Raw genomic sequence first — 216,037 nt, 5'->3', positions numbered from 1 at the left:
CACTATCGGCGAAGGTGAGTTGATGGCTCATGATGTCCCTCTGGGATGCGCTCCGGATGAATATGATGATCTCATATCAGGAACTTGTTCGCACCTTCCTTATATGGGCGATTAAATAGTTTTTTAACTAATGTAATTACTTTAGTAACTAAAAATAGATCTATATTATAAATACAAATTCGGCAAGAACCATAACCAAAAATAAAACACCGATCCAGAATTCAGAAATTTCAATTTTTAAAAGTTTGGAGTTCAATATTATGAGCAGTAACGAGCGCATACTTAGCCCCTTTACGTTACCCAATGGTACCGAGCTGAAAAACCGTCTGTTTATGGCGCCGATGACGACCTGTACCGGTTTTTATGATGGCTCAGTCACTGATGAAGTCGTTGAATATTACCGTGCCCGGGCCGGGAGTATCGGTACGATTGTGGTGGAGTGTGCTTTTATTGATGACCTTGGTCCGGCCTTCCCGGGTGCTTTGGGGATCGATAAAGACGACAAAATTGAAGGGCTGGCGCGTATTGCCGACGCTATCCACTCCCGGGGCTCGAAAGCGCTGCTGCAGATCTATCACGGCGGCCGCATGGTGGACCCGAAACTGATCGGTGGCCGTACTACCGTTGCCCCCAGCGCCCTGGCCGCCCCCCGTGATGGCGCCGCCACCCCGCGTGCGTTAACCGGTGATGAAGTGACCGGTATGGTCAACAAATTCGGTGAAGCGGTACGTCGCGCGATTCAGGCCGGGTTTGACGGTGTCGAACTGCACGGCGCCAATACCTATCTGATCCAGCAGTTCTTCTCCCCGAACTCTAACCAGCGTGATGACGAATGGGGCGGCAGCCGCGAAAACCGCGCCCGCTTCCCGCTGGCGGTGCTGGATATCACCCATAAAGTGGTGCACCAGTACGCAGACGACGCGTTTATCGTGGGCTATCGTTTCTCGCCGGAAGAGCTGGAAGTCCCGGGTATCCGCTTTGACGACACCCTGTACCTGCTGGAGAAACTGGCTGAGCACGGGCTGGATTACCTGCACTTCTCGCTGGGTGCTGCGTTGCGTCCGTCAATCAATGACACCCAGGACCCGACACCGCTTATCAAAAAATATGTCGCACAGCGCTCCGAAAATCTGGCGCAGATCCCGGTGATGGGGGTAGGCGGTATTGTTAATGAAGCCGATATCGACCAGGCCATGGATAACGGTTACGACCTGATTGCCGTGGGCCGCGCCTGCATCGCCTACCCGGACTGGACCGATCGTATTGCCCGCGGCGAGCATCTGGAGCTGTCTATCGACAGTACCCAGCGCGAGGCGCTAAATATTCCGGTTCCGCTGTGGCACTCCTTCCTGGTGGAAGCGATGATCCGCGACATGAGCATGACCGAGTCAAAATTCAAACCCGGTGTGTTCCAGGAAACGGTACAGGATGACAGCCATGAACTGGTGATCAACGTCAGCCTGGAAACCGACCATATTGCCGATATCGAACTGGCCGCCGGCGGCAGCGACGAGGTGGAATTTGTCACCAGTTTTGAAGAGATTCGTTCACGCATTCTCGACGCTAACACACCGCACGTTGATGCGATTTCCGGCGCCACCAGCCAGAGTGAAGCGGTGAAAAAAGCCGTTTCCAAAGCTATCTCTAAATCCGGCAAAGCGCTGGCGGCGGAATCCGGTGTGGTGGAAACCGGCCCGCGCCACGTCGACGTGGTGGTTATCGGTAGCGGCGGGGCGGGTCTGGCGGCCGCAATCCAGGCCCACGATGAAGGCGCCAGTGTGCTGGTGGTTGAAAAAATGCCGACCATTGGCGGTAACACCGTGAAAGCCTCTGCGGGGATGAACGCCGCGGAAACCCGCTTCCAGCGCGTGAAAGGCATCCAGGACAGCAAAGCACTGTTCTATGCGGAAACCCTGAAAGGCGGGAAAAACAAAAACAACCCGGCGCTGCTGCACCGCTTCGTGGAAAATGCCCCTCAGGCCATCGAATGGCTGGCGGATCGCGGCATTATGCTCAATGACATCACCACCACTGGCGGGATGAGCATTGACCGTACCCACCGTCCCCGTGACGGATCGGCTGTCGGCGGCTACCTGATCAGCGGCCTGGTGCGCAATATCAATAAACGTGAAATTGACGTAATGCTGGACACCTCCGTGACTGCGATCCTGACCGACAACGGCGCGGTAAGCGGTGTGCAACTGGTGAACGACGAAAACGAAACCATCACCGTGCTGACCCACAGCGTGATTGTCGCCACCGGCGGTTTCAGCGCCAACAGCGCCATGGTGGTGAAATATCGTCCGGACCTGGCGGGCTTCGTGACCACTAACCACAAAGGGGCCACCGGTAGCGGCATCAAATTGCTGCAAGATATCGGCGCAGGCACTGTGGATATGGGCGAAATCCAGATTCACCCGACCGTGGAGCAGAGCACCTCTTATCTGATTTCTGAGTCTATCCGTGGCGGCGGCGGTATCCTGGTTAACCAGCAGGGTGCGCGCTTCTTTAACGAGCTGGAAACCCGGGATAAAGTCTCTGCAGCGATCATCGCGCTGCCGGAACATTACGCCTACATTCTGTTTGATGAGCATGTCCGGGCCAAAAACAAAGCCGCCGACGAGTATATTGCCCGTGGCCTGGTGACCAGCGCCAGCACCCCGCGGGAACTGGCGGAGAAACTGGGAATGGACCAGCACCAGTTGCTGGCGACCCTGGAACGCTATAATGGCTTTGTGGATGCCCAGCAGGATAGCGACTTTGGCCGTACCACGGCGCTGCGTAACCCGATCAATGCCGGGCCGTTCCACGCGATCCGTATCGCCCCGGGGGTACACCACACCATGGGTGGCATCACCATTAACCCGGATACCGAAGTGCTCAATACTGACCAGCAGGTTATCCCGGGGGCCTATGCCGCGGGTGAAGTGGCCGGGGGTGTCCACGGGGGTAACCGCATCGGCGGGAATGCGGTGGCCGATATTATTATCTTTGGTACCCTGGCGGGACATAAGGCTGCCAGCCGGGCGAAATCCAACGCATAATCGTCAATGCCCCGGCAAATGCCGGGGCATTTTTTTATCAGGAGAACGCAATGGCCAGTGCTGACGGTGTGTATAACTATTCTGCGGTGTTGATGGGCTCCCCCATTCAGTTACGGCTTTTTGAACACAACGAGGCACTGGCCGGTGCGGTCTTCCGGCTGATTAAACAGTATGAGAACCGGTTTACGGTAAACCGCGAGCCTTCTGAAGTGATGGCGGTGAACCGGGCGGCGGGGCAGCATCCGGTGGCGGTCAGCCCGCCGGTATATCAACTGATCCGCTGCGCGAAGGCGGCCAGCCTGCTGCCGGGCAGCGCGTTTAACCTGGCCATCGGCCCGCTGGTGAAGCGCTGGAAGATTGGTTTTCACGGTGACGCGGTCCCCCCGGCTGATGAGATTCGCCAGTTACTAACCCTGACCCGCCCTGAACGGGTGATCCTCGATGACGCCGCCAGCACGGTATTTCTGGCTGATGCCGGGATGGAGATCGATCTCGGGGCCATTGCCAAGGGCTATATTGCCGATCGGGTGCGGGATTATTTACGCCGTGAGGGGGTCACCGCCGGGTTAATTAACCTTGGGGGAAACGTGCATACGCTCGGGGCCCCGGATGGCGGCTGGACCGTTGGCCTGAAAAAGCCGTTTGCCGGGCGGGATGCGCTGATCGGCACCCTGACCGTGGCGGACAAGTCGGTGGTGACATCCGGTATTTATGAGCGCTATTTCGAGCAGGACGGCCACTGTTACCACCATATTCTCGATCCCCGCAGCGGCTACCCGCTGGATAACGAATTGCTGAGCGTGACGATTATTTCCCGGGACTCGCTGGACGGCGATATCTGGACCACGCTGCTGTACGGGATGGGGGTCACCGCAGGCTGTGCGGCACTGCGCCAGCGGGAGGATATTGAGGCTATCTTCGTCACCCGCCACCATGAGGTTATCTGCTCATCCCGGCGGCAGTTTCAGTTTACCTTGCTGGATGACCAGTACCGGATTACTGACAATATTGCTTAAGCAGCCCGACCTGGTCTGCCTGTAAACGGTAATGGTACACCGGCCGTCCGGTGGCGCCGTAATGGATGGTGGTGAACAGAATATTAATCTGCGCCAGCCAGATGAGGTATTTACGGCAGGATACCCGGGATATCGCCACCGCGTTGGCTAAATCATCGGTGGAGAACTCTTTTTCCGGGTGGCCATCAATCCACTGGCAAATGGTGCGCAGGGTCTGCTGGGTGAGCCCTTTGGGCAGGCGACGGGTGTCGGCGACGTCCGGCGGCCCGCTGTGGATAAGGTTGTCGACATCGGCCTGTTCATAATAGGAGTGGGCCTCCATCTGGTTATAGCGGTTGCGCCAGTTGCTCAGGGCTTCTTCAAAGCGCGGGAACTGGAACGGTTTGATTAGGTAATCCACCACCCCGTAATGCAGTGAGGTCTGGATAGTCGCCCGATCCGACGCCGAAGAGATCATAATCACGTCAATCGGGCGCCCGGTGGCGCGGATCACCGGCAGCAGATCCAGCCCGCTCTCCTGCTGCATATAGACATCCAGTAAGACCAGGTCGATATCGTGGCTGGCGTCCTGAACAAAAGCGGTGGCCTGAGCAAGGGTAGACGCCACCCCGCAGCAGTTAAAGCCCGGAACCCGCGCCACATAGCAGCGGTTCAGCTCTGCCACCATGGCATCATCGTCGACAATTAATACGTTGATCATGTGTCCTTCCTCTCACTGTCCCAGGGAATATGTACAAAAAACTGGGTGAAAACACCCGGCTCAGATTCAACACTGATGCTGCCACCCAGCCCTTCCACCTGCTGGCGGGCCAGAAATAGCCCCACGCCGCGGTTTTCCCCTTTGGTGGAGATACCTTTAGAAAAAATAGTCTGAATAATCTCTGGCGCGATGCCCGGGCCGTCATCGCTCACCTCGCAGGTGAGCCAGCCATCCTGATAATGTAACAGCAGGCCTATTTCGCCACCGGCCTGTTGCTGCATGGCATCCAGGGCATTCTCAATTAAGTTCCCCAGCGCGGTGATCAGCACCGTGACCTGCTGCTGGTTTGGATTATCCGGCACCATGCAATCTTCGGCGAGGGTGAGTATATGGCCCGCCTCTTCAGTGCGGTTAATTTTCCCCAGCAGGAACCCGGCAATCACCGGTGATTTCACCTTGTGCTGGATTGCCCCGATATCGGTCTGATAATTATGGGCGGTCTGGATAACGTACTCTTCCAGTTTGTCATAGCTGCGCATATGCAACAGGCCGAGGATGACATGGAGCTTGTTCATAAACTCATGGGAGTGCGCCCGCAGTGCATCAACATAATTGACCATACCGTCGAGGCGCTGCATCAGCAGGCTGATCTCGGTTTTATCGCGGAAGGTACAAATCGCCCCAATCAGCACCCCTTTACTGCGTACCGGCACGGTATTGCTGAGCAGTAAATGGCGATTACAGGCTATTTCGCGATCCTGCACCGGCTGGCCGCTGCGCAGTACTTCCCGCAGGCTGGCCAGCAGCGGGGCGTGGGGGGCCGCACTGTCGTCTTCGTCCCGGTCAGTGACTTCACCCGGCACCAGTAAAATCAGCCGGGCGGCCTGGTTCATCATGGTAATGCGCCCGTGGGCATCCACGGCGATCACCCCCTCTTTTAGGGAGTGAAGCATCGCCTGGCGCTGCTCGAACAGGCTGGAAATTTCATAGGGCTCAAGGCCGAACAGAATGCGCTTTAGCGCCCGCACCAGCACCCAGATCCCAAAGGTCGCCACCAGGATACTGAACAGCAGCGTCCAGACCATGCCCCAGCGGCTCTGGTTAATATGCTGGTCAACAATACTCAGCGGGATACCCACCGCCACGATACCGATCTGCTGGCGCTGGGCGTTATACACCGGGGTGTAGATACGCAGGGCGAGGCCGAGCACCCCGTGGTTGATGGCGACATTCTCTTTGCCCAGCAGCGCCGGGTTAATGTCATCACCAATGTACTGCTTGCCAATCATGGCCTGATTGGGGTGTGAATAGCGCTGTTTGTGCATATTGGTCACCACCACAAACAACAAGTGGTTACGGGCAGTGACTTCGCTGACCAGCGGCTGGATAGCGTTATCGGCATCCGGTGGGTGCTGTAGCCCGTTGATCACTTCCGGGGTGGTGGCCAGGGTGCGGGCAATGGCACGGGCGGTCTCTTTCAGGCCATCCCGGGAGGCATTGCCAATCTGGATAAAGTACAGGGTATAGACCAGCGCCAGCACGGTGATAATGACACTGGACACCATCAGGGTGACGGCGGTGCTGAGCTTCATGGGGTGTTTTTCACCCCCCGGGCGTTGTGGTATGGCGCGCATCGACACCCCTGAAATGGATAACAAAGTGGGTGATTATTACCGATGGCGCGCCAATGTTAAAGCAATCTGCACATTTGTTCCGGCCACGTCATTTCGGGGGATGGCCGAAAACCGCCCGGTGAAGCGTGACGTTACTCGCAGGCGGCGCCAGGGAAAATCGCTATAGTGGACAGATAAACCGCACTAAGGAGATGGGTATGAGCATTGGGCAGAACGCATTTGCCAGGGAAAGATGTAATGCCAGTACGGCGCAAATTGATCGCCTGTCCACCCAGGATCTGGTGAATGCCATCCACCAGAACGATCTGTCGCTGGCGGCGGCGATTGACGCCTGCCTGCCGGATATCACGCGGCTGATTGATAACGCCACGGCGGCCCTGAGCCGCGGTGGCCGGGTGGTACTGGTGGGGGCCGGGGCCTCTGGCCGCCAGGCGATACACACTGCGCGGGACCATGCGCCGGAAGCGCATCATCCCGTGGTTGGTTTGATTGCCGGTGGCCAGCAGGCCATGCTCCATGAGGGGAGCCAGGCCGCCCAGGATTATGATGGCGGGATGCGCGCGTTACAGGCCATCGGTTTTAACGCCCAGGATCTGCTGGTGGCCCTGACGGTGAACGGTAAAACGCCCTGGGTATGGGGGGCGCTGCGTCACGCCGGTGCCCTGGGGGCAACCGTGGCGGTGATCACCCGGGAAAAGGGCAGCGAAGCCGCGCAACTGGCGGACATTCTGGTCGCCCCACAGACCGGGGCCGAAGTGGTTGCCGGCTTCCGGGATCCCCGCGCCAGCCTGGCACAGCAGCAGATCCTCAATATGCTCAGCACTGGGCTGGCAATCCGCGCTGGCCGGGTATTCGGCAATATGCGGGTGGATCTGGATGCCCGTGACACTCACTCCCTTGAGCGCCAGATTGCCGTGGTGATGGCGGCGGGCGAGTGTTCGCGCGCGGTGGCCAGGGACGCGCTGGCCAGCTGTAATAACCAGTGCAAGACCGCGATTTTGATGGTGCTCAGCGGGCTGGATGCCTGGAGTGCCCACGGGTTGCTGGACCAGCATAAAGGCCACCTGCGGATGGCATTGCAGGAAGCGCCAAAACGCTAATCCCCACCGGGAGGGCCGCCTCCCGGTTTTCCTCTGCTAGCTGTCTCTGCGCAATATCTGACGTCCATGTGCGTACCTTTCACCACAACAAATAGTCAAAAAAATTGACCGTTTGAGACGAATTGTTTCGCTATTACCAGGAAAATTTCAGTTTTAGAATGCCCCTCATTGGTCAGGCATCTGACAACATCCCAATTCATAAGGTAGAGGTGGCGTATGGCCAGCGTATTAGTATTGAAATCCAGTATTCTTGGTGGTGCTTCTCAGTCAAATATGTTGATTGATTTTTTGGCTGAACAGTGGAAGCAGGGGCATCCTCAGGATACGCTTACTGTCCGCGACCTGGCGCAGGAGCCCTTACCGGTGCTGGATGGTGAAGTGGTGGGGGCCTTTGGCGATATCGCTACGCTGAGCGCCCATCAGAAAGAGATCCGCGCCTATTCTGATGCGCTGATCGCGGAGCTGAAATCCCATGACACCATCGTGATTGCGGCCCCGATGTATAACTTCAATATCTCTACCCAGCTGAAAAACTATTTTGACCTGATTGCCCGCGCCGGTGAGACATTCCGCTACACCTCTGCAGGCCCGGAAGGGCTGGTCACCGGTAAGAAAGCGATTGTGATCAGCAGCCGCGGCGGCCTGCATGCCGGCGGCGCCAGCGACATTGTTACCCCGTACCTGAAGGTGTTCCTTGGGTTTATTGGCATCACTGACGTGGAGTTTGTGCTGGCAGAAGGGATGGCGATGAGTGACCACGCCAGCGGCGAGCTGGAGAATGCCAAAGCGGCGCTGTCGACCCTCGCCGGGACCCAGGCCGCCAGAAAACTGGCAGAAGCGCCTGCGGTGGCCCCCGCTCAGGATGAGCAACCGCAGGGCTTTTTACAGAAACTGCTCGGCAAGCTGTTTGGCTAACCGGCGGCGATTGCCTGACCTGGCCGGTCAGGCAACGGCCATTTCCATCATCACCGGATGGAAACGGCGTTTAAAGTAAATCAGCCCGTGGCCTTCTTCGCTGAGCACGATGTTTTTGATTTCCACCAGATACACCAGGTGAGTACCAATGGTCTGGACCTGGCTAATGTCCCCTTCCAGGCTGGCCAGCGATCCCGCCAGTACCGGCTGCCCCTGAGGGCCGGTGCGCCATTGTTCCCCTTTAAAGCGCTCTTCCATCGCCATACCGGTCATCCCGGCAAAGTGGCGCGCCATCAGCTCCTGCTCATGGTTTAGCACGTTAACGCACAGCCTACCGTTCCCCTGGAATACCGGGTTCATGGCGCTATTGGCGTTGATACACACCATCAGTGAGGGCGGGGTATCCGTGACAGAACATACCGCCGTGGCGGTGATCCCACACTGGCCCGCAGCCCCGCGGGTGGTGACAATATTCACCGCCGCCGACAGGCTGGCCATCGCATCGCGAAAGCGCAGGCGCTGCTCGTTCTCTTGTTGCATGGCAACCTCCGTTATTTCAGCAGTTTATCTAACACGTTAATATCTGCGTTGTTATGCAGATGCGCAACCGTCCAGCCGTGCTGGTCATATTCAGACAGGCAGCGATCAACCATCGCCATCATTTTGTCCATGTTGCCGGAGTTCTGCGCCTGGCGCAGGCATTGCAGGCGGATCTCATCCTGGCTGCCGGAATAGTTGATTTCATACAGCTCATGGCGGCCGCCAAACTCACTGCCGATGGCATCCCACATCAGTTTCAGGATCTTGATCCGTTCTACGTGATCCATCCCGTTGGAGCCGCGGACATATTTCGCCAGGTAGCGGTCGATCTCCGGGTTGTTCAGATCGCGGGCGCTGGACGGCAGATAGATAAGGCCGCTGGTGACGTTACGTTCAATGATATTTTTGATCTTGGCGTAAGCCATCGGCGCCATGACGCGGTAGGTTTGCAGCGCCGCGTGATCCGGCAGCCAGGCGCCGTTGATCCACGGGGTGGCCTCGGAGCACATTGAATCGCTCAGGGCCCAGAACATATTGCGCCAGGCCACCACTTCCCCCAGATCCGCCTGTACGCCACGGAACTCCAGAGTGCCGGTACATTCCAGCGAGCGCTTCAGCAGGGCGCAGATAAAGTCCAGTTTGACTGCCAGACGCACACAGGCCTGCAGGGGATACATGCGGGCAAATCCCCCCTCCATGGTCCAGCGGCGGCAGCGATCAAAATCACGGTAGATCAGCACGTTTTCCCAGGGGATCAGCACATGATCCATTACCAGGATCGCATCGTTCTCGTCAAAGCGGCTGGAGAGCGGGTAATCATAAGGGGAGCCGGTGGCCCCGGAGACCAGCTCGTAGGAGGCCCGGGAGATCAGTTTGACCCCTTCGGCATCCATGGGTGCCACGAACATCAGCGCGAAGTCCGGGTTTTCCCCCATTACCTGGGCCGAGCCAAAACCTATCATGTTGTAGTGGGTGAGGGCGGAGTTGGTGGCCACCACTTTGGCGCCGCTGACGATGATCCCGGCGTCGGTCTCTTTTTCCAGCTTGATATAGACGTCTTTGACTTCGTCCGCGGGTTTATGACGGTCAATAGGTGGGTTAACAATGGCGTGGTTAAAGTACAGGCCGGTTTCCTGAATCCGGGTGTACCAGTGGCGGGCGTTCTGCTCAAACTGGCCGTAAAATGCCGGGTTCGCGCCCAGGGCGCAACCGAAGGCGGCTTTATAGTCCGGGGTGCGGCCCATCCAGCCGTAGCTCAGGCGGGACCATTCGGCAATGGCATCGCGCTGCTGGCGCAGATCGTCGGCGCTTTTCGCCACCCGGAAAAACTTATGGGTATAACCGCCGCTGCCGGTATCGGTGTTCCAGCATAATTTATCCTGCATTTCCGGCAGGTGCAGAGCGTCATACAGCTGCCCAACGGAGGCCGCCGCGTTGCGAAAGGCCGGGTGGGTGGTGACATCTTTCACTCGCTCACCGTAGATATAAATCTCGCGGCCATCCTGTAAGCTCTTCAGGTACTCTTCACCGGTCAGCGGGCGTTTGGCGTCAGCGCGGAAATCTTCGGGTTTCATAGGGACCTCATTATTCATATTCGGATTTGGAACACCGCGGCAACCCGCCTGCGATGTGAAATGTTAATTTTGTGTTTTCTTTTTGTTGTTCAATTGAAGCGCTCAACGGTGATTTGCGGAAGAGACTTTTGGGTCAACGGCGGGTACTTTTCCCCGGCCCAGGGGGCCGGGATGGGAAACTGCGATCGGGATCAACTTCGCCCGGGGGACGCGGGATCAGCGGCAGCGAAACTGCGACGGCGAGCAACCCGCCAGGCGGTTAAAAAAGCGGGCGAAATAGGCGGGATCTTTAAACCCCAGTTGCTAGGCGATGTCGTTCACCGCACAGTCGGAAAACAGCAATAACCGCTTCGCTTCCCGGAGCTGGCGATCGAAGATCAGCTTTTTCGGCGACCGGTTAGCAAAACGCCGGCAGATGTCCGTGAGCCGGGACTCGGTAATGTGCAGTTCCCGGGCATAGTCCGGCACGCTCCAGTGGCATGAAAAGTGCTGGTCCACCATCAGGTTAAAGCGCTGAAACAGTTTCAGTTCACCGCGCATGCCGCTGGCGGCCTGATCGTCTAGCCGCACATTACGCAACAGCAGGGTAAACACCCCCTGGGCCAGCAGTTTCAGGGTATTTTCCCGGCCGGGGAAGTTCCCCTGCGATTCGCGCTCAATCAGCCGCCAGTAATGCTCCAGAGCGTGTAACTCTTCCGGACAGTGGGCGAGGGAAAAGCAAATCCCCGGCAGGCCGAACGCTTCCCGGGTGCCGGGGTAGAGTACCTCCAGCAGGGGCCAGATCAGATCCTCATGCACTGTCAGCACGTGGCCGTCGCTGTCGGACTCAGTAAAAAATGCATGGGGCACCGACGGCGGGGTTAACACAAACAGCGGCGCCTCCACCGAATAGTGGTGGTCATCCAGCTGGAGCTCGATTTGCCCGGTATTCAGAAAGTGCATCTGGAAGAAGCTGTCGTGGCGGTGAGGGCGCATATCGCGGCCAAAAAACGCCGCCATGCGCGAGAAGGACTGGTAGTGAACATCATCGCTGCCGAGGCTTTCATCGTACTCTTTGCGGATATCAATATTGGCTATCGGGCTGTCGGTCATGGTGGCTCCTGGCATGGTGCTGCCCGGGGGAAAACCGGGCAGCGGGGTGGTTCTCACGGCGCGTGTGTTTTAGGGGGTGGCTCTGGGGCGCGATGACGGCATCGGGATCAGCCACACCACAATGGCGCCGAGCACCAGCAACCCGGCCATCAGGTACAGGCCGCTGTTAAAACTGCCGGTAAGATCTTTTAGCCAGCCAACAAACAGCGGGCTCATGGCCGAGCCAATATTACCGGTGGCGTTAATCACCGCAATCGCGATGGCCCGTGCCCGCAGGCTGATGGACTGGTCCGGGGTGGTCCAGAAGATAGCCATAGCGCTGAACGAACCGGTGGAGGCCATGATAATCCCCAGCATCTGCACCAGGCCGTGGTGGCTTAGGGTGGTCAGCACCCAGCCCGCGGCGGCAAACAGAAACGGCAGGGCGGTATGGTGCTTACGCTCCTGATAACGATCGGAGTGGCGGCTCCACCAGATCATCCCGGCAATGGTACAGATCTGCGGGATAGCCGCCAGCAGGCCAATGGTGATATTGCTGCTGTCCGCGTTAAAGCTTTTCAGGATTTGCGGGGTCCAGATGCTGACGGCGCTGAGGGTGTTGGTCAGGCAGAAGTAGGCCAGGGTATACAGCAGCACGATGGGGGTAAAAATCTCGCGCCACAGGGTTCTTTTTTGCAGGGCGCTATGGCTGATGGCCCCTTCCGGCTGCACCAGCGATAACTGATCCTGTTGCATCATCGCTTTCAGGCACTGCTTGTCTTCACGGGTCAGCCAGCGGGCGTTATCTGGTGAATCCACCAGATAAAACCAGACGATGACCCCGAGGATAACCGACGGAAACCCCTCCAGTAGGAACAGCCACTGCCAGCCGTGCAGGTTGAGCACCCCGTCCAGAGAGAGGATATAGCCGGACACAATCGACCCGAGGGCGGTGGTGACCGGCATGGCTATCATAAACAGCGCATTGGCCCGGGCGCGGAAATAGGCCGGGAACCAGTAAGTCAAATACAGCAAAATTCCCGGCAGGAAACCGGCTTCGGTGATCCCCACCAGCATCCGTAACACGTACAGGCTGGTGGGCCCGGTGGCGAACATGGTGGCGGTGGAGGCCAGCCCCCACAGCACCATAATCGTGGCTATCCAGCGCCGGGCGCCGACGATCCCCAGCATGATATTGCTGGGGATACCAAACATCACATAGGTGGCGTAAAACAGGGTGGTCGCCATACCAAACATGGTGGCGCTCAGCCCTAAATCTTGCCCCATGGTCAGCCCGGCAAAGCCGATGTTAATACGGTCAAGGAATGAGAAAATAAACAGCACGAACAAAAACACAACCAGACGGCGAAACAGCTTATTGATCACTGATTGTTGTTGAGCCGTCAGCGTCGGGTGCTGACGGGCCGGGTTTTGTGTACCCGGTACCGCAGGTGAGGTATCGCTCATGGTTTTCTTCCTGTACGCGTATCAGTAAACGCCGGGGTGTGTGCCGGTGGCGGGCTGGGTGTGTTTAAAACTGGCGGCCAGGGCTTCGGCACTGCGGGCCAGCAGCGTGGTATCCACCCCCACCGCCACAAACAGCGCCCCCAGTTCCAGATAACGGGCCGCCGCCGCCGGATCGGCCATTAAGATCCCCGGCGCTTTACCGGCCGCGCGGATCTGGACAATCGCCTGCTCAATGGCGGCTTTGACGTCCGGATGGTGCGGATTACCGGCGTAACCCATGTCGGCACTGAGATCTGCCGGGCCGATAAATACCCCGTCCACCCCCTCGACATCCAGGATACTGGCCAGATTACTGACCGCTTCCCGGGTTTCTATCTGTACCAGCACGCACATTTCGTCGTTGGCCTGTTGCAGGTAACCCGGAATACGGTTCCAGCGTGATGCCCGGGCCAGGGCGCTACCCACCCCGCGAATCCCCGCTGGCGGGTAACGGGTTGCCAGTACCGCCTGGCGCGCCTGTTCGGCGTTTTGCACCATCGGCACCAGCAGAGTCTGGGTGCCAATATCCAGCAGTTGTTTGATCTGCACCGCATCGTTCCAGGCGGGGCGCACCACGGGGTGGCTGGGGTACGGGGCAATAGCCTGGAGCTGGTGCAGCACGCTCTGGACATCGTTCGGGGCATGTTCGCCATCGATCAGCAGCCAGTCAAACCCGGCACCGGCCAGCAGTTCCGCGCTGTAGCCGCTACATAGCCCCAGCCACAGGCCGATTTGCGGCTGTTGTGCTTTCAGGGCAGCTTTAAAATGGTTGGTTAATGTCATTGCAGGTCTCCTAGACAAAGCGGCAACTGATGGAACCCATGTCGCCGTAGTCAACGTGGAAGGTGTCCCCTTTACTGGCCGGCACCGGGCGGGTAAAGGAGCCGCCGAGAATGATCTGCCCGGCTTCTAACTGGACGTCATAAGCGGAGAGTTTATTGGCCAGCCAGGCCACGCCGTTGGCCGGGTGGTTGAGCACCCCGGCGGCAACGCCGGTCTCTTCGATAACCCCGTTGCGGTACAGCAGGGCAGAGATCCAGCGCAGATCCAGCGCATCGGGGCGGATCGGCCGGCCACCGAGGATCACCCCGGCATTGGCGGCGTTATCGGAAATGGTGTCGAACACTTTACGGGGCTTGCCGCTGAGCGGATCAATATTCGGGCAGCGGGCGTCGATCAGTTCAAGGGCCGGGATCACATAGTCAGTGGCGTTATAGACATCAAACAGGGTGCAGTTCGGCCCGCGCAGTGGTTTAGCCAGTACAAAGGCCAGTTCCACTTCAATACGCGGCACGATAAACCGGTCAGTGGGGATATCGCTGCCATCGTGGAAGAACATATCGTCCAGCAGGGCGCCGTAGTCCGGCTCAGTAATTTGCGAGCTGAGCTGCATCGCCCGGGACGTCAGGCCGATTTTGTGCCCTTTTAGCACCCGCCCTTCGGCAATTTTCAATGCGACCCATTCACGCTGTACAGCGTAGGCATCTTCAATGGTTATCTCCGGGTACTGCCGGGAGATCTGCGGGATCTGTTCGCGGGTTTGTTCTGCCCGGTGCAGGCTCTGCGCGATCAGGGTATGGGTCTCTTTAGCTAACATACGACATTCCTGTAGCCAGTCAGTGGCGGATTAACGTCTGCTTTGTGCCGCTCTCCTGCCGATTCCAGGCGTAGCGGCACCCGCCCCGGCAGTAAACTGCCGGGAAAATAGAGTAAATACTATTAAAAGGTGGTGAAATTACGTGAATAGCGCATGAACGTTGTTTTGCTTGTAGTTCAGCGTGGGGTGTAACTCCTCAAGGGTAAATGACAGGGCCAGATAGCGGCTGTCCATCAGGGCGGCGAAGTGTTCCTTGATCAAGGCGAACAGCATTTCACTGACCTGCTGGCGGCTTTCGAGGCTGCGTCCGGCACCAATTTTCAGGGTCATATGCACAAAAGCATAATCCTGCTCGCCGTCGGCCATTTGCCAGGTATCCAGCCAGATGGCCCGGCTGCGGATCCCCCCCAGCGGGAAGACGCCGGTTGCGGCCAGGGCACTGTTCACTTTGGCAAACAGCGCCGGCAGTTCTGCCTGCTGGCGGATATTTTCAGTACATTCAGCGTAAAAATGCGGCATAGCAGCTCCTCAGGCGCTTTCGGCTAAGGGGAAAACGGCGTTCACCTGGCCGGTGCCGGAGCTGGGGAACAGGTCAGTAATAAACTCCACCTTGCCCTGGTACTGGTCCCAGCCCATCAGCCCGAGCAGCATCACGGTGTCGTGCATATTGCCTTCGCCGTAGCAGTAATCGGCGTATTCCGGCAGCATGCGGCAGAACTCGGCGAATTTACCCTCCCGCCACAGCTTGACCACCCGGTAGTCCATCTGTTCGTCAAATTCCCGGGTCCAGGCGTTCATGCCTTGCTCCGCCCGCTGATCGTCAATAAAGCGGTGGGAGAGTGAGCCGCTGGCCAGCACCGCCACGGTGCCATCATATTTTTCGATGGCCCGGCGTACTGCTTCACCCATCCGGCGGCTGTCGGCAAAATCATGGACTGTGCAGAAGGCGGAAATCGACACCACTTTGAAGTGGCGGTCGCTGTTCATGTAGCGCATCGGCACCAGGGTGCCGTATTCCAGGGTCAGGGTTGAGATGGCGTGGGCCTGGGCGCGAACCCCTTCATGGCGCGCTTCTTGCGCAATCAGGTTACCCAGCACCGGGTTGCCGTCATAGTCGTAGGCCATATCGCGAATAAAGTGCGGCAGTTCGTGGCTGGTATACACCCCCTGGAAGTGGTCGTTACAGTTGATGTGGTAGGCGCTGTTGACCAGCCAGTGGGTATCAAACACCACAATGGTATCGACCCCCAGCTCGCGGCAGCGGCGGCTTATCTCTTTATGGCCATCAATGGCCGCCTGGCGGCAACCGTGGTGTTTCCCCGGCAGTTCCGACAAGTACATCGACGGCACGTGGGTGACTTTGGCGGCTAAGGCTAATTTTCCCATCGTATTTCCCTACTGTAATGACAACGTGGCTGTGTAGACGTGCCGCAATAGTGGCGGCACGTGCCTGTGGGGTCAGACGCCCCATTTCGGGATCGGGTGATCCCCCATGGAGATACAGACGTTTTTCATCTCCGCGAATACCTCGAAACTGTATTCCCCACCTTCGCGGCCGGTACCTGAGGCTTTCACCCCGCCAAACGGCTGGCGTAGATCGCGGACGTTCTGGGTGTTGACAAACACCATGCCCGCTTCGATACCCCGGGCGAGGCGCAGCACTTTGCTGATATCCTGGGTCCAGATATACGAGGCGAGGCCGTATTCCACGTCGTTCGCCAGGCGCAGGCCTTCAGCTTCATCTTTAAACGGCAGCAGGCAGGCCACCGGGCCAAAGATCTCTTCCTGGGCCACGCGCATCCGGTTGTCGACATCCGCCAGAACGGTGGGGCGCAGGAAGTTGCCGCCTTTCAGGTGGGCCGGGAGATCGGTGGGTTTATCCGGTCCGCCCGCCAGCAGGGTGGCGCCTTCTTCAATGCCGAGGCGGATATAGCCAGAGACTTTTTCCCAGTGCTGTTGGCTGATCAGCGCCCCCACCTGGGTGCCAGGATCGGTCGGGTCGCCAACCCGCAGGCGGTTAGCGCGCTCGGCAAAACGGCGCACGAACTCCGGGTAAATGCTCTGCTGGATAAAAATACGTGAACCGGCGGTGCAGCGTTCGCCGTTAATCGAGAAGATGGTAAACAGGGCGGCATCCAGCGCCCGCTCAATATCGGCGTCTTCGAAGACCAGTACCGGGGATTTCCCCCCCAGTTCCATCGAGTACTTTTTCAGCCCGGCGCTTTGCATAATGCGCCGTCCGGTGGCGGTGCCGCCGGTAAAGGAGACCGCGCGGATATCCTGGTGGCGCACCAGGGCATCACCGGCGGTGGCGCCATAGCCCTGCACCACGTTAAGCACCCCGGCCGGAATGCCCGCTTCCAGGGCCAGTTCCCCCAGGCGATCGGCGCTCAGCGGGGAGAGCTCAGACATTTTCAGTACCGCGGTATTCCCCAGGGCCAGGCAGGGGGCCACTTTCCAGGTGGCGGTCATAAACGGCACGTTCCACGGGGAGACCAGCGCACAGACACCCACCGGCTGCACCAGGGTGTAGTTGAGCATTTTGTCATCCACCGGGTAGGTTTTGCCGTTCATCTGCTGGCACACTTCCGCGAAAAACTCGAAGTTGTGTGAGGCCCGCGGGATCAGGACATTTTTGGTCTGATGAATAGGCAGGCCGGTATCGGCGGTTTCCATGGCGGCGATATCCGGCACGTTTTCGTCGATCAACTCACCGAGTTTGCGCATCAGCCGGGCGCGTTCTTTCATCGGCAGGTTGGCCCATTTCGGGAAGGCCTCTTTTGCCGCGGCCACTGCCTGATTAATTTCCGCCTCGCCGCCGGAGGCCACTTCCGCCAGCACCTCGCCGGTGGCGGGGTTGGTGGTCTGGAAGTAGTCGCTGCTGCGAACGTTTTTGCCGTTGATCCAGTGGTTGATGGTTTTCATTTCAGGCTCTCCTCGTAATACTGTTCGCTGATAATGTGGTTTACCAGGCGGCCAACGCCTTCCACTTCCACCACGACTTCATCCCCGGGGACCACATCGGACAGCCCTTTTGGCGTGCCGGTGGCGATCATGTCGCCGGGCTGGAGCGTCATAAACGCACTCAGGTATTCGATCAGAAACGGGATGTTAAACACCATATCGGCGGTGGTGCCTTGCTGGCGCAGTTCTCCATTGACGAAGGTGCGCAGCGCCAGATTATGGGGATCCGGGATAGCGGCTTTATCGACTATCCACGGGCCGATGGGGGTCAGCGTGTCGCGGCTCTTAACCCGTAAATTGGGCCGGTAGTAGTTTTCGAGATAGTCGCGAATGGCGTAATCGTTGCAGACCGTGTAACCGGCCACATACTCCATGGCTTCGGCCTGGCTGACCCGGCGGGCGGCTTTGCCGATCACCACCACCAGCTCGGCTTCGTAATGCATGTACTCGACATTATCCGGGCGCACGGACACCTGGCGGTGGCCGGTCAGGCTATTGGGCGCTTTGATAAAAATCAGCGGTGCTTCCGGGGCTTTAAATTCCAGCTCGGTAGCGTGGTCCGCATAATTGAGGCCGAGGGCAAAAATGGTACCGCTGGCGGGGGGCAGCCAGGTGACCTGATCGGCAGGCAGTTGGGTGCCGTCGGCCAGCAGGATACGATCCTGGTTATCGACAGTAACGGCCAGATCCTGGCCCTGGTAGCGAATACGAGCCTGTTTCATGCGCTTTCTCCTTCAGCCTGCAGGGTGTTTTCCAGTGCCGGGAAGCCCGCGGCCAGAATGCGTACCTGATCCCCCGGATGCAGGGTGACCCGCTGGTGTGGGGTGCCAAGTAAGATCACATCCCCAGGCTGGAGGGTGGCGAAGTCGCTCAGGGCGCTGAGGATCTGGCCTGCGTCGCGCGCCAGATCGGCGGTGTTCCAGGCATCTGCCTGGCGGCCGTTAATCTCGGTAATGATGGTCAGGTTGTGGATGTCCGCCTCGCGGACCAGCGGGCCCAGTGGGCAGAAGCCGTCACGGCATTTCGCCTGGATAGCCGGGCGGTAGAAGCTGGTTTCCGGCAGGCTCAGCTCATTCGCCAGCGCATACCCGGCAATGTACCCGGCGGCATCTTGTGGGCGGACCTTGCGGGCGATTTTGCCGATCACCAGCGCCACAGTGCCGCCGCTTTGCACCTGCTCACCGGCCGGGTAGCCGATGGTGTCGCCGCTGGCTGCGACGGTGTTACGCGGTTTGATAAACCAGACCGGGGTGCGCGGCGGGGTTTTATACGGGGCGTCCTGAAATGCCTGAGCCCAGGCATCCAGTTGGCTTTGATGGTTTAACGCAATGGCAAAAACGGTGTCTTTCATGACCACTCCTTATAGCCTGAATCACTGAGTGCGATGATTCATTAATATATTAATGATCTCTGTTTTAAGCTTCCGTTTTCTTTCTGGCAACTTGAAGTGAAGAATTTGTGATGCAATTAACAATAAATTCACATTTAGGGGTTAACTTACTTTGAAATCAATAAATTAATAATTTAATTTTTTCATGTTATTGTTTGCCATGAGTTTTTATTGTCGCTGACAATAGGTGTTTATAAAATTATTCACTTATTAATGAATTTGCTTTTTGGCCCCGAAAGGTGTTGTTATGATCGGCCGGTGTTTGTGAGGAGGTAACCTGAATGCATGAGTCCGTAACCATTGCGCTGTTGCAGGCCCGCGAGACGGCGATGGGGTACTTTCGCCCAATCGTGAAGCGCCATCATCTGACTGAACAACAGTGGCGTATTGTGCGGGTACTGGCTGAGCACCCCTCAATGGATTTTCACGAGCTGGCTTTTCAGACCTGTATCCTGCGGCCCAGCCTCACCGGGATCTTGACCCGTATGGAGCGTGATGGCCTGGTGCTGCGTTTGAAGCCGGTTAACGATCAGCGCAAACTGTATGTCTCGCTCACCCCCCAGGGGGAGGGGTTATACCAGCGGGCACAGATTGAGGTGGAAGAGGTGTACCGGCAGTTAGAGGCGGAATTTACCCCCGAGAAGCTGAGCCAGCTAACGGGCCTGCTGGAAGAGTTTATTGCCATGGGCAAACGCCATCAGGGCCGTGATGATATGGCCGGGTAACCGCGCCACGGCTGGCGGCAGGGGCGGTATCTGTTGAGTATCTGTTTAGTATTTGATAGTTACGCTTCGGCGCTACCGCATGCACTTTCTTCTTTGACACTTTCAGTGGCCAGGCGTCTTGTATTTCCGGGGATGGGGGAATAACCCTGAAAAATGCCAGGAAAAATCCTGAACTGCGGGTTTATCGCATCCGGGACAAGATTGTAAAGATGCAGTGGAATATGCTGGCCCCCGCTGGTGCAAATACCTGAAGGGTTCAGGTATCACTGAAGACACCGGATTGATCCTGTTGTTAAGAAGAGAAACACTCATGAAAGCTACTAAACGCCTTGTCTGCGTGGCCACGGTTGCCACGATGTTGTTCACCGGGAATGCCTTTGCTGTGACATTGCAGGACCTGTCCAGCGCAGCCAGCTCCCTGGCGAGCAGCAACACCACTGCCACATCCGCTCAGGGCGGCAGCGCACTTTCTTCTCTGACCAGCCTGCTGGCTGGGGGTAGCAATACGCTGAGCTCCAGCACTATCAGTAACGCGACAGGTATCCTGGGCTACTGCGCCAAACAGAAACTGGTTTCTGCTACCGGTGCCGACAGCATTAAAGATCAGCTGATGAGCAAACTGGGCCTCGGCAGCACCGCATCCACCACAACAGCGACTCAGGATCAGCAAACCGATTACCAACAGGGTCTGCAGGGTCTGCTGGATGCCGCCAACGGTAAACAGATTAACCTGACCACCCTGGGTAATACCGATCTGGGCAAAAAAGTGAAAACCAAAGCCTGTGATCTGGTCCTGAAACAGGGTGCTAAATTCCTCTCTTGAGGTCCCGCGGTATAGTGTTATCACGCCGCGAGTGCGTACCGGCCGGCCACTGGGCCGGCTTTTATGCCGCGCTGGATTATTTCCCCCCGCTCTTTTTTTGCGCTTCACGACGTTCTCCTGGCCTGATAACGCCCTGCTCAGCCACTCCTGAGTGCGATAAATCACCGCTCTGACTCTGCCATGCTAATTTTACGCTGTTTTCCGGTACTTACCGGGGGAGCATGCGGCTACGCTGCACTTTCCGCTTTGTAAGAATCAATCCTTTATCAACCTTTTCTGAATACCGATCGCGTAATTTGACACTAAAATTGCAGCGTTATGACATCCTGATTACAGTAGACGGCAAATTTTAATATCACTCTGGCGCCCAAAGGGGTTTCTGTGTCTGAGCTGTTCTCCATTGTGTTGTTTCTGGCATCGGCGGGATTGTATGCGCTGAAAGCCGGGCGTAATACCTGGTGGTTTATTGCTACCCTGGCCGTACTCGGCTTTTTTATCATTCTGAATATCACGCTCCTTGCCAGTAATTACTTTACCGGCGAGGGGATTAACGACGCGGTGCTCTACACCCTGACCAATAGCCTGACCGGGGCGGGCATGGGGAAATATGTGCTGCCCGGGGTCGGGATTGGTCTGGCGCTGGTGGCTATCTTTGGCATTCTTGGCTGGGTGTTGCGCCGCCGCCGGCACCACCCCCATCATTTTGGTTATAGCCTGCTGGCGCTGGCACTGGGCCTGGCATCGGTGGATGCCAGCCCGGCGTTCACTCAGTTGACGGAACTGGTCAAATCCCAGAGCCGTCCCGGCGATCCCGATTTCGGGGTCTATTACAAAGTGCCCGGCAAACAGATAGCCAACCCCAAATACAATCTGGTTTATATCTATGGCGAGAGCCTGGAGCGCACCTATTTTGATGATGCGGCCTTTCCGGGGCTAACCCCGGAACTGGGGGCGCTCAAGCGCCAGTCGCTGGATTTTAGCCACACCGGCCAGTTACCGGGGACCGATTACACCATTGCCGGGATGGTGGCATCCCAGTGCGGGATACCGCTGTTTGCCCCGTTTGAGGGCAATGCATCGTCGTCGGTTTCCAGCTTCTTTCCGCAGAATCTGTGCCTCGGGGATATCCTGAAAAACTCCGGTTACCAAAACTATTTTATCCAGGGGGCGAATCTGCGGTTTGCCGGGAAAGATGTCTTCCTGAAGTCCCACGGTTTTGACCACTTGTATGGTTCCCAGGAGCTGAAAGGGGCACTGGCTGATCCCCACTATATGAACGACTGGGGGCTGTATGACGATACGGTGCTGGATCAGGTGTGGCAGACTTATCAGGAACTCTCCCGCTCCGGGCAGCGCTTCTCGCTGTTTACGCTGACGGTGGATACCCACCACCCGGACGGTTTTGTTTCCCGGACCTGTACCCGCAATCGTTACGAGGTGGGGGGCAAAGAGAACCCGTCGTTCAGTGCGGTAACTTGTAGCCAGCAGCATATCGCCGCGCTGATCAACAAAATTAAAGCATCCCCCTGGTTTAAAGACACCATTATTGTGGTCTCTTCCGACCATTTGGCGATGAATAACACCGCGTGGAAGCAGCTTAATCAGCACGATCGCAATAACCTGTTCTTTGTGATCCGCGGGGATGATCCCCGGCAAGAGGTGATCGCCACCAGGCGTAACTCGATGGATAACGGCGCCACGGTGCTGGATATGCTGGGTGGGGACAACTTCCTTGGCCTGGGGCGCAGTACCCTGTCTGGTGAGTCGCTCTCCACGGTGTTTCTTAACCTGAAAGAGAAGGTTCTGGCCTGGAAGCCGGATATTATCCGGTTATGGAAATTCCCCACCAAAATCGACAAGTTCACCGTCGATACCGAGAAAAAAACCATTAACTTTTCCGGCTCGACCTTCCAGCTGCCGCTGTTACTGCGGGTGTCTGATAACCACATCGAGCCGCTGCCGGAAAGCGAATATTCCGCACCGTTGCGCTATCAGCTGGCGGGGTTTGCCCCCCGGGATGACTTTATCTGGATCGATCGTTGCTACAAAATGGCCCGGATCTGGCAACCGGCGCTGGCGCTGTCGACCGACTGGTGTGTCAGCCAGGGGCAATTAGCCGGTGAGCAAAACGTGCAGCGGGTGGACAAAACCACCTGGCACGGCAAAGCGAAAATACGCAACGATCGGGTCGATATGGCGCGCTTTGAGCAGAATGTTGCGGCGCTGAAAGTGGGGGATAACGACATTCGCTACCAGGCGGATCATTTTATCTTTAATGTCCCCGGGGCCCCTCAGGGGGTGAAAGCGTTTAGCGGGATTTCCCGTACTGAAGAGTGGGGCCGCTGGTCTAATGCCCGCCTGGGCGATGCGGTCACCATTGAGTATAACGACCCGCTACCGGCACAGTTTGAACTGGTGATTACCGCCAAAGCCTTTGGCCAGAACGTCGGCAAACCGATCCCGGTGAAAGTGGGCGATAGCGAACAGGCGCTGATCCTCGGGGAAAATGTGTCCACCACCCGGCTGCGCTTTTCGAACCCGACCGGCAGCGACACGCTGACCATCACCCCGCCGCTGCCGCAGTCAACCAATCTGGGGAATATTCTTGGCCACGCGCCCCGGAAACTGGGGATTGGCATGGTCGATATCCAGATAGTCCCGGTGAGTGGCTGATGACCCGACCCGCCGCCAGGCAAATAAAAACCCGCCGGTGAGCGGGTTTTTATTTGCGCATTATACTGCAAAACACCCAGGCGGAATTAGCTCACCCGGTCCCGGTAACTTTCCCAGTCGAAGGTCAGCAGCAGGCTATGGCCGAGGCGCATTCTGTCCACCACCCGCTCACCCAACTGGCGGGCCAGGCCCGGTGCATCCAGGTTGGTGAGCATACCGGTCGGGCGGCGTGATGAAGAGCGGCGATCAACAATCTGGTTGATGATGACCTTTTCATAGCGGGAGTCCAGCTGCACGCCGATCTCGTCGATAACCAGCAAATCCACGGTGCTGAGATCGTCCAGCAGGTGCTCTTCGGTTTTCTGGCTATCGCTGCTGAAGGTCTGTTTCATGGCGGACATAATATCGGCCACCGTGATGATCAGTACCGTTTTATTGCGGATCAGCAATTCATTGCAGATCGCGGCCGCCAGGTGGTTTTTACCGGTCCCCGGGTTGCCGAAGAAGATAAAACTGTCCATGTTTTTGCCAAAATTCATGGCGTACTGCCAGGCCGCCTCTTTGATATGCTGCTGGGCCGGTGTGCTGGCGTGGTAGTTATCAAATGAGCAGTTGCGGTGCAGCTCGCGAATGCCGGAGCGGCCAAAGGCGCGTTCCATTTTCTTGGCCTGGTTTTCACGGGCGACAGCAATCGCACGCTGTTCCCCCTGTGCTTTCTGCCAGGCCATCAGCTCTTCACTGGTTTTGAATGCCGGTTCGATCCCGGCGGGCATCATCTTTTTCAGGCGGGCAAAGAGATTCTGAGTGTCTTTCATTTCGTCCCCCGGAAACCCGGTAAGGTAACAGAGTAATCCACCGCTGAAATATCATTCATATCCTGGCGGGGTTTGCCGCCATTGGCTGCACGGTTAATCTGAATGCTGCGGGCCAGTTTTTGCTGCCACTGGACGTGGTGGAAAAATTTACCTTCGGCCTGCCAGTAAGCGACAAAAGAGGCCAGCTCTTGCGCGGTGACCGGCTGGCTGAGGGCGATACCCCACAGGGCCGCCATCCGCAGAAAGTCAGCGTCTGGCTGCCAGCCGGGATACATGGCGAATTTCCCGAAAGGCACCGGCACCATGGCTGGCGTGGCGGAGTCTTCCGCAAACAGGGTGTTATCCAGGGCCACATCTGTCAGAACCTGGCTGGCCTTTTCTTCACAGGCCAGCAGGGCGGCCAGACGCTCAGCGGTAATGGCGTAAAAGGCAGGACCGTTATTTTCAAATACCGCCAGCGTACCGTTTTCGGTATTGGCCAGGGCAGCGATGGGGTCCTGGCGAAACGCATCAATACCCATTACATCGGAAGTCAGGATTCTGGAAGACATAACACATTCTCACTACAGCATACGGAACTGTGCCGGTGAAATCCGGACAGTGAAACTCGCCATAGCATAGCATAACCGGGTACGTCTCAGGAGAGGGGGATGGCGGCAGATGTGACTGCCGCCAGACTGATCAGGCGGTGATAATCGTTAGCGTTACGTCGATATTGCCACGGGTGGCATTGGAGTAAGGGCAGACGATGTGCGCGGCATCGACCAGTTTTTTCGCTTCAGCGCTGTCCATGCCCGGCAGATGAATCTTCAGCTCAGCTTCAATGCCAAAACCGGTTGGCAGTGGGCCAATACCCACTTCACCTTCAATAAAGGCGTCTTTCGGGATGGCGATTTTGTCACGACCGGCAACAAACTTCATGGCGCCGAGAAAACAGGCTGAGTATCCGGCGGCGAACAGTTGTTCCGGGTTGGTTACCTCGCCACCTGCACCGCCCATCTCTTTTGGCACGCCGAGTTTGACATCCAGCACGCCGTCCGAGGAGACGGCCCGGCCATCACGACCGCCAGTGGCTTTAGCTTTAGCACGATATACGACTTTTTCTAATGACATGGTGAACTCCTCAGTATTGTTGTTTGCTATACAGTAGTGCGCTATTTATTTTTCGGTAAAAAAACGGACAGCCGCACTGTCAGTTTTGGTTCAGATGACCACGTAATTGCTCCAGCCGGGTTTTGAGATCCAGTATAGAAGACCCATCACAACCCGAGGCACAAAACACCTGTTCAGGTATTTTTTCCGCCAGCGACCGCAGCGCTTTGCCCTGTTCCGTCAGGGTGATGGCGACCTGGCGCTCATCCCGGCGTGAACGCTGGCGGGTGAGCAGACCGCCGTTTCCCAGGCGCTTAAGTAGCGGGGTCAGGGTCGCAGAGTCGAGAAACAGCTGCTCGCCAATGTCGGAAACGGTCAGATCGTCTTTTTCCCATAACACCAGCATCACCAGATACTGTGGGTAGGTCAGATTTAGTGGCGCCAGCAATTGACGGTACAGCTTGTTAAGCGCCAGGTGTGTGGAATAGAGCGCAAAACAGAGCTGGTTATCGAGCTGAAGCAATGACATGACGAATACCTGAGTAATGTTAATATGGTGAATTTATATCGCGCGCAATTTAATTGCAAGTTAAATTTATATACATTTTATTCACACTCGCGGGCGTTTACGGTAAAGCCATAGCCCGGGCAGGGATAACCCCACGGACAGTGCACCAACAATAAATGATGCTTTCAGAAAATTGCTCACCAGGGCGGTCATCAGCGGTTCACTGTAGCCAAAGTGGCTGAGCTTCAGGGCGGCAATCATCGCCATATAAGCAGAGATACCGGGGAACATCGGAATAACTGCCGCCACGGTAAATACCTTGGGGTGGGCCAGATACCAGCGGGACCATGTAATGCCGATACAGCCGATCAAAATAGCGGCTAAAAATGAGCTCCATTTAATGTCCATGCCCGCGTAGAGCATCAGAAAACGCGATCCGTGGCCAATGGCCCCCAGCAAGCCGCACCAGGGCAGGGCGCGCATTGGCACGTTAAATACCATCGCAAAACCGATAGCAGGGACGGCGGCCAGCGCCATATCTTCCAGCAGATTGAGTAACAGCATCATTATGCCCATCCGTGCAGCCCCCATAATGACATTGCCATGATCACCCCAATACAGGTGGCCAGGGTCAGCAGACTGGCCATTGCCCAGCGGGCCAGGCCGGTATTGATATGGCCCTTAAACATATCGGCCACGGCATTGATCAGCGGAAAGCCCGGTACCAGCAGTAAAACACTGGCCGCCATCGCGGTAGGGGAGGTGTTAGCCAGCGGGCCCCACAGCAGAAGCAGGCCGGAGACGGAGGTCGCCACAAACGCCGTCAGGCAAAAGTTAATTTGTGGGTGCATATGGCGCTGGGTCAGAACCTGGCGCAGATACATGGCAAGGCTACTGGCGATAAAAGTCACCAGTGCGCCGTCCCACCCGCCGTTGTTTAGTTTGCAAAAGCAGGCGCAAGAGAGCCCAACCATCAATACCGTGAGCCAGCGCGGATAGCGCAGGGGTTTGATATGGGCAAAGCGTTTGGCCACCTGGTGGGCATCCAGCAGGCGGTGCTCCGCCAGAATCACGATGTGCTGCACTTCGGTGACCACGTGCATGTTGATGCCGCGATCGCTGTTTTTCCGGGTGGTGGTCAGGCAATGGCCATCTTTGATAGTGGTCAGCACAACGGCATTCGCCGAGATCGAACTGTCAACGGCGTCCATGCCCAGTGCCAGACCAAGCCGGGTGGACAACTCTTCAACCAGGGCGCTTTCGGCGCCATGTTGCAGCAAAAACAGCGCGCACTGAATAGCCAGGCGGGTGGCATCCCGCTGGGGGGAGGTGGCGGTATCCGTCATAGGCGCAATTACCTTGTGGCGACTAAACCATAATGAATGTATGGATATCTTTGTAACATACCTTATAGCGGTGGCGGAGTTGGCCAGGATCAATATTTGGTGGTTTATTCAGCGGTTGCGAAATATCTTCCGCATGTTCATATACTTAATGATGAAATATTATGCTGACTATTATTACAAATTGAAATCATTTTATTGACAAAATGTTGCCATAATGTTGATTCAAACAAAATATTAACATTCACTTCTTGTCGATGTTAATCAGGGGTGGTATCGCCCTCCCGACAAGTGACCCCTTGTTTCTTGCCTGGCTGACGTGCCCGAAGAACGCGACGCAGTTCGCGATGACCGTAAGGACATTCCCATGACATTCTCACCGCTTACCTGGACGCCCGTGCAGCGCCATACGGCTATTGCCAGTTTTTCTGCCTGGACGCTGGATGCTTTTGATTTTTTCATTCTGGTTTTTGTACTCAGTGATTTGGCCACCAATTTTTCGACCTCGGTATCTGAGGTATCGCTGGCCATTATGTTAACCCTGGCGGTACGCCCCATCGGGGCGCTGATTTTTGGCCGTCTGGCGGAGCGCTTTGGCCGCAAGCCGATCCTGATGACCAATATCGCCATGTTCTCTGTTTTCGAGCTACTTTCCGCCTGGTCGCCAACCTTTGGCGCGTTCCTGCTATTTCGGGTGATCTACGGGGTCGCCATGGGCGGGATCTGGGGGGTTGCCTCTTCGCTGGCCATGGAAACTATTCCCGATCGCTCCCGGGGGCTGATGTCCGGTATTTTCCAGGCCGGTTACCCCTGTGGGTATCTGCTGGCGTCCATTGTATTTGGCCTGCTGTATAGCAGCGTGGGCTGGCGCGGCATGTTCTTGATTGGCGCACTGCCGGTACTGCTGCTGCCCTATATTTATTTTAAAGTGCCGGAGTCCCCGGTATGGCTGGCGGCCCGCTCCCGCCAGGAGAGCACGGCGTTGTTGCCGGTACTGCGTAGCCACTGGAAGCTGTGTCTCTATCTGGTGGTGGTGATGGCCTGCTTTAACTTCTTCAGCCACGGTACCCAGGACTTGTACCCAACTTTCCTCAAGGTGCAGCATGGCTTTGATCCCCATACCGTAAGCCTGATTGCCATTGGCTACAATATTGCCGCCATGATCGGCGGGGTCTTGTTTGGATCGTTGTCGGAACATATTGGCCGTAAAAAAGCGATGATGATCGCCGCGTTCCTGGCGCTGCCGGTGCTGCCGCTGTGGGCGTTCTCTAGCGGGTCATTCACTATCGGCCTCGGAGCGTTTCTGATGCAGTTTATGGTGCAGGGCGCCTGGGGGGTGGTACCGACCTGGCTCAACGAGCTGGTGCCATCCAATGCTCGCGCTGTGCTACCCGGTTTTGTTTACCAGTTGGGGAACTTGATTGCGTCGGTGAATGCCACCCTACAGGCGCGTATTGCGGAAACCCATAACGGAAATTATGGTTTCGCAATGGCGTGTGTTGCCGGGGTTGTGGCGGTGCTGATTTGCGTGTTTGTGGCCTTTGGTCGTGAGACCCGGGGAATGGTCATTTCCGGGAAGAGCGAAGCACCGGGGACCCAGGCCGGTTCACAGCACTCTTATCGTTGACAGACATCCACCCATTTAGCCGCGGTAAGTTCGGCAAGACGCTCAGGAGAGATACGAACGGCGCTATGGACAGCGCCAGCGGCGGGTACCACCTCCGGGAAGTCACGTAGCGAAATATCACAATACACCGGCAGGGGATTTTCCAGCCCAAAAGGGCAGACACCCGTCGCCGGATGGCCCGTCCAGATCAACACCTCATCACTGCTCAGCATCCGCGCTCTGGCCTTGAAGGTCTGCTTCAGTTTTTCATTGTCCAGGCGTACATCCCCCCGGGCAACAATCAAAATGACGTCATTCTCAACTTTCAGGGAGAGGGTCTTGGCAATTTGCCCCGGGGCGACGTGCAGGGCTTCGGCTGCCCCGGAAAGTGTCGCGGCGGGTTGTTTCAGTTCGATGATGTCAATATCGGGGGCATTGTCGGCAAAATATTGCCGTACGGACTGCAGACTCATGCTTTTACTAATCTCTTGATGAACGCTGCGCTAATCTGGCACAAGGCGACGTGCGCTGTAAACCACCAGGCAGGAGATACTGCTTAAAAAACGCAATTCCCGGATTGTTCCGGTGGTTATTTCAGGGTGCAGTCGCCGCAGCGTTGCACATCGGGCAGGCGATAGCGCTGGCAGCAGGTGCGGCGAACGAACAGCCCATCCCTGACCAGCATCGTGCGAAACAGGGGGTTGTCAGCGCCCGAAAGCAGGCTTTTTTCATTGAAACAGCTGTGGCGCAATTCGCTGACCAGCGCATCACCCAACAGCGGTTTTAGCTCTCCGAGGAACCATCCCACCAGATAGCCGGTATTACTCCAGATAAGTTTACCGTTGATGTCGCCGCTGGCATCCAGCGTATCAATCACCGGTTTCACTGTGGTGATCCACAGGGTTCCCAGGCGCTCACGGGGGCCAAGAAGGGTGAGTTGCGGGTCTTCTTTTGCCGCAATCCAGAAGCTGGCGGCGCGGCCGGTTTCATGGAACCCGGTTGCGATACCCGACAGCGAGATATCCAGCCCCCGGCGCTGGGTGAGTAATGCCATCATCAGTGGCGGGATCAACAGGCCAATAAACCACTGTGCCCAGAGTGATTTCAGCGGCTTATGTTCCCGCTGCACGCCGGGGTGGTTGCGATAGATATGGTCGCCATAACTGGCTAGCAGGGAGTAGAGCCGGGTGGGGGCGCGCCATTCGGCAAAGGTGAGTTGCTGTTCTGCTGGGCGGCCACCAAGGTTGATAAACTCATTAAAATAGGGGCGGTGCTGCTCAAAGCTCTGGTACAGCGTGCTGGCAACATCCGCTGGGGCGACGGTGAGCGGCCCGGACCATGCGGTGCCTGGCAGAGTGGGGGCAGAAGAAGATGCTGTACGCAGTGCCATTGCCGTCGTTACCGTAATAGTAATGAGAATGATTGTTAATGTTATCCGCGATAGCGGGGATGTACAAGATGTTTTCCTGGAAATGAAATGTCTCACCGATGGTGACAATTGATAATTGCTATCATACAATAATGAGAATGATTATCATTTGATGGTTGGGGAGGTCGTTATGCTACTGCAACGATTGGGAAGTGGTTGGGGAATCATTGTACCTGGGGTACTGGCGGCCGTATTGGCCCTGTGTGGGCTGAATGCGGCGCAGTGGCGGGTGGTGCTGGTACTGGGGATGCTGAGCACCACAGTGATGCTATTTAATCGTCATTTGCGCCACTACATGTTGTTGCCGTCGTGCCTGACTTTTGCGGGCGGCATTATGATGGTACTGACCATTATTGGCGGTAAAGCCGGGATCTGACGCAGATAACAGGGATGTTAGCGTGCTGTTTTAGCGATGATGTTTTCGGGCAATAACAGTAATGAACAGGGAAGAAAACCAATCGGGATATCACAGGGAGAATATTTTGGGGAGGAACTCTCACAGAGAGTGGTGCGAAGAGAGGGACTTGAACCCTCACGCCCGTTAAGGCACTAACACCTGAAGCTAGCGCGTCTACCAATTCCGCCACCTTCGCACAGTTTTTGATATCGTCTTTCGCATTGGTGCGAAGAGAGGGACTTGAACCCTCACGTCCGTTAAGACACTAACACCTGAAGCTAGCGCGTCTACCAATTCCGCCACCTTCGCGCAGTGCGAACGATATCTTGCGTGGTTTTTGGTGCGAAGAGAGGGACTTGAACCCTCACGTCCGTTAAGACACTAACACCTGAAGCTAGCGCGTCTACCAATTCCGCCACCTTCGCGTACCATTAATTCTCAGAGAGAATCATTACCACGGAGGCGCATTCTAGAGCTTTTCTGGCAGGCGTCAACAGTTAATTTCATGCCGCTTTTCTGAGTGCTGCAAAAAGCGGCATTTTTCCCCCGGAACTTAGCGTTTGCTGTTACGGGCCATCACGGAGCGGTAGACCTTGAAACGGCCGGTTTGAGCGATAACTTCATGATTGCCGAACGTTTCATCCAGAATATTTGGGTAAGGCAGGAAGGCATTCGCCACAATACGCAGTTCACCGCCAATATTGAGATGGCGAATGGCGCCGCGGATCAGGGTTTGGGCAGCATCCAGACTGGTTTGCAGGCCATCATGGAACGGCGGGTTGGAGATAATCATATCGAAACGGCCGCTAATGCCGGAATAGACATTGCTGGCGACCACCTCGCCTTCGATACCATTGGCGGCGAGTGTCGCTTTGCTGGCCTCAACCGCGGGGGCGGAAACATCGCTCAGGGTCAGGCGTACTTTCGGGGAGTGGCTGGCCAGGCTAACGGCCAGCACGCCGGTGCCGCAGCCGACATCCAGCACTTTGCCTTTGGTATGGGCGCTGAGGGTGGATAGCAGCAGTTGGCTGCCGACATCCAGCCCATCGCGGCTAAAGACCCCGGGTAAGGTTTTGATGGTCAGACCGTTGGTGTGGTACTCGCCCCACCAGGCGTCGGCGTCGAATGCCGGCTGTTTTTCCAGCTTGCCGTAATACAGGCCACAGCGGCGGGCGCTATCCACTTTGTTCAGCGGGGCAAATTCAGCCAGCATCTGTTCGGCACTGCGGACCCCGCTACGGTTCTCCCCCACGACGAAAATATCGCTGCCAACCGGTAATAAAGACAGCAGGTTCATCAACTGGAAATGGGCTTCAGGTTTGTTCTTCGGCCAGTAGTAGATCAGTGTGTCGCTGTCGCCAACGGCCGCGGCATCAGCGGTGAGCCCGAAGTAGGCCGCATCACCCATGATGGCAGACAGGTTCTGCCAGTGGTGGTACTGCTGAGTACAGGCACGATTTTGTGCTGAGGTGAAACGCGCAGGCAGGTCATCCTGCAAATCTCCGGCAAACAGAACGCGGCTTTGCTCGAAATCATCACTGTGGCGCAGCAAGACTTCACTTGCCGGGGTATAAGCAGACATTCATTACTCCTTTTTTCGGTAAGCGGCGATTATATACCGAAGCACCGCGCGTAGCACCTGGACGGTGATGGTCTGCACATAGCGCCAGCGCGGCGGATTTGGTATATTTACCGGCCTTCGGATCAATACAGGTTTCGCTATGACTTCCCGACGCGACTGGCAATTACAGCACCTGGGCATTACCCAATGGGCGCTGCGTCGCCCTACGGCGTTGCAGGGGGACATTGCGGTGGCCTTATCCGGGCAAACCCGGCTGGTGATTGTGGCCAGTGAGCCACCGGTGCTGGACGATCCCCTGGTTCAGGATGTGATCCGTAGCCTGGGACTGGCGGGTGATCAGGTGCAATTACTGACACCGGATCAACTGGCGATGTTACCGGCAGGCAGCCGCTGTAATAGCTGGCGGATAGCTATTGACCAGCCGTTGTCCCTGGCAGGGGCGCAACTGGACTCCCCGGCACTGGATGAACTTCAACAAAGTGGTGCGGCGCGCAGAGCGCTGTGGCAGCAGATTTGTAAATATGAACTCGATTTCTACCCTCAGCGCGGATGACCTGGCCACAGCACTGGCTATTGAACGGCGCAGCCACGCGTTTCCCTGGAGTGAAAAAACGTTACTCAGTAATCAGGGGGAGCGTTACCTGAATTTGCGGATTGATGCTGACGGTGTCATGGCCGGTTTTGCCATTACCCAGATCGTGCTGGATGAAGCTACGCTATTTAATATTGCCGTGGATCCTGCCTATCAGCGCCGTGGCCTGGGGCGGGCGCTCCTGACTGAGCTTATCAGCCAACTGGAACAGCGCGACGTGCTGACCCTGTGGCTGGAAGTGCGCGCGTCAAATGCCGGGGCTATCGCCCTGTATGAGAGCCTGGGATTTAACGAGGCGACGATACGCCGTAATTATTACCCTACAGCCGAAGGACGGGAGGACGCCATTATTATGGCGCTTCCGCTGGGGTAACAGAGATTAATGCCACACGTAGATAGGACATCGCGGGGCCGACAAGCACAAGGTGAAGTAATGAAGTGGGACTGGGTACTTTTTGACGCGGACGAAACCTTATTCACGTTTGATGCGTTCAGCGGCCTGCAGCGCATGTTCAATGACTACAGTGTGACATTTACCAATGACGACTATCAGGCTTACCAGGCGGTCAATAAACCCCTGTGGGTGGATTATCAGAATGGCGCGATCAGCGCATCTCAACTGCAATTACGCCGTTTTGAAAGCTGGGCCGAGCGCCTGAACGTCGCCCCCGGGGATCTGAACAGTGCTTTTCTGAATGCTATGGCGGAAATTTGCACCCCGTTACCCGGTGCGGTGTCGTTGCTTAATGCTCTGAAGGGGCAGGCGAAGCTTGGCATTATTACCAACGGATTCACGGCGCTACAGCAAATTCGCCTTACCCGCACCGGATTACGGGATATGTTTGATCTGCTGGTTATCTCAGAGCAGGTCGGGGTGGCAAAACCAGATCGCAAAATCTTTGATTACGCCCTGGAACAGATGGGTAATCCGCCCCGTGATCGGGTGCTGATGGTCGGCGATACCGCAGAATCTGACATTCTGGGGGGCATCAATGCCGGGCTGGCTACTTGCTGGCTTAACGCCCACGGGCGGGCGCTACCGGACGGTATCACCCCGACCTGGCAGGTCGCCACCCTGGCGGAGCTGGAGCAATTACTGTGTAAACAATAATTGGTTTGCCCCTTGCCGACGGGTAGAATGCCCGGGTCATTTTTCAGGCGCGTTGTTACCGCCGGTACGTGACCCCGGGCTTATGATTAGGCGCCCTGTGTGTTGCCAGATGGCGCATCTGCTATTTGGCGAGCCGCCGTTTTTTACTTTTATGATGCGTGGACCATCACCGCGCCAGAACAAGAAGATTGAATTATGACTTTGTCTCCTTATTTGCAGGAGGTGGCGAAACGCCGCACTTTTGCGATTATTTCTCACCCCGATGCCGGTAAAACCACCATCACTGAAAAGGTGCTGTTATTCGGACAGGCTATTCAGACCGCGGGCACAGTAAAAGGCCGGGGCTCCAGCCAGCATGCGAAATCTGACTGGATGGAAATGGAAAAGCAGCGCGGTATCTCGATTACCACCTCGGTGATGCAGTTTCCGTATCATGATTGCCTGGTTAACCTGCTGGACACCCCGGGGCACGAAGACTTCTCGGAAGATACCTACCGTACATTGACCGCCGTGGACTGCTGCCTGATGGTGATTGATGCGGCGAAAGGGGTCGAAGATCGTACCCGTAAGCTGATGGAAGTTACCCGTCTGCGCGACACGCCGATCCTGACGTTTATGAACAAGCTGGACCGTGATATCCGTGATCCGATGGAACTGCTGGATGAAGTGGAAAACGAGCTGAAAATCGGCTGCGCCCCGATCACCTGGCCGATTGGCTGCGGCAAGCTGTTCAAGGGGGTGTATCACCTCTATAAAGACGAAACCTACCTCTACCAGACCGGTAAAGGGCACACCATCCAGGAAGTCCGTATCGTAAAAGGGCTGGACAACCCGGAGCTGGAGAGCGCTGTCGGTGAGGATCTGGCCCAACAGTTGCGCGACGAGCTGGAGCTGGTAAAAGGCGCGTCTAATGAATTTGATGAAGAGCTGTTCCTGAGTGGCGACATTACCCCGGTATTCTTTGGTACCGCACTGGGTAACTTTGGCGTCGATCATATGCTGGATGGGTTGGTCTCCTGGGCTCCGGCCCCGATGCCGCGTAAAACCGACACCCGTGAGGTGACCGCCAGCGAAGAGAAATTTACCGGCTTCGTGTTTAAAATTCAGGCCAATATGGACCCGAAACACCGTGACCGCGTGGCGTTTATGCGTGTGGTGTCCGGGATGTATGAAAAGGGCATGAAACTGCGCCAGGTGCGCACCGGTAAAGATGTGGTGATTTCTGATGCGCTCACCTTTATGGCCGGTGACCGCTCCCACGTGGAAGAGGCATTCCCGGGGGATATTATCGGGTTACATAACCACGGTACGATCCAGATCGGTGATACCTTCACCCAGGGTGAAATGATGAAATTCACCGGGATCCCGAACTTCGCCCCGGAACTGTTCCGCCGTATCCGCCTGAAAGATCCGCTCAAACAGAAACAACTTCTCAAAGGGCTGGTGCAGCTGTCTGAAGAGGGCGCGGTCCAGGTATTCCGTCCGATTGCTAACAATGATCTGATTGTTGGTGCGGTCGGGGTGCTGCAGTTTGACGTGGTGGTTGCGCGTCTGAAGAGTGAGTACAATGTGGAAGCGATTTACGAATCGGTGAATGTCTCCACCGCCCGCTGGGTAGAGTGTACGGACGTGAAGAAACTCGAAGAGTTTAAGCGTAAAAACGAACTTCATCTGGCCCTGGATGGCGGTGATAACCTCAGTTATATCGCGCCAACCATGGTGAACCTGAACCTCACCCAGGAACGCTACCCGGATATCTCCTTCCGTAAAACCCGCGAGCATTAATCCCTGCTCAGGCATGGCGTTCCGCCATGCCTGCTTCCCCCTTTTCGTTATCTCTTCCGGCAACAGAAAGTTCTTAAAGCGCTGTCTTTTGGCCTTTTTTTAACCATTAATTCGGCGAAAGTCCCGGTTGTGAACTACATTTTATCCTGTGCTAACCAAAAAGACGTTTGATGGAAAGGCGGGCGCATATCCCGTCTCCGTTAAACGTTTCGGACCTGGCTCAAATAATGAGCAAACCACAGGAATAATTGATAATGATGACTAAAATGAAAAAATCACTGTTGGCTGTCACTCTGGGCGCTGTACTGGTTAGCGGCGCTGCCCTGGCGGATGATTCTCTGGGAAGCCAGGCGCAAGCTGCGGCAACCAGCGCCGGGCAGAAAATCGACAGTTCAGTGAACCATGTCGGTAATTTTATGGATGACAGCACCATCACGGCGAAAGTGAAGGCGGCGCTGATTGACGATGATGCGATCAAAAGTAGCGATATCTCGGTAAAAACCAGTAAAAAAGTGGTGACGCTGAGCGGGTTCGTCAATAGTCAGGAACAGGCAGAGAAAGCCGTCACGGTGGCGAAAGGGGTCCCCGGGGTGGTCTCGGTCAGCGATAAACTGCACGTTAAAGATGCTGCGGGTAAACAGCAGTCGATTAGCGGCTACGCAGGTGACACGGCCACCACCAGTGAAATTAAAGCTAAATTTCTCGCAGACAGCGAAATCCCGTCACGGAATGTGAAGGTGACCACATCGAACGGGGTTGTGCACTTGTCTGGTACCGTAAAAAGCCAGGCTCAGGCCGCCAAAGCAGAACAAATTGCTAAAGCGGTTGAGGGTGTGAAGAGCGTAAAAAACGATATCAGTGTTAAGTAGTTCCCCCAGTCTCCCGCTGGCCGGAACCTGAATGCGCGAGGGTGGTGAGTACTTTCACCAGCACGTGATAAACGGGGCCAGGGGGAAACCTGCTGCCTGACAGCGGTTGTAACTGTCTTACAACATGGTAAAGGAGCGTCTTATGTTTCGATGGGGCATTATCTTTCTTGTTATTGCATTAATTGCCGCAGCACTGGGTTTTGGTGGCCTTGCAGGCACCGCAGCGTGGGCCGCAAAAATTGTCTTTATCGTCGGTATTATTTTGTTTTTGTTCAGCCTGTTTACCGGGCGCCGACGTCCATGACCAGGCTTAGGGCCGGGTAATCTTCGCCGGGGGATATTTCCCCCGCAGGTTACATCCTCTGACAACAAAGACCGGGAAAGAGACGCCGAAAGGTGCTTTTCCGGTTTTCTTCTTTGCGTTACCGATCTATAACAAGATGACGACATAAAAACAGGGATAACGCAGTGGGGCAGCGCATACCAATAACGCTTGGCAATATTATGCCACTGGCGATAAAACCATTCAGGCCCGGAAAGCTGGCGTTAGTCTGTGAAGGCGGCGGGCAGCGGGGGATCTTTACAGCCGGGGTGCTGGATGAATTTATGCGCGCCCGGTTCAACCCGTTCGACAGCTACTACGGTACGTCTGCCGGGGCCCAAAACCTTTCGGCGTTTGTGTGCCATCAACCGGGCTATGCCCATACGGTTATCACCCATTACACCACCCAACGGGAATTTTTTAACCCGGTGCGCTTTGTCCGGGGAGGTAACTTAATCGATCTCGACTGGCTGGTGGACAGCACATCGCACAAAATGCCGCTGGCGATGGAGAGCGCCGCCCGATTGTTTGATAAAGGTAAGCGCTTCTATATCTGTACCTGCCGCAGCGATAACTACGCGGCGAGTTACTTTTCCCCCGAGAACGGCAACTGGCTGGATTTGATCCGCGCCACCAGCGCCATCCCTGGTTTTTACCGTAACGGTGTGCCGATGAATGGCACTGTCTGGCAGGATGGCGGGATCAGTGACGCGGTGCCGGTCCAGGAGGCGGTCCGTCAGGGGGCGCAAACCCTGGTGGTGATCCGCACGGTTCCTTCGCAAATGTACTATACCCCGCAGTGGTTTAAACGCATGGAGCGCTGGCTGGGGGATAGCAGCGTACAACCACTGATTAATCTGGTGCAGCACCATTCCAGCTGCTATTCAGCGATGCAGCAATTTATTGAAAACCCGCCGGACAACGTGAGAATTTTTGAAATCTATCCGCCAAAACCACTGCTCAGTATGGCACTGGGCAGCGGCCAGCCTGCGCTGCGCGCGGATTACAAAACCGGCCGTTTATGTGGTCGCTACTTTCTGGCCACCGTGGGCTCGCTGCTGGCGGAACAACCACCGCTGCTGCGTTACCATCCGAAAGTGAGGCCGGCGGCCGCGGCACCGGCAGTGATCATGCCCCAGTGCGACCTGCCGGCAGCCAATGAGCCTGCCGATATGATAGCCATGGACCAGCGCCACGCCAACGATGGTACGTTCTCCAAAGAGGACACGGCGTGAGCCTGCATTTTGTCGACACCCACTGCCATTTTGATTTCCCGCCTTTTGCCCACCATGAGGCCGAAAGCCTGGCGCTGGCCGCTGCCGCCGGTGTCAGGCATATCATTGTGCCAGCCATCAGTGCCGCCCGTTTCCCGGCCGTGCTGGATTTAGCGCATCGCTTTAACGGCCTTTATGGGGCATTGGGGTTACATCCGCTCTGGGTGGCGGAACATCGTGATGAGCATCTGACACAGCTTGAGCAGCAACTGGCCCGCCGCGACCCGGCGATTGTGGCCATAGGTGAGATTGGGCTGGACTTGTATATGGATACGCCACAATTTACCCGCCAGGAAGCGTTGCTTGATAGCCAGTTGCAGCTGGCGAAACACTATGATTTACCGGTGATCCTGCATTCGCGCCGCACCCACGATAAGCTGGCCATGCACCTGCGTCGCCATCATCTGGCGCGTACCGGTGTGGTGCACGGTTTTGCCGGCAGTTACCAGCAGGCGAAACAATTTGTCGATCTTGGGTATAAGATTGGTGTTGGGGGCACCATTACCTATCCCCGGGCCACAAAGAGTCGCGACGTTATCGCCCGGCTACCGGTGGATGCGTTGTTACTGGAGACCGATGCCCCGGATATGCCCCTCAATGGCTGGCAAGGGCAACCTAACCGGCCGGAGCGGGTGGCTGAGGTCTTTTGGATATTGTGTTCATTACGGCCAGAGGCACCACCGGTTCTGGCGGAACATATTCTGCAAAATAGCATGCGGTTATTTATGCTGCCTGAGGCATAAACGCCAGCTGCGCTTCTTTTCTGATAACGTTTTTTTTGCTGGATAATACATTGCGATGCGGTCATCATTTTCGCTGGGGAATAACCGTATTGGTTATTTTTAGCGGAAAGGCGGTGCCAGATAAATAGCGCCAGGCTATTATTTGTCTGCTGAAAATATATTATAGAAATAGGCTGGTTCAATCAGCTAAACAAGATAACAATAGACTATTAAATATACCCACCTGCGATGGTGTTGGGAAATACGCCGCAGATATCCCGGCCATAAATGATGCCAGACCAACGCTGTCCGCCATTTCCAGTGATAACTTAATGAGACTTAAGAAAGGATCACTGCCTATCATTGATTCCCCTCGACATTATTAACTCCTCATCACGGTTAAATTAATATTACTTCACTTTTTAACGCGTCGGTGTCTCGTTATGGTCTCGTCATCACCGAACGGGAACGAGTGCTATGAACGCTTCATTAATAAGAATGACAGTAATAACCAGTTTTTTGTTTATCGCTAGTAGTGGAAGTTCGCTCGCAAATATGACGGTTTATCCTATGAGTAGCGTTATTGATAATAGCGAGCAAGAGGCGACAACGTTACAGGTATTATCTAAATCTGAACATACCCAATACGTGCGTACGGTAGTGAAGCGTATCTCTCGGCCCGCTACCGCGTTTGAATCTGAACAAGATCCCCAGGGCGACCCGGGAATAATTGTCTCCCCCGAGAAGTTTATCTTACCCGCCGGTGTCACCCGAACGGTACGTTTAATTAGCCTGCGTTCGCCGGAAAAAGAAGAAGCCTGGCGGGTTTATTTTGAGGCGGTGCCTTCACTGGATGAACCTGAACCGGACAGCAAGCTGGAAAAAACTAAAGTAAATGTGAACCTCATATGGGGGGTATTAGTGCGCCTGATGCCAGGGGTTCAACAGCCGGAAATTGTCCGCTCTGTAGATGGAAAGGAATTAATAAATAAAGGCAATTTGCGTTATGGCGTACTGCGTGTTGCGCAGTGCACCGGCGCCAGCGATAGCAGCTGTCGCTGGCAAAACGTGGACAAGAGTGTTTATCCCGGCGAAGCGTTAGCGCTGCCTGCCGGGGTGTCATCCGGTGCGGTAAAAATCGAATACCGCATTGGCAAATCGGCGCCGGCAACAACAATATTGGCCGCCGGTGCTTCTTCATCAGGTAAGTAATCAAAAAAGGATATTTTCATGAAAATGAATTACAAAGCAGCGGCAGTAGCCCTGGCATCACTATTCTCTGTTTCTGCTTTTGCTGTGCAAAAGGATATTACCGTTGTTGCCGACATCGATCCGACCATTGAGCTGTTACAGGCCGATGGTTCTGCACTGCCGCAGAGCCTGCGTATGTCTTACCTGCCAGGGGTTGGTCTGCTGAATGAAAAAGTCAGCACCAAGATCTACACCAATGACGCAACGCAGAAAGTGCAGGTTCGCCTGTTGTCTGAGCCGCAGCTGCTGGCGGTAACCAATCCTTCTGCGGCAGCAATCCCACTGAAGGTAACCTATAACGGCAGCGAGCTGAGCACTGCAGTGATTGATCTGCAGCCGGCCACGCTGTTCCCGAATGGCCGTATTGATAACGGCTCCATTCCGATGGATCTGGTTATTGGGCAAAAAACACCGGGTGTGGTCGCCACTGCCGGTTCTTACCAGGGGGTGGTTAGCGTCATCCTTAACACCGCCGCAGTCAGCGCAAATCTGTAATTGATGTATGAGCTTTTCAGGGGCGCTTTGGCGCCCCTGTTTTAAGTATGGACTTCTGTGTAAAAGGAGGTTTGCTTTGTGCATCAAGGCGTATTTGTTCATTACCCCAATACTGCTTGTGGCTCCCTCAGTCCTTGCCGCTGAAAATAGCGCGCCGCTCAAAGTCCCCCCTGGTTTTGAATCATTAATCGACGGTCAGGAAGAGCAGCTCGAGGTTAAACTTGCCGGGCGCGAGCTGGGGCTATTTTCCCTGGTCGTGAAACCAGAAACGATCAGCTTTAATCAACCTGAGCTGATATTTAACGCCCTGAATGGCGCCCAACTAGCGCCGGAGGAGCAACAACAGCTGAAGCGGGCACTCAGCAGCCCGATGGACCGCAATGGACAATATGCCTGTAATGGCAACGAGGTTACCGGTTGCGGTTTTATTGCTACTGATAATGTCGCCGCGATTCTGGATGAATCCCAGGGGGCCGTACTGCTTTTTATTAACCCTGGCTGGCTGGGGAAAAATACCCCGGACGATCGCTATAACACGCTGACCAGCGAAGCCGTTAATGCGTTTGTTCACCGGCAGACGATAAACGTCAGTGGTGATAAATACAGTAAAAATATGAGCGTTAGTGGCGCGGGAGCGTTGGGCCTGGGGGAGAATCGTTATTTAGGCGGGGATTGGGCGCTGACGCTGACGGAGATGGATAAAAAACGCAGCCATATGTTTTGGTTTGATAACCTCTATGCGCGTCAGGATCTTGGCCACCGTTATTACCTGCAGGCGGGGCGAATGGATCAGCGTAATCTCTCTGGCCCGTTGGGGGGAAGCTTTGGGTTTTCATTACTGCCGCTTGACCGCTTTAATGGCGTTCGCGTGGGGACCACCAGCGCCTATATCAACAATGCGGTAAGCCAGGACGCAACGCCATTAATGGTCCAGACTAACCGCAATGCGAGAGTGGATATCTATCGTGGTTCGCAACTCCTGAGCAGCCAGTATTTTGCTGCGGGGATTAACGCGGTTAACACCAGTACCTTTCCGCCGGGCAGTTACGGCCTTGAGCTCAGGGTATTTGAAAATGGCGTACTGCAACGTACTGAGCAGCAACCCTTTACCAAAAGCAGTGGGGGGTTTGGCAATGGGCTGCAGTGGTTTTTACAGGCCGGTAGTCGGGACACCGCTAACGCGAGCGCGCCAGGCCTGCAAAGTAAGACTGTTGCGGCAGCCGGTGCCCAGATATCGCCGTTACGGGATATCCAACTGACGGCCGGGAGCGCGCTATCTAATAAAAATATTTATCACGAAGTGCGGCTTGATGCGCAAAAGGCACTGAGCTTTGGTGTACTTAGCAGCGCGGTCAGCGGCTACATGGGTAATGATGGCTCCCGCGGTGATATTCAGCAACTGACGTTTACCGATGGTTTTATGCTGAGTATGTATCGGTACAATACCGGTGGTTCTGTATGCAGTAAAACGGACAGTCGGACAGAAAATAGTGCCGGGTGTTACACCTCATTAAATGCCACTCTCTCCGTGCCTTTCTCTGGCTTAACCACCACGCTGGGTTATACCGAAACCAAAAACAAAGGGCGGACATACTGGGCTTATGATCCCGTTGACCCGCTCAACCCGGTACAGCGCTACAATGCGCCGGGCCGAACATCGCGGGCCTGGCAGCTTGGCGCGAATAAATCCTTTAACTGGCAGCGGATGAATATTAATAGCCGCGCCGGGCTGTATCGTAACGACTATGGCTATCAGAAGGATGACGGTATTTTTCTTGGGATATCGTTATCCCGGGCTTCCCAGCCGCCATCACCGTCAGGCCGGGACAGCTTCAGTAGTGCGGCGGTGGATTACCGCAGCAGCAAGCAAAATAGCGCCCTGGCAACCTATAACCTCAACCATACCATGATGTGGCAGCAGGGGCTGTATCGCGAACTGGGGCTTAATTTCTCTGGTGATAAAGACAATAACTACAGTGGAGGTATCAGTGGCCGAGTGAATGGCCGCTATGGTGATCTTAACGCCACGCTCAGCGATAGCTACAGCAAGGTTCAGGGCAACCGCAGTAGTGTGACAGCGGGCTATTCTTCGGCATTTGCGGTTTCCCGGTACGGTGCATTTATTGGCGGTGGCGGCGGTGGCGAGCCAGCAGCGGCGGTGGCTGTCAGAGTCTCTCCCAGCGAAGAAAACGGTAAAACGGCGGCAGCAGAGGTACATGGCAATAGCTACCGGCCGGTTACGCTTGGCTTTGGTGATGCGGCGCTGATGGTGGTGGAAGGCTACCAGTATGGTCAAGTGGATGTCCGGGATGCGAACGTCAATACCCGACGCAGCAGCATTGCGAATGTTTCCCACGGCGGAGGAATGAAACCGTACTTCCTGACCCCGGGGCATCTGGTAATGCGTGATGTGGGCAGCTCGGTGACCTGGATTTACCTTGGCCGGGCGCTGGGGCCGGGTGGGCAGCCGCTGGCTAATGCGCAGGTGCTAAACCAGCCATTACCGGCGCTGGGGAGCGATGGGCGTTTCACCCTTCAGGCCAATCATAAAGTCGAGGCGCTGTGGCTGATGGTGGATGGGCAGTTAATGCGTTGTCCGCTGAGCGTGAAACGTACCCGGGATGTGATCAAAATCGTCGGTGATGTGCAGTGTAGCGCTGCCGGGGTCGAGGGGCTGCCGCAGTCTCTGAAAATGACGCCGCGGGTGATGAAGCTGCTGGCGCTGGCAAAACGCTGATGAATTACTGATACCCCTCATCGTTTTTTGCCCCAATACGGCACCGTTTGTTCGGTGCCGTGTTTTTTCTGAAGGGGCAGGTATATCAACTAAAATCATCCTGTAAGGCCATTTTGCCTTCCCGAAACCGGGGGGGCGTTTGCCGTTCTGGCGATGATTTTGTTATTTAAATCACATATAATGTCTGTATTGATGCAATTTCACAGTCTTTTTGTGAATAGAATCACGATGTGGCCCGGACGGGCGATGTTAAAATTCTAACATCACAATGCGTGATATGCGGTGCCACGGACATTGGCGCAAGAGCGAAACGCTACTTATCTTCATGGAGCCAGGAACCGCTCCAACGTATTGAGTCATTTACCGGGCTCTTATTTCTTTTGTTGGAGAATGTTATGACTGATTTAACTGCCAGTAGTCTGCGCGCCCTGAAACTGATGGACCTGACTACCCTTAACGATGACGATACCGATGAGAAAGTCATCGCCCTGTGCCACCAGGCGAAAACACCAGTAGGCACCCCCGCTGCCATTTGTATTTACCCGCGCTTTATCCCGATTGCCCGCAAAACCCTGAATGCTCAGGGGACGCCGGATGTACATATCGCCACGGTAACCAACTTCCCGCACGGTAATGACGATATTGATATTGCGCTGGCCGAAACCCGCGCCGCCATTGCTTACGGTGCCGATGAAGTTGACGTGGTATTCCCGTACCGCGCCCTGATGGCGGGTAACGAACAGGTTGGTTTTGAGCTGGTGAAAGCCTGTAAAGCGGCCTGCGCGGCGGCAAATGTGCTGCTGAAAGTGATTATCGAAACCGGCGAACTGAAACAAGAAGCGCTGATCCGTAAAGCCTCTGAAATTGCCATTAACGCCGGTGCGGACTTCATTAAAACCTCCACCGGTAAAGTGCCGGTCAATGCCACCCCGGAAAGCGCCCGCATTATGATGGAAGTGATCCGCGACATGGGCGTACAGAAAACCGTTGGTTTTAAACCGGCGGGTGGGGTGCGTAGCGCCGAAGATGCCGCAGAATTTCTCGCCATTGCTGACGGGCTGTTCGGCGCGGACTGGGCTGACTCTCGCCACTTCCGCTTTGGGGCATCCAGCCTGCTGGCCAGCCTGCTGAAAGCGCTGGGCCACGGCGACGGCAAGAGCGCCAGCAGTTACTAAGTTCTCAGCGGCGGATTCCCGCCGCTAACTACCCGATACGTTCAGGGGGTTGTTTTGTTTCTCGCACAAGAAATTATCCGCAAAAAGCGCGACGGCTTACCATTAAGTGATGACGAAATCCGTTTTTTTATCAACGGTATCCGTGATAACACCGTTTCTGAAGGGCAAATTGCCGCGCTGGCAATGACCATTTTCTTCCACGATATGACCATGGCTGAACGGGTCTCCCTGACGATGGCGATGCGTGATTCCGGCACCGTGCTCGACTGGAAGAATTTACAGCTTAATGGCCCGGTGGTGGATAAACATTCCACCGGCGGCGTGGGTGATGTGACCTCGTTGATGCTTGGGCCAATGGTGGCCGCCTGCGGTGGCTATATTCCCATGATCTCTGGCCGCGGCCTTGGCCATACTGGCGGCACTCTGGACAAGCTGGAGGCTATCCCCGGGTTTGATATCTTTCCGGACGACGCCCGTTTCCGCGAGATTATTCAGGATGTTGGGGTGGCGATTATCGGCCAGACTAACTCTTTGGCGCCGGCGGACAAACGTTTTTACGCGACCCGCGACATCACGGCCACCGTGGATTCTATCCCGCTTATCACCGCGTCTATCCTGGCTAAAAAACTGGCGGAAGGGCTGGATGCGCTGGTAATGGATGTCAAAGTGGGGAGTGGTGCCTTTATGCCCACTTTTGATCTATCTGCCCAACTGGCCGAGGCGATTGTTGGCGTGGCTAACGGCGCCGGGGTGCGCACCACGGCGTTACTGACCGATATGAACCAGGTACTGGCCTCCAGCGCCGGTAATGCCCTGGAAGTGCGTGAGGCGGTGCGTTTCCTGACCGGTGACTATCGCAACCCGCGCCTGCTGGACGTGACCATGGCCCTCAGCGCCGAGATGCTGATCTCCGGCAAACTGGCGACCGATGACCAGGACGCCCGGGCGAAGCTGCAGGCGGTGCTGGATAACGGCAAAGCCGCCGAGGTCTTTGGCCGCATGGTGGCAGCCCAGCAGGGCCCGGCTGATTTTGTTGAGCATTATCAGCGCTATCTGCCTGAAGCGACCATGAGCAAGGCGGTATATGCCGACAGCGAAGGCTATGTCAGCACCATGGATACCCGGTCGCTGGGGATGGCGGTGGTTGGCATGGGCGGCGGGCGTCGCCAGGCATCGGACAGTATTGACTACAGTGTCGGGCTGGACGAGATGGCGCGCCTTGGGGATCGGGTTGACCACCAGCACCCGCTGGCAATCATCCATGCCAGCAGCGAAGAGAGCTGGCAGCAGGCGGCCCGGGCAGTTAAAGCGGCAATAAAAGTGAACGATATCGCCCCGGATAGCCAGCCGGTTATCTATCGCAGAATCAGCCAGTAAGTGGCATACTGATCTGATCACTTTTTTACACGCAGCAGCGTGTTAACAGCGCAACCAAAAGGTACGGAGAAACGATGAAACGTGCATTTATTATGGTGCTGGACTCTTTCGGGATCGGTGCGGCAGAAGATGCCGACCGCTTTGGTGATGTCGGTTCAGATACCCTGGGCCACATTGCACAAGCCTGTGCTAACGGTGAAGCCAACCATGGTCGCCAGGGGCCACTGCATTTGCCGAATCTGACCGCGCTGGGGCTGGCGAAAGCCCACGAAGGCGTAACCGGGGAAATCCCTGATGGGATGGACGGCGAGGCAGACATCATCGGCGCCTATGGCTGGGCCCATGAGCTCTCCTCCGGGAAAGACACCCCATCAGGCCACTGGGAAATTGCCGGCGTGCCGGTCCTGTTCGACTGGGGCTATTTTACCAAAACCGAAAACAGCTTCCCGCAAGAACTGCTGGATACGCTGGTCAAGCGCGCCAACCTGCCGGGTTATCTGGGCAACTGCCACTCGTCTGGTACGGTTATCCTCGACCAGTTAGGCGAGGAACATATGAAAACCGGCAAACCGATTTTCTACACGTCAGCGGACTCGGTGTTCCAGATTGCCTGCCATGAAGAAACTTTCGGGCTGGATCGACTGTATGCATTATGTGAGATTGCCCGGGAAGAGCTGACCAATGGCGGCTATAACATCGGCCGCGTGATTGCCCGTCCGTTCGTTGGCGATAAAGCCGGGCACTTCGAGCGTACCGGTAACCGCCATGACTTGGCGGTAGAGCCACCGGCGCCCACTGTGTTGAAAAAACTGGTGGACGAAAAAGGCGGCCAGGTAGTCTCCGTCGGGAAGATTGCCGATATCTACGCCAACGTTGGGATCACCAAAAAGGTGAAAGCCACCGGGCTGGATGCGCTGTTTGATGCCACCATCAATGAAATGAAACAGGCGGGTGATGACACCATTGTGTTCACCAACTTTGTGGATTTTGACTCCTCCTGGGGCCACCGCCGCGATGTTTCTGGCTACGCCGCCGGACTGGAGTTGTTCGATCGCCGTCTGCCGGAGCTGATGGCGCTGCTGAAAGAGGACGACCTGCTGATCCTCACCGCGGATCACGGTTGTGATCCGACCTGGCAGGGCACCGATCACACCCGGGAACACATTCCGGTATTGATCTACGGGCCGAAAGTGAAACCAGGCTCTCTGGGGCACCGGGAGACCTTCGCGGACATTGGCCAGACCCTGGCACGCTATTTCGGCGTATCCGACATGGAATATGGCACCAACATGCTGTAACGGCAGCGGGCGGCCATCGCTGCCCGTTTAACTGACAAAATAAGGAATAACAATCATGGCTACGCCACACATTAATGCGGAAATGGGCGACTTCGCTGACGTAGTGCTGATGCCGGGCGACCCGCTGCGCGCGAAACATATTGCCGAGACCTTCCTGGACGATGTCCGTGAAGTTAACAATGTGCGCGGTATGCTGGGTTTCACCGGTACTTATAAAGGCCGTAAAATTTCGGTGATGGGCCACGGGATGGGTATCCCGTCCTGCTCAATCTATACCAAAGAGCTGATCACTGACTTCGGGGTGAAAAAAATCATCCGCGTTGGGTCCTGCGGTGCGGTACGCCCGGACGTCAAACTGCGTGATGTGGTGATTGGTATGGGGGCCTGTACGGACTCGAAAGTAAACCGTCTGCGTTTTAAAGATCACGACTTTGCCGCCATTGCGGATTTCGACATGGTGCGTAATGCGGTAGATGCCGCGAAAGCGCTGGGGGTTGATGCCCGGGTGGGGAATATTTTCTCCGCGGATCTGTTCTATACCCCGGACCCGCAAATGTTCGATGTGATGGAAAAATACGGCATCCTCGGTATCGAGATGGAAGCCGCCGGTATTTATGGCGTGGCGGCAGAATTCGGCGCGAAAGCGCTGACCATTTGCACCGTGTCGGACCATATCCGCACCCACGAACAAACCACGGCGGAAGAGCGCCAGACCACCTTTAACGACATGATTAAGATTGCCCTGGAGTCCGTCCTGCTGGGCGATAAAGAATAATCCGGACAGTCGAATATCGCGGCGGGTGAGTATCATGCTCACCCGCCGTTTTTTTAACGTACTGCGCGGGCTATCCAGCCCGCCAGTTCACCTAATTCTGCCGTCTGGTCCGGGAAGCGGGCAATCAGCGCCAGGCACTGCTGCTCCAGGGTGTTACTGCGATACTCCACCCCGGGCAATTGCTCTGCCAGTGCTTCCAGCGGCGCCGGGTTGAGGCTGTCACTGAACACCTGCGCCCGGGTGATTCGCCCTTTTTCAACGTCGACATGTAATTCAACGCCACCCCAGCTAAAACGTTCATCGAGGGTATGACTGAACGCCGGGGCCTGGCCAAAATTCCATTCCCAACTGCTCTGGCGGGCGAAGGTGTCGCTAAACCCCGGCAGATCCGGGGTGTTATCCGGTGAGATGACTTCCGGGGCCACCTGTTCGCCGTAATGGCGGAAAAACGCCGTGCTGATGGCGTCAGAAATCTGCTGGTGGGTGATCCCCGGTAGCAGTTCTGTCAGGTTGGCCACCCGGCTGCGCACGGAGGTTATCCCCTTGGCCTGGAGTTTTTTCTGATCCGGATTGAGGTAGTTTGCCAACCGGCTGAGGTCGGCATCCAGCAACAGGGTGCCGTGGTGAAAACCGCGATCTTTGGTTTCCCGGTAGGCGGAGCCAGAAACCTTACGCGGCCCCTGGGGCGTACTGACCACCAGATCGTTGCGCCCGGAAGCCGAGGCCGGGATCCCCAGAGAGGCCAGCGCATCCAGCACAATTGCCGTGGAGATGCTTTTGTTGTAATCCGGCTTGCCGGACATAAACGTAAAGCAGGTATTGCCCAGATCGTGGAATACCGCGCCGCCGCCGCTGCTGCGCCGGGCAAGGCGCACGTGGTCCTGCTCCATGCGCCGGGTATTACACTCCTTCCACGGGTTTTGGGCCCGGCCAATCACCACCGTATCGGCATTGCGCCACAGAAACAGGACATGCTGGGTGGCGGGCATCTGGCGGAAAATACACTCTTCAACGGCGAGGTTGAACCAGGGATCGTGGGAATCAGACAGCAACAGGCGTAGTGAACTCATCGGCGATATCCATTCGTGAATCAGGCCGCCAGTTTACCATGCCTGCCGCCGGCCAGTGGGTTAGCGGGTGCGCTTGTGGTCGTCCTCGCTCCCGCCCTCGTTGTCGTCATCCTCGGGGATCGGTTTACTGGCGGTTAGCAGGAACGGTGATTGCTGCCAGCGGGTGCGTCTGCCCCCCAGCAGGGTACGGGCCAGCACAATACCGATAGCCAGCGCCAGCAGCATCATCAGGCGCAGAATATTGGTGGTGTTATCCACCTGGCGCGCCTCGGTGGGCAGGGTGTGGGTATCCAGCGTCAGCCGCAGGTAACCGACCGGGCCGCTTTTCACTTCGATGGGCTGTACAATTTGCTGGTTAAAATAGCTGCCGACTTTTTTGCCATCCAGCGCCAGCCGGTCACGTACGCTGACGTCCTCACCGCTATGGGCTATCTGGTTGCCTTCGTCATCATAGACTGCGGCATCGAGGACCCGGCTGTTATGGGTCAGCCCCTGAAGGATGCGGGCGATGGCTTTTTCATCCGGATTATTGCCTTTCATCAGCGGCGTTAATCGCAGGCTTACCTGGCCTGCCAGGGTGCGGGCCAGCTCCTCAAATTGCCGATCGCGCGTTTTCTGGTGCGCCTGGCTAAACCAGGAGGCACCCTGCATCAGGGCCACCAGCAGCGCCAGACAAATCAGCACAATTGCCGCGCGGTGTAACCGAAATTTGAGTTTTGCCCGAACCATATCTCACCTGAGTTAAAAATTGTCGCTTTCATGTTGCCAGAAGCGCACAGGACAGGGTAGCCTCATGCGTTGTTTTGTACCGGCCTGATTTACTTCCTACAGGAGTTGTAATGCCTAATAGCCTGACCTGGTGCGACCTGCCAAATGATGTTTCCCTCTGGCCAGGGTTGCCGCTTTCACTGAGTGGTGATGAAGTGATGCCACTGGATTATCGCGCCGGGCGTACCGGCTGGCTGCTGTATGGCCGGGCGCTGGATAAAGCACGTTTGACGGCGTATCAGCGCAAACTGGGGGCGGCGATGGTTATCGTCAGCGCCTGGTGTGTCGGTGACTATCAGGTAGTACGTCTGGCGGGTTCTTTGACGCCGCGGGCCACCAAACTGGCGCACAGCGCCGGGCTGGATGTCGCCCCGCTGGGCAATATCCCTTACCTGCGTGCCCCGGGCCTGCTGGTGATGGATATGGACTCCACCGCGATTCAGATCGAATGCATTGATGAAATTGCGAAGCTGGCCGGTACCGGCGAGATGGTGGCCGGGGTCACGGAGCGCGCCATGCGCGGCGAACTGGACTTCACCGCCAGCCTGCGCCAGCGGGTGGGCACCCTTGAAGGGGCCGATGCCGATATTTTACGCCAGGTGCGTGACGGCTTGCCGCTGATGCCTGGCCTGACTGAGCTGGTGGAAAAACTGCTCGCCATGGAGTGGAAAGTGGCGATTGCCTCCGGTGGATTTACCTTCTTTGCGGAGTACCTGCGGGACACTCTGCACCTCACCGAGGTGGTGGCCAATACGCTGGAAATTCGCGATGGCCGCCTGACCGGCCAGGTGATCGGGCCGATTGTCGACGGTGGTTACAAAGAAATGACCCTGCAACGGCTCGCAGAGAAGTATGATATCCCGGCAGAGCAGACGGTCGCCATTGGCGACGGGGCGAATGATCTGCCGATGATCCTCCGCGCGGCGCTGGGGATTGCCTACCACGCGAAGCCGAAAGTAAACCAGAAAGCCGGGGTGAGCATCCACAATGCTGACCTGATGGGGGTGCTGTGCATCCTGTCCGGTAGTCTTAATCAGGAATAATTAACGAGGTAACCGGTGGCGAAAGCTCCAAAACGCGCGTTTGTTTGTAATGAGTGTGGTGCGGATTATCCCCGCTGGCAGGGGCAGTGCAGCGCTTGCCAGGCGTGGAATACCATCACCGAAGTACGCCTGGCGGCCAGCCCCCAGGCGGCGCGTAATGAACGGCTTTCGGGCTATGCGGGCAGTGCCGGGGTCAGTAAGGTCCAGCGGCTGTCTGAGATTAGCCTTGAGGAATTGCCGCGTTTCTCCACCGGATTTAAAGAGTTTGATCGGGTGCTGGGGGGCGGGGTGGTCCCGGGGAGTGCCATTCTGATTGGCGGTAACCCAGGGGCCGGGAAGTCCACGCTGTTACTGCAAACCCTGTGCCGCCTGGCGGAACAGATGAAAACCCTGTACGTCACCGGGGAAGAGTCACTCCAGCAGGTGGCGATGCGCGCCCACCGCCTGGGGCTGCCCACCGGCAATCTGAATATGCTGTCGGAAACCAGTATCGAGCAGATTTGCCTGATTGCCGAGCAAGAACAGCCGAAGCTGATGGTGATTGACTCCATCCAGGTGATGCATATGGCGGATATCCAGTCCTCGCCGGGCAGTGTGGCCCAGGTGCGTGAAACTGCCGCCTATTTGACCCGCTTTGCCAAAACCCGCGGGGTGGCTATTGTCATGGTCGGCCACGTGACCAAAGACGGTTCTCTGGCGGGGCCGAAGGTGCTTGAGCACTGCATCGACTGTTCTGTATTGCTGGATGGTGATGCGGACTCCCGCTTTCGCACCCTGCGCAGCCATAAAAACCGCTTCGGGGCGGTGAATGAGCTGGGGGTGTTTGCCATGACCGAACAGGGGCTGCGCGAAGTGAGCAACCCATCGGCTATTTTCCTCAGCCGGGGCGATGAAGTTACCTCAGGCAGCTCGGTTATGGTGGTCTGGGAAGGGACCCGCCCGCTGCTGGTGGAGATCCAGGCCCTGGTAGACCACTCGATGATGTCTAACCCGCGCCGGGTGGCCGTTGGCCTTGAGCAAAACCGGCTGGCTATTCTGCTGGCGGTGCTGCACCGTCACGGTGGATTACAGATGGCGGACCAGGATGTGTTTGTTAACGTGGTTGGCGGTGTCAAAGTGACAGAAACCAGTGCCGACCTGGCCTTACTGTTAGCGATGGTTTCCAGCCTGCGCGACCGGCCACTGCCGAACGATCTGGTGGTCTTTGGCGAGGTCGGGCTGGCCGGGGAAATCCGCCCGGTACCCAGCGGCCAGGAGCGGATTTCTGAAGCCGCTAAGCACGGTTTTCGCCGCGCGATTGTGCCGGCGGCCAATGTGCCGAAAAAAGCACCCGAAGGTATGCAAATATTTGGTGTTAAAAAGCTTTCTGATGCACTGGCAGTGTTTGACGATTTATAATCACTCCCTTCATACTTCACAGGCGGCAGGGCCAGACCCCGTCCGGTAACGCGCTATCTCGTGAGCCAGATAGCTCGCCGGGCCGAAGCCAGCCCTGCTGCCGTGATCGCAGAATTATCCCCCTGGGCCTGATGGGCCGTGGAATCCCGATTAATTGCCGGAGGCAGTACATGTCATCGTTCGACTACCTGAAAAACGCCATTCGCCGTAAAGGATGCACCTTACAGCAGGTGGCGGATGCCAGCGGGATGACAAAGGGCTATCTTAGCCAACTGCTCAACGCCAAAATCAAAAGCCCCAGCGCCCAAAAGCTGGAGGCACTACACCGTTTCCTTGAGCTGGAGTTCCCGCGCCGCCAGAAAAATGTCGGGGTGGTGTTTGGTAAGTTTTATCCACTGCATACCGGCCACGTCTACCTTATCCAGCGCGCCTGCAGCCAGGTCGATGAATTGCATATTATTATGGGCTATGACGAAAGCCGCGATCGGGCGTTGTTTGAAGACAGCGCCATGTCCCAGCAGCCCACCATCAGCGACCGGTTACGCTGGCTATTACAAACCTTTAAGTATCAGAAAAATATCCATATCCACGCCTTCAATGAAGAAGGGATGGAGCCATACCCCCACGGCTGGGATGTCTGGAGCCGGGGCATTAAAGGGTTTATGGAAGAGAAGGGCATCTACCCCAATCGGATTTACACCAGCGAAGAGAGTGATGCCCGGCAATACCCGGAACATCTTGGGGTTGAGGCGACGCTTATTGACCCCCGGCGCACGTTTATGGCCATCAGCGGCGCCCAAATCCGCGAAAACCCGTTCCGCTACTGGGAGTATATCCCCACCGAGGTGAAACCGTTTTTTGTCCGTACCGTCGCCATTCTGGGGGGCGAGAAGAGCGGCAAGTCTACCCTGGTGAATAAACTGGCCAATATCTTTAACACCACCAGCGCCTGGGAGTACGGCCAGGATTATATTTTCTCCCACCTCGGGGGCGATCAGATGGCGCTGCAATATTCCGACTATGACAAAATCGCCCTCGGCCAGGCTCAGTATATTGATTTTTCAGTGAAATATGCCAATAAGGTGGTATTTGTCGATACTGACTTTGTCTCTATTCAGGCGCGTTGTAAAAAGCATCAGGGGCGCGAACACCCCTTTGTGCAGGCGCTGATTGATGAATACCGTTTTGATTTGGTTATCTTGCTGGGGGCTATCCCGGAAGATACCGCCGCAGAGCCCGCCACCGGCGCAAGTGCCGCCAGCAGCCGTACACCCTACCTGAACTTGCTGGAGGGGCTATTACAGGCCAACCAGATGCCCTACGTGTGGGTGGATGAACCCAATCACGACCGCCGCTTCCTGCGCAGTGTTGAGCTGGTGAAGCAGATGATGGGCGAGCAGGGCTAACACGGGTGTTCTCCGGCCCGGATCGCTGGGCTGGTGGTTTTTTCTGGCGTGGTGAAATATCCCCTCCCGGGCGGGAGGGGACAGGGGATTAACGCGCGGTCATGCGTTTGTACTTGATACGCTTCGGCTCCAGCGCGTCGGCGCCGAGGGTGCGTTTCTTGTACTCTTCGTATTCGGTAAAGTTACCTTCGAAGAACTCCACCTTACCTTCGTCCTGATAATCCAGGATATGGGTGGCGATACGGTCGAGGAACCAGCGGTCATGGGAAATCACCATGGCACAGCCCGGGAACTCCAGCAGGGCGTTTTCCAGCGCGCGCAGGGTTTCCACGTCCAGGTCGTTGGTCGGTTCATCGAGCAGTAACATGTTACCGCCCACCTGCAACAGCTTGGCGAGGTGCAAACGGCCGCGTTCACCGCCGGACAGTTCACCTACTCGTTTGCCCTGATCGGTGCCTTTGAAGTTAAAGCGGCCCACGTAGGCGCGGCTCGGCAGCTCAAAGTTGCCGATCTTCATGATGTCCAGCCCGCCAGACACTTCTTCCCAGACGGTTTTCTTGTCATCCATGGCGTCACGGAACTGGTCAACAGAGGCCAGTTTTACCGTTTCACCAAGGTTGATCGCCCCGGAATCCGGCTGCTCGGCGCCGGTTATCAGGCGGAACAGGGTGGATTTACCGGCACCGTTCGGCCCGATTATCCCGACAATCGCCCCTTTCGGGATAGAGAAGGACAAATCGTCGAACAGGACGCGATCGCCGTAAGATTTGCTGAGGTTTTCCACCTCCAGCACCTTGTCGCCGAGGCGCGGTCCAGGCGGGATAAACAACTCGCTGGTTTCGTTACGTTTCTGGTAATCGACGTTATTGAGCTCTTCAAAGCGCGCCAGGCGGGCTTTGCCCTTAGACTGACGGCCTTTAGCGCCCTGGCGCACCCACTCCAGCTCTTTCTCAATGGATTTACGGCGTGCCGCTTCCTGAGAGGCTTCCTGGGCCAGGCGCTGATCTTTCTGCTCCAGCCAGGAGGAGTAGTTGCCTTCCCACGGAATACCTTCGCCGCGGTCCAGTTCGAGGATCCAGCCCGCCACGTTGTCGAGGAAGTAACGGTCGTGGGTGATAGCCACCACGGTGCCTTCAAAGTCGTGCAGGAAGCGTTCCAGCCAGGCCACGGATTCTGCATCCAGGTGGTTAGTTGGTTCGTCCAGCAGCAGCATGTCTGGTTTTTCCAGTAGCAGGCGGCACAGCGCGACGCGGCGGCGCTCACCCCCGGACAGGGTGTCGATTTTGGCATCCCACTCCGGCAAGCGCAGCGCGTCGGCGGCGCGCTCAAGCTGGTTATTCAGGTTATGGCCGTCGTGGGCCTGGATTATCTCTTCCAGCTTGCCCTGTTCGGCGGCCAGTTTGTCGAAATCGGCATCCGGGTCCGCATAGAGCGCGTAGACTTCATCCAGACGCTTGAGCGCGTCCACCACTTCGGCTACGGCTTCTTCGATGGATTCGCGGACGGTATGGTCTTTATTAAGCTGAGGCTCCTGGGGCAGGTAGCCAATTTTGATACCAGGCTGCGGGCGCGCTTCCCCTTCGATGTCTTTATCGATACCCGCCATGATGCGCAGCAGGGTAGACTTACCGGCACCGTTCAGGCCCAGTACGCCAATTTTTGCCCCTGGGAAAAAGCTTAAAGAGATATCTTTCAGAATATGTCGCTTCGGCGGTACAACCTTGCCGACGCGATGCATGGTATAAACGAATTGAGCCACGTTGCGACTTCGCCTCTTTATATCGTGATATGAGATGATTATTTTACCAGGCGAAGTGTAGCCGTTTTCCTGCCTGAATCCCAGCCAACGCCAACCAAAGCGTTAATGACCCGGTGAAATCGCAAAATTATGCGCAGGACATGGCGCCTGATGGCCAGTGCAGTTAGCATAAAATAAGTTTTGATGACGGTGGCATGAAGCCGCGGAGTGATCAATTGAATCGAGGAGTAGTTGTGGGGAAAGCCAAACAGATTATGTGGCGCGCGCTGGCCGCCGGGGTGTGCGTATTAACGCTCAATCAAGTGGCGAATGCGGACTCTCTGGACGAGCAACGCAGCCGCTATGCGCAGGTTAAACAGGCATGGGATAACCGCCAGATGGATGTGGTGCAGCAATTGATGCCCACCCTGCGTGACTACCCGCTATACCCTTACCTGGAATATCGCCAGCTAACGGATGACCTGTCTAACGAAACCACCATTGCGGTGGCGCAGTTTATTCAAAAGAACCCGACACTCCCGCTGGCCCGCTCGCTGAAATCCCGGTTTGTTAATGAGCTGGCGCGCCGTCAGGACTGGAATGGTGTGCTGGCGTTCAGCCCGGAACCGCCACCGTCCACCGAAGCCAAATGTAATTACTATTATGCCAAATGGAGCACCGGCCAGGCCCAGGACGCCTGGCAAGGGGCGAGGGGCTTATGGCAGTCCGGTAAAAATATGCCTGCGGCCTGTGAATCCCTGTTTGCCAGTTGGCGAACCTCCGGCAATCAGCAGCCGGAGGAGTACTTGTCCCGTATTCGCCTGGCGATGAAGCAGGGGAATAGCACGCTGGTCTCCCGTCTGGCCAGCGATATGCCGCCGGGCTATCAGTCACTTTCTATCCCGCTGGTGTCACTGGCGAATAACCCCAATTCGGTGATGACCTTTGCCCGTTCGGTGCCGGCAACGGACTTCTCCCGGGATGCGGTGATCGTGGCGTTTGCCAGCGTGGCGCGCCAGGACGTGGAAAACGCCCGCCTGATGCTGCCGTCACTCATTCAGGCCCAGCAATTTACCGACCAGCAGGCGCAGGCCCTTCATGAAGTGGTGGCCTGGCGGCTGATGGGCACCGATGCCACCAGCGAGCAAGCGGCCTGGCGTGATGACGTGGTCATGCGCTCTGATGATGCCTCGCTGATTGAACGGCGGATCCGTATGGCGCTGGGTGTTGGCGACCGCACCGGGCTGAATACCTGGATTGCCCGCCTGCCGATGGAAGATAAACAGAAAGATGAATGGCAGTATTGGCAGGGGGATTTGCTGCTGGAGCAGGGGCGCGATGACGAAGGTAAGGCTATCCTCCACGCGCTGATGAAAAAGCGCGGTTTCTACCCGATGGCCGCCGCGCAAAAGCTGGGTGAAGATTATAACTTGTATATCAACAAGCCGCCGGAAGTGAACCCGGCGCTGGTGCAGGGGCCGGAGATGGCCCGCATCCGTGAGCTGATGTACTGGAATATGGACAATACCGCCCGGGGCGAGTGGTCCAGTTATATTGCCAGCCGCAGTAAAGACGAACAGGGGGCGCTGGCCAGTTATGCGCTGGATCGCGGCTGGTGGGATTTAAGCGTCCAGGCGACTATCGCCGGTAAGCTGTGGGATAACCTGCGCGAACGCTTCCCGCTGGCGTATAAAAACCTGTTTGATCGCTATACCAGCGGCAAAGCGGTGTCTGTCAGCTATGCGATGGCGATCGCCCGTCAGGAGAGCGCCTGGAACCCGAAAATTGGCTCTCCGGTGGGGGCCAGCGGGCTGATGCAGTTGATGCCGGCTACCGCCCAGCATACCGCGCAGATGTTCAGTATCCCCGGCTACAGTAACCGGGCGCAGCTGCTGGACCCGGAAATGAACATTAATCTGGGGACCAGTTATTTGCAGTACGTGATTGATCAGTTTGGTAATAACCGTATCTTTGCCTCGGCGGCGTACAACGCCGGGCCGGGCCGGGTGCGTACCTGGCTTGGGAACAGCGCCGGGCGTATTGACGCGGTGGCGTTTGTGGAGAGTATTCCGTTCTCGGAAACCCGCGGTTATGTGAAGAACGTGCTGGCGTATGATGCCTATTACCGCTACTTCCTCGGCGGTAAGCCGCAGCTGATGACCGATGCGGAGTGGCAGCGCCGTTATTGATTTGCCGGTGAGTATGTTATGCTGCTGTACTTGTTGAATAGTACGGTGGCATAACATGACTCAACCCTCTCCTTATTCCGCAGAACAGGCCGAACAGAGTCACCAGGAATGGTTGCGCTTTGTGGATCTGTTACAGCAGTCGTTTACTGATCAGCAGCATTTGCCATTCCTGACCCTGATGCTCACCCCTGACGAGCGCACTGCGCTGGGCACCCGGGTGCGGATTATTGAAGAGTTGCTGCGCGGTGAGATGAGCCAGCGGGAGCTGAAAAGCGAGCTGGGTGCCGGTATTGCGACCATCACGCGCGGCTCTAATAGCCTGAAATCGGCACCGCCGGATTTGCGGGCCTGGCTTGAGAAGGTATTAGCCGAGCATCAGCGGTAAAGGACGTTGTGGAAAGGGCAGAGGGCCAGCACCACTGCCTGGTAATAGACGCTGCCGCGGGTCAGTGCGCCAGCGGTGAAAACGCCAATCGCCCCTTCTTTACGGCCAATCTGTTCGATGCCGGTCAGCGCTGACATCACGGGCCCAAGGGGCTGCCCGGCGGTGACTTGCGCGAGGATTTTTTCCGGCAGGGGCATTGTGGCAGAGCGGGCCTCTCCACGCTGGTGCGCGTCTTCAATCACCACCCAGCTGTAGGTACTTCCCTGATCGATACCCGCTTCAATAGCCACCCAGAAATCTGCCTCTGGCCTGGCCTGGCGGGCATTGACCACCCGCTGTCGCGCCCCGCTCAGGGTTTGCGCATCGCCCATTGGTTGCTCCGGTACACCGCTCTCGACGTCCACCGCATCAATATGGCAGGATCCCTCTCCGAAGATAGCTTCAAAAGCCTGCAGAATCGCCTGAATTTTCGCCGGGTTTTTGGTGGCAGGAACAACGTGGTGCATAATCAGTGAACTCACTTATTTGATGTCAGGGCAGGATAGCGGATAACAACATGCTACAAGTATATCTCGTTCGTCACGGTGAAACACAGTGGAATGCGCAGCGCCGCATTCAGGGGCAGTCGGACAGCCCGCTCACAGAGATGGGGGAGCGTCAGGCCATGCAGGTCGGCGCCAGAGTGTGTGGCTACGGTATCACGCATGTGATAGCCAGTGATCTCGGGCGCACCCGGCGGACAGCGGAAATTATCGCCCAGTCCTGTGGCTGCGACGTGATCCTCGATAGCCGTTTACGTGAGCTGAATATGGGGGTGCTGGAGCAGCGCAACCTGGACACCTTAACGGCAGAAGAAGAACAGTGGCGGCGCCAGCTGGTTAACGGTAATCCGGAAGGGCGTATCCCGCAGGGGGAATCAATGCAGGAGGTCAGCCAGCGGATGCACGCGGCGTTGAATGCCTGTCGGGAGCTTCCGCCGGGGAGTGTGCCGCTGCTGGTGAGCCACGGTATGGCGCTGGGTTGCCTGGTAAGTACCATTTTAGGGCTCCCCGCCTGGGCGGAGCGGCGTTTGCGGTTGCGTAACTGTTCAATTTCCCGGGTGGACTACCAACAGAGCGCGTGGCTGGCAAATGGCTGGATAGTGGAGACGGCCGGGGACATTTCGCATCTCGATGCCCCGGCGTTGGATGAACTCCAGCGCTAGCGTTTCACTGGCACCAGGTATTCGCAGCGGATGATCCGCTGGTGGTCGAGGACATTCGCTTCGGATGCCGGGAAGAAGCGCTCAATATCCAGCCCTTTGCGGCGGGTTAAATTGAGTGTCGGCATACAGGTCCCGTAAATCAGCAGAATGAACTCCTGCAGATGGTCCGCGGGGCCGTTATAAGTGAACTGCACATAGTCCCCGCCTTCCAGCAGGATCGGCTGGGCGTGCGGTATATGGCCACTGGCCATTTCCGGCGCCAGAGCGGTGGTGTAAAACACTTCCTGCTCGTCGTCTTTTTCCAGACTGGGCCGCGGTTCGTGCAGACCGTAGAGCACCGGCGGCAACGATGGCGCATTGGCCAGGAACTGGGTCCAGAACTGGATGCGCATCTCGTTACGGAAGTGGCTTATCTGTTCCAGTGAGCAACTATAATTTTGGGTAACCCCCAGCAGATGCATGGCGGGCAGGGTGACAAATTGCCCTTCTGGCGGGGTAAAGTCGTCCAGCCTGATGGGCGGGCGAATACCAAAAGAGCACCAGTCCGGGCTGCGGCGGTAAAGCGCAGGGGTCTGGGCAAATTGCTTTTTAAATGCCCTGGTGAACGTTTGTTGGGAGTCAAAACGATATTGTAGGGCAATATCCAGAATAGGGCGGGCAGTAAGGCGTAATGCGACTGCGGATTTGGACAATCGACGTGCGCGAATATAAGCGCCGATGGCCTGTCCAGTGACATCTTTAAACATGCGCTGCAGGTGCCATTTGGAGTAACCTGCCTTTGCCGCTACATTATCGAGTGACAGCGGCTGATCCAGATGGCCCTCGAGCCAGACAAGTAGATCGCGAATAATTCCAGCTTGATCCATATAATATCCCCATCCTGCTAACTCAGGCCTATAACCAGATGCGGATCATAGCATTTTTTGCTGAAACCGGTTTGAGAGTTTTTTTTAACAACATGTGCGATTCAAAAGCTGTAGTTCTATTTAATAATCAATAGTGTGATACTGAACAGAATTTAATGAAATCCCGTGTAATAATCGCTTAAATAATGAGCGCTGGTAATAATATGAAACAAAAAACGTTATGGTTGTCTGCGGCTTTTTTACTGTTAAGTCAGTCAGTTAGTGCTGAGCAGATCGGATCTGTCGATACGGTTTTCAAAATGATTGGGCCGGATCATAAAATTGTGGTTGAAGCGTTTGATGACCCCGATATTAAAAATGTGACCTGCTACCTGAGCCGGGCAAAAACCGGCGGGATTAAAGGGGGTTTAGGGCTGGCGGAAGATACCGCTGACGCGGCAATTTCTTGTCAGCAGGTGGGGCCGGTTGAACTGAGCGATAAAATTAAAGCCGGTAAAGAGCAGGGCGAAGTTGTCTTTCAGAAACGCATTTCTATGGTCTTTAAGACCCTTCAGGTGGTGCGTTTCTATGATGCCAAACGTAATGCGCTGACCTATCTGGCCTATTCTGACAAAGTGGTTGATGGCTCGCCGAAGAATGCCCTCAGCGCCGTGCCGATTATGCCGTGGAAAGAGTAAGTTTATTACGCAAATAAAAAAGGCCGGGTTATCCGGCCTTTTTATCTATTCACTCACCCTGACGGTGGCGTTATTCCTGCAAATCACCGCAGAAACGGTATCCTTCACCGTGAATGGTCGCGATAATTTCCGGGGTGTCCGGCGTAGACTCGAAATGTTTACGGATACGACGGATCGTAACGTCTACAGTACGGTCATGAGGTTTCAGCTCACGTCCGGTCATCTTTTTCAGCAACTCTGCACGGGACTGAATTTTGCCCGGGTTTTCGCAGAAGTGCAGCATGGCACGGAATTCACTGCGCGGCAGTTTATACTGTTCGCCATTAGGGCTAATCAGAGAACGGCTGTTGATATCCAGTTCCCACCCGTTGAATTTATAGCTTTCAACGGAGCGACGCTCTTCACCTGTGGTGCCCAGATTCATGGTGCGTGACAGCAGGTTACGGGCGCGGATAGTCAGTTCGCGCGGGTTAAACGGTTTAGTGATGTAATCATCTGCCCCGATTTCAAGACCCAGAACCTTATCTACTTCGTTATCGCGGCCGGTCAGGAACATCAGCGCCACGTTAGCTTGCTCGCGCAGCTCGCGGGCCAGCAGCAGTCCATTTTTACCCGGCAGGTTGATATCCATGATAACCAGGTTGATATCGTTATCAGAAAGGATCTGATGCATTTCGGCGCCGTCAGTCGCTTCAAAAACATCATAGCCTTCTGCTTCGAAAATACTCTTCAACGTGTTGCGTGTTACCAACTCGTCTTCAACAATAAGAATGTGAGGGGTCTGCATGTTTGCTACCTAAAATTGCCAACTTAATCGAAACAGGAAGTACAGAAGTCCCTGACCTGCCTGATGCATGCTGTAAATTAACATGCGCGGCCTAACATATGACTAAAGTACGTAATTGCGTTCTTGATGCACTTTCCATCAACGTCAACAACATCATTAGCTTGGTCGTGGGTACCGTTCCCTTTAGACCCGACGGTGTCAAAAACGGCTAATATCTTAACCATTTTAACAGCAACATAACAGGCTGAGTCGGTTCTGACGCCCAATAAAACTATGCTTCGTTGACATATATCAATTTCAATTGTAGCACGTTAACAGTTTGATGAAATCATCGTAGCGCATTGCTAGCGTTCGTCACATTTTTTTAATCAATAGGGTATAAATAGTGGCAAAATAGAAAATCAAATTCAACGATTAGCTATCGCTACCCGTACTTTATTTTATCCATGATAAACAATCATATATAGTAAAAATCATTATGTGGTGCTATTGCGTTTATTATGGTCACTGCTAAGACAATTTCAGCTGTTATGGTAGTAGAACAGCGGCTGTTTTGTTGCCGTAAAGTAAATTTATGGCGCGAATTATATCGCCGAATTGTCATGAGCTATCTGTTTCAGAGGATTTAATAAGAGATGCGTTTTTCCATTATCCTGGTGGAGCCTGCCAGAGCTGAAAATATTGGGGCGGCGGCCCGGGCGATGAAAACTATGGGATTTAACGACTTACGCATAGTGAACAGTGAGGCGCACTTACAGCCTCAGGCGCGCTGGGTGGCCCACGGCTCCGGGGATATTCTCGACCGGGTGGCGGTATTTCCCACCCTGGAAGCAGCGCTGGCGGATATTGATTTTACGATTGCGACGACCGCCCGCAGCCGGGGGCGCTTTCACTACTACGCCACTGCCGCAGAGCTGGTGCCGCTGCTGGAAGAGAAACGGCAGTGGGTTGGGGGCGCGGCGCTGGTGTTTGGCCGTGAGGATTCCGGGCTGACCAACGACGAGCTGGCGCTGGCGGATGTCCTCACCGGTGTCCCTATGGTAGCGGATTATCCGTCAATGAACCTGGGCCAGGCGGTGATGGTGTATTGCTATCAGCTCTCGGCGCTGATGCAGGGGGATGCCCCCCAGGAGCCCGCGGCGGATGTGCAACAACTGCAGGCATTACGCCGCCGGGTGGATAACTTACTGACGGCGCTGGCGATAACCGATGACCATAAGCTGAGCGACTGGCTGCAACAGCGGCTGGGGGTTTTAGGCCAGCGCGACACGGTCATGTTGCACCGATTGCTGCACGATATTGAAAAAAAGCTGACCGAATAAAATGCCGCCTGGGTGCCTATCGTTGTCAAGTTGTGGCATGAATAAGCGGATTTTTCGGTGTTTTAAGCTAAATCCAGACCGCCAGGCCGAATTAGCAAAAAATTTGAATTTGTGGCCAAAATCAAATTTTCGTTGACTTAACGCGGCAGATACTTTAACCAATATAGTCAATTGTTATTAAGAGCACACAACATCCATGATCCGTATCGGCCTGATGACCACCATCATTACAACCACCACCATTACCACAGGTAACGGGGCGGGCTGACGCGTACAGGAAACACAGAAAAAGCCCGCACCTGAAGAGTGCGGGCTTTTTTTTTAGGCACAAGTTTGAGGGGATTCACCATGAGAGTGTTGAAGTTCGGCGGTACGTCAGTGGCAAATGCAGAGCGGTTTCTCTCTGTTGCCGACATTCTGGAAAGCAATGCCAGACAAGGACAGGTTGCCACCGTGCTCTCTGCCCCGGCTAAAATTACTAACCACCTGGTGGCGATGATCGAAAAAACCATCAGCGGCCAGGATGCCTTACCTAACCTGGATGATGCCGAGCGCATTTTTGCCGATTTACTGGCCGGCCTGGCGCAGGCCCAGCCTGGCTTCCCGCTGGCGAAAATGAAAGCGGTAGTGGAGCAAGAATTTGCCCAGATAAAGCATATCCTCCACGGGATCAGCCTGTTAGGGCAGTGCCCGGACAGCATCAATGCCACGCTGATCTGCCGGGGTGAAAAGCTCTCCATCGCGATAATGGCCGCGTTATTGCAGGCGCGCGGCCACCATGTCACGGTGATCGACCCGGTCGAGAAACTGCTGGCGGTGGGTCACTATCTTGAGTCTACGGTGGATATTCCCGAATCCACCCGCCGTATTCAGGCCAGCCAGATCCCGGCAGACCACATGATCCTGATGGCCGGCTTCACTGCCGGTAATGACAAAGGGGAACTGGTGGTGCTGGGGCGTAATGGCTCTGACTATTCGGCGGCGGTGCTGGCCGCTTGTCTGCGCGCCGACTGTTGCGAAATATGGACCGATGTTGACGGCGTTTATACCTGTGATCCGCGCCAGGTGCCGGATGCCAGGCTGCTGAAATCGATGTCGTATCAGGAGGCCATGGAGCTGTCCTACTTCGGCGCTAAAGTGCTCCACCCCCGGACCATCTCCCCCATTGCCCAGTTCCAAATTCCCTGTTTAATCAAAAATACCGGTAACCCCCAGGCTCCTGGTACCCTGATTGGCGCCAGCAGCGATGAAGACGGCCTGCCGGTGAAAGGCATCACCAATATGAATAATATGGCGATGTTTAACGTCTCCGGCCCGGGGATGAAGGGCATGGTCGGTATGGCTGCCCGGGTATTTGCCACCATGTCGCGCAACGGGATCTCCGTGGTGCTGATCACCCAGTCCTCGTCGGAATACAGCATCAGCTTCTGTGTCCCGCAGAATGATAGGTTACGGGCTACCCGCGCCCTGGAAGAGGAGTTTTACCTCGAACTGAAAGAAGGGCTGCTGGAACCGGTGTCCATTGTCGAGCGCCTGGCGATTATCTCGGTGGTGGGGGACGGCATGCGCACCCTGCGCGGTATCTCCGCCAAATTTTTTGCCGCCCTGGCCCGGGCCAATATCAATATCGTTGCTATCGCACAGGGCTCTTCTGAGCGGTCGATTTCCGTGGTGGTCAATAACGACGACGCGACCACGGCCGTGCGCGTGACCCACCAGATGCTGTTTAACACCGACCAGGTCATCGAAGTGTTTGTTATCGGGGTCGGTGGGGTCGGCGGGGCACTGCTTGAGCAGATCAAGCGCCAGCAAGCCTGGCTGAAGAAAAAGCACATCGATTTACGGGTATGCGGTGTGGCCAACTCCCGGGGGCTGTTGACCAACGTACACGGGCTGGATCTGGAGAATTGGCAGCAGACGCTGGCGCAGGCCAGAGAGCCATTTAACCTTGGCCGCTTAATTCGCCTGGTGAAAGAGTATCACCTGCTGAACCCGGTGATTGTCGACTGTACTTCCAGTCAGGAGGTGGCAGACCAGTACGCTGACTTCCTGGAAGAGGGGTTCCACGTGGTCACCCCGAACAAAAAAGCCAATACCTCATCGATGCGTTATTACCACCAATTGCGCAGCGCCGCCCAGCGCTCCCGGCGTAAGTTCCTCTACGATACCAACGTCGGGGCCGGGCTGCCGGTTATCGAAAACTTGCAAAACCTGCTGAGTGCCGGTGATGAACTGCGGCAGTTCTCCGGTATTCTCTCTGGCTCATTGTCGTTTATTTTCGGCAAACTTGATGAGGGGATGAGCCTGTCTGAGGCCACCACCATCGCCCGGGAAATGGGCTATACCGAGCCCGATCCCCGTGATGATCTTTCCGGTATGGATGTGGCGCGTAAGCTGTTGATCCTTGCCCGTGAAACCGGCCTTGAACTTGAGCTGTCCGATATTGTGATTGAACCCGTGCTGCCCGCCGGTTTTGATGCCAGCGGGGATGTCGCCAGCTTTATGGCACGACTGGCGCAGCTGGATGAGGTGTTTGCTTCCCGGGTTGCTCAGGCCCGGGATAACGGCAAGGTGCTGCGCTATGTCGGGGCGATCGATGAGCAGGGGGTTTGCCGGGTAAAAATTGCTGCCGTGGACGGTAACGATCCATTGTATAAAGTAAAAAACGGCGAAAACGCCCTGGCGTTCTACAGCCACTATTATCAACCGCTGCCGCTGGTTCTGCGCGGCTATGGCGCGGGCAATGATGTCACCGCCGCCGGGGTATTCGCCGACCTGCTGCGTACCCTGTCATGGAAGTTAGGAGTTTAACATGGTCAAAGTGTATGCCCCGGCCTCAATCGGCAATGTGAGCGTTGGGTTTGATGTGCTGGGCGCAGCGGTGTCTCCGGTGGACGGTACCCTATTAGGGGATTGCGTAACCGTTGAGGCCGCAGAAACCTTTAGCCTGGAGAATGCGGGCCGCTTCGCCAGTAAGCTGCCCCGGGAGCCCCGGGAAAATATTGTCTATCAGTGCTGGGAGCGTTTCTGCCAGGAAATCGGCGAAACCATCCCGGTGGCCATGAAGCTGGAAAAAAACATGCCTATCGGCTCAGGCCTGGGCTCCAGCGCCTGCTCGGTGGTGGCGGGGCTGATGGCGATGAACGAATTTTGCAATAAACCGCTGGACGACAACCGCCTGCTGGCCCTGATGGGGGAGCTGGAAGGGCGGATCTCCGGCAGCGTACATTATGATAATGTGGCGCCGTGTTTCCTGGGCGGTATGCAACTGATGCTGGAAGAGAACGGCATTATCAGCCAGCAGGTGCCGGGGTTTGAAAGGTGGCTGTGGGTGATGGCCTACCCGGGGATTAAGGTCTCCACTGCTGAGGCGCGGGCTATCTTACCGGCCCAGTATCGCCGCGCGGATTGCATCCGCCACGGCCGTTACCTGGCGGGGTTTATTCACGCCTGCCACACCGCGCAACCTGCGCTGGCGGCAAAACTGATGCAGGATGTGATTGCCGAGCCATACCGCACGAAACTGCTGCCGGGCTTTGGTGATGCACGACGGGCGGCACTGGAGCTGGGGGCGCTGGCCTGCGGGATTTCCGGCTCCGGGCCCACGCTGTTCGCCGTTTGCGATACGCCACAGGCGGCGCAGCGTACGGCGGACTGGCTACAACAACACTATCTGCAAAATCAGGAAGGCTTTGTTCATATTTGCCGTCTGGATACGGCGGGCGCACGGGTACTGGGATAACGCATGAAACTCTACAATCTGAAAGATCATAACGAACAAGTCAGTTTTGCTCAGGCGGTGACGCAGGGGCTGGGTAAACAACAGGGGCTGTTTTTCCCTCTCGAATTGCCGGAGTTTGAGCACTCCGCGATCGACGAGATGCTCAACGATGATTTCGTGACCCGCAGTACGAAAATCCTCAGCGCGTTTATCGGTGATGAGATCCCCGCAGATGAACTGCACGCCCGGGTGGGTAAGGCATTTGCTTTCCCGGCCCCGGTAACCCAGGTCTCTGACCATATCGGCTGCCTGGAACTGTTCCACGGCCCGACCCTCGCCTTCAAAGATTTTGGCGGCCGCTTTATGGCCCAGATGCTGGATTACATCAGCGGCGATAAGCCGGTCACTATTCTGACGGCCACCTCCGGGGATACCGGTGCGGCGGTCGCCCATGCATTTTACGGTATGAAAAATGTGCGGGTGGTTATCCTCTACCCGCGCGGCAGGATCAGCCCGCTCCAGGAGAAACTGTTCTGCACCCTGGGGGGCAATATTGAAACTGTGGCCATTGATGGCGATTTTGATGCCTGCCAGGCCCTGGTGAAACAGGCCTTCGATGATGAAGAGCTGAAACAGGCGCTGGGGCTGAACTCGGCTAACTCGATTAATATCAGCCGCCTGCTGGCGCAAATTTGCTACTACTTTGAAGCGGTGGCCCAGTTACCCCAGGAGGCGCGTAATCAGTTAGTGGTTTCCGTGCCGAGCGGCAACTTCGGGGATCTGACCGCCGGTCTGCTGGCTAAATCTCTCGGCCTGCCGATTAAGCGCTTTATTGCCGCGACCAATGCTAACGATACCGTGCCGCGTTTCCTCTCCAGCGGGAAGTGGGAGCCGCACGCGACCCAGGCGACGCTGTCTAACGCCATGGATGTCAGCCAGCCTAATAACTGGCCCCGGGTAGAGGAGCTGTTCCGGCGCAAGATTTGGCGCCTGAATGAGCTGGGGTCCGCCACGGTCAGTGATGAGACCACCAAAGCGGCCATGCGTGACCTCAATAGTCAGGGGTATGTCTCTGAACCGCATGCGGCCATTGCCTGGTATGCCCTGAACCAACAGCTTCAGCCGGGGGAATATGGCCTGTTCCTGGGAACGGCGCACCCGGCCAAGTTTAAAGAAAGTGTGGAAGCCATCCTCGACCAGCCGCTGGCGCTGCCGCCGGCCCTGGCTGAACGGGCGGATCTGCCGCTGCTCTCGCATCTGCTACCGGCCGATTTCTCACAACTGCGCGCTTTTTTGCTGGCAGCGCGCTAAACGCAATGGTGCATCCGCGACAGGCCTGCCGGGGCTAACGCCCTGGCAGGTTTTTTTGCGTTAAAAAGCCAGTATCGCCGGGGAATTATGAAGAGAAAAAGGAGACAACAGGCAGGAAAAGTGCAGGAGTTGCCATAATATGCGTTATGCCGGAGATTAAGACAGCAGAGTATTATCATCCGCTACTGGCAGGGTATTATCACCTTACAGCCTATAAGGCGAAGATAAGACAAAGAGGTGAATAATGTTTAAGCCCCTGCTCCTGATATTTCCCCTGTTACTGGGCGCGGCCGGGATTGCCCATGCCGATGAAATTACACTACTCCCCTCGATCAAATTACAGATTGGCGATCGCGATAACTATGGTCACTATTGGGACGGCGGCCACTGGCGGGATCGCGACTGGTGGAATCGTCACTACCAGTGGCGTGACAACCGCTGGCATCCGCACCATCCGCCTCGCCACCACGGCAGTGCGCCGCATCGCCCACCGCATTATCATGGTCACGATAACCACGGTGGTCATGGCGGCCCGGGCGGTCACGGTAGCCACGGCGGCCCGGGTGGCCATCATCATTAATGCTTTTCCGGTCGCTGGCGTCAGGGCCAGCGCATTTCCCCGCTGTTCACTTTAGCGCTCAGCGCCAGGGCGCTGTCGTCCTCCAGTGTTGGCCAGTGTGCTTTCATCACCCGGGTAACCTCTGCCGCCTGCTTGTTGGCGGCCAGCACATGCTCGAAGTCCTGCAAATAACGCAATGTAAAGGTGACGGCCTGGTCACCGGCGGGGCGCTGGCCCAAATAGTGCCCGGGGATCACCTGCCGGGGATGCAAGTGCTGCATCTCGGTCAAAATATGTCGCCACTCGCTGCGCTGTTTGCGGCTCTGGGTATCTGCGGTCCAGACATGAATACCGGAAGAGACAGCGGTCCCGCCCAGAATGGTTTTGCTTTCCGGGATCCAGACATAGGCGGCGTAGCTGTTGCTGCGGCGTAACTCAATGGTGTTGCCATCCAGCGTAATCGTTGAGCGGGTAAGGGCCTCGGGAACAATAGTGCGCTGGGGGGCGCCGTCTTTCATCTGTGGCCCCCAGAACGCCAGCTTCGCTTTGCGGGTCGCGCGGATATGCGCCACGACGTTGGGAGAGGCCACCACTTTTACTCCCGGGAAGGCGTTTACCAGCGGCTCGAGGCCAAAGTAAAAATCCGGATCGCCGGCGGTGATGACGATCATTTGGAGCGGCTTTCCGCCCTGGCGGATCATTTGCACCAGTTTTTCGCCATCCTGGGTACTGAACTGGGCATCAAACAGAATGGCGTGCTCCGGGCCGGACACCAGCACAGAAGAGACCGGGAACATGCCGTGGTGCTGGGGGTTATAGACTTGCAGAGACAGCGGAGAGGCGAGGGCCGACCCGCTGATGGTGCTCAGCAGCAGGACCAGCCCGCAGTACGTTTTCATTGATTAAGATCCTTGCCGAAGGGCGCCGGAGATGACGCAGAGTGAATAGCGGCTATTTTATGCATTTTGCGATCTGTTAGAATTCCTGAAACCAGACATGCAGCATTTCATAAAACGATCGGATAACAGCCTATGGATCGCATCATTGCCGCACGGGTATATAACCGGATTTGTGAATTGGGCAGCCTGAGCGCGGCGGCCAGGGCGCTGGGGATGTCCCGGCCAATGGTGAGCCGTTATCTCGACGCGATGGAGTCCTGGGCCGGTGCCCGGCTGATTCACCGTTCATCGCGGCGGCTGACCATTACGCCCGCGGGGGAGGAGATCCTGCGCACCACCCGGCAACTGGCCAGTATCGCCGATATTATCGAAGGGCATGCCACCGCGGATGAGCCGGTAGGGACATTACGGGTGGCCTGCGCGCATTTTACCGCGGTGCACATTATTGGCCCGCGGATCCCGCCACTGCTTGAGCGCTACCCGGCATTACGTATTGAGCTGGATATCAGCAGCCAGCCGGTGAGTCTGGTGGGGGAACGTATTGATCTCGCGATACGGATAACCAACTACCCGGAGCCCGGGGCGATCGCCCGGCGGCTGGGGGACTGCACCTCGGTGATTTGTGCCGCGCCCGGCTATCTTGCGCGCCGCGGGGTGCCGCAAACCCCCGCCGATTTGGCCAACCATAATTGCCTGTGTTACAGCGGGTTTGCCGGGCAGTCATGGCGTTTTACCGCCCCGGGTGGCGGGGCGCTGAGCGTTGGGGTGAACGGTAATTTCAGTACCGGCATCTCGGCACTGCTGGGGGATGCGGCGCTGGCGGGCTGTGGCATTGCCATGATCCCGCTTCAGGAAGCATTACCGGGGCTTAACAGCGGGGCGCTGGTGACGGTCCTGCCAGAATACTCGCCCCAGCGCCTGGGGATTTACGGGCTGTACCAATCCAGAGAGCGCCAGCCCGCGGCATTACGCCTGCTGCTGGATGATTTGCAGGCGTCTTTGTTGCCGGATCGGGGGTAATATCAGTGCTGTTCGTGGCGCTTAAAGACCAGCTCCCGATCGCTGGACGTAGCGCTATCAAAGTAGTAACCGTCGCTGTCGAAGGCGGTTAACTGTTCCGGGGTCGACAGGCGATGGGTGATAATATACCGGCTCATCAGGCCCCGGGCTTTCTTGGCGTAGAAGCTGATCACTTTGAATTTGCCGTTTTTCTCATCGAGGAACACCGGCTTAATAATGGTTCCCTGGAGTTTTGCCGGTTTCACGGCCCGGAAGTATTCATCCGATGCCAGGTTGATCACCACGTCATCCCCCTGATCTTTTAGGGCGCTATTGAGTGTGTCGGTGATGGTATCCCCCCAGAAGCTGTATAAATCTTTCCCCTGCGGGTTTTCCAGCCGGATGCCCATCTCCAGCCGATAGGGCTGCATCAGATCCAGCGGCCGCAATACACCATAGAGCCCGGATAACATCCGCAGGTGCTGCTGGGCGAAGTCAAAATCATCCTCACTGAGGGTCTCTGCCTGCAGGCCGGTATAGACATCGCCTTTGAAGGCCAGAATGGCCTGGCGGGCATTATCCGGGCTGAAGTTGGGTTGCCAGTCGTGGAAGCGCGTGGCGTTCAGGGAGGCCAGCTTGTCGCTGATGCCCATCAGCGTGGCAATCTGTGGCTCAGAAAGCTGTCTGGCTATCTTAATCAGCTGCTGAGAATAGTCCAGCAGGGCCGGTTGGGTGAAACGTGTGGTGGCCAGCGGGCTTTGATAATCCAGGGTTTTGGCAGGTGAAATCAGGATCAGCATAGGGATTCCTTGGGGTGACTTTGGCCCTACTGTAGCAAATTTCCGGCATATTTCCCGCCGGGCAGGGCCAATGACTTCAATTGAAAAATTCGTTATCGGCCCCGGGGCTCATCCCAGACACTGGACTCAATATGGTACTGGATCTCCGGGAACCTGCGGGGGTCGAAGGTCGGCATCACCCCCAGTTTCCGCTGGCGTAAATAGTCAGCGGTAATTTCTCTTACCACCGGCGACAGCATCAGAATCGCAATCAGGTTCATACACACCATCAGCGCCATGACAATATCCGCCATCTGCCAGATCACGGTGATGCTTATCTGTGAGCCAACAATCACCATCCCCATCACCGCCAGACGCAGCAGCCACTTTTGCCACAGGGCGTCCCGGCGTAAGAACACCAGGTTATTCTCGGCGTAGGCGTAATTGGCGATGATTGAGGTAAAGGCAAACAGCAGGATCACCACCGCAATAAACTGTTCACCCCAGGGGCCAACCAGCCGGGATAACGCCTGCTGTACCAGCAAAATACCGTTTTCGTCGCTGTCGACACTGCTGCTGACGCCGGACAGTAAAATAATGGCCGCCGTGGCGGAGCAGATCAGCAAGGTATCAACAAGGACCCCGACCATTTGAATGATACCCTGGCTGGCGGGGTGAGGCGGCCACACCGCCGCTGCCGCTGCCGCATTCGGGGTGGAGCCCATCCCCGCTTCATTGGAAAATAGCCCGCGCTGTACCCCATTGGTCAGCGCCTGGCTCAGGGTGTATCCCGCTGTGCCTGCCGCGGCCTCTTGCCAGCCAAACGCGCTGCGGACAATGGTCTGTAACATCTGGGGCACCAGTTCCAGGTGCGTGACAATAACCAGCAACCCCATACCAATCCACAGCACGGCCATCAATGGCACAACCCACTGCGCCACCCGGGCGATGCCCTGCAACCCGCGGGCAATCACCAGGCCGGTGAGTAGGGCGAGGATGATACCGGTTGCCAGATGTGGCACCGAAAAGGCCTGATGCAGCGCATTGGCGATGGCACTGGACTGTACCGCATTGAAGACCAGCCCAAAAGCCAGCAGCAGGAAGAGAGCAAAAACAATACCCATTTTTCGCATCCCCAACCCACGTTCCATGTACCACGCCGGGCCGCCGCGATAGCGGCCTTCACCGTCTTTAACTTTATAAACCTGGGCAAGGGAACATTCGGCGAAACTGGTCGCCATGCCCAGTAGCGCGGCAACCCACATCCAAAACACCGCGCCGGGGCCACCGGCCGAGATAGCCAGAGCAATACCGGTAAGGTTGCCACTGCCCACCCGGGCCGCCAGACCAGTGCACAGTGCCTGAAATGAAGTAATGCCGTGGGGACGTAGGATTGTGCTTTTTTTGAGATTTTCCCCGGTCTGACGGAAATAGCGAAACTGGACAAAGCCGGTGCGGAAGCTGAACCACAATCCGGCGCCCAATAATAAAAATACCACCAGCGAGGTCCACAGTATCTCGCTAATAAAATACAAAAAGTCCTTCATGATGCTCCCGAAAAATCAGCTCAGGGCCCCATGACGACGAGGCTCTGATGAGGTGATGTCCATTATCATAAAAACTGAAACGCGATTTTAGCACAGAGTAAGGGCATATTCCGGTGGTTGCACCTCATGCGCGGCGTGCTATCATCGCCCTAAGACCGGTTACATCTCCCTAACACGTCGTTTTGAAGAGAATCTCTATTATGATGGATAAATTGACCTCCTTACGTCAGCTTACTACCGTAGTTGCTGATACCGGAGACATCGCTGCCATGAAGCTGTATCAGCCGCAGGATGCCACCACTAACCCTTCTCTTATCCTTAACGCTGCTCAGATCCCTGAATATCGTAAACTGATTGATGACGCTGTTGCCTGGGCACGTAACCAGAGCAGCGACCGCGCACAGCAGGTTGTTGATGCTACTGACCGTCTGGCGGTAAACATTGGTCTTGAAATCCTCAAACTGATCCCTGGCCGTATTTCTACCGAAGTTGACGCGCGTCTTTCTTACGATACTGAAGCCAGCATCGCCAAAGCCAAACGTCTGATCAAAATGTACAACGATGCCGGGATCAGCAATGACCGCATCCTGATCAAACTGGCCTCCACCTGGCAGGGCATTCGTGCCGCTGAACAGCTGGAAAAAGAAGGCATCAATTGTAACCTGACGCTGCTGTTCTCTTTTGCCCAGGCGCGCGCCTGTGCTGAAGCCGGTGTTTACCTGATCTCCCCGTTTGTGGGCCGTATCATGGACTGGTACAAAGCGAACACCGATAAAAAAGAGTACGCCGGTCATGAAGATCCGGGCGTTATCTCGGTGACTGAGATCTACAAATATTACAAAGAGCACGGTTATGAAACCGTGGTCATGGGCGCCAGCTTCCGTAACGTGGACGAAATCCTTGAACTGGCGGGCTGTGATCGTCTGACTATCGCACCGGCGCTGCTGAAGACCCTGTCTGAAAGCGAAGGGACCGTAGAACGCAAACTGGCATTCGCCGGTGAGGTGAAAGCCCGTCCGGATCGCATGACCGAATCTGCGTTTCTGTGGCAGCACAACCAGGATCCGATGGCGGTAGACAAACTGGCGGACGGTATCCGTAAGTTTGCTGTTGACCAGGGGAAACTGGAAAAAATGGTTGGCGACCTGCTGTAATCGCTCTCCCGATGGCCGGGGTTCCCCGGCCATACTTTTGATCTTCTCTCTGTCTGCCCGCCACACCAGCGTGTATTATTCTGGCCGTGTACCACTGATTTTTTGGAACAGCTATGAATATGTTACGCATCGGTCTGGTCTCTGTGTCTGACCGCGCCTCAAGCGGTGTTTATCAGGATAAAGGCATTCCTGCCCTCGAAGACTGGCTCACCCGCGCGCTGGCCACCCCTTTTGTTATTGAATCCCGGCTGATCCCGGATGAGCAGCCGCTGATCGAGCAGGCGCTATGTGAGCTGGTCGATGAAATGGGGTGCCACCTGGTACTGACCACCGGCGGGACCGGCCCGGCCCGGCGCGACGTTACCCCGGATGCAACGCTGGCGATAGCCGATCGCGAAATGCCCGGGTTTGGTGAACAGATGCGTCAGATAAGCCTGCACTTTGTGCCGACGGCGATTTTATCCCGCCAGACGGGGGTTATCCGCAAACAAGCGCTGATCCTTAACCTTCCCGGCCAGCCGAAATCCATCCAGGAAACCCTGGAAGGGGTGAAAGACGCACAGGGTAACACCGTGGTACACGGTATCTTCGCCAGTGTGCCTTACTGCATTCAGTTGCTGGACGGCCCGTATATTGAAACCCACGCGTCAGTTGTTGCGGCATTCCGCCCTAAAAGTGCCCGCCGGGACGCCACGATCTGATTGGCTCCGCCATCCAGGCCAGTAAGCCATAACCCGTTTGCAATCGCTGTAGTATTAGTTTATTTACGATGTGGTAACTTTTACGTTACATATATTCTGGCACACAGCGATTGTCACTCTTCTTCAACGGGTTTGCTATGACACAACACGCGCGCGCATTAAACCGGCAGGACTATAAAACCCTGACGCTGGCCGCTCTTGGCGGGGCGCTGGAGTTTTATGACTTCATCATTTTTGTCTTCTTTGCCGCCGTTATTGGCGAGCGCTTTTTCCCTGCGGATATTCCCGACTGGCTGCGCCAGTTACAAACCTTCGGTATTTTCGCCGCCGGTTACCTCGCCAGGCCGCTGGGGGGCATTATCATGGCCCACTTTGGTGATAAGGCAGGACGTAAGAAAATGTTTACGCTCAGCATTTTGCTGATGGCGTTGCCAACCCTGGCCATTGGCCTGTTGCCGACGTACGCCACGGTAGGGCTACTGGCGCCGGTGCTGCTGTTGTTAATGCGCATTCTGCAGGGGGCGGCAATTGGCGGAGAGGTGCCGGGCGCCTGGGTGTTTGTGGCGGAGCATGTCCCTGTCGGGCGTATTGGCCTGGCCTGCGGCACGCTGACTGCTGGGCTGACTCTCGGGATCTTACTGGGCTCGGTGGTGGCTACGTTGCTTAATACCAGTATGTCCCCGCAGGCGCTGGCGGAAGGGGGATGGCGTATCCCGTTTGTACTGGGGGGTGGCTTTGGGCTGGTGGCAATGTATTTACGCCGCTGGCTGCACGAAACGCCGGTATTTCTTGAAATGCAGCGCCGTAAAGTACTGGCCCGTGAATTACCGGTGCGTACGGTAGTGATGAAACACCGCCGGGCAGTGGTGATCAGTATGTTGCTCACCTGGCTGTTGTCTGCCGGTATCGTGGTGGTGATTTTGATGTCCCCGGTCTGGCTGCAAAAACAGTATGGTTTTGCCCCGGCGCTGACGTTGCAGGCCAACTGCATTGCTACGCTGATGCTGTGCGTTGGCTGTCTGCTGGCCGGGTTGGCGATTGATCGCATGGGCGCCGGGGCGACCTTTATCGCCGGTAGTCTGCTACTGGCGGTGGCCAGCAGTGCGTTTTATCATCTGGTGGCAGGCTCGCCCGGGTTACTGTTCTGGCTCTATGGTCTGGCGGGTTTTGCGGTAGGGATTGTTGGGGCGGTACCTTATGTGATGGTGCGGGCCTTTCCTGCTGAGGTGCGCTTTACCGGGATTTCATTCTCTTACAATCTGTCTTATGCGTTATTTGGCGGGATGACCCCCATTGTGGTGACCATGCTGAGCGGGATCTCTCCCCTGGGGCCGGCGTGGTATGTGCTTGCCCTGGCCATTGTGGGGCTGGGGGTCGGTATTAGCCTGCGTAATCCCCGCTACCATGAGGATAACCAGGTGGCGCAGATGCCCGGTGGAAATTAAAAAAAAGCGGCGCCTGGCGCCGCTTTTTTGTGGTTGCTATTTTGCTGTCGGGAATGATTAGCCCATTTCACCAATGGGCATCACGGTGCGGCCATAGTGGTGGTTAAGCACTTCACCCATCGCCAGATAGATGGCGCTTGCGCCGCAGATCAGGCCAATCCAGCCGCCGAGGTTGATAATTTTGCTGCTGTCCATCAGGTGGCCAATGGCCAGCAGTGTGAACAGTGCGGTCAGGCTCAGGAAGACAAACTGCAGCAGTTTCGAGCCATTCAGGGTACCGAGGTACATAAACAGCGTGAATACGCCCCAGATAGCCAGGAAGACACCGAGGAAGTGGCTGTTGGCGGCGGCGGAGAGCCCCATCTTCGGCATCACCAGAATCGCGACCAGGGTCAGCCAGAATGAACCGTAAGAAGCGAACGCGGTCAGGCCAAAGGTATTGCCCTTTTTAAATTCCAGCAGTCCGGCAAGAATTTGAGCGATACCGCCGTAAAATATCCCCATCGCCAGGATAATCACGTCCAGTTCAAATAAGCCAATATTATGCAGATTAAGCAAGATGGTGGTCATGCCAAAGCCCAGCAGGCCAAGGGGGGCAGGATTTGCCAACGAATTATTACCCATGATGTCCTCAGAAAAGTGATTGTTATGATTATTTAACATTAATTCCACGGAAGTCTTGTGCTGTGTGGGCGATGGATAATAATCATCAAAAAGTGACGTGTCTAGAATGAAAATGGATTGAAGGTCTCGTTTATGTGACTTTAATCTCATATTTTTACGTTTTTTTTATAAGTTAACATGATGTTTTGTACCGGTGGTGACAATCAATCGCGGCGGTATTCCCCATGGGTGTTACGTGGTTGTTATGTGTATTTCGGTGGGATGGCGATGGTTTTCGATGCGTGTGCGCAACATCAGCCATGCTGATAGAGGACAGAAAAGCACGATAGCGGGAGTCGACGCCGTGGATAGCGCGGGCCAGAAGATTATGGATCCGTATTGTGGTGAAAAAAATTTACGCTCTCCCCCTTGATGAGAGACACAGTGACCCCATCTTCTAGTCAACGCAGTGAGTGAACCTGAAAAAAACAATGTCAGGGCGCTTGAAACCACCGGGTTTCGCCCTTATTACAGGTTCATAATCACAACAGTGACAAATTTTTAGTGGAGACGTTTAGATGGGTAAAATTATTGGTATCGACCTGGGCACAACCAACTCTTGTGTAGCGATCATGGATGGCACTACAGCACGCGTGCTGGAGAACGCCGAGGGCGACCGCACCACGCCTTCTATCATTGCATATACTCAGGATGGCGAAATTCTGGTTGGTCAGCCGGCTAAACGTCAGGCCGTGACAAACCCGCAGAACACCCTGTTTGCGATTAAACGCCTGATTGGCCGTCGCTTCCAGGATGAAGAAGTACAGCGCGACGTCTCTATCATGCCGTACAAAATCATCGCGGCTGATAACGGCGATGCGTGGCTGGATGTTAAAGGTCAGAAAATGGCACCGCCGCAGATCTCTGCTGAAGTGCTGAAAAAAATGAAGAAAACGGCGGAAGATTACCTGGGTGAACCGGTAACTGAAGCGGTTATCACCGTACCGGCTTACTTTAACGATGCCCAGCGTCAGGCAACCAAAGATGCTGGCCGTATCGCCGGTCTGGAAGTAAAACGTATCATCAACGAACCGACCGCAGCCGCACTGGCTTACGGTATGGACAAAGAAGTGGGTAACCGCACTATCGCGGTATACGACCTTGGTGGTGGTACTTTCGATATCTCTATTATCGAAATCGACGAAGTTGACGGCGAAAAAACCTTTGAAGTACTGGCAACCAACGGTGATACCCACCTGGGTGGTGAAGACTTCGACAGCCGCCTGATTAACTACCTGGTAGAAGAATTCAAGAAAGATCAGGGTATCGACCTGCGTAATGACCCGCTGGCGATGCAGCGTCTGAAAGAAGCCGCTGAAAAAGCCAAGATCGAGCTGTCTTCTGCACAACAGACCGACGTGAACCTGCCGTACATCACTGCAGATGCCACCGGTCCGAAACACATGAACATTAAAGTGACTCGCGCCAAACTGGAAAGCCTGGTGGAAGACCTGGTTAACCGTTCTATCGAGCCGCTGAAAGTTGCCCTGCAGGATGCCGGTCTGTCTGTTTCTGACGTGAACGACGTTATCCTGGTGGGTGGTCAGACCCGTATGCCAATGGTTCAGAAGAAAGTGGCTGAATTCTTTGGTAAAGAACCGCGTAAAGACGTGAACCCGGATGAAGCTGTGGCCATCGGTGCTGCGGTTCAGGGTGGTGTACTGACCGGTGAAGTTAAAGACGTTCTGCTGCTGGACGTTACCCCGCTGTCTCTGGGTATCGAAACCATGGGCGGCGTAATGACGGCGCTTATCAACAAGAACACCACTATCCCGACCAAGCACAGCCAGGTGTTCTCTACCGCAGAAGATAACCAGAATGCGGTAACCATCCACGTGCTGCAGGGTGAACGTAAACGCGCTTCTGATAACAAATCTCTGGGTCAGTTTAACCTGGATGGGATTAACCCGGCACCGCGCGGCATGCCGCAGATCGAAGTGACCTTCGATATCGATGCCGATGGTATCCTGCATGTTTCCGCGAAAGATAAAAACAGCGGCAAAGAACAGCAGATCACCATCAAAGCCTCTTCCGGCCTGGATGAGAAAGAAATCGAAAAAATGGTTCGTGACGCCGAAGCTAACGCTGAGTCTGACCGTAAATTCGAAGAGCTGGTTCAGACCCGTAACCAGGGCGACCACCTGCTGCACAGCACCCGTAAGCAAGTTGAAGAAGCTGGCGATAAACTGCCGGCTGACGACAAAACGGCTATCGAGTCTGCACTGAGTGCGCTGGAAACCTCGCTGAAAGGCGAAGATAAAGCCGACATCGATGCGAAAATCCAGGCGCTGGCCGAAGTTTCTCAGAAACTGATGGAAATCGCTCAGCAGCAGCATGCTCAGCAGCAGGCCGGTGGCTCTGCTGAACAGGCGAACACGGCGAAAGATGACGATGTTGTCGATGCTGAGTTCGAAGAAGTTAAAGATAAAAAATAATCGCCCTGATGCGGGGTAGATAACTGGCACGGGCGTAGAGGATCTTCCTCCACGCCCGTGCACGTATGTGGAGCCGGATACAGGCTTTTGAATTGTCAGCGTGTGCCCCGGTATGAAATTCCCTCCAGAAACATATCGTTAGCAATATCGGTACGGACATTCCGGGTAATACTGGCAGCAACAACTATGCCTGGCACCAGGCTCTAAAGGGCAGATAAAAGAGATGGCGAAGAGAGACTACTACGAGGTTTTAGGCGTTTCCAAAACCGCAGAAGAGCGTGAGATTAAAAAGGCCTATAAGCGCCTGGCAATGAAATATCACCCGGACCGTAACCAGGGAGATAAAGACGCCGAAACCAAATTTAAAGAAGTAAAAGAAGCCTACGAAATTCTGACTGATGATCAGAAACGCGCCGCTTATGATCAGTACGGCCACGCCGCCTTTGAACAGGGTGGTATGGGCGGCGGCGGCTTCGGCGGTGGTTTTGGCGGCGGCGCTGATTTTGGCGATATCTTCGGTGATGTCTTTGGTGATATTTTCGGTGGCGGACGCCGCCAGCGCGCAGCCCGTGGTGCAGACCTGCGCTACAACATGGAGTTAACCCTCGAAGAGGCTGTCCGCGGGGTGACCAAAGAAATTCGTATTCCGACCCTGGAAGAGTGCGATGTTTGCCACGGTAGCGGCGCGAAGGCTGGCTCCAAACCGCAGACCTGCCCGACCTGTCACGGGGCGGGCCAGGTACAGATGCGTCAGGGTTTCTTTACCGTGCAGCAGGCGTGTCCGCACTGCCAGGGCCGCGGTACTATCATCAAAGATCCGTGCAACAAATGTCATGGACATGGCCGGGTTGAGAAAAACAAAACCCTGTCAGTGAAAATCCCTGCCGGGGTCGACACCGGTGACCGTATCCGTCTGTCCGGTGAGGGCGAAGCGGGCGAGCAGGGTGCGCCGTCTGGCGATTTGTACGTTCAGGTTCAGGTAAAACAGCACCCGATTTTTGAGCGCGAAGGTAATAACCTGTACTGCGAAGTGCCGATTAACTTCACCATGGCAGCTCTGGGTGGTGAAATTGAAGTGCCGACCCTGGATGGCCGTGTGAACCTGAAAGTGCCGTCTGAAACCCAGACCGGTAAACTGTTCCGCATGCGCGGCAAAGGGGTTAAATCTGTCCGCGGTGGCGCTCAGGGTGACCTGCTGTGCCGCGTGGTGGTTGAAACCCCGGTCAGCCTGAATGAGAAGCAGAAAAAACTGCTGCAAGAGTTGCAAGACAGTTTCGGCGGCCCCACCGGCGAAAACAACAGCCCGCGCTCTAAGAGCTTCTTCGACGGGGTTAAAAAGTTCTTTGACGATTTGACCCGCTAATCCGCTGGTATCATATCGCGCTCCCGGCCCGGACATCTGTTCCGGGCCTTTTTATTTTTCATTCCGGCCAGGTTAACGCCTGGGGCTGTTGGTTCAGATCCCGGACGTGTACCATTCGGAAAAATAACACCGATTGATAGTGTGGATACTTATTCCTCTAATTTGGGCGATTATTAGCGATTTGTTTCACTAAAAAATATTAACTATCAATCCATTAGAAATTTATCGCCTAAATATAATAAACCATAGAGCTTGCGTTGATTCACAACTATTGAGGTTGTGCTGCGATAACCATTAACGCAGCGCTGTGGTTATATTTCGGTTTTTACGATCTCATTACGCTAAATAAGCTGATTTTGTCGAGTTAGTTATTGGTCTATTATCGAAAAATCCGAAGTAAATGAGGTGGATGTAGATAATGATAAAATGCCTGGCTCGGTTTTTTAAAAGTGATATTTCTTCTGGCATCGTACTAATTATTGCCGCGGTACTGGCCATGCTGATGGCCAATCTCCCGTGGACCGCCCGGGGGGATCAGGCGTTTTTGGATATTCCGGTCGTTATGCAGTTTGGGGCGCTGGAAATTAATAAAAACCTGTTACATTGGGTCAATGACGCCTTAATGGCGATTTTCTTCTTGTTGATTGGCCTCGAAATTAAACGGGAAATGATGTTTGGTTCCCTGGCCAGTCGTCGGCAGGCCATTTTCCCGGTGCTGGCTGCCATTGGCGGTATGCTGGTGCCGGCGCTGATTTATCTGGCATTTAACGCGGCCGATCCGATAACCCGCAGCGGCTGGGCGATTCCGGCAGCCACGGATATCGCGTTTGCCCTCGGGGTTCTGGCGTTGCTGGGGAGCCGGGTCCCCCTGAGCCTGAAAGTATTTTTGATGGCGCTGGCGATCATTGATGACCTCGGGGCGATTGTTATCATCGCGCTGTTCTATACCCACGAGTTATCGGCGTTGTCGTTAGCGGTAGCGGCAGTTGCGATAGTGGCGCTGGCAGTGCTCAATCTCTTTAATGTGCGGCGGGTCGACGTCTATCTGCTGGTTGGGCTGGTATTGTGGGTGGCTGTGCTGAAGTCCGGGGTTCACGCCACGCTGGCCGGGGTGATTATCGGGTTCTTTATTCCGTTGAAAAAGAAAAACGGCCATTCGCCGTCCGCAGCCCTGGAACATGTGCTGCATCCGTGGGTGGCCTTTGTCATTCTGCCGCTGTTTGCCTTTGCCAATGCCGGTGTATCGTTGCAGGGGGTATCCTTTGGTGAGCTGGGGTCAATTCTGCCTGCCGGTATCATCGGCGGCTTGTTGCTCGGTAAGCCATTAGGGATCAGCCTGTTCTGCTGGCTGGCGATTAAACTCAAATGGGCATCACTGCCTCATGGCGCCCGGTTTAGCGATATTGTTGCCGTGGGGGTGCTGTGCGGTATTGGTTTTACCATGTCGATTTTTATCTCCACCCTGGCCTTTGCCAGCGTGGACCCGCACTTGTTGACCCAGGCGAAGCTGGGGATTCTGGTGGGGTCGTTATTGGCCGCCGTGGCCGGATACAGTTTGCTCAAGTGCCGTTTATCACGCGCTGAACGTACATAGCAGGGAGCCATGTCGATGTCGCATATTAATTACAATCATCTTTATTACTTTTGGCACGTGTGCCGGGAAGGGTCTGTGGTCGGTGCCGCAGAGGCGCTGTATCTGACCCCACAAACCATTACCGGCCAGATTAAGGCTCTGGAAGCTCGCTTACAGGGCAAACTGTTTAAACGCAAGGGCAGGGGGCTGGAGCCTTCGGAGCTGGGGCAACTGGTATACCGCTATGCGGACCGGATGTTTACCCTCAGCCAGGAGATGCTGGATATCGTTAACTACCGCAAAGAGTCCCACCTGATTTTTGATGTTGGCGTGGCAGATGCACTGTCCAAGCACCTGGTCAGCCGGGTGCTGGACGGCGCGGTAACCGACGATGAGCAAATCCACTTACGCTGTTTTGAGTCTACCCATGAGCTGCTGCTGGAGCAGCTAAGCCAGCACAAGCTGGATATGATTATTTCCGACTGCGCCATTGATTCCACCCAGCAGGAAGGGCTGTTTTCCGTGAAGATTGGCGAGTGTAGCGTCAGTTTCTGGAGCCGTACTCCGGCGCCGGAAAAACCCTTCCCGGCCTGCCTGGAGGAGCGGCGCTTGCTGATCCCCGGCCGCCGTTCAATGCTGGGCCGTAAATTGCTCAACTGGATTAACTCCCAGGGGCTGAACGTGCAGATCCTCGGCGAGTTTGATGACGCGGCGCTGATGAAAGCCTTCGGGACGGCCCATAATGCGATTTTTGTCGCGCCGACCCTATACCATAACGATTTTTACGATGACGACAGCATGGTGGAAATCGGGCGGGTGGATAATGTAATGGAAGAGTACCACGCGATTTTTGCTGAGCGGATGATTCAGCACCCGGCGGTGCAGCGGATTTGTAACCGGGATTACCGGGCGTTGTTTGCACCAGGCAGCGCGGAGCAGGATAACTGAGTATTGCCCACACGGCGCGCGCGGATGGCGCGTGGCGGTGTGGTGATGAGCGAACGCCAGACATAAAAAAACCCGCCTGAGCGGGTTTTTTTATCAAAGCACAACGAACAGGCGATTAAGCCAGTTTGTTGATCTGAGCAGTCAGGTTTGCTTTATGACGCGCAGCTTTGTTTTTGTGGATCAGACCGTTGCTGGCCTGACGATCCACAATTGGTTGCATTTCGTTAAATGCATTCTGAGCAGCAACTTTGTCGCCTGCTTCAATCGCCGCGTATACTTTCTTGATAAAAGTACGCATCATGGAGCGACGGCTAGCGTTGTGCTTGCGGCGCTTTTCAGACTGTACGGCGCGTTTCTTAGCTGATTTGATATTAGCCAAGGTCCAACTCCCAAATAATCTATATGGACATTCAAAGGCCGAGGAATATGCCCGTTTAGCCTTCTTTTGTCAATGGATTTGTGCAAATAAGCGCCGTTAAAAAATCGGCACCAGTTACGTAGTGATGGCGCAAGATTCTACCAGCTTGCTCGCCGCTAATACAGCCCTGATGCGACAAAAAAGCGCATCTCGGACCAGATAATTCTACTGAAATGCGCCATGATGATGAAATCACTCGCTGCTTTGTGTGATTGCGGTGATTACCGGGTTAACCTTAACCGCTGTACAAGGTATAATCCGCCGATTTCCACTGTTTTGAGCCAGTCATGAAGCTGATACGCGGCATACATAATCTTTGTCCGGCCCACCACGGCTGTGTACTGACCATTGGTAACTTTGACGGCGTCCACCGCGGGCACCAGGCTTTGCTAAAAGCCCTGCGCGCGCAAGGCGATGCCCGTGGGTTGCCGGTAATGGTCATGATTTTTGAGCCCCAACCGCTCGAATTGTTTGCGGCAGAGAAAGCCCCCGCACGGTTGAGCCGGTTACGGGAAAAGCTCCGCTATCTGGCGGAATGCGGTGTGGATTATGTGCTCTGTGTGCATTTTGATCGCCGCTTTGCTGCACTGACGGCGCAAAGCTTCGTCAGCGACCTGCTGGTGAAAACCCTGGGGGTACAATTTCTGGCCATTGGCGATGATTTCCGATTTGGCGCTGGTCGTCAGGGGGATTTCTTGTTATTACAGAAGGCGGGAGTGGAATATGGCTTCCAGGTCGCCAGTACCCAGACATTTTGCCACAGCGGAATGCGTATTAGCAGCACGGCCGTTCGCCAGGCGCTACAACAGGATGATCTTGAGCAGGCAGAACGTCTGTTGGGGCATCCGTTTACAATTTCTGGCCGCGTAGTACACGGCGACGAGTTAGGCCGTACTATCGGCTTTCCCACTGCAAATCTGCCGCTGCGGCGCCAGGTCTCCCCGGTAAAAGGGGTATTTGCGGTTGAAGTTATCGGTCCCTGGGGTCAGGCGATCCCCGGCGTGGCCAATATCGGTACCCGACCAACGGTGTCCGGTATGCGCCAGCAACTGGAGGTTCACTTACTGGATGTGGTAATGGACCTCTACGGGCAGCATATTGATGTGATATTGCGGAAAAAAATTCGCAACGAGCAGCGGTTTGCTTCCCTGGATGAGCTGAAAGCGCAAATCGCCAGAGATGTGGAAACAGCCCGGGATTTTTTTGGGCTGCAGCCCCCGGCTAACGACTGCCAGAGCTATTAATTAACACCGAAATACGGAACCGAGAATCTGATGAGTGACTATAAATCTACCCTGAATTTGCCGGAAACAGGGTTCCCGATGCGCGGCGATCTCGCCAAGCGCGAACCGGATATGCTGGCGCGCTGGAATGACGACGGCCTGTACCAAATCATTCGTAACGCCAAGAAGGGTAAAAAATCCTTCATTCTGCATGATGGCCCTCCTTATGCGAACGGCAGCATTCATATTGGTCACTCAGTTAACAAGATTCTGAAAGATATTATTATTAAGTCTAAAACCCTGTCCGGATACGACTCACCGTATATCCCGGGGTGGGACTGCCACGGCCTGCCTATCGAGCTGAAAGTTGAACAACAATACGGCAAGCCGGGGGAAAAATTTACCGCCGCAGAATTTCGCGCCAAGTGCCGGGAATATGCCGCCGCTCAGGTTGACGGCCAGCGCCAGGACTTTATCCGTCTGGGCGTGCTGGGTGACTGGCAGCACCCGTATCTGACCATGGACTTCGATACCGAAGCCAACATCATCCGCGCACTGAGCAAAATCATTGCCAACGGCCACCTGCACAAAGGGGCGAAGCCGGTGCACTGGTGTATCGACTGCCGCTCTGCGCTGGCCGAAGCCGAAGTGGAATACTATGACAAAGTCTCCCCTTCTATTGACGTGGCGTTCCGTGCCGTAGACCAGGCCGCGGTGAAAACCGCCTTTGGGGTGGACAACGTTAACGGCCCGATCGCGATGGTTATCTGGACCACCACCCCGTGGACCTTACCGGCTAACCGCGCTATCTCGCTGCATGCGGATATCGACTACGCCCTGGTGCAGGTTGACGGCCAGGCGCTGATCCTCGCCAGCGATTTGGTGGACAGCGTGATGAAACGCACCGGGCTGTCCGGCCAGATCCTCGGCACCGTAAAAGGTGCTCAGCTGGAGCTGTTGCGCTTTACGCACCCGTTTATGGGCTTCGATGTCCCGGCCATTCTGGGCGAGCATGTCACCCTGGATGCAGGGACCGGTGCGGTGCATACCGCCGGTGGTCACGGCCCGGATGACTACACCATCAGCCTGAAATACGGCCTCGAAATCGCTAATCCGGTAGGGCCAGACGGCACTTACCTGCCGGGCACCTATCCGACGCTGGATGGGCTTAATGTCTTTAAAGCCAACGATCTGATCGTTGAACTGCTGCGCGAGAAGGGCGCACTGCTGCACGTTGAAAAAATGCAGCACAGCTACCCGTGCTGCTGGCGCCACAAAACGCCGATTATCTTCCGCGCCACCCCGCAGTGGTTCGTGAGTATGGACCAGAAAGGCCTGCGGATTAACTCGCTAAAAGAGATTGACCGCATCGAGCAAGAAGGGCTGGCGAAAGATAATCTTAGCGGGTGGATCCCGGCATGGGGTAAAGCGCGCATTGAAAACATGGTGGCTAACCGCCCGGACTGGTGTATCTCCCGCCAGCGTACCTGGGGCGTGCCGATGTCGCTGTTCGTGCATAAAGACACCGAAGAGCTGCACCCGCGCACCGTTGAGCTGATGGAAGAAGTCGCTAAACGGGTTGAGAAAGACGGTATTCAGGCCTGGTGGGATCTGGATCAGCGGGACATTCTGGGTGATGACGCCGACAACTGGGTGAAAGTGCCGGATACCCTGGACGTATGGTTTGACTCTGGATCTACCAGCTACTCTGTGGTGGATGCGCGTCCGGAATTTAACGGCCACTCGGCGGATATGTACCTGGAAGGTTCTGACCAGCACCGCGGCTGGTTTATGTCCTCCCTGATGATCAGCGTTGCCATGAAAGGCAAAGCCCCGTACCGCCAGGTGCTGACCCACGGTTTCACCGTTGATGGCCAGGGCCGTAAAATGTCCAAATCTATCGGTAACACCGTTAGCCCGCAGGATGTGATGAACAAACTGGGCGCGGATATTCTGCGCCTGTGGGTGGCGTCTACCGATTACACCGGCGAAATGGCCGTGTCTGACGAGATCCTCAAACGCTCCGCCGATGCATATCGCCGTATCCGTAACACCGCGCGTTTCCTGCTGGCCAACCTGAACGGGTTTGATCCGGTGAAAGACATGGTGAAACCGGAAGAGATGGTGGTGCTGGATCGCTGGGCAGTAGGCTGCGCCCTCGAAGCCCAGGCGGACATTATCAAATCCTATGAAAGCTACGATTTCCACGAAGTGGTACAGCGCCTGATGCGCTTCTGCTCCGTCGAAATGGGATCGTTCTATCTGGATATCATCAAGGATCGCCAGTACACCGCTAAAGCGGACAGCGTGGCGCGCCGCAGCTGCCAGACCGCGCTGTACCACATTGCCGAAGCGCTGGTGCGCTGGATGGCGCCGATCATGTCTTTCACCGCCGATGAAGTCTGGGGTTACCTGCCGGGCAACCGCGAGAAATATGTCTTCACCGGTGAATGGTATGAGGGCCTGTTTGGCCTGGCCGACAGCGAAGCGATGAACGACGCGTTCTGGGAAACCTTGCTCGAAGTGCGTGGTGAAGTGAACAAGGTGATTGAACAGGCCCGCGCCGACAAGCTGGTAGGGGGCTCCCTGGGTGCCGCCGTCACGCTGTATGCCGAGCCGGACCTGAAAGCGAAGCTGCTGAGCCTTGATGACGAGCTGCGATTTGTTCTGTTGACCTCCGGGGCTCAGGTTGCCGATTATGCCGACGCCCCGGAACAAGCCCAGCAGAGTGAACTGCTCAAAGGGTTGAAAATTGCCTTGCAGAAAGCTGAAGGTGAGAAATGCCCGCGCTGCTGGCACTTCACCACCGATATTGGCAAGGTCGCGGAGCACCCAGATATCTGTGGTCGCTGTGTTAGCAACGTAGCCGGTGACGGCGAAAAACGTAAGTTTGCCTGATGAGTAAACCGATTCTTTCAACGGGTCTGCGCTGGCTGTGGCTGGCGCTCCTGGTGCTGGTAGTGGATCTGGGTTTCAAACAGTGGATTATGGATAATTTTGTGCTGTATGAAACCCGGCCGCTGATCCCGTTTTTCAACCTGCATTATGCCCATAACCCGGGGGCGGCGTTTAGCTTCCTCGCCGGGCAGGATGGCTGGCAGCGCTGGTTCTTTGCCGGTATTGCTATCGGCATTGCTCTGGTGCTGCTGGTGCTGCTTTACCGCACTAAAGCCAGCCAGAAGATCAACAATATTGCTTACGCGCTGATCATTGGCGGGGCACTGGGCAACTTGTTCGATCGTATGGTGCACGGTTTTGTGGTGGATATGATCGACTTTTATGTCGGTGACTGGCACTTCCCGACGTTCAACATTGCCGATACGGGGATCTGTATCGGTGCCGCGCTGATTGTGCTGGAGGGCTTTTTTGTCTCTTCCAGCAAACCTGGCGATAAAGACGATAAAAAGGTGACCAATGGCTGAGTCTGTACAGAGCAACAGCGCGGTGCTGGTGCATTTCACGCTGAAACTCGACGACGGCTCCACCGCTGAGTCGACCCGCGAAAACGGCAAACCGGCGTTGTTCCGCCTTGGGGACACCAGCTTGTCTGAAGGGCTGGAGCAGCACCTGCTGGGGCTGAAAGCCGGGGATAAGACCCGCTTCTCCCTGCCGCCGGAGTCCGCTTTCGGGGTAGTCAGCCCTGACCTGATTCAGTATTTCTCCCGGCGCGATTTTATCGACGCCGGGGAGCCTGAAATTGGGGCTATCATGTTATTTACGGCAATGGACGGCAGCGAGATGCCCGGCGTAGTGCGGGAAGTTAACGGTGACTCAATCACGGTAGACTTCAACCACCTGCTGGCCGGGCAGACAGTGCATTTTGACGTAGAAGTGCTGGAGGTTGATCCGGTGCTGGAGGCTCCACATGCAGATCCTGTTGGCTAACCCGCGCGGTTTCTGCGCCGGGGTTGACCGCGCTATCAGCATTGTTGAAAACGCGCTGACGCTGTTCGGCGCGCCAATTTATGTCCGCCATGAAGTGGTACACAACCGCTATGTGGTGGATAGCCTGCGCCAGCGTGGGGCGATTTTCATTGAAGAAATCAGTGAGGTACCGGACGGCACCATTCTGATCTTCTCTGCCCACGGGGTATCCCAGGCGGTCCGTAATGAGGCGAAAAGCCGCGATCTGACGGTGTTCGATGCCACCTGCCCGCTGGTGACTAAAGTGCATATGGAGGTGGCGCGCGCCAGCCGCCGTGGTGAAGAAGCTATCCTGATAGGCCATGCGGGCCATCCGGAAGTCGAAGGCACCATGGGCCAGTACAGTAACCCGGAAGGGGGCATGTATCTGGTGGAGTCCCCGGATGATGTCCTGACACTGACGGTAAAAGATCCGACCCGGCTTTCGTTTATGACCCAGACCACCCTGTCGGTGGATGATACTTCAGAGGTGATTGACGCCCTGCGCCAGCACTTCCCGAAAATCATTGGGCCGCGTAAAGACGATATCTGCTACGCCACGACCAACCGCCAGGAAGCAGTGCGCAGCCTGGCCGCCCAGGCCGATGTCGTGCTGGTGGTGGGGTCGAAGAACTCCTCTAACTCTAACCGGCTGGCTGAACTGGCCCGCCGTCAGGGGAAAACCGCCTACCTGATTGATGACGCCAGCGATATTCAGGAAGAATGGGTCGCCGGCGCTGATTGCGTTGGGGTGACTGCCGGGGCATCCGCGCCGGATATTCTGGTGCAAAACGTGATTAGCCGGTTACAGCAACTGGGCGGCGGGGACGCGATTTCGCTGGAGGGCCGGGAAGAGAATATCGTCTTCGAAGTACCGAAAGAGTTACGCCTCGACGTGCAGCAAATCGACTGATACCGGAACACCATAAAAAAGGGGCCAGTGACCGGCCCCTTTTTTATGGTGAATTTGCCAGGCTACTTTATAGCGTGAATGCCTCGATTAACTGGTCAATCTGCTGGTGATCGGCGGGGGTTAACGGCCAGCCAGGGCGGCGGCAGTAGTCACTGGCGATGATCCCGCGGCGGTGCAGGATACTTTTCTCCACCTGGATAATATATTCACAGTGGCTCATCCACGGGCGGATAAACGGCAGCAGCCGCTGATGTAGCGCCCGGGCCGCATGGCAGGCATTATCCTGCCAGAGCCGGTAAATCGCGACATACACTTCACTGAAGGAACAGCCGGGCATCACGCCTTTTCCCCCGGCGTCCAGCATATCCGGCATAAAAATCCCGGCGTAGCCATTCATCACCGTCGCCCCCGGCGCCTGGGCAAGAAACGCCCGGGTGTACTCCACCGGCGAGGTGCTCTCAATTTTAAATACCGCGTGGGGATAGCGCCCGGCCACCGCGGCCAGCTGCTCTACCGGCAGGGCGATGCCGGTTTCCCCCGGGGCATACTGGACCAGCACCGGGATCTCGACCGCCTCAAGCACCGCCGCAATATGCGCGTCGATAGCCTCCGGTGTCGGGCGTAAAAAGAAAGGCGGTAACAGCATCAGCGCATCGGCCCCAAGCCGGGCATATTGCCGGGCGCGCTGTACCGCCTGCTCGGTACAGTGATCGGTAACCGACAGTACCCGATACAGTGACGATCCGGCCAGGGTGCTGATAAACAGCTGCGCCAACCGGGTGCGTTCAGCGTCGTTGAGTTTGGGGAACTCGCTGGCGATGCCAAACAGCGTCGTCCCCTGGATACCGGTGCCCGCCAGGTGCTCCAGCAGATGTACCATACTGGGCAGGTCGATATCGCCCTGTGGGGTAAATGGCAGGGCAACAATCGGGTTCACCCCGGTGATCGGCCGGGCATTATTATGTTGGTTCACTGGGTGGCTCCTCTGCGGTTAATACCGCGCCCTGTGCGGCGGGTAAGGCCCAGCGGCGGTAGAGTTGTAAAAAACCGCGCGGGACCTGTTTGTGTACTGGCTGCCAGCGGCGCCGGCGCTGCGCCAGCTCGTCGTCGCTGACTTGCAGCGTCAGTGTTCTGGCCGGAATATCAATGGTTATCGGGTCGCCTTCCTCTACCAGCCCGAGGGCGCCGCCTTCGACCGCCTCTGGCGAGATATGGCCAACAAACAGTCCGCGGTTTGAGCCGGAGAAACGGCCATCGGTGATCAGCGCGCAACTGTCTGAGAGGCCCATCCCTTCCAGGGACTTCATCGGCTTATACATCTCTGGCATACCGGGGCCTCCGGCGGGGCCTTCATAGCGCAGCACCAGCACGCTACCCGGGGAGATGGTGCCGGACATAATGGCGTCAATGGCGTCTTGCTCGCTGTTAAACACCACTGCCGGCCCGGTAAAGCACAGCAGCGGTTCCGGGACGGCTGCGGGTTTAACAATCGCGCCCAGGGGGGCGAGGTTGCCGTGCAGTACCGCGACACCGGCTTCATTACGTACCGGGGCGTGGAGAGTGTGGATCACTTCTGGTCGGGGGGAGGGGGCACCGGCGGCCAGCAGTTCGCGTTTGGTTTTACCGCTGACGGTAAGCGCATCCTGGTGCATCAGGGCCTGAATTTCATGTTCAACGGCGGGCACGCCACCGGCTTCCCAGAAATCGATCATGTCATGTTCTGATGCCGGGTAGAGTGCCGCCACCAGCGGGACCTGGTGGCTGAGAGCATCGAACGCCGAGAGCGGCAAATGGCCCAGTTCGGCTTCATAATGGATAGCCTGCAGGTGCAGAATAGCGTTGGTGGAGCCGCCCGTCGCCAGCAAGAATACCATGGCGTTGTGAATCGCCGCTGGGGTGATGATTTGGCGGGCATTGAGCCCCTGATTCACTAGCTGCACCGCTTGTTTGCCGCTCTCCAGTGCTGCCTGCAGGCGTTGGGGAGAGACCGCCGGCAACATGCTGCTGCCGGGCAGGCTCATGCCCAGTACTTCGGCCAGGCAGCACATGGTATTAGCGGTGCCGTACATGGTGCAGGAGCCGGGGCCGGGCTCGGCGATATTTTCAATATGCGCGAACTCGTCGGCGGTGATCTCTCCCCGGGCCTTCCAGCCGATGGCCTCGGTAACAATATTGCCGTCCCAGTGCTTTCCACGGTAGCTCGCCGGGTACATGGGCCCGCCATTCACCATAATGGCGGGGACGTCCAGCCGGGCGGCGGCCATCAGCATGCCGGGGACGATTTTGTCACAGGAGCCCAGCAAGACCATGCCGTCAAAGCGGTGGGCGCGCATCATCACCTCCACAGAGGCGGTGATCACTTCCCGGGCTGCAAGGATATAGCGCATTCCCAGGTGCCCTTCGGCGATACCGTCGCAGGGGGCGATAGTACCAAACACCATGCCGACCCCGCCGGCCTGCTCAATACCGGCCAGCACCTGGGCGGTCAGATCGTTGAGATTGACATGGCCTGCGGTGGCATTGGTGTAGCTGTTGACCACCGCAATTACCGGACGGCGCAATTGCTCATCCGTATGGCCCATGGATTTATATAATGCCCGCTTCAGGGCCCCGTCATCACCGGTTAACACCGGGCTGAAATGGGGCCCGCATTGGGTACAGCCGCCGCATCCGCTCATGGTCATCCTCTTATTCGGTTATCTGGTTATCAGCAGTGGGCAGAGGCGCTGCCTGCTGGTCGGGATCATTCTGGGGATCAGGATTTGCCAGCCTGGCGGGTAGCATCAGGATCAACGGCGCACAGAGCAGCAAAAACCCCGCCAGATTGCCCACGGAGTTCACCAGGGCGATACCGGCGGCGGCGGCCGTGCCGGAGAGCATGGCGCCGGGGAGGCTGATATAGGTGGGGATCAGCGCGAGGGTGCCGGACATGGCGAGGCAGATCCAGGCCATCATCCAGAAGGTGGAGCCGCTGCTCCAGGCGCTGAGCGCCAGCCCGATACAGCCGATGACGGCGGGGATGGCGATATGCCAGCGCCGCTCTTTGGTGCTATCGGAGTGGCGGCTGTTGAGCACCATAAACAGTGCCCCGAACACATAAGGTAATGCCGCCAGCAAGCCAATGAGCAGGTCATCGGTTACGCCGGAACCCCGGATAATCGAAGGCAGCCAGAAGTTAATCCCGTAGTAGCCAATATTGAAGCTAAAAAATACCACTGCCAGCAGCCAGACGTAGCCATTGGCCAGCATCTCTCTGACCCCGGTACTGGCCTTGCCACCGGCGGCCTGATGGCGGCGGGCTTGATCTTTTGCCAGATCCCCGAGGATCACCTGCTTCTCCGCCGGGCTCAGCCAGGTGGCGGACTGCACGTCGTTATCCAGGTAGCGCAGCACCACCCCGGCCAGCAATAGCGAAGGCACCGCCTCGATCAGAAACAGCCACTGCCAATTATGCAGATGCCACACCCCATCAAACAGTTTCAGGATCAGGCCGGAAAGCGGGCTACCCACAATGGTGGAGAGCGGGGTGACCAGAATAAAAAGCCCCAGGGTGCGGGCGGCACGCCAGGAAGGGAACCAGAACGTCAGGTAGAAGACGATACCCGGGAAGAACCCGGCCTCCGCCACGCCGAGTAAAAAGCGCAGCACATAAAACTGGGTGGGGGTGGTGACGAACATCATCAGGCCGGACAGGATAGCCCAGGAGGCCATGATGCGGGCTATCCAGAAACGTGGCCCGTAACGCTGAAGCAGTAAGTTACTGGGGAGCTCAAAAATAAAATAGCCGATGAAAAAGATCCCCGCGCCCAGCCCGTATACGGTATCGCTGAAGCTAAGGGCGTCCTGCATATACAGTTTGGCGAAGCCGACATTGACCCGGTCAAGGTAGGCAAAAAAGTAGCAAATGATCAAAAACGGGATCAGGCGGCGCGTGACCTTACGGTAAACCTGATCCTCTGATGTGCCGGATGAGCGTTCCATAGTGTTCTCCTGAAAATAGCGGGCGACGGGCGCAGCCGGTATCGGTCATTCGGGAGCCATTCAGCCTTATCACAGCGGCGGGGCGTTGGTCCCGTTTCAGTTCCGTTTTCCGGGCGGGGTAATACCCGTGATGCCGGTAAACCAGTCCTGCCTGGACCGCCGATCTGCCGGGGACACCGGTGAACACCGGGACAACGTTCCCAGAGGAAGAATGTCATTAAGTAATATAAGACAATCAATCTTGTATTACAAGAAAATAGAATAAAAAAACCGCACTGTCTGTGAGCGGGATCGAAATAGATCAGTCGGGGATCAGAGAATGTGCTGCAGTATTGCCGGTGGTGTCTGCCAGATATGCTTTTTAGCGGCATTCAGCAAAATGGTGCGCATATGCTGGCGGGCCTGCTCCGGCTGCTGAAAACGCACCGCTTCGAACAGGTGATAGTGATAGTCCACAGCGGTTTTGGTCTGGCTGAGGTCCTGCTCAGTGGTGCGGCGAAAAGACAGGGTCATGGCGACGGAGAGCGCATTGCCCAGTGAGACCAGGAAGGGGTTGTGGGTCGCCTGTAGCAACGCGTGGTGGAAGGCAATATCACCGGCTTCGAACTGCTGGCGGTGCTGATTTTCCTGCCCGGCGCGCATTAAAAGCAGCCCTTGTTCCATTGCCACCAGGTCCTGGGCACTGGCGTGCAGGGCGGCGAGGGTGGCGATATTGGGCTCAAAAACCAGCCGGGTGACCATTAACTGTTCCACCAGCTCATCATCCAGCTGGCCGTCGGACAGCCAGCCCAGCACGTCAATATCCAGCAGGTTCCATTGCTCCCGGGGGGCAACAGTGCTGCGTTTTTTAGGCTGAATGGTCACCAGGCCCTTGGCGGCCAGGGTTTGCAGGGCATTACGTACCGATGTGCGCGAGGCGGCATAGTCAACCGCGAGCTCATTCTCACCGGGCAGTGATAATCCCGGGGGCAGCTCGCCGTGCAGGATGCGCCCCGCCAGATGCCGGGTAATTGATTCTGAAACTGAGCCTTGTATGACCTTCATTGCGGTTCCTGCGCTTATTTCTGTCGGGCGAATTGTTACATAGTAAGCTAAATCATCGGGCTATGGCTAATCACCCGGCTGGCTAATCCGGGCGGTTAAATAGTCGATAGCTACCCGCATACTGGCGGGCATATGTTTATTGCGCCCCCATAATAGCCACAGCTGGCCGGAATAGCGGCTGATAAACTCCCACTCCGGCAACACCTGAACAATCTCCCCCTTGCGCAGGGCGTCTTTGGCGGTAAATAACGGCAGGCTGCCTATCCCCAGATGGCGGATAACCGCATCCAGCCGTACACCGGTGTGGTTAGCCGCATAGCGTCCGCGGGTCTGGATCGTTTCCGTATGGCCCTGGCGGACAAATTTCCAGCGTGCGTCGGCGGGGCTTTCACCCAGGCTGATACAGCTGTGTTTGAGTAAATCTGTCGGCTGCCGGGGAAGGCCATGCTGTTGCAAATATGCCGGGGTCGCGCAAATGACATGGCGCACTGGCATCAGCGCTTTACCGTATAGCCCCGGTGACGGTGTATTGGTGATGCGCAGCGCCAGATCGACCCCATCGTCAATCAGGTCCATATAGCGATCTTCCAGACGCAGGCAGACATCCACCAGCGGATAGCGGGCGAGGAAGTCAGGCATCAGCGGGTGAATCACAAAGCGGCCCACCGCCTTCGGCACACTGAGCGTTAACAATCCCTTCGGTTCGGCTTGCTGACTACTGCCGCTGTCCATGGCCTGGCGGGCCGCTTCCAGCATATCCTGAGCATGCCCGTAAACCCGTTTGCCACTGTCACTCAGGGCCAGCTTTCGGGTGGATCGGTGCAGCAATTTACTGCCTAATGTGCGTTCAAGGCGCGTCACGCAACGGCTCAGGGCGGATGGTGTGGTACCGGTCAGGCGCGCCGCGGCGGAAAAACTCCCTTGATCAACAATAATCACAAAGGTGGCGAGGTCGGGTAACAGGCTGGCATTCATTTGTGCATTCCGGGCAAAAGTGCATTGACTGGCCGGCGGATTATCGCCGCGGTTATCCGCAATATACTGTGGTTAACAAAAGGGGAACAACCATGACGCAACGACTTTATTATACCAGTGATGCCACCGAAACCACCGCCCAGCTGCTGCGCTGCACGCCCACTCAGGATGGCCAGTATGCCGTGGTGCTCGATCGTACGTTGTTTCATCCTCAGGGGGGCGGTCAGCCCGCCGATTGGGGGGAAATAGCCGGTATTGCCGTCACCGGGGTTAGCACCCAGGGGGAAGCGGTGATCCACCAGGTGGCCCGGCCCATCGCCACCGGGGAGGTCACCCTGCGGATCGATAAGGCCCGGCGTGCGAGCTGCGCCCGGCTGCATTCGGCAGGGCATTTAATTGGCTGTGCCGGTGAGCGCTACGGCTGGTTGCCGGTAAAAGCGCACCACTGGCCCGGTGAAGGACGGATCACCTTTAGTCCCGGGGACGCCGCCAGCGTGCCGGACCCGGCGGCGCTGGAAGAGACACTGGCATGCTGGCAGAGCCAGCAACTGGCCCGGTATGTTGAATTTCGGGATGGCCTGCGGCTGGTGGGGTTTGCAGGGTTGCCGGCGTATCCCTGCGGCGGCACCCATGTGGCAAATCTGGGTGATATTCCGCCCGTGGTCATTAGCGGTGTCAAAATTAAAAAGGGGCAGTTGATCATCCAGTATCAGGTTGAATAATCTGCGCGCATCGCCCGTTGTCCGTAGCGCCCGGCTACGCCGCCAGCCCGCCCGCTTTGCCAGATGCTGCGTTTTTCGCTGATCGTTATGCCTTTTACTGATACTTTTCAGTATCTATCATTAAATTCTAATTATTGGTGTTTTTGAGTAGCTCTGGCGGAACGGGCTGGCTACTCTGAAAACGATTTACACAACGTTAACCAAAGAGAATAGATATGCAAGACGGACAGATTCGCGTGGCTATCGCGGGGGCAGGTGGGCGCATGGGGCGCCAGTTAATTCAGGCCGTACTGGCCATGGATGGGGTGGCGCTAGGGGCCGCCCTGGAGCGTGCTGGCTCTACGCTGGTAGGGAGTGATGCCGGTGAACTGGCTGGCGCAGGCCACTGTGGTGTGCGGGTCAGCAGCGATCTGGATGCGGTGGCGGATGATGTCGATGTCTTGATTGATTTTACCCGCCCGGAAGGCACCCTTACCCACTTATCCTGGTGTGTTAACCACCATAAAGCCATGGTTATTGGCACCACCGGATTTGATGATGCCGGAAAACAGGCCATCCGCGAGGCGGCGGAACAGATTGCCGTGGTCTTTGCCGCCAACTTTAGCGTTGGGGTTAACGTGATGCTGAAATTGCTGGAAAAGGCCGCCCAGGTGATGGGGGATTATACCGATATCGAAATCATTGAGGCCCATCACCGCCACAAAGTGGACGCACCATCAGGAACTGCGCTGGCCATGGGGGAGGCGATTGCCGGTGCATTAAACAAAGATCTCAGCAGTTGCGCGGTCTATAGCCGGGAGGGCTATACCGGGGAACGGGTACCGGGAACCATTGGTTTTGCCACCGTACGCGCCGGGGATATTGTGGGAGAGCACACGGCGATGTTTGCCGATATCGGCGAGCGGGTCGAGATCACCCATAAGGCATCCAGCCGGATGACTTTTGCCAATGGTGCCGTAAGAGCGGCATTATGGGTTAAATCAAAGCAAAGTGGTCTTTTTGATATGCGTGATGTGCTTAATTTACGTGATTTGTAACGACGTTATACCCATCGTGATGTGGTTATTACAATCATAACTACTTGATTGTCAGGGCAATAATTTGTTGCCCTTTTTATTTTTTACCTTTCATTATTATTTTCTTGTCTGGTTCATAAAATAGATAGTTAAACGGGGTTTATCTGTTAACTGACTGTGAAATTTGACCATCTGGTCCACTTTTTCATGGCGCTATGCTATTATTTCCACTCTTCCTGCCGCGCAACCGTTTTTACCGCCGCGAAAGTTGTTGTTTTTGGCTGTTAGTGCGCGTCATTTGCACCTGGAAGGTAAAAAAACATAAAAAATCCCCGCCTGGCGTTGACTTTTCGATCACATATACCCAGAATGCCGCCGTTTGCCAAAAAATCGCCTGGTAAGCGTTTTTGCATTGATTCATGATCTTTATTTGAATTAATATGCAAATAAATCGACTGTTTATTCCCTGGAGGATGTTTTGATTAAGTCAGCGCTGTTGGTTCTGGAAGACGGAACCCAATTCCACGGTCGGGCCATAGGGGCATCTGGTTTCGCTGTGGGGGAGGTCGTTTTCAATACTTCAATGACCGGTTATCAAGAAATCCTCACTGATCCCTCCTATTCCCGCCAGATTGTCACTCTCACGTATCCCCATATTGGTAATGTCGGCACTAACCCGGCAGATGAAGAATCCTCTCAAGTCCATGCGCAGGGGCTTATCATTCGCGACCTGCCGCTGATTGCCAGCAACTTCCGCAATACCGAGGACCTCTCTTCTTACCTCAAGCGCCACAATATTGTCGCCATCGCGGATATCGATACCCGTAAGCTGACCCGCTTACTGCGTGAGAAAGGCGCCCAGAACGGCTGCATCATTGCCGGTGATAACCTGGATGCACAGCTGGCGCTGGAAAAAGCCCGCGCGTTCCCGGGCCTGAACGGCATGGATCTGGCGAAAGAGGTGACCACCACAGAACCTTACGCCTGGCAACAGGGCTCCTGGACATTACAGGACTGTCTGCCGGAAGCCAAAACAGAAGACGAACTGCCGTTCCACGTGGTGGCCTACGATTTTGGCGCCAAACGCAACATCCTGCGCATGCTGGTGGATCGCGGTTGTCGCCTGACCGTGGTACCGGCAAAAACCAGCGCGGAAGAGGTGCTGAAGATGAATCCGGACGGTATCTTCCTGTCCAACGGCCCCGGCGACCCGGCCCCTTGCGATTACGCCATCAGCACCATTCAGACCTTTATGACAACCGATATCCCGGTATTTGGGATCTGCCTGGGCCACCAGTTACTGGCGCTGGCCAGCGGGGCGAAGACCATCAAAATGAAGTTTGGCCACCACGGCGGTAACCACCCGGTAAAAGATATTGATAACAATGTGGTGATGATTACAGCGCAGAACCACGGTTTTGCGGTGGATGAGTCCACGCTGCCGGCTACCCTGCGCGTCACCCACAAATCACTGTTCGATGGCACGCTACAGGGGATTCACCGCACCGATAAACCGGCGTTCAGTTTCCAGGGCCACCCGGAAGCGAGCCCGGGCCCCCACGATGCTGCACCGCTGTTCGACCATTTTATCGATTTGATCCAGCAATACCGCAATACCGCTAAATAATCAGGAGCGACGAGAGCCATGCCAAAACGTACCGATATTAAAAGCATCCTGATTCTTGGCGCTGGCCCGATTGTTATCGGCCAGGCCTGTGAATTCGACTACTCTGGCGCTCAGGCTTGTAAAGCCCTGCGCGAGGAAGGCTACCGCGTCATCCTGGTGAACTCTAACCCGGCCACCATCATGACTGACCCGGAAATGGCGGATGCTACCTACATCGAGCCGATTCACTGGGAAGTGGTCCGTAAAATCATTGAAAAAGAGCGCCCGGATGCGGTGCTGCCGACCATGGGCGGCCAGACGGCACTGAACTGTGCGCTGGAGCTGGAACGCCAGGGCGTGCTGGACGAGTTCGGTGTGACCATGATTGGCGCGACGGCAGACGCCATTGATAAAGCCGAAGACCGCCGTCGCTTTGATATCGCGATGAAGAAAATCGGCCTGGAGACGGCCCGCTCCGGTATCGCGCATACTATGGACGAGGCCCTGGCCGTTGCGGCCGATGTTGGCTACCCGTGCATTATCCGTCCGTCTTTCACCATGGGCGGCACCGGGGGCGGTATTGCCTATAACCGCGAAGAGTTTGAAGAGATCTGTGCCCGGGGCCTGGATCTCTCGCCGACCAATGAGCTGCTGATTGATGAGTCGCTGATTGGCTGGAAAGAGTACGAAATGGAAGTGGTGCGCGATAAAAACGACAACTGCATTATCGTCTGTTCCATTGAAAACTTCGACGCCATGGGGATCCATACCGGTGACTCTATCACCGTGGCTCCCGCCCAGACCCTGACGGATAAAGAATACCAAATTATGCGTAACGCCTCGATGGCGGTACTGCGTGAAATCGGCGTCGAAACCGGCGGTTCTAACGTGCAGTTTGCGGTTAACCCGAAAAATGGCCGCCTGATTGTTATCGAAATGAACCCGCGTGTGTCCCGCTCTTCGGCGCTGGCCTCCAAGGCGACCGGCTTCCCGATTGCGAAAGTGGCGGCCAAACTGGCGGTGGGCTACACCCTGGATGAGCTGATGAACGACATCACTGGCGGCCGTACACCGGCCTCCTTTGAGCCGTCCATCGACTATGTGGTCACCAAAATCCCGCGCTTCAACTTTGAAAAATTCGTTGGCGCCAATGACCGCCTGACCACCCAGATGAAATCTGTCGGGGAAGTGATGGCCATTGGCCGCACCCAGCAGGAGTCGCTGCAAAAAGCGCTGCGCGGTCTGGAAGTGGGGGCCACCGGTTTTGACCCGAAAGTTAACCTTGATGACCCGGATGCCCTGACCAAAATCCGCCGCGAGCTGAAAGACGCGGGCGCTGAGCGTATCTGGTACATCGCCGATGCGTTCCGTGCCGGCCTGTCTGTTGACGGGGTATTCAACCTCACCAATATTGACCGCTGGTTCCTGGTACAGATTGAAGAGCTGGTACGCCTGGAAGAGAAAGTGGCCGAGGTCGGCGTGACTGGCCTGACCGCCGAATTCCTCTACGCCCTGAAACGCAAAGGCTTTGCCGATGCGCGCCTGGCGAAACTGGTGGGGGTTGCCGAGTCTGAAATCCGCAAACTGCGCGATCAGTACAACCTGCACCCGGTCTACAAGCGCGTGGATACCTGTGCGGCAGAATTTGCCACAGATACCGCGTACATGTACTCCACCTGGGACGAAGAGTGTGAGTCTAATCCCAGCCAGGATCGTGAAAAAATCATGGTACTGGGCGGTGGCCCCAACCGTATCGGCCAGGGAATCGAGTTTGACTACTGCTGCGTACACGCTTCTCTGGCGCTGCGCGAAGACGGTTACGAAACCATCATGGTGAACTGTAACCCGGAAACCGTTTCTACCGATTACGACACCTCTGACCGCCTCTACTTTGAGCCGGTAACCCTGGAAGACGTGCTGGAAATTGTGCGTATCGAGAAGCCAAAAGGCGTGATCGTGCAGTACGGTGGCCAGACCCCGCTGAAACTGGCCAGGGCACTGGAAGCCGCCGGTGTGCCGGTTATCGGTACCAGCCCGGATGCTATCGACCGTGCCGAAGACCGCGAACGCTTCCAGCATGCGGTTGAACGCCTGAAACTGTTACAGCCGGAAAACGCCACGGTGACCACCATTGAGCAGGCGGTGGATAATGCCAAGAAGATTGGCTACCCGCTGGTGGTGCGCCCGTCCTACGTTCTGGGCGGCCGCGCCATGGAAATCGTCTACGACGAAACTGACCTGAAGCGCTACTTCCAGACGGCGGTGAGTGTCTCTAACGACGCGCCGGTGCTGCTGGACCGTTTCCTGGATGACGCCATTGAAGTTGACGTGGATGCCATCTGTGACGGCGAAATGGTACTGATTGGCGGCATTATGGAGCATATCGAACAGGCCGGGGTGCACTCCGGTGACTCTGCCTGCTCGCTGCCGGCGTATACCTTAAGCCAGGAGATCCAGGATGTGATGCGCCAGCAGGTGCAGAAGCTGGCCTTCGAACTCCAGGTGCGTGGCCTGATGAACGTCCAGTTTGCGGTGAAAAATAACGAGGTGTTCCTGATTGAGGTGAACCCACGTGCCGCCCGTACCGTGCCGTTTGTCTCCAAAGCTACCGGGGTGCCGCTGGCGAAAGTGGCCGCGCGCGTTATGGCGGGTAAATCACTGGCCGAGCAGGGTGTCACCAAAGAGGTTATCCCGCCGTACTACTCCGTGAAAGAGGTGGTACTGCCGTTTAACAAATTCCCGGGGGTTGACCCGCTGTTAGGGCCAGAAATGCGCTCCACCGGGGAAGTGATGGGCGTGGGCAACACCTTTGCCGAGGCGTTTGCCAAAGCACAGCTGGGTAGCCAGTCCACCATGAAAAAAACCGGCCGTGCGCTGCTGTCGGTGCGTGAAGGGGATAAAGAGCGCGTGGTCGACCTGGCCGCCAAGCTGCTGAAACACGGCTTTGAGCTGGATGCCACCCATGGTACCGCTGTGGTACTGGGGGAGGCAGGGATTAACCCGCGTCTGGTGAACAAGGTACATGAAGGCCGCCCGCACATTCAGGACCGTATCAAGAATGGCGAGTACACCTACATTATCAACACCACCGCCGGTCGCCAGGCTATTGAAGACTCGAAGCTGATTCGCCGCAGTGCACTGCAATATAAAGTGCATTACGACACCACGCTGAATGGCGGTTTTGCCACCACCATGGCGCTGAATGCGGATGCGACAGCACAGGTGATTTCGGTGCAGGAAATGCACGCCAAAATTAGTAAATAACGCCAGGTTTCAGTGACGGAAAATAAAGGGGCCCAGGGGCCCCTTAAATAAAAAAGCCAGCGCTGCTGGCTTTTGTTTTTTTAAGAGTGCTCTGTATTTCGTCTGGCGCTTTTTATTAGCTGTTATAGTTAATCCGTAGTGAATGCACTGCCATAAAAAATAAGGAAAGCCAGAGGAGAAACTATTATGCAAAAACATCTTTTGACTACCACAATGCTGGCCGCCGCCTCATTACTGTTTGTTGCCGGGTGCTCATCGAATCAGACCTTAAAAACCACCGACGGTAAAACCATTGTCACTGACGGTAAGCCGCGCCTGGATGATGACACCGGGCTGGTATCCTATGAAAATGCCGAGACCGGGCGCACTGAGCAGATTAACCGGGACCAGGTAAAATCCATGAATGAGTTGGATAACTAAATTTTCCTGTGCTGAATTTTCCTGTACTGAATAGTACTGCCTGTTGTGCGTGATTTATCGTATTCAGGGGATATCTATCTTATCCCCTGAATATAAAATCTCGCGCTCAGGTGAGATATTTTTTAATGACTTTTCCTGAGCTATTTCGCGGCAGGTCACGGCAAATTTCCACGGCGGTTGGAATTTTAAATTTAGCCATATGCTGTGCGCAGAAGCTAAAGAAATCCGCACTGCTGAGGCTTTCCCCTTCACTCAGGACAATAAACGCTTTAATGGCCTCGTCACGAATTGTATCTTTAATTCCTTTTACCGCAACATCCTGAATTTTGGGGTGCGCGGAGAGTATATTTTCTATTTCTGTGCAGGAGACATTTTCCCCACCCCGTTTAATCATATTGCAGCGCCGGTCGACAAAGTAAAAATAGCCTTCGCGATCTTTGTATCCGCAGTCATCGGTATGTAGCCAGCCGTCTTCATCCAGGGCCCGGGCGGTGGCCCCGGGATCATTGTAATAGCCTTTAAAAATGGTTTTCCCTACCACGCCTTTGACACAAATTTCACCGATGGTGTTATCGGGCAGTTCCCGGTTCTGGCTGTCGCGAATTTGTGCCTCATAACAGAACCCCGGCCTGCCAATAGAAGGCCAGCGGCGCCTGTCCCCGGGGCGATCGCCAATCAGGCCGACAATGGTTTCTGTCATCCCGTACGAGGTAAGCAGGCGCACGCCAAACCGCTGAATAAACGCGTCTTTTTCTTCCCCGGCGAGGTTTAGATAAAACAACATCTCGCGCAGGCTATGCTGACTATCCTGCTGCTGAGGTGGCTGGGCCATGAGTGTGCGGATCATCATCGGGATACACTCAGTCACCGTCGCCCGGTATTGCCGGATTTGGCGCCAGAACTTGCGGGCGCTGTATTTTTCCAGCAGCACGAAGGTGGCCCCGGCGGAGAATGCCGCCATCGCCGCGGTACACTGGCAGTCAATATGAAAGGCGGGCATTGCCGTCAGGTAGATATCCTCTTCCCGCAGGGCGGTTTGCCATGCCGAGTAATAACCGGCAAAGCGCAGATTATAGTGAGTGATCAGCACCCCTTTGGGGTGTGAGGTGGTGCCGGAGGTAAATAAAATTTCGGCAATATCGGCGGCGTCCGGTTGCGGTGACTCAGGCAGGATAACCGGCTGGTCTGGCAAGAGGTCGTGCATGAGTTGCGTCCGGTCGTCATCTGGCGGTGGGCCATCGGCAATCAGAATGATACGCTCGAGTGGCGCGGCCTGGTTTGTCATCATCGCCTGGTATTGAGGATAAAAGTGATGGCTGGTGACCACCATCCTGGCCTGGCAGTTATTCATTATCCAGGCGCTCTCGGCCAGTAAAAAGCGGGCGTTGATCGGTACCATTATCGCGCCAATTTTTGCCAGCCCGAACCAGCAGAAAATAAACTCCGGACAGTTGTCGAGATGCAGCGCCACCGGATCGCCTTTGGTTATTCCCAGGGAGAGGAACATATTGGCGCAGCGGTTAATCTGCTCATTCAGCTCCCGGTAGCTAAATTGCCGGGCATCCCCGCAGGCGGACTCGACGATCAGCGCCGTTTTATCGCCATATTCCTGTGCCCGTTCGTCCCACATCTGTCGTAATGTTTGCCCACCGATGACATCCATTTTCCTTACTCACTTCAGATAGTCCGCATGCCCATTGTTATAACTGATGTCAGGGAAAATAGCGGTGGTGTCCCTCTCATGTGTGATTATTTCCCCGCAGATAAATTACCCCGTGGTTATCAGTAGCTGTCGTTTTCTCTGGCAATCGCGATTATGCTTATCAGCAGCGCTTATCTTTTTGAGACCTCAATGATACTGATAATTTATGCTCATCCCTATCCACAGCACTCCCATGCAAATAAGAGCATGCTTGAGCAGGTTGCTCACCTGGATGATGTGGAAGTTCGTTCGCTGTATCAACTTTACCCGGACTTTACGATTGATATTGCCGCCGAGCAGCAGGCATTAAGCCGGGCGGATTTAATTATCTGGCAGCACCCGATGCAGTGGTACAGCACGCCGCCGCTGTTCAAACTATGGCTGGATAAAGTCCTCTCCCACGGCTGGGCCTACGGCGGTGAGGCCCGGGCCCTGCACGGTAAGAGCCTGATGTGGGCGGTAACCACCGGCGGCAGTGCCCACCATTTTGAGCTGGGCACCCACCCGGGGTTTGATGTTCTCGCCCAGCCGTTGCAGGCGACCGCGCTGTACTGCGGTATGACGTGGCTGGAGCCCTTTGTGATGCATTCCACCTTTATTTGTGATGATGAGGCGCTCCAGCCCCATGCCCGTCGTTATAAGCAGCTATTACTGGACTGGCAGGAGGCGCACCGTGGATAGCCATAGCATGATTCAGGCGTTGATCTATCTGGGATCGGCGGCGCTGATTGTTCCTGTTGCAGTACGTCTGGGGCTTGGCTCGGTGCTGGGCTACCTGATTGCCGGTTGTATTATCGGCCCCTGGGGGCTGCGTCTGGTGACCGATGCCGAAACCATCCTGCATTTTGCCGAGATAGGTGTGGTGCTGATGCTGTTTGTTATCGGCCTGGAGCTGGACCCGCGCCGGCTCTGGACACTGCGGGCCTCGGTTTTTGGCGGCGGGGTGCTGCAAATGGCCTTGTGTGGCCTGGCCCTCGGCGGCTTTTGTATGCTCCTCGGGCTGCGCTGGCAGGTGGCGGTGTTGATCGGCCTGACCCTGGCACTCTCTTCCACGGCGATTGCCATGCAGGCCATGAATGAACGCAATCTGACCCTCTCGCTGATGGGGCGGCGCGCGTTCGCGGTGCTGTTATTCCAGGATATTGCGGCCATCCCGCTGGTGGCGATGATCCCGCTGCTGGCCAGTAGCGGGGCGGCAACCACCACCGGCGCTTTTGTGATGTCGGCGGCCAAAATCGCCGGGGCGCTGGTGGTGGTATTGCTGCTTGGCCGTTACCTGACCCGCCCGCTGCTGCACTTTGTGGCCCGCTCGGGCTTACGGGAAGTGTTCAGTGCCATGGCGCTATTCCTGGTGTTTGGTTTCGGCCTGTTGCTGGAGGAGGCCGGGCTGTCGATGGCGATGGGGGCTTTCCTGGCCGGGGTATTACTGGCCAGCTCCGAATATCGCCATGCACTGGAGAGCGATATTGAGCCGTTTAAGGGCCTGCTGCTGGGGTTGTTCTTTATTGGTGTCGGTATGTCTATCGACTTCGGCACCCTGGTGGATAACCCGCTGCGGGTGCTGATCCTGCTGGTTGGCTTCCTGGTTATCAAGAGCATTATGCTGTGGTTGCTCAGTGTGATTTTACGGGTGCCGGGGAAACAGCGGGGCTGGTTTGCGGTATTGCTGGGCCAGGGCAGTGAATTTGCGTTTGTGGTGTTCGGCGCCGCCCGGATGGCGGACGTACTGGACACCGATTGGGCCAAGTCATTAACCCTTGCGGTGGCGCTGTCGATGGCGGCAACCCCGCTCTTGCTGGTGCTGCTAAATACCCTGGATCGCAACCGGAAAACCGAGAGCCGGGAGGCCGATGAAATTGATGCTGAGCAACCGCGGGTGATTGTGGCGGGGTTTGGTCGTTTCGGCCAGATTGCCGGGCGCTTGTTGATCTCCAGCGGGGTGAAGATGGTGATTCTGGATCACGATCCGGACCATATTGAGACGCTGCGTAAATTCGGTATGAAGGTGTTCTTTGGCGACGCGACCCGGCTGGATATGCTGGAGTCCGCCGGGGCAGAGAAAGCCGAAGTATTGATTAACGCCATTGATGATCCGGCCACCAGTATGCAACTGACCGAGATGGCGAAAGCACACTTCCCGCACCTCCAGGTGATTGCCCGGGCCCGGGATCTGGATCATTACATCCAGCTACGCCATGCGGGTGTCGACCACCCGGAACGTGAAACCTTCGAAGGGGCGCTGAAAATTGGCCGCTATGCCCTGGAAGCATTGGGTGTGGGCAGTTACGAAGCCCGGGAGCGGGCAGATCATTTCCGGCGTTTTAACAGCCGGATGCTGGAAGAGATGGTCGCCGAAGATCACGATGACAAATCGTTTGTCGCCCTCAGCAAGCGCACCAGCGCGATGCTGTCTGACATTATCAATGAGGATCGGGCCTTGCTGGACGATGTGCAGCGTAATGGCTGGCAGGGGACGGCTGAAGGGCTCCACAGCGGTAATGAAAACGATGAGCCGGAGGTCAAACCGGCACCGTAGTGACTGACCAGACGGGCGGCCTTGCCGCCCGTTTTACCATTAACTGAGGGCGACTTTGATCCCCAGCGCCAGCAATACCCCGCCGAGCAGTTTATCGATAATTTTCTGTGTTTTTGCCAGCCCTTTGCGTACCGGCTCACTCTGGATAAGCACTACCAGTAAGGGCCACCAGATACAGGACAGGCCAATAATAATGCCCGCATACCACAGCTTCTCCATCACGCCGGAGTTCACGTTCAGCACCTGGGTGAACATGGCGAGGAAGAACAGGGTGGCTTTGGGATTGAGCAGGTTACAGAGATACCCCTGTAAAAAGGCTTTCTTGAGGGTGGTCTGCTGTGGGCTGTAATGATTAATGTCCATCTTACTGGCGCCCCGGGACAGCAGAGCCTGAATACCTATCCAGCACAGGTAGGCCGCACCGGCATACTTCAGCAGCCCAAACAGCCACGGGGTCGTGGTGATAACCACCGCCAGCCCGGCGACACAATAAGTCATATGGGTTGTTATCCCGGCTATCACCCCCAGGCTGCTCATCATGGCGGCGGCGCGCCGGTAACGGGCGGCATTTTTGATAATCAGGAAAAAGTCCGGCCCGGGAGAGAGCATGCCGAGTGTGGCAATGGTGGCAACAAAGAGTGTGGTCTCTAACATGGTGATATCTCGTACAACGGGGGTGGCTCACTATAGCCTGATGTGGGGATTGCCGTTAAGTGCAAAAATTTCATTATGGCGGGATACCACCGGGCGGGGCGTTTGGCCGCCTTCTGTAACCGGCGGCAGACAGCAAAAGCAAAAAAATTCGCTGTCGCCAATCGGTGGTTAGTCGACTAAAGATTATGCTTTCCGTATAGTGGCGACAATTTTTTTTACTGGGATCAAATCATGATCAGTCTGATTGCAGCGCTGGCAGTAGATAGGGTTATCGGGATGGAAAATGCCATGCCGTGGGACCTGCCTGCTGACCTTGCCTGGTTTAAGCGTAATACGGTGAATAAACCCGTTGTGATGGGGCGGTTAACCTGGGAGTCCATTGGCCGGCCCTTACCGGGGCGGAAAAATATCGTTATCAGCAGCACGCCTGGGGATGACGATCGGGTGGAATGGGTAAGCTCTGTGGACGCGGCTATTGCGGCCTGTGGCGATGCGCAAGAGATAATGGTGATTGGCGGTGGCCGGGTCTATGAACAGTTCCTGCCTCTGGCCCAGCGCCTGTATTTGACCCATATCGACGCCGAGGTGGAAGGGGATACCCATTTCCCGGAATATGAGCCTGATGAATGGCAGTCGGTATTCAGTGAATTTCACGATGCGGACGAGAAAAACTCCCACAGCTACTGCTTTGAGATCCTCGATCGGCGCAGCTAATCCCCGCGGCGGGTAAACATAAAACGGCCTTTTACTCTGGTGAGCAAAAGGCCGTTGGCGTATTCAGGGGCTATTGGGCGGCGGGCTCGTCTTCCCGGGGTGGCCGGGAAGAGGGCTGGATAAACCACTGTTGGTCTTCCCAGCGCAGGCAGGTTAGGTTCCCGCCCCAGCAGCACCCGGTATCGAGGGCGTATATGCCTTGCGGGGTGCCGTTACCTTCCAGGGAAGCCCAGTGGCCAAAGGCAATGCTGTAGGTTTCTGATACCGGGCCGGGGATCTCAAACCACGGTTTCAGCGGAGCCGGTGCATTTTCCGGGGCGTCTTTACAGAACATATCCAGTTGCCCGCCCGGGAAGCAGTAACGCATCCGGGTCAGGGCGTTGGTGATAAAGCGCAGACGCGCCAGCCCGGTGAGCTCGTTGCTCCAGTTACTCGGCAGATCACCATACATCGCGTCAAGGAACAGCGGATAGCTGTCGCTGGACAGCATCGCTTCTACGTCGCTGGCGCAGGCTTTGGCGGTGGCAATATCCCACTGCGGGGTGATACCGGCATGGGCCATCACCAGTTTTTTCTCTTCATCCACCTGCAACAGCGGCTGACGGCGCAGCCAGTTGAGTAGCGCATCGGCATCCGGGGCGCTGAGCAATTCATTGAGTTTATCTTTCGGTTTATTGCGGCTGATACCGGCATACACGCCCAGTAAATGCAGGTCGTGATTACCCAGCACCATACGCACCGCCGGGCCGAGGGATTTCACATAGCGTAAAACCTTCAGGGAATCGGGGCCACGGGCGACTAAATCGCCGGTGAGCCAAAGGGTGTCGTTGTCAGGTGAGAAGCTGACTTTTTGCAATAGTGCGATCAGTTCATCGTAGCAGCCGTGAACATCGCCAATCAGATAGGTAGACATCGTATCAGTGAATAAAATCCGGAATAGCAAGACGGAAAACAGGAATGGCTACACGGAAGCCATTTCCCTGTTCATCGACCATTTCATAATGGCCTTGCATGGTACCCAGCGGCGTTTCGATCACCGCACCGCTGGTGTACTGGTATTCGTTGCCCGGGGTAATCAAGGGCTGTACACCGATGACCCCTTCTCCCTGGACTTCAGTTTCACGGCCATTGCCGTTAGTAATAAGCCAGTAGCGGCCCAGCAGTTGGACCGGATTTCGCCCCAGGTTACGGATGGTGACGGTATAAGCAAATACGAAACGTTCATCATCCGGGGATGACTGGGACTCGATATAGACACTCTGAACCTGAACACACACACGGGGCGAATCTAACATGACTTAGCTCTCCTTCGGGGGCGGATTATCAGCAACAAAATTCGCTAACTGACAATACTGCGCCACAGAGATGTTCTCTGCGCGCATTGCCGGATCAATACCCAGTTCCGTCAGTTGCTCAACGCTGAATAAGTTCCCCAGGCTGTTGCGGACGGTTTTACGACGCTGGTTAAACGCCTCTGTGGTAATACGGCTTAAAATACGCAAATCTTTTACCGGGTGCGGTATTTGCGCATGGGGCACCAGACGTACCACGGCGGAGTCTACTTTCGGTGCCGGGGTGAATGCGGTCGGCGGCACGGCCAGCACCGGGATCACCTGGCAATAGTATTGCGCCATGACACTTAACCGACCATACGCTTTACTGTCCGGTCCGGCAACCAGGCGATTAACCACTTCTTTTTGCAGCATGAAGTGCATGTCCTGGATGGCATCAGTATAGCTAAACAGATGGAACATCAGCGGCGTGGAGATATTGTACGGCAGGTTGCCGAATACCCGCAGCGGCTGGCCGATGGTTTTGGACAGCTCGCCAAAATCCATGGTCATGGCATCTTGCTGATAAATCGTCAGTTTTGGCGCCAGGAACGGATGGGTTTGCAGGCGGGCAGCCAGATCGCGGTCCAGCTCGATAACCGTTAAGGCATCAAGGCGTTCGCCTACCGGCTCGGTCAGTGCCCCCAGGCCCGGGCCGATTTCTACCATGGCCTGGCCTTTTAATGGGTTGATGGCAGAGACAATACTGTCGATAACGAATTTATCATTAAGGAAGTTTTGCCCGAAACGTTTACGGGCTAAATGGCCCTGATGAACTCGAGTATTCATTGACTATTAACAATCATCTTAATGGCGAGATTAAGCGCCGTGATAAAACTGCCGACATCTGCTTTGCCGGTGCCCGCCAGATCCAGCGCGGTACCGTGGTCAACAGAGGTGCGAATAAAGGGTAAACCAAGGGTGATATTCACCGCCCGGCCAAATCCCTGGTATTTTAGCACGGGGAGGCCCTGATCGTGATACATCGCCAGTACCGCATCGGCATGGTCCAGATATTTAGGCTGGAAAAGGGTATCGGCGGGGAGTGGCCCGGTGAGGTTCATCCCCTGCTGGCGCAGCTCGTCGAGCACCGGAATAATGGTGTCTATCTCTTCGGTACCCATATGGCCGCCTTCACCGGCGTGGGGGTTGAGGCCACACACCAGAATATGCGGGCTGGCAATACCGAACTTGGTGCGCAGATCGTGGTGCAGAATGCCGATTATCTGGCGCAGCAGCGGTTTGGTGATCGCCTGAGCGATATCTTTGAGCGGCAGGTGGGTGGTGGCCAGAGCAACACGAAGCTCTTCGGTGGCCAGCATCATCACCACTTTTTCACTGTGGGCGCGCTGCTCGAAAAATTCGGTATGGCCGGTAAACGGCACACCCGCATCGTTAATAATGCCTTTATGTACCGGGCCGGTAATCAGGGCGGCAAATTCACCGTTCAGGCAGCCGTCACAGGCTTTTGCCAGGGTGTCGACCACATACAGGCCGTTCGCCGCGTCCAGGGTTCCCGGCACCGCCGGCGCCTGAAGCGCGCAGGGCAGAATCGTCAATGTACCGGCTGGCTGCGGCGCTGCTGGGGTGGCGGGGTCATAAGGGTGGAGAGTGAGAGGGAGTCCTGACAGCGCTGCCCGTTCGAGCAGTAATTCAGGGGAGGCACAGACGACCATTTCGACGGGCCAGTCGCGCTGTGCCAGCGCGACGACCAGATAGGGACCAATCCCGGCGGGTTCGCCGGGAGTGATCACCACACGGGGTATATTAGCCATTACCGTCCAAAATTTTCACATAAGCAGTGGCACGTTGTTCTTGCATCCAGGTCGCTGCTTCTTCAGAGAATTTACGGTTAAACAGCATGCGATAAGCGCGGTCTTTCTGCGCCACATCGGTTCTGTCTACCGTACGGGTATCCAGCAACTGGATCAAATGCCAGCCGAAGGAAGAGTGTACTGGCGCGCTCACCTGGCCTTTGTTAAGGTGCATCAGCGCATCGCGGAACGCCGGATCGTAGATATCCGGTGCCGCCCAGCCTAAATCACCGCCCTGGTTCGCGGAGCCCGGATCCTGGGAGTTGGCTTTTGCTGCTGCATCAAAGGTCATCTTGCCGCTCTTAATATCGGCGGCGATCTGCTGCAGTTTTTCCCGGGCCTGATCGTCAGACATGATCGGCGAGACTCTCAGCAGGATGTGGCGGGCGTGAACCTCGGTGACCGAAATGCTCTGGCTCTGGCCGCGCATATCGTTCACTTTCAGAATATGGAAACCGACGCCAGAACGGATTGGGCCGATGATATCGCCTTTTTTCGCCGTAGAGAGCGCCTGAGCAAAAATAGACGGCAGCTCCTGAATACGCCCCCAGCCCATCTGGCCGCCTTTCAGCGCCTGTTGATCGGCAGAGTAGGTGATAGCCAGTTTGCCGAAGTCAGCACCGTTGTTTGCCTGATCGACAATAGAGCGTGCCTGGTTTTCAGCATCGCTCACCTGGTCCGCTGACGGGTTTTCCGGCAGTGGGATCAGGATGTGGCTGAGGTTCAGCTCCGTGCTGGCATCATTCTGGTTACCCACCTGGGCGGCCAGATTGTCCACTTCCTGAGGCAGAATGTTCACCCGGCGGCGCACTTCGTTATTGCGCACTTCAGAGATGATCATCTCTTTGCGAATCTGGCTACGGTAGGTGTTGTAGTCCATCCCTTCGTAGGCCAGACGGCTGCGCATCTGATCCAGGGTCATGTTGTTCTGTTTCGCGATGTTGGCGATGGCCTGGGTCAGCTGGTCGTCACTGATTGTCACGCCCATTTTCTGGCCCATCTGCAGCACAATCTGATCCATGATCAGGCGCTCCAGAATCTGATGACGCAAGGTCGCGTCATCAGGGAGCTGTTGTCCGCCCTGGCTGGCATTCAGCTTGACGGACTGCATCAGTCCGTCAACGTCACTCTCCAGCACGACACCGTTGTTGACGACAGCGGCGACTTTATCAACCAGCTGTGGGGCGGCGAAGGTGGTGCTGGCGACTAACGTAAGCCCAAGCAGCAGCGTTCTCCAGTTCTTCATACTTTTTCCATTCCGTTTAACCGCATCGCGGTTGAGTGATTAAACCCAAATTAGAGTGAACTCTGGTACGGCAAGATATTGGACCGTAACATCTGGGTAGTGCCCAGGCCATAGTTGGAGCTCAGGCCGCGTAATTCGATGTTAAAGCCGATGGAGTCATCGTATTTACTCCGGTTATCTTGCCAACCGTTAATTTTACGTTCGTAGCCGACACGCAGCGCATAACAGCAGGAGTTGTACTGGATACCCAGCATTTGGTCCGCTGAATGGTTCACGTTGGTGTCGTAGTAGTAGGCCCCAACCACTGACCAGCGGTCAACAATTGGCCAGCTGGCGGTCACCCCCACCTGAGCGATACCGTGTTTATAACGGTCGTCAGTAGAGTAGTAGCTGGGCAAGGTCGCCTTAATGTATTCCGGGCTGGCGTAGCGGTAATTCAGCTGCAGCATCCGGTCTTCATCACGGCGGTACTCAAGGGCCGCGTTGCCGTTAGCAACGTTATCCATACGCGCATCATACTGTACGCCACCACGCAGACCCCAGCGGTCTGTCATTCGCCAGTAAGTATCACTGGCCCAAATGACGGACCCGCTGCGGCGGTCATCTTCATAGACGCTAGCGGTATCGCCGGTACGCGGTTTTGTAAAGTAGTAGATTTGACCCACAGAGAAGTTAAATCGTTCCACGGCGGCATCATCATAAACGCGGGTTGTGAGGCCGGTCGTGACCTGGTTGGCCGAGGCGATACGGTCCAGACCACTGTAGGTGCGGTCCCGGAACAGGCCGGTATAGTCAGACTGCTGCAGGGTTGAGTCGTAACTGTTGATGGAGCTCTGATCGCGGTATGGCACGTACAGGTACTGCGCCCGGGGTTCCAGCGTCTGGGTATAGCCCTCAGACCAGTCCATATTACGCTCGAAGACCATTTTGCCGTCAATTTTGAACTGCGGCATTACCCGGTTTTCGCTGGAGCGTAATTTATTGGCGGCATCAAGGTTGGCCGAATTGTTTTTAGCAACCCAGTCACGGTACTGGCCCAGGTTGCTTTGCTGGTAATGGGTCGCCAGCAATTTCGCTTCGGTGGTGATGCTTCCCCAGTCGTTTGCCAACGGCAAGTCCAGCGTCGGCTCAATATGCAGACGCGTCGCTTCCGGGTAGTTATTGTTGGCATTTTTAAAGTGAACCGCCTGGCCATACACATGGGCATCAAACGGTCCAAGATCATTCATGTAGTAGTTGACGTCGAGCTGAGGCATAGCCTCATAAGAGTCACTGGTCTGGGTATTAAAGACCTGGAACTTACGGGTAGATACCGTGGCGTCGAAGTTTTTATCCCAGTAACCGGCACTGAAGATCTGCGTGGCATAACCGTCGGTGCTGGAGCCGTATTTGGAGGAGAAGTCGTTGAAATAGTCTTCATCGCTCACTTTGGTAAAGTTCGCGCTCAGGCGCCATACCTGATCAATAACGCCAAAGTGGTTCCAGTAGAACAGCCAGCGGCGGTCGCGGTCATGGTTTTTGGAGTAGTCGTCATCAGACGGCAAATAGTCCATCTCCATGACACCGGCACCGGCATGGGTCAGATAGCGGAATTCGTTTTCCCACATCAGGCCACGCTTGTCCATGTAGTGCGGCGTGATGGTGGCATCAAAGTTGGGCGCAATGTTCCAGTAGTAGGGGATGGCAAATTCAAAGCCGTTGCTTGAGCCCGTTTTGAAACTGGGGATCAAGAAACCAGAACGCCGTTTATCCCCCACAGGCAATTGCAGGTACGGGCTATAAAACACCGGTACTGAACCTATCTTGAAGCGCGCATTCCAGATTTCAGCAATTTCTTCCTGGCGGTCGTGAATAATTTCACTGCCGACCACACTCCAGGTGTTGGAACCGGGCAGACACGATGTAAAGGTCCCGTTTTCCAGAATGGTATAGCGGTTTTCGCCACGTTGTTTCATGACATCCGCAGTACCGCGACCCTGGCGGTCCACCATCTGGTAATTACCTTTCCAGACGTTGGTATCTTTGCTGTTGAAGTTGGTCCAGGCTTTGGGGCCGGTCAGAATTATCTGGTTATCATCGTAATGGACATTGCCCAGGGCATCCGCAGTGCGTACGGTGTCTGTCTGGCCTTCTGCCTGTTTCTGATGGACCTGTACTTCGTCAGAGGTCAGGCGGCTGTTGCCCTGTTGAATATCTACATTACCGGTGAATGTAGCATTATCTGGATAGTTACCATTAGCGTGATCGGCGTTAATAGTCACCGGAAGATTGTTAGTATCGCCTTGTACCAGTGGCCGGTTGTAACTGGGCACGCCAAGCATACACTGAGAGGCAAGATCAGCGGCCAGGCCCTGTTGGCTATACAGCGCTGTACCAATCATTGTGGCCAGCAAGGTGGGAATACGTTTTTTCATGCGCGTTATTCGTTGTTCCATCATCATTGGCTTAGCGCCGGCAAACTGACAGAGACTAACGTAGTCAGCAATTCTGTGCCAGTGTTATTCCTGCTTGTTTGCCCGTGGATACCCGGACGCTCAGTATGTTACGGTTGCGCTGCAACACACTGGTTGATGGGTATATGTTAGTCACCGTTTGGATTGACGGGTATGATAAAGCAAATTCTAGCTGACGGCATGACCATTTGGGGAGTATATGCAGTATTGGGGTAAAGTGGTGGGGGTTGCGATCGCCTTATTTATGGGCGGGGGCTTTTGGGGCGTGGTTCTGGGGTTCCTGGTCGGGCATCTTTTTGATCGCGCCAGAAGCCGCAAAACCGTATGGTTTGCCAATCAGCAGCAGCGGCAATCCATCTTTTTTAGCACCACCTTTGAGGTGATGGGGCATTTAACCAAAGCCAAAGGGCGGGTGACCGAAGCCGACATTCATGTCGCGTCATTATTAATGGATCGGATGCAGCTGACCGGCGAATCCCGGGAGGCAGCCCAGCGCGCCTTCCGTAATGGAAAAGAGGCTAACTATCCGCTGCGGGAAAAAATGCGCCAGTTGCGTCAGGTCTGTTTTGGGCGTTTTGATCTGATCCGCATGTTCCTGGAAATCCAGATTCAGGCGGCGTTTGCCGATGGTTCTTTGCATCCCAATGAACGGGATGTGCTCTACGTGATTGCCGAAGAGCTGGGCATCTCGCGGATGCAGTTTGATCAGTTCCTGCGCATGATGCAGGGCGGGGCGCAGTTCGGCGGCGGCTATCAGCAGTCGGGCGGGGCGCAAGGGAATGGCGGCGGCTGGCAGCAGGCGCAGCGCGGGCCAACCCTGGAAGACGCTTACAGTGTGCTGGGGGTGAAAAGCAGTGATGACGCCCAGACCATTAAGCGCGCTTACCGTAAGCTGATGAGCGAGCATCATCCGGATAAACTGGTGGCGAAAGGGCTGCCGCCGGAGATGATGGAAATGGCCAAGCAGAAGGCCCAGGAGATTTCGCAAGCCTGGGAGATGATCAAAGAGGCCCGCGGGTTTAAATAATCGCCGGGATTGTGCTGGTCATGCCGGCAGGTAATGCGCCTACGCTGATGAACAAAAAGCCCCGCACTGTGCGGGGCTTTTTGTTGCTGCGCGTGGATCAAAAATCCGCCGGCGCGTTAAAGGTCATCTGATTACCAAATGCCGGATGGGTGATAGTGAGCATCTCAGCGTGCAACAACAAACGCGGCGCCATGGCCAGCGCTGCCGGGTGGGCATAAAACCGATCGCCCAGAATCGGGTGCCCGAGGGCCAGCATATGCACCCGCAACTGATGAGAGCGTCCGGTAATCGGTTTGAGTAACACCCGGGTGGTGTTGTCTACCCCGTACTCCAGCACCTGATACGCGGTCTGGGCCGGTTTGCCGGTGTCGTGGCACACTTTTTGTTTCGGGCGATTCGGCCAGTCACAAATCAGCGGCAGGTCCACCACCCCCGCTTGCTGGGGCAGATGCCCCCATACCCGCGCCAGATACTGCTTTTTCGGCTCCCGCTCCCGGAACTGGCGTTTCAGCTCCCGCTCTGCCGCTTTGGTCAGCGCCACCACGATAACCCCGCTGGTGGCCATATCCAGACGGTGGACCGACTCCGCCCGGGGATAATCGCGCTGGATGCGGGTCATGATACTGTCCCGGTGTTCCTCAAGGCGGCCCGGCACCGATAACAGCCCGCTGGGCTTATTGACCACCATGATATGGTCATCCTGATACAGGACCACCAGCCAGGGGTCCTGAGCCGGGTGATACGCTTCCATGGCGGGAGTTTTACTTTCCATTACTGATGGGTCACCACAATCAGGCGTAACGCATCCAGACGCCAGCTGGCCTGGTCAAGGGCCTCCATCACGTGCTGGCGGTTACTCTCGATGGCGTCCAGCTCGTCATCACGGATGTTCGGGTTCACCGCTTTCAGTGCCTCCAGGCGGGCCAGCTCGGCGGTGAGTTTATCGTCCGCTTCGCTACGGGCCGCGTCGATAATCGCCCGGGCTTCTTTCACTACCTGGGTTTCTGCCAGTTGCAGAATGGCGTGTACTTCTTGCTGCACCGCATTCACCAACTTGCTGCCGGTATGGCGATTAACGGCGCTGAGCTGGCGATTAAAGCTTTCGAACTCAACCTGGGTGGCGAGGTTGGTGCCGTTTTTATCCAGCAGCATACGGATAGGGGTGGCCGGCAGGAAACGGCCCAGTTGCAGCTGTTTCGGCGCTTTCGCTTCCACCACGTACATCATCTCTACCAGCAGGGTGCCCACCGGCAGCGCTTTGTTTTTCAGTAACGAGATAGCGCTGGTGCCGGTATCGCCAGAGAGGATAAGATCCAGGCCGTTACGGATTATCGGGTGCTCCCAGGTCACTAACTGCGCGTCTTCACGGGACAGTGCCACATCGCGGTTAAAGGTGATGGTGCAGCCATCTTCCGGCAGGCCCGGGAAGTCAGGGACCAGCATATGGTCAGACGGCGTAAGCACTATCATGTGTTCGCCGCGATCGTCCTGATTAATCCCGATAATATCGAACAGGTTCATGGCAAAGTTCACCAGCGCCGGGTCGTTATCCTGGGCGGCGATATCGTCCGCCAGCTGTTGCGCTTCCTCACCGCCGTTGGAGTGGATCTCCAGCAAGCGGTCGCGGCCCTGCTCCAGCTGCACTTTCAGCGCATCATGCTGGCTGCGGCAGGCTTTAATCAGTTCCGGGAAGCCGTCGGTTTTATCCGGGGAGGCGAGGTATTCCACCAGTTGGGCGCACACGCTGTCGTAAATCGTGCGGCCAGTCGGGCAGGTATGTTCAAAGGCGTCCAGCCCTTCGTGGTACCACTGCACCAGTACTTCCTGGGCCGTTTTTTCCAGGTACGGCACGTGGATCTGGATATCATGGGCCTGGCCGATACGGTCCAGACGGCCAATACGCTGTTCCAGCAGATCCGGGTTGAACGGCAGATCGAACATCACCAGATTGCTGGCAAACTGGAAGTTACGCCCTTCGGAGCCGATTTCGGAACACAGCAGTACCTGGGCACCGGTGTCTTCTTCCGCAAACCAGGCCGCCGCGCGGTCGCGCTCGATAATCGACATCCCTTCGTGGAAGACCGCGGCACGGATACCTTCACGCTCGCGCAGCACTTGCTCCAGTTGCAGAGCCGTGGCGGCTTTGGCGCAAATCACCAGCACTTTTTGGGCCCGGTGGCGGGTCAGATAGCCCATCAGCCATTCTACGCGCGGGTCGAAGTTCCACCAGGTGGCAGAGTCCCCTTCAAATTCCTGGTAAATCTGTTCCGGGTAGAGCATATCCCGGGCGCGCTCTTCGGCCGATTTACGGGCGCCCATAATGCCGGAGACCTTAATCGCGGTCTGGTACTGGGTAGGCAGCGGCAGCTTAATGGTCGACAAGGTACGCTGCGGGAAGCCTTTCACCCCGTTACGGGTGTTACGGAACAGCACGCGGCTGGTGCCGTGGCGGTCCATCAGCATATGGATCAGTTCCTTACGGGCCGTTTCGGCATCGGCGCTATCGCTATTGGCCGCCTGTAACAGTGGCTCAATGTCCTGTTCGCCAATCAGTTCACTCAGGGCGTTCAGCTCATCGCTACTCAGATGGTTCCCCTCCAGCAGCAGGGCAACGGCATCGGCGACTGGACGATAGTTCTGCTGCTCTTCAACGAACTGCTCAAAATCGTGGAAGCGGTTAGGGTCCAGCAGACGCAGACGGGCAAAGTGGCTCTCCATGCCCAGTTGTTCCGGGGTGGCGGTCAGCAGCAGCACCCCAGGGACATGCTCTGCCAATTGTTCAATCGCCAGATATTCGCGGCTGGGGGCCTCTTCGCTCCACACCAGGTGGTGTGCTTCATCCACCACCATAATGTCCCAGTCTGCTTCACACAGATTTTCCAGGCGCTGTTTATTGCGGCGCACAAAGTCCAGCGAGCAGATAATCAGCTGTTCGGTGTCGAACGGGTTGGTGCTGTCGTGCTGGGCTTCGGCATAGCGTTCGTCATCGAACAGGGCAAAGCGCAGGTTAAAGCGGCGCAGCATTTCGACCAGCCACTGGTGCTGGAGGGTTTCCGGCACGATGATCAGCACGCGTTCTGCGGCGCCAGACAGCAACTGCTGGTGGATTATCATCCCGGCTTCAATGGTTTTACCGAGGCCGACTTCATCGGCCAGCAGCACGCGCGGAGCGTGGCGATGACCCACATCCCGGGCAATATGTAACTGGTGAGGGATCAGGCTGGTACGCATACCGCGCAGGCCGCTCCACGGCTGGCGCGACTGCTCGCTCTGGTATTTACGGGAGCGAAAGCGCAGGGCAAAGCGGTCCATACGATCCAGTTGCCCGGCGAACAAACGATCCTGCGGCTTACTGAACACCAGTTTGCTGTCGAGGAATACTTCACGCAGCACAATGCCGGCTTCTTCGGTATCCAGGCGGGTACCGATATAGGTCAGCAGGCCCTTTTCTTCTTTTACTTCGTCAACTTTCAGCTGCCAGCCTTCATGGCTGGTCACGGTATCTCCTGGATTGAACATCACCCGGGTAATGGGGGAGTCATTGCGGGAGTAGAGGCGGTTTTCATCGGTGGCGGGAAATAGCAGGGTGACCATTCGCGCATCCATGGCGACTACAGTCCCTAAACCCAGTTCGCTCTCTGTGTCGCTGATCCAGCGTTGACCAAGTGTAAAAGGCATATCGTTTCGGCTCTTTAGTTACTAGTTATGCAGGCAGTAGTACGGTCCCACGCCGGGCGGAATGGCGTAGGGCCTGAAAATGAGTGAATACTCACCACGCTCCACACGTCCGGTCAGGGCCCGGATTGTCCGTGGAACTGATGCCAGAGTGCGCATAAAAAGTGATGGGTATTTAGGAAGGGCGCTATGGTACTGGATGAAAGGCGTTTCGTCACCTGTCAAAATAGTCCGAGTTGCCCGGTAACCAGTGTAGCAAAATCATCGTGCAGAAAGGGTAAAATCCCGTCAGCCACTGGCTGTAGCTGGCGGGACAAATAGTGCTCATAATCCAGCACAGACTGGCGATATTCCAGGGGTTCGGGGCCATTTATCGTCCAGACGTAATGAATTGCCCCGCGATTTTGGTACTGCGGCGGCCGCCCGAGGCGCACATTTTGTTCATCTGCCAGCCGGGCAGCCCGCACATGGGGTGGCACATTACGCTGGTACTCACTCAGCGGGCGGCGCAGGCGCTTACGGTACACTAACTGGTCGTCCAGCTCCCCGGCCATCAGCCGGGCGATGGTCTCGCGTATATAGTCCTGATAGGGCTGGCGCAGAAAAATACGCTGGTAGAGTTCCTGCTGAAACCGCTGGGCCAGCGGTGTCCAGTCGGTACGCACGGTTTCCAGCCCCTTAAACACCATATGCTCGCTATCCCCGCGGCGGATCATCCCGGCGTAGCGTTTCTTACTGCCGGTTTCCGCCCCGCGGATGGTGGGCATCAGAAAACGGCAGTAATGGGTTTCATATTCCAGCTCCAGGGCGCTGGTAAGCTGCATCTCCTGCTGCAAATGATCCCGCCACCAGCGGTTAACCATCGTCACCAGCTGGCGGCCAATTGCATCGGCCTGCTGTTCGCTGTGGGCCTTTTTCAGCCAGACAAAGGTCGAATCGGTATCCCCGTAGATGACGTCATAGCCTTCGGCTTCGATGAGCGCCCGGGTCTGACGCATAATGGCGTGGCCGCGCAGGGTAATCGACGAGGCCAGCCGGGGATCGAAAAAGCGACAGGCGCTGGTGCCCAGTACCCCATAGAAGGCGTTCATCAGAATTTTCAATGCCTGGGAGAGCGGTTTATTGTGCTGGCGCTTGGCTGCATCCCGGCCGAGCCAAATTTGTTCAACGATCGCCGGCAGGCAGTGGCGGGTGCGGGAGAAGCGCGCACCGAGAAACCCCTCCGCGCTCTGGGCATCGTCGGGCTGTGCCAGGCCGGTCACCAGACCCACCGGATCGATCAGAAAGGTGCGGATAATCGACGGGTACAGGCTTTTGTAATCCAGCACCAGTACCGAGTCATAGAGCCCGGGGCTGGAGTCCATTACATAGCCGCCCGGGCTGGCCTGGGGCGGGATCTCCCCCAGGTTTGGCGCCACAAAGCCACTGCGGTGCATGCGCGGGAAGTAGAGGTGGTAAAACGACGCCACCGATCCGCCGTGCCGGTCCGCGGGCAGCCCGTTAACCGTGGCGCGCTCCAGCAGGAAGGGCATCAGATCGGTTTTATGGAAAATAGCCGTGACCAGCTGGCAATCTTTGAGGTTGTAAATGGCCAGCGCGTTTTTATCCTCCCGGAACTGGCGTTCGATCTCATCCAGCCGGTGCCAGGGATCGTTAATCGCTTTCCCTTCCCCGAGCAGCTCCCGGGCCACGCTTTCCAGCGCAAAAGAGGCGAAATTCCAGAAGGCGGATTTTAATGACTCGATGCCGTCCACGATCAGGCGGCCACTGGCCTGGGCAAAAAAGACCCCCGGCTTAAAGCCGTGTTCGCGCCACTCCAGGGCTTGCTGGCCCCGGCCAAGGCGCAGCGGGATCCGGTAACGCTCCGCGTGATCCTGTAAGACGCGCAGATCAAACTGCACCAGATTCCAGCCGATTATCACATCGGGATCATGATCCGCAAACCACTGGTTAAGTTTCTCCAGCAATTGAGGGCGACTGTTCACGTACTCCAGCTGCATATCTTCAGGGTGATGGTGCCCCTGATCCGGCCCCAGCATATAGACCTGGCGCTGGCCGCAGCCTTCCAGACCAATGCAGTACAGCTCGCCGTGGCGGCTGGTTTCAATATCCAGAGAGACCCATTTCAGTGTCGGGCGGTAGCCGTTATCCGGCTGCAGGCGGCTATTGATCAGCCCGCCGGGGCCTGGCTCGCCGGTGACCCGCACCGGGGCGTTAATAAAGCGCTCCATCAGGTAGCGTTCCGGGGGGCGGATATCCGCCTCATAGACGGTGATCCCGGCCTCTTTCAGGCGTTTTTCGAGGCGCAACAACTGGCGGTACTGGCGGCAATAGAGCCCACATACCGGCTGCTGATGAAAATCCTGAAGCGCCAGCGGGGCAAGGCGCCACTGGCGTTCAGTCGCCAGCAGTTGCTCAACGCGGGATTGCTGATTCTGCGGAACAAAGGCAACCGATTCCTGCGGGGGCAGGGTGACATTGAGCGGGCCATTGTCGGTAGCCAGCCAGAAATTGATCACTGTCCCCTGGGGGGTATCCTGCCAGTGACGGGTGAGCAGGAACCCCTGGCATGATTGTGTCACTGGGATATCCGGAATAAAAAAACCAGGCCTGAGTATAGCCTGGTTGTTCCCGAATTACTGCGGATATGTACAGTATTACTGGCCGTAGTAAGCGTGGCGACCGTGTTTGCGCAAGTAATGTTTATCCAGCAGGGTTTGCTGGATATCCGCCAGTTGGGGGGCCAGCTGGCGGCAGAAGATCCCCATATAGGCAACCTCTTCCAGCACAATGGCGTTGTGTACCGCGTCCATGGCGTCTTTCCCCCAGGCAAATGGCCCGTGGGAGTGCACCAGTACACCGGGCATTTGGGCCGGATCAATCCCCTGCTGGCGGAAGGTTTCGGCGATCACTTCACCGGTTTGCCATTCGTAATCACCGTCAATTTCGCCATCGGTCATTTTACGGGGGCAGGGAATGGTGCCGTAGAAATAGTCCGCGTGGGTGGTGCCGGTGGCCGGGATCCCCAGGCCTGCCTGGGCCCAAATGGTGGCGTGGCGGGAATGGGTATGAACAATGCCGCCGAGGCTCGGGAAGCGCTGGTATAACAACCGGTGAGTGGGGGTGTCCGACGACGGCTTCTTATGCCCGTCGACCACCTCGCCGGTGGCCAGGCTGACCACCACCATATCTTCAGCGGTCATGGCGCGGTAGTCCACCCCGGAAGGCTTGATAACGACCAGCCCTTGCTGGCGATCGACGGCGCTGACATTCCCCCAGGTCAGGGTCACCAGATGGTGTGCCGGGAGTGCCAGATTGGCCGCCAGCACCTGGTGTTTCAGATCCTCTAACATAACAACCTCTCTCGGGTATCGCCCGCCGTGGTTCGGGCGGGCGGTCTTAAGCTCAGCGTTTAGTACCGTAGTACACGTCGTTCCAGCGCAGGCTCTCTTTAAACGCCGGTAGCCGGGTGTCGTTATCAATTACCGCCAGTTCGATGCCATTAAGCTCGGCATACAGGCGCATATCGTCGAGGGTCAGGCTCTGGCTGAATACCGTATGATGGGCACCGCCGGCGAGGATCCAGGCTTCAGAGGCGGTGGGCAGGTCCGGCTGGGCTTTCCACAGGGCATTCGCCACCGGCAGTTTGGGCAGAGAGTGGGGCGTGGCCACCGCATCGACACAGTTGACCAGCAGGCGGAAGCGATCCCCAAGATCGATCAGGCTGGCATTCAGCGCCGCCCCTGGCCGGGTGTTAAAGATCAACCGCGCCGGATCGTCTTTACCGCCAATCCCCAGCGGTTGCACGTCGAGGATCGGTTGCTCTGCGGTGGCGATGGACGGGCAGACTTCCAGCATATGCGAGCCGAGCACCAGATCGTTCCCCGGCTCAAAGTGGTAGGTATAGTCTTCCATAAATGAGGTGCCGCCCGGCAGACCGGCCGACATCACTTTCATAATGCGCACCAGGGCGGCGGTTTTCCAGTCTCCTTCACCCGCAAAGCCGTAGCCCTGGGCCATCAGGCGCTGTACTGCCAGGCCGGGCAATTGCTTCAGGCCGTGCAGATCTTCAAAGGTGGTGGTGAAGGCGTTAAACCCGCCGGCTTCCAGGAAGCGTTTCATTCCCAGTTCAATGCGGGCGGCTTCCAGCACGTTCTGGCGTTGCTCACCGTTTACCTGGGCGGCCGGGGTCAGGCGGTAGCTGCTTTCGTACTCGTCCACCAGGGCATTGATATCACCGGTGCTCACTTCATTGACCACGGCCACCAGGTCACCGATCCCCCAGGTATTGACCGAGAAACCGAATTTTATCTGGGCGGCCACTTTGTCCCCTTCGGTGACCGCCACTTCGCGCATGTTGTCGCCAAAACGCGCCACTTTCAGCTGGCGGGTGTTCTGTTTAACCACTGCCTGACGCATCCAGGCGCCGATGCGCTGGTGGGCGCGGGGGTCCTGCCAGTGGCCGGTGACCACGCTGTGCTGCAGGCGCATACGGGCACCGATAAACCCGAACTCGCGGCCGCCGTGGGCAGTCTGGTTAAGGTTCATAAAGTCCATATCGATGCTGCCCCAGGGCAGTTGCGCATTGTATTGGGTGTGGAATTGCAGCAGCGGCTTGTTGAGAATGCTCAGGCCGTTGATCCACATTTTGGCCGGGGAGAAAGTATGCAGCCAGACCACTAACCCCGCGCAGGCATCGTGATAGTTGGCGTCGCGGCATATGGCGGTAATTTCGTCCGGGGTGGTACCCAGCGGTTTCAGGACCAGTTTGCAGGGCAGTCTGGCTTCGCTGTTGAGGGCATTCACCACATGTTCGGCATGCTGCGTCACCTGGCGCAGGGTTTCCGGGCCATACAAATGCTGGCTGCCAATAACGAACCACACCTCATGTTGCGCAAAAATAGTCATGTTCATGTCCTTAATGGGTCAGGGCCACTGCCTCTGCCGGTGCGCCGGGCAGTGAAGCGGTAGATACGGGAAGATAGTGTTGTTCAGCACTGGCGGACCACTGCCGGTAGCGCTGGTACAGGTGTTCAAAGCGCGCCGCCTGCGTTGGATCAGGCTGCAGAGTGTGCTCAATGGCGCTGGCCATTTGCTGCTGGGCGGCCGGAATATCGCGGTACACACCGGCGGCAACGGCACCGAAGATGGCCGCCCCGAGGGCGCAGCACTGGTCGGATTCAATGATGTGCAGCGGGCGGTTCAGCACGTCACAGCACACTTGCATAATGGTCTGGTTCTTACGGGCAATCCCGCCGAGGGCCATTACGTGGTGCACCGGGATCCCCTGTTCGGTAAAACACTCCATAATCGCTCTGGCACCAAAGGCAGTCGCGGCAATCAGCCCGCCAAACAGGGACGGGGCATCGGTACCGAGGTTCAGGCCGGTGATAACCCCTTTCAGGCGCTGGTTGGCATAGGGGGTGCGGCGGCCATTGAACCAGTCGAGGATCACCGGCAACTGGTCAAGCTGCGGATTGGCCGCCCAGGCGGCGGTTAGCGCAGGCAGCAACTGCTGTTTGCTGGCGGCGATGCTATCTGCCAGCGCGGGATGTTGCCCGGCCAGCTGGTCCAGAGGCCAGCTCAGCAACTGGCTGAACCAGGCATAGATATCGCCGAAGGCGGACTGGCCCGCCTCCATGCCGATAACACCCGGCACCACGCTGCCGTCAACCTGGCCGCAGATCCCTTTTACGGTCCTGTCGCCCACGGCGGATGGGTCGGCGGTAAGAATGTCGCAGGTAGAGGTGCCTATCACTTTGACCAGGGTGTTAGGCTGGGCCCCGGCGCCCACGGCCCCCATATGGCAATCAAAGGCCCCACCCGCGATGGTTACCGTCCCGGCCAGGCCGAGGCGCTGCGCCCATTCGGGGCTCAGGTGGCCCACCGGCGTATCGGCAGTCCAGGTGTCGGTGAACAGCGGATATGCCAGGTGGCGGTTAATGCACGGGTCGAGCTGGTCAAAGAAACTGGCCGGGGGCAGCCCGCCCCAGTGTTGGTGCCACAGGGATTTGTGGCCCGCGGCGCAGCGGCCGCGCTTCAGCCGGGCCGGGTGGGTGGTGCCGCTCAGCAGCGCCGGTACCCAGTCACACAGCTCCACCCAACTGGCCGCGGCTTGCGCGACAGCGGCATCCGTTCGGGTGATATGGAGGATTTTGGCCCAGAACCACTCGCTGGAATAAATACCGCCAATATAGCGGGAGTAATCGGTTTTACCCGGCTGGTGGCACAGGCGGGTGATTTCTTCAGCCTCTTCCACGGCGGTGTGATCTTTCCACAGTACAAACATGGCATTGGGATTGCTGGCAAATTCCGGGGTTAATGCCAGTACCTCGCCCCGGGCATTGATCGGGGCTGGGGTTGATCCGGTGCTGTCCACCCCGATGCCCACCACGCTGGCCCGTTGCTGGGCGGTGAGTTTAGCCAGTGCGCCGGTCAGGGCCTGCTCCATGGATTCAATATAATCGCGGGGGTGGTGGCGGAACTGGTTGCGGGGGGCATCGCAAAATAGTCCTTGCTGCCAGCGGGGGTACCAGGCGACATCGCTGGCCAGTGCCTGACCGGTGGTGCAGTCTACCGCCAGAGCGCGAACTGAATCACTGCCAAAATCCAGACCCAGTGCAATTGCCATCATGTGACTCCGTGAATGAAATAAACATGACAGAACAGTAGAGTCGGTGGCGAAAAGTCGTCAGGCTGCAAAGGCTGATCTTATGGATTATATTGCTGTCAGGATGATAATTGTGACGCCCCGCAAATATTCAATGTGGACATATCTGCCACAGTTATAGACACTTCTGTTATTGCTTCGGATGGGGAAGCATCGCCTGGATTCTGATGTTGTGCGGCCAGCAAGGTTATTCTGCTGGCGGTGGCCCGGAAACAGGGGTGAAGAGAAAAATAAACCGTCAATATGGACAAACGGTTTCTGTGTTGAGCTGCCGAGGAGTGCGCGTCATATGTCTGAACCACAAAACGATCCCCTGTTACCCGGTTACTCGTTTAATGCCCATCTGGTGGCCGGGTTGACGCCTATCGAGGCCCATGGCCCGCTGGATTTTTTTATTGACCGTCCCCTGGGGATGAAAGGGTTTATCCTCAATCTGACAGTGCGCGGTGAAGGGGTGGTGGATAACCAGGGCCACCGGTATATCTGTAAACCCGGCGATATTTTGTTATTTCCTCCGGGGGAGATCCACCATTATGGTCGCCACCGGGAGAGCCCCTGCTGGTATCACCAGTGGATCTATTTCCGCCCCCGGGCCTACTGGATGGAGTGGCTTAACTGGCCGCTGCTGTTTGCCCAGACCGGGATCTACCGGCCAGATGAGGAGCACCAGGCCGCGTTTTCGGCGTTGTTCCAGCAGGTGATTGACGCGGCCCAGAGCGGCGGGCGTTATGCGGAACTGCTGGCAATTAACCTGCTGGAGCAGTTGTTGCTGCGGCGCATGGAAGTGCTGAGTGAATCACTGAATCCGCCGCTGGATAACCGGGTGCGGGATGCCTGCCAGTACATCAGCGACCATTTGGCAGACAGCCAGTTTGATATTGCCAGTGTTGCCCAGCATGTCTGTCTCTCCCCCAGCCGGTTATCGCATCTGTTCCGCCAGCAATTAGGGGTCAGCGTGCTGAACTGGCGCGAGGATCAGCGCATCAGCCAGGCTAAGCTTCTGCTCAGCACCACCCGGATGCCGATCGCCAGTGTGGGGCGTAATGTCGGCTTTGAGGATCAGCTCTACTTTTCCCGGGTATTTAAAAAATGTACCGGCGCCAGTCCCAGTGAGTTCCGGGCCGGGTGTGAAATGGTGGCGCGTTAATACCGGGGCCGCCCGTCAGTGGGCGGGCCGGGATGTAGAGTTTTGTATATCTCCCGCCGCCTGTCTTGACGCTGCCGGGCCGCCCCGTGACAATCGGCCATTAGTATATTTCCTGGGCGATATATGGAAACATTATTTGAGCAGTTTATCAGCCATTCAGCCAGCTGGGCGCTGTTTGCCATCTGGCTGGTGGCATTTACCGAATCGCTGGCATTAGTGGGGCTGTTGATGCCCGGCACCCTGGCGATGGCGGGGCTGGGGGCGCTGATTGGCAGCGGGCAGGTGAGTTTTTACCAGTCCTGGCTGGTGGCCATGACTGGCTGCTTTCTCGCGGACTGGATCTCGCTGTGGCTGGGCTGGCGGTTTAAAAGGCCCCTGCATCGCTGGCGCTTTCTGAAAAAACACAAAACCATGCTCGATAAGACCAAACTGGCCCTGCATCAGCACAGTATGCTGACGATTCTGGCCGGGCGATTTATCGGGCCGACGCGTCCGCTGGTGCCGATGGTGGCCGGGATGCTGGGCCTGCCGGTGCGTAAATTTATCGCCCCCAATATTCTCGGCTGCGTGTTATGGCCGCCGATTTACTTCTTGCCTGGGATCCTTGCCGGGGCGGCCATTGATATTCCGGCGGCGCTGCAAAGTGCGGCCTTTAAGTGGCAATTACTGGGTCTGGCGCTGTTGTTGTGGCTGGCCGGGTGGCTGTGCTGGCGCTGGTGGCGCAGTATGCCCATTGGTGGCGGCAAAACCCTGAAGCGCCTGCCCCGGGCATGGCTTAACTGGCTGGCGCCCGCGGTGTCTGCCGGGGCGCTGGCCGGGGTGGTTATCATGGTGCAGCACCCCCTGATGCCGGTGTATCTGAAAATCCTCGGCAAGGTGCTGGGTATTTACACTGAAGTTTGAATCCCCAATAACCGGGCGGCACTGCTTTCGCCGCGCAGCAGTGCCGCGGTATCCCCACTCCAGATTATCCGGCCTTCCCCCACCACGATACTGCGCGGGGCGATACGCAACGCATCCTCCAGACTGTGAGAGACCATTAACAGGGTGAGCTGGCGGCTGCGGCACACGTCATCCAGCAGGCCGAGTATCTCCTGGCGTAGTGCCGGATCCAGGGCTGAGAATGGCTCATCCAGCAACAGGATCGGCTGCTGGCGGATCAGGCAACGGGCTAATGCTGCCCGCTGGCGCTGGCCGCCGGATAACTGATCCGGTTTGCGGTCCAGCAAGTCACCGATGCCCATCACACCGGCGATATGCTGTAACTGTTCCCGCTGGGCCGGGGTCAGACGCAGGCCAGGGTCCAGCCCGAGGCCGATGTTTTGGGCGATGGTGAGGTGGCTGAACAGATTATTTTCCTGGAACAACATCGACACTGGCCGCCGGGCGGGCGGGGTGGCGGTATGGTCGGCGCCGTTAAGCAGGATCTGGCCGTGGGTGGGGGGCAGAAAACCGGCGATCAGGCTCAGCAGCGTGCTCTTCCCGGCCCCGCTGGGGCCAAGAATCGCCACGCGTTCGCCGGCGGCGACCTTAAGGCTAAAGCGCATTGGCAGGTGGCGATACAGCCAGGTGGCATCATTCAGGGTTAGCATGGCGCTCCGGGAGTCGTTCAATCAGGCTAAATAACATAAAGCACAGCAGTAACAGGATAAGCGCGGTAACCGCCCCCTGCTGGCCGCGATAGGCCCCCATTTGCTGATACAGCCAGAACGGCAGGGTGCGGAAGTCATCACTGCCGAACAAGGCGACCACCCCGAAGTCACCCATCGACAGTACGCAGGCAAACGCCAGCGCCTGGGCCAGTGGCCGGGAGAGCGCCCGCAGCTCTATCCAGTACAGCCGCCGGTAGCCGCTGATACCCAGCGACTGGCACAGCCGTGAGTAGCGCCCGGCCACATCGCGCATTGGATTATCGAGGACTTTCATGGCATAGGGGATGGCCATCAGGGCATTTGTAAAAATAACGATACCGTCCGGGTGCCCGGGCAGGCCGCTGGTCTGGCTGAACAGCAGAAAAAAGCCCGTTGCCAGCACGATACCCGGCATCGCGAGGATTACTGTCCCGGAAAGTTCAAGGCATTGCCCGGCCAGCAGGCGCTGGCGCAGGCGTAATTCCCGGCTACTCCACAGCAACATCATGGTCAGCACAACACAGAGTATCCCCGCCCCGAGGGCGATACGTAACGAGGTTCCCAGCGCCTGCCACAGTGCCGGCGCCCGCAGTACCAGCAGGATATCGCGGTTCAGGCCATCGACGATAACCGCCAGCAGCGGCGGCACCAGCAGTAACAGAAAAGTGCCGATAAGCAGCGTATCAGCACAGCGGCTGAGCCAGCTGTCCTCGGGATTGTGCCAGTCCGGCTGCCGGGTGGTGCCCGCCGGCAGTGACGGGCTGAAACGCTGGCTGAGCAACATCAGCCCCAGGCAGCAGCTCATCTGGATCAGCGCCAGCAGCGCCGCTTTACCGGGATCATAATCAAAACTCAGTGCCTGGTAGATAGCCAGCTCAATGGTGGTGGCCTGGGGGCCACCGCCCAGGGCGAGCACCGTTGCGAAGCTGGCGAAGCACAGCATAAAGATCAGGGCGGCCACCGGCAGGATCTGGCGACGTAGCCAGGGCCACTCCACCAGGCGGAAGAGATAGCCGTTGGTCATACCCAGCTGTGCGGCCAGCTGGCGCTGCTCGCGCGGGATCTGCTCCAGGGCCTGTAACAATAAGCGGGTTGCCATCGGCAAGTTAAAGAAAACGTGGGCCAGCAAGATCCCCCCAAGGCCATAAGGGGAAAACTGCCACTCCAGCCCCAGCAGGCGGCATAGTGCGGCCAGCCAGCCTTCACGGCCATACACCGTCAACAGCCCGAATATCGCCACCAGCACCGGCAGCACCAGGGTCATGGCACACAGCCGCAGCAGCAGGGTACGGCCGGCAAAATGGCGGCGGCTCAGGGATCTGGCCAGCGGGATGGCGGGCAGCACGGCAAACAGGGTGGACAAGAAGGCCTGCCAGAATGAGAAGCGCACCACATGCCACAGGTAGCTGTCCTGCAAGATTTCCCGGGCCTGGAGGCCCCCGCCATTGCCCGCAGCACTCAGCCACAGGGTGGTGAAGGCGGCCAGCGCGACACCGGCTACTCCCCCCGCCGCCAGCAGGCCGGGGATCAGCCAGCCGGGGGGGATAACGGCGCGCATCAGCGGCTGACGGCGCGTTGCCATGCACTTATCCAGGCGGTGCGCTGCCGGGCAACGTCTGCCGGGGAATATTCGAGGGTTGCGGCCGGTTTCACCAGGGTGTCAAAGCCCGCCGGTAACGCCACCGGGGTAACCGGGTACATCCAGTTGCCGGTGGGGATGGTGTTCTGGAAATCGGCGGACACGATAAACTGCATAAATTTTTCCGCCAGCGCCGGTTGCTGGCTGGCGGCCAGGCGGCCGGCGACTTCAACTTGCAGGTAGTGCCCCTCACTAAACCCCGCCGCCGCATACTGGGTTTTATGCTCGGCAATCTGATGGTAAGCCGGGGAGGTGGTGTAGCTGAGTACCAGGTCGCTTTCGCCTTTCAGGAACAGGCCATAGGCTTCACTCCAGCCTTTGGTCACGGTGACGGTTTTGCGGGCCAGTTTCTGCCAGGCGTCCGGGGCCTGATCGCCATAGACTTTTTGCATCCACAGCAGCAGGCCCAGCCCCGGAGTACTGGTGCGCGGGTCCTGATAAATTACCCACCATTTTTCCGGGCTTTCGACCAGCTCATGGAGGCTTTTCGGCGGGTTTTTCAGCTTGTTCTGGTCATAAACAAACGCGAAATAACCGTAGTCGTAGGGCACAAAGGTGGTGTTTTTCCAGCCACCCGGCAGGGTGAGCCCGTCGGTTTTCACCCCGGATGGCGCGAACAGGCCGGTTTGGGTGGCGGCCGCCAGCAGGTTGTTATCCAGCCCGAGCACCACGTCTGCTTTGCTGTTTTTCCCCTCCATACGCAGGCGATTAAGCAAAGAGACCCCGTCTTCGAGGGCGACAAACTTCAGTGTGCAGCCGCACTGGGCCTCAAACGCTTTTTTTACCGCCGGGCCAGGGCCCCATTCTGCGGCAAAAGAGTCGTAGGTATAGACCGTGAGCAGCGGCTTAGCCATTGCCGGGGCGGTGAGCAGTATCAATACCGGGAGAAGTCGTTTCAGCACGTTGCTTTCCTTTGTGGGCTGTAAGGCGGCGAAGAGCCTGGGCGGGAGCCTCAAATCCCTTCGCCGGCGTTATCCGGAGCAGGTTCGACGGGTATTATCTCAGCGCAGCGGCGGTGGCCGTGGCACCCCGTTGAGAACGGTTTACATTGTAATGATTGCGCACCTTTTGCGAAAGATTTACGGCTCCGGCGGGGCGAACCAGGCCGCTTTAAAATCGAACCAGCCGAGGGTGTTCATCCGCACGCCGCGCATACTGCGTTGCCCTTCAATGGTGAGCCAGTGGTGGATCAGCGGCACCATATGCTGTTCTGCCAGTAACTGCTGGCACCAGCTGGGCAGATCCAGCTCACCCGCCCGCCAGCGCCTGGCGTCCTCTTGCCAGTCGCGCGGGATGCAGCGTTGTAATAGCGGTATCTCAAACAGGTGAGCAAACAGGGAAAATTCCAGCGGCAGGGTAAAGTTGGCGCTATTGAGCCACAGATCGCTCACCACCTCGCCCTGATGCCAGTCGGCGTAGTCGATCTCCTGGATTGTCAGGGTCACCCCCTGTGCGGCCAGCAAGCGCGCCATCATCCGGGCAAGTAGTTGGTGTTCCGAATGCTCCCGGTAGTAGGTAATGGTCAGGGACTCCAGCCCGGCGGGCTTCTCGCAGCGGCTGGGTTGCGGGGCATGATGCCAGCGCGGTAACAGCCCCCAGGCCGGGAACCAGTAGCGTTGATAGTGCGGTTCCGCCTGGCCTATCAAATCCACCGGTGAGAGGATCTGGCTGATCCACTGGCGCAGATCCTGGCGCGGGGCGTAGCGGGATCGTTGATCAAACAGCAAGTAGTAGCAGCCTTCTTCAAGGCGGCTTTCAAAGGACTTTTCGTTATCCCGGGAGGGGCTGCTGGTGGATTGCAGCTGCACACCGCAGATCTGATCGTCATTGATATCCGGCAGTACCCAGAAGTTTACTTCGTCGATCAGCGCCCGGAAGCCAAAATAATCATCAAATGCGTGGATCTGTAGCTGGTTACGGTTATTGCGCACCACCGAATAGGGGCCGGTACCGCGGGGATGGCTGGCAAAATCGCCCATAGAGGGCCATTCCCGGGGCAGGATCATGGCGCTGGTGTTGGCGATAAGCCAGGGCAGCCAGCGATCCGGCTGGCTGAGGGTGATATCCAGCGTCCAGGGCGTGGGGGAAGCAATACCGCTGATATGGGCATACAGCGGCAGGGCCGTGATGCGCTGTAGCGCGCTGATCACGTCTTCCATCTCCAGCTCCCGGCCGTGGTGAAAGCGGATCCCCGGGCGCAGGTAAAAGCGCCAGTGGAGCGGGGAAATCTGCTGCCAGTGGTGGGCAATATCCGCTTCCAGTTCCCCGTTTTCCTCATTTATCCGGGTCAGACCATTAAAAATTTGCCGGGCAATGTGGGTTTCTGAGCGGCGCAGGGCGGAACCGGGCAGTAAATTGAGTAACGGGCGGTAGTAGAGCACCCGCAGAATATGGCGGCCCTGGTGAAAGCTGCGGCCGAGGTGCGACAGCAACATCTGGCGTACCGCGGCTTTATCCCCGACTATCTGTACTAACTGATCAATACGATCTTGCTCAAGAAGATCTTCAGCCCGCTGCTGTTGCAGGGTGAGCCCGGTGTAGATAAATGCCAGCTCAGAGCGCTTGCCGCGGCCTGCTTCTGCCTGCCATGTCAGCCAGCCTTTCTCCTGCATGCTGTTGAGCAGGGTGCGCATATGGCGGCGCGAGCAGTTGAGCAGCCCCGCCAGTTCGTTCAGGGTTATCTGTTGGTTCTGGCCGTCACAACACTGCCAGAGACGGATAAATTGCTGTTGCAGGCGGCTGGAGGCCATAAAAGAGGAACTCCCGGTAGAAACTCATCAATTTTATTCTTCCTATATTACGTGAATACTTATCCGTGATGAAAGCGCGGAGGTGCCGAAAATGAAATCAGCTGCGATGGCGTTCTGGCAACACTATTTTGTGGCAACACAGGCCGTTAACTGCTCATGGCTGGCCCGCCTGAGTGTTCTGCAACGGTTGCAGATGCTTGATGACCTGATGCAATGGGAGCTGAACAGCTCTCCTGATTTACCTTGCGGGACTTCCGCCTGCCCTGACGGGTCTCCTCCTGACCTGGATGGGCATCATGTGTGACTGAGTATTGGTGAATATCACCGGCCAGCAGTGATTTACTGCTGGCTTTTTTCGTTTATGATTTGCGCAATTTACCGCGTTGAATACAGGGAATAATTATGCTGTGGTTTTTGACAACCAGCCGTCGCCTGAACTGGGTATATATGGCGTTTATGGCCGTTGCCTTTATGGTCGGCGTTGCCGGTGCGCTGCAGGCCCCGACCCTGAGCCTGTTTTTATCCCGGGAGGTTGGGGCCCCGCCATTTCTGGTTGGTATGTTTTATACCGTCAATGCCATTGTCGGTATCGCGGTGAGTTTTGTGCTGGCCCAGCGCTCGGATAGCCGGGGCGATCGGCGCAAATTGATTATTTTCTGCTGCCTGATGGCAGTAGCAAACTGTGTGTTGTTCGCTTATAACCGCCACTACACCACGCTGATCACCCTTGGGGTGCTGCTGGCCGCCATTGCCAATACCGCCATGCCGCAGATCTTTGCCCTCGCCCGGGAGTATGCCGATAGCTCTGCCCGGGAAGTGGTGATGTTCAGCTCGATAATGCGTGCTCAGCTCTCCCTTGCCTGGGTTATCGGCCCACCGCTGTCATTTATGCTGGCGCTGAATTACGGTTTTACCACCATGTTTTTAATGGCGGCGGGAATTTTTGTGATAAGCCTGGGGATTATCTATTTTGCGCTGCCCACGGTGCACCGGGCGCAGGAGCAGGCACCCCAGGGGGGGATTTCTGCCGGGCTCTGGGGTAATAAAAATGTCCGCCGTCTGTTTCTGGCCTCGATGCTGATGTGGACTTGTAACACCATGTATATCATTGATATGCCGCTGTGGGTGAGCAGTGACCTCGGGCTGCCGGAATCCCTTGCCGGGGTACTGATGGGCACCGCTGCCGGTCTGGAGATCCCGGCGATGATCCTTGCCGGGTTTTGTGTCAAACGGTTCGGTAAGCGGCCGATGATGCTGGTGGCAACAGCGATGGGGATCCTGTTTTATCTCGGGCTTATCTTTTTTCACAGCCGGGAGGCATTACTGGGGCTACAGCTGTTTAATGCGATCTTTATCGGCATTATTGCCGGGATCGGGATGCTGTGGTTCCAGGATCTGATGCCGGGCCGTGCCGGTGCCGCCACCACATTGTTTACCAACAGTATCTCAATGGGGGTGATTCTGGCCGGGTTGATTCAGGGCTCTCTGGCGGAACGGATGGGCCACAGTGCGGTATACCCCGCCATGGTCGGTATTGCGCTGGTGGCGCTGTTGTTTACCTTCCGGGTGCAGGATGTCACGCTGCGGGAAACGGCAGTGGAATAACACCATAAAAAAGAGGAATGCCGCGGGCATTCCTCTTTGATGATGCACAGACGTAATGAACGCGCGGTTACTGCATAAAGGCCGGTTGTTTCTGCTCGTAGGCTGAAATGGCATCTTCGTGCTGCAGGGTCAGGCCGATGCTGTCCAGACCGTTTAGCATGCAGTGGCGGCGGAAGGCATCCAGCTCGAAGGGGTAGCGTTTATCCCCGGCCTGCACCTCCATGGCCTGCAGATCCACGGTGAACTGGATCCCCGGCTGGGAGGCCACCAGACTGAACAGCGTATCGACATCGGCTTCGCTCAGTTTCACCGGCAGCAGCTGGTTGTTAAAGGCGTTGCCGTAGAAGATATCGGCAAAGCTGGGGGCGATAACCACCCTGAAGCCGTAGTCCGTCAGCGCCCAGGGGGCGTGCTCACGGGAGGAGCCGCAGCCAAAGTTTTCCCGGGCCAGCAGAATTGAGGCGCCCTGGTATGCGGGAAAATTCAGCACGAATTCCGGGTTTGGCTGTTGGCCTTTGTCGTCCAGGAAGCGCCAGTCATTGAACAGATGGGCACCAAACCCGGTGCGGGTCACTTTCTGCAGGAACTGCTTAGGGATTATCGCATCGGTATCGACGTTTGCGGCATCCAGCGGAACCACCAGACCGGTATGTTGAATAAATTTTTCTGCCATGGTGTTTCCCTTATTTCAGCGAGCGGATATCAGCAAAATGACCGGCAACAGCTGCCGCTGCCGCCATGGCCGGGCTAACCAGATGGGTGCGTCCGCCGCGGCCCTGGCGCCCTTCAAAGTTACGGTTGCTGGTTGATGCGCAGCGTTCGCCCGGGTTCAGACGGTCGTTGTTCATCGCCAGGCACATGGAGCAACCCGGCAGGCGCCATTCAAAACCGGCATCAATAAAGATCTTGTCCAGCCCTTCGGCTTCTGCCCGGGCTTTCACCGGGCCGGACCCCGGCACGACCATAGCCTGCACGCCTGGCGCCACTTTGCGGCCTTTTGCCACTTCGGCGGCGGCACGCAAATCTTCAATTCGTGAGTTGGTGCAGGAGCCAATAAAGACTTTATCGATGGCGACGTCAGTCAGCGGGATACCGGGCTTCAGGCCCATATAGGCCAGCGCTTTTTCTGCGGAGGCGCGCTCAACCGGATCGCTGAACGATGCCGGATCAGGAATCATGTCGTTCACCGAGATCACCTGGCCTGGGTTGGTACCCCAGGTGACCTGTGGCGCGATGTCGGCGGCGTTGAGGGTGACAACGCTATCAAACTGCGCGCCATCGTCGGTTTTCAGGGTGTTCCAGTAGGCCACCGCGGCATCGAAGTCTGCGCCTTTCGGGGCGTGTTGACGGCCCTGGACATACGCAAAGGTGGTAGCGTCCGGGGCAACCAGGCCCGCTTTGGCGCCCATTTCGATGGCCATATTGCACAGGGTCATGCGGCCTTCCATGCTCAGGGTCTGGATTGCCGGGCCGCAAAATTCCACTACGTGACCGGTGCCGCCAGCGCTGCCGGTTTTACCGATGATCGCAAGGACAATGTCTTTGGCGGTGATCCCCGGCGCGGCGGTGCCGGTAACCTCAATTTTCATGGTTTTTGCCCGGCCCTGTTTCAGGGTCTGGGTTGCCATCACGTGCTCAACTTCCGAGGTGCCGATACCGAAGGCCAGGGCGCCGAAAGCCCCGTGGGTTGCGGTATGTGAGTCCCCACAAACAATGGTCATTCCCGGCAGGGTGATCCCTTGTTCCGGCCCCATCACATGGACGATCCCCTGGTATTTGTGGTTCAGATCGTACAGTTCAACGCCAAATTCATTGCAGTTTTTGATAAGCTCCTGCATCTGGATGCGGGCCATCTCACCGCTGGCATTGATGTCTTTGGTCTGGGTTGAGACGTTGTGATCCATGGTGGCGAAGGTTTTCCCCGGCTGGCGTAACTGGCGGCCGTGGGCGCGCAGCCCGTCAAACGCCTGGGGAGAGGTCACTTCATGGACCAGATGACGGTCAATATACAGCAGCGGGGTTTCGTTTGGCGCTTCGTAGACAATGTGAGCATCAAACAACTTTTCATATAATGTCTTCGCCATGATTACACCCCTTCAGCGACATACCGGGCAATGATATCGCCCATTTCTGATGTACCGATGGCGGCAGTATCCCGGGCCAGATCGGCAGTGCGGCAGCCGTTTTCCAGGGCGCGGTTTACCGCCTGCTCAATGGCCTGGGCGGCGTCTTCGGCATCCAGGCTGTAGCGCAGCAGCAGCGCCAGGGAGAGGATCTGGGCCACCGGGTTAGCAATATCTTTACCGGCAATATCCGGCGCCGAGCCACCGGCAGGTTCGTACAGACCAAAGCCCTGATCATTCAGGCTGGCAGAAGGCAGCATCCCCATAGAGCCGGTTATCATGGCGCATTCGTCAGACAGAATGTCCCCGAACAGGTTAGAACACAGTATGACGTCAAACTGGCTGGGATCTTTGATTAACTGCATGGTGGCGTTGTCGATATACATGTGGTTCAGGGCCACATCCGGGTAGGCTTTACCCATCTCGGTGACAATTTCGCGCCACAGCAGTGATGTTTGCAGTACGTTGGCTTTATCAATTGAGGTGACTTTATTGCCGCGTTTGCGGGCGGCCTCGAAGGCGATGCGGGCAATACGTTCGATTTCAAAGCGGTGATACACCTCGGTATCAAAGGCTTTCTCATGCTGCCCGGTGCCTTCACGTCCCTTGGGCTGGCCAAAATAGATGCCGCCAGTCAGTTCACGCACACACAGGATGTCAAAGCCCTTTTCGGCAATGTCGGCACGCAGCGGGCAGAACGCTTCCAGCCCCTGATACAGACGCGCCGGACGCAAGTTGCTGAACAGGCGGAAGTGTTTACGCAGCGGCAGCAGTGCGCCGCGCTCCGGCTGCTCGTTGGGTGGCAGGTTTTCCCATTTCGGGCCGCCGACGGAACCGAACAGAATGGCATCGGCCTGCTCGCAGCCTTCTACTGTGGCGGCGGGCAGCGGAGTGCCGTGGTTATCAATGGCGGCACCGCCAACGTCATACTGGCTGGTGGTGATACGCATATTGAAACGCTCACGCACCGCGTCCAGCACCTTTAACGCCTGGGCCATGATCTCCGGGCCGATGCCGTCACCGGCTAAAACTGCAATATGATGAGTCTTTGACATGTCACACGGTTTCCTGGTTTTGCTCTTGTTCCTGAGCTTTACGTTGTAATTCTTTTTCGACTTCGCCTGCACGCCAGATGTTGTTCAGCACATGTACCATCGCTTTGGCGGAGGACTCAACAATGTCGGTTGCCAGGCCAACGCCATGGAAACGACGGCCGTGGTAATTGACCACGATGTCCACCTGACCCAGGGCGTTTTTGCCGTGGCCTTTCGCGCCTAACTGGTATTTCACCAGTTCGACGTCGTAGCCGGTGATCCGGTGGATTGCCTGATACACCGCGTCTACCGGGCCGTTGCCGGTGCAGGCTTCTGAGTTCACCTCGTTGCCGCAGGCCAGCTGGACAGTGGCAGTGGACACGACGCTGGAGCCGGACTGCACATTGAAGTATTCCAGACGGAAATGTTCTGGCTCTTCCTGCTGTTTATTAATAAAGGCCAGCGCTTCTAAATCGTAATCAAATACCTGACCTTTTTTGTCCGCCAGCTTCAGGAACGCGTCGTACAAATTGTCCATGTCATAGTCAGTTTCTTTATAGCCCATCTCTTCCATGCGGTGTTTAACGGCCGCACGTCCTGATCGGGAGGTCAGGTTCAACTGCACCTGATTCAGGCCGATGGATTCCGGGGTCATAATTTCGTAGTTTTCGCGGTTTTTCAGCACGCCGTCCTGGTGAATACCGGAGGAGTGGGCAAAGGCACCGGTGCCGACGATTGCTTTATTGGCGGGGATCGGCATATTGCACAACTGGCTGACGGTCTGGCTGGTACGCCAGATTTCGTTATATTTGGTGTTGGTGTGGACGTTCATAATGTCCTGGCGCAGCTTAATCGCCATGATGACTTCTTCCAGCGCGCAGTTACCGGCCCGTTCACCAATCCCGTTGATGGTGCCTTCTACCTGGCGGGCACCAGCCTGGACGGCGGCGATGGCGTTGCCGACCGCCATCCCCAGATCGTCATGGGTATGTACCGAGATAATCGCGTTATCAATATTGGGTACCCGCTCATACAGGCCGCTGATAATGCGGGAGAACTCGAACGGCATGGTATAGCCCACGGTGTCCGGGATATTGATCGTTTTGGCGCCAGCGTTGATGGCCGCCTCAACAACCCGCGCCAGGTCCGCAATAGGGGTACGACCGGCATCCTCACAGGAGAACTCCACATCGTCAGTGTAATTGCGCGCCCGTTTTACCATGTACACCGCACGTTCGATCACCTCATCCAGCGTGCTGCGCAATTTGGTGGCGATATGCATCGGTGAGGTGGCGATAAAGGTATGGATGCGGAATGCTTCCGCCACCCGCAATGATTCTGCCGCCACATCAATATCTTTCTCGACGCAGCGCGCCAGGCCGCACACCCGGCTGTTTTTAATATTGCGGGCGATGGTCTGCACGGATTCAAAATCCCCCGGGGAGGAGACCGGGAAACCCACTTCCATCACGTCGACACCCATACGTTCGAGGGCCAGCGCAATTTGCAGTTTTTCCTTCACACTCAGGCTCGCCTGCAATGCCTGTTCACCATCACGTAATGTCGTATCAAAAATAATGACTTGTTGGCTCATGGGGTTCGTCCTGTTTTAGGGTCTGGCGCCATTGCGAAGGCAAAAAAAAACCCGCGCAACGGCGCGGGTTTTTTTAGCTGGTTTGCAGGCTCAAGGTTCGATGCCGCCCACAAGGCTACCGCGCACAGAAGATGCGATTAGTAGTAGACCGAGTAGGCGTTGAGTGCGAATCATTGAGTCGTGCTCCAGGAATATTGAGTTGCTTTTAGTGGTACTTGATATGGCGGTCAGTGTCAACAGATGTTTTTGTTTGTCACTAAAGTTCAGCAACGCTAATTGAACTAAATATAGCAATATGTGCCAGAGGTTTAGCAATAAGGCAGATTTATTTGCTGTCTTTTTGCCGGTGCGGCGCGTGAAGTGATTTTTTACGTCACGGGTGGCGATAGCTGCCGTGGCTACAGGGGGTAAATCCGCGGAGAGATTGCCATGCTGAATAAATAACTCACAGTCCGTGATTACCGATTTAACGTCGATTTTGTTCTTGTTTTAACAGCTTATTTTTATGTTTCTTACCTGGCGAAATAATGGGGAGAATAGGGTTGTTGATATGATTTCATTGATGATCCTGTAAGCCCATGGTAATCAGGGTAAATGTGATATTTATTTTGCTTTATTTTAATGAAATCATCTGTTTTTAATAATATTAAAACCATATGGGTTTTAATGTAAGGTATTGTTTTGTGGTGTTATTTTTATAAATATTATTATTTATTTACTCTTTTTGGTGTTCTGCTTGCTGCTGACGTTTTTTCGGATTTTCTATAGGTTTAACGGGGGCGCATTGCGCCAGCATAAAAAACAGTACCTGTTGATCGTGTCCTGAGCATAAATTGCGGGCTATGTCAGATAGTGGCCGACAGCGAGAATGACCCTGATAAAACTCGCCACCGCTGGGCGGACACCCGGCGCGAAGCTTATTACGGCGGAGTAGGGCGATCGGTGGGGCCAATGGATTAAAACCACGTGATGGATAAATTATTAGATTAATAACCATAAGCGTTGCTTATTGTGAAATAAGTGAACTGATCTGCCCGGGGGATATAGATTTTTCCGCTAGTAAATGTGAGTTTATCAGCAACTCTCCGGCCAATAAGCGCCGGGTAACGCCGGAATGGCGATTGCCTGGCTGATTTTGAGCGGTTATGTTAATCGGATAACAAAAACACAACCCGGCGGGGTTACCCTGCCAGATAGCGGGCCGGAAATAACGTCTTCCGCCTGATACCACGGACTACGACGCAACGATTACGACACAACACAACAATAATAGCCTGGAGGCAAATGATGGAGATGTTGTCTGGAGCCGAGATGGTCGTCCGATCGCTTATCGATCAGGGCGTCAAACAAGTATTTGGCTACCCCGGTGGCGCAGTGCTGGATATTTATGATGCGCTACACACTATCGGCGGCATTGATCATGTGCTGGTGCGCCATGAGCAGGCGGCGGTGCATATGGCCGATGGCCTGGCCCGGGCTACCGGTGAAGTGGGTGTGGTACTTGTTACCTCTGGCCCCGGCGCGACCAATGCTATCACCGGCATTGCCACCGCCTATATGGATTCTATTCCGCTGGTTGTCCTGTCCGGGCAGGTTGCCACATCACTGATTGGTTACGATGCCTTCCAGGAGTGCGATATGGTGGGGATCTCCCGCCCGGTGGTGAAGCACAGCTTCCTGGTTAAACAGGCGGAAGATATCCCCGGGGTGCTGAAAAAAGCGTTCTGGCTGGCGGCCAGTGGCCGTCCAGGCCCGGTGGTGGTCGATTTACCAAAGGACATCCTCAACCCGGCGAACAAGCTGCCCTATGTGTATCCTGAATCGGTCAGCATGCGCTCTTATAATCCGACCACCCACGGTCACAAAGGCCAGATCAAACGCGCACTGCAAACCCTGGTCACCGCGCAGCAGCCGGTGGTGTATGTGGGGGGCGGGGCGATTAATGCCGCCTGTAGCGCAGAGCTACAGCAACTGGTTGAGACGCTGAACCTGCCGGTAGCCTCTTCGCTGATGGGATTAGGGGCGTTCCCCGGCAGCCACCGTCAGGCCCTGGGAATGCTGGGGATGCACGGAACCTATGAAGCGAATATGGCCATGCATCACGCCGATGTGATTTTTGCCGTTGGGGTGCGGTTTGACGATCGCACCACCAACAATCTGGCCAAATACTGCCCGAATGCCACGGTGCTGCATATTGATATTGATCCGGCGTCTATCTCGAAAACTGTGGCGGCGGATATTCCCATCGTTGGGGATGCCAAAACAGTCCTGGCGCAGCTCCTGGAGTTACTGCCCCAGGAGACCAGCAAGCAGCCAATGGACGCCCTGCGGGACTGGTGGCAGAGCATTGAGCAATGGCGCGGGCGCCGCTGTCTGAGCTATGACCACACCAGCGGTAAGATTAAGCCCCAGGCCGTGATTGAGACGCTCTACCGGTTGACTAACGGGGAGGCTTATGTCACCTCCGATGTTGGCCAGCATCAGATGTTTGCCGCCCTGCATTACACCTTCGATAAGCCACGGCGCTGGATCAACTCTGGTGGTCTGGGGACCATGGGCTTTGGCCTGCCTGCGGCCCTGGGGGTGAAACTGGCGCTCCCGGAAGAGACTGTGGTGTGTGTTACCGGCGACGGCAGTATTCAGATGAATATTCAGGAGCTGTCCACGGCGCTGCAATACCATTTACCGGTGCTGGTACTGAACCTGAACAACCGCTATCTGGGGATGGTGAAGCAGTGGCAGGACATGATCTACTCCGGGCGCCACTCGCAGTCTTATATGGAGTCATTACCGGATTTTGTCCGCCTTGCTGAAGCCTACGGCCATGTGGGGATCGGCATCAGCAAACCCGAAGAGCTGGAAACTAAACTCCGCGACGCGCTGGAACAGGTGCGCAATAACCGCCTGGTGTTTGTGGATGTCAATGTTGATGGCACTGAGCATGTCTACCCGATGCAAGTTCGCGGGGGTGGGATGGATGAAATGTGGTTAAGCAAAACGGAGAGAACCTGATTATGCGCCGGATATTATCAGTCTTACTGGAGAATGAGTCCGGGGCGTTATCCCGGGTAATCGGTCTGTTTTCACAGCGCGGTTATAACATTGAAAGCCTGACCGTGGCACCCACTGATGATCCAACGTTGTCGCGTATGACTATCCAGACCGTTGGCGATGAGAAAGTCATCGAGCAGATTGAAAAGCAGCTGCACAAGCTGGTGGATGTGCTGCGGGTGACCGAGTTAGGGCAGGGGGCCCACGTAGAGCGCGAAATGATGCTGGTGAAAATCCAGGCCAGCGGCTATGGCCGCGAAGAGGTGAAGCGCAGCACCGAGATTTTCCGCGGCCAAATCATTGATGTGACCCCCTCTATTTATACCGTCCAGTTGGTGGGAACCAGCGACAAGCTGGATGCCTTCCTGGCGACGGTGCGTGAAGTTGCCAAAATTGTCGAAGTGGCGCGTTCTGGCGTGGTAGGGCTGGCGCGGGGCGATAAAATTATCGCCAGCTAGGCCGTACGTTTGGTCGGCACCTCCCTTTCAGAATGTGATCTGATTCACAAGCCCGGTAGCCGATACCGGGCTTTTTATTGATAATGCTGGGAAAAGAACCGCAATAAATGCCCAGCGCGGTATTATCCTGCTACCAGAATAAGAAACGAGGTAACCTGTCCTCCTGTGAGGTGCAGCGTTGTGCTACAGCATTAAGGGGTTATTGTGAAACTGGACGAAATTGCGCGCCTGGCCGGTGTGTCCCGAACGACGGCCAGCTATGTGATCAATGGAAAGGCCCGCCAGTATCGGGTAAGCGATAAAACAGTCGAGAAAGTGATGGCCGTGGTGCGCGAGCATAACTACCATCCTAATGCGGTGGCAGCTGGCCTGCGCGCCGGACGTACGCGTTCCATCGGCCTGGTTATTCCTGACCTGGAAAACACCAGCTACACCCGCATTGCTAACTATCTGGAGCGTCAGGCTCGCCAGCGCGGTTATCAGCTGCTGATCGCCTGCTCGGAAGATCAGCCTGACAACGAGATGCGCTGCGTTGAGCACCTGTTACAGCGCCAGGTGGATGCGATCATCGTCTCTACCTCACTACCGCCGGAACACCCGTTCTACCAGCGCTGGGCCAATGATCCTTTCCCAATTGTTGCCCTTGACCGGGCGCTGGATCGTGAGCATTTCACCAGCGTGGTCGGGGCCGATCAGGAAGATGCCGAAATGCTGGCCCGGGAATTACGCACCTTCCCGGCGGAGCGGGTGCTGTATTTGGGCGCATTGCCAGAGCTCTCGGTCAGCTTCCTGCGCGAGCAGGGCTTCCGTACTGCCTGGCAGGATGATCCGCGTACCGTGGATTATCTCTACGCCAATAGCTACGAGCGTGAGGCCGCGGGGCAGCTGTTTGATAAGTGGCTGGAAACGCACCCGATGCCGGATGCGCTGTTTACCACCTCGTTCGCCCTGTTGCAGGGGGTGCTGGACGTGACGCTGCGCCGTGACGGCAAGCTGCCTTCGGATCTGGCGATTGCATCCTTTGGGGATCATGAGTTGCTGGACTTCCTGCAATGCCCTGTACTGGCCGTGGCCCAGCGTCACCGGGAAGTGGCTGAACGGGTGCTGGAGCTGGTGCTGGCGAAGCTGGATGAACCGAAGAAAACCAAAACCGGTTTAAATCGAATTCGGCGTAATCTGTATCGTCGCGGAACCCTGAGTCGTAATTAATTTTATTGAGGCAGTTTTAAACTGCCTTTTCATTTTCAGACAATTCTTTAAATATTGATTTCATTTTCTGAAAATTGATTAATATCCATTTTTTGAGTGTTTTATCTCCCAATAAGTTGGTAACTATTTATTTCCGGGTGACGATTTTTGTTGCTCAAATGTTATCACTGAAATAATTGCCCATCCCAGGATGCTTCCCCGGCAAGCGACTCTATGCAATATGCATGCGGGCCCGCTATCTGGCGCTGTTAACGGAACCCGAATTGCCTTAGAATGCCGCCTGCGTCGCAAACTGAGTAGGTCAGCAATGTCGTTGTTCTTCAGTTTTTTTAACGTTCAGCATGTTTATTCGTCGTAAATTCTCGCCAATATTCATACCGTTAATTCTGCCTCGCGCAATTCGCGACTTTTCTTAGCGCAATTTATCACTGTAAATAAGACCGGGAATTAATCCCGGGGTGCCGGAGTTGGCTTGACAAGCTTTTCCTCCGCTCCGTAAACTCTTTGAGTGGGATTTTGTGGGGTAAAGTGGCGCAAAAGGGCAAACAGAGGGTGAGACCGGCATGTTCCGAGGGGCTTCGTTAGTCAATCTCGACAGCAAGGGGCGATTATCCGTACCCACCCGTTACCGGGGAATGCTGCTTGAGATCTCTTCCGGTCAAATGGTGTGCACCATTGATATCCACCACCCCTGCCTGCTGCTTTATACCCTTCCCGAGTGGGAAGTTATTGAACAAAAACTGGCGCGACTCTCCAGCATGAACCCCGCGGGACGCCGGGTACAACGTTTGCTGTTAGGTCACGCCAGTGAATGTCAGATGGACAGCGCAGGGCGCTTGCTGCTGGCACCGGTGTTAAGGCAACACGCCGGTTTAACAAAAGAAGTGATGCTGGTCGGGCAGTTTAATAAGTTTGAACTGTGGGATGAGACGACCTGGTATCAACAGGTCAGGGAAGACATCGACGCTGAGCAATCCTCCGCACAAGCGTTGTCGGAGCGGCTGCAGGACTTGTCACTTTAAATAATGATGGAAAATTTTAAACATACCTCCGTATTGCTCGATGAGGCCGTAAACGGCCTGAATATTCGCCAAGACGGTATTTACATTGATGGCACCTTTGGTCGCGGTGGCCATTCACGGCTGATCTTGTCCCACCTGGGGCCGGAAGGCCGGCTGCTGGCTATTGACCGCGACCCGCAGGCCATTGAAGCCTCAAAAGCGATTGATGATCCGCGTTTTTCTATTATTCATGGACCTTTTTCTGCGCTGGCGGATTATGCCCGCGAGCGTGACCTTCAGGGCCAGATCGACGGTATTCTGCTCGATCTTGGCGTCTCTTCACCGCAACTGGACGATCCCGAGCGCGGCTTCTCGTTTATGCGTGACGGGCCGCTGGACATGCGGATGGACCCCACACGCGGCCAGTCTGCCTCTGACTGGTTGCTGAATGCCGACGAAGCCGATATCGCCTGGGTGCTGAAGACCTTTGGCGAAGAGCGCTTCGCCAAGCGTATCGCCCGGGCCATTGTCGAGCGCAATCGCGAACAGCCGATGACCCGCACCAAAGAACTGGCGGAGGTTGTCGCGGCGGCAACACCGGTGAAAGACAAATTCAAACATCCTGCGACCCGTACTTTTCAGGCGGTGCGCATCTGGGTAAACAGTGAACTTGAGGAAATAGAGCAGGCGCTAAAAGGCGCTCTTGACGTTCTGGCCCCGGGAGGCCGGCTGTCAGTTATCAGTTTCCACTCGCTGGAAGACCGTATTGTGAAACGCTTTATGCGTGAGCAAAGCCGCGGTCCGCAAGTACCGGCAGGGTTACCGATGACTGAAGAGCAACTCAGGAAGCTGGGTGGGCGTCAGTTACGAGCGTTAGGAAAGTTGATGCCGGGCGAACACGAAGTGGCAGAGAACCCACGAGCCCGTAGTTCAGTGCTGCGTATCGCAGAAAGGACGAACGCATGATCAGCAGAGTGACAGAGGCCCTTAGCAGGGTAAAAGGATCGTTAGGAAGCAGCGAGCGTCATGCATTGCCTGGCGTGATCGGCAGCGATCTCCTGCGGCACGGGAAACTGCCGCTCTGCTTGTTCATTGCCATTGTTTTCTCAGCCATTTTTATGGTGACCACGGCCCACCATACCCGCTTGCTGACCGCGCAGCGTGAGCAACTGGTGGTGGAACGTGATGCGCTGGATATTGAATGGCGCAACCTGATTCTGGAAGAAAATGCCCTGGGCGATCATAGCCGGGTAGAGCGGATCGCGAATGACAAGCTACAAATGCAACATGTTGATTCTTCACAGGAAAACATCGTGGTTCAGCAGTAACGACCGGATTAAGCAATAAGGAATAATGCGATCGATGAAAGCAGCGACAAAATCGCTTAAGCCAAAGCGTCAGGAAGAACAGGCCAACTTTATTAGTTGGCGTTTTGCGTTGCTTTGCGGTTGCATTTTGCTGGCGCTCGCTTTTCTGTTGGGGCGCGTCGCCTGGCTGCAAATTATCAACCCTGACATGCTGGTACGCCAGGGGGACATGCGCTCTTTGCGGGTACAAGAAGTGTCCACCTCTCGCGGGATGATTACTGACCGCGCCGGGCGCCCACTGGCAGTGTCGGTGCCGGTAAAAGCCATCTGGGCAGATCCGAAGGAGCTCCATGACGCGGGTGGGGTTACCCTCGATAACCGCTGGAAAGCCCTGGCCGATGCCTTGAAAATGCCGCTGGATCAACTGGCTAACCGGGTGAACTCCAACCCGAAGATGCGCTTTATCTATCTGGCCCGTCAGGTGAACCCGGATCTCGGGGATTATGTCAAAAAACTCAAATTGCCGGGTATCCACCTGCGTGAAGAGTCGCGCCGTTACTATCCATCCGGCGAGGTAACCTCCCACCTGATTGGTTTCACTAACGTGGACAGCCAGGGTATCGAAGGGGTGGAAAAGAGCTTTGATAAATGGCTTACCGGCCAGCCCGGCGAGCGTATTGTGCGTAAAGACCGGTTTGGCCGGGTGATTGAGGATATCTCCTCCACCGATAGCCAGGCGGCGCACAACCTGGCCCTGAGTATTGATGAGCGCTTACAGGCCCTGGTCTACCGCGAGCTGAACAACGCCGTGGCATTCAACAAGGCAGAATCCGGGAGTGCCGTGCTGGTGGATGTGAGCACCGGTGAGGTGCTGGCGATGGCCAACAGCCCATCTTACAACCCGAATAATTTATCCGGTACCGCGAAAGATGTGATGCGTAACCGGGCAATTACCGATGTGTTTGAACCCGGTTCCACCGTCAAGCCGATGGTGGTGATGACCGCCCTGCAACGCGGTGTGGTACGGGAAAACACGGTGTTGAATACGGTCCCTTACCGTATCAACGGCCACGAAATTAAAGACGTAGCGCGTTACAGCGAATTGACCCTTACCGGGGTGCTCCAGAAGTCGAGTAACGTCGGCGTTTCGAAGCTGGCGTTAGCGATGCCCTCCTCAGCGTTAGTAGACACTTACTCACGTTTTGGTCTGGGGAAAGCGACCAATTTGGGGTTGGTCGGAGAACGCAGTGGCTTATATCCGCAAAAACAACGGTGGTCTGACATAGAGAGGGCCACCTTCTCTTTCGGCTACGGGCTGATGGTAACCCCATTACAGTTAGCGCGTGTCTATGCAACCATCGGCAGCTACGGGATCTATCGCCCGCTGTCGATCACCAAAGTTGACCCGCCGGTACCCGGCGAACGGGTGTTCCCGGAGTCCATTGTGCGCACCGTGGTGCATATGATGGAGAGCGTGGCGTTACCCGGCGGTGGTGGGGTTAAGGCCGCCATCAAGGGCTACCGGATTGCGATTAAAACCGGTACCGCGAAAAAAGTGGGCCCGGACGGTCGCTACATCAATAAATATATTGCTTATACCGCCGGGGTTGCCCCCGCCAGCCAGCCGCGCTTTGCGCTGGTGGTGGTGATTAACGATCCGCAGGCGGGTAAGTATTACGGTGGTGCGGTATCTGCGCCGGTGTTTGGCGCCATTATGGGCGGCGTGTTGCGCACTATGAATATCGAGCCTGATGCACTGGCAACAGGCGAAAAAAGTGAATTTGTAATTAATCAGGAAGAGGCTAAAGGTGGCAGATCGTAATTTGCGCGACCTTCTCGCTCCATGGGTGCCCGCAGCACCCGAGCGGGCATTGCGGGAGATGACGCTGGACAGTCGCGCAGCGGCGTCCGGGGATCTCTTTGTCGCAGTGTTGGGACATCAGGCGGACGGGCGTCGTTATATCCCGCAGGCGATAGCGCAAGGCGTAGCAGCCGTGGTGGCAGAAGCGGAAGGCGAAGCCAACGATGGCGAAGTGCGTGAAATTCACGGTGTGCCGGTTATCTACCTGAGCCAATTAACGCAGCGGTTATCCGCGCTGGCGGGGCGTTTTTACCATGAACCCTCCGACGCCTTAACGCTGATTGGCGTTACCGGGACGAACGGCAAAACCACCACCACCCAGTTACTGGCGCAGTGGAGCCAGTTACTGGGCGCCACCAGTGCTGTTATGGGCACCGTGGGCAATGGCCTGCTGGGGAAAGTGGTGCCGACCGAAAACACCACCGGTTCTGCGGTGGATGTGCAGCGCGAGCTGGCGCAGCTGGTATCCCAGGGGGCAAACTTTGCCGCCATGGAAGTCTCTTCCCACGGTCTGGTTCAGCACCGGGTGGCCGCGCTGAAATTTGCCGCCTCCGTCTTCACTAACCTGAGCCGCGATCACCTCGATTACCACGGGGATATGGAACATTACGAAGCGGCCAAATGGCTGCTGTTCTCCGAGCATCAGTGTGGTGAAGCGATTATCAATGCCGACGATGATGTCGGCCGTCGCTGGCTGGCGGGCCTGCCGGACGCCGTCGCCGTGGCGATGGGTGACCATATTAACCCCAACTGCCACGGTCGCTGGTTAAAAGCCACCGGTGTGGAGTATCACGATAGCGGCGCCACTGTCCGTTTTGACTCCAGCTGGGGTGGCGGTGAAATCGAAAGTCGCCTGATGGGGGCGTTTAACGTCAGCAATTTGCTGCTGGCGCTGGCGACGCTGCTGGCGGTGGGCTATTCGCTGGATGCACTGCTGAGCACCGCCCCGCGTTTACAGCCGGTATGTGGCCGGATGGAAGTGTTTAGCGCGCCGGGCAAACCGACCGTGGTGGTGGATTATGCCCACACCCCGGATGCGCTGGAGAAAGCCCTTGAGGCCGCCCGTTTACACTGCACCGGTAACCTGTGGTGCGTGTTTGGCTGCGGTGGCGACCGTGACAAAGGTAAGCGCCCACTTATGGGGGCCATTGCCGAGCAGTTTGCCGATATCGTGGTTGTCACTGACGACAATCCGCGTACCGAAGAACCTGCCGCTATCATCAGCGATATTCTGGCGGGAATGCTGGATGCCGGCCGCGCCCGGGTGGTCGAAGGCCGCGCTGAAGCCGTAACCAATGCCATTATGCAGGCCCAGCCAGATGATGTGGTGTTGGTAGCCGGTAAAGGCCATGAAGACTACCAGATTGTGGGCAATCGCCGGCTGGACTATTCCGACCGGGTGACCGCCGCGCGTTTACTGGGGGTGCTGGCATGATCCCCGTTACGCTGAAACAAATAGCGACGATAGTAAATGGCCGCCTGACTGGCGACGATCGCACCATCGATGCGGTGACTACCGATACCCGCAAGGTGACCGGGGGCTGCCTGTTTGTGGCCCTGAAAGGCGAGCGCTTTGACGCCCATGACTTTGTGGCCCAGGCCGCAGAGCAGGGCGCAGCTGCGTTGCTGGTTAGCCGCGAAGTGAGCACTAACGTTCCCGCTATCCTGGTGGAGGATACCCGGCTGGCGTTTGGCCAACTGGCGGCCTGGGTTCGCCAGCAGGTACCGGCCCGGGTTGTGGCGCTGACCGGCTCCTCCGGTAAAACCTCTGTCAAAGAGATGACCGCCGGGATCCTGCGCCAGTGCGGTAATACCCTGTATACCGCCGGCAATCTGAATAATGACATCGGTGTGCCGATGACGCTGCTGCGTCTGACCCCGGAATATGACTACGCGGTGATTGAGCTGGGGGCGAACCACCAGGGCGAAATCGCCTGGACTGTCAGCCTGACTCAGCCTGAAGCTGCGCTGGTCAATAACCTGGCGGCGGCCCACCTGGAAGGGTTTGGCTCGCTGGCCGGGGTGGCCAAAGCCAAAGGCGAGATTTTTGGCGGGCTGTCCGCGAACGGGACCGCTATCGTCAATGCCGATAATAACGATCTGGCCAACTGGCAAGCCACGATCGGTGACCGTACCACATGGTGTTTTTCACCGGATAAACCGGGCAGCGATTTTTACGCCCGTGACGTGAAGGTCACCACCGAAGGAACCGTGTTCACACTGTGCACCCCGCAGGGGGAAACCGATGTGCTGCTGCCCTTACCGGGCCGCCATAATATTGCTAATGCGCTGGCGGCGGCGGCACTGGCCACGGCGGTGGGTGCACCGCTTAGCGCCATCAAAACCGGCCTGGCCGAGTTAAAAGCGGTACCGGGCCGTTTGTACCCGATTATTCTGGCGCCGCATAAGCTGCTGCTGGATGACAGCTATAACGCTAACGTCGGTTCGATGAGTGCCGCGGCTCAGGTGCTGGGCGATATGCCGGGCTTCCGGGTGATGATCGTTGGCGATATGGCTGAGCTGGGGCCGGAGTCTGATGATTGCCACCGTCAGGTGGGGGATGCAGCGCGGCGTGCCGGGATTGATGCGGTACTGAGTGTGGGCAAACTGAGCCACACCATCAGCGCCGCCAGCGGTCACGGCCAGCATTTTGATAATAAGCAGGCATTAATTGCGTATGCCCAGGAGCTGATTGCTCAGCATACGGTTATTACACTTTTGGTTAAGGGTTCACGTAGTGCTGCTATGGAAGAGGTGGTACATGCGCTACAGGAGATGGGAACATGCTAGTTTGGTTGGCCGAGCATCTGGTCAAATATTATTCCGGGTTTAACGTCTTTTCCTATTTGACGTTTCGCGCCATCGTCAGCCTGTTAACAGCGCTGTTTATCTCCCTGTGGATGGGCCCGCGGATGATCGCGCGCCTGCAGCAGCTCTCCTTCGGCCAGGTTGTGCGTAACGACGGCCCGGAATCACATTTCAGCAAACGCGGCACCCCTACCATGGGCGGGCTGATGATCCTCACCTCCATTGTGGTGTCGGTGCTGATGTGGGCTTACCCGTCTAACCCGTATGTCTGGTGTGTGCTGTTTGTGCTGATTGGCTTTGGGATCGTCGGGTTTGTCGATGACTATCGCAAAGTGGTGCGCAAAGACACCAAAGGGCTGGTGGCGCGCTGGAAATATTTCTGGATGTCGGTTATCTCTCTGACGGTTGCCTTCGCCCTGTATGTCGCCGGTAAAGGCACGCCGGCCACTGAGCTGGTGGTCCCGTTCTTTAAAGATATCATGCCGCAGCTGGGGCTGTTTTATGTCGTCCTGGCGTACTTCGTGATTGTCGGTACCGGTAACGCGGTAAACCTGACGGACGGCCTCGATGGCCTGGCGATTATGCCAACCGTCTTTGTGGCCGCCGGTTTTGCGCTGGTGGCCTGGGCTACCGGCAACATGAACTTCGCTAACTACCTGCATATTCCTTATCTGCGCCATGCCGGTGAGCTGGTTATCGTCTGTACGGCGATTGTTGGCGCTGGCCTCGGGTTTCTGTGGTTTAACACCTACCCGGCACAGGTCTTTATGGGGGATGTGGGTTCTCTGGCATTAGGTGGCGCACTGGGGACCATTGCGGTGCTGCTGCGTCAGGAGTTTTTGTTGGTGATCATGGGTGGCGTGTTTGTGGTGGAAACCCTGTCGGTTATTTTGCAGGTGGGGTCCTTCAAACTGCGCGGCCAGCGTATTTTCCGTATGGCGCCTATTCACCACCATTACGAACTTAAAGGTTGGCCAGAACCGCGCGTGATTGTGCGCTTCTGGATTATTTCTTTGATGCTGGTCCTGATTGGCCTGGCAACGTTGAAGGTACGTTAATAATGAATGATTACCAGGGGAAAAAGGTTGCCATTATTGGCCTCGGTCTGACTGGCCTGTCGTGCGTTAACTTTTTTATGGCCCGCGGTGTTGTTCCGCAGGTTATGGATACCCGTATGAACCCACCCGGACTGGACAAACTGCCCGAGCAGGTTGAATGCCATACAGGTGGGTTACATGAGGAGTGGTTGCTGGCGGCGGATCTGATTGTTGCCAGCCCGGGTATTCCCCTGGCTCACCCGGCACTGATGGCGGCGGCTGAGGCCGGTATCGAAATTGTCGGTGATATTGAATTGTTCTGCCGCGAGGCGCAGGCGCCCGTGGTGGCGATCACCGGGTCTAACGGTAAAAGCACCGTGACTACCCTGGTGGGGGAGATGGCCACGGCGGCGGGTGTTAAGGTCGGGGTGGGCGGTAATATCGGCGTGCCGGCACTGATGCTGCTCGACAAAGAGTGCGGGCTGTATGTGCTGGAGCTCTCCAGCTTCCAGCTGGAAACCACCAACAGCCTGCACGCGGCGGCGGCCACTATCCTGAACGTGACCGAAGACCATATGAACCGTTATCCGCTGGGGATGCAGCAGTATCGCGCCGCTAAGCTGCGGATCTATGAAAATGCCCGGGTCTGCGTGGTGAATGCCAGCGATGCGCTGACCATGCCAGTGCGCGGTGCTGATGAACGCTGTGTCAGCTTTGGGGTTGATGTCGGGGACTACCACCTCAACCACCAGGGGGATAACACCTGGTTACGGGTTAAGGGCGAGAAAGTCCTTAACGTGAAAGAGATGAAACTGACCGGCCAGCATAACTACACCAATGCGCTGGCGGCGCTGGCGCTGGCCGATGCGGTGGGATTACCCCGGGCCAGCAGCCTGAAAGCGCTGACCACGTTTACCGGCCTGGAGCACCGTTTTGAACTGGCGCTCGACCATAACGGCGTGCGCTGGATCAACGACTCAAAAGCCACCAATGTTGGCAGTACCGAGGCGGCCCTGAACGGCCTGCAGGTGGACGGTGTGCTGCACCTGATGCTGGGCGGGGACGGTAAAGCGGCAGATTTCGAGCCACTGCGCCCTTATTTGCAGGCTGACAATATCCGCCTGTATTGCTTTGGCCGCGACGGTGCGCAATTGGCGGCGCTGCGTCCTGACATTGCCGAGCTGACTGAAACCATGGAACAGAGCATGCGGCTGATTGCCGGGCGGGTAACATCCGGCGATATGGTGCTGCTCTCTCCGGCCTGTGCCAGCCTGGATCAGTTTAAAAGCTTTGAACATCGCGGTGATGAATTCACTCGCCTGGCGAAGGAGCTGGGTTGATGCGGCTTTCTCTCCCTCGTCCGCGTATGCCCCGGGTTCCGGGGGCTGCTATTTTTACCTGGCTGTTTAACAGTGTGAAAGCCTGGGTAATGGGGTCCCGGGAAGCGGACGCAAACAGCATGGTGATGTATGACCGCACCCTGCTGTGGCTGACGTTTGGTCTGGCTGCTATTGGCTTCATTATGGTGACTTCGGCATCCATGCCGGTGGGCCAGCGCCTGGCAGACGATCCGTTCTTGTTTGCCAAGCGTGACGGGCTATACATCGTGCTGGCGTTTCTGCTGGCGCTGGTGACATTACGGCTGCCGATGGAGTTTTGGCAGCGCTACAGCGCCGCGATGCTGATTGCCTCGATTGTGATGCTGCTGGTGGTGCTGGTGGTGGGGAGCTCGGTTAACGGGGCCTCCCGCTGGATTGCTTTCGGCCCGCTGCGTATTCAGCCGGCGGAGTTTTCTAAGCTGTCGCTGTTCTGTTTCTTGTCGAACTACCTGGTGCGCAAGGTTGATGAGGTGCGTAATAACTTACGCGGCTTCCTCAAGCCGATGGGGGTTATCCTGGTGATGGCGGTGCTGTTGCTGGCCCAGCCTGACCTCGGGACCGTGGTGGTGTTGTTTGTCACCACCCTGTCGATGCTGTTCCTGGCTGGTGCCAAGCTGTGGCAGTTTATGGCAATTATCGGGATGGGGATCTCGGCAGTTATCTTGCTTATCCTTGCCGAACCTTACCGTATTCGCCGTGTAACCTCCTTCTGGAACCCGTGGCAGGATCCTTTCGGTAGCGGTTACCAGCTTACCCAGTCTCTGATGGCATTTGGCCGCGGGGAAATGTGGGGCCAGGGGCTGGGGAACTCGGTCCAGAAACTGGAGTATCTGCCGGAAGCACACACTGACTTTATCTTCTCGATCATCGGGGAAGAGCTGGGATATATCGGTGTGGTACTGGCCCTTTTAATGGTATTCTTCGTGGCTTTTCGGGCGATGTCCATTGGGCGTCGGGCGCTGGAATGTGACCAGCGTTTTTCCGGTTTCCTGGCGTGCTCAATCGGTATCTGGTTTAGCTTCCAGGCGTTGGTTAACGTCGGGGCGGCGGCGGGGATGTTGCCGACCAAAGGGCTGACCCTGCCGTTGATCAGTTACGGTGGTTCGAGCTTGTTGATTATGTCGACGGCTATCACGTTGTTATTGCGAATTGATTATGAAACGCGTCTGGTCAAAGCCCAGGCGTTTACAAGAGGTGCCTGATGAGTGGCGAAAACCGTCGATTAATGGTGATGGCAGGGGGAACCGGGGGACACGTCTTCCCGGGGCTGGCAGTTGCTCACCATTTGATGGAGCAAGGTTGGCAGGTGCGCTGGCTGGGAACAGCGGACCGGATGGAAGCGGACCTGGTGCCAAAACACGGCATTGATATTGATTTTATTCGTATTTCCGGCCTGCGCGGCAAAGGGCTGAAAGCCCAGCTGTTGGCACCGGTGCGTATTTTCCACGCCTGGCGCCAGGCGCGGGCGATCATGAAACGCTTTAAGCCGGATGTGGTGCTGGGAATGGGGGGCTATGTCTCCGGTCCTGGCGGCCTTGCGGCCTGGTCCCTGGGGATCCCGGTGGTACTGCATGAGCAAAACGGCATCGCCGGTCTGACCAATAAATGGCTGGCGAAGATTGCCAAAAAAGTGATGCAGGCTTTCCCGGGGGCATTCCCCAATGCGGATGTCGTCGGGAACCCGGTACGTACCGATGTACTGGCGCTGCCGGCCCCGGCGCAACGTTATGGGGGCCGCACAGGGGCCATCAGAGTGCTGGTGGTCGGTGGCTCCCAGGGGGCACGGGTGCTGAACCAGACCCTTCCTCAGGTGGCGGGCCGCCTCGGCGACAAAGTGACCATCTGGCACCAGAGCGGTAAAGGGGCTGAACAGACGGTAAAACAGGCGTATGCCGATGCCGGCCAGCCCCAGCATAAAGTGACCGAATTTATTGACGACATGGCCGCCGCCTATGGTTGGGCTGATGTGGTGGTATGCCGTTCCGGGGCCCTGACGGTGAGTGAAATCGCCGCTGCCGGGTTACCGGCGCTGTTTGTGCCGTTCCAGCATAAGGATCGTCAGCAATACTGGAATGCGCTGCCGCTGGAGAAAGCCGGCGCGGCGAAAATCCTTGAGCAGCCGCAGTTTACCGTCGATGCGGTAACTGATGTGCTCAATAGCTGGGATCGTCCGGCGCTGCTGGCGATGGCCCTGCGCGCCCGTGAGGCATCAATACCGGATGCCACTGAACGGGTTGCCACTGAAGTCAGCGCCGCTGCGCTGGCGTAATTTTTCTGGGGGAGCGCCCTTTGCGCTCCCTGCGTTGAGATGTTAAGGCGTTTACTGCCGCGGGTTTAAATAATGAATACACAACAACTGGCGAAACTGCGTTCTATCGTGCCCGAGATGCGTCGCGTCCGGCATATTCACTTCGTTGGCATTGGCGGTGCCGGTATGGGCGGTATTGCCGAAGTGCTGGCTAACGAAGGTTATCAGATTAGCGGTTCTGACCTGGCACCTAACCCGGTTACTCAACAGTTGTCGGCGCTTGGCGCCACTATCTATTTCAACCACCGCCCGGAAAACGTGCGCGATGCCAGTGTGGTGGTGATGTCCACAGCTATCCCGGCGGATAACCCGGAGCTGGTCGCCGCCCGGGAACTGCGTATCCCGGTGATCCGTCGCGCGGAAATGCTGGCGGAGCTGATGCGCTTTCGCCACGGTATCGCCATTGCCGGTACCCACGGTAAGACCACCACCACGGCAATGATCGCCAGTATCTACGCCGAAGCCGGGCTGGATCCGACCTTTGTCAACGGTGGCCTGGTCAAATCTGCCGGTACCCACGCCCGCCTGGGTAACAGCCGCTACCTGATTGCCGAAGCAGACGAGAGCGACGCCTCTTTCCTGCATTTGCAGCCGATGGTCTCTGTGGTGACCAATATCGAAGCCGACCATATGGATACCTACCAGGGCGACTTTGAGAATTTAAAACAGACCTTTATTAATTTCCTGCACAACCTGCCGTTCTATGGCCGTGCGGTGATGTGTATTGATGACGCGGTGATCCGCGAGTTGCTGCCCAGAGTAGGGCGCCATATCACCACCTACGGCTTTAGCGAAGACGCCGACGTACGGATTGAGAACTACCGCCAGATTGGTGCTCAGGTCCACTTTACGGTGCTGCGCCAGGATAAAGACCCCTTTGATGTGATCCTCAATGCGCCGGGCCGCCATAACGCGCTCAACGCATCCGCAGCGATTGCGGTGGCCACCGAAGAGGGGATCGACGATGCGGATATTCTGCGGGCGCTGGCTAACTTCCAGGGCACCGGCCGTCGTTTTGACTTCCTTGGTGAGTTCCCGCTGGCGGAAGTGAACGGTAAAGAAGGCAGCGCCATGCTGGTGGATGACTACGGTCACCATCCAACGGAAGTCGATGCCACCATCAAAGCCGCGCGCGCTGGCTGGCCGGATAAAAACCTGGTGATGATTTTCCAGCCGCACCGTTATACCCGGACACGTGATCTGTACGACGATTTCGCCAATGTGTTGTCCCAGGTTGATTGCCTGCTGATGCTGGATGTTTATCCCGCCGGAGAGGCACCGATCCCGGGGGCCGATAGCCGCTCGCTGTGCCGCACCATTCGCGGGCGCGGGAAAGTTGATCCGATTCTGGTTACTGACCCGGCGCTGACCGCTGAAATGCTAGCCCCTGTTTTGAGCGGAAATGACTTGATCCTCGTTCAGGGTGCAGGGAACATCGGCAAAATTGCAAAAAAACTGGCTGAAATCAAATTACGGTCTCAAACTCAGGAGGAGCAGCAGCATGGCTGATAAAATTGCCGTCCTGCTGGGCGGTACTTCCGCTGAGCGCGACGTGTCGCTGCAGTCCGGCCAGGCGGTGTTGGCAGGGCTGCGTGAGGCAGGCGTAGACGCCCACCCGATAGATACGAAGAATGTGCCAGTGACAACCCTTAAAGATCAGGGGTTTAATAAGGTTTTTATTGCGCTCCACGGCCGGGGCGGTGAAGACGGTACTTTGCAAGGGGTGCTGGAATTCCTCGATTTGCCTTATACCGGTAGCGGTGTCATGGCCTCTGCTATTACCATGGACAAGTTGCGGACTAAGCAACTGTGGCAAGGGGCTGGTTTACCTGTGGCTCCCTGGGTTGCCGTGCGCCCGGAAGATATTCGCAACGGGTTGAGCGCCAGCTTGTCTGAACGTATTCAGGCGCTGGGGCTGCCGTTGATTGTTAAACCCAGCTGTGAAGGCTCCAGCGTGGGGATGTCGAAGGTGAACAGCCTGGCCGAGCTGATGCCAGCGCTGGTGCTAGCCTTCGAACATGATGTCGATGTACTGATTGAAAAATGGCTGAGCGGGCCGGAATTCACTATCGCGTTGTTGGGCGAGGAAATTTTACCGTCCATTCGTATACAACCCGCGGGTGTGTTCTATGATTATGAGGCGAAGTATCTCTCTGATGATACTCAGTATTTTTGCCCGGCCGGCTTGAGTGAGCAACAGGAAGCCCAATTGAAGGCGCTGGTGGCTCAGGCATGGCAGGCTGTGGGCTGTTGCGGATGGGGTCGGGTAGACGCCATGCAGGACAGCGACGGGCAGTTTTATCTGCTGGAAGTGAATACCTCCCCGGGCATGACCAGTCATAGCCTGGTGCCGATGGCTGCACGCCAGGCGGGGATGACTTTCTCGCAATTGGTGGTTCGTATTCTGGAGTTAGCAGACTGATATGTCCCAGGCAGCACTGAACACACGTAATCGTCAGGAAGAAGAAAATAACTCCCGGCGCAATAACGGAACGCATCTTGCGGGAATTTTGTTCCTGGTGACTGTGCTGCTCACCATCTTTGTCAGTGTCTGGGTGGTGATCGGCTGGATGGAAGATGCCCAGCGTCTGCCGCTCTCTAAGCTGGTGGTTACCGGGGATAGGCATTACACCCGTAATGATGATATTCGCCAGTCGATTCTGGCGTTGGGGCCGCCGGGGACATTTATGACCCAGGATGTCAATATCATCCAGCAGCAGATTGAACGTTTGCCGTGGATCAAGCAGGCGAGCGTCAGAAAGCAGTGGCCGGACGAATTGAAGATTCATCTGGTTGAATATGTGCCCATAGCACGCTGGAATGATCAGCATATGATCGATGCTGGCGGCGTCTCCTTCGGCGTACCGACGGAACGGACGGCAAAACAGCTATTACCGGTGCTTTCTGGCCCGGAAGGGAGCGAGAACGAAGTGCTCCAGGGATTCCGGGCAATGGGTGATGTGCTGGCGAAGAATAAATTCACGTTGAAAGCGGCAGCAATGACTGCGCGGCGTTCCTGGGTATTGACGCTGAGTGATGACATTAAGCTCAACCTGGGGCGCGACGATACATTGAATAGACTGAATCGCTTTGTAGAGCTGTACCCGGTTTTACAAAAGCAGGCGCAGACAGAAGGTAAACGGATAAGTTACGTTGATCTGCGTTATGACTCAGGTGCTGCGGTTGGTTGGGCTCCGCTCCCTGCCGAAGAAGTTAATCAACAACAGAATCAGGCACAGGCAGAACAATAATGATTAAGTCGACGGACAGAAAATTGGTTGTAGGACTGGAGATTGGCACCGCGAAGGTTGCCGCTTTAGTAGGGGAGGTTCTGCCCGACGGTATTGTGAATATCATTGGTGTAGGGAGTTGCCCGTCCCGCGGAATGGATAAAGGCGGGGTAAATGATTTGGAGTCAGTGGTGAAGTGCGTACAGCGCGCCATTGATCAGGCCGAGCTGATGGCCGACTGCCAGATATCATCGGTATATCTGGCGCTGTCCGGCAAACATATCAGCTGCCAGAACGAAATCGGCATGGTGCCTATCTCGGAAGAAGAAGTGACGCAGGAAGATGTGGAAAACGTCGTTCACACCGCAAAATCAGTACGTGTTCGTGACGAACACCGGGTTTTGCATGTGATTCCACAGGAATATGCTATCGACTATCAGGAAGGGATTAAAAATCCGGTTGGGTTGTCCGGCGTGCGTATGCAGGCCAAGGTCCATCTGATCACCTGTCATAACGACATGGCGAAGAACATCGTGAAAGCCGTGGAACGTTGTGGGCTGAAAGTTGACCAACTTATATTTGCCGGTCTGGCCGCCAGTTATGCGGTGCTGACCGAGGACGAACGTGAGCTGGGTGTCTGTGTGGTGGATATCGGTGGTGGTACTATGGACATGGCGGTGTATACCGGCGGTGCATTGCGCCACGCTAAAGTTATCCCCTATGCCGGGAATGTGGTCACCAGCGATATCGCTTATGCGTTCGGGACCCCGCCCAGCGATGCGGAAGCCATTAAAGTGCGCCACGGTTGCGCGCTGGGTTCCCTGGTGGGCAAAGACGAAAGCGTTGAGGTGCCCAGCGTTGGGGGCCGTCCGCCGCGTAGTCTGCAGCGCCAGACCCTGGCAGAGGTCATTGAGCCGCGTTACACCGAATTGCTGAACCTGGTAAACGAAGAGATTTTACAGTTGCAAGAGCAACTGCGTCAGCAGGGGGTAAAACACCACCTGGCGGCGGGTATTGTATTGACCGGTGGGGCGGCACAAATCGAAGGGTTAGCGGCATGCGCGCAGCGTGTGTTCCATACCCAGGTTCGTATTGGCGCACCACTGAATATCACGGGTCTGACCGATTACGCCCAGGAGCCTTACTACTCAACGGCGGTAGGATTACTGCACTACGGCAAAGAATCACACCTCAGTGGTGAAGCCGAAGTCGAAAAAACCGCCACAGTAAGCTCATGGATTAAGCGAATTAACAGTTGGCTAAGAAAAGAGTTTTAATTTTTTAAAGAGACCGTAGAAAATTAGCGGTCTCAGGCGAACAGGCACAAAACGGAGAGAAACTATGTTTGAACCTATGGAATTGACCAACGACGCGGTGATTAAAGTCATCGGCGTCGGTGGCGGTGGCGGCAATGCTGTTGAGCACATGGTGCGCGAACGCATTGAGGGTGTTGAATTCTTCGCAGTCAACACCGATGCGCAGGCATTGCGTAAAACGGCAGTCGGCCAGACCATTCAGATCGGTAGTGGTATCACTAAAGGTCTGGGTGCAGGCGCGAACCCGGAAGTGGGCCGTAACGCGGCGGAAGAAGATCGTGAAGCACTGCGTGCTGCTCTGGAAGGGGCGGACATGGTGTTTATCGCTGCCGGTATGGGCGGTGGTACCGGGACCGGTGCTGCCCCTGTGGTTGCGGAAGTGGCGAAAGACCTCGGCATTCTGACTGTGGCCGTTGTCACCAAGCCGTTTAACTTCGAAGGCAAGAAACGTATGGCCTTCGCAGAGCAGGGGATCACCGAGCTGTCCAAGCATGTTGACTCCCTTATCACCATCCCGAACGACAAATTACTGAAAGTGCTGGGCCGCGGTATTTCTCTGCTGGATGCGTTTGGCGCAGCCAACGACGTACTGAAAGGTGCGGTACAGGGGATCGCGGAACTGATCACTCGCCCGGGTCTGATGAACGTCGACTTTGCGGACGTGCGTACCGTTATGTCTGAAATGGGTTACGCCATGATGGGTTCCGGTGTGGCCTGTGGTGAAGACCGTGCTGAAGAAGCGGCTGAAATGGCTATCTCTTCTCCGCTGCTGGAAGATATCGATCTGTCCGGTGCCCGCGGTGTGCTGGTCAACATTACGGCTGGCTTCGACCTGCGTCTGGATGAGTTCGAAACCGTGGGTAACACTATCCGTGCCTTTGCATCGGATAATGCCACCGTGGTTATCGGTACCTCTCTGGATCCGGATATGAACGACGAACTGCGTGTTACTGTCGTGGCGACCGGTATCGGTATGGACAAACGTCCTGAAATTACCCTGGTGACCAACAAACAGACTCAGCAGCCCGCGATGGATCGTTACCAGCATGCCATGACGCCGATTCAGCAAGATCAGAAAGCGGTGGCTAAAGTGGTTAACGATAACGTGCAGCAACCGGCGAAAGAGCCTGATTATCTGGACATTCCGGCCTTCTTGCGTAAGCAGGCTGATTAAGAATAAACCGGAAGTTGGGATCATAGGCTCTTTGTGCTACACTGCCCCGCCGTGAGTGATATACACTCTCAGTTGGATAGGTTATTTGGCGAGATTATACGATGATCAAACAAAGGACTTTAAAACGTATTGTTCAGTCGACTGGTGTTGGTTTACATACCGGCAAGAAAGTCACGCTGACATTACGCCCTGCGCCGGCAAACACCGGGGTCATCTATCGTCGCACCGACTTGAATCCACCGGTTGATTTTCCGGCAGATGCCAAATCTGTGCGTGATACCATGCTCTGTACTTGCCTGGTGAACGAGCATGACGTGCGGATTTCTACAGTAGAGCACCTTAACGCTGCTCTGGCTGGCCTTGGCATCGATAACGTCGTTATTGACGTAGACGCGCCTGAAATCCCCATAATGGATGGCAGTGCAGCGCCATTTGTATATCTGCTGCTTGATGCAGGTATCGAAGAGCTGAACGTCGCGAAGAAATTCCTTCGTATCAAAGAAGCTGTACGCGTAGGTGATGGCGATAAATGGGCCGAGTTGACACCATTCAATGGTTTCTCTCTGGACTTTACCATTGACTTCAACCACCCGGCGATTGACGCCAGCAGTCAGCGTTATCGTCTGAACTTCTCCGCAGAATCATTTATGCGGGAGATCAGCCGGGCACGTACTTTCGGTTTCATGCGTGATATCGAATACCTGCAGTCCCGTGGCCTGGCCCTGGGCGGCAGTATGGACTGCGCGATTGTGGTCGATGACTACCGTGTACTGAACGAAGACGGCTTGCGTTACGAAGACGAATTTGTTCGTCACAAAATGCTGGATGCGATCGGTGACCTGTTTATGTGCGGTCACAATATTATCGGCGCATTTACGGCATTTAAATCCGGTCACGCCCTGAACAACAAACTGTTGCAGGCGGTACTGGCTAAACAGGAAGCGTGGGAATACGTGACCTTTGAAGATGATGCTCAACTGCCTGTGGCATTCAGAGCGCCTTCTCGGGTGTTTGCATAACCCCATTAGTACCTGAAAAATAACGACTGGCTCATCCGGCGCCCTCTCTCCTGCCGGGTGACTGGTCGTTTTTTATTTCCCCGATTTACCATCACCTCCCCCGGGCGGAGGCCATTTACATGGCTGACTGCTGAACATTTGCACAAATCCACGGTCAGTTCATCTGCATTACGGATGCCGGCGTGTGCGAATAGTGATAATATCCTGAGTCAGTCATTTAAGGTTCTGAGGCTGTTTTAAACATCCTTCTTCAGGTGGGCACGGTGATCGGTATTCTGGATCGTTGTCGACAATTAGGCAGGCGTTATTTCTGGCCGCATCTCTTATTTGGGATGGTCGCGGCCAGTTTTGGGCTGCCTGCGCTTAACGCGAATGCAGAAACCCCCGCCAGACCCACTGAAACATCAGTACCTTCTCTGGCGCATCGGGCGCTGCCGGCCTATTTTGATGGCCTGGCCCTGTTACAGGAGTCTGGCCGCCGGACCTCGTTTAGTCAGGTGGATTACTGGCATCAGCACGCCATTCGTACCGTTATCCGCCACCTCTCTTTTGCCCTTGCACCGCAGGTCAACCAGGTTGCTGAGGAAGCCACTTCCCGCCCCCTGAATGCCCGCCACTTCGCGTTACTGAACTCCCTTAGCTCACTGCTGACGCAAGCCGGCAAACCGCCGGTGGTTGTGCGCCAGATTGCCCGTACCGGCAGCGAGCCGGAAACGGTATACAGCATGGCGGGCTGGGTACGCCTGGTGCAGGGGATCCGCGCGGGACCTCAGTACATCAGTTAATTTCTTCTGGTTATTTTCTACATATAATTAACTGCCTCTGAGGGCACTGGATCTTTATTATGCTCGTGAATTTACTGACAAAAGTTTTTGGTAGCCGTAACGATCGTACTTTACGCCGTCTGCGTAAAGTCGTTACCCGCATCACCGCCATGGAACCGGCAATGGAAAAGCTTTCAGACGATGAACTGAAAGCCAAAACCGATGAGTTCCGCGGTCGTCTCGAAAAAGGCGAAAGCCTGGAAAGTATTATCCCCGAAGCCTTTGCGGTGGTCCGCGAAGCCAGTAAACGGGTATTCGGCATGCGTCACTTCGACGTTCAGCTGCTGGGTGGCCTGGTACTGAATGATCGCTGCATCGCGGAAATGCGTACCGGTGAAGGTAAAACCCTGACCGCAACCCTGCCGGCATACGTGAATGCCCTGAGCGGTAAAGGCGTACACGTGGTTACCGTCAACGATTATCTCGCCCAGCGTGATGCGGAAAACAACCGCCCGCTGTTTGAGTTCCTCGGCCTGAGCGTGGGGATTAACCTGCCGGGGATGCCTGCACCGGCTAAGCGTGAAGCGTATGCCGCAGACATCACCTACGGCACCAACAACGAATACGGTTTTGACTATCTGCGCGATAACATGGCGTTCAGCCCGGAAGAGCGCGTGCAGCGTAAACTGCACTACGCACTGGTGGATGAGGTGGACTCCATCCTGATCGATGAAGCCCGTACCCCGCTGATTATCTCCGGCCCGGCGGAAGACAGCTCCGAGATGTACCGTCGGGTAGATAAAATCATCCCGCATCTGATCCGTCAGGAAAAAGACGACTCCGACACCTTCCAGGGCGAAGGGCACTTCTCGGTGGATGAAAAATCCCGCCAGGTAAACCTGACCGAACGCGGTCTGGTACTGATTGAAGAGTTGCTGGTTAACGAAGGCATTATGGACGAAGGTGAGTCGCTCTATTCGCCGGGCAACATTATGCTGATGCACCACGTCACCGCGGCACTGCGTGCTCATGCGCTGTTTACCCGTGACGTTGACTATATCGTTAAAGACGGCGAAGTGATCATCGTCGATGAGCATACTGGCCGTACCATGCAGGGCCGCCGCTGGTCAGATGGCCTGCACCAGGCTGTTGAAGCCAAAGAAGGCGTGGATATCCAGAACGAGAACCAGACGCTGGCCTCCATCACCTTCCAGAACTACTTCCGTCTGTATGAAAAGCTGGCCGGGATGACCGGTACGGCGGATACCGAAGCCTTTGAATTCAGCTCTATTTATAAGCTGGATACTATCGTGGTGCCGACCAACCGCCCGATGGTCCGTAAGGATATGCCGGATCTGGTCTACATGACCGAGGCAGAAAAAATTGGCGCGATCATCGATGATATTCGTGAGCGTACAGCCAATGGCCAGCCGGTACTGGTGGGGACCATCTCCATCGAGAAATCAGAAGTGGTGTCTCATGAGCTGACTAAAGCCGGAATCAAACATAACGTTCTGAACGCCAAGTTCCACGCTAACGAAGCGGGCATCGTTGCCCAGGCCGGTTACCCGGCGGCGGTGACCATCGCCACCAACATGGCCGGTCGCGGTACCGATATTATGCTGGGCGGTAGCTGGCAGGCGGAAGTGGCTGCTCTGGAAGCCCCCACCGAAGAGCAGATTGCCCAAATCAAAGCCGACTGGCAGGTTCGCCACGACGCGGTACTGGCTTCGGGCGGTTTGCATATCATCGGTACTGAGCGCCATGAATCACGCCGTATCGATAACCAGCTGCGCGGTCGTTCTGGTCGTCAGGGGGATGCCGGGTCTTCCCGTTTCTACCTGTCGATGGAAGATGCTCTGATGCGTATTTTTGCCTCTGACCGCGTTACTAACATGATGCGTAAACTGGGGATGAAACCGGGTGAGGCTATTGAGCACCCGTGGGTGACCAAAGCGATTGCTAACGCCCAGCGTAAAGTTGAAAGCCGCAACTTCGATATTCGTAAGCAACTGCTGGAGTACGATGATGTGGCGAACGATCAGCGCCGCGCCATTTACACCCAGCGTAATGAGCTGCTGGATGTTGAAGATGTAAGCGAAACCATTGCCAGCATCCGTGAAGATGTGTTTAAAGTGACCATCGACAACCACATCCCGCCACAGTCTCTTGAAGAGATGTGGGATATCACCGGCCTGCAGGAACGTTTGAAAAACGACTTCGACCTCGATCTGCCGATTTCCGAGTGGCTGGATAAAGAGCCGGAACTGCATGAAGAGACCCTGCGTGAGCGTATTCTGAGCAGTGCGGCTGAGGTATACCAGCGTAAGGAAGAAGTGGTAGGGGCTGAAATGATGCGTCATTTCGAAAAAGGCGTGATGTTGCAGACCCTTGACTCCCTGTGGAAAGAGCACCTGGCGGCGATGGACTACCTGCGCCAGGGGATCCACTTACGTGGTTATGCCCAGAAAGATCCGAAGCAAGAGTACAAACGCGAGTCCTTCGCTATGTTCTCTTCCATGCTGGAATCACTGAAGTACGAAGTGATCAGCACCCTGAGCAAAGTTCAGGTACGGATGCCGGAAGAAGTCGAAGAGCTCGAGCAGCAGCGCCGTGAAGACGCTGAGCGTTTGGCGAATATGCAGCAACTGAGCCATCAGACTGACGATCAGGAAGCCGCTGAGGCGATTGCCGGCCAGACTGGCGAGCGTAAAGTGGGCCGTAACGATCTTTGTCCGTGTGGATCGGGTAAAAAATATAAACAGTGCCATGGCCGTCTTAACTAAGGCCAGGGTATAAATAAAAGGCGCAGCTTGCTGCGCCTTTTTTAATGACTTTTTTATGAGACAAACCTGTGACACACCTTAACATCGCCATTGGCATCATTCGTAATGCCGAACATCAGATTTTTATTACCCGACGCGCCGCCGAAGGCCATATGGCCAATAAACTTGAGTTCCCAGGCGGGAAAGTCGAGCCCGGAGAAACCCCGGAACAGGGGCTGGTGCGTGAGCTGGAAGAAGAAGTCGGGATTCGGGTTGAGCAATTTACCCTGTTCACCCACAAGACGGTACAGTTCGGTGAGCGCCCGGTCACGCTGTGGTTTTATCTGGTTGAGCAGTGGCTGGGAGAGCCCTGGGGGAAAGAGGGGCAGCCCGGGGGCTGGGTTGCGCTGGCCGACCTGCAAGTGGCAGATTTTCCACCGGCTAATCAGTCGGTGATTGAGCAGCTACAGGGGCGTTTTTAGTATGCCGGGGTGGCTGCGCCGCCCCGGAAAATACTGACCTGTGCCGGTCAGTTGCTGGTGTCTTCGTCACTCCAGCCGTCGCTGTCGGACACATCTCCCCGGCTGGGGATACGCTTTTCTTCCGCCGCCCATTCGCCTAAATCGATCAATTGGCAGCGCTTGCTGCAAAACGGCCGGTACGGGCTGGCTTCACTCCAGATCACTTGCTTTCCACAGGTGGGGCAGTCCACCGTGATTTCTTCAGACATAAGGCTTCCTTAACAGCAGGCCAGTTCGAAGTCGAAACGTTCGGGGACAACCCCATTTTCGCTGTCGAGCGGCATAAAACGAATGGCAAAACGGCTTTTATGGCCGGAAATTTGTGGGTAAAGCCCGGTATTCAGATTCAGCTGCAGGCGCAGCAGATCCGCATCTTCCCCATTATCCTGGTAAAAACCATTGAGGCTGGTTTGTTTGCGATACGGCGCGGAGTTACGGATCAGATCAAGGAGAATCTCCAGTGCCTCTTTTAACGGCCGTAGCGTGGCCAGCCACAGCGCTACCTGGGTATCACGCTGGGATTGTGCCAGGTTAAGCCAGAAAAAGAGACTGGGTAAATCAAAACCGCAGCAGCCGCCGGGGATACTCAGGCGCTGGCGCACCAGGGCAATATGGCGATCCTCACGCAGGCTCTGGCCGAGGCGCGGGCCAGACATCAGGCTGGCGCCCCGTTCGCGCAGTTGTTCCTGCAGGCTGGATATCCGGTTGGTATCGACGCCCGGCACATCATGCCAGCTTTGTAGTTTACGCTGTTGGCGCTCCAGCTCCTTGATAATTTCAGTGCGGATGTCTCCGCGTTCGAAAATATCCAGTAAATCGCCGATATTACGGAAAAAGTGCAGGGCGCTGGCGTAGTCGGTAAGGGGTAATACCGCCTCTACCTGGTGCAGCAGAAACTCAATGCGCAGCCAGGTGCGCATTTTTTCGTTCAGGGGGTGCTCAAAGATGACATGCTCACTCATGCTTTTCTTCCTGTCTTGCTGCCTGTCCGGCCAGGGTCAAATAGTGCTGATGCAGGCGAGCGACCCCGTCAGTAATCGCATCCGGGGGGCCATCATTATTGATGACGTCATCCGCCACCGCCAGCCGTTCGCTGCGGCTGACCTGGGCTGCCAGAATCTGGCTGGCATGCTCATAGCTTACATTATCGCGCTGCATCGTACGCTGAAGCTGGGTGTCTTCCGTCACATCAACGACTAATACGCGCTGCGCCCGGTGATGTAACTGATTTTCGACCAGCAGTGGTACCACCCATAATACATACGGTGAGCGGGCACTGCTCAACGCGTGGCGGGTTCGCTGCTGAATAATTGGGTGTAACAGATTGTTCACCCATTGTTTTTCTTCAGGATGGGCAAAAATAATTTTGCGCAGCGCCCGGCGGTTAAGGCTGCCATCTGCTTGCAGTATGGCGTGACCAAAATGTTGGGCTATCTGCCGGAGCGCGGGCTGGCCGGGCTCGACAACCTGCCTGGCAATGACATCGGCATCTACCACGGTGATCCCCAGGCGGGCAAAAGCGTCCGCTACCGTGCTTTTGCCACTGCCAATTCCGCCGGTTAATGCGACCGTGTAGCACATAGTGTCATCATCTCAAATCTTGTCTAATCAGTAGTATAGCGATGGGATGTTGGGTAACGGGGCCTGTTTGATTGCCGAATAGCACCCGGCGATAGCCGTCGTTATGGCCCGGCTGCGTATCCACCAGGTAAATTTATCGGATTGTAGCGTAAAAAAGAACAGTTTCGCAGTCTTGCAGAGCCATAATTAGTGCGTATGATAACTGCACTGGAGTTGGCCGTTTCATCGCCGATTGCGCACTTATGTTCGACGCTACTCAACCCCAGGAATTCAGTCATGCGTATTGAAGAAGATCTGAAGTTAGGTTTCAAAGACGTCCTTATCCGCCCGAAGCGCTCTACCCTCAAAAGCCGTTCTGATGTCGAGTTAGAACGCCAATTCACCTTCAAACATTCTGGTATTACCTGGTCCGGCGTACCGGTGATCGCCGCCAATATGGACTCGGTGGGCACCTTTGCGATGGCTGAGGCCCTGGCAAGCTTCGACATTCTGACTGCAGTACATAAACACTACTCTGTGAGCGACTGGCAGGCATTTGCGGCGTCCACCTCCGCGGAAGTGCTTCAGCATGTCATGGTGTCCACCGGCACGTCTGATGCAGACTTCGAGAAAACCAAACAGATTCTGGCCCTGTGCCCGGCGCTGAACTTTATCTGCATCGACGTGGCGAATGGCTATTCTGAGCATTTTGTCCGCTTTGTCAGCAAGGCCCGTGAAGCCTGGCCGAATAAAGTCATTTGTGCCGGTAATGTGGTCACCGGCGAGATGTGCGAAGAGCTGATCCTCTCAGGTGCCGATATCGTCAAAGTCGGCATTGGCCCAGGCTCGGTATGTACTACCCGGGTGAAAACCGGCGTGGGTTACCCGCAGTTGTCCGCGGTTATCGAATGTGCCGATGCGGCCCACGGCCTGGGCGGCCAGATTGTCAGTGACGGCGGCTGTACTGTACCGGGCGATGTCGCTAAAGCGTTCGGCGGCGGTGCCGACTTTGTGATGCTTGGCGGGATGCTGGCAGGCCATGATGAAAGTGGTGGTACGGTGGTAGAACAAAACGGTGAGAAATTTATGCTGTTCTACGGCATGAGCTCCGAGTCCGCCATGACCCGCCACGTGGGTGGGGTTGCCCAATACCGCGCCGCGGAAGGTAAAACCGTTAAACTGCCGCTGCGCGGCCCGGTAGAGCACACCGCCCGGGATATCCTCGGCGGCCTGCGTTCGGCCTGTACCTACGTAGGGGCATCGCGCCTTAAAGAGCTGACTAAACGCACCACGTTTATTCGGGTGCAGGAGCAGGAAAACCGCGTCTTTAACAGCCTGTAATACAGTCTCACGGCACGCCATCCGGCGTGCCGTTCAGTGCAGGATCTCCCCCAACTGAAACAGCGGCAAATACATTGCCACCACCAGCGTACCGATTATTCCTCCCATCACTATCATCATCACCGGTTCCAGCGTCGCGGATAATGCCGTGGCCCGGGCATAGGCCTGCTGGCTAAACTCTTCAGCCAGATGCGCCAGCATGGTATCCAGCGCCCCGGACGCCTCACCAGTGGCGACCATCTGCACCGCCAGGGCGGGGAATAGCGGGCTTTCTTCCATGGCACGGGACAGGGTTTCCCCGGCGCTGATCTGCGCCTGTAGCCGGGTGATGCACTCTCGCCATAGCGGGGCGGGCAGGGCAGAGCCTGCCGCCGTCAGCCCGTCAAGCAGTGACACCCCGACATGCTGGGTCAGTGCCAGGGTGGTAAAGATCATGGTCATCCGCTGGTCAATGATCAGCGCTGAAACCAGCGGCAGCCTGAGCAAGAGATGTTGCTCCACCCGCAGGAGCACCGGATAGCGGCGCCTGGCAAAGGGCACACCGGTGGCCAGCAATCCGCACAGCAGCAGTGCGGTGAGCCCCCACTGGCTGGCGATATCTGCCAGGCCCAGTACCCCACGGGTTAGTGCCGGTAGTGGCGCATTGAAGGTCTGATAAATCGCGGCAAATTGCGGCAGTACCAGGCCCACCATTGCGGCGCTGACCAGCAGCGCGACAGCAAGGACAAACAGCGGGTAGCGTAGCGCTTTCACCACCTGTTGTTGCAGGCTGTGTTGTTGCGCCTGCTGTTGTGCAAGTTGCTGGCAGCAGCGCTCCAGCTGGCCGGTAAGCTCGCCGGTGGTGATCAAGGCCAGCACAAGCGGGGGAAATAGCCCAGTAGCGGCCAGCGCGACTGAAAACGTCTGCCCCTGATTAATCCCGGCCCGCAACCCGGCCAGTAGAGCCTGCCAGGCCGGGAGTGGATGCTGGTTACCCAGCAGGGACAGCCCCTCATCCAGGCTGACACCGGCCTGCAACAGTGTTGCCAGCTGGCGCAGGAAGGTGATGCGGTGGCGAATATGCCGGTACTGTCGGCCAGGGCGCGGGTGGCGGCGCAACGCCAGGATGTGGTGGCCCTGTTCCGCTAACCGCGCGCTAGCCTGTTTATGGCTGGCGGCGAGGAGCACCCCCCGATGGTACTGGCCGTCGGGGGCGATAACCTGCCATTGCCAGAGGATCGGGCTGGCCATTAGTGCTCTCCCATCACCCGCCAGACCTCACTCACCGTGGTTAGCCCCCGGGTGATGGCGTCTTTTGCACTCTGTGCCAGGCCTGCAAAACCGAGCGCCCTGGCCTGACGGGTGAGGGTGTCGTTATCCGCACCGCGTACCATCGCCTGGCGGATCAGCGGGTCCGGGGGGAGCATTTCAAACAGCGCCAGGCGGCCATAATAACCGGCATAGCAGCGTTCACAGCCCCCCGGGAGCCAGTGTGTAATACCGTCTTGCGCATCGGTGCCAGTGCCGCTGTCGAAGAGGGCAGGCTCCTTGCTGGGCTGGCGACAATGGGGACAGAGTTTGCGGACCAGGCGCTGGGCGACGATCAGCCGCAGTGCCGAGGCCAGCATCCAGCCGGGTATCCCCATGTGTTGTAAACGGGTGACGGTCTCGGTGGTTGAGTTAGTGTGCAGGGTGGACAGCACCAGGTGGCCGGTTTGCGCGGCTTTGATAGCAATATCTGCGGTCATCGCATCGCGGATCTCGCCGATCATGATGATATCCGGATCCTGGCGCAGCAGAGCACGCAGGATAAGCGGGAAGTCCAGCCCGGCTTTGGTGTTGATCTGGGTCTGATTGATCCCGGGGATCGGGATCTCTATCGGATCTTCGGCGCTGCAAATATTCACCCCGGTGTGGTTCAGGCTATGCAGGCCCGCGTACAGGGTGCGGGTTTTGCCGCTGCCGGTGGGGCCCGTCACCAGTACCAGCCCCTGGGGGCTGGAGAGGGCCTGTTGCCACAGGGTTCGCTGGTGTGCCGTCATGCCCGGAATATCGGCGGAAAACGCCGCAGATTGCGGGTCTTGTAAACGGAGTACGGCCTTTTCACCATAGCGGCAGGGCAGGGTAGAGACGCGTAATGCCAGCGCGCTGCCGGACACCTGGGTGCTGAACTGGCCATCCTGGGGCAGGCGGCGCTCCGCGATATCCAGCCCGGCGCTGATTTTCAGGCGCGCCAGCAGCGGGGCACTCTGGCTGGCGGGCAACTGCTGCAGCACATGCAGCACCCCGTCAACCCGCAGCCGGATGGTCAGCGACGCAGCCCCGGGTTCAAGATGAATATCGGAGGCCCGGCGGGCAACGGCACTGGCGATCAACCCTTCCAGCGGATCATCGCTTGCCTCTGATAAGGGCGCCGTCTCTGCCTGGCCGTCGTTGCTGGCTTTTTCCAGTTGCTCCGCGGGCCAGTAGCTGACGTTTACCTGTTTATTGCTGGTAAAGCGCAAGGCGTCGAGAAAGTGATCCGCCGGGGAGTGCACCACGGCGATATACACCCGGTGTGCATCTTCCCGCAGCAGCAGCGCCTGGTGCTGCTGGCACAGTTGATTCAATAACGGGCCAGGGGCTGAGGGGGTCATACCTCTGCTCCTTCGGCTGCCTGGGTGGCAGCCTCGCTATAGCGGAACACATTTTCACAGGCTTGCTGTAATGGGCTATCGCCACCGGCCTGGCACTGCCGCTGCCAGCCATTCAGCCCTTCGCTGTTACTCCACTGCGGGGTCATCACAATGGTCAGCCCATTAAGGCTCTCCTGGCCATTCAGGGTAATCACCCCGGCACTGACATTCAGCGATGCGACATAGCGTGAGCTTTGCCCGGCGGGGATACCGTTACTGCCGCTGTTGCAGGCCGCTATTCCACCGCGATCCAGCGCGCATAGCTCTACGGCGGTGCGGAAGGGTAAGAAGGTTTGCAGCATATCGGTGAGTGCCGCTTTACGCAGATAGTTCTGGTAAGCGGGGATGCCGGTAGCGCTGAGAATGGCAATGATGCCAATGACTATCATCAGCTCGATCAGGGTAAATCCCTGTTGTTTTCCCATGGTGTCCTCCTGATTTTCAGTGAGGCTACTGTGGCAGTGCAGGGCGGTATCGGCGAGGGGGGATTGTCAGGGTTACGTGGCGGTTCGGGGGATATTTGGGCTGTTGCATTGTACCGGGGAACGCTGTGGGGGATAGCGCGCAAAACGGGGGGCTATTGCCCCCGTACTGGACACCGGTGCGGTTAGCGAAAACGCATTGACAGGTCGAGGGCGTGAACGTGTTTGGTTAACGCCCCGACGGAGATATAGTCCACACCGGTGTTGGCAAACTCACGGATAGTCTCTTTGGTGACATTGCCTGACACTTCCAGCCGGGCTTTACCGGCGGTGCGCGCCACGGCGGTACGCATTTGTTCGACGTTAAAGTTATCCAGCATGATGATGTCTGCCCCGGCGTGCAGGGCGTCTTCCAGTTCTGCCAGATTCTCCACTTCTACTTCCACCGGCACATCCGGGTACAGCCAGAAGGCTTTCTCCACGGCGGCACGCACCGAGCCGGAAGAGATAATATGGTTCTCTTTGATAAGGAACGCATCCGATAAACCGAGGCGGTGATTACTGCCGCCGCCGCACAGTACGGCGTATTTCAGGGCACTGCGCAAGCCGGGCACTGTTTTACGGGTGTCCAGCAACTGCGTATGCGTACCTTCCAGCAGGTCCGCATAGGTACGCACCACGGAGGCCACCCCGGACAGGGTTTGCACGAAGTTCAGGGCGGTACGTTCGCCGGTGAGCAATATCCGGGAAGGGCCCTGGAGCTCGAACAGCGGCTGATCGGCACGAACGACATCACCGTCGTCCACCCGCCAGGTGACGACCACATCGCCACCCAGTTGAATAAACACTTCTTCGACCCAGCGCTTACCGCAGAATACCCCGTCTTCACGGGTGATTACCACGGCATGGGACTGGCTATCAGCCGGTAAAAGCTGGGCGGTGATATCGTTGTTGGCGTCCACCTCGCCACCGAGATCTTCGCGCAGGGCGCGGGAGACACTTTCGGGGACATCAAGGCTAATACGTTCAAGGAGATCTTCGCGGCGGCTGTCGGGGTTATAACGGCGGGGTGGCATAATAAAACTCCGAAATGGCTGATAAGTAAAAAGTTGAATCATGCTACTCTGAAGCGACGCCAGGTTCCACACAAAGGAGACCCCTTATGCAGCTCATTGATGGCTGGCTGGATACAGCACGTCGCCAGCCTTCCCCGCATTTTGACGACCGCCCGGAAAATGAACCGCCCTATTTACTGGTGGTACATAATATTAGCCTGCCCCCCGGCCAGTTTGGCGGCCCGTGGATTGATGCGTTATTTCTCGGTACGCTCGATCCCGATGCTCACCCCTATTTTGCCGATATCGCCCAGTTGCGCGTGTCGGCCCACTGCCTGATCCGCCGGGACGGTGAAGTGGTTCAGTATGTGCCGTTTAATAAGCGGGCGTGGCATGCAGGGGTGTCGAGCTATAAAGGGCGCGAGCGGTGTAATGATTTTGCGATTGGGATTGAGCTGGAAGGGACCGATACCTTGCCCTATACCGGAGCGCAGTATCAACAGCTGGCGGCGGTGACCCGGCTACTGATTACGGCCTATCCGGCGATTGCCGATAATATGGCCGGCCACTGCGATATTGCCCCGGTACGTAAAACTGACCCAGGCCCGGCATTTGAATGGCCGGTATTTCGGGCTATGGTCGCATCGCCGTGTGATAAGGAGCAACCGTGACGCTGTTTACTCTGCTATTGGTCATCATTCAGGAGCGGTTATTTAAGCTGGGAGAGCACTGGCAATTGGATCATCGCCTGGCGTTCCTGTTCCGCCGGGCAACACACTTCTCGCTGCTGCGCACAGTGGCGATGGCCGCCGCCAGTATGCTGGTGGTGTGGCTGTGCCTGCTGTCGCTGCAAGGGCTGCTGTTTAACCTGCCGCTGCTGGTGTTCTGGGTGCTGGTGGGGTTGTTATGCATTGGGGCCGGGAAGGTCCGCCAGCACTACCATAACTACCTGAAGGCGGCCGCAAATAATGATTATCACGCCTGTGATGAGATGTCCGCTGAGCTGACGTTAATCCACGGAGTACCGGCAGAGTGTGATCAGATAACATTCCTGCGTGAGCTACAGAATGCGCTGCTGTGGATTAACTTTCGTTATTACCTGGCGCCGCTATTCTGGTTTATTGTCGGCGGTAGCTGGGGGCCGGTGACGCTGGTGGGTTATGCGACCCTGCGGGGATGGCAGAGCTGGCTGGCGCGCCGTAAATCGCCACATGATCGCCAGCTCTCCGGGGTTGATGCGCTACTTCATGTGCTGGACTGGGTGCCGGTACGCCTTGCCGGGGTGGTATATGCCTTGCTGGGCCACGGTGAAAAAGCGCTGCCGGCGTGGTTTGCCTCACTGGGGGACAGGCATACTTCCCAGTATCAGGTGCTGACCCAGCTGGCGCAATTCTCGCTGGCCAGGGATGTGCATGACGATAAAATAAAAACGCCGAAACTGGCGGTATCAATGGCCAAGAAAGCGTCGTTTATTATTGTGGTGATTGTGGCGCTGCTGACCATCTACGGCACTCTGGTCTGAGTTACACGTCTCCGGTATCAAGGCACCCCACGGGGTGCCTTTTTGCTTTCTGATGCGCGGTCAGCCGTGATCGGCGGGGGGCTCGCCAAATACCGGCATGCCGTTTGTGTCCCATTCGAGATAGCTAAGCCGGGTATGGCGGCCGGGATCATACAGGGGATCGCCGTCGATGTCGGTATAACTGCGGGCGTGGTATACCAGCACGTCCCTGCCATCCGGGGTGCGGGTAAAGCTGTTATGGCCAGGCCCGTACTGCTGATTGGGGTAGCTGGTGGTGAACACTGGCTGGGGGGATTTATGCCAGTTAGCCGGGTCCAGCGGGTCGGCATCCTGGTGGATCCACAGTAGCCCCAGGCAATAGTTTTCATCGGTGGCGCTGGCGGAGTAGCTAATAAACAGCCGCTTGCCGTGGCAGATCACCGCGGGGCCTTCATTGACCATAAAACCCCGGCACTCCCAGTCATACTCCGGTTTTGACAGCATCACCGGCGCCCCTTTTATCGACCACGGGGTGTCCATCTCCGCCAGGTACAGATTGGTATTTCCGGGGATGGCGGGATCTTTCTGGGCCCACAGGTACCACTGCTTTCCCTGGTGGTTAAAGGTTGTCGCATCCAGGGCGAAACTGTCCAGCGGTGTGATGAACTGGCCTTTTTCCTGCCACTGGCCGGTGAGAGGATCGGGGTCTGCGCATTCCAGTACATACATACGGTGCTGGAACATGCCCCGGGCGTCCAGCGCTTGGGTATGGGCAGCGGCAAAATAGATATACCACTTGCCGTTCACCCGGTGGAGTTCTGGCGCCCAGATCAGCTCGCCCATTGGGCCGCTGTCCGGTTTTCGCCATACCACCACGCCAGGGGCATCGCGCAGCGCCATAATGGTCTGGGCCCGGCGGATTTCCAGCCGGTCATACTGCGGGACCGAGGCGATAAAGTAATACTCACCGCGATGATACTGGATAAAGGGATCGGCCCGCTGTTCAATAAACGGATTGGGCCAGGGGGCGGTTGTCATGGTGCGCTCCTTACGCTATTACCGGGGATAACATCCTGTTCAATATGGTGTTCGCGGTAGCTATTACGGCGTTCTTCGAGGTCAATCTGGATCTGTTTCATTAATTCCCTGTCAACTTTCAGCAGGCGAACCACACCCGCGGTGATCAGATAACCCACCCCGGGGATCACGGTGAACAGCAGCATAATGCCATGTACCGCAGCACTGCTCTGCTGGCTGGCGCTGGCATCATACCCGAACCAGGAAAGCAGGAACCCTACCATCGCCCCGGCCACCGCCAGGCCGACTTTGAGGAAGAACAGGTTACCGGAGAAGCTGATCCCGGTAATCCGCTTGCCGGTTTTCCATTCGCCGTAGTCATCCACGTCCGCCATCAGGGACCAGTGCAGCGGGGAAGGTATCTGGTGCAGGATATTAAGCAGGAAATACATCACCATCACCAGCCCTGTGGCAGAGGGATCAAGGAACCAGAACCCGCATGAGAAAATGGCCAGGGCGATATTGGTCCAGAAGAAGACATCCAGTTTGCACCAGCGGTCCGTCAGCACTTTTGCCAGGGTGCTGCCGAACATCATACCCACCACGCCGAGGCTGATAAACCAGGTGGCAAACTGGGTACTCTGGTGCATAACCCAGGTGACGTAATACATCGTGGCGGCCATGCGAATAAAGCCGGGGCAGACATTACACAGTGTCAGCAGCAGAATGCGCACCCACTGGTCATTTTTCCAGACATCGCGCAGGTCCGCTTTCAGATCTTCCTTGCCAGGCACCGCCGGGTGAACGCGCTCTTTTACATTGGCAAAGCAGAACAGGAACATACACATGCCGAGCAACGCCAGTACCGTCATGGCCATTTGGTAGCCTTTGGCTTTGTTGTCGCCGCCAAACCACTCGGCCATCGGCAGTAACGTCAGGGAGAGGATAAGGGTAGCAATGCCCACCATCACAAAGCGGTAGGACTGGCAGGCCACACGCTCCTGGGGATCCCGGGTAATCACGCTCCCCAGTGAGCAGTACGGAATATTAATGGCGGTGTAGGTAATGGACAGCAGGAAGTAGGTAACAAAGGCATAGATAACCTTGCTGCTGTAGGTCCATTCCGGGGTGGTAAACATCAGAATACTGAATACCGCGAACGGGGCTGCCATCCACAAGATCCATGGACGAAAACGCCCCCACCGGGTTGTGGTCCGATCGGCCATTGCTCCCATTAGCGGATCGGTAACGGCATCTATCACCCGGATAGCGAGCAGCAGCACGCCGACAAGTGCCGGAGAAAGACCAAAAATATCCGTGTAGAAATAGTTAACAAACAACATGATGGCGCCAAAGATAATATTGCATCCCGCATCACCCATGCCATAACCGATCTTTTCTCGTACTGATAATTTGCCGTTTTCCATATTCGGGGTCCGTACGCTGAAATATGGACAAAGTATTGATTGATTTTCAGGATTTCAGGCAGCAGTAAACCGTTGCAGATATGGACAATATTGCCATAGACAGGGAATTGTGAGGTATCTGACAACGCGCCCCGGCCAGGGCCAGGGCGCGTGGGGAGCAACAGGGGCAGTTATCAGGCGCGAATCAGTTTGGCACTCTTCTCTTTACACAGGAAGCCAACCCCCAGTACCGCGATCCATACCGGGATCAGGTAAACGGAGATAGCCATTCCCGGGGTGATCAGCATGATCACCAGTACCGCGGCCATAAACAGCAGGCACAGCCAGTTGCCAAGCGGGTAAAACAGCGCCGGGAAACGGGTCGCAACCCCCTGTTGTTGCTTGGCGCGGCGGAATTTTATGTGCGCCAGGCTGATCATCGCCCAGTTAATCACCAGGGCGGAGACCACCAGGGCCATCAGCAGGCCAAAGGCAGAGGTTGGAGCCAGATAGTTGAGCAGTACGCACAGAGCGGTTACCAGCGCAGAAACCAGGATGGTTCTCACCGGCACACCGCGTTTGTCGACGTTGAGCAGGGATTTTGGCGCGTTGCCCTGCTGGGCGAGGCCGAACAGCATCCGGCTATTGCAGTATACGCAGCTGTTATAGACCGAGAGCGCCGCCGTCAGCACCACCACGTTCAGGGCGTTGGCCACGAAAGAATCCCCCAGCTCGTGGAAAATCAGCACAAAGGGGCTGACATCAGCGGTGACCCGGGTCCAGGGCATCAGTGAGAGCAACACAGCCAGTGAGCCGATGTAGAAAATCAATACCCGGTAGATAACCTGGTTGGTGGCTTTCGGGATGCTTTCTGCCGGGTTATCTGCTTCTGCGGCGGTAATGCCGACCAGCTCCAGACCACCGAATGAGAACATGATTATCGCCATCATCATCACCAGGCCGCCGATGCCGTGGGGCAGAAAACCGCCTTGCTCCCACAGGTTACGGACGGTTGCCTGGGGGCCGGCATGGCCACTGAACAGCAGCCAGCCGCCAAAGATAATCATCGCCACCACGGCGAACACTTTAATAATCGCAAACCAGAACTCCATCTCCCCGAACACTTTTACGTTGGTCAGGTTAATGGCGTTAATAATGACGAAGAAGGCCGCCGCGGAGATCCAGGTAGGGATTTCTGGCCACCAGAATTGGATATATTTACCCACCGCAGTTAACTCTGCCATGGCAACCAGCACATACAGCACCCAGTAATTCCAGCCAGAGGCGAAACCGGCAAAGTTGCCCCAGTATTTGTAGGCAAAATGGCTAAAGGAGCCTGCTACCGGCTCTTCAACGACCATTTCGCCCAACTGGCGCATAATCAAAAAGGCGATAAAACCGGCCACCGCGTAGCCCAGCAGAATACCGGGCCCCGCAGACTGTATTACAGAGGCACTCCCCAAAAACAGACCGGTGCCGATTGCACCACCAAGGGCTATAAGCTGAATATGGCGGTTCTTCAGGCCGCGTTTCAGCGTACCGCTGTGCTGTTGACCTTCCATCATAAAACCTCGTATGTGGTAGCACACCCCAGCCTAAGGGGAGTGTCATTATTGTCTTCCGTAATGTGTATTTATTTGTTTACGGATTATAGTTGTGATATTTGCGATATGGTCTACCGCTCAACTGAGAATAGTGGTATGTGCTCGCCAATGCACCTGATTTCGCATTCTGTTCCTGATAATTACGTAAAAATGTTACCTGTCGATATACTTTTCCATAAGTGTTTGTGAATTTATATTCATTAATATCGACATTTAATTCATATAAATACACGTTGAAACGCTTCACCTCGTTAAAAAAATCATTTCGGAAACGTTAAATCTGCCGGCTGGTGGGTAGCAATGTAATTTGTGGAAAGTTACATATTTGGTGCGATGTATTCGTGTGGTTGTTAAAAAATGCCTGCTTTACTGATTTCAATCAAAACCACGATGGACAGAAGGTGAATACTTTGTTACTTTAGCGTCAAGAATATGAAATTGGTATGACCAATTGACTCCGGCGAATGGCAGAGACATGGCAGAGACTAGAAACATGGCCTATAGCAAAATCCGCCAACCCAAATTATCCGACGTTATTGAGCAACAACTGGAGTATTTGATCCTCGAAGGGACACTACGCCCAGGAGAGAAGTTGCCTCCGGAACGGGAGTTGGCAAAACAATTTGATGTGTCTCGCCCTTCGTTGAGAGAAGCCATCCAGCGCCTGGAAGCTAAAGGATTGTTGCTGCGCCGCCAGGGAGGAGGGACATTCGTCCAGAGTAGCCTTTGGCAGAGCTTCAGCGACCCGCTGGTAGAACTGCTGTCTGAACATCCTGAATCCCAATTTGATCTCCTCGAGACCCGCCATGCCCTGGAAGGGATCGCTGCCTATTATGCAGCACTGCGCGGCACCGAAGAGGACCGGGAACGGATTGGCGAATTGCACCGGGCCATTGAACTGGCGCAGCAGTCTGGCGATCTGGATGCGGAATCAGACGCGGTGATGAAGTACCAAATTGCTGTCACAGAAGCGGCTCATAATGTGGTTTTGCTCCACTTGCTACGCTGTATGGAGCCGATGCTGTCCCAGAACGTGCGTCAGAACTTTGAGCTGTTGTACGCACGCCGGGAGATGCTGCCGCTAGTAAGTGGCCACCGGACCAGTGTTTTTGAGGCCATTATGGCCGGTGAGCCTGAGAAAGCCCGTGAGGCTTCCCATCGCCACTTAGCGTTTATTGAAGATATTCTGCTGGAGCGAAGCCGTGAACATAGCCGCCGTGAGCGCTCGTTACGCCGTATTCAGCAGCGCAAAGATTAAGAATTAGTGCCTGTGCTGGCCATCATTGATGGAGAGGTCAGGGGCTGAATTAGCATCCGGAATTCGGGTGCGGTAACTCAACGAGAACCTGTCTTATTGCGTTTTTGAACCTGAAAACGCAATGGGACAGGTTCCAGATAAATCAACGTATTAGATAGATAAGGAAAAACCCATGTCAGAACGTTTACCCAATGACGTGGATCCGATCGAGACTCGCGACTGGCAACAGGCGATCGAATCGGTCATCCGTGAAGAAGGTGTAGAGCGCGCGCAGTTCCTGATCGATCAGTTACTGAGTGAGGCCCGTAAAGGTGGCGTACAAGTAGCTGCTGGTGCTGGAAATTCGACTTACACCAACACTATTGCCGTTGAAGATGAACCGGAGTACCCGGGGAATCTGGATCTGGAACGTCGTATTCGTTCAGCGATTCGCTGGAACGCTATCATGACCGTACTGCACGCTTCCAAAAAAGATCTGGAGCTGGGTGGCCATATGGCGTCTTTCCAGTCTTCCGCTACCATCTATGAAGTGTGCTTTAACCACTTCTTCCGCGCCCATAACGATGCCGACGGCGGCGACCTGGTTTACTTCCAGGGCCATATCTCCCCGGGTATCTACGCGCGTGCGTTCCTCGAAGGCCGCCTGACAGAAGAGCAGATGAACAACTTCCGTCAGGAAGTTCACGGTAAAGGCCTGTCTTCTTACCCGCACCCGAAACTGATGCCGGAATTCTGGCAGTTCCCGACCGTATCAATGGGTCTGGGCCCGATTGGTGCTATCTATCAGGCGAAGTTCCTCAAATATCTGGAACACCGTGGCCTGAAAGATACCTCTAAACAGACCGTTTACGCCTTCCTGGGCGATGGCGAGATGGACGAGCCGGAATCTAAAGGCGCTATCACCATCGCAACCCGTGAAAAACTGGATAACCTGGTCTTTATCATCAACTGCAACCTGCAGCGTCTGGATGGCCCGGTAACCGGTAACGGCAAAATTATCAACGAGCTGGAAGGCATCTTCGCTGGTGCTGGCTGGAACGTGCTGAAAGTTATCTGGGGCGGCCGCTGGGACGAGCTGCTGCGTAAAGATACCAGCGGTAAACTGCTGCAGCTGATGGGCGAAACCGTTGACGGTGACTACCAGACCTTTAAATCTAAAGACGGCGCGTACGTTCGTGAGCACTTCTTCGGTAAATACCCGGAAACCGCTGCCCTGGTAGCAGACTGGACTGACGATCAGATCTGGGCCCTGAACCGCGGTGGTCACGATCCGAAGAAAATCTACGCTGCACTGAAAAAAGCGCAAGAAACCAAAGGCAAAGCCACGGTTATCCTCGCCCATACCATCAAAGGTTACGGCATGGGTGAAACCGCCGAAGGTAAAAACATCGCGCACCAGGTGAAGAAAATGAACATGGATGGCGTTCGCTACATCCGCGATCGTTTCAATGTGCCGGTGTCCGATGATGATCTGCCAAAACTGCCGTACATCACCTTCCCGGAAAGCAGCGAAGAGTATAAGTACCTGCACGGCCAGCGTGAAAAACTGCAGGGTTATCTGCCAAGCCGCCGTACCCACTTCTCTGAGAAGCTGGAGATCCCGAGCCTGGAAGATTTCAAACCGCTGCTGGAAGAGCAGAATAAAGAAATCTCTACCACTATCGCGTTCGTGCGTGCCCTGAACGTGATGCTGAAGAACAAATCCATTAAAGACCGCCTGGTGCCGATCATCGCTGATGAAGCGCGTACTTTCGGTATGGAAGGTCTGTTCCGTCAGATTGGTATTTACAGCCCGAACGGCCAGCAGTACACCCCGCAGGACCGTGAGCAGGTTGCTTACTACAAAGAAGACGAAAAAGGCCAGATCCTGCAAGAAGGGATCAACGAATTGGGTGCCGGCGCATCCTGGCTGGCTGCTGCTACCTCTTACAGCACCAACGATCTGCCGATGATCCCGTTCTACATCTACTACTCCATGTTCGGGTTCCAGCGTATTGGCGACCTGTGCTGGCAGGCGGGTGACCAGCAGGCGCGCGGCTTCCTGATTGGCGGTACCTCTGGTCGTACGACACTGAACGGCGAAGGCCTGCAGCACGAAGATGGTCACAGCCATATTCAGTCGCTGACTATCCCGAACTGTATCTCTTATGACCCGTCTTACGCCTACGAAGTGGCTGTCATCATGCATGACGGTCTGGAGCGTATGTACGGTGAAAAACAAGAGAACGTGTACTACTACATCACCACCCTGAACGAAAACTACCACATGCCGGCGATGCCGGAAGGGGCCGAGGAAGGTATCCGTAAAGGTATCTACAAACTCGAAACCGTTGCCGGTAGCAAAGGTAAAGTTCAGCTGCTGGGCTCTGGCTCTATCCTGCGTCACGTCCGTGAAGCGGCACAGATCCTGGCCAACGATTATGGCGTAGGTTCTGATGTCTATAGCGTGACCTCCTTTACTGAACTGGCCCGCGATGGTCAGGACTGTGAGCGCTGGAACATGCTGCACCCGCTGGAAACCCCGCGTGTACCGTACATCGCTCAGGTGATGAACAACGCCCCGGCAGTGGCATCTACTGACTATATGAAACTGTTCGCCGAGCAGGTTCGCACTTATGTACCGGCGGATGACTACCGCGTACTGGGTACGGATGGCTTCGGCCGCTCTGACAGCCGTGAAAACCTGCGCCATCACTTCGAAGTTGACGCTTCCTATGTGGTGGTTGCAGCGCTGGGCGAACTGGCTAAACGTGGCGAAATCGATAAGAAAGTGGTGGCGGATGCCATCGTTAAATTCAATATCGATGCAGATAAAGTTAACCCGCGTCTGGCGTAAGAGGTAAAGAGACAATGGCTATCGAAATCAAAGTACCGGACATCGGGGCTGATGAAGTTGAAATCACCGAGATCCTGGTCAAGGTTGGCGACAAAGTGGAAGCTGAACAGTCGCTGATCACCGTGGAAGGCGATAAGGCCTCCATGGAAGTCCCGTCGCCGCAGGCGGGGATTGTCAAAGAGATCAAAGTCGCGGTGGGTGACAAAACCGAGACCGGTAAACTGATCATGATTTTCGATTCCGCCGAGGGTGCAGCAGCCGCTGCACCTGCCCCGGCAGAAGAGAAGCAAGCCGCTGCGCCGGCCGCAGCACCTGCTGGCACCGCAGCGAAAGAGGTTCATGTACCGGATATCGGTGGTGATGAAGTTGAAGTCACTGAAATCATGGTTAACGTGGGCGATACCGTTGCCGCTGAGCAATCGCTTATCACCGTAGAAGGCGATAAAGCCTCTATGGAAGTACCGTCCCCGTTTGCGGGTGTGGTTAAAGAGATCAAAATCAGCACCGGCGACAAAGTGTCTACTGGCTCCCTGATCATGGTGTTCGACGTCGCAGGTGGCGCACCTGCTGCCGCGCCTGCACAGGCTGCTGCTCCGGCGGCTGCCGCTGCCCCTGCGGCTTCCGGCGCCAAAGACGTTAACGTACCGGATATCGGTGGTGACGAAGTTGAAGTGACCGAAGTGATGGTGAAAGTCGGCGATAAAGTCGCGGCGGAACAATCACTGATCACCGTGGAAGGCGACAAAGCCTCTATGGAAGTCCCGGCGCCGTTCGCGGGTACTGTTAAAGAGATCAAAATTAGCACCGGCGACAAAGTGTCTACCGGCTCCCTGATCATGGTGTTCGAAGTGGAAGGCGCGGCCCCTGCTGCGGCCCCGGCTCCGGCGGCAGCGGCTCCAGCACCTGCGGCAGCACCGGCACCGGCTGCTGCGCCTGCGGCGAAAGCCGACGCGAAGTCTGACTTTGCCGAAAACGCCGCGTACATTCACGCGACCCCGCTGATCCGCCGCCTGGCGCGCGAGTTCGGCGTGAACCTGGCGAAAGTGAAAGGGACAGGCCGTAAAGGCCGTATCCTGCGCGAAGACGTTCAGGCTTATGTGAAAGACGCGGTTAAACGCGCGGAATCTGCCCCTGCCGCTGGCGCTACCGGTGGTTCGCTGCCTGGTCTGCTGCCGTGGCCGAAAGTGGACTTCAGCAAGTTTGGTGAAATTGAAGAAGTGGAACTGGGCCGCATCCAGAAAATTTCTGGTGCTAACCTGAGCCGTAACTGGGTAATGATCCCACACGTTACGCACTTCGATAAAACCGATATCACCGATCTGGAAGCGTTCCGTAAACAGCAGAACGTGGAAGCTGAGAAGCGCAAACTGGACGTGAAAATCACCCCAGTGGTATTCATCATGAAAGCCGTTGCCGCTGCCCTTGAGCAGATGCCGCGCTTTAACAGCTCCCTGTCCGAAGACGGCCAGAAACTGACCCTGAAAAAATACATCAACATCGGTGTGGCGGTTGATACCCCGAATGGCCTGGTGGTTCCGGTGTTCAAGGATGTTAATAAGAAAGGCATCATTGAACTGTCTCGCGAGCTGATGGAGATCTCCAAAAAAGCACGCGCCGGTAAGCTGACCGCTGGCGAAATGCAGGGCGGCTGCTTTACCATCTCCAGCATCGGTGGCCTGGGGACCACGCACTTTGCGCCGATTGTTAATGCGCCAGAAGTGGCTATCCTGGGTGTGTCTAAATCCAGCATGGAACCGGTGTGGAACGGTAAAGAATTTACCCCGCGCCTGATGATGCCGATTTCGCTCTCCTTCGACCACCGGGTTATCGACGGTGCCGATGGTGCGCGCTTTATCACCATCATCAATAACACGCTGAGTGACATTCGCCGCCTGGTGATGTAATCGGAAAGCCGGCCTGACGGCCGGCTTTTTTCTGGTAGCCCGCTTCTGGTCTCAGGGTTACCCGCCATTAAGGACAAATCGTTTGCCGTTTTGTTGTTTCAAAATTGTTAACAATTTTGTAAAATACCGACGGATAGAACGTCCCGGTGGATATGGGCGCTAACAACACCATCCCGTCAGGATCTCAGCCATGCTCTGGTGACTGGGGTTTATAAGGCGATGAGGGTAACGTCAGACCCGCCGGAAATAAATTAAGAGGTCATGATGAGTACTGAAATTAAAACTCAGGTCGTGGTACTTGGGGCTGGCCCCGCGGGGTATTCCGCGGCCTTCCGTTGCGCTGACTTAGGTCTGGAAACCGTCATTGTTGAACGTTACAACACCCTGGGTGGGGTGTGTCTGAACGTAGGTTGTATCCCGTCTAAAGCACTGCTGCACGTTGCGAAAGTTATCGAAGAAGCCAAAGCACTGGCCGACCACGGTATCGTCTTCGGTGAGCCGAAAACCGATATTGATAAGATCCGCACCTGGAAAGAAAAAGTGATTACTCAGCTGACTGGCGGTCTGGCCGGGATGGCGAAAGGCCGTAAAGTGAATGTGGTTCACGGTCTGGGTAAATTCACCGGTGCAAATACTCTGGAAGTCGAAGGCGCAGACGGCAAGACCGTGATTAACTTTGACAATGCGATTATCGCCGCGGGTTCCCGTCCGATTCAGCTGCCGTTTATTCCTCATGAAGATCCGCGCGTATGGGACTCCACCGATGCGCTGGAACTGAAATCCGTACCGAAACGTCTGCTGGTGATGGGTGGCGGTATCATCGGTCTGGAAATGGGTACCGTATACCACGCGCTGGGTTCTCAGATTGACGTGGTGGAAATGTTTGATCAGGTTATCCCGGCAGCCGATAAAGACGTGGTGAAAGTGTTCACCAAGCGTATCGGTAAGAAGTTTAACCTGATGCTGGAAACCAAAGTTACCGCCGTTGAAGCTAAAGAAGACGGTATCTACGTGTCGATGGAAGGTAAAAAAGCACCGGCAGAGCCGCAGTGCTACGACGCGGTGCTGGTGGCCATTGGCCGTGTGCCGAACGGTAAGCTGATTGATGCCGGCCAGGCCGGTGTGGAAGTGGACGATCGCGGCTTTATCCATGTGGATAAACAGCTGCGCACCAACGTTCCGCACATCTACGCTATCGGTGATATCGTCGGCCAGCCGATGCTGGCCCATAAAGGCGTTCACGAAGGCCATGTTGCCGCTGAAGTGATTGCCGGTAAAAAACACTACTTCGATCCGAAAGTGATCCCGTCGATTGCTTATACCGAACCTGAAGTTGCCTGGGTTGGTCTGACAGAGAAAGAAGCCAAAGAAAAAGGCATCAGCTATGAAACGGCCACCTTCCCGTGGGCAGCATCTGGCCGTGCTATCGCCTCTGACTGTGCAGACGGCATGACCAAACTGATTTTCGACAAAGAATCCCATCGTGTTATCGGTGGTGCGATTGTCGGCACCAACGGCGGCGAGCTGCTGGGCGAAATCGGCCTGGCTATCGAGATGGGCTGCGATGCGGAAGATATCGCGCTGACCATCCATGCTCACCCGACACTGCACGAATCTGTTGGCCTGGCCGCAGAAGTGTATGAAGGTAGCATTACTGACCTGCCAAACCCGAAAGCAAAGAAAAAATAAGTTATCGGGTGTGATAAACAAGCGGCTGAAAAGCCGCTTTTTTTATCGCTGAAATTTGCTTAGCCACGGTGAAACCGCCGTGCCGGATGGCTGTCCGGCGCGAAATGGCGTACTGCGACGGGCGGCTGATGGCGCCATTGCGCTGGCTGGCCGGCAAACCTGTTTTCATGGCTGTCCTGGCGGCGATTATGGGGCTCGCCATAGGGGGCGCTGTGGTGATCTGCGTTACTGTGATGGTGGCCGTCATCATGATGCTCGCTGTGGTGATCATCGTTACTGTGATGGTGGCTGTCGTCATGATGGTCGCTGTGGTGATCATCGTTACTGTGATGGTGGCTGTCATCATGATGGTCGCTGTGGTGGTGGTCGTCGTCATGATGGTGGTGATTATCGTCCGCCACCGCGCTGACCACTGCCCAGGAGGTCGCGATCCCCAGGCCGTAACCCAGCCCTTTCACCAGACTGTCGCTAAAGGAGGGTTCTGTGGTGCCCGACATGGCCGGGCTGGCCGGAAGGAGAGGGTGATAGATTGCCGGTACCGCCGGGGTGACCACTGCCGCCGGGGCTGAGACAGGCCGTTTTCTGGCTGGGGATGCTGCAGCCAGAGGGGTGGGGGTTGCCGGGGGCGCCACCGGCTGTGCCGCCGCCAGCCCCTCAGGCGGTGGGGTAATGGCGACGCTGGCCGGGGTACGACTATGGACGTACAAGGTCCCGGAAGCACCCAGCATAGCCGCGCTGCAGAGCAGAAGCATCAGTTGGGGTTTGCTGAACGTCGTCATGTTGATGTCTCCTGGCATCCGCAGGGACACCTGTGCAAAATAAAACCACACGCCGAGTGGCGATAATGGCGCGAGTATACCGGGCAGGCTGTTTATTTTTTGACTTTTAGGGTTATTTGCTCACGGTGCGTGATTAAGATGCGGCTAACTATTTGTTGGCATTAACGATTCAGCTATAATTTAATGTTTCTTTTTTGTAAACGAATTAACACAACGCCAAAATCCTGCTATGCTGGCCGTCGCGGGCTCGCGCATTAACCCTACAAACTGCTGTCTCACAGGAGCGTGAAGAGAATCGACGGGCACCGTTTAAATAATGAGAGCGAGGAGAGACGTCGTGCTAGAAGAATACCGTAAGCACGTAGCTGAGCGTGCCGCCGAGGGGATTGTACCCAAGCCCTTAGATGCAACCCAAATGGCCGCACTCGTTGAGCTGCTGAAAAGCCCGCCTGCCGGCGAAGAAGAATTTCTGTTAGATCTGCTGATCAACCGCGTACCCCCTGGTGTGGATGAAGCAGCCTATGTTAAAGCGGGTTTCCTTGCTGCTGTCGCCAAAGGCGAAGCATCCTCCCCGCTAATCACCCCGGAAAAAGCCATCGAACTGCTGGGCACCATGCAAGGCGGTTACAACATTCACCCGCTGATTGACGCGCTGGATAACGAAACACTGGCGCCCATTGCCGCCAAAGCGCTCTCTCACACGCTGCTGATGTTTGACAACTTCTACGACGTAGAAGAAAAGGCAAAAGCCGGTAACCGCTACGCCCAACAGGTACTGAAATCCTGGGCTGATGCTGAGTGGTATCTGTCCCGTCCGCAACTGGCAGAAAAGATAACGGTAACCGTGTTCAAAGTGACCGGTGAAACCAACACCGATGATCTCTCTCCGGCACCGGATGCCTGGTCACGCCCGGATATTCCGCTGCATGCGTTGGCAATGCTGAAAAACCCCCGTGACGGGATTGACCCGGATCAACCGGGCACCATCGGGCCGATCAAACAGATCGAGGCCCTGAACCAGAAAGGCTTCCCGCTGGCTTATGTGGGGGACGTTGTCGGTACCGGTTCTTCCCGTAAATCTGCGACTAACTCCGTACTGTGGTTTATGGGGGATGATATTCCTCATGTGCCAAACAAGCGCGGCGGTGGTGTGGTGCTGGGCGGTAAAATTGCGCCTATCTTCTTCAACACCATGGAAGATGCTGGTGCACTGCCGATTGAAGTGGACGTTTCTGCTCTGAATATGGGGGATGTCATCGATATCTATCCGTATAAAGGGGAAGTGCGTAACCACGACACGGATGCCGTACTGGCCACCTTTGAACTGAAAACCGATGTGTTGCTGGACGAAGTACGCGCCGGTGGCCGTATTCCGCTGATTATCGGCCGTGGGTTGACCACCAAAGCACGTGAATCACTGGAGCTGCCGCACAGTGACGTATTCCGTCAGGCGAAAGATGTGGCTGAAAGCAGCCGTGGCTTCTCGCTGGCCCAGAAAATGGTTGGCCGCGCCTGTGGCGTGAAAGGTATCCGCCCGGGGGCTTACTGCGAGCCGAAGATGACTTCTGTTGGTTCCCAGGATACGACCGGCCCGATGACCCGTGATGAGCTGAAAGATCTGGCGTGTCTGGGCTTCTCTGCGGATCTGGTTATGCAGTCCTTCTGCCATACCGCGGCCTATCCGAAGCCGGTGGATGTGACCACACACCACACCCTGCCGGACTTTATTATGAACCGCGGCGGCGTCTCATTACGCCCGGGGGACGGGGTTATCCACTCCTGGCTGAACCGTATGCTGCTGCCGGATACCGTAGGTACCGGGGGTGACTCTCATACTCGCTTCCCGATTGGTATCTCCTTCCCGGCGGGCTCTGGCCTGGTGGCGTTTGCCGCAGCCACTGGGGTGATGCCGCTGGATATGCCGGAATCGGTACTGGTGCGCTTTAAAGGTAACATGCAGCCGGGGATCACTCTGCGTGATCTGGTACATGCTATCCCTTACTACGCTATTCAGCAGGGCCTGCTGACCGTTGAGAAGAAAGGTAAGAAAAATATCTTCTCTGGCCGCATTCTGGAGATAGAAGGCCTGCCGGATCTGAAAGTGGAGCAGGCATTTGAGCTGACGGATGCCTCGGCTGAGCGTTCGGCGGCGGGCTGTACCATCAAACTGAATAAAGAGCCGATTATCGAGTACCTGAACTCGAACATCGTGCTGCTGAAGTGGATGATTGCGGAAGGCTACGGCGATCGCCGCACCCTGGAGCGTCGTGTTCAGGGCATGGAAAAATGGCTGGCGGATCCGCAACTGCTGGAAGGCGATGCCGATGCAGAATATGCCGCGGTGATCGACATTGATCTTAATGAGATCAAAGAGCCTATCCTGTGTGCGCCGAACGATCCCGATGATGCGCGCCTGCTGTCCAGCGTTGCCGGTGATAAGATTGATGAAGTCTTCATCGGTTCTTGCATGACCAACATTGGCCACTTCCGCGCGGCGGGTAAACTGCTGGATAGCCATAAAGGCCAGCTGCCGACCCGTCTGTGGGTGGCGCCGCCGACCAAGATGGATGCGGCCCAGCTCACTGAGGAAGGTTACTACAGCGTGTTTGGTAAGAGCGGTGCGCGGATTGAGATCCCGGGCTGTTCACTGTGCATGGGTAACCAGGCGCGGGTTGCGGATGGCGCTACAGTGGTGTCCACGTCGACCCGTAACTTCCCGAACCGTTTAGGTACCGGGGCTAACGTATACCTGGCCTCTGCGGAGCTGGCGGCGGTTGCTTCGCTGATCGGTAAATTGCCGACCCCGGAAGAGTACCTGACCTTTATCAGTAAAGTGGACGCGAGTGCGGCGGATACCTACCGCTACCTCAACTTCGACAAACTGGAGCAGTATACTGAGAAAGCCGACAGCGTGATTTTCCAGACTGCGGTGTAATCGCGGTATCTGCTGTTGCAAAGGGCCCCTGCGGGGCCCTTTTTTTGTCACTGTGACCCGTCCTGAATCACCGGTATTTTCTTTAACGGTGGTGGAGAATCGTGCCCGCCTGTTAACGTCACTATGCCCATCCGGTGACAGGTCCCGTTCACGCTAAGTGAGGTATTCCCATGGGCCTTCCGGTACCCGTGAACGTCCAAAGGGGCGTTTTGGCGCGCCCCTTTGGAATCCCCGCCACCGGCCGATGAAATCGCCGCTGCGCGGTACCCTGCGTTCCGCCCGGTCGCTCGTCCGGGGACGGCAAGAGGTAACCTCCCTGTAAGCTTGCCTCCGCCAGCATCCCTGCTGGCGGCCCCGGGCGACCGGCTACACGCAGGCGATTTCAATGCCGGACTGAACACCCCCGCGGCATAACAGGGCAGTTTCAGCGAAAACGATGTCGCGGAAAATATCGGGCGTGCCCATCGTCGGGGAGCGGAGCCCTTTCACTTTACGCACACAGACCGGTGCCTGAATCTGCTGCAGTGATAAAGGTGAATGCTAAAAAGGCGAATGCGAATCGCGATTCGCCATCACCCCCCTTCAGGAGCGTGACGGGAAAGGGCCTGAAACCGGTTATACGCCCCGGCAACCCTTCTGTTGTCTTTTTAGCCGAACCGCCTTTTTATTGGCGCAAATTATGGCTATTGCCCGTTATGCACACAGCTTTTCTGCCCCGGAACAGCGATAATAAACACGATGGAGGTGGGGTCCGTCTCCCCGCCCCGGAAGTGAGGACGACACCATGGATTATGAATTTCTGCGCGATATTACCGGCAACGTGAAAGTGCGTATGTCGATGGGCCATGAAGCCGTAGGGCAATGGTTTAACGAAGAGGTGAAAGACAACCTCGACCTGCTGAGTGAAGTTGAACAGGCGGCGGCGTCAGTGAAGGGCAGTGAACGTCAATGGCAGAAAGCGGGACACGAATACACCCTGTGGCTGGACGGCGAAGAGGTGATGATCCGCGCCAACCAGCTGGCGTTCAGCGGTGATGAAATGGAAGAAGGCATGAATTATTACGATGAGGAAAGCCTCTCCCTGTGTGGCGTGGAGGATTTTTTACAGGTTGCCAGCGCCTATCGCGAGTTTTTGACCCATAACCGCTAGCGGCTACCGGGTAAATAAAGGGGCGCTGTTGCCCACCGCCCCTTTATTGCGCTTACCGCTTACAGCGGCGGAATATTGCGCCCGTAGTAGATCTCACGCATCTCTTTCCATAACAGGCCGGTGATCATTTTGCGCTCCTGCTCAGTCAGATCTTCCGGTCTGGTGTGGAACATATAGTGTTTCAGATCAAATGCTTTGAGCAGCATTTTGGTGTGGAACATATTTTCCTGATACACATTCACATCCACCATGTCATACAGGGATTTCATGTCCTCAGACATAAAGTTCTGGATCGAGTTGATCTGGTGATCAATAAAATGTTTTACCCCGCTGACATCACGGGTAAAGCCCCGCACGCGATAATCAATAGTGACGATATCGGATTCCAGCTGGTGGATAAGATAGTTCAGGGCGTTGAGAGGGGATATTACCCCACAGGTGGAGACTTCGATATCCGCCCGAAAGGTACATAAACCGCCTTCCGGGTGGCTCTCCGGATAGGTGTGAACACAGATATGGCTTTTATCGAGGTGGGCCACGATGCTATCCGGCAACGGGCCAGGGTGTTCAGAACGATCCACCAGTTGTGGATCGACCGGCTCTTCGCTGATCAGGAGCGTGACGCTGGCCCCCTGGGGATGGTAGTCCTGGCGCGCCACATTAAGAATATTGGCACCGATGATATTGCAGGTCTCGGTGAGGATCTCCGTCAGGCGGTTGGCGTTATAGAGTTCGTCAATATAGGCAATATAACCATCGCGTTCGTCTGTGGTTTTTGCGTAACAGATATCATAAATACAAAAACTCAGGCTCTTGGTCAGATTATTAAAACCGTGCAGTTTGAGTTTTTCCAATTTATTTCACCTCCTCAGTCATCGCTGTTTTGCAGGGCATCCTGTAAATACTGGGGGAGCGCAAAAGCAGCATGATGAATTGCCGGGGTATAGTAACGGCACGTTAGCCCGCTGCGCTGGAACCGGGCCTGGAGTATCTCGGCCGGCAGGTGGCGCAGTGCCGGGTTATCGGTCGCCCAGGCAAAGGTCATGATGCCGCCATAGTAGGTGGGGATTGCCGCCTGGTAAAAGCTGACGTCCGCAAAGTAATGGCGCAGTTTACGGTGGCTGGTTACCGCTTCATCCTGCTGCAAAAAACAGACGCCGTTCTGGGCCACGAAAACCCCGCCGGGGTTCAGGCAACGCCGGCAGCCCTGGTAAAATGCTGACGTGAACAGGCTTTCCCCGGGGCCGATAGGGTCGGTACAATCAGAAATGATCACATCAAAGGTCTGCCCGGTCTGGTTGACGAAATTAACCCCGTCATCAATCACGAGCGTAAAGCGTGGATCGTCATAGGCCCCGGCATTGTGGTTGGGCAGATACTGGCGGCAAAACGCCACGACACCGGCATCAATCTCCACCATGGTGATGCCCTCCACCCCCGGATGGCGGGCGACTTCACGCAGCATCGCGCCATCGCCGCCGCCGATGATCAATACCTGCTTTGCCTGGCCGTGGGCCAGCAGCGGTACGTGAGTGAGCATTTCGTGATAGATAAACTCGTCCCGCTCCGTGGTCTGGATCACCCCGTCGAGGGCCATCACCCGGCCAAAAGCCTGATTTTCGAAAATAATCAGATCCTGATGGTCCGTTTTTTCATGGTACAGCACCTTGTCGACAGCAAAATACTGGCCAAAGGCATGGTGCAGGGTTTCATGCAGCAACGGCTTGTCCGCCATAGGGCACTCCTCTTTATCTGTGTAGCCGGGTATCTGGTGAACCACAGTATCACGTGCTGATGTTACCGAATTAAAATAGGCACCACATCATGGTGAATATCGGGGAGGGGGAGCGTATTAGCCGGGGAACAGAGAAATACCGGGCCAGGTCCGTGGCCGCAGAGCAAGAGTCAGTACGATAAGGGGTATTCAGGGGGGCGATTTATTTCACATAGGCCAGCAGGCTCATGGAGTCCTCGGCCAGGGCTTTGCATTTTTTATCCACCGGCACGGCAATACCGCTTAAGTCACGGTAGCTGTCTTCGCCCATTGCTTTCATATTAAAGCTGTCGTAGTTACTGAGATCCCATTGATTTTGCTGAGCAAAGAACACCAGCGCACGCCGAATCTGGCCATTGGGTAAGTTCTGGTAGCCACAATCATTTTTTAAAAAAACGAACACCGCAGTCAGGTCTGCCATATCTTCTGCTTCGGACTCACTCAATGCGTGACTACTGGCAGAAAAACTTAATATGCTGCTCAGCAACATCACCCTGACAAACTTCTTCATCGTGTCTACCACTCATTTTTGGAGTGTAGACGTTATCATATTTCAGAGGATTCCTGTGATAATTATTACGTTGTTTCCTCCGGTTTTTCATTCATTTTCACGATACTCCTGGGGCCTCCCCACCGCACAGAGCAGTTAATTGCGCCTGAATAAAATATGTCACACTGATACACCGGTATGCCGTTGATTATTCCCGTCGGGAAGCGCGTATGCTGGCGGCGGTTACGCCGACATGACATAAGGAACTGAACAATGCAGCGTCGTAAATTTCTTAAGCTGTCCGCCGCCCTTGGCGTATCCAGTATGTTGCCATTCTGGAGCCGTCGCGCCTTTGCGGCACAGCTACCGGCGTTGCCGATCCCCGATCTGCTGGAACCCGATGCCCGCAGTACTATCACGCTGCGCATTCAGCAGGGCACATCCAGCCTGGCGGGCCACAATGCCGCCACCTGGGGCTATAACGGCAATATGCTGGGGCCAGCCCTGAAGCTCAAACGCGGCAAAGCGGTCAATATTGTGCTGCGCAATGCGCTGGCGCAAGCCACCACGGTACACTGGCACGGTCTGGCGGTGCCCGGGGCGGTAGACGGTGGCCCCCAGGGCATTATCCCGCCCGGTGGGGTGCGCCGGGTGTCATTCACCCCGGATCAGCCCGCCGCAACCTGCTGGTTCCATCCTCACCAGCATGGCCAAACCGGGCACCAGGTGGCCCAGGGGCTGGCGGGACTGGTGCTGCTTGAGGATGTACCCAGCCTGCAACTGATGCTGCCTAAACAGTGGGGCATTGATGATATCCCGCTGATTATTCAGGATAAGCGCTTTGACGCGCAGGGCAATATTGATTATCAGCTGGATGCGATGACCGCCACCGTTGGCTGGTTTGGCGACACGTTATTGTGTAATGGGGTTGCCTACCCGGAACATGCCACTCCCAAAGGCTGGCTGCGGCTGCGACTACTTAACGGCTGTAATGCCCGCTCGCTGAACCTGGCCACCAGCGATCGGCGCCCGCTGTACGTGGTGGGCAGTGATGGGGGGTTACTGGGAGAGCCGGTGCCGCTCAGTGAATTGTCGATGCTGCCCGGCGAACGCTTTGAAGTACTGGTTGATACCAGTAATGGCCAGCCGTTTGATATTGTCACCCTGCCGGTTAGCCAGATAGCCATGGGGATTGCCCCCTTTGATAAGCCCCGGCCGGTGGTGCGTATTCAGCCATTGTGGATCCCGGCATCGGGGCAATTGCCGGATACCCTGGTCCCTCTGGCGCCGTTACCGTCCATCGACGGGCTGGAAAGCCGTACGCTGCAACTGGGTATGGACCCCCAACTGGATGACCGGGGGATGCAGGCCCTGGCGGCACGCTATGGCGCACAGGCCCTGGGTAAGATGCATCAGGATAATCCTGTGGCACCCCGTGGGCCAGCGCCGCGCGATCTGCTGCACGCCAATACTATTAATGGTAAGGCGTTTGATATGAACCAGCCGGGGTTCGATGTGCCGCTGGGACAGTACCAGCGCTGGGTGGTGTCCGGGGAAGGGGACATGATGCTGCACCCGTTCCATATTCATGGCGGCCAGTTTCGTATTCTCAGTGAGAACGGCCAGCCGGTAGCGGCGCACCGCCAGGGATGGAAAGATATTGTCCGGGTGGAGGGTAAACGCAGTGAGGTGCTAGTGAAATTCGATTATGTCGCCAGTGCCGGGGCCCCTTACATGGCGCATTGCCATCTGCTGGAGCATGAGGACACCGGTATGATGGTGGGCTTTACCGTATCCTGAGACGTTCTGCCCCCTGCGGGGGCAGAAACGACGCATCAGGTGCGCAGCCCGCGTCCGCGCTGGATAAGCCACCAGCACAGGGCGTAGAAGGCGACAATAAAGATAACCAGTACGCCGAAGGTCAGGCTGAGCGGTACATCGTGAATGCCGAGGAAGCCAAAACGGAAGCCGCTTATCATATAGACTATCGGGTTGAGGTGTGACAACGCCTGCCAGAAGGGCGGTAACAGGGTCAGGGAGTAGAACACCCCGCCGAGGTAGGTGAGCGGTGTCAGCACAAAGGTCGGGATCAGGCTGATATCGTCAAAGGTTTTAGCAAATACCGCGTTAAGCAGCCCCGCCAGCGAGAACAGGATTGCAGTCAGTAACAGGGTCATGGCCACAAATAACCATGAGTGCACCTGGAACGGCACAAAGAACAGCGAGATAGCGGTGACCAGGATACCGACACACAGCCCGCGCGCCACGCCACCGCCGACATACCCGATAATAATGACGTGGGTCGGCACTGGCGCCACCAGCAGCTCTTCAATATTGCGCTGGAATTTGGCACTAAAAAAGGACGAGGCGACGTTCGCATAGGCGTTGGTGATCACCGCCATCATGATCAGCCCCGGGACGATAAACTGCATATAAGTGAAGCCGTGCATATCGCCAATCCGGGAGCCAATCAGATTCCCGAAGATGATAAAATACAGCGTCATGGTGATAACCGGCGGCACCAGAGTCTGGATCCAGATCCGCATAAACCGGTGGATTTCTTTGGTCCAGATGCTTTTCAGGGCCACCCAGTACAACCGCATCATGCTGATTCCCCTTTCTTCCGGTGGACAAGTGATACAAAGAGCTCTTCCAGGCGGTTGGCCTTGTTACGCATACTCAACACCTGAATACCCTGGGCGCTTAATTGCGCAAATACGCTGTTAATACCCTGCTCGCGCAGCACTTCGACTTCCAGGGTGGCGGTATCCAGCAGCCGGTATTTATAGCCTTCCAGCTTCGGCAGGGCGCTCTTGGCCGCCAGATCAAGAATAAAGGTTTCTGATTTCAGGGTGGCCAGCAGGGCCTTCATGGTGGTGTTTTCCACCAGCTCACCGCGCTGGATGATGCCGATATGGCGGCAGAGCATTTCGGCCTCTTCCAGATAGTGGGTGGTGAGGATAATGGTGGTGCCGCCGTCGTTGAGGTTCTTGAGAAAGCCCCACATGGAGCGGCGTAGTTCAATATCCACCCCGGCGGTAGGCTCGTCGAGAATTAACAGTTTTGGCTCGTGCATCAGGGCCCGGGCAATCATCAAGCGGCGCTTCATCCCGCCAGAGAGCATCCGCGCGCGTTCGTTGCGTTTTTCCCACAGATCGAGTTGTGTCAGGTACTTTTCGCTGCGTTTTATCGCTTCATGGCGCTCTACGCCATAATAACCGGCCTGGTTCACCACTATCTGTTGTACGGTTTCGAACGGGTTAAAGTTAAACTCCTGGGGCACTAACCCCAGCTGACGTTTGGCATTCACCACGTCACGTTCCAGGTCATAACCAAACACCCGCACCTGGCCAGAGGTTTTATTGACCAGGGAGCTGATTATTCCGATGGTGGTGGACTTGCCGGCACCGTTGGGGCCCAGTAGCGCGTAAAAGTCGCCGGCCTCAACTTGCAGATCGATCCCCTTCAGTGCCTGTACGCCTCCGGCATACGTTTTGGTGAGCTTCGAAAGTTCCAGTGCAATTGTCATGAATATAATATCGCCTGTTGTTACTTTTTGGTTACTTATGAACTTGTGCGACCAGTCTGATAGTCAGGTCGCCAGGAAAGCGCCAGAATATATATGGTTTAAAAAGAAAACGAGTTGCCCTATATTACTGCAACGTACTTATCATGGTTACAGGTTGTTAACCTCTAATGAAAGACATTGATACACTCATCAGCAATAACCGTCTGTGGTCAAAAATGCTGGGTGAGGAGAACCCGGGTTTTTTTGAGAATCTGGCTAAAGCACAAAAACCCCGCTTTCTGTGGATTGGATGTTCTGATAGTCGCGTTCCGGCAGAACGCTTAACCGGCCTTGAGCCCGGAGAGCTGTTTGTCCACCGCAACGTCGCCAACCTGGTTATCCATACCGATCTGAACTGCCTTTCCGTAGTCCAGTACGCGGTTGATGTACTGGAAGTGGAACACATTATTATCTGTGGTCACTATGGTTGTGGCGGTGTACAGGCCGCAGTGGAGAACCCTGAACTGGGCTTGATCAACAACTGGTTACTGCACATTCGCGACATTTGGTTCAAGCATAGCTCCCTGCTGGGGGAACTGCCTGCCGAGCGTCGTCTGGATACGCTGTGTGAGCTGAACGTGATGGAACAGGTATATAACCTGGGCCATTCGACGATTATGCAGTCTGCCTGGAAACGCGGCCAGCGCGTGACCATTCACGGCTGGGCCTATGGTATTCATGACGGGCTGTTGCGTGATCTGGACGTCACCGCCACCAGCCGTGAGTCTCTCGAGCAGCAATACCGTAATGGGATTTCTAATCTCAAGCTGACGCACCATAGCCACAAGTAATCATCACACTATGCAAAAGGGGCCACATTATGGCCCCTTTTTTTATTCGTCCAGCAGCGTGACCTTGCCGACATAAGGCAGATGACGGTAGTTCTGCGCATAGTCGATACCGTAGCCCACCACAAACTCATCGGGGATCGAGAAGCCAATGTATTTTACGTCAACGTTGACTTCACGGCGGGAAGGTTTGTCCAGCGGGGTACAGATAGCCAGGGATTTAGGCTCACGCAGGCGCAGGATTTCGCTAACCCGTGACAGGGTGTTACCGGAGTCGATGATATCCTCGACAATCAGCACATCTTTACCGCGGATATCTTCGTCCAGGTCTTTGAGAATTTTGACATCCCGGGTGCTGGCCATACCGCTGCCGTAGCTGGATGCTGTCATAAAATCGACCTCATGGCCGACATGAACTTCACGGCACAGATCCGCCATAAAGATAAAGGAGCCGCGTAACAGGCCGACCAGCACCATATCACTGCCGCTGTCGCGGTAATCTTCGGTGATTTGACGCCCTAATGCGGCAACACGTGCTTTGATCTCCGCTTCCGGGATCATCACTTCAACAGTATGTTTCATACACCCAACCAAATGATTTATATATAAAATCATCGGCACTTGCCTAATTAACAGGCGGCGCCGGATATTCAGGCGATGCAGTATAACAGTAAATCCCGGCGGGTTGGCTGAAAAACGAAAAAAGCATTTCGTGATCGTCATCACATATGTAAATAACTATACTTAAAAGCTGACGAGTAATTACATTGGTGTTTCATATGGATACAAAAACAAAACAAAAGCCGCTTTTGCTGCAACTATCGGCGCTTTTTGCTTTGCTGACAGGGCTTTACCTGCTGGTCGGAGGTATCTGGCTGGTGGCGATTGGCGGTAACCTCTATTACCCCATCGCCGGGGTGATCATGTTGCTGGTGGCGGTTTTACTGTGGCGCAGACGCCCGGCGGCCCTCGGGCTATATGCGTTGCTGCTACTGGGAACGCTGTTCTGGTCGATACATGAGGTCGGCTTTGATTTTTGGGCACTGACCCCACGCCTTGATGTGCTGGTGTTCTTCGGTATTTGGCTGGTATTGCCGTTTATCGGCCAGCGGCTGCCCGGGGCCCGTGGGGGAATTTACGGCCTGATAGCGGTACTTTTGCTGACCGGCTGTGGCCTGGGATGGGCGATTTTCCACGATCCTCAGGAAATCAATGGCACCCTTGATGCTGATAGCACGGCGGCGGTGCCGCAGGCGGATAATCAGGTTGCTGATGCCGACTGGCCAGCCTACGGGCGTACCCAGGAAGGCCAGCGTTACTCGCCCCTTAAGCAGATTAACGATAAAAACGTTCACCAGCTGAAAGCGGTGTGGACCTTCCGCACCGGTGACCTGAAGCGCCCCACGGACCCGGGCGAGATAACCGATGAGGTCACCCCTATCAAGATCCGCGACACCCTGTACCTGTGTACCCCACACCAGCAGCTGTTTGCGCTGGATGCGGCCACTGGTAAAGAGAAGTGGCATTTTGATCCTCAACTGAATACCGACCCCAGCTTCCAGCATGTGACCTGCCGCGGGGTGTCTTACCATGAGGCCCGCGCCGGTCAGGTTTCGTCTGCGGACTGCCCGCGCCGTGTTCTGCTGCCGGTGAATGATGGCCGCCTGTTTGCCCTGAATGCCGATAATGGCAAATTGTGCGAGAGCTTTGCTAATCACGGTATCCTGAATTTGCAAACCAATATGCCGGTGACCACCCCGGGGATGTACGAGCCGACATCGCCACCGGTTGTGACTGATCATGTGATTGTGATTGCCGGGGCGGTGACGGATAACTTTTCCACCCGTGAACCCTCCGGGGTTATCCGTGGTTTTGACGTCAACAGCGGCAAACTGCTGTGGGCGTTCGATCCCGGTGCCAACGATCCCAATGCGATTCCGGGGGATCAGCACCATTACAGTTTTAACTCGCCGAACTCCTGGGCCCCGGCAGCCTATGATGCGCAGCTGGACCTGGTCTACCTGCCGATGGGGGTGTCAACCCCGGATATCTGGGGCGGTAACCGCACGCCGGAACAGGAGCGCTATGCCAGCAGTATTCTGGCGCTGAATGCCTCTACCGGTAAGCTGGCCTGGAGCTACCAGACAGTACATCACGAGCTGTGGGATATGGACATGCCTGCCCAGCCCACCCTGGCCAATATTACCGACCAGAACGGCGACACTGTTCCGGCGGTGTATGCCCCGGCGAAAACCGGCAATATTTTTGTGCTCGATCGCCGTAGCGGTAAGCCGATTGTACCGGCACCAGAAATGCCGGTTCCCCAGGGGGCGGCAACCGGTGACCATGTATCGGTAACGCAGCCGTTCTCTGGGTTAACCTTCCGCCCGCAAAAGGACCTGACCGGGGCCGATATGTGGGGGGCGACGCTCTATGATCAGTTGGTTTGCCGCATTATGTTCCACCGCCTGCGCTATGAGGGGATCTTTACCCCGCCGTCAGAGCAGGGCACCCTGGTGTTCCCGGGCAACCTGGGGATGTTTGAGTGGGGCGGTATTTCGATTGATCCCCAGCGCCAGCTGGCGATTGCTAACCCGATGGCGCTGCCGTTTGTCTCGAAACTTATTCCCCGCGGGCCAGGTAACCCGATGGAACCGCCGGAAGGGGCAAAAGGCTCCGGTACGGAGGCGGGTATTCAGCCCCAGTACGGGGTGCCTTATGGGGTAACGCTGAACCCGTTCCTGTCGCCGTTCGGTTTACCCTGTAAACAGCCTGCCTGGGGATATATCTCGGCGCTGGATCTGAAAACCAACCGGGTGGTGTGGAAAAAACGGATTGGTACGGTACGCGACAGCTCGCCGATCCCGCTGCCGTTTCGCATGGGGATGCCGATGCTCGGCGCGCCTATCTCTACCGCCGGGAATGTGTTGTTTATTGGCGCCACGGCAGATAACTACCTGCGGGCGTATAACATGAGTAACGGTGACAAACTGTGGGAAGCGCGGCTTCCTGCCGGGGGCCAGGCTACGCCGATGACCTATGAGGTAAATGGTAAGCAATATGTGCTGATTGCCGCCGGGGGCCACGGCTCCTTCGGGACTAAACTGGGGGATTATATTATCGCCTATGCCTTGCCGGATGATGCCCACTGATCCTGTCTGGCTCGCCAGCCCCTCTGCGGAGGGGCTTTTTTATTGTGACCTGTGGCCAAATCCGCCGGACCTTTTTTTATTCCCGTGAGCCGCATCCCGTACCGGATCGCCTGGCACGCTACACTGGTGGTTGCGAACAGGAGGGATACGATGCTGGGATGGGTAATTGCCTGCCATGATTACGCAGCGCAGGATATGCTGCTCGATCTGGAACAACGCTTTGGCAGTCAGGCGCAGTGCCTGGCGGTGAACTATTGGGCCGGCCTGAGCGCCAACATGCTGGGGCGTATGATGTGTGATGCGTTACACCAGGTCGACAGCGGTGATGGCGTTATCTTTTTGACGGATAAAACCGGTGCCGCGCCTTACCGGGCGGCGGCGTTACTGAGCCATAAACATGCGCACTGTGAGGTTATCGCCGGGGTCTATCCAGGGTTGCTACTCGAGATGTTGCCGCTGCGCGGGCAACTGGGCAGCAATGATTTTCGCACCCGGATTGTCGCCGCGGGAGGAGAAGGGGTGACCAGCCTGTGGCATCAGCAACAAAAAAATCCTCCCTTCTGTTTACACCGCAGCTGATCGCTATCAGTTGCGGGTGATTTGGTATTGCGCCGGGGTTTGTTACAATCCCGGCTATTCCTTTCCGAATGGCAGTAGCCAGCAGTCGAGTTATGTATTTGCGTCTCGTTTTCTGTCTGTTTGTACTGATGGTGGCACCGGCTCAGGCCCGGATGCTGAATAGCCACCTTGAACCTCCGCTCTATATGCAAACCCGTGAACCCGCCGCTGTCTGGGCGCGTATTGGCGATCAGGTTATCCCGGTGGGGACCATTGCCGGTGGGCAAATCGTGGCGGTGGTACCCACCGTGGCGGACTATTATGAATTTACCTTTGGCTTCGGTAACGGGTTTATTGATAAAGCCCATCTGGGGCCGGTACAGGGTAAGCTGGGTATCGATGAACGGCCCGGCGAGCTGAATAAACCGCTCACCAATCAGAACCTGCTGACCTTCCAGGATATTACCGTTTATAACGCGCCCTCTGACGATAGTGCGCCTTTTGGTACGCTGGCGGCCAATCTGCGCTATCCGATCATTGGTAAACTGAAAGACCGTCTGAATCAAACCTGGTTCCAGATCCGTATCGGCGGGCGGCTGGGGTGGGTCAGTAGCCTCGATGCTGAGCTGGATAACGGTATTCCGATCCTGACGTACCACCATATTCTGCGTGATGAAGAAAACACCCGTTTTCGCCATACCTCTACCACCACATCGGTCGTGGCCTTCAGCAACCAGATGACCTGGCTGCGCGAACAGGGCTATACCGCGCTGACCCTGTACCAGCTGGAGGGGTATCTGCGTAACCGGCTGAATGTTCCGGCGAAAGCGGTAGTGGTAACCTTTGACGATGGGCTGAAATCCGTGGCCCGCTATGGCTGCCCTATCCTGCGTGACAACGGTATCCACGCCACGGCGTTTATTATCTCATCGCGCATCAAGCGCCACCCCCAGGCATGGAACCCGGCCTCATTACAGTTTATGAGCCTGTCGGAGCTGGCCGGGTGCCATGATGTCCTGGATATTCAGTCCCATACGCATTTTCTGCACCGGGTGGATGGCAATCACCAGCCCATCTTGCTGAGCCGCAGCTACCACAATATTGTATTTGATTTTCAGCGTTCCCGCCGGGCGCTGGAACAGTTCAACCCGCAGGTGCTGTACCTCTCCTACCCATTTGGTGGTTATAACGCCAATGCCATTAATGCGGCCCGGGCGGCAGGGTTCCATATGGCGGTGACCACAGTGCGTGGGAAAGTAAAACCGGGGGATAATTTACTGCTGTTGAAGCGGTTGTATATTCTGCGGACTGACTCACTGGATGTGATGGCCCGGCTGATCGCTAACCGTTCTTAAGACTAAAAACGCCCCCGGGCGGGGGCGTTACAGCGTGTCAGGCAACCTGAACCGGCACCGCTTTCGCTTTGCGTTTCATGTTGTTGTCTTCATCAAAATAGGCCACTTTCGGCTGCCAGGTGCGAGCCTGCTCATCCGGGACCGTGATGTAGCTGGCGATTATCATAATGTCGCCTACATCAGCACAATGTGCGGCGGCGCCATTTACTGAGATAATTTTTGACCCACGTTCAGCGGCAATCGCATAGGTAGAGAAACGCTTGCCGTTGGTGACGTTATAAATATCGATGGCTTCGTATTCCAGAATACCGGCCGCCTCAAGGAAATTCTGGTCAATGGCGCAGGAGCCTTCGTAGTGAAGATCGGCCTGAGTCACTCTGACGCGGTGGAGTTTGCCTTGCAGCATTGTACGAATCATGGCTTAAACCTTAGTTACTTATATAGAACTCACGGGATAGAACTCACAGGCGGGTATTCCCGCCCGTCACATTGTCGCGGGCAGTATTGCCCGTTTTTTAATCGCTGTCTACTGCGCCAGTTCAACCTGCATATTGTCGATCAGACGCGCATCGCCCAGCCAGGCGGCCATCAGGATCACGGCCCGTTTGCTGTCCGCCGTCAGTGACTCAAGGGTGTCCGCATCACGGATCTGTAAATCATCCGCCCGGAAGCCTTTTTCATTGAGGGACATGGCTGCGATGGTGAGGATCTCTTCTTCATCGCGTTGGCCGGCGCGCAGTTTATCCGCCACGTCAGTCAGCACCTGGTAGAGGCCAGGGGCGATTTTACGCTGTTCGCTGGTCAGGTAACCGTTACGGGAGCTGAGCGCCAGACCATCTTTGGCGCGCATAATAGGCACACCAACAATATCAATGTCATAACCCATATCGGCAACCATTTTGCGCAGCAGCGCCAGTTGCTGAAAGTCTTTCTCACCGAAGCAGGCAATGTCCGGCTGGATCATGTTAAACAGTTTGCTAACAATGGTCGATACACCGCGGAAATGCCCGGGGCGGCTGGCGCCTTCCAGGATAGTAGACAGCCCGGGAACATCGACAAAAGTCTGTTTTTCCAGACCTTTAGGATAGATTTCCTGTACTGCCGGTGCGAACACCAGATCCACACCGCGGCGATTCAGTTTTTCGCAATCTTCCTGGAGGGTACGGGGGTAGCGCACCAGATCTTCAGGGCGATCAAACTGCATCGGGTTAACAAAAATACTTACCGCAACGACATCCGCACGGGCCCTGGCTTCGTCAACCAATGTCATATGCCCGTCATGCAGGTTACCCATGGTGGGCACCAGTGCAACGCGTTTGCCTTCCTGACGCCAGCGCCGGATTTGCTGGCGTAACTGGGGTAAGGTTTCGATAATTAACACAACCATTCTCCTGTCAGTAGAAACTGTGCTCGTCAGCCGGGAAGGCTTCAGATTCAACCTCGGCAATATACTGGCGCACTGCTGCGCGAATATCGCCGGTCTGTGCAAGGAAGTTTTTCGAGAATTTCGGCGTATGGCCGCCGGTAATTCCAAGCGCATCATGCATTACCAGAATCTGGCCATCGGTACCCTTACCGGCACCGATCCCGATAACCGGGATTGTCAGCGCCTGAGTGATACGTTCGGCCAGCGGCGCCGGAACGCATTCCAGCACCAGTAACTGGGCGCCGGCAGCTTCAATGGCCAGCGCATCATCAAACAGGGTCTGGGCGGCTTCATCACCGCGACCCTGTACTTTGTAACCACCAAAGATATTAACGGACTGTGGGGTCAGCCCCAGATGGCCACACACCGGAACGGCGCGTTCGGTGAGCATTTTCACCGTGTCGGCCAGCCAGCGGCCGCCTTCGATTTTGACCATATTGGCCCCGGCACGCATCACGGTGGCCGCGTTGTCGAAGGCCTGCTCAGGCGTGGCATAGGCCATAAACGGCAGGTCTGCCATCAGCAGGCTCTGGGGTGCGCCGCGGCGAACAATACGGGTGTGGTAGGCGATTTCTTCTACGGTGACGGGCAGGGTGGAGTCATGGCCCTGAACGGTCATGCCTAATGAGTCACCCACCAGCAGGACGCCGATACCTTCTTCGGCAAACAGTTTTGCGAAGCTGTATTCATAGGCGGTGATAGTGGCGAATTTTTTATGCTGTTGTTTCAGCTGGCGTAGATTTGCAACGGTCGTCGGTTTCATGGTACCCCGGACGGCTATTCCTCTGACATGTGGGTCTGGGTCAGGCGAGAACTGCACAGTCTGACTGGCCCTGAGGGCTTGCTACGGCTGTAATCAGCGTAGCGATACACGCTGTCAGAAATGAAAAAGCCTGGCTGTGAATAGATAGCGCATTCTGTAAGAAATACGCGCGGATTGCCAATGTTTTGAGGAGGAATTATTCATTAAAGGCACTAATCGCCGGGGGATTTTCTCTGCCCGGCGCAACCGTTATCCTACCAGCGGGACGGCGGTTGTTCGCTGAGCAGACCAATGCAGTGGCCCAGGGTTTCGCCATCGGGAAACGTCAGCTGCGGGGCAATCTCGTACAGCGGGTACAACATAAACATACGGCGCGTCATGTCGTAGTGGGGCACGGTTAAACGCGGGGTGTTAATCACCTGGTCGCCAAACAGCATGATGTCCAGATCCAGGGTTCGCGGCCCCCAGCGCTCGGCCTTACGCACCCGGCCGCTTTCCCGCTCAATGCGCTGGGTATTATCCAGTAAAGCCTCCGGGGCCAGCGCGGTATCCAGCGCCAGCGCCGCATTCAGGTAATCCGGCTGATCCTGGGGCCCCAGGGGCGGCGTGCGGTAAAACGACGACACGGCGTGTACCTGGCTTTCCGGGATCTGCGCCAGCGCGCGAAGGGCGCTGTTAACCTGATCCAGCGGGGAAGCCAGATTGCTGCCAATGGCGATATAACAACGGATCACGCATTGCCCTCGCGGCGCGGTGCCGGGCGTTTACGCGGGCGACGCGGACGGCGACGGGTAGGATCGTCACCCAGTTGGTTGATCATCTCTTTTTGCAGCGGCGGCGCGGCAACCTGGAACTCTGCCCACCAGGTGGTTAAACGCTGTAATTCGCTGTTATGTTCCACCTCGGCACGCAGGGCCAGCAGATCAAACGCGGCGCGGAATTTCGGATGCTCCATTAATTTCCAGGCGCGGCGGCCCTGGCGGCGGGACATCCGTAACTGCAATTGCCAGATATCGCGCACCAGCGAGGTGATGCGTTTCGGGATGGCCAGCGCGCGGCAGGCTTCATCCAGCACGTCATTCATAGCCAGAGAGAAGGCGTCAAACCACGGCAGGCCGCTTTCCTGGGCCAGCTTCTGGGTCATCTCCATCTGGGGGTACCACAACATGGCGGCAAACAGGAATGCCGGGTTCACCCGCATACTGTTGTTGATCCGGTTGTCGGTATTTTTCAGCACTTGCGAGATGATAAGTTCCATCGCACTGTCGCCGTTTTCGGTGAAATTGCGGGTAATGGTCGGGAACAGCGGCTGGAACAACTGATATTCACACAGCAGGCGGTAGGTATTGTAGCCATAACCAGACTGCAATAACTTCAGCGACTCTTCATAGAGTCGGGCGGCGGGAACATCGTTAAGCAGGGAAGATAAACGTGGAATCGGCTCGCCGGTGGCGGGCTCTATCGACATGTTTAGCTTGGCGGCAAAGCGCACGGCGCGCAGCATCCGCACCGGATCTTCACGGTAGCGGGTTTCCGGGTCGCCAATCAGGCGAATAATTCCGGCGCGCAGATCGTTCAGGCCACCCACATAGTCGCGCACGGTAAAATCCGCCACGCTGTAATACAGGCTATTAATGGTGAAATCACGGCGCTGGGCGTCTTCTTCAATAGAGCCAAAGATATTGTCGCGCAGCAGCATGCCGTTCTGGCCGCGCTGGGATTGCTGGCGGTCGGTGGCCTGCTCTTCGTGGTGGCCCCTGAAGGTGGCAACCTCAATGATTTCCGGGCCGAACATAACGTGGGCGAGGCGGAAGCGGCGGCCCACCAGGCGGCAGTTGCGGAATAATTTACGCACCTGGTCCGGTGTGGCATTGGTGGTGACGTCAAAATCCTTTGGTTTTTTGCCCAACAGCAGATCACGTACACCGCCACCCACCAGATAGGCTTCGTAGCCTGACTTATTCAGGCGATACAGCACCTTCAGCGCATTCTCACTGATGTCCTTGCGCGAAATAGCGTGCTGATCCCGGGGGATCACCGTTATGTGTGGTTGTGTGTCGCGCGCCGTCTCCACGCTGTCATCGCGGTTCAACACCTTGCGGCAAAAATTAGCGACTCGGGTAAAAATAGTACACCTCGGTTGTGTCTGTGTTAGGCCAAAAAAAACAGCGCATAATCATAGCTCAGTGTGGGGCATTTGAGAATGACGTATTGTGGGCCGCCGCCAGGGGGATATCGGCAACAGACCAGTTATCCACCGCCTGGGCCAGAATATGCGCCAGCGGGAGATCCTGCCAGCCAGGGATGTCCGGCTGATGCAAAAAGTGTAATGCGGCCATAATAACCGGCCTTGGATCCCCACCGGGCAGGGCCGGGGCATGGTTTTGCTTGGACAGTTTATTACCGTCGTGATTCAGCGCCAGGGGAAGGTGTAAATAATCCGGGACCGGCCAGCCAAAATGCTGGTAGAGCGAAATTTGCCGTACCGTGGGGGCTATCAGGTCCGCACCGCGTACAATCTCAGTCACGCCCTGAAAGTGGTCATCAACCACCACCGCCAGATTATAGGCGAACAGGCCATCCCGGCGATGAATAATAAAATCCTCTGCGGCCATCGCGCTGTCTGCCACCAGGGTGCCGCGCAGGACATCGGTAAAGTGGTGGACCGGGTGGCGCTGTTGCAGGCGCAGGGCGGCGGCTTCAGCCGGGGGCGTGACGCGGCCACGGCAATGGCCATCGTAAAATCCGCCCAGTTGCTGTATTCGGCTGCGGGTGCAGGTGCACCAGTAGCTCAGGCCCTGCTGGTGCAGCCAGTCGAGGGCGGCCCGGTAAGCGTCGTGACGGCGGGATTGCCATAGTACATCGCCGTCCCAGTGCAGGCCGTAGTGTTCAAGCTGGCGTAAAATGGTGTGTGCGGCGCCGGGGATTTCCCGGGGGGGGTCGATATCTTCAATACGGACTAGCCAGTGCCCCTGATGAGCCCGGGCCTGGAGATAGCTGCCAAGTGCAGCGATTAAGGAACCAAAGTGCAGTTCCCCTGAAGGGGAGGGCGCGAAACGCCCGACATAATCTTGTCTTGCCATGTAAAAAAATGAGGCGGGATATCTCCCGCCTGTGTTTATTAGTATGTGGCTGAACCCAGCACTATCAGCCTGCCATCTGCTTTTCGCGGATCTCTGCAAGGGTTTTGCAGTCGATGCACAAATCAGCAGTCGGACGGGCTTCCAGACGGCGGATACCGATCTCAACGCCACAGGATTCGCAGAAGCCGAAGTCTTCGTCTTCTACTTTCTTCAGCGTCTTCTCGATCTTTTTGATCAGTTTGCGTTCGCGATCGCGGTTACGCAATTCGAGGCTGAATTCTTCTTCCTGAGCGGCACGGTCCACTGGATCCGGGAAATTGGCGGCTTCATCCTGCATATGCGTTACGGTACGATCAACTTCATCCCTCAGTTGATTGCGCCACGCGTCCAGAATGCGGCGGAAGTGCGCCAGCTGGGCTTCGTTCATATATTCTTCGCCCGGTTTCTCCTGATACGGCTCAACCCCAGCGATGGCCAGAATACTCAGGGACGATGTTTTACGGTTTTGCCCTTCTTGCATGTTGCTTCTCCTTAACACGCACTATCGGTCCCCATATCGGGGGAAAATCAGGCCGCTATAAATAGCAGATGCTTTTCCGGATGGCAATTATATAAATTCATCCCTTGACAAGCCTGTGAGGAACAGCTTATTTACGACGCAGCCTGAACACGAAATGTACTTTATATAACGCCTTCTTCCCGATGGCTATGTTCACTACGCTTCCCGTATTGAAACCCCTGGTGCGCCTGTATGCGCCGGATATTCCGTACACGGGATAACCAAAATGTATAGCCATTATAGCGGTTATAATAACGCCTTACGGGAAGAGCCAGCGCTGTCGTTATACGGAAAACGGCAGCGGCATTTTCAGACTCATCCCCTGTGGGGAAAGTTCCGCCTTCCAGGCGAAAATTTCCACCCCTTTATTCAGTGCTTCACTGATTAACTGGCTATAACGGGTGTCAATATGGCGTGCCGGGGATACCTGATTGATACCGGAGTGCAATACCGCAAATAGCAGTACCGCCCGCTCGCCGCCTGCCACCACATTGATTAACTCCCGCAAATGCTTTTGGCCCCGCTCGGTGACCGCATCGGGAAAATAACCCTGCTGATGTTCCAGCAATGTGACGGATTTCACTTCAATATAGCAGTTAACCCGATCAACTGCCTGCAGCATGATATCGATACGGCTCCGCTCTGTCCCGTATTTGACCTCCTGGCGCAGCGTGGTGTAACCGGCTAATTCGGCAATATTTCCTGCCGCGATGGCTTCCCGGGCCAGGGTATTAGCCCGTAGTGTATTGACACAAATCAGATCCCCGGCGGCGGTCTCTGTCAGCTCCCAGGTGTGCGGATATTTGCGGGTTTTGCTGGCAGAGGTGGAGTACCACACCCGATCCCCGGGGGTGGCGCAGCCCGTCATGGCACCGGTATTTGGGCAGTGTAACGTGAAGGTATTACCTTGCTCATCAATCACATCGGCCAGAAAACGCTTATAGCGTTTGATCAAGGTAGCCTGTTGCAGGGCGGGTTCAAACTCCATGAGGATATCCTTACAGTAATGGCCAACGGTGTAATGCCTGATAACGGGTGCGGCCGCGGGAAAATTCGCTGGCGAACAGGGTGAACTCACAGGCTTCTGCGGTCCAGCAAAATCCCGGCGGCGGGAGAGCGACAGGCTGGGTCGCCTGGCGGTAGAGGGTAATGTGCGGGTGAAAGGGCATGGGGCTTTGATGGCAACCGTTACGGGCCGCCTGGGCCCTGAGCAGGTCCGCCAGTTGCAGTAACCCCCGGGGCGGCTGGCGGGTACCCAGCCAGACCACCCCCGGACGGGGCCAGTGGCCTGCGTCGTCCAGCCGTAGCGTAAAACGCGGCTGGCGAATACGCCCGGCAAGATCCATGAACACCTGTTGTTTCGCCGGGCTGACATCACCAAGGAAGGCCAGCGTCATATGCAGGTTTGCCCCGGCGACGGGGCGCCCGGTGTGTTCCGCAAAGGCCTGAGCCCGCCAGCTGACCAGCTGGCGCTGGATCCCGGCGGGCAGGGACAAGGCGAAAAAAAGACGCTGTGACTCGGGCATGGTTCTCTCTCGGTAATAAAATGGCAGGATGCTACAATGCACCCCCGATGATGTTAACCCCTGGAGAATGCTGTGTCCTCTCTTCCGGTTGCGGCGGTACTGCCCGAGCTACTAGACGCACTACACCACCACCCGCAGGTTTTGCTGAGCGCCCCCACCGGGGCGGGGAAATCGACCTGGCTGCCGCTGGCGCTGTTAAAAGACCCGCAGATCGCCGGGCGTATTTTGCTGCTGGAGCCTCGCCGCCTGGCCGCCCGCAATGTGGCCCAGCGTCTGGCGGAGCAACTGGGCGAGCAACCCGGCGAAACCGTGGGCTACCGGATGCGGGCCGATAACTGTACCGGCCCCGGTACGCGTCTGGAAGTGGTGACCGAAGGCATCCTCACCCGGATTATCCAGCACGACCCGGAGCTGAGCGGTGTCGGGCTGGTTATCCTTGATGAATTCCATGAGCGCAGCCTGCAGGCGGATTTAGCCCTCGCCCTGCTGCTGGATGTCCAGCACGGGCTGCGTGACGATTTACGCTTACTGATTATGTCCGCCACCCTGGATAATGAGCGGCTCCAGCGCTGCCTGCCGGCGGCGCCGCTGATTGCCTCCCGGGGGCGCAGCTTTCCGGTACAGCGCCGTTACCACGCGTTGTCTGCGCACCAGCGTCTGGAGGAGGGGGTAGCCCAGGCGGTGCGGGGGTTACTGGCCAGTGAATCCGGTTCGCTGCTGCTCTTTTTACCGGGAGTGGGGGAGATCCAGCGGGTGATGACCCTGCTGGAAGGCAATACGCCCCGGGATGTCATGCTCTGCCCGCTGTATGGCGCGCTGCCGCTTAGCGAACAGCGTAAGGCTATCCTGCCCGCTCCGGCCGGCAGCCGCAAAGTGGTGCTGGCAACCAATATTGCCGAAACCAGCCTGACTATCGAAGGTATCCGCCTGGTGGTGGATGCCGCCCTGGAAAGGGTGGCCCGCTTTGATCCGCGCACCGGCTTAACCCGGCTGGTGACCCAGCGAGTGAGCCAGGCCTCCATGACCCAGCGCGCCGGTCGCGCTGGCCGTCTGGAACCGGGGATTTGTCTGCATCTGTTAGGGGCTGAACAGGCAGAGCGCGCGGCGGCCCAGAGTGAGCCTGAGATACTCAACAGTGATTTGTCTGGCCTGGTGCTGGAACTCTGCCAGTGGGGATGCCAGGATGTGGCGCAACTGTGCTGGCTGGATACGCCCCCGGCGATCAATCTGGCGGCGGCCCGGGCCTTATTACAGCGCTTACAGGCCCTGGATGCCCGAGGCGCACTGACCGCCACCGGCCGCCAGATGGCGCAATTAGGCAATGATCCGCGCCTCGGGGCGATGCTGTCCCGGGCCAGCGAACCGCAGCGGGGAACCGCTGCCCTGCTGGCGGCAATCCTTGAGGAACCGCCCCGGGGGGGCGATGGAGATTTACGTACCGCACTGCACCGTAGCCTGCCCAACTGGCAACAGCGTGCCCGTCAGTTGCTGAGCCGCCTTGGCCACCGCCAGGGAGCCGCCGCGGTCGATATGGACGCGGTCGGCCTGTTGCTGATGTACGGCTTTGCCGATCGTCTGGCCCGGCGCCGGGGCCAGGAAGGGCGCTACCAACTGGCTAACGGAATGGGGGCGATGCTGAACAGCGATGATGCGCTGACCCGCTATGAGTGGCTACTGGCACCGCTGCTGCTCCAGGGCAGCCAAAGCCCGGATGCCCGCATCCTGCAAGGCTACCCGGTGGATGTCGATAGCCTGGTGGCCGATTGCCCTGCGCTGCTGGAACAGCAGGACAGTGTCGAATGGGATGACACCCGGGGGACCCTGAAAGCGTTCCGTCGCTGGCAGATTGGCCGCCTGGTGCTGCGGGAGCAACCGCTGGCCAAACCGGCAGACGATGTCCTTGAACAGGCGATCCTTAACGGTATTCGCGATAATGGCCTGGGGCTGCTCAACTGGACCCCGCAGGCTGTTCAGTTACGTTTACGGTTGCAGTGGGCGGCCCGCTGGTTACCGGAGCAGGACTGGCCGGACGTGAGCTGTCAGGCGCTACTTGAGGGGCTGGAGCGCTGGCTGGGGCCATTTATGAAAGGGGTGACCTCTCTGATTTCCCTGAAAAAGGTGGATCTGGAGCAGGCCCTGAATGGCTTGCTGAGCTGGCAGCAGCGACAGCAACTGGATAGTGAGCTACCAACTCATTACACTGTGCCCACCGGCAGTCGGATAGTTATCCGCTATCATGAGGATAATCCTCCGGTTCTGGCGGTGCGGATGCAGGAAATGTTTGGTGAAGCGCAAACCCCGGTGATTGCCCAGGGGCGGGTACCCTTAACGCTGGAACTCTTGTCGCCGGCCCAGCGACCGTTGCAAATCACCCGGGATCTTTCTGCCTTCTGGCAGGGGGCCTATCGTGAGGTGCAAAAAGAGATGAAAGGGCGTTATCCAAAACATGTCTGGCCGGATTCGCCCGCAACGGCGCAGCCTACCAGGCGTACCAGAAAGTATTCTTCCTGATGGATATTGACCTGCGGGATGATTACGGTAATGACATTTGAGAGATTTCTTCTTTCGTATTTGGTGAAAGACAGCAGAATCAGGCCGCTGGGTCTGGACTTTGTGGAGATGAAGTATGGCGGGGAATGACCGCGAACCTATCGGGCGTAAAGGAAAACCGACGCGCCCGGGTAAACAGAAGGTGAGCCGTCGTCGTCTCAGGGAAGAAGATTATGACGATGATTATGAAGACGACTATGAAGACGATTATGACGACGACGAGCAGCCCGTGCCGCGTAAGAAGGTAAAAGGCAAAAACGGTAAAAACGGGCGTCCGCCGCGCAGAAAACGCCGCCTGCTATGGTTCCTGGTGAAGCTGTTCATCATTGGGGTTGTGCTGGTTGCCGCTTACGGTGTCTATCTGGATCAAAAAATCCGCAGCCGTATTGACGGTGAAGTCTGGCAGCTTCCGGCAGCCGTATATGGCCGGATGGTCAGCCTTGAGCCCGACATGCTGACCAGCAAAAATGAAATGGTGCGCCTGCTGGAAGCAACCCAGTACCGCGAAGTAACCAAAATTACCCGGCCCGGTGAATTTACGGTAAAAGGCAACAGCATTGAAATGCTGCGCCGCCCGTTTGATTTCCCGGACAGTAAAGAAGGCCAGGTTCACGCTCTGCTGACGTTTGATGGCGACCATCTGGGCACCATTAAAAACATCGCCACCGGGCGTGAATTTGGTTATCTGCGCCTCGACCCGCGGCTGATCACCATGCTTTCCTCACCAAATGGCGAGCAGCGTCTGTTTGTGCCGCGTTCGGGGTTCCCGGATCTGCTGGTGGATACCCTGATTGCCACCGAAGACCGGCATTTCTATGAGCATGACGGGATCAGCGTTTACTCCATTGGCCGCGCCGTGGTGGCAAACCTGACCGCCGGTCGCGCGGTGCAGGGGGGGAGTACCCTGACCCAGCAGCTGGTGAAAAACCTGTTCCTGACCAATAAACGCACCCTGTGGCGTAAGGCGAATGAAGCCTATATGGCGGTCATTATGGACGCCCGCTACAGCAAAGATCGTATCCTTGAGCTGTATATGAACGAGGTGTACCTCGGGCAGAGCGGGGATGATCAGATTCGCGGCTTCCCGCTGGCCAGCCTGTATTACTTTGGCCGCCCGGTGGAAGAGCTGAGCCTTGATCAGCAGGCGCTACTGGTGGGGATGGTGAAAGGGGCGTCACTGTACAACCCGTGGCGTAACCCGAAACTCTCCCTGGAACGGCGGAATCTGGTACTGCGGTTATTGCAGGAGCAGAAAGTCATCGACCAGCCACTGTATGACATGCTCAGTGCACGTCCGCTGGGGGTGCAGCCGCGCGGTGGGGTTATCTCGCCACAGCCCGCCTTTATGCAGATGGTTCGTCAGGAGCTACAGGCGAAGTTGGGCGACAAGGTGAAAGATCTCTCCGGGGTGAAAATTTTTACCACCTTTGACCCGGTATCCCAGGATGCCGCAGAGAAGGCCGCCACCGAAGGGATCCCGGCACTGATCAAACAGCGTCGCCTGAAAGATCTGGAAACCGCGATGGTGGTGGTGGACCGCAACACCGGCGAGGTTCGGGCAATGGTTGGCGGGGCTAACCCGCAATTTGCCGGCTATAACCGCGCGATGCAGGCCCGCCGCTCAATTGGTTCGCTGGCAAAACCGGCCACCTATTTGACCGCCCTGAGCCAGCCAAGCCAGTACCGGCTGAACACCTGGATTGCCGATGCGCCTATCACCCTGCATCTGGTGAATGGCCAGACCTGGTCGCCGCAGAACGATGATCGACGCTTCAGTGGCCAGGTGATGCTGGTGGATGCTCTGGCCCGTTCGATGAACGTGCCGACGGTTAACCTCGGCATGGCGCTGGGCTTACCGGCGGTGGTGGACACCTGGCAGAAATTAGGCGTGCCGAAAGCGCAGCTGAATGGAGTACCGGCGATGTTGCTGGGGGCCCTGAACCTGACGCCAGTGGAAGTGGCCCAGGCGTTCCAGACCATCGCCAGCGGCGGTAACCGTGCGGATCTGTCGGTGCTGCGTTCGGTGATTGCCGAAGACGGGACAGCCTTGTACCAGAGTTATCCGCAGGCGGAACGGGCAGTACCGGCCCAGGCGGCTTATCTGACGCTGTATACCATGCAGCAGGTTATCCAGCGCGGCACCGGGCGTGCCCTGGGGGCTAAATACCCCAGCCTGCATCTGGCGGGTAAAACCGGGACCACCAACAATCAGGTGGATACCTGGTTTGCCGGTATTGATGGCCGTGAGGTGGTTATCACCTGGGTTGGCCGCGATAATAACCAGCCGACCCGGCTGTATGGCGCCAGCGGTGCGATGTCTATCTACCAGCGTTACCTGGCTAACCAGTCACCGGTGCCGCTGGAGCTGACACCGCCGGAAGATATCGTTGATATGGGCGTGGATAGCGCGGGCTACCTGCAATGCGGTAGCGGTTTCCGAACCCTTCCGGTATGGACGACGGATCCGGATTCACTGTGTGTTCACCGCCAGCCGGTGGAGGACGCGCCGTCCTCCGGCA

At 56.3% G+C, this 216,037-nt stretch carries 184 protein-coding genes, 3 tRNA genes, 3 pseudogenes, 1 riboswitch and 1 other annotated feature (1 of these 192 running past the window's edge); of the genes and pseudogenes, 102 read left to right on the top strand and 88 right to left on the bottom strand.

What is annotated here, in order from left to right; all coding sequences use genetic code 11:
* The first annotated feature begins 260 nt into the window (after positions 1 to 260).
* Together F9C28_RS01220 and F9C28_RS01215 are read left to right on the top strand one after the other, a co-directional pair.
* The gene (locus F9C28_RS01220; protein WP_199013270.1) at positions 261 to 3,044 is read left to right on the top strand and encodes a flavocytochrome c; all 2,784 of its coding nucleotides are present in this window, start codon (positions 261 to 263) and stop codon (positions 3,042 to 3,044) included.
* A gap of 50 nt (positions 3,045 to 3,094) precedes the next feature.
* A complete protein-coding gene (locus F9C28_RS01215; protein WP_199013269.1) occupies positions 3,095 to 4,060 on the top strand; it encodes an FAD:protein FMN transferase in 966 nt (321 codons plus the stop codon).
* On the opposite strand, the gene dcuR is transcribed toward F9C28_RS01215, so the two are convergent.
* Both dcuR and F9C28_RS01205 read right to left on the bottom strand, forming a co-directional pair.
* Positions 4,041 to 4,760, bottom strand: coding sequence for a two-component system response regulator DcuR (gene dcuR / locus F9C28_RS01210; protein WP_199013268.1), 720 nt, complete (start codon positions 4,758 to 4,760; stop codon positions 4,041 to 4,043). The two genes, F9C28_RS01215 and dcuR, sit on opposite strands and share 20 nt — an antisense overlap.
* Complete coding sequence (locus tag F9C28_RS01205) at positions 4,757 to 6,394, bottom strand: sensor histidine kinase (protein ID WP_199013267.1); 1,638 nt, start codon at positions 6,392 to 6,394, stop codon at positions 4,757 to 4,759. The genes dcuR and F9C28_RS01205 overlap by 4 nt, the downstream gene beginning before the upstream one ends.
* A 197-nt stretch (positions 6,395 to 6,591) precedes the next feature.
* On the opposite strand from F9C28_RS01205, the gene F9C28_RS01200 reads away from it, so the two are divergent.
* Positions 6,592 to 7,494: an N-acetylmuramic acid 6-phosphate etherase gene (locus tag F9C28_RS01200; RefSeq protein WP_199013266.1), complete on the top strand. Its 903-nt coding sequence runs from the start codon at positions 6,592 to 6,594 to the stop codon at positions 7,492 to 7,494.
* A 216-nt stretch (positions 7,495 to 7,710) separates the two neighbouring features.
* Positions 7,711 to 8,409, top strand: a complete 699-nt coding sequence (locus F9C28_RS01195; protein ID WP_199013265.1) for an FMN-dependent NADH-azoreductase — start codon at positions 7,711 to 7,713, stop codon at positions 8,407 to 8,409.
* A 27-nt stretch (positions 8,410 to 8,436) separates the two neighbouring features.
* On the opposite strand, the gene F9C28_RS01190 is transcribed toward F9C28_RS01195, so the two are convergent.
* The 10 genes and pseudogenes from F9C28_RS01190 to F9C28_RS20435 all read right to left on the bottom strand — a co-directional run bounded on the left by F9C28_RS01190 (position 8,437) and on the right by F9C28_RS20435 (position 19,012).
* On the bottom strand, positions 8,437 to 8,949 hold the full coding sequence (locus tag F9C28_RS01190) for a 4-hydroxyphenylacetate 3-monooxygenase reductase subunit (RefSeq protein WP_199013264.1): 513 nt from the start codon (positions 8,947 to 8,949) through the stop codon (positions 8,437 to 8,439).
* Positions 8,950 to 8,960: 11 nt separating this feature from the next.
* The gene (gene hpaB / locus F9C28_RS01185; RefSeq protein ID WP_199013263.1) at positions 8,961 to 10,523 is read right to left on the bottom strand and encodes a 4-hydroxyphenylacetate 3-monooxygenase, oxygenase component; all 1,563 of its coding nucleotides are present in this window, start codon (positions 10,521 to 10,523) and stop codon (positions 8,961 to 8,963) included.
* Positions 10,524 to 10,739: 216 nt separating this feature from the next.
* Positions 10,740 to 11,615 (bottom strand): annotated as a pseudogene (gene hpaA, locus F9C28_RS01180) (4-hydroxyphenylacetate catabolism regulatory protein HpaA).
* 69 nt (positions 11,616 to 11,684) lie between these two features.
* Entirely contained in the window at positions 11,685 to 13,061 is a 1,377-nt protein-coding gene (gene hpaX / locus F9C28_RS01175) for a 4-hydroxyphenylacetate permease (protein WP_199013262.1), read from the bottom strand.
* 21 nt (positions 13,062 to 13,082) lie between these two features.
* Positions 13,083 to 13,883: a 4-hydroxy-2-oxoheptanedioate aldolase gene (hpaI, locus tag F9C28_RS01170; protein WP_199013261.1), complete on the bottom strand. Its 801-nt coding sequence runs from the start codon at positions 13,881 to 13,883 to the stop codon at positions 13,083 to 13,085.
* 10 nt (positions 13,884 to 13,893) lie between these two features.
* Positions 13,894 to 14,697 carry a 2-oxo-hept-4-ene-1,7-dioate hydratase gene (gene hpaH / locus F9C28_RS01165; RefSeq protein WP_199013260.1) on the bottom strand — a complete coding sequence of 268 codons (804 nt, stop codon included), beginning with the start codon at positions 14,695 to 14,697 and terminating at the stop codon, positions 13,894 to 13,896.
* 138 nt (positions 14,698 to 14,835) lie between these two features.
* Positions 14,836 to 15,216, bottom strand: a complete 381-nt coding sequence (locus tag F9C28_RS01160; protein WP_199013259.1) for a 5-carboxymethyl-2-hydroxymuconate Delta-isomerase — start codon at positions 15,214 to 15,216, stop codon at positions 14,836 to 14,838.
* Positions 15,217 to 15,225: 9 nt separating this feature from the next.
* The gene (gene hpaD, locus F9C28_RS01155) at positions 15,226 to 16,083 is read right to left on the bottom strand and encodes a 3,4-dihydroxyphenylacetate 2,3-dioxygenase (protein ID WP_199013258.1); all 858 of its coding nucleotides are present in this window, start codon (positions 16,081 to 16,083) and stop codon (positions 15,226 to 15,228) included.
* Between the two features lie 72 nt (positions 16,084 to 16,155).
* Positions 16,156 to 17,622 (bottom strand): 5-carboxymethyl-2-hydroxymuconate semialdehyde dehydrogenase, encoded by a 1,467-nt coding sequence (gene hpaE, locus F9C28_RS01150; protein ID WP_199013257.1) that lies wholly within the window; start codon positions 17,620 to 17,622, stop codon positions 16,156 to 16,158.
* Positions 17,619 to 19,012, bottom strand: a pseudogene (locus F9C28_RS20435) (fumarylacetoacetate hydrolase family protein). Before F9C28_RS20435 ends, hpaE begins: the two are co-directional and overlap by 4 nt.
* 320 nt (positions 19,013 to 19,332) lie before the next feature.
* Between F9C28_RS20435 and hpaR the strand changes: the two are divergent.
* From hpaR to opgB, 3 genes are all read left to right on the top strand, one after another.
* A complete protein-coding gene (gene hpaR, locus F9C28_RS01135; RefSeq protein ID WP_199013254.1) occupies positions 19,333 to 19,776 on the top strand; it encodes a homoprotocatechuate degradation operon regulator HpaR in 444 nt (147 codons plus the stop codon).
* A 310-nt stretch (positions 19,777 to 20,086) separates the two neighbouring features.
* Positions 20,087 to 20,599, top strand: a complete 513-nt coding sequence (locus F9C28_RS01130) for a DUF2501 domain-containing protein (RefSeq protein ID WP_199013253.1) — start codon at positions 20,087 to 20,089, stop codon at positions 20,597 to 20,599.
* Positions 20,600 to 20,980: 381 nt separating this feature from the next.
* A complete protein-coding gene (gene opgB, locus F9C28_RS01125; protein WP_199013252.1) occupies positions 20,981 to 23,272 on the top strand; it encodes a phosphatidylglycerol--membrane-oligosaccharide glycerophosphotransferase in 2,292 nt (763 codons plus the stop codon).
* Between the two features lie 86 nt (positions 23,273 to 23,358).
* On the opposite strand, the gene dnaC is transcribed toward opgB, so the two are convergent.
* From dnaC to F9C28_RS01095, 6 genes are all read right to left on the bottom strand, one after another.
* Complete coding sequence (dnaC, locus tag F9C28_RS01120; RefSeq protein WP_199013251.1) at positions 23,359 to 24,087, bottom strand: DNA replication protein DnaC; 729 nt, start codon at positions 24,085 to 24,087, stop codon at positions 23,359 to 23,361.
* Positions 24,084 to 24,638 carry a primosomal protein DnaT gene (gene dnaT, locus F9C28_RS01115; RefSeq protein WP_199013250.1) on the bottom strand — a complete coding sequence of 185 codons (555 nt, stop codon included), beginning with the start codon at positions 24,636 to 24,638 and terminating at the stop codon, positions 24,084 to 24,086. Before dnaT ends, dnaC begins: the two co-directional genes overlap by 4 nt.
* A 130-nt stretch (positions 24,639 to 24,768) precedes the next feature.
* Positions 24,769 to 25,200 (bottom strand): organic hydroperoxide resistance protein, encoded by a 432-nt coding sequence (locus F9C28_RS01110; protein WP_199013249.1) that lies wholly within the window; start codon positions 25,198 to 25,200, stop codon positions 24,769 to 24,771.
* A gap of 79 nt (positions 25,201 to 25,279) precedes the next feature.
* Positions 25,280 to 25,708 carry a MarR family winged helix-turn-helix transcriptional regulator gene (locus F9C28_RS01105; protein ID WP_199013248.1) on the bottom strand — a complete coding sequence of 143 codons (429 nt, stop codon included), beginning with the start codon at positions 25,706 to 25,708 and terminating at the stop codon, positions 25,280 to 25,282.
* Between the two features lie 81 nt (positions 25,709 to 25,789).
* Positions 25,790 to 26,263, bottom strand: coding sequence for a threonine/serine exporter (locus F9C28_RS01100; RefSeq protein WP_199013247.1), 474 nt, complete (start codon positions 26,261 to 26,263; stop codon positions 25,790 to 25,792).
* On the bottom strand, positions 26,254 to 27,033 hold the full coding sequence (locus F9C28_RS01095) for a threonine/serine exporter family protein (protein WP_199013246.1): 780 nt from the start codon (positions 27,031 to 27,033) through the stop codon (positions 26,254 to 26,256). The genes F9C28_RS01100 and F9C28_RS01095 overlap by 10 nt, the downstream gene beginning before the upstream one ends.
* Before the next feature lie 364 nt (positions 27,034 to 27,397).
* On the opposite strand from F9C28_RS01095, the gene F9C28_RS01090 reads away from it, so the two are divergent.
* Positions 27,398 to 28,657, top strand: coding sequence for an MFS transporter (locus F9C28_RS01090; protein ID WP_199013245.1), 1,260 nt, complete (start codon positions 27,398 to 27,400; stop codon positions 28,655 to 28,657).
* Here the strand turns inward: F9C28_RS01090 and F9C28_RS01085 are convergent.
* Complete coding sequence (locus F9C28_RS01085) at positions 28,648 to 29,109, bottom strand: YbaK/EbsC family protein (protein ID WP_199013244.1); 462 nt, start codon at positions 29,107 to 29,109, stop codon at positions 28,648 to 28,650. The two genes, F9C28_RS01090 and F9C28_RS01085, sit on opposite strands and share 10 nt — an antisense overlap.
* Positions 29,110 to 29,225: 116 nt before the next feature.
* Positions 29,226 to 30,026 (bottom strand): siderophore-iron reductase FhuF, encoded by an 801-nt coding sequence (gene fhuF / locus F9C28_RS01080; RefSeq protein ID WP_199013243.1) that lies wholly within the window; start codon positions 30,024 to 30,026, stop codon positions 29,226 to 29,228.
* 169 nt (positions 30,027 to 30,195) lie between these two features.
* Here fhuF and F9C28_RS01075 point away from each other — a divergent pair, with 169 nt between their 5' ends.
* Entirely contained in the window at positions 30,196 to 30,441 is a 246-nt protein-coding gene (locus F9C28_RS01075; RefSeq protein ID WP_199013242.1) for a DUF1435 domain-containing protein, read from the top strand.
* Between the two features lie 130 nt (positions 30,442 to 30,571).
* Here the strand turns inward: F9C28_RS01075 and F9C28_RS01070 are convergent.
* From F9C28_RS01070 to rsmC, 4 genes are all read right to left on the bottom strand, one after another.
* Positions 30,572 to 30,658, bottom strand: a tRNA-Leu gene (locus tag F9C28_RS01070).
* 26 nt (positions 30,659 to 30,684) lie between these two features.
* Positions 30,685 to 30,771: transfer RNA gene (locus tag F9C28_RS01065), tRNA-Leu, on the bottom strand.
* Positions 30,772 to 30,800: 29 nt separating this feature from the next.
* Positions 30,801 to 30,887, bottom strand: a tRNA-Leu gene (locus F9C28_RS01060).
* A 128-nt stretch (positions 30,888 to 31,015) separates the two neighbouring features.
* Positions 31,016 to 32,044 (bottom strand): 16S rRNA (guanine(1207)-N(2))-methyltransferase RsmC, encoded by a 1,029-nt coding sequence (rsmC, locus tag F9C28_RS01055; protein WP_199013241.1) that lies wholly within the window; start codon positions 32,042 to 32,044, stop codon positions 31,016 to 31,018.
* Positions 32,045 to 32,183: 139 nt separating this feature from the next.
* Between rsmC and F9C28_RS01050 the strand changes: the two genes are divergently transcribed.
* The 15 genes from F9C28_RS01050 (at position 32,184) to deoD (ending at position 47,827) form a co-directional block, all read left to right on the top strand.
* The gene (locus F9C28_RS01050; protein WP_199013240.1) at positions 32,184 to 32,597 is read left to right on the top strand and encodes a DNA polymerase III subunit psi; all 414 of its coding nucleotides are present in this window, start codon (positions 32,184 to 32,186) and stop codon (positions 32,595 to 32,597) included.
* Positions 32,566 to 33,009: a ribosomal protein S18-alanine N-acetyltransferase gene (rimI, locus tag F9C28_RS01045; protein WP_199013239.1), complete on the top strand. Its 444-nt coding sequence runs from the start codon at positions 32,566 to 32,568 to the stop codon at positions 33,007 to 33,009. Before F9C28_RS01050 ends, rimI begins: the two co-directional genes overlap by 32 nt.
* A 60-nt stretch (positions 33,010 to 33,069) precedes the next feature.
* A complete protein-coding gene (gene yjjG / locus F9C28_RS01040) occupies positions 33,070 to 33,747 on the top strand; it encodes a pyrimidine 5'-nucleotidase (protein ID WP_199013238.1) in 678 nt (225 codons plus the stop codon).
* A 195-nt stretch (positions 33,748 to 33,942) separates the two neighbouring features.
* A complete protein-coding gene (gene prfC, locus F9C28_RS01035; RefSeq protein ID WP_199013237.1) occupies positions 33,943 to 35,532 on the top strand; it encodes a peptide chain release factor 3 in 1,590 nt (529 codons plus the stop codon).
* A 251-nt stretch (positions 35,533 to 35,783) separates the two neighbouring features.
* Complete coding sequence (gene osmY, locus F9C28_RS01030) at positions 35,784 to 36,401, top strand: molecular chaperone OsmY (RefSeq protein WP_199013284.1); 618 nt, start codon at positions 35,784 to 35,786, stop codon at positions 36,399 to 36,401.
* Between the two features lie 142 nt (positions 36,402 to 36,543).
* Positions 36,544 to 36,705 carry a DUF1328 domain-containing protein gene (locus F9C28_RS01025; RefSeq protein WP_199013283.1) on the top strand — a complete coding sequence of 54 codons (162 nt, stop codon included), beginning with the start codon at positions 36,544 to 36,546 and terminating at the stop codon, positions 36,703 to 36,705.
* 164 nt (positions 36,706 to 36,869) lie between these two features.
* A complete protein-coding gene (locus F9C28_RS01020) occupies positions 36,870 to 37,958 on the top strand; it encodes a patatin-like phospholipase family protein (RefSeq protein ID WP_199013236.1) in 1,089 nt (362 codons plus the stop codon).
* A complete protein-coding gene (locus F9C28_RS01015) occupies positions 37,955 to 38,740 on the top strand; it encodes a TatD family hydrolase (protein ID WP_199013235.1) in 786 nt (261 codons plus the stop codon). Before F9C28_RS01020 ends, F9C28_RS01015 begins: the two co-directional genes overlap by 4 nt.
* A 456-nt stretch (positions 38,741 to 39,196) precedes the next feature.
* On the top strand, positions 39,197 to 39,931 hold the full coding sequence (locus tag F9C28_RS01010) for a fimbria/pilus periplasmic chaperone (protein ID WP_199013234.1): 735 nt from the start codon (positions 39,197 to 39,199) through the stop codon (positions 39,929 to 39,931).
* A gap of 18 nt (positions 39,932 to 39,949) precedes the next feature.
* Entirely contained in the window at positions 39,950 to 40,465 is a 516-nt protein-coding gene (locus F9C28_RS01005; protein ID WP_199013233.1) for a CS1 type fimbrial major subunit, read from the top strand.
* 118 nt (positions 40,466 to 40,583) lie between these two features.
* Entirely contained in the window at positions 40,584 to 43,202 is a 2,619-nt protein-coding gene (locus tag F9C28_RS01000; RefSeq protein ID WP_332888476.1) for a TcfC E-set like domain-containing protein, read from the top strand.
* A 395-nt stretch (positions 43,203 to 43,597) separates the two neighbouring features.
* Positions 43,598 to 44,377 carry a deoxyribose-phosphate aldolase gene (deoC, locus tag F9C28_RS00995; protein ID WP_199013231.1) on the top strand — a complete coding sequence of 260 codons (780 nt, stop codon included), beginning with the start codon at positions 43,598 to 43,600 and terminating at the stop codon, positions 44,375 to 44,377.
* A gap of 54 nt (positions 44,378 to 44,431) precedes the next feature.
* Entirely contained in the window at positions 44,432 to 45,754 is a 1,323-nt protein-coding gene (deoA, locus tag F9C28_RS00990) for a thymidine phosphorylase (RefSeq protein ID WP_199013230.1), read from the top strand.
* A 74-nt stretch (positions 45,755 to 45,828) separates the two neighbouring features.
* On the top strand, positions 45,829 to 47,052 hold the full coding sequence (deoB, locus tag F9C28_RS00985) for a phosphopentomutase (RefSeq protein WP_199013229.1): 1,224 nt from the start codon (positions 45,829 to 45,831) through the stop codon (positions 47,050 to 47,052).
* Between the two features lie 55 nt (positions 47,053 to 47,107).
* A complete protein-coding gene (deoD, locus tag F9C28_RS00980; RefSeq protein ID WP_199013228.1) occupies positions 47,108 to 47,827 on the top strand; it encodes a purine-nucleoside phosphorylase in 720 nt (239 codons plus the stop codon).
* A gap of 53 nt (positions 47,828 to 47,880) precedes the next feature.
* Here the strand turns inward: deoD and lplA are convergent, their stop codons facing one another.
* A complete protein-coding gene (lplA, locus tag F9C28_RS00975; protein WP_199013227.1) occupies positions 47,881 to 48,897 on the bottom strand; it encodes a lipoate--protein ligase LplA in 1,017 nt (338 codons plus the stop codon).
* Positions 48,898 to 48,957: 60 nt separating this feature from the next.
* Entirely contained in the window at positions 48,958 to 49,626 is a 669-nt protein-coding gene (locus tag F9C28_RS00970; protein WP_199013226.1) for a YtjB family periplasmic protein, read from the bottom strand.
* Between the two features lie 110 nt (positions 49,627 to 49,736).
* Here F9C28_RS00970 and serB point away from each other — a divergent pair, with 110 nt between their 5' ends.
* The 3 genes from serB to nadR all read left to right on the top strand — a co-directional run bounded on the left by serB (position 49,737) and on the right by nadR (position 53,512).
* Positions 49,737 to 50,708 carry a phosphoserine phosphatase gene (gene serB / locus F9C28_RS00965; protein WP_199013225.1) on the top strand — a complete coding sequence of 324 codons (972 nt, stop codon included), beginning with the start codon at positions 49,737 to 49,739 and terminating at the stop codon, positions 50,706 to 50,708.
* Positions 50,709 to 50,723: 15 nt separating this feature from the next.
* Positions 50,724 to 52,106, top strand: a complete 1,383-nt coding sequence (radA, locus tag F9C28_RS00960; RefSeq protein WP_199013224.1) for a DNA repair protein RadA — start codon at positions 50,724 to 50,726, stop codon at positions 52,104 to 52,106.
* 170 nt (positions 52,107 to 52,276) lie between these two features.
* Positions 52,277 to 53,512: a multifunctional transcriptional regulator/nicotinamide-nucleotide adenylyltransferase/ribosylnicotinamide kinase NadR gene (nadR, locus tag F9C28_RS00955; RefSeq protein ID WP_199013223.1), complete on the top strand. Its 1,236-nt coding sequence runs from the start codon at positions 52,277 to 52,279 to the stop codon at positions 53,510 to 53,512.
* A gap of 88 nt (positions 53,513 to 53,600) precedes the next feature.
* Here the strand turns inward: nadR and ettA are convergent, their stop codons facing one another.
* Positions 53,601 to 55,271, bottom strand: coding sequence for an energy-dependent translational throttle protein EttA (gene ettA / locus F9C28_RS00950; protein ID WP_199013222.1), 1,671 nt, complete (start codon positions 55,269 to 55,271; stop codon positions 53,601 to 53,603).
* Positions 55,272 to 55,504: 233 nt separating this feature from the next.
* Here ettA and sltY point away from each other — a divergent pair, with 233 nt between their 5' ends.
* Both sltY and trpR read left to right on the top strand, forming a co-directional pair.
* Entirely contained in the window at positions 55,505 to 57,439 is a 1,935-nt protein-coding gene (sltY, locus tag F9C28_RS00945; RefSeq protein ID WP_199013221.1) for a murein transglycosylase, read from the top strand.
* Positions 57,440 to 57,494: 55 nt separating this feature from the next.
* Complete coding sequence (trpR, locus tag F9C28_RS00940; protein ID WP_199013220.1) at positions 57,495 to 57,824, top strand: trp operon repressor; 330 nt, start codon at positions 57,495 to 57,497, stop codon at positions 57,822 to 57,824.
* On the opposite strand, the gene yjjX is transcribed toward trpR, so the two are convergent.
* Positions 57,815 to 58,330, bottom strand: coding sequence for an inosine/xanthosine triphosphatase (yjjX, locus tag F9C28_RS00935; RefSeq protein ID WP_199013282.1), 516 nt, complete (start codon positions 58,328 to 58,330; stop codon positions 57,815 to 57,817). The genes trpR and yjjX overlap by 10 nt on opposite strands.
* 50 nt (positions 58,331 to 58,380) lie before the next feature.
* Here yjjX and gpmB point away from each other — a divergent pair, with 50 nt between their 5' ends.
* Complete coding sequence (gene gpmB / locus F9C28_RS00930; RefSeq protein WP_199013219.1) at positions 58,381 to 59,028, top strand: 2,3-diphosphoglycerate-dependent phosphoglycerate mutase GpmB; 648 nt, start codon at positions 58,381 to 58,383, stop codon at positions 59,026 to 59,028.
* Here the strand turns inward: gpmB and robA are convergent.
* Positions 59,025 to 59,894 carry an MDR efflux pump AcrAB transcriptional activator RobA gene (gene robA / locus F9C28_RS00925; protein WP_199013218.1) on the bottom strand — a complete coding sequence of 290 codons (870 nt, stop codon included), beginning with the start codon at positions 59,892 to 59,894 and terminating at the stop codon, positions 59,025 to 59,027. The genes gpmB and robA overlap by 4 nt on opposite strands.
* 203 nt (positions 59,895 to 60,097) lie before the next feature.
* Here robA and creA point away from each other — a divergent pair, with 203 nt between their 5' ends.
* Entirely contained in the window at positions 60,098 to 60,571 is a 474-nt protein-coding gene (gene creA, locus F9C28_RS00920) for a protein CreA (RefSeq protein ID WP_199013217.1), read from the top strand.
* Between the two features lie 70 nt (positions 60,572 to 60,641).
* Here creA and arcA read toward each other — a convergent pair whose 3' ends face one another.
* Positions 60,642 to 61,358 (bottom strand): two-component system response regulator ArcA, encoded by a 717-nt coding sequence (gene arcA / locus F9C28_RS00915; RefSeq protein ID WP_199013216.1) that lies wholly within the window; start codon positions 61,356 to 61,358, stop codon positions 60,642 to 60,644.
* Positions 61,359 to 61,456: 98 nt separating this feature from the next.
* Here arcA and yjjY point away from each other — a divergent pair.
* The 7 genes and pseudogenes from yjjY (at position 61,457) to F9C28_RS00880 (ending at position 68,292) form a co-directional block, all read left to right on the top strand.
* Positions 61,457 to 61,598: pseudogene (yjjY, locus tag F9C28_RS00910) on the top strand (YjjY family protein).
* A 395-nt stretch (positions 61,599 to 61,993) separates the two neighbouring features.
* The gene (locus tag F9C28_RS00905) at positions 61,994 to 62,680 is read left to right on the top strand and encodes a tRNA/rRNA methyltransferase (protein WP_199013215.1); all 687 of its coding nucleotides are present in this window, start codon (positions 61,994 to 61,996) and stop codon (positions 62,678 to 62,680) included.
* Between the two features lie 196 nt (positions 62,681 to 62,876).
* The gene (gene thrL, locus F9C28_RS00900) at positions 62,877 to 62,948 is read left to right on the top strand and encodes a thr operon leader peptide (protein WP_071840856.1); all 72 of its coding nucleotides are present in this window, start codon (positions 62,877 to 62,879) and stop codon (positions 62,946 to 62,948) included.
* Positions 62,884 to 63,003, top strand: a sequence feature (Thr leader region). Its footprint overlaps the gene before it by 65 nt.
* Positions 63,004 to 63,028: 25 nt before the next feature.
* A complete protein-coding gene (thrA, locus tag F9C28_RS00895; protein WP_199013214.1) occupies positions 63,029 to 65,491 on the top strand; it encodes a bifunctional aspartate kinase/homoserine dehydrogenase I in 2,463 nt (820 codons plus the stop codon).
* A gap of 1 nt (position 65,492) precedes the next feature.
* On the top strand, positions 65,493 to 66,422 hold the full coding sequence (gene thrB, locus F9C28_RS00890; protein WP_199013213.1) for a homoserine kinase: 930 nt from the start codon (positions 65,493 to 65,495) through the stop codon (positions 66,420 to 66,422).
* Between the two features lie 3 nt (positions 66,423 to 66,425).
* Positions 66,426 to 67,712 carry a threonine synthase gene (thrC, locus tag F9C28_RS00885; protein ID WP_199013212.1) on the top strand — a complete coding sequence of 429 codons (1,287 nt, stop codon included), beginning with the start codon at positions 66,426 to 66,428 and terminating at the stop codon, positions 67,710 to 67,712.
* Positions 67,713 to 67,956: 244 nt separating this feature from the next.
* Positions 67,957 to 68,292: a DUF2502 domain-containing protein gene (locus F9C28_RS00880; protein ID WP_199013211.1), complete on the top strand. Its 336-nt coding sequence runs from the start codon at positions 67,957 to 67,959 to the stop codon at positions 68,290 to 68,292.
* A 20-nt stretch (positions 68,293 to 68,312) separates the two neighbouring features.
* Here the strand turns inward: F9C28_RS00880 and F9C28_RS00875 are convergent, their stop codons facing one another.
* Positions 68,313 to 69,170: a Vmh family MBL fold metallo-hydrolase gene (locus F9C28_RS00875; protein WP_199013210.1), complete on the bottom strand. Its 858-nt coding sequence runs from the start codon at positions 69,168 to 69,170 to the stop codon at positions 68,313 to 68,315.
* Positions 69,171 to 69,302: 132 nt separating this feature from the next.
* Here F9C28_RS00875 and F9C28_RS00870 point away from each other — a divergent pair, with 132 nt between their 5' ends.
* The gene (locus F9C28_RS00870; RefSeq protein ID WP_199013209.1) at positions 69,303 to 70,190 is read left to right on the top strand and encodes a LysR family transcriptional regulator; all 888 of its coding nucleotides are present in this window, start codon (positions 69,303 to 69,305) and stop codon (positions 70,188 to 70,190) included.
* A 2-nt stretch (positions 70,191 to 70,192) separates the two neighbouring features.
* Here F9C28_RS00870 and yaaA read toward each other — a convergent pair whose 3' ends face one another.
* The gene (gene yaaA / locus F9C28_RS00865) at positions 70,193 to 70,969 is read right to left on the bottom strand and encodes a peroxide stress protein YaaA (protein ID WP_199013208.1); all 777 of its coding nucleotides are present in this window, start codon (positions 70,967 to 70,969) and stop codon (positions 70,193 to 70,195) included.
* Between the two features lie 92 nt (positions 70,970 to 71,061).
* On the bottom strand, positions 71,062 to 72,495 hold the full coding sequence (locus F9C28_RS00860) for an alanine/glycine:cation symporter family protein (protein ID WP_199013207.1): 1,434 nt from the start codon (positions 72,493 to 72,495) through the stop codon (positions 71,062 to 71,064).
* Between the two features lie 200 nt (positions 72,496 to 72,695).
* On the opposite strand from F9C28_RS00860, the gene tal reads away from it, so the two are divergent.
* From tal to F9C28_RS00845, 3 genes are all read left to right on the top strand, one after another.
* Positions 72,696 to 73,649 carry a transaldolase gene (gene tal / locus F9C28_RS00855; RefSeq protein WP_199013206.1) on the top strand — a complete coding sequence of 318 codons (954 nt, stop codon included), beginning with the start codon at positions 72,696 to 72,698 and terminating at the stop codon, positions 73,647 to 73,649.
* Positions 73,650 to 73,762: 113 nt separating this feature from the next.
* Positions 73,763 to 74,350 (top strand): molybdopterin adenylyltransferase, encoded by a 588-nt coding sequence (mog, locus tag F9C28_RS00850; RefSeq protein ID WP_199013205.1) that lies wholly within the window; start codon positions 73,763 to 73,765, stop codon positions 74,348 to 74,350.
* Positions 74,351 to 74,487: 137 nt separating this feature from the next.
* Positions 74,488 to 75,795, top strand: coding sequence for an MFS transporter (locus tag F9C28_RS00845; RefSeq protein ID WP_199013204.1), 1,308 nt, complete (start codon positions 74,488 to 74,490; stop codon positions 75,793 to 75,795).
* A gap of 57 nt (positions 75,796 to 75,852) precedes the next feature.
* Here the strand turns inward: F9C28_RS00845 and satP are convergent, their stop codons facing one another.
* Positions 75,853 to 76,419: an acetate uptake transporter gene (gene satP, locus F9C28_RS00840; protein ID WP_199013203.1), complete on the bottom strand. Its 567-nt coding sequence runs from the start codon at positions 76,417 to 76,419 to the stop codon at positions 75,853 to 75,855.
* A 557-nt stretch (positions 76,420 to 76,976) separates the two neighbouring features.
* Between satP and dnaK the strand changes: the two genes are divergently transcribed.
* From dnaK to nhaR, 4 genes are all read left to right on the top strand, one after another.
* Positions 76,977 to 78,893, top strand: a complete 1,917-nt coding sequence (gene dnaK / locus F9C28_RS00835; protein WP_199013202.1) for a molecular chaperone DnaK — start codon at positions 76,977 to 76,979, stop codon at positions 78,891 to 78,893.
* A 223-nt stretch (positions 78,894 to 79,116) separates the two neighbouring features.
* Positions 79,117 to 80,256: a molecular chaperone DnaJ gene (gene dnaJ / locus F9C28_RS00830; protein WP_199013201.1), complete on the top strand. Its 1,140-nt coding sequence runs from the start codon at positions 79,117 to 79,119 to the stop codon at positions 80,254 to 80,256.
* A 421-nt stretch (positions 80,257 to 80,677) separates the two neighbouring features.
* Entirely contained in the window at positions 80,678 to 81,850 is a 1,173-nt protein-coding gene (nhaA, locus tag F9C28_RS00825; RefSeq protein WP_199013281.1) for a Na+/H+ antiporter NhaA, read from the top strand.
* A 15-nt stretch (positions 81,851 to 81,865) separates the two neighbouring features.
* Entirely contained in the window at positions 81,866 to 82,777 is a 912-nt protein-coding gene (nhaR, locus tag F9C28_RS00820) for a transcriptional activator NhaR (RefSeq protein WP_199013200.1), read from the top strand.
* Between the two features lie 115 nt (positions 82,778 to 82,892).
* Here nhaR and rpsT read toward each other — a convergent pair whose 3' ends face one another.
* Complete coding sequence (rpsT, locus tag F9C28_RS00815) at positions 82,893 to 83,156, bottom strand: 30S ribosomal protein S20 (RefSeq protein WP_199013199.1); 264 nt, start codon at positions 83,154 to 83,156, stop codon at positions 82,893 to 82,895.
* Positions 83,157 to 83,482: 326 nt separating this feature from the next.
* On the opposite strand from rpsT, the gene ribF reads away from it, so the two are divergent.
* From ribF to ispH, 5 genes are read left to right on the top strand one after another with little or no spacing between them, the layout of a single operon-like run.
* Positions 83,483 to 84,439: a bifunctional riboflavin kinase/FAD synthetase gene (gene ribF, locus F9C28_RS00810; RefSeq protein ID WP_199013198.1), complete on the top strand. Its 957-nt coding sequence runs from the start codon at positions 83,483 to 83,485 to the stop codon at positions 84,437 to 84,439.
* A gap of 30 nt (positions 84,440 to 84,469) precedes the next feature.
* Positions 84,470 to 87,316 (top strand): isoleucine--tRNA ligase, encoded by a 2,847-nt coding sequence (gene ileS, locus F9C28_RS00805; protein WP_199013197.1) that lies wholly within the window; start codon positions 84,470 to 84,472, stop codon positions 87,314 to 87,316.
* Entirely contained in the window at positions 87,316 to 87,840 is a 525-nt protein-coding gene (lspA, locus tag F9C28_RS00800) for a signal peptidase II (protein ID WP_199013196.1), read from the top strand. The genes ileS and lspA overlap by 1 nt, the downstream gene beginning before the upstream one ends.
* On the top strand, positions 87,833 to 88,303 hold the full coding sequence (fkpB, locus tag F9C28_RS00795) for an FKBP-type peptidyl-prolyl cis-trans isomerase (protein ID WP_199013195.1): 471 nt from the start codon (positions 87,833 to 87,835) through the stop codon (positions 88,301 to 88,303). Before lspA ends, fkpB begins: the two co-directional genes overlap by 8 nt.
* The gene (gene ispH, locus F9C28_RS00790) at positions 88,284 to 89,234 is read left to right on the top strand and encodes a 4-hydroxy-3-methylbut-2-enyl diphosphate reductase (RefSeq protein ID WP_199013194.1); all 951 of its coding nucleotides are present in this window, start codon (positions 88,284 to 88,286) and stop codon (positions 89,232 to 89,234) included. The genes fkpB and ispH overlap by 20 nt, the downstream gene beginning before the upstream one ends.
* Before the next feature lie 67 nt (positions 89,235 to 89,301).
* On the opposite strand, the gene F9C28_RS00785 is transcribed toward ispH, so the two are convergent.
* The 5 genes from F9C28_RS00785 to F9C28_RS00765 form a co-directional block, all read right to left on the bottom strand.
* Positions 89,302 to 90,207 carry a dihydrodipicolinate synthase family protein gene (locus F9C28_RS00785; RefSeq protein WP_199013193.1) on the bottom strand — a complete coding sequence of 302 codons (906 nt, stop codon included), beginning with the start codon at positions 90,205 to 90,207 and terminating at the stop codon, positions 89,302 to 89,304.
* Entirely contained in the window at positions 90,194 to 91,912 is a 1,719-nt protein-coding gene (gene ilvD, locus F9C28_RS00780; protein WP_199013280.1) for a dihydroxy-acid dehydratase, read from the bottom strand. Before ilvD ends, F9C28_RS00785 begins: the two co-directional genes overlap by 14 nt.
* A gap of 10 nt (positions 91,913 to 91,922) precedes the next feature.
* Positions 91,923 to 93,215, bottom strand: a complete 1,293-nt coding sequence (locus F9C28_RS00775) for an MFS transporter (protein ID WP_199013192.1) — start codon at positions 93,213 to 93,215, stop codon at positions 91,923 to 91,925.
* 312 nt (positions 93,216 to 93,527) lie between these two features.
* Complete coding sequence (locus F9C28_RS00770) at positions 93,528 to 94,259, bottom strand: FadR/GntR family transcriptional regulator (RefSeq protein WP_199013191.1); 732 nt, start codon at positions 94,257 to 94,259, stop codon at positions 93,528 to 93,530.
* A 66-nt stretch (positions 94,260 to 94,325) separates the two neighbouring features.
* Entirely contained in the window at positions 94,326 to 95,234 is a 909-nt protein-coding gene (locus tag F9C28_RS00765; protein ID WP_199013190.1) for a LysR family transcriptional regulator, read from the bottom strand.
* A 92-nt stretch (positions 95,235 to 95,326) separates the two neighbouring features.
* Between F9C28_RS00765 and F9C28_RS00760 the strand changes: the two genes are divergently transcribed.
* From F9C28_RS00760 to F9C28_RS00740, 5 genes are all read left to right on the top strand, one after another.
* A complete protein-coding gene (locus F9C28_RS00760) occupies positions 95,327 to 95,956 on the top strand; it encodes an alanyl-tRNA editing protein (RefSeq protein ID WP_199013189.1) in 630 nt (209 codons plus the stop codon).
* Positions 95,957 to 96,171: 215 nt separating this feature from the next.
* Positions 96,172 to 96,993, top strand: a complete 822-nt coding sequence (dapB, locus tag F9C28_RS00755; protein ID WP_199013188.1) for a 4-hydroxy-tetrahydrodipicolinate reductase — start codon at positions 96,172 to 96,174, stop codon at positions 96,991 to 96,993.
* 457 nt (positions 96,994 to 97,450) lie between these two features.
* Positions 97,451 to 98,599, top strand: coding sequence for a glutamine-hydrolyzing carbamoyl-phosphate synthase small subunit (carA, locus tag F9C28_RS00750; RefSeq protein WP_199013187.1), 1,149 nt, complete (start codon positions 97,451 to 97,453; stop codon positions 98,597 to 98,599).
* An 18-nt stretch (positions 98,600 to 98,617) separates the two neighbouring features.
* The gene (carB, locus tag F9C28_RS00745; RefSeq protein ID WP_199013186.1) at positions 98,618 to 101,842 is read left to right on the top strand and encodes a carbamoyl-phosphate synthase large subunit; all 3,225 of its coding nucleotides are present in this window, start codon (positions 98,618 to 98,620) and stop codon (positions 101,840 to 101,842) included.
* Positions 101,843 to 102,028: 186 nt separating this feature from the next.
* The gene (locus tag F9C28_RS00740; protein ID WP_199013185.1) at positions 102,029 to 102,262 is read left to right on the top strand and encodes a YgdI/YgdR family lipoprotein; all 234 of its coding nucleotides are present in this window, start codon (positions 102,029 to 102,031) and stop codon (positions 102,260 to 102,262) included.
* A 106-nt stretch (positions 102,263 to 102,368) separates the two neighbouring features.
* Here F9C28_RS00740 and caiC read toward each other — a convergent pair whose 3' ends face one another.
* Positions 102,369 to 103,925, bottom strand: a complete 1,557-nt coding sequence (caiC, locus tag F9C28_RS00735; protein ID WP_199013184.1) for a crotonobetaine/carnitine-CoA ligase — start codon at positions 103,923 to 103,925, stop codon at positions 102,369 to 102,371.
* A gap of 189 nt (positions 103,926 to 104,114) precedes the next feature.
* Here caiC and kefF point away from each other — a divergent pair, with 189 nt between their 5' ends.
* Both kefF and kefC read left to right on the top strand, forming a co-directional pair.
* The gene (gene kefF, locus F9C28_RS00730; RefSeq protein WP_199013183.1) at positions 104,115 to 104,645 is read left to right on the top strand and encodes a glutathione-regulated potassium-efflux system oxidoreductase KefF; all 531 of its coding nucleotides are present in this window, start codon (positions 104,115 to 104,117) and stop codon (positions 104,643 to 104,645) included.
* Positions 104,638 to 106,500, top strand: coding sequence for a glutathione-regulated potassium-efflux system protein KefC (gene kefC / locus F9C28_RS00725; protein WP_199013182.1), 1,863 nt, complete (start codon positions 104,638 to 104,640; stop codon positions 106,498 to 106,500). The genes kefF and kefC overlap by 8 nt, the downstream gene beginning before the upstream one ends.
* Positions 106,501 to 106,539: 39 nt before the next feature.
* Here kefC and F9C28_RS00720 read toward each other — a convergent pair whose 3' ends face one another.
* The gene (locus F9C28_RS00720; protein ID WP_199013181.1) at positions 106,540 to 107,154 is read right to left on the bottom strand and encodes a LysE family transporter; all 615 of its coding nucleotides are present in this window, start codon (positions 107,152 to 107,154) and stop codon (positions 106,540 to 106,542) included.
* A gap of 231 nt (positions 107,155 to 107,385) precedes the next feature.
* Between F9C28_RS00720 and folA the strand changes: the two genes are divergently transcribed.
* A complete protein-coding gene (gene folA, locus F9C28_RS00715; RefSeq protein WP_199013180.1) occupies positions 107,386 to 107,868 on the top strand; it encodes a type 3 dihydrofolate reductase in 483 nt (160 codons plus the stop codon).
* A gap of 70 nt (positions 107,869 to 107,938) precedes the next feature.
* On the opposite strand, the gene apaH is transcribed toward folA, so the two are convergent.
* The 6 genes from apaH to lptD are packed head-to-tail and all read right to left on the bottom strand — an operon-like array spanning position 107,939 to position 114,673.
* Entirely contained in the window at positions 107,939 to 108,781 is an 843-nt protein-coding gene (gene apaH, locus F9C28_RS00710; RefSeq protein WP_199013179.1) for a bis(5'-nucleosyl)-tetraphosphatase (symmetrical) ApaH, read from the bottom strand.
* Positions 108,782 to 108,785: 4 nt separating this feature from the next.
* Complete coding sequence (gene apaG, locus F9C28_RS00705) at positions 108,786 to 109,163, bottom strand: Co2+/Mg2+ efflux protein ApaG (RefSeq protein ID WP_199013178.1); 378 nt, start codon at positions 109,161 to 109,163, stop codon at positions 108,786 to 108,788.
* Positions 109,164 to 109,166: 3 nt separating this feature from the next.
* Complete coding sequence (gene rsmA / locus F9C28_RS00700) at positions 109,167 to 109,988, bottom strand: 16S rRNA (adenine(1518)-N(6)/adenine(1519)-N(6))-dimethyltransferase RsmA (protein ID WP_199013177.1); 822 nt, start codon at positions 109,986 to 109,988, stop codon at positions 109,167 to 109,169.
* Complete coding sequence (pdxA, locus tag F9C28_RS00695; protein ID WP_199013176.1) at positions 109,985 to 110,974, bottom strand: 4-hydroxythreonine-4-phosphate dehydrogenase PdxA; 990 nt, start codon at positions 110,972 to 110,974, stop codon at positions 109,985 to 109,987. Before pdxA ends, rsmA begins: the two co-directional genes overlap by 4 nt.
* Complete coding sequence (gene surA, locus F9C28_RS00690; protein WP_199013175.1) at positions 110,967 to 112,259, bottom strand: peptidylprolyl isomerase SurA; 1,293 nt, start codon at positions 112,257 to 112,259, stop codon at positions 110,967 to 110,969. The genes pdxA and surA overlap by 8 nt, the downstream gene beginning before the upstream one ends.
* Positions 112,260 to 112,309: 50 nt before the next feature.
* Complete coding sequence (gene lptD, locus F9C28_RS00685; RefSeq protein ID WP_199013174.1) at positions 112,310 to 114,673, bottom strand: LPS assembly protein LptD; 2,364 nt, start codon at positions 114,671 to 114,673, stop codon at positions 112,310 to 112,312.
* Between the two features lie 238 nt (positions 114,674 to 114,911).
* Here lptD and djlA point away from each other — a divergent pair, with 238 nt between their 5' ends.
* Complete coding sequence (gene djlA, locus F9C28_RS00680; RefSeq protein WP_199013173.1) at positions 114,912 to 115,739, top strand: co-chaperone DjlA; 828 nt, start codon at positions 114,912 to 114,914, stop codon at positions 115,737 to 115,739.
* 97 nt (positions 115,740 to 115,836) lie between these two features.
* Here the strand turns inward: djlA and rluA are convergent, their stop codons facing one another.
* The 6 genes from rluA to F9C28_RS00650 form a co-directional block, all read right to left on the bottom strand.
* Positions 115,837 to 116,490 carry a bifunctional tRNA pseudouridine(32) synthase/23S rRNA pseudouridine(746) synthase RluA gene (gene rluA, locus F9C28_RS00675; protein WP_199013279.1) on the bottom strand — a complete coding sequence of 218 codons (654 nt, stop codon included), beginning with the start codon at positions 116,488 to 116,490 and terminating at the stop codon, positions 115,837 to 115,839.
* A 20-nt stretch (positions 116,491 to 116,510) separates the two neighbouring features.
* Complete coding sequence (gene rapA, locus F9C28_RS00670) at positions 116,511 to 119,417, bottom strand: RNA polymerase-associated protein RapA (protein WP_199013172.1); 2,907 nt, start codon at positions 119,415 to 119,417, stop codon at positions 116,511 to 116,513.
* Between the two features lie 218 nt (positions 119,418 to 119,635).
* Complete coding sequence (gene polB / locus F9C28_RS00665; protein ID WP_199013171.1) at positions 119,636 to 121,996, bottom strand: DNA polymerase II; 2,361 nt, start codon at positions 121,994 to 121,996, stop codon at positions 119,636 to 119,638.
* Between the two features lie 75 nt (positions 121,997 to 122,071).
* Positions 122,072 to 122,767: an L-ribulose-5-phosphate 4-epimerase gene (gene araD / locus F9C28_RS00660; RefSeq protein WP_199013170.1), complete on the bottom strand. Its 696-nt coding sequence runs from the start codon at positions 122,765 to 122,767 to the stop codon at positions 122,072 to 122,074.
* 52 nt (positions 122,768 to 122,819) lie between these two features.
* The gene (araA, locus tag F9C28_RS00655) at positions 122,820 to 124,322 is read right to left on the bottom strand and encodes an L-arabinose isomerase (RefSeq protein WP_199013169.1); all 1,503 of its coding nucleotides are present in this window, start codon (positions 124,320 to 124,322) and stop codon (positions 122,820 to 122,822) included.
* Positions 124,323 to 124,332: 10 nt separating this feature from the next.
* A complete protein-coding gene (locus F9C28_RS00650; RefSeq protein WP_199013278.1) occupies positions 124,333 to 126,045 on the bottom strand; it encodes a ribulokinase in 1,713 nt (570 codons plus the stop codon).
* 328 nt (positions 126,046 to 126,373) lie between these two features.
* On the opposite strand from F9C28_RS00650, the gene araC reads away from it, so the two are divergent.
* Both araC and F9C28_RS00640 read left to right on the top strand, forming a co-directional pair.
* Positions 126,374 to 127,231, top strand: a complete 858-nt coding sequence (gene araC / locus F9C28_RS00645; RefSeq protein ID WP_199013168.1) for an arabinose operon transcriptional regulator AraC — start codon at positions 126,374 to 126,376, stop codon at positions 127,229 to 127,231.
* Between the two features lie 123 nt (positions 127,232 to 127,354).
* Positions 127,355 to 128,134, top strand: a complete 780-nt coding sequence (locus tag F9C28_RS00640) for a DedA family protein (protein WP_199013167.1) — start codon at positions 127,355 to 127,357, stop codon at positions 128,132 to 128,134.
* On the opposite strand, the gene thiQ is transcribed toward F9C28_RS00640, so the two are convergent.
* The 4 genes from thiQ to sgrR all read right to left on the bottom strand — a co-directional run bounded on the left by thiQ (position 128,119) and on the right by sgrR (position 133,251).
* A complete protein-coding gene (thiQ, locus tag F9C28_RS00635; RefSeq protein ID WP_199013166.1) occupies positions 128,119 to 128,823 on the bottom strand; it encodes a thiamine ABC transporter ATP-binding protein ThiQ in 705 nt (234 codons plus the stop codon). The two genes, F9C28_RS00640 and thiQ, sit on opposite strands and share 16 nt — an antisense overlap.
* The gene (gene thiP, locus F9C28_RS00630) at positions 128,807 to 130,444 is read right to left on the bottom strand and encodes a thiamine/thiamine pyrophosphate ABC transporter permease ThiP (RefSeq protein ID WP_199013165.1); all 1,638 of its coding nucleotides are present in this window, start codon (positions 130,442 to 130,444) and stop codon (positions 128,807 to 128,809) included. The genes thiQ and thiP overlap by 17 nt, the downstream gene beginning before the upstream one ends.
* Positions 130,420 to 131,403 (bottom strand): thiamine ABC transporter substrate binding subunit, encoded by a 984-nt coding sequence (thiB, locus tag F9C28_RS00625; RefSeq protein WP_199013164.1) that lies wholly within the window; start codon positions 131,401 to 131,403, stop codon positions 130,420 to 130,422. The genes thiP and thiB overlap by 25 nt, the downstream gene beginning before the upstream one ends.
* Before the next feature lie 37 nt (positions 131,404 to 131,440).
* A riboswitch (TPP riboswitch) is annotated at positions 131,441 to 131,543 on the bottom strand.
* A gap of 37 nt (positions 131,544 to 131,580) precedes the next feature.
* Positions 131,581 to 133,251, bottom strand: coding sequence for an HTH-type transcriptional regulator SgrR (gene sgrR / locus F9C28_RS00620; RefSeq protein WP_199013163.1), 1,671 nt, complete (start codon positions 133,249 to 133,251; stop codon positions 131,581 to 131,583).
* 91 nt (positions 133,252 to 133,342) lie between these two features.
* Between sgrR and sgrT the strand changes: the two genes are divergently transcribed.
* Both sgrT and F9C28_RS00610 read left to right on the top strand, forming a co-directional pair.
* The gene (gene sgrT / locus F9C28_RS00615; RefSeq protein WP_199013162.1) at positions 133,343 to 133,555 is read left to right on the top strand and encodes a glucose uptake inhibitor SgrT; all 213 of its coding nucleotides are present in this window, start codon (positions 133,343 to 133,345) and stop codon (positions 133,553 to 133,555) included.
* Positions 133,556 to 133,653: 98 nt separating this feature from the next.
* Positions 133,654 to 134,856 (top strand): MFS transporter, encoded by a 1,203-nt coding sequence (locus tag F9C28_RS00610; protein WP_199013161.1) that lies wholly within the window; start codon positions 133,654 to 133,656, stop codon positions 134,854 to 134,856.
* Positions 134,857 to 134,923: 67 nt separating this feature from the next.
* On the opposite strand, the gene leuD is transcribed toward F9C28_RS00610, so the two are convergent.
* From leuD to leuA, 4 genes are read right to left on the bottom strand one after another with little or no spacing between them, the layout of a single operon-like run.
* Complete coding sequence (gene leuD / locus F9C28_RS00605; RefSeq protein ID WP_199013160.1) at positions 134,924 to 135,529, bottom strand: 3-isopropylmalate dehydratase small subunit; 606 nt, start codon at positions 135,527 to 135,529, stop codon at positions 134,924 to 134,926.
* Positions 135,530 to 135,539: 10 nt separating this feature from the next.
* Positions 135,540 to 136,940 (bottom strand): 3-isopropylmalate dehydratase large subunit, encoded by a 1,401-nt coding sequence (leuC, locus tag F9C28_RS00600; protein ID WP_199013159.1) that lies wholly within the window; start codon positions 136,938 to 136,940, stop codon positions 135,540 to 135,542.
* Between the two features lie 2 nt (positions 136,941 to 136,942).
* Entirely contained in the window at positions 136,943 to 138,034 is a 1,092-nt protein-coding gene (gene leuB, locus F9C28_RS00595; protein WP_199013158.1) for a 3-isopropylmalate dehydrogenase, read from the bottom strand.
* 1 nt (position 138,035) lies between these two features.
* Positions 138,036 to 139,607, bottom strand: coding sequence for a 2-isopropylmalate synthase (gene leuA, locus F9C28_RS00590; protein ID WP_199013157.1), 1,572 nt, complete (start codon positions 139,605 to 139,607; stop codon positions 138,036 to 138,038).
* A 1,287-nt stretch (positions 139,608 to 140,894) separates the two neighbouring features.
* Between leuA and ilvI the strand changes: the two genes are divergently transcribed.
* From ilvI to mutT, 22 genes are all read left to right on the top strand, one after another.
* On the top strand, positions 140,895 to 142,619 hold the full coding sequence (gene ilvI, locus F9C28_RS00580) for an acetolactate synthase 3 large subunit (protein ID WP_199013277.1): 1,725 nt from the start codon (positions 140,895 to 140,897) through the stop codon (positions 142,617 to 142,619).
* 2 nt (positions 142,620 to 142,621) lie between these two features.
* Positions 142,622 to 143,116: an acetolactate synthase small subunit gene (gene ilvN / locus F9C28_RS00575; RefSeq protein WP_199013276.1), complete on the top strand. Its 495-nt coding sequence runs from the start codon at positions 142,622 to 142,624 to the stop codon at positions 143,114 to 143,116.
* A 204-nt stretch (positions 143,117 to 143,320) separates the two neighbouring features.
* Positions 143,321 to 144,325, top strand: coding sequence for a catabolite repressor/activator (gene cra, locus F9C28_RS00570; protein WP_199013155.1), 1,005 nt, complete (start codon positions 143,321 to 143,323; stop codon positions 144,323 to 144,325).
* A gap of 563 nt (positions 144,326 to 144,888) precedes the next feature.
* Positions 144,889 to 145,347: a division/cell wall cluster transcriptional repressor MraZ gene (gene mraZ / locus F9C28_RS00565; protein ID WP_199013154.1), complete on the top strand. Its 459-nt coding sequence runs from the start codon at positions 144,889 to 144,891 to the stop codon at positions 145,345 to 145,347.
* Positions 145,348 to 145,350: 3 nt separating this feature from the next.
* On the top strand, positions 145,351 to 146,292 hold the full coding sequence (gene rsmH, locus F9C28_RS00560) for a 16S rRNA (cytosine(1402)-N(4))-methyltransferase RsmH (RefSeq protein ID WP_199013153.1): 942 nt from the start codon (positions 145,351 to 145,353) through the stop codon (positions 146,290 to 146,292).
* On the top strand, positions 146,289 to 146,654 hold the full coding sequence (gene ftsL, locus F9C28_RS00555) for a cell division protein FtsL (protein ID WP_199013152.1): 366 nt from the start codon (positions 146,289 to 146,291) through the stop codon (positions 146,652 to 146,654). The genes rsmH and ftsL overlap by 4 nt, the downstream gene beginning before the upstream one ends.
* A gap of 34 nt (positions 146,655 to 146,688) precedes the next feature.
* The gene (locus F9C28_RS00550; protein WP_199013151.1) at positions 146,689 to 148,455 is read left to right on the top strand and encodes a peptidoglycan glycosyltransferase FtsI; all 1,767 of its coding nucleotides are present in this window, start codon (positions 146,689 to 146,691) and stop codon (positions 148,453 to 148,455) included.
* Positions 148,442 to 149,929: a UDP-N-acetylmuramoyl-L-alanyl-D-glutamate--2,6-diaminopimelate ligase gene (gene murE / locus F9C28_RS00545; RefSeq protein ID WP_199013150.1), complete on the top strand. Its 1,488-nt coding sequence runs from the start codon at positions 148,442 to 148,444 to the stop codon at positions 149,927 to 149,929. Before F9C28_RS00550 ends, murE begins: the two co-directional genes overlap by 14 nt.
* On the top strand, positions 149,926 to 151,284 hold the full coding sequence (gene murF, locus F9C28_RS00540; RefSeq protein ID WP_199013149.1) for a UDP-N-acetylmuramoyl-tripeptide--D-alanyl-D-alanine ligase: 1,359 nt from the start codon (positions 149,926 to 149,928) through the stop codon (positions 151,282 to 151,284). The genes murE and murF overlap by 4 nt, the downstream gene beginning before the upstream one ends.
* Entirely contained in the window at positions 151,278 to 152,360 is a 1,083-nt protein-coding gene (gene mraY, locus F9C28_RS00535; RefSeq protein WP_199013148.1) for a phospho-N-acetylmuramoyl-pentapeptide-transferase, read from the top strand. Before murF ends, mraY begins: the two co-directional genes overlap by 7 nt.
* A 2-nt stretch (positions 152,361 to 152,362) precedes the next feature.
* Complete coding sequence (gene murD / locus F9C28_RS00530) at positions 152,363 to 153,679, top strand: UDP-N-acetylmuramoyl-L-alanine--D-glutamate ligase (RefSeq protein WP_199013147.1); 1,317 nt, start codon at positions 152,363 to 152,365, stop codon at positions 153,677 to 153,679.
* Positions 153,679 to 154,920 (top strand): cell division protein FtsW, encoded by a 1,242-nt coding sequence (ftsW, locus tag F9C28_RS00525; RefSeq protein WP_199013146.1) that lies wholly within the window; start codon positions 153,679 to 153,681, stop codon positions 154,918 to 154,920. The genes murD and ftsW overlap by 1 nt, the downstream gene beginning before the upstream one ends.
* Positions 154,920 to 155,987: an undecaprenyldiphospho-muramoylpentapeptide beta-N-acetylglucosaminyltransferase gene (gene murG, locus F9C28_RS00520; RefSeq protein WP_199013145.1), complete on the top strand. Its 1,068-nt coding sequence runs from the start codon at positions 154,920 to 154,922 to the stop codon at positions 155,985 to 155,987. The genes ftsW and murG overlap by 1 nt, the downstream gene beginning before the upstream one ends.
* A 72-nt stretch (positions 155,988 to 156,059) precedes the next feature.
* Positions 156,060 to 157,535: a UDP-N-acetylmuramate--L-alanine ligase gene (murC, locus tag F9C28_RS00515; protein WP_199013144.1), complete on the top strand. Its 1,476-nt coding sequence runs from the start codon at positions 156,060 to 156,062 to the stop codon at positions 157,533 to 157,535.
* Positions 157,528 to 158,448, top strand: a complete 921-nt coding sequence (locus F9C28_RS00510) for a D-alanine--D-alanine ligase (protein WP_199013143.1) — start codon at positions 157,528 to 157,530, stop codon at positions 158,446 to 158,448. The genes murC and F9C28_RS00510 overlap by 8 nt, the downstream gene beginning before the upstream one ends.
* Before the next feature lies 1 nt (position 158,449).
* Positions 158,450 to 159,277 (top strand): cell division protein FtsQ, encoded by an 828-nt coding sequence (gene ftsQ / locus F9C28_RS00505; protein ID WP_199013142.1) that lies wholly within the window; start codon positions 158,450 to 158,452, stop codon positions 159,275 to 159,277.
* Positions 159,277 to 160,533 carry a cell division protein FtsA gene (ftsA, locus tag F9C28_RS00500; RefSeq protein ID WP_199013141.1) on the top strand — a complete coding sequence of 419 codons (1,257 nt, stop codon included), beginning with the start codon at positions 159,277 to 159,279 and terminating at the stop codon, positions 160,531 to 160,533. Before ftsQ ends, ftsA begins: the two co-directional genes overlap by 1 nt.
* A gap of 64 nt (positions 160,534 to 160,597) precedes the next feature.
* Positions 160,598 to 161,746, top strand: coding sequence for a cell division protein FtsZ (gene ftsZ, locus F9C28_RS00495; protein WP_199013140.1), 1,149 nt, complete (start codon positions 160,598 to 160,600; stop codon positions 161,744 to 161,746).
* A gap of 101 nt (positions 161,747 to 161,847) precedes the next feature.
* On the top strand, positions 161,848 to 162,765 hold the full coding sequence (lpxC, locus tag F9C28_RS00490) for a UDP-3-O-acyl-N-acetylglucosamine deacetylase (protein WP_199013139.1): 918 nt from the start codon (positions 161,848 to 161,850) through the stop codon (positions 162,763 to 162,765).
* 263 nt (positions 162,766 to 163,028) lie between these two features.
* The gene (secM, locus tag F9C28_RS00485) at positions 163,029 to 163,550 is read left to right on the top strand and encodes a secA translation cis-regulator SecM (protein ID WP_199013138.1); all 522 of its coding nucleotides are present in this window, start codon (positions 163,029 to 163,031) and stop codon (positions 163,548 to 163,550) included.
* Between the two features lie 59 nt (positions 163,551 to 163,609).
* Complete coding sequence (gene secA, locus F9C28_RS00480) at positions 163,610 to 166,315, top strand: preprotein translocase subunit SecA (protein ID WP_199013137.1); 2,706 nt, start codon at positions 163,610 to 163,612, stop codon at positions 166,313 to 166,315.
* 68 nt (positions 166,316 to 166,383) lie between these two features.
* Positions 166,384 to 166,776 carry an 8-oxo-dGTP diphosphatase MutT gene (gene mutT / locus F9C28_RS00475; RefSeq protein WP_199013136.1) on the top strand — a complete coding sequence of 131 codons (393 nt, stop codon included), beginning with the start codon at positions 166,384 to 166,386 and terminating at the stop codon, positions 166,774 to 166,776.
* 47 nt (positions 166,777 to 166,823) lie between these two features.
* Here the strand turns inward: mutT and yacG are convergent, their stop codons facing one another.
* Genes yacG through coaE form a run of 3 tightly spaced genes read right to left on the bottom strand, consistent with a single transcriptional unit; the run spans position 166,824 to position 168,396 of the window.
* A complete protein-coding gene (gene yacG / locus F9C28_RS00470; RefSeq protein ID WP_199013135.1) occupies positions 166,824 to 167,024 on the bottom strand; it encodes a DNA gyrase inhibitor YacG in 201 nt (66 codons plus the stop codon).
* Between the two features lie 9 nt (positions 167,025 to 167,033).
* The gene (zapD, locus tag F9C28_RS00465; RefSeq protein WP_199013134.1) at positions 167,034 to 167,777 is read right to left on the bottom strand and encodes a cell division protein ZapD; all 744 of its coding nucleotides are present in this window, start codon (positions 167,775 to 167,777) and stop codon (positions 167,034 to 167,036) included.
* Positions 167,770 to 168,396: a dephospho-CoA kinase gene (gene coaE / locus F9C28_RS00460; protein WP_199013133.1), complete on the bottom strand. Its 627-nt coding sequence runs from the start codon at positions 168,394 to 168,396 to the stop codon at positions 167,770 to 167,772. The genes zapD and coaE overlap by 8 nt, the downstream gene beginning before the upstream one ends.
* A 276-nt stretch (positions 168,397 to 168,672) precedes the next feature.
* Between coaE and F9C28_RS00455 the strand changes: the two genes are divergently transcribed.
* Positions 168,673 to 169,716, top strand: coding sequence for a GMP reductase (locus F9C28_RS00455; protein WP_199013132.1), 1,044 nt, complete (start codon positions 168,673 to 168,675; stop codon positions 169,714 to 169,716).
* Between the two features lie 33 nt (positions 169,717 to 169,749).
* Here F9C28_RS00455 and hofC read toward each other — a convergent pair whose 3' ends face one another.
* From hofC to nadC, 4 genes are all read right to left on the bottom strand, one after another.
* Positions 169,750 to 170,946: a protein transport protein HofC gene (hofC, locus tag F9C28_RS00450; protein ID WP_199013131.1), complete on the bottom strand. Its 1,197-nt coding sequence runs from the start codon at positions 170,944 to 170,946 to the stop codon at positions 169,750 to 169,752.
* Positions 170,946 to 172,331, bottom strand: coding sequence for a type II secretion system protein GspE (gene gspE / locus F9C28_RS00445; protein ID WP_199013130.1), 1,386 nt, complete (start codon positions 172,329 to 172,331; stop codon positions 170,946 to 170,948). The genes hofC and gspE overlap by 1 nt, the downstream gene beginning before the upstream one ends.
* The gene (ppdD, locus tag F9C28_RS00440) at positions 172,328 to 172,795 is read right to left on the bottom strand and encodes a prepilin peptidase-dependent pilin (protein WP_199013129.1); all 468 of its coding nucleotides are present in this window, start codon (positions 172,793 to 172,795) and stop codon (positions 172,328 to 172,330) included. Before ppdD ends, gspE begins: the two co-directional genes overlap by 4 nt.
* A gap of 182 nt (positions 172,796 to 172,977) precedes the next feature.
* Positions 172,978 to 173,868 carry a carboxylating nicotinate-nucleotide diphosphorylase gene (nadC, locus tag F9C28_RS00435; protein WP_199013128.1) on the bottom strand — a complete coding sequence of 297 codons (891 nt, stop codon included), beginning with the start codon at positions 173,866 to 173,868 and terminating at the stop codon, positions 172,978 to 172,980.
* A gap of 86 nt (positions 173,869 to 173,954) precedes the next feature.
* Here nadC and ampD point away from each other — a divergent pair, with 86 nt between their 5' ends.
* Positions 173,955 to 174,518, top strand: a complete 564-nt coding sequence (gene ampD / locus F9C28_RS00430; protein ID WP_199013127.1) for a 1,6-anhydro-N-acetylmuramyl-L-alanine amidase AmpD — start codon at positions 173,955 to 173,957, stop codon at positions 174,516 to 174,518.
* Complete coding sequence (gene ampE / locus F9C28_RS00425; RefSeq protein ID WP_199013126.1) at positions 174,515 to 175,369, top strand: beta-lactamase regulator AmpE; 855 nt, start codon at positions 174,515 to 174,517, stop codon at positions 175,367 to 175,369. Before ampD ends, ampE begins: the two co-directional genes overlap by 4 nt.
* Before the next feature lie 60 nt (positions 175,370 to 175,429).
* Here the strand turns inward: ampE and F9C28_RS00420 are convergent, their stop codons facing one another.
* The 3 genes from F9C28_RS00420 to aroP all read right to left on the bottom strand — a co-directional run bounded on the left by F9C28_RS00420 (position 175,430) and on the right by aroP (position 179,336).
* On the bottom strand, positions 175,430 to 176,386 hold the full coding sequence (locus F9C28_RS00420) for a glycoside hydrolase family 43 protein (RefSeq protein WP_199013125.1): 957 nt from the start codon (positions 176,384 to 176,386) through the stop codon (positions 175,430 to 175,432).
* Positions 176,383 to 177,792, bottom strand: a complete 1,410-nt coding sequence (locus F9C28_RS00415; protein WP_199013124.1) for a glycoside-pentoside-hexuronide (GPH):cation symporter — start codon at positions 177,790 to 177,792, stop codon at positions 176,383 to 176,385. Before F9C28_RS00415 ends, F9C28_RS00420 begins: the two co-directional genes overlap by 4 nt.
* Positions 177,793 to 177,965: 173 nt before the next feature.
* A complete protein-coding gene (gene aroP / locus F9C28_RS00410; RefSeq protein WP_199013123.1) occupies positions 177,966 to 179,336 on the bottom strand; it encodes an aromatic amino acid transporter AroP in 1,371 nt (456 codons plus the stop codon).
* A gap of 532 nt (positions 179,337 to 179,868) precedes the next feature.
* Here aroP and pdhR point away from each other — a divergent pair.
* From pdhR to lpdA, 4 genes are all read left to right on the top strand, one after another.
* The gene (pdhR, locus tag F9C28_RS00405; protein WP_199013275.1) at positions 179,869 to 180,633 is read left to right on the top strand and encodes a pyruvate dehydrogenase complex transcriptional repressor PdhR; all 765 of its coding nucleotides are present in this window, start codon (positions 179,869 to 179,871) and stop codon (positions 180,631 to 180,633) included.
* 172 nt (positions 180,634 to 180,805) lie between these two features.
* Positions 180,806 to 183,469 carry a pyruvate dehydrogenase (acetyl-transferring), homodimeric type gene (gene aceE / locus F9C28_RS00400; RefSeq protein ID WP_199013122.1) on the top strand — a complete coding sequence of 888 codons (2,664 nt, stop codon included), beginning with the start codon at positions 180,806 to 180,808 and terminating at the stop codon, positions 183,467 to 183,469.
* A 14-nt stretch (positions 183,470 to 183,483) separates the two neighbouring features.
* Entirely contained in the window at positions 183,484 to 185,373 is a 1,890-nt protein-coding gene (gene aceF / locus F9C28_RS00395) for a pyruvate dehydrogenase complex dihydrolipoyllysine-residue acetyltransferase (RefSeq protein WP_199013121.1), read from the top strand.
* A 264-nt stretch (positions 185,374 to 185,637) separates the two neighbouring features.
* Complete coding sequence (lpdA, locus tag F9C28_RS00390; RefSeq protein ID WP_199013274.1) at positions 185,638 to 187,062, top strand: dihydrolipoyl dehydrogenase; 1,425 nt, start codon at positions 185,638 to 185,640, stop codon at positions 187,060 to 187,062.
* A 59-nt stretch (positions 187,063 to 187,121) separates the two neighbouring features.
* Here the strand turns inward: lpdA and F9C28_RS00385 are convergent, their stop codons facing one another.
* Positions 187,122 to 187,841, bottom strand: a complete 720-nt coding sequence (locus tag F9C28_RS00385; RefSeq protein ID WP_199013120.1) for a hypothetical protein — start codon at positions 187,839 to 187,841, stop codon at positions 187,122 to 187,124.
* 337 nt (positions 187,842 to 188,178) lie between these two features.
* On the opposite strand from F9C28_RS00385, the gene acnB reads away from it, so the two are divergent.
* Together acnB and yacL are read left to right on the top strand one after the other, a co-directional pair.
* On the top strand, positions 188,179 to 190,776 hold the full coding sequence (gene acnB / locus F9C28_RS00380) for a bifunctional aconitate hydratase 2/2-methylisocitrate dehydratase (RefSeq protein ID WP_199013119.1): 2,598 nt from the start codon (positions 188,179 to 188,181) through the stop codon (positions 190,774 to 190,776).
* A gap of 784 nt (positions 190,777 to 191,560) precedes the next feature.
* Positions 191,561 to 191,926, top strand: coding sequence for a protein YacL (yacL, locus tag F9C28_RS00375; protein ID WP_199013118.1), 366 nt, complete (start codon positions 191,561 to 191,563; stop codon positions 191,924 to 191,926).
* Positions 191,927 to 191,985: 59 nt separating this feature from the next.
* Here yacL and speD read toward each other — a convergent pair whose 3' ends face one another.
* The 3 genes from speD to F9C28_RS00360 form a co-directional block, all read right to left on the bottom strand.
* Complete coding sequence (speD, locus tag F9C28_RS00370; protein WP_199013117.1) at positions 191,986 to 192,780, bottom strand: adenosylmethionine decarboxylase; 795 nt, start codon at positions 192,778 to 192,780, stop codon at positions 191,986 to 191,988.
* A gap of 14 nt (positions 192,781 to 192,794) precedes the next feature.
* Positions 192,795 to 193,661: a polyamine aminopropyltransferase gene (speE, locus tag F9C28_RS00365; RefSeq protein ID WP_199013116.1), complete on the bottom strand. Its 867-nt coding sequence runs from the start codon at positions 193,659 to 193,661 to the stop codon at positions 192,795 to 192,797.
* A 202-nt stretch (positions 193,662 to 193,863) separates the two neighbouring features.
* Complete coding sequence (locus F9C28_RS00360) at positions 193,864 to 194,211, bottom strand: YacC family pilotin-like protein (protein ID WP_199013115.1); 348 nt, start codon at positions 194,209 to 194,211, stop codon at positions 193,864 to 193,866.
* 252 nt (positions 194,212 to 194,463) lie between these two features.
* On the opposite strand from F9C28_RS00360, the gene cueO reads away from it, so the two are divergent.
* Positions 194,464 to 195,990: a multicopper oxidase CueO gene (gene cueO / locus F9C28_RS00355; RefSeq protein WP_199013114.1), complete on the top strand. Its 1,527-nt coding sequence runs from the start codon at positions 194,464 to 194,466 to the stop codon at positions 195,988 to 195,990.
* A 35-nt stretch (positions 195,991 to 196,025) separates the two neighbouring features.
* Here cueO and F9C28_RS00350 read toward each other — a convergent pair whose 3' ends face one another.
* Together F9C28_RS00350 and F9C28_RS00345 are read right to left on the bottom strand one after the other, a co-directional pair.
* Positions 196,026 to 196,796, bottom strand: a complete 771-nt coding sequence (locus F9C28_RS00350) for an ABC transporter permease (RefSeq protein ID WP_199013113.1) — start codon at positions 196,794 to 196,796, stop codon at positions 196,026 to 196,028.
* Positions 196,793 to 197,719 carry an ABC transporter ATP-binding protein gene (locus F9C28_RS00345; RefSeq protein ID WP_199013112.1) on the bottom strand — a complete coding sequence of 309 codons (927 nt, stop codon included), beginning with the start codon at positions 197,717 to 197,719 and terminating at the stop codon, positions 196,793 to 196,795. Before F9C28_RS00345 ends, F9C28_RS00350 begins: the two co-directional genes overlap by 4 nt.
* A 167-nt stretch (positions 197,720 to 197,886) precedes the next feature.
* On the opposite strand from F9C28_RS00345, the gene can reads away from it, so the two are divergent.
* Positions 197,887 to 198,549 carry a carbonate dehydratase gene (gene can, locus F9C28_RS00340; RefSeq protein WP_199013111.1) on the top strand — a complete coding sequence of 221 codons (663 nt, stop codon included), beginning with the start codon at positions 197,887 to 197,889 and terminating at the stop codon, positions 198,547 to 198,549.
* Positions 198,550 to 198,591: 42 nt separating this feature from the next.
* Here can and hpt read toward each other — a convergent pair whose 3' ends face one another.
* Positions 198,592 to 199,128: a hypoxanthine phosphoribosyltransferase gene (gene hpt, locus F9C28_RS00335; RefSeq protein ID WP_199013110.1), complete on the bottom strand. Its 537-nt coding sequence runs from the start codon at positions 199,126 to 199,128 to the stop codon at positions 198,592 to 198,594.
* 197 nt (positions 199,129 to 199,325) lie between these two features.
* Here hpt and F9C28_RS00330 point away from each other — a divergent pair, with 197 nt between their 5' ends.
* The 3 genes from F9C28_RS00330 to F9C28_RS00320 all read left to right on the top strand — a co-directional run bounded on the left by F9C28_RS00330 (position 199,326) and on the right by F9C28_RS00320 (position 203,611).
* The gene (locus F9C28_RS00330) at positions 199,326 to 201,698 is read left to right on the top strand and encodes a glucose/quinate/shikimate family membrane-bound PQQ-dependent dehydrogenase (RefSeq protein ID WP_199013109.1); all 2,373 of its coding nucleotides are present in this window, start codon (positions 199,326 to 199,328) and stop codon (positions 201,696 to 201,698) included.
* Positions 201,699 to 201,848: 150 nt separating this feature from the next.
* Positions 201,849 to 202,277, top strand: a complete 429-nt coding sequence (locus tag F9C28_RS00325) for a PTS sugar transporter subunit IIA (protein WP_199013108.1) — start codon at positions 201,849 to 201,851, stop codon at positions 202,275 to 202,277.
* Positions 202,278 to 202,405: 128 nt separating this feature from the next.
* Entirely contained in the window at positions 202,406 to 203,611 is a 1,206-nt protein-coding gene (locus tag F9C28_RS00320; RefSeq protein WP_233148831.1) for a polysaccharide deacetylase family protein, read from the top strand.
* A 37-nt stretch (positions 203,612 to 203,648) separates the two neighbouring features.
* Here the strand turns inward: F9C28_RS00320 and panD are convergent, their stop codons facing one another.
* The 9 genes from panD to thpR form a co-directional block, all read right to left on the bottom strand.
* Complete coding sequence (panD, locus tag F9C28_RS00315) at positions 203,649 to 204,029, bottom strand: aspartate 1-decarboxylase (protein WP_002463995.1); 381 nt, start codon at positions 204,027 to 204,029, stop codon at positions 203,649 to 203,651.
* A 108-nt stretch (positions 204,030 to 204,137) separates the two neighbouring features.
* Positions 204,138 to 204,992 carry a pantoate--beta-alanine ligase gene (gene panC / locus F9C28_RS00310; RefSeq protein ID WP_199013106.1) on the bottom strand — a complete coding sequence of 285 codons (855 nt, stop codon included), beginning with the start codon at positions 204,990 to 204,992 and terminating at the stop codon, positions 204,138 to 204,140.
* Between the two features lie 13 nt (positions 204,993 to 205,005).
* On the bottom strand, positions 205,006 to 205,800 hold the full coding sequence (gene panB, locus F9C28_RS00305) for a 3-methyl-2-oxobutanoate hydroxymethyltransferase (RefSeq protein WP_199013105.1): 795 nt from the start codon (positions 205,798 to 205,800) through the stop codon (positions 205,006 to 205,008).
* 254 nt (positions 205,801 to 206,054) lie between these two features.
* Positions 206,055 to 206,534 (bottom strand): 2-amino-4-hydroxy-6-hydroxymethyldihydropteridine diphosphokinase, encoded by a 480-nt coding sequence (folK, locus tag F9C28_RS00300; protein ID WP_199013104.1) that lies wholly within the window; start codon positions 206,532 to 206,534, stop codon positions 206,055 to 206,057.
* Positions 206,531 to 207,928, bottom strand: a complete 1,398-nt coding sequence (pcnB, locus tag F9C28_RS00295; protein ID WP_199013273.1) for a polynucleotide adenylyltransferase PcnB — start codon at positions 207,926 to 207,928, stop codon at positions 206,531 to 206,533. The genes folK and pcnB overlap by 4 nt, the downstream gene beginning before the upstream one ends.
* A 55-nt stretch (positions 207,929 to 207,983) precedes the next feature.
* Entirely contained in the window at positions 207,984 to 208,883 is a 900-nt protein-coding gene (gene gluQRS / locus F9C28_RS00290; protein WP_199013103.1) for a tRNA glutamyl-Q(34) synthetase GluQRS, read from the bottom strand.
* 64 nt (positions 208,884 to 208,947) lie between these two features.
* On the bottom strand, positions 208,948 to 209,403 hold the full coding sequence (gene dksA / locus F9C28_RS00285) for an RNA polymerase-binding protein DksA (RefSeq protein WP_199013102.1): 456 nt from the start codon (positions 209,401 to 209,403) through the stop codon (positions 208,948 to 208,950).
* A gap of 322 nt (positions 209,404 to 209,725) precedes the next feature.
* Positions 209,726 to 210,430 (bottom strand): DNA/RNA nuclease SfsA, encoded by a 705-nt coding sequence (sfsA, locus tag F9C28_RS00280; RefSeq protein WP_199013101.1) that lies wholly within the window; start codon positions 210,428 to 210,430, stop codon positions 209,726 to 209,728.
* 10 nt (positions 210,431 to 210,440) lie between these two features.
* Complete coding sequence (gene thpR / locus F9C28_RS00275; RefSeq protein WP_199013100.1) at positions 210,441 to 210,968, bottom strand: RNA 2',3'-cyclic phosphodiesterase; 528 nt, start codon at positions 210,966 to 210,968, stop codon at positions 210,441 to 210,443.
* 72 nt (positions 210,969 to 211,040) lie between these two features.
* Here thpR and hrpB point away from each other — a divergent pair, with 72 nt between their 5' ends.
* Complete coding sequence (gene hrpB, locus F9C28_RS00270) at positions 211,041 to 213,479, top strand: ATP-dependent helicase HrpB (protein WP_199013099.1); 2,439 nt, start codon at positions 211,041 to 211,043, stop codon at positions 213,477 to 213,479.
* Positions 213,480 to 213,594: 115 nt separating this feature from the next.
* A protein-coding gene (mrcB, locus tag F9C28_RS00265) for a bifunctional glycosyl transferase/transpeptidase (RefSeq protein WP_199013098.1) crosses the window boundary here: on the top strand, positions 213,595 to 216,037 show its 5' portion. 131 nt of this gene lie beyond the right edge of the window; only the first 2,443 of its 2,574 coding nucleotides appear in the window; the start codon lies at positions 213,595 to 213,597; its stop codon lies beyond the right edge, outside the window.

Source organism: Shimwellia pseudoproteus (assembly GCF_016415625.1).
Classification (GTDB): domain Bacteria; phylum Pseudomonadota; class Gammaproteobacteria; order Enterobacterales; family Enterobacteriaceae; genus Shimwellia; species Shimwellia pseudoproteus.
The sequence above is the reverse complement of the archived record's forward strand: the minus strand, read 5'-3'. Positions and strand labels throughout refer to the sequence as shown.

Excerpts from the sequence above, each read along its gene's own strand:
- F9C28_RS01220 (WP_199013270.1), top strand. The coding sequence starts at position 261 with ATGAGCAGTAACGAGCGCATACTTAGCCCCTTTACGTTACCCAATGGT.
- F9C28_RS01215 (WP_199013269.1), top strand. The coding sequence starts at position 3,095 with ATGGCCAGTGCTGACGGTGTGTATAACTATTCTGCGGTGTTGATGGGC.
- dcuR (WP_199013268.1), bottom strand. The coding sequence starts at position 4,760 with ATGATCAACGTATTAATTGTCGACGATGATGCCATGGTGGCAGAGCTG.
- F9C28_RS01205 (WP_199013267.1), bottom strand. The coding sequence starts at position 6,394 with ATGCGCGCCATACCACAACGCCCGGGGGGTGAAAAACACCCCATGAAG.
- F9C28_RS01200 (WP_199013266.1), top strand. The coding sequence starts at position 6,592 with ATGAGCATTGGGCAGAACGCATTTGCCAGGGAAAGATGTAATGCCAGT.
- F9C28_RS01195 (WP_199013265.1), top strand. The coding sequence starts at position 7,711 with ATGGCCAGCGTATTAGTATTGAAATCCAGTATTCTTGGTGGTGCTTCT.
- F9C28_RS01190 (WP_199013264.1), bottom strand. The coding sequence starts at position 8,949 with ATGCAACAAGAGAACGAGCAGCGCCTGCGCTTTCGCGATGCGATGGCC.
- hpaB (WP_199013263.1), bottom strand. The coding sequence starts at position 10,523 with ATGAAACCCGAAGATTTCCGCGCTGACGCCAAACGCCCGCTGACCGGT.
- hpaX (WP_199013262.1), bottom strand. The coding sequence starts at position 13,061 with ATGAGCGATACCTCACCTGCGGTACCGGGTACACAAAACCCGGCCCGT.
- hpaI (WP_199013261.1), bottom strand. The coding sequence starts at position 13,883 with ATGACATTAACCAACCATTTTAAAGCTGCCCTGAAAGCACAACAGCCG.
- hpaH (WP_199013260.1), bottom strand. The coding sequence starts at position 14,697 with ATGTTAGCTAAAGAGACCCATACCCTGATCGCGCAGAGCCTGCACCGG.
- F9C28_RS01160 (WP_199013259.1), bottom strand. The coding sequence starts at position 15,216 with ATGCCGCATTTTTACGCTGAATGTACTGAAAATATCCGCCAGCAGGCA.
- hpaD (WP_199013258.1), bottom strand. The coding sequence starts at position 16,083 with ATGGGAAAATTAGCCTTAGCCGCCAAAGTCACCCACGTGCCGTCGATG.
- hpaE (WP_199013257.1), bottom strand. The coding sequence starts at position 17,622 with ATGAAAACCATCAACCACTGGATCAACGGCAAAAACGTTCGCAGCAGC.
- hpaR (WP_199013254.1), top strand. The coding sequence starts at position 19,333 with ATGCATGAGTCCGTAACCATTGCGCTGTTGCAGGCCCGCGAGACGGCG.
- F9C28_RS01130 (WP_199013253.1), top strand. The coding sequence starts at position 20,087 with ATGAAAGCTACTAAACGCCTTGTCTGCGTGGCCACGGTTGCCACGATG.
- dnaC (WP_199013251.1), bottom strand. The coding sequence starts at position 24,087 with ATGAAAGACACTCAGAATCTCTTTGCCCGCCTGAAAAAGATGATGCCC.
- dnaT (WP_199013250.1), bottom strand. The coding sequence starts at position 24,638 with ATGTCTTCCAGAATCCTGACTTCCGATGTAATGGGTATTGATGCGTTT.
- F9C28_RS01110 (WP_199013249.1), bottom strand. The coding sequence starts at position 25,200 with ATGTCATTAGAAAAAGTCGTATATCGTGCTAAAGCTAAAGCCACTGGC.
- F9C28_RS01105 (WP_199013248.1), bottom strand. The coding sequence starts at position 25,708 with ATGTCATTGCTTCAGCTCGATAACCAGCTCTGTTTTGCGCTCTATTCC.
- F9C28_RS01100 (WP_199013247.1), bottom strand. The coding sequence starts at position 26,263 with ATGGGCATAATGATGCTGTTACTCAATCTGCTGGAAGATATGGCGCTG.
- F9C28_RS01095 (WP_199013246.1), bottom strand. The coding sequence starts at position 27,033 with ATGACGGATACCGCCACCTCCCCCCAGCGGGATGCCACCCGCCTGGCT.
- F9C28_RS01090 (WP_199013245.1), top strand. The coding sequence starts at position 27,398 with ATGACATTCTCACCGCTTACCTGGACGCCCGTGCAGCGCCATACGGCT.
- F9C28_RS01085 (WP_199013244.1), bottom strand. The coding sequence starts at position 29,109 with ATGAGTCTGCAGTCCGTACGGCAATATTTTGCCGACAATGCCCCCGAT.
- fhuF (WP_199013243.1), bottom strand. The coding sequence starts at position 30,026 with ATGGCACTGCGTACAGCATCTTCTTCTGCCCCCACTCTGCCAGGCACC.
- F9C28_RS01075 (WP_199013242.1), top strand. The coding sequence starts at position 30,196 with ATGCTACTGCAACGATTGGGAAGTGGTTGGGGAATCATTGTACCTGGG.
- rsmC (WP_199013241.1), bottom strand. The coding sequence starts at position 32,044 with ATGTCTGCTTATACCCCGGCAAGTGAAGTCTTGCTGCGCCACAGTGAT.
- F9C28_RS01050 (WP_199013240.1), top strand. The coding sequence starts at position 32,184 with ATGACTTCCCGACGCGACTGGCAATTACAGCACCTGGGCATTACCCAA.
- rimI (WP_199013239.1), top strand. The coding sequence starts at position 32,566 with ATGAACTCGATTTCTACCCTCAGCGCGGATGACCTGGCCACAGCACTG.
- yjjG (WP_199013238.1), top strand. The coding sequence starts at position 33,070 with ATGAAGTGGGACTGGGTACTTTTTGACGCGGACGAAACCTTATTCACG.
- prfC (WP_199013237.1), top strand. The coding sequence starts at position 33,943 with ATGACTTTGTCTCCTTATTTGCAGGAGGTGGCGAAACGCCGCACTTTT.
- F9C28_RS01025 (WP_199013283.1), top strand. The coding sequence starts at position 36,544 with ATGTTTCGATGGGGCATTATCTTTCTTGTTATTGCATTAATTGCCGCA.
- F9C28_RS01010 (WP_199013234.1), top strand. The coding sequence starts at position 39,197 with ATGAACGCTTCATTAATAAGAATGACAGTAATAACCAGTTTTTTGTTT.
- F9C28_RS01005 (WP_199013233.1), top strand. The coding sequence starts at position 39,950 with ATGAAAATGAATTACAAAGCAGCGGCAGTAGCCCTGGCATCACTATTC.
- deoC (WP_199013231.1), top strand. The coding sequence starts at position 43,598 with ATGACTGATTTAACTGCCAGTAGTCTGCGCGCCCTGAAACTGATGGAC.
- deoB (WP_199013229.1), top strand. The coding sequence starts at position 45,829 with ATGAAACGTGCATTTATTATGGTGCTGGACTCTTTCGGGATCGGTGCG.
- deoD (WP_199013228.1), top strand. The coding sequence starts at position 47,108 with ATGGCTACGCCACACATTAATGCGGAAATGGGCGACTTCGCTGACGTA.
- lplA (WP_199013227.1), bottom strand. The coding sequence starts at position 48,897 with ATGAGTTCACTACGCCTGTTGCTGTCTGATTCCCACGATCCCTGGTTC.
- F9C28_RS00970 (WP_199013226.1), bottom strand. The coding sequence starts at position 49,626 with ATGGTTCGGGCAAAACTCAAATTTCGGTTACACCGCGCGGCAATTGTG.
- serB (WP_199013225.1), top strand. The coding sequence starts at position 49,737 with ATGCCTAATAGCCTGACCTGGTGCGACCTGCCAAATGATGTTTCCCTC.
- nadR (WP_199013223.1), top strand. The coding sequence starts at position 52,277 with ATGTCATCGTTCGACTACCTGAAAAACGCCATTCGCCGTAAAGGATGC.
- trpR (WP_199013220.1), top strand. The coding sequence starts at position 57,495 with ATGACTCAACCCTCTCCTTATTCCGCAGAACAGGCCGAACAGAGTCAC.
- yjjX (WP_199013282.1), bottom strand. The coding sequence starts at position 58,330 with ATGCACCACGTTGTTCCTGCCACCAAAAACCCGGCGAAAATTCAGGCG.
- gpmB (WP_199013219.1), top strand. The coding sequence starts at position 58,381 with ATGCTACAAGTATATCTCGTTCGTCACGGTGAAACACAGTGGAATGCG.
- robA (WP_199013218.1), bottom strand. The coding sequence starts at position 59,894 with ATGGATCAAGCTGGAATTATTCGCGATCTACTTGTCTGGCTCGAGGGC.
- creA (WP_199013217.1), top strand. The coding sequence starts at position 60,098 with ATGAAACAAAAAACGTTATGGTTGTCTGCGGCTTTTTTACTGTTAAGT.
- arcA (WP_199013216.1), bottom strand. The coding sequence starts at position 61,358 with ATGCAGACCCCTCACATTCTTATTGTTGAAGACGAGTTGGTAACACGC.
- F9C28_RS00905 (WP_199013215.1), top strand. The coding sequence starts at position 61,994 with ATGCGTTTTTCCATTATCCTGGTGGAGCCTGCCAGAGCTGAAAATATT.
- thrA (WP_199013214.1), top strand. The coding sequence starts at position 63,029 with ATGAGAGTGTTGAAGTTCGGCGGTACGTCAGTGGCAAATGCAGAGCGG.
- thrB (WP_199013213.1), top strand. The coding sequence starts at position 65,493 with ATGGTCAAAGTGTATGCCCCGGCCTCAATCGGCAATGTGAGCGTTGGG.
- thrC (WP_199013212.1), top strand. The coding sequence starts at position 66,426 with ATGAAACTCTACAATCTGAAAGATCATAACGAACAAGTCAGTTTTGCT.
- F9C28_RS00880 (WP_199013211.1), top strand. The coding sequence starts at position 67,957 with ATGTTTAAGCCCCTGCTCCTGATATTTCCCCTGTTACTGGGCGCGGCC.
- F9C28_RS00875 (WP_199013210.1), bottom strand. The coding sequence starts at position 69,170 with ATGAAAACGTACTGCGGGCTGGTCCTGCTGCTGAGCACCATCAGCGGG.
- F9C28_RS00870 (WP_199013209.1), top strand. The coding sequence starts at position 69,303 with ATGGATCGCATCATTGCCGCACGGGTATATAACCGGATTTGTGAATTG.
- yaaA (WP_199013208.1), bottom strand. The coding sequence starts at position 70,969 with ATGCTGATCCTGATTTCACCTGCCAAAACCCTGGATTATCAAAGCCCG.
- F9C28_RS00860 (WP_199013207.1), bottom strand. The coding sequence starts at position 72,495 with ATGAAGGACTTTTTGTATTTTATTAGCGAGATACTGTGGACCTCGCTG.
- tal (WP_199013206.1), top strand. The coding sequence starts at position 72,696 with ATGATGGATAAATTGACCTCCTTACGTCAGCTTACTACCGTAGTTGCT.
- mog (WP_199013205.1), top strand. The coding sequence starts at position 73,763 with ATGAATATGTTACGCATCGGTCTGGTCTCTGTGTCTGACCGCGCCTCA.
- F9C28_RS00845 (WP_199013204.1), top strand. The coding sequence starts at position 74,488 with ATGACACAACACGCGCGCGCATTAAACCGGCAGGACTATAAAACCCTG.
- satP (WP_199013203.1), bottom strand. The coding sequence starts at position 76,419 with ATGGGTAATAATTCGTTGGCAAATCCTGCCCCCCTTGGCCTGCTGGGC.
- dnaK (WP_199013202.1), top strand. The coding sequence starts at position 76,977 with ATGGGTAAAATTATTGGTATCGACCTGGGCACAACCAACTCTTGTGTA.
- dnaJ (WP_199013201.1), top strand. The coding sequence starts at position 79,117 with ATGGCGAAGAGAGACTACTACGAGGTTTTAGGCGTTTCCAAAACCGCA.
- nhaR (WP_199013200.1), top strand. The coding sequence starts at position 81,866 with ATGTCGCATATTAATTACAATCATCTTTATTACTTTTGGCACGTGTGC.
- ribF (WP_199013198.1), top strand. The coding sequence starts at position 83,483 with ATGAAGCTGATACGCGGCATACATAATCTTTGTCCGGCCCACCACGGC.
- ileS (WP_199013197.1), top strand. The coding sequence starts at position 84,470 with ATGAGTGACTATAAATCTACCCTGAATTTGCCGGAAACAGGGTTCCCG.
- lspA (WP_199013196.1), top strand. The coding sequence starts at position 87,316 with ATGAGTAAACCGATTCTTTCAACGGGTCTGCGCTGGCTGTGGCTGGCG.
- fkpB (WP_199013195.1), top strand. The coding sequence starts at position 87,833 with ATGGCTGAGTCTGTACAGAGCAACAGCGCGGTGCTGGTGCATTTCACG.
- ispH (WP_199013194.1), top strand. The coding sequence starts at position 88,284 with ATGCAGATCCTGTTGGCTAACCCGCGCGGTTTCTGCGCCGGGGTTGAC.
- ilvD (WP_199013280.1), bottom strand. The coding sequence starts at position 91,912 with ATGAGCGGATGCGGCGGCTGTACCCAATGCGGGCCCCATTTCAGCCCG.
- F9C28_RS00775 (WP_199013192.1), bottom strand. The coding sequence starts at position 93,215 with ATGGAACGCTCATCCGGCACATCAGAGGATCAGGTTTACCGTAAGGTC.
- F9C28_RS00770 (WP_199013191.1), bottom strand. The coding sequence starts at position 94,259 with ATGAAGGTCATACAAGGCTCAGTTTCAGAATCAATTACCCGGCATCTG.
- F9C28_RS00765 (WP_199013190.1), bottom strand. The coding sequence starts at position 95,234 with ATGAATGCCAGCCTGTTACCCGACCTCGCCACCTTTGTGATTATTGTT.
- F9C28_RS00760 (WP_199013189.1), top strand. The coding sequence starts at position 95,327 with ATGACGCAACGACTTTATTATACCAGTGATGCCACCGAAACCACCGCC.
- dapB (WP_199013188.1), top strand. The coding sequence starts at position 96,172 with ATGCAAGACGGACAGATTCGCGTGGCTATCGCGGGGGCAGGTGGGCGC.
- carB (WP_199013186.1), top strand. The coding sequence starts at position 98,618 with ATGCCAAAACGTACCGATATTAAAAGCATCCTGATTCTTGGCGCTGGC.
- F9C28_RS00740 (WP_199013185.1), top strand. The coding sequence starts at position 102,029 with ATGCAAAAACATCTTTTGACTACCACAATGCTGGCCGCCGCCTCATTA.
- caiC (WP_199013184.1), bottom strand. The coding sequence starts at position 103,925 with ATGGATGTCATCGGTGGGCAAACATTACGACAGATGTGGGACGAACGG.
- kefF (WP_199013183.1), top strand. The coding sequence starts at position 104,115 with ATGATACTGATAATTTATGCTCATCCCTATCCACAGCACTCCCATGCA.
- F9C28_RS00720 (WP_199013181.1), bottom strand. The coding sequence starts at position 107,154 with ATGTTAGAGACCACACTCTTTGTTGCCACCATTGCCACACTCGGCATG.
- folA (WP_199013180.1), top strand. The coding sequence starts at position 107,386 with ATGATCAGTCTGATTGCAGCGCTGGCAGTAGATAGGGTTATCGGGATG.
- apaH (WP_199013179.1), bottom strand. The coding sequence starts at position 108,781 with ATGTCTACCTATCTGATTGGCGATGTTCACGGCTGCTACGATGAACTG.
- apaG (WP_199013178.1), bottom strand. The coding sequence starts at position 109,163 with ATGTTAGATTCGCCCCGTGTGTGTGTTCAGGTTCAGAGTGTCTATATC.
- rsmA (WP_199013177.1), bottom strand. The coding sequence starts at position 109,988 with ATGAATACTCGAGTTCATCAGGGCCATTTAGCCCGTAAACGTTTCGGG.
- pdxA (WP_199013176.1), bottom strand. The coding sequence starts at position 110,974 with ATGGCTAATATACCCCGTGTGGTGATCACTCCCGGCGAACCCGCCGGG.
- surA (WP_199013175.1), bottom strand. The coding sequence starts at position 112,259 with ATGAAGAACTGGAGAACGCTGCTGCTTGGGCTTACGTTAGTCGCCAGC.
- lptD (WP_199013174.1), bottom strand. The coding sequence starts at position 114,673 with ATGAAAAAACGTATTCCCACCTTGCTGGCCACAATGATTGGTACAGCG.
- djlA (WP_199013173.1), top strand. The coding sequence starts at position 114,912 with ATGCAGTATTGGGGTAAAGTGGTGGGGGTTGCGATCGCCTTATTTATG.
- rluA (WP_199013279.1), bottom strand. The coding sequence starts at position 116,490 with ATGGAAGCGTATCACCCGGCTCAGGACCCCTGGCTGGTGGTCCTGTAT.
- rapA (WP_199013172.1), bottom strand. The coding sequence starts at position 119,417 with ATGCCTTTTACACTTGGTCAACGCTGGATCAGCGACACAGAGAGCGAA.
- araD (WP_199013170.1), bottom strand. The coding sequence starts at position 122,767 with ATGTTAGAGGATCTGAAACACCAGGTGCTGGCGGCCAATCTGGCACTC.
- araA (WP_199013169.1), bottom strand. The coding sequence starts at position 124,322 with ATGACTATTTTTGCGCAACATGAGGTGTGGTTCGTTATTGGCAGCCAG.
- F9C28_RS00650 (WP_199013278.1), bottom strand. The coding sequence starts at position 126,045 with ATGGCAATTGCACTGGGTCTGGATTTTGGCAGTGATTCAGTTCGCGCT.
- araC (WP_199013168.1), top strand. The coding sequence starts at position 126,374 with ATGTCTGAACCACAAAACGATCCCCTGTTACCCGGTTACTCGTTTAAT.
- F9C28_RS00640 (WP_199013167.1), top strand. The coding sequence starts at position 127,355 with ATGGAAACATTATTTGAGCAGTTTATCAGCCATTCAGCCAGCTGGGCG.
- thiQ (WP_199013166.1), bottom strand. The coding sequence starts at position 128,823 with ATGCTAACCCTGAATGATGCCACCTGGCTGTATCGCCACCTGCCAATG.
- thiP (WP_199013165.1), bottom strand. The coding sequence starts at position 130,444 with ATGGCAACGCGCCGTCAGCCGCTGATGCGCGCCGTTATCCCCCCCGGC.
- sgrR (WP_199013163.1), bottom strand. The coding sequence starts at position 133,251 with ATGGCCTCCAGCCGCCTGCAACAGCAATTTATCCGTCTCTGGCAGTGT.
- sgrT (WP_199013162.1), top strand. The coding sequence starts at position 133,343 with ATGAAATCAGCTGCGATGGCGTTCTGGCAACACTATTTTGTGGCAACA.
- F9C28_RS00610 (WP_199013161.1), top strand. The coding sequence starts at position 133,654 with ATGCTGTGGTTTTTGACAACCAGCCGTCGCCTGAACTGGGTATATATG.
- leuD (WP_199013160.1), bottom strand. The coding sequence starts at position 135,529 with ATGGCAGAAAAATTTATTCAACATACCGGTCTGGTGGTTCCGCTGGAT.
- leuC (WP_199013159.1), bottom strand. The coding sequence starts at position 136,940 with ATGGCGAAGACATTATATGAAAAGTTGTTTGATGCTCACATTGTCTAC.
- leuB (WP_199013158.1), bottom strand. The coding sequence starts at position 138,034 with ATGTCAAAGACTCATCATATTGCAGTTTTAGCCGGTGACGGCATCGGC.
- leuA (WP_199013157.1), bottom strand. The coding sequence starts at position 139,607 with ATGAGCCAACAAGTCATTATTTTTGATACGACATTACGTGATGGTGAA.
- ilvI (WP_199013277.1), top strand. The coding sequence starts at position 140,895 with ATGGAGATGTTGTCTGGAGCCGAGATGGTCGTCCGATCGCTTATCGAT.
- ilvN (WP_199013276.1), top strand. The coding sequence starts at position 142,622 with ATGCGCCGGATATTATCAGTCTTACTGGAGAATGAGTCCGGGGCGTTA.
- mraZ (WP_199013154.1), top strand. The coding sequence starts at position 144,889 with ATGTTCCGAGGGGCTTCGTTAGTCAATCTCGACAGCAAGGGGCGATTA.
- rsmH (WP_199013153.1), top strand. The coding sequence starts at position 145,351 with ATGATGGAAAATTTTAAACATACCTCCGTATTGCTCGATGAGGCCGTA.
- ftsL (WP_199013152.1), top strand. The coding sequence starts at position 146,289 with ATGATCAGCAGAGTGACAGAGGCCCTTAGCAGGGTAAAAGGATCGTTA.
- F9C28_RS00550 (WP_199013151.1), top strand. The coding sequence starts at position 146,689 with ATGAAAGCAGCGACAAAATCGCTTAAGCCAAAGCGTCAGGAAGAACAG.
- murF (WP_199013149.1), top strand. The coding sequence starts at position 149,926 with ATGATCCCCGTTACGCTGAAACAAATAGCGACGATAGTAAATGGCCGC.
- mraY (WP_199013148.1), top strand. The coding sequence starts at position 151,278 with ATGCTAGTTTGGTTGGCCGAGCATCTGGTCAAATATTATTCCGGGTTT.
- murD (WP_199013147.1), top strand. The coding sequence starts at position 152,363 with ATGAATGATTACCAGGGGAAAAAGGTTGCCATTATTGGCCTCGGTCTG.
- ftsW (WP_199013146.1), top strand. The coding sequence starts at position 153,679 with ATGCGGCTTTCTCTCCCTCGTCCGCGTATGCCCCGGGTTCCGGGGGCT.
- murG (WP_199013145.1), top strand. The coding sequence starts at position 154,920 with ATGAGTGGCGAAAACCGTCGATTAATGGTGATGGCAGGGGGAACCGGG.
- murC (WP_199013144.1), top strand. The coding sequence starts at position 156,060 with ATGAATACACAACAACTGGCGAAACTGCGTTCTATCGTGCCCGAGATG.
- F9C28_RS00510 (WP_199013143.1), top strand. The coding sequence starts at position 157,528 with ATGGCTGATAAAATTGCCGTCCTGCTGGGCGGTACTTCCGCTGAGCGC.
- ftsQ (WP_199013142.1), top strand. The coding sequence starts at position 158,450 with ATGTCCCAGGCAGCACTGAACACACGTAATCGTCAGGAAGAAGAAAAT.
- ftsA (WP_199013141.1), top strand. The coding sequence starts at position 159,277 with ATGATTAAGTCGACGGACAGAAAATTGGTTGTAGGACTGGAGATTGGC.
- ftsZ (WP_199013140.1), top strand. The coding sequence starts at position 160,598 with ATGTTTGAACCTATGGAATTGACCAACGACGCGGTGATTAAAGTCATC.
- lpxC (WP_199013139.1), top strand. The coding sequence starts at position 161,848 with ATGATCAAACAAAGGACTTTAAAACGTATTGTTCAGTCGACTGGTGTT.
- secA (WP_199013137.1), top strand. The coding sequence starts at position 163,610 with ATGCTCGTGAATTTACTGACAAAAGTTTTTGGTAGCCGTAACGATCGT.
- yacG (WP_199013135.1), bottom strand. The coding sequence starts at position 167,024 with ATGTCTGAAGAAATCACGGTGGACTGCCCCACCTGTGGAAAGCAAGTG.
- zapD (WP_199013134.1), bottom strand. The coding sequence starts at position 167,777 with ATGAGTGAGCATGTCATCTTTGAGCACCCCCTGAACGAAAAAATGCGC.
- coaE (WP_199013133.1), bottom strand. The coding sequence starts at position 168,396 with ATGTGCTACACGGTCGCATTAACCGGCGGAATTGGCAGTGGCAAAAGC.
- F9C28_RS00455 (WP_199013132.1), top strand. The coding sequence starts at position 168,673 with ATGCGTATTGAAGAAGATCTGAAGTTAGGTTTCAAAGACGTCCTTATC.
- hofC (WP_199013131.1), bottom strand. The coding sequence starts at position 170,946 with ATGGCCAGCCCGATCCTCTGGCAATGGCAGGTTATCGCCCCCGACGGC.
- gspE (WP_199013130.1), bottom strand. The coding sequence starts at position 172,331 with ATGACCCCCTCAGCCCCTGGCCCGTTATTGAATCAACTGTGCCAGCAG.
- ppdD (WP_199013129.1), bottom strand. The coding sequence starts at position 172,795 with ATGGGAAAACAACAGGGATTTACCCTGATCGAGCTGATGATAGTCATT.
- nadC (WP_199013128.1), bottom strand. The coding sequence starts at position 173,868 with ATGCCACCCCGCCGTTATAACCCCGACAGCCGCCGCGAAGATCTCCTT.
- ampD (WP_199013127.1), top strand. The coding sequence starts at position 173,955 with ATGCAGCTCATTGATGGCTGGCTGGATACAGCACGTCGCCAGCCTTCC.
- F9C28_RS00420 (WP_199013125.1), bottom strand. The coding sequence starts at position 176,386 with ATGACAACCGCCCCCTGGCCCAATCCGTTTATTGAACAGCGGGCCGAT.
- F9C28_RS00415 (WP_199013124.1), bottom strand. The coding sequence starts at position 177,792 with ATGGAAAACGGCAAATTATCAGTACGAGAAAAGATCGGTTATGGCATG.
- aroP (WP_199013123.1), bottom strand. The coding sequence starts at position 179,336 with ATGATGGAAGGTCAACAGCACAGCGGTACGCTGAAACGCGGCCTGAAG.
- pdhR (WP_199013275.1), top strand. The coding sequence starts at position 179,869 with ATGGCCTATAGCAAAATCCGCCAACCCAAATTATCCGACGTTATTGAG.
- aceE (WP_199013122.1), top strand. The coding sequence starts at position 180,806 with ATGTCAGAACGTTTACCCAATGACGTGGATCCGATCGAGACTCGCGAC.
- aceF (WP_199013121.1), top strand. The coding sequence starts at position 183,484 with ATGGCTATCGAAATCAAAGTACCGGACATCGGGGCTGATGAAGTTGAA.
- lpdA (WP_199013274.1), top strand. The coding sequence starts at position 185,638 with ATGAGTACTGAAATTAAAACTCAGGTCGTGGTACTTGGGGCTGGCCCC.
- F9C28_RS00385 (WP_199013120.1), bottom strand. The coding sequence starts at position 187,841 with ATGACGACGTTCAGCAAACCCCAACTGATGCTTCTGCTCTGCAGCGCG.
- yacL (WP_199013118.1), top strand. The coding sequence starts at position 191,561 with ATGGATTATGAATTTCTGCGCGATATTACCGGCAACGTGAAAGTGCGT.
- speE (WP_199013116.1), bottom strand. The coding sequence starts at position 193,661 with ATGGCGGACAAGCCGTTGCTGCATGAAACCCTGCACCATGCCTTTGGC.
- F9C28_RS00360 (WP_199013115.1), bottom strand. The coding sequence starts at position 194,211 with ATGAAGAAGTTTGTCAGGGTGATGTTGCTGAGCAGCATATTAAGTTTT.
- cueO (WP_199013114.1), top strand. The coding sequence starts at position 194,464 with ATGCAGCGTCGTAAATTTCTTAAGCTGTCCGCCGCCCTTGGCGTATCC.
- F9C28_RS00350 (WP_199013113.1), bottom strand. The coding sequence starts at position 196,796 with ATGATGCGGTTGTACTGGGTGGCCCTGAAAAGCATCTGGACCAAAGAA.
- F9C28_RS00345 (WP_199013112.1), bottom strand. The coding sequence starts at position 197,719 with ATGACAATTGCACTGGAACTTTCGAAGCTCACCAAAACGTATGCCGGA.
- can (WP_199013111.1), top strand. The coding sequence starts at position 197,887 with ATGAAAGACATTGATACACTCATCAGCAATAACCGTCTGTGGTCAAAA.
- hpt (WP_199013110.1), bottom strand. The coding sequence starts at position 199,128 with ATGAAACATACTGTTGAAGTGATGATCCCGGAAGCGGAGATCAAAGCA.
- F9C28_RS00330 (WP_199013109.1), top strand. The coding sequence starts at position 199,326 with ATGGATACAAAAACAAAACAAAAGCCGCTTTTGCTGCAACTATCGGCG.
- F9C28_RS00325 (WP_199013108.1), top strand. The coding sequence starts at position 201,849 with ATGCTGGGATGGGTAATTGCCTGCCATGATTACGCAGCGCAGGATATG.
- F9C28_RS00320 (WP_233148831.1), top strand. The coding sequence starts at position 202,406 with ATGGTGGCACCGGCTCAGGCCCGGATGCTGAATAGCCACCTTGAACCT.
- panD (WP_002463995.1), bottom strand. The coding sequence starts at position 204,029 with ATGATTCGTACAATGCTGCAAGGCAAACTCCACCGCGTCAGAGTGACT.
- panB (WP_199013105.1), bottom strand. The coding sequence starts at position 205,800 with ATGAAACCGACGACCGTTGCAAATCTACGCCAGCTGAAACAACAGCAT.
- gluQRS (WP_199013103.1), bottom strand. The coding sequence starts at position 208,883 with ATGGCAAGACAAGATTATGTCGGGCGTTTCGCGCCCTCCCCTTCAGGG.
- dksA (WP_199013102.1), bottom strand. The coding sequence starts at position 209,403 with ATGCAAGAAGGGCAAAACCGTAAAACATCGTCCCTGAGTATTCTGGCC.
- sfsA (WP_199013101.1), bottom strand. The coding sequence starts at position 210,430 with ATGGAGTTTGAACCCGCCCTGCAACAGGCTACCTTGATCAAACGCTAT.
- thpR (WP_199013100.1), bottom strand. The coding sequence starts at position 210,968 with ATGCCCGAGTCACAGCGTCTTTTTTTCGCCTTGTCCCTGCCCGCCGGG.